Origin of the sequence: Streptomyces nidicola (assembly GCF_050106155.1) — a bacterium.
Taxonomy (GTDB): domain Bacteria; phylum Actinomycetota; class Actinomycetes; order Streptomycetales; family Streptomycetaceae; genus Streptomyces.
Genome location: NZ_JBNBPI010000001.1, coordinates 5,783,606 through 6,014,291, shown reverse-complemented (window position 1 = coordinate 6,014,291; position 230,686 = coordinate 5,783,606). Strand labels below are relative to the sequence as shown.

At 70.7% G+C, this 230,686-nt stretch carries 181 protein-coding genes, 1 tRNA gene and 1 pseudogene (2 of these 183 cut by a window edge); 100 read left to right on the top strand and 83 right to left on the bottom strand.

Annotated features, from left to right (window positions below; genetic code table 11):
- Positions 1–70, bottom strand: partial view of a hypothetical protein gene (locus ACOKM3_RS27155; protein ID WP_255971564.1) — the start only. It extends 125 nt beyond the left edge of the window; 70 of the gene's 195 nt are visible here — the first part of the coding sequence; the start codon lies at positions 68–70; the stop codon falls past the left edge of the window.
- A 510-nt stretch (positions 71–580) separates the two neighbouring features.
- On the opposite strand from ACOKM3_RS27155, the gene ACOKM3_RS27150 reads away from it, so the two are divergent.
- Together ACOKM3_RS27150 and ACOKM3_RS27145 are read left to right on the top strand one after the other, a co-directional pair.
- The gene (locus ACOKM3_RS27150; protein WP_426903645.1) at positions 581–1,738 is read left to right on the top strand and encodes an acyltransferase family protein; all 1,158 of its coding nucleotides are present in this window, start codon (positions 581–583) and stop codon (positions 1,736–1,738) included.
- Between the two features lie 72 nt (positions 1,739–1,810).
- Positions 1,811–2,605 carry an SDR family NAD(P)-dependent oxidoreductase gene (locus ACOKM3_RS27145; RefSeq protein ID WP_426903644.1) on the top strand — a complete coding sequence of 265 codons (795 nt, stop codon included), beginning with the start codon at positions 1,811–1,813 and terminating at the stop codon, positions 2,603–2,605.
- A gap of 29 nt (positions 2,606–2,634) precedes the next feature.
- Here ACOKM3_RS27145 and ACOKM3_RS27140 read toward each other — a convergent pair whose 3' ends face one another.
- On the bottom strand, positions 2,635–3,072 hold the full coding sequence (locus tag ACOKM3_RS27140) for an HD domain-containing protein (RefSeq protein WP_426903643.1): 438 nt from the start codon (positions 3,070–3,072) through the stop codon (positions 2,635–2,637).
- A 177-nt stretch (positions 3,073–3,249) separates the two neighbouring features.
- Here ACOKM3_RS27140 and ACOKM3_RS27135 point away from each other — a divergent pair, with 177 nt between their 5' ends.
- Complete coding sequence (locus tag ACOKM3_RS27135) at positions 3,250–4,431, top strand: cation:proton antiporter (RefSeq protein WP_426903642.1); 1,182 nt, start codon at positions 3,250–3,252, stop codon at positions 4,429–4,431.
- 36 nt (positions 4,432–4,467) lie between these two features.
- Here ACOKM3_RS27135 and ACOKM3_RS27130 read toward each other — a convergent pair whose 3' ends face one another.
- On the bottom strand, positions 4,468–5,640 hold the full coding sequence (locus ACOKM3_RS27130; RefSeq protein WP_426903641.1) for a PP2C family protein-serine/threonine phosphatase: 1,173 nt from the start codon (positions 5,638–5,640) through the stop codon (positions 4,468–4,470).
- Positions 5,641–5,790: 150 nt separating this feature from the next.
- Here ACOKM3_RS27130 and ACOKM3_RS27125 point away from each other — a divergent pair, with 150 nt between their 5' ends.
- Positions 5,791–7,023 carry a GNAT family N-acetyltransferase gene (locus ACOKM3_RS27125; protein ID WP_426903640.1) on the top strand — a complete coding sequence of 411 codons (1,233 nt, stop codon included), beginning with the start codon at positions 5,791–5,793 and terminating at the stop codon, positions 7,021–7,023.
- Here ACOKM3_RS27125 and ACOKM3_RS27120 read toward each other — a convergent pair.
- Both ACOKM3_RS27120 and ACOKM3_RS27115 read right to left on the bottom strand, forming a co-directional pair.
- The gene (locus ACOKM3_RS27120) at positions 7,020–7,841 is read right to left on the bottom strand and encodes an Fpg/Nei family DNA glycosylase (protein WP_426903639.1); all 822 of its coding nucleotides are present in this window, start codon (positions 7,839–7,841) and stop codon (positions 7,020–7,022) included. The genes ACOKM3_RS27125 and ACOKM3_RS27120 overlap by 4 nt on opposite strands.
- A 292-nt stretch (positions 7,842–8,133) precedes the next feature.
- Positions 8,134–8,622: a ribose-5-phosphate isomerase gene (locus tag ACOKM3_RS27115; protein ID WP_266719637.1), complete on the bottom strand. Its 489-nt coding sequence runs from the start codon at positions 8,620–8,622 to the stop codon at positions 8,134–8,136.
- A gap of 161 nt (positions 8,623–8,783) precedes the next feature.
- On the opposite strand from ACOKM3_RS27115, the gene ACOKM3_RS27110 reads away from it, so the two are divergent.
- Complete coding sequence (locus ACOKM3_RS27110; protein ID WP_426903638.1) at positions 8,784–10,208, top strand: amino acid permease; 1,425 nt, start codon at positions 8,784–8,786, stop codon at positions 10,206–10,208.
- Positions 10,209–10,305: 97 nt separating this feature from the next.
- On the opposite strand, the gene ACOKM3_RS27105 is transcribed toward ACOKM3_RS27110, so the two are convergent.
- Complete coding sequence (locus ACOKM3_RS27105; protein ID WP_426903637.1) at positions 10,306–10,893, bottom strand: biotin transporter BioY; 588 nt, start codon at positions 10,891–10,893, stop codon at positions 10,306–10,308.
- A 296-nt stretch (positions 10,894–11,189) separates the two neighbouring features.
- On the opposite strand from ACOKM3_RS27105, the gene ACOKM3_RS27100 reads away from it, so the two are divergent.
- The 5 genes from ACOKM3_RS27100 to ACOKM3_RS27080 all read left to right on the top strand — a co-directional run bounded on the left by ACOKM3_RS27100 (position 11,190) and on the right by ACOKM3_RS27080 (position 15,500).
- Positions 11,190–12,545: an amino acid permease gene (locus ACOKM3_RS27100; protein WP_426903636.1), complete on the top strand. Its 1,356-nt coding sequence runs from the start codon at positions 11,190–11,192 to the stop codon at positions 12,543–12,545.
- A gap of 167 nt (positions 12,546–12,712) precedes the next feature.
- The gene (locus ACOKM3_RS27095) at positions 12,713–14,131 is read left to right on the top strand and encodes an amino acid permease (protein WP_426903635.1); all 1,419 of its coding nucleotides are present in this window, start codon (positions 12,713–12,715) and stop codon (positions 14,129–14,131) included.
- Between the two features lie 132 nt (positions 14,132–14,263).
- Entirely contained in the window at positions 14,264–14,905 is a 642-nt protein-coding gene (locus ACOKM3_RS27090) for a superoxide dismutase (protein WP_426903634.1), read from the top strand.
- A 132-nt stretch (positions 14,906–15,037) separates the two neighbouring features.
- Entirely contained in the window at positions 15,038–15,268 is a 231-nt protein-coding gene (locus tag ACOKM3_RS27085; RefSeq protein ID WP_426903633.1) for a hypothetical protein, read from the top strand.
- 19 nt (positions 15,269–15,287) lie between these two features.
- Positions 15,288–15,500, top strand: coding sequence for a hypothetical protein (locus tag ACOKM3_RS27080; RefSeq protein WP_426903632.1), 213 nt, complete (start codon positions 15,288–15,290; stop codon positions 15,498–15,500).
- 3 nt (positions 15,501–15,503) lie between these two features.
- Here ACOKM3_RS27080 and ACOKM3_RS27075 read toward each other — a convergent pair whose 3' ends face one another.
- Positions 15,504–16,136, bottom strand: a complete 633-nt coding sequence (locus ACOKM3_RS27075) for a mycothiol-dependent nitroreductase Rv2466c family protein (protein WP_426903631.1) — start codon at positions 16,134–16,136, stop codon at positions 15,504–15,506.
- Positions 16,137–16,274: 138 nt separating this feature from the next.
- Between ACOKM3_RS27075 and pepN (ACOKM3_RS27070) the strand changes: the two genes are divergently transcribed.
- Both pepN (ACOKM3_RS27070) and ACOKM3_RS27065 read left to right on the top strand, forming a co-directional pair.
- The gene (gene pepN, locus ACOKM3_RS27070; protein ID WP_426903630.1) at positions 16,275–18,860 is read left to right on the top strand and encodes an aminopeptidase N; all 2,586 of its coding nucleotides are present in this window, start codon (positions 16,275–16,277) and stop codon (positions 18,858–18,860) included.
- Between the two features lie 260 nt (positions 18,861–19,120).
- On the top strand, positions 19,121–20,182 hold the full coding sequence (locus ACOKM3_RS27065) for a hypothetical protein (protein ID WP_426903629.1): 1,062 nt from the start codon (positions 19,121–19,123) through the stop codon (positions 20,180–20,182).
- A 9-nt stretch (positions 20,183–20,191) separates the two neighbouring features.
- Here the strand turns inward: ACOKM3_RS27065 and ACOKM3_RS27060 are convergent, their stop codons facing one another.
- The 3 genes from ACOKM3_RS27060 to ACOKM3_RS27050 form a co-directional block, all read right to left on the bottom strand.
- The gene (locus tag ACOKM3_RS27060) at positions 20,192–21,334 is read right to left on the bottom strand and encodes a serine hydrolase domain-containing protein (RefSeq protein WP_426903628.1); all 1,143 of its coding nucleotides are present in this window, start codon (positions 21,332–21,334) and stop codon (positions 20,192–20,194) included.
- A gap of 98 nt (positions 21,335–21,432) precedes the next feature.
- The gene (locus ACOKM3_RS27055; RefSeq protein ID WP_426903627.1) at positions 21,433–23,220 is read right to left on the bottom strand and encodes a TIGR03767 family metallophosphoesterase; all 1,788 of its coding nucleotides are present in this window, start codon (positions 23,218–23,220) and stop codon (positions 21,433–21,435) included.
- Between the two features lie 2,737 nt (positions 23,221–25,957).
- Positions 25,958–26,407 carry an NUDIX hydrolase gene (locus ACOKM3_RS27050; RefSeq protein ID WP_426903626.1) on the bottom strand — a complete coding sequence of 150 codons (450 nt, stop codon included), beginning with the start codon at positions 26,405–26,407 and terminating at the stop codon, positions 25,958–25,960.
- Positions 26,408–26,621: 214 nt separating this feature from the next.
- Here ACOKM3_RS27050 and ACOKM3_RS27045 point away from each other — a divergent pair, with 214 nt between their 5' ends.
- A complete protein-coding gene (locus ACOKM3_RS27045) occupies positions 26,622–29,939 on the top strand; it encodes a S8 family serine peptidase (protein ID WP_426903625.1) in 3,318 nt (1,105 codons plus the stop codon).
- 1,145 nt (positions 29,940–31,084) lie between these two features.
- On the opposite strand, the gene ACOKM3_RS27040 is transcribed toward ACOKM3_RS27045, so the two are convergent.
- Together ACOKM3_RS27040 and ACOKM3_RS27035 are read right to left on the bottom strand one after the other, a co-directional pair.
- Entirely contained in the window at positions 31,085–31,786 is a 702-nt protein-coding gene (locus ACOKM3_RS27040; protein WP_426903624.1) for a hypothetical protein, read from the bottom strand.
- Between the two features lies 1 nt (position 31,787).
- The gene (locus ACOKM3_RS27035; RefSeq protein ID WP_426903623.1) at positions 31,788–32,303 is read right to left on the bottom strand and encodes a sigma-70 family RNA polymerase sigma factor; all 516 of its coding nucleotides are present in this window, start codon (positions 32,301–32,303) and stop codon (positions 31,788–31,790) included.
- A 198-nt stretch (positions 32,304–32,501) separates the two neighbouring features.
- Here ACOKM3_RS27035 and ACOKM3_RS27030 point away from each other — a divergent pair, with 198 nt between their 5' ends.
- Positions 32,502–33,521 carry an aspartate-semialdehyde dehydrogenase gene (locus ACOKM3_RS27030; protein ID WP_426903622.1) on the top strand — a complete coding sequence of 340 codons (1,020 nt, stop codon included), beginning with the start codon at positions 32,502–32,504 and terminating at the stop codon, positions 33,519–33,521.
- Positions 33,522–33,592: 71 nt separating this feature from the next.
- On the opposite strand, the gene ACOKM3_RS27025 is transcribed toward ACOKM3_RS27030, so the two are convergent.
- Complete coding sequence (locus ACOKM3_RS27025; RefSeq protein ID WP_426903621.1) at positions 33,593–34,105, bottom strand: DUF1203 domain-containing protein; 513 nt, start codon at positions 34,103–34,105, stop codon at positions 33,593–33,595.
- Positions 34,106–34,236: 131 nt separating this feature from the next.
- On the opposite strand from ACOKM3_RS27025, the gene pepN (ACOKM3_RS27020) reads away from it, so the two are divergent.
- Entirely contained in the window at positions 34,237–36,810 is a 2,574-nt protein-coding gene (gene pepN, locus ACOKM3_RS27020) for an aminopeptidase N (protein ID WP_426903620.1), read from the top strand.
- 47 nt (positions 36,811–36,857) lie between these two features.
- Positions 36,858–37,082: a DUF6332 family protein gene (locus tag ACOKM3_RS27015; RefSeq protein WP_426903619.1), complete on the top strand. Its 225-nt coding sequence runs from the start codon at positions 36,858–36,860 to the stop codon at positions 37,080–37,082.
- A gap of 52 nt (positions 37,083–37,134) precedes the next feature.
- Here the strand turns inward: ACOKM3_RS27015 and alc are convergent, their stop codons facing one another.
- Positions 37,135–38,271: an allantoicase gene (alc, locus tag ACOKM3_RS27010; protein ID WP_426903618.1), complete on the bottom strand. Its 1,137-nt coding sequence runs from the start codon at positions 38,269–38,271 to the stop codon at positions 37,135–37,137.
- A gap of 59 nt (positions 38,272–38,330) precedes the next feature.
- Positions 38,331–39,251 (bottom strand): LysR family transcriptional regulator, encoded by a 921-nt coding sequence (locus ACOKM3_RS27005; protein ID WP_327663339.1) that lies wholly within the window; start codon positions 39,249–39,251, stop codon positions 38,331–38,333.
- Between the two features lie 44 nt (positions 39,252–39,295).
- Here ACOKM3_RS27005 and ACOKM3_RS27000 point away from each other — a divergent pair, with 44 nt between their 5' ends.
- On the top strand, positions 39,296–39,802 hold the full coding sequence (locus ACOKM3_RS27000) for a GNAT family N-acetyltransferase (protein ID WP_426903617.1): 507 nt from the start codon (positions 39,296–39,298) through the stop codon (positions 39,800–39,802).
- On the opposite strand, the gene ACOKM3_RS26995 is transcribed toward ACOKM3_RS27000, so the two are convergent.
- From ACOKM3_RS26995 to ACOKM3_RS26955, 9 genes are all read right to left on the bottom strand, one after another.
- Complete coding sequence (locus tag ACOKM3_RS26995; protein WP_426906911.1) at positions 39,769–40,704, bottom strand: arsenic resistance protein; 936 nt, start codon at positions 40,702–40,704, stop codon at positions 39,769–39,771. The genes ACOKM3_RS27000 and ACOKM3_RS26995 overlap by 34 nt on opposite strands.
- Positions 40,705–41,251: 547 nt before the next feature.
- Positions 41,252–42,244: an alpha/beta hydrolase gene (locus tag ACOKM3_RS26990; RefSeq protein ID WP_426906910.1), complete on the bottom strand. Its 993-nt coding sequence runs from the start codon at positions 42,242–42,244 to the stop codon at positions 41,252–41,254.
- 48 nt (positions 42,245–42,292) lie between these two features.
- Positions 42,293–43,258: a DMT family transporter gene (locus tag ACOKM3_RS26985; RefSeq protein WP_426903616.1), complete on the bottom strand. Its 966-nt coding sequence runs from the start codon at positions 43,256–43,258 to the stop codon at positions 42,293–42,295.
- A 126-nt stretch (positions 43,259–43,384) separates the two neighbouring features.
- Positions 43,385–44,029, bottom strand: a complete 645-nt coding sequence (locus ACOKM3_RS26980) for a response regulator (RefSeq protein WP_426903615.1) — start codon at positions 44,027–44,029, stop codon at positions 43,385–43,387.
- Entirely contained in the window at positions 43,993–45,255 is a 1,263-nt protein-coding gene (locus ACOKM3_RS26975; protein WP_426903614.1) for a sensor histidine kinase, read from the bottom strand. The genes ACOKM3_RS26980 and ACOKM3_RS26975 overlap by 37 nt, the downstream gene beginning before the upstream one ends.
- Positions 45,256–45,298: 43 nt before the next feature.
- Complete coding sequence (locus ACOKM3_RS26970) at positions 45,299–46,762, bottom strand: FAD-dependent monooxygenase (RefSeq protein ID WP_426903613.1); 1,464 nt, start codon at positions 46,760–46,762, stop codon at positions 45,299–45,301.
- 127 nt (positions 46,763–46,889) lie between these two features.
- Positions 46,890–47,129, bottom strand: a complete 240-nt coding sequence (locus ACOKM3_RS26965; RefSeq protein WP_266719579.1) for a hypothetical protein — start codon at positions 47,127–47,129, stop codon at positions 46,890–46,892.
- Between the two features lie 20 nt (positions 47,130–47,149).
- On the bottom strand, positions 47,150–49,192 hold the full coding sequence (gene malQ / locus ACOKM3_RS26960; RefSeq protein WP_426903612.1) for a 4-alpha-glucanotransferase: 2,043 nt from the start codon (positions 49,190–49,192) through the stop codon (positions 47,150–47,152).
- 5 nt (positions 49,193–49,197) lie between these two features.
- On the bottom strand, positions 49,198–49,416 hold the full coding sequence (locus tag ACOKM3_RS26955; protein WP_266719575.1) for a hypothetical protein: 219 nt from the start codon (positions 49,414–49,416) through the stop codon (positions 49,198–49,200).
- 258 nt (positions 49,417–49,674) lie between these two features.
- Between ACOKM3_RS26955 and ACOKM3_RS26950 the strand changes: the two genes are divergently transcribed.
- The 4 genes from ACOKM3_RS26950 to ACOKM3_RS26935 all read left to right on the top strand — a co-directional run bounded on the left by ACOKM3_RS26950 (position 49,675) and on the right by ACOKM3_RS26935 (position 55,349).
- On the top strand, positions 49,675–52,650 hold the full coding sequence (locus ACOKM3_RS26950) for a beta-N-acetylglucosaminidase domain-containing protein (RefSeq protein WP_426903611.1): 2,976 nt from the start codon (positions 49,675–49,677) through the stop codon (positions 52,648–52,650).
- Positions 52,651–52,762: 112 nt separating this feature from the next.
- On the top strand, positions 52,763–53,305 hold the full coding sequence (locus tag ACOKM3_RS26945) for a PadR family transcriptional regulator (RefSeq protein ID WP_426903610.1): 543 nt from the start codon (positions 52,763–52,765) through the stop codon (positions 53,303–53,305).
- Positions 53,302–54,000 carry an ABC transporter ATP-binding protein gene (locus ACOKM3_RS26940; RefSeq protein WP_426903609.1) on the top strand — a complete coding sequence of 233 codons (699 nt, stop codon included), beginning with the start codon at positions 53,302–53,304 and terminating at the stop codon, positions 53,998–54,000. Before ACOKM3_RS26945 ends, ACOKM3_RS26940 begins: the two co-directional genes overlap by 4 nt.
- The gene (locus ACOKM3_RS26935; RefSeq protein ID WP_426903608.1) at positions 53,997–55,349 is read left to right on the top strand and encodes an FtsX-like permease family protein; all 1,353 of its coding nucleotides are present in this window, start codon (positions 53,997–53,999) and stop codon (positions 55,347–55,349) included. Before ACOKM3_RS26940 ends, ACOKM3_RS26935 begins: the two co-directional genes overlap by 4 nt.
- Before the next feature lie 69 nt (positions 55,350–55,418).
- Here the strand turns inward: ACOKM3_RS26935 and ACOKM3_RS26930 are convergent, their stop codons facing one another.
- A complete protein-coding gene (locus ACOKM3_RS26930; RefSeq protein ID WP_426903607.1) occupies positions 55,419–56,495 on the bottom strand; it encodes a mechanosensitive ion channel family protein in 1,077 nt (358 codons plus the stop codon).
- A gap of 316 nt (positions 56,496–56,811) precedes the next feature.
- Between ACOKM3_RS26930 and ACOKM3_RS26925 the strand changes: the two genes are divergently transcribed.
- From ACOKM3_RS26925 to ACOKM3_RS26860, 14 genes are all read left to right on the top strand, one after another.
- Positions 56,812–57,348, top strand: coding sequence for an HNH endonuclease (locus ACOKM3_RS26925; protein ID WP_326023161.1), 537 nt, complete (start codon positions 56,812–56,814; stop codon positions 57,346–57,348).
- A 198-nt stretch (positions 57,349–57,546) separates the two neighbouring features.
- On the top strand, positions 57,547–58,743 hold the full coding sequence (locus ACOKM3_RS26920) for an ROK family transcriptional regulator (protein ID WP_426903606.1): 1,197 nt from the start codon (positions 57,547–57,549) through the stop codon (positions 58,741–58,743).
- Positions 58,744–58,790: 47 nt separating this feature from the next.
- Positions 58,791–60,128 carry an extracellular solute-binding protein gene (locus tag ACOKM3_RS26915; protein ID WP_426903605.1) on the top strand — a complete coding sequence of 446 codons (1,338 nt, stop codon included), beginning with the start codon at positions 58,791–58,793 and terminating at the stop codon, positions 60,126–60,128.
- Between the two features lie 18 nt (positions 60,129–60,146).
- Positions 60,147–61,082, top strand: coding sequence for a carbohydrate ABC transporter permease (locus tag ACOKM3_RS26910; protein WP_426903604.1), 936 nt, complete (start codon positions 60,147–60,149; stop codon positions 61,080–61,082).
- A 5-nt stretch (positions 61,083–61,087) separates the two neighbouring features.
- Positions 61,088–61,999: a carbohydrate ABC transporter permease gene (locus ACOKM3_RS26905; RefSeq protein ID WP_426903603.1), complete on the top strand. Its 912-nt coding sequence runs from the start codon at positions 61,088–61,090 to the stop codon at positions 61,997–61,999.
- Positions 62,000–62,008: 9 nt separating this feature from the next.
- On the top strand, positions 62,009–63,274 hold the full coding sequence (locus ACOKM3_RS26900; RefSeq protein ID WP_426903602.1) for a 6-phospho-beta-glucosidase: 1,266 nt from the start codon (positions 62,009–62,011) through the stop codon (positions 63,272–63,274).
- Positions 63,271–64,239, top strand: a complete 969-nt coding sequence (locus tag ACOKM3_RS26895) for an N-acetylglucosamine kinase (protein WP_426903601.1) — start codon at positions 63,271–63,273, stop codon at positions 64,237–64,239. The genes ACOKM3_RS26900 and ACOKM3_RS26895 overlap by 4 nt, the downstream gene beginning before the upstream one ends.
- Before the next feature lie 207 nt (positions 64,240–64,446).
- Positions 64,447–65,904, top strand: coding sequence for a hypothetical protein (locus tag ACOKM3_RS26890; RefSeq protein WP_426903600.1), 1,458 nt, complete (start codon positions 64,447–64,449; stop codon positions 65,902–65,904).
- 14 nt (positions 65,905–65,918) lie between these two features.
- Complete coding sequence (locus tag ACOKM3_RS26885; RefSeq protein WP_426903599.1) at positions 65,919–66,974, top strand: glutamate ABC transporter substrate-binding protein; 1,056 nt, start codon at positions 65,919–65,921, stop codon at positions 66,972–66,974.
- 69 nt (positions 66,975–67,043) lie between these two features.
- Positions 67,044–68,351, top strand: coding sequence for a hypothetical protein (locus tag ACOKM3_RS26880; RefSeq protein ID WP_426903598.1), 1,308 nt, complete (start codon positions 67,044–67,046; stop codon positions 68,349–68,351).
- Positions 68,348–71,056 carry a serine/threonine-protein kinase gene (locus ACOKM3_RS26875; protein WP_426903597.1) on the top strand — a complete coding sequence of 903 codons (2,709 nt, stop codon included), beginning with the start codon at positions 68,348–68,350 and terminating at the stop codon, positions 71,054–71,056. Before ACOKM3_RS26880 ends, ACOKM3_RS26875 begins: the two co-directional genes overlap by 4 nt.
- Positions 71,057–71,085: 29 nt before the next feature.
- Positions 71,086–72,405, top strand: coding sequence for a protein phosphatase 2C domain-containing protein (locus ACOKM3_RS26870; RefSeq protein ID WP_426903596.1), 1,320 nt, complete (start codon positions 71,086–71,088; stop codon positions 72,403–72,405).
- Positions 72,406–72,452: 47 nt separating this feature from the next.
- A complete protein-coding gene (locus ACOKM3_RS26865; protein WP_426903595.1) occupies positions 72,453–73,799 on the top strand; it encodes a vWA domain-containing protein in 1,347 nt (448 codons plus the stop codon).
- Positions 73,800–73,857: 58 nt separating this feature from the next.
- Positions 73,858–75,201 carry an FHA domain-containing protein gene (locus ACOKM3_RS26860; RefSeq protein WP_426903594.1) on the top strand — a complete coding sequence of 448 codons (1,344 nt, stop codon included), beginning with the start codon at positions 73,858–73,860 and terminating at the stop codon, positions 75,199–75,201.
- Between the two features lie 59 nt (positions 75,202–75,260).
- Here the strand turns inward: ACOKM3_RS26860 and ACOKM3_RS26855 are convergent, their stop codons facing one another.
- The gene (locus ACOKM3_RS26855; protein ID WP_426903593.1) at positions 75,261–76,259 is read right to left on the bottom strand and encodes a methyltransferase domain-containing protein; all 999 of its coding nucleotides are present in this window, start codon (positions 76,257–76,259) and stop codon (positions 75,261–75,263) included.
- Positions 76,260–76,363: 104 nt separating this feature from the next.
- On the opposite strand from ACOKM3_RS26855, the gene ACOKM3_RS26850 reads away from it, so the two are divergent.
- Positions 76,364–76,768 (top strand): globin, encoded by a 405-nt coding sequence (locus ACOKM3_RS26850; protein WP_426903592.1) that lies wholly within the window; start codon positions 76,364–76,366, stop codon positions 76,766–76,768.
- Positions 76,769–76,790: 22 nt separating this feature from the next.
- On the opposite strand, the gene ACOKM3_RS26845 is transcribed toward ACOKM3_RS26850, so the two are convergent.
- The 8 genes and pseudogenes from ACOKM3_RS26845 to ACOKM3_RS26810 all read right to left on the bottom strand — a co-directional run bounded on the left by ACOKM3_RS26845 (position 76,791) and on the right by ACOKM3_RS26810 (position 86,562).
- Complete coding sequence (locus tag ACOKM3_RS26845) at positions 76,791–77,474, bottom strand: hypothetical protein (protein ID WP_426903591.1); 684 nt, start codon at positions 77,472–77,474, stop codon at positions 76,791–76,793.
- Positions 77,471–77,893 carry an acyl-CoA thioesterase gene (locus tag ACOKM3_RS26840; protein WP_426903590.1) on the bottom strand — a complete coding sequence of 141 codons (423 nt, stop codon included), beginning with the start codon at positions 77,891–77,893 and terminating at the stop codon, positions 77,471–77,473. The genes ACOKM3_RS26845 and ACOKM3_RS26840 overlap by 4 nt, the downstream gene beginning before the upstream one ends.
- Positions 77,893–79,557: an energy-dependent translational throttle protein EttA gene (gene ettA / locus ACOKM3_RS26835; RefSeq protein ID WP_426903589.1), complete on the bottom strand. Its 1,665-nt coding sequence runs from the start codon at positions 79,555–79,557 to the stop codon at positions 77,893–77,895. Before ettA ends, ACOKM3_RS26840 begins: the two co-directional genes overlap by 1 nt.
- Before the next feature lie 340 nt (positions 79,558–79,897).
- Positions 79,898–79,999: pseudogene (locus tag ACOKM3_RS26830) on the bottom strand (GntR family transcriptional regulator); the annotation flags it as partial.
- A gap of 287 nt (positions 80,000–80,286) precedes the next feature.
- Complete coding sequence (locus ACOKM3_RS26825) at positions 80,287–81,819, bottom strand: Cys-Gln thioester bond-forming surface protein (RefSeq protein ID WP_426903588.1); 1,533 nt, start codon at positions 81,817–81,819, stop codon at positions 80,287–80,289.
- A gap of 402 nt (positions 81,820–82,221) precedes the next feature.
- On the bottom strand, positions 82,222–82,767 hold the full coding sequence (locus tag ACOKM3_RS26820; protein WP_426903587.1) for a single-stranded DNA-binding protein: 546 nt from the start codon (positions 82,765–82,767) through the stop codon (positions 82,222–82,224).
- A 124-nt stretch (positions 82,768–82,891) separates the two neighbouring features.
- A complete protein-coding gene (locus tag ACOKM3_RS26815) occupies positions 82,892–84,925 on the bottom strand; it encodes a YfjP family GTPase (RefSeq protein ID WP_426906909.1) in 2,034 nt (677 codons plus the stop codon).
- A complete protein-coding gene (locus ACOKM3_RS26810; protein ID WP_426903586.1) occupies positions 84,874–86,562 on the bottom strand; it encodes a dynamin family protein in 1,689 nt (562 codons plus the stop codon). Before ACOKM3_RS26810 ends, ACOKM3_RS26815 begins: the two co-directional genes overlap by 52 nt.
- Positions 86,563–86,895: 333 nt before the next feature.
- Here ACOKM3_RS26810 and ACOKM3_RS26805 point away from each other — a divergent pair.
- Positions 86,896–86,968 (top strand) — tRNA-Arg (locus tag ACOKM3_RS26805).
- Here the strand turns inward: ACOKM3_RS26805 and ACOKM3_RS26800 are convergent.
- The 5 genes from ACOKM3_RS26800 to ACOKM3_RS26780 all read right to left on the bottom strand — a co-directional run bounded on the left by ACOKM3_RS26800 (position 86,930) and on the right by ACOKM3_RS26780 (position 91,425).
- Complete coding sequence (locus ACOKM3_RS26800) at positions 86,930–88,108, bottom strand: recombinase family protein (RefSeq protein ID WP_426906908.1); 1,179 nt, start codon at positions 88,106–88,108, stop codon at positions 86,930–86,932. The two genes, ACOKM3_RS26805 and ACOKM3_RS26800, sit on opposite strands and share 39 nt — an antisense overlap.
- 817 nt (positions 88,109–88,925) lie before the next feature.
- Positions 88,926–89,294, bottom strand: a complete 369-nt coding sequence (locus tag ACOKM3_RS26795; RefSeq protein WP_426903585.1) for a hypothetical protein — start codon at positions 89,292–89,294, stop codon at positions 88,926–88,928.
- A 925-nt stretch (positions 89,295–90,219) separates the two neighbouring features.
- The gene (locus tag ACOKM3_RS26790; protein WP_426903584.1) at positions 90,220–90,630 is read right to left on the bottom strand and encodes a type II toxin-antitoxin system VapC family toxin; all 411 of its coding nucleotides are present in this window, start codon (positions 90,628–90,630) and stop codon (positions 90,220–90,222) included.
- Entirely contained in the window at positions 90,617–90,835 is a 219-nt protein-coding gene (locus tag ACOKM3_RS26785; protein WP_426903583.1) for a hypothetical protein, read from the bottom strand. The genes ACOKM3_RS26790 and ACOKM3_RS26785 overlap by 14 nt, the downstream gene beginning before the upstream one ends.
- A 122-nt stretch (positions 90,836–90,957) precedes the next feature.
- Entirely contained in the window at positions 90,958–91,425 is a 468-nt protein-coding gene (locus ACOKM3_RS26780; protein ID WP_426903582.1) for an ATP-binding protein, read from the bottom strand.
- 189 nt (positions 91,426–91,614) lie between these two features.
- Here ACOKM3_RS26780 and ACOKM3_RS26775 point away from each other — a divergent pair, with 189 nt between their 5' ends.
- The 3 genes from ACOKM3_RS26775 to ACOKM3_RS26765 are packed head-to-tail and all read left to right on the top strand — an operon-like array spanning position 91,615 to position 92,894.
- Positions 91,615–92,469, top strand: a complete 855-nt coding sequence (locus ACOKM3_RS26775) for a helix-turn-helix domain-containing protein (protein WP_426903581.1) — start codon at positions 91,615–91,617, stop codon at positions 92,467–92,469.
- A 9-nt stretch (positions 92,470–92,478) separates the two neighbouring features.
- The gene (locus tag ACOKM3_RS26770; protein WP_426903580.1) at positions 92,479–92,673 is read left to right on the top strand and encodes a DUF397 domain-containing protein; all 195 of its coding nucleotides are present in this window, start codon (positions 92,479–92,481) and stop codon (positions 92,671–92,673) included.
- Complete coding sequence (locus ACOKM3_RS26765) at positions 92,670–92,894, top strand: DUF397 domain-containing protein (RefSeq protein ID WP_426903579.1); 225 nt, start codon at positions 92,670–92,672, stop codon at positions 92,892–92,894. The genes ACOKM3_RS26770 and ACOKM3_RS26765 overlap by 4 nt, the downstream gene beginning before the upstream one ends.
- 104 nt (positions 92,895–92,998) lie before the next feature.
- Here the strand turns inward: ACOKM3_RS26765 and ACOKM3_RS26760 are convergent, their stop codons facing one another.
- The 5 genes from ACOKM3_RS26760 to ACOKM3_RS26740 form a co-directional block, all read right to left on the bottom strand.
- Positions 92,999–93,538 carry a hypothetical protein gene (locus ACOKM3_RS26760; RefSeq protein ID WP_426903578.1) on the bottom strand — a complete coding sequence of 180 codons (540 nt, stop codon included), beginning with the start codon at positions 93,536–93,538 and terminating at the stop codon, positions 92,999–93,001.
- A 54-nt stretch (positions 93,539–93,592) separates the two neighbouring features.
- Entirely contained in the window at positions 93,593–94,555 is a 963-nt protein-coding gene (locus ACOKM3_RS26755; RefSeq protein ID WP_426903577.1) for a hypothetical protein, read from the bottom strand.
- A 133-nt stretch (positions 94,556–94,688) separates the two neighbouring features.
- Positions 94,689–98,165 (bottom strand): DUF499 domain-containing protein, encoded by a 3,477-nt coding sequence (locus ACOKM3_RS26750; protein WP_426903576.1) that lies wholly within the window; start codon positions 98,163–98,165, stop codon positions 94,689–94,691.
- Positions 98,166–98,198: 33 nt separating this feature from the next.
- On the bottom strand, positions 98,199–100,883 hold the full coding sequence (locus ACOKM3_RS26745) for a DUF1156 domain-containing protein (RefSeq protein ID WP_426903575.1): 2,685 nt from the start codon (positions 100,881–100,883) through the stop codon (positions 98,199–98,201).
- 50 nt (positions 100,884–100,933) lie between these two features.
- A complete protein-coding gene (locus tag ACOKM3_RS26740) occupies positions 100,934–104,461 on the bottom strand; it encodes a helicase-related protein (protein WP_426903574.1) in 3,528 nt (1,175 codons plus the stop codon).
- A 925-nt stretch (positions 104,462–105,386) separates the two neighbouring features.
- Between ACOKM3_RS26740 and ACOKM3_RS26735 the strand changes: the two genes are divergently transcribed.
- Positions 105,387–105,572, top strand: coding sequence for a hypothetical protein (locus tag ACOKM3_RS26735; protein ID WP_426903573.1), 186 nt, complete (start codon positions 105,387–105,389; stop codon positions 105,570–105,572).
- Positions 105,569–106,465, top strand: coding sequence for a hypothetical protein (locus tag ACOKM3_RS26730; RefSeq protein WP_426903572.1), 897 nt, complete (start codon positions 105,569–105,571; stop codon positions 106,463–106,465). The genes ACOKM3_RS26735 and ACOKM3_RS26730 overlap by 4 nt, the downstream gene beginning before the upstream one ends.
- Positions 106,466–106,771: 306 nt before the next feature.
- Here the strand turns inward: ACOKM3_RS26730 and ACOKM3_RS26725 are convergent, their stop codons facing one another.
- Positions 106,772–107,191, bottom strand: coding sequence for a hypothetical protein (locus tag ACOKM3_RS26725; RefSeq protein ID WP_426903571.1), 420 nt, complete (start codon positions 107,189–107,191; stop codon positions 106,772–106,774).
- A gap of 439 nt (positions 107,192–107,630) precedes the next feature.
- Positions 107,631–108,860: a pyridoxal phosphate-dependent aminotransferase gene (locus ACOKM3_RS26720; protein WP_426903570.1), complete on the bottom strand. Its 1,230-nt coding sequence runs from the start codon at positions 108,858–108,860 to the stop codon at positions 107,631–107,633.
- A gap of 267 nt (positions 108,861–109,127) precedes the next feature.
- Here ACOKM3_RS26720 and ACOKM3_RS26715 point away from each other — a divergent pair, with 267 nt between their 5' ends.
- From ACOKM3_RS26715 to ACOKM3_RS26665, 11 genes are all read left to right on the top strand, one after another.
- Positions 109,128–109,349 carry a hypothetical protein gene (locus tag ACOKM3_RS26715; RefSeq protein ID WP_426903569.1) on the top strand — a complete coding sequence of 74 codons (222 nt, stop codon included), beginning with the start codon at positions 109,128–109,130 and terminating at the stop codon, positions 109,347–109,349.
- Positions 109,350–109,444: 95 nt separating this feature from the next.
- The gene (locus ACOKM3_RS26710) at positions 109,445–109,795 is read left to right on the top strand and encodes a 4Fe-4S dicluster domain-containing protein (protein WP_426903568.1); all 351 of its coding nucleotides are present in this window, start codon (positions 109,445–109,447) and stop codon (positions 109,793–109,795) included.
- Positions 109,779–111,818: a hypothetical protein gene (locus tag ACOKM3_RS26705; protein WP_426903567.1), complete on the top strand. Its 2,040-nt coding sequence runs from the start codon at positions 109,779–109,781 to the stop codon at positions 111,816–111,818. Before ACOKM3_RS26710 ends, ACOKM3_RS26705 begins: the two co-directional genes overlap by 17 nt.
- Positions 111,808–113,115, top strand: coding sequence for an ATP-grasp domain-containing protein (locus ACOKM3_RS26700; RefSeq protein ID WP_426903566.1), 1,308 nt, complete (start codon positions 111,808–111,810; stop codon positions 113,113–113,115). The genes ACOKM3_RS26705 and ACOKM3_RS26700 overlap by 11 nt, the downstream gene beginning before the upstream one ends.
- On the top strand, positions 113,099–114,379 hold the full coding sequence (locus ACOKM3_RS26695) for an ATP-grasp domain-containing protein (RefSeq protein WP_426903565.1): 1,281 nt from the start codon (positions 113,099–113,101) through the stop codon (positions 114,377–114,379). Before ACOKM3_RS26700 ends, ACOKM3_RS26695 begins: the two co-directional genes overlap by 17 nt.
- A complete protein-coding gene (locus tag ACOKM3_RS26690) occupies positions 114,376–115,611 on the top strand; it encodes an MFS transporter (protein ID WP_426903564.1) in 1,236 nt (411 codons plus the stop codon). The genes ACOKM3_RS26695 and ACOKM3_RS26690 overlap by 4 nt, the downstream gene beginning before the upstream one ends.
- Position 115,612: 1 nt before the next feature.
- Complete coding sequence (locus ACOKM3_RS26685) at positions 115,613–116,851, top strand: ATP-grasp domain-containing protein (RefSeq protein ID WP_426903563.1); 1,239 nt, start codon at positions 115,613–115,615, stop codon at positions 116,849–116,851.
- Positions 116,841–118,850 carry an FAD/NAD(P)-binding protein gene (locus ACOKM3_RS26680; RefSeq protein WP_426903562.1) on the top strand — a complete coding sequence of 670 codons (2,010 nt, stop codon included), beginning with the start codon at positions 116,841–116,843 and terminating at the stop codon, positions 118,848–118,850. Before ACOKM3_RS26685 ends, ACOKM3_RS26680 begins: the two co-directional genes overlap by 11 nt.
- On the top strand, positions 118,847–120,136 hold the full coding sequence (locus ACOKM3_RS26675; protein WP_426903561.1) for a fatty acid desaturase: 1,290 nt from the start codon (positions 118,847–118,849) through the stop codon (positions 120,134–120,136). The genes ACOKM3_RS26680 and ACOKM3_RS26675 overlap by 4 nt, the downstream gene beginning before the upstream one ends.
- 44 nt (positions 120,137–120,180) lie before the next feature.
- The gene (locus tag ACOKM3_RS26670) at positions 120,181–120,606 is read left to right on the top strand and encodes a cobalamin-dependent protein (protein ID WP_426903560.1); all 426 of its coding nucleotides are present in this window, start codon (positions 120,181–120,183) and stop codon (positions 120,604–120,606) included.
- Positions 120,603–121,946, top strand: coding sequence for a methylaspartate mutase (locus ACOKM3_RS26665; protein WP_426903559.1), 1,344 nt, complete (start codon positions 120,603–120,605; stop codon positions 121,944–121,946). Before ACOKM3_RS26670 ends, ACOKM3_RS26665 begins: the two co-directional genes overlap by 4 nt.
- 3 nt (positions 121,947–121,949) lie before the next feature.
- Here the strand turns inward: ACOKM3_RS26665 and ACOKM3_RS26660 are convergent, their stop codons facing one another.
- Complete coding sequence (locus ACOKM3_RS26660) at positions 121,950–122,963, bottom strand: helix-turn-helix transcriptional regulator (protein ID WP_426903558.1); 1,014 nt, start codon at positions 122,961–122,963, stop codon at positions 121,950–121,952.
- A 272-nt stretch (positions 122,964–123,235) separates the two neighbouring features.
- Here ACOKM3_RS26660 and ACOKM3_RS26655 point away from each other — a divergent pair, with 272 nt between their 5' ends.
- The 7 genes from ACOKM3_RS26655 to ACOKM3_RS26625 all read left to right on the top strand — a co-directional run bounded on the left by ACOKM3_RS26655 (position 123,236) and on the right by ACOKM3_RS26625 (position 135,196).
- Positions 123,236–123,535, top strand: a complete 300-nt coding sequence (locus ACOKM3_RS26655) for a WXG100 family type VII secretion target (protein ID WP_111662277.1) — start codon at positions 123,236–123,238, stop codon at positions 123,533–123,535.
- Positions 123,536–123,618: 83 nt separating this feature from the next.
- Positions 123,619–123,933: a hypothetical protein gene (locus ACOKM3_RS26650; RefSeq protein WP_426903557.1), complete on the top strand. Its 315-nt coding sequence runs from the start codon at positions 123,619–123,621 to the stop codon at positions 123,931–123,933.
- Between the two features lie 80 nt (positions 123,934–124,013).
- Positions 124,014–124,727: a hypothetical protein gene (locus ACOKM3_RS26645; RefSeq protein ID WP_426903556.1), complete on the top strand. Its 714-nt coding sequence runs from the start codon at positions 124,014–124,016 to the stop codon at positions 124,725–124,727.
- A gap of 25 nt (positions 124,728–124,752) precedes the next feature.
- Positions 124,753–129,288 (top strand): DUF6531 domain-containing protein, encoded by a 4,536-nt coding sequence (locus tag ACOKM3_RS26640; protein WP_426903555.1) that lies wholly within the window; start codon positions 124,753–124,755, stop codon positions 129,286–129,288.
- Between the two features lie 14 nt (positions 129,289–129,302).
- A complete protein-coding gene (locus ACOKM3_RS26635) occupies positions 129,303–129,605 on the top strand; it encodes a hypothetical protein (protein WP_426903554.1) in 303 nt (100 codons plus the stop codon).
- 57 nt (positions 129,606–129,662) lie between these two features.
- Positions 129,663–134,153 (top strand): DUF6531 domain-containing protein, encoded by a 4,491-nt coding sequence (locus ACOKM3_RS26630; protein ID WP_426903553.1) that lies wholly within the window; start codon positions 129,663–129,665, stop codon positions 134,151–134,153.
- 20 nt (positions 134,154–134,173) lie between these two features.
- Positions 134,174–135,196: a hypothetical protein gene (locus ACOKM3_RS26625; RefSeq protein ID WP_426903552.1), complete on the top strand. Its 1,023-nt coding sequence runs from the start codon at positions 134,174–134,176 to the stop codon at positions 135,194–135,196.
- 76 nt (positions 135,197–135,272) lie between these two features.
- Here the strand turns inward: ACOKM3_RS26625 and ACOKM3_RS26620 are convergent, their stop codons facing one another.
- Positions 135,273–139,664 carry an FtsK/SpoIIIE domain-containing protein gene (locus tag ACOKM3_RS26620; RefSeq protein WP_426906907.1) on the bottom strand — a complete coding sequence of 1,464 codons (4,392 nt, stop codon included), beginning with the start codon at positions 139,662–139,664 and terminating at the stop codon, positions 135,273–135,275.
- 211 nt (positions 139,665–139,875) lie between these two features.
- Here ACOKM3_RS26620 and ACOKM3_RS26615 point away from each other — a divergent pair, with 211 nt between their 5' ends.
- Positions 139,876–140,820, top strand: coding sequence for a hypothetical protein (locus ACOKM3_RS26615; RefSeq protein ID WP_426903551.1), 945 nt, complete (start codon positions 139,876–139,878; stop codon positions 140,818–140,820).
- Positions 140,821–140,823: 3 nt separating this feature from the next.
- On the opposite strand, the gene ACOKM3_RS26610 is transcribed toward ACOKM3_RS26615, so the two are convergent.
- The gene (locus ACOKM3_RS26610; RefSeq protein WP_426903550.1) at positions 140,824–141,411 is read right to left on the bottom strand and encodes a sigma-70 family RNA polymerase sigma factor; all 588 of its coding nucleotides are present in this window, start codon (positions 141,409–141,411) and stop codon (positions 140,824–140,826) included.
- 149 nt (positions 141,412–141,560) lie between these two features.
- Entirely contained in the window at positions 141,561–142,334 is a 774-nt protein-coding gene (locus tag ACOKM3_RS26605) for a LamG domain-containing protein (protein WP_426903549.1), read from the bottom strand.
- 244 nt (positions 142,335–142,578) lie between these two features.
- Here ACOKM3_RS26605 and ACOKM3_RS26600 point away from each other — a divergent pair, with 244 nt between their 5' ends.
- The 4 genes from ACOKM3_RS26600 to ACOKM3_RS26585 all read left to right on the top strand — a co-directional run bounded on the left by ACOKM3_RS26600 (position 142,579) and on the right by ACOKM3_RS26585 (position 145,915).
- Entirely contained in the window at positions 142,579–143,091 is a 513-nt protein-coding gene (locus ACOKM3_RS26600; protein ID WP_426903548.1) for a toxin-antitoxin system HicB family antitoxin, read from the top strand.
- A 102-nt stretch (positions 143,092–143,193) separates the two neighbouring features.
- Complete coding sequence (locus ACOKM3_RS26595; protein WP_426903547.1) at positions 143,194–144,036, top strand: DUF4097 family beta strand repeat-containing protein; 843 nt, start codon at positions 143,194–143,196, stop codon at positions 144,034–144,036.
- 98 nt (positions 144,037–144,134) lie between these two features.
- Positions 144,135–145,142: an ATP-binding cassette domain-containing protein gene (locus ACOKM3_RS26590; RefSeq protein ID WP_426903546.1), complete on the top strand. Its 1,008-nt coding sequence runs from the start codon at positions 144,135–144,137 to the stop codon at positions 145,140–145,142.
- Entirely contained in the window at positions 145,139–145,915 is a 777-nt protein-coding gene (locus ACOKM3_RS26585; RefSeq protein WP_426903545.1) for an ABC transporter permease, read from the top strand. Before ACOKM3_RS26590 ends, ACOKM3_RS26585 begins: the two co-directional genes overlap by 4 nt.
- 57 nt (positions 145,916–145,972) lie before the next feature.
- Here the strand turns inward: ACOKM3_RS26585 and ACOKM3_RS26580 are convergent, their stop codons facing one another.
- From ACOKM3_RS26580 to ACOKM3_RS26565, 4 genes are all read right to left on the bottom strand, one after another.
- Positions 145,973–146,881 (bottom strand): SPFH domain-containing protein, encoded by a 909-nt coding sequence (locus tag ACOKM3_RS26580; protein WP_426903544.1) that lies wholly within the window; start codon positions 146,879–146,881, stop codon positions 145,973–145,975.
- 120 nt (positions 146,882–147,001) lie between these two features.
- A complete protein-coding gene (locus ACOKM3_RS26575; protein ID WP_426903543.1) occupies positions 147,002–148,732 on the bottom strand; it encodes an FAD-dependent oxidoreductase in 1,731 nt (576 codons plus the stop codon).
- Positions 148,725–150,680, bottom strand: coding sequence for an AMP-dependent synthetase/ligase (locus ACOKM3_RS26570; protein ID WP_426903542.1), 1,956 nt, complete (start codon positions 150,678–150,680; stop codon positions 148,725–148,727). Before ACOKM3_RS26570 ends, ACOKM3_RS26575 begins: the two co-directional genes overlap by 8 nt.
- A 118-nt stretch (positions 150,681–150,798) precedes the next feature.
- Positions 150,799–151,413, bottom strand: a complete 615-nt coding sequence (locus tag ACOKM3_RS26565) for a TetR/AcrR family transcriptional regulator (protein WP_426906906.1) — start codon at positions 151,411–151,413, stop codon at positions 150,799–150,801.
- Positions 151,414–151,575: 162 nt separating this feature from the next.
- Between ACOKM3_RS26565 and ACOKM3_RS26560 the strand changes: the two genes are divergently transcribed.
- Positions 151,576–152,043, top strand: coding sequence for an SCP2 sterol-binding domain-containing protein (locus tag ACOKM3_RS26560; RefSeq protein WP_426903541.1), 468 nt, complete (start codon positions 151,576–151,578; stop codon positions 152,041–152,043).
- 20 nt (positions 152,044–152,063) lie between these two features.
- Complete coding sequence (locus ACOKM3_RS26555; protein ID WP_426903540.1) at positions 152,064–153,278, top strand: acyl-CoA dehydrogenase family protein; 1,215 nt, start codon at positions 152,064–152,066, stop codon at positions 153,276–153,278.
- 13 nt (positions 153,279–153,291) lie between these two features.
- Here ACOKM3_RS26555 and ACOKM3_RS26550 read toward each other — a convergent pair whose 3' ends face one another.
- The 3 genes from ACOKM3_RS26550 to ACOKM3_RS26540 all read right to left on the bottom strand — a co-directional run bounded on the left by ACOKM3_RS26550 (position 153,292) and on the right by ACOKM3_RS26540 (position 158,600).
- A complete protein-coding gene (locus ACOKM3_RS26550) occupies positions 153,292–154,857 on the bottom strand; it encodes a vWA domain-containing protein (protein WP_426903539.1) in 1,566 nt (521 codons plus the stop codon).
- A 108-nt stretch (positions 154,858–154,965) separates the two neighbouring features.
- Complete coding sequence (locus ACOKM3_RS26545; RefSeq protein ID WP_426903538.1) at positions 154,966–155,859, bottom strand: ABC transporter permease; 894 nt, start codon at positions 155,857–155,859, stop codon at positions 154,966–154,968.
- Positions 155,856–158,600 (bottom strand): alpha/beta fold hydrolase, encoded by a 2,745-nt coding sequence (locus ACOKM3_RS26540; protein ID WP_426903537.1) that lies wholly within the window; start codon positions 158,598–158,600, stop codon positions 155,856–155,858. The genes ACOKM3_RS26545 and ACOKM3_RS26540 overlap by 4 nt, the downstream gene beginning before the upstream one ends.
- A 435-nt stretch (positions 158,601–159,035) precedes the next feature.
- Here ACOKM3_RS26540 and ACOKM3_RS26535 point away from each other — a divergent pair, with 435 nt between their 5' ends.
- Genes ACOKM3_RS26535 through ACOKM3_RS26510 form a run of 6 tightly spaced genes read left to right on the top strand, consistent with a single transcriptional unit; the run spans position 159,036 to position 165,227 of the window.
- Entirely contained in the window at positions 159,036–160,325 is a 1,290-nt protein-coding gene (locus ACOKM3_RS26535) for an ABC transporter substrate-binding protein (protein WP_426903536.1), read from the top strand.
- Between the two features lie 47 nt (positions 160,326–160,372).
- Positions 160,373–161,344: a carbohydrate ABC transporter permease gene (locus ACOKM3_RS26530; RefSeq protein ID WP_426903535.1), complete on the top strand. Its 972-nt coding sequence runs from the start codon at positions 160,373–160,375 to the stop codon at positions 161,342–161,344.
- A gap of 2 nt (positions 161,345–161,346) precedes the next feature.
- Positions 161,347–162,213 carry a carbohydrate ABC transporter permease gene (locus ACOKM3_RS26525; RefSeq protein ID WP_426903534.1) on the top strand — a complete coding sequence of 289 codons (867 nt, stop codon included), beginning with the start codon at positions 161,347–161,349 and terminating at the stop codon, positions 162,211–162,213.
- Between the two features lie 5 nt (positions 162,214–162,218).
- A complete protein-coding gene (locus tag ACOKM3_RS26520; RefSeq protein ID WP_426903533.1) occupies positions 162,219–162,890 on the top strand; it encodes a hypothetical protein in 672 nt (223 codons plus the stop codon).
- Positions 162,883–163,902 (top strand): LacI family DNA-binding transcriptional regulator, encoded by a 1,020-nt coding sequence (locus tag ACOKM3_RS26515; RefSeq protein WP_426903532.1) that lies wholly within the window; start codon positions 162,883–162,885, stop codon positions 163,900–163,902. Before ACOKM3_RS26520 ends, ACOKM3_RS26515 begins: the two co-directional genes overlap by 8 nt.
- Before the next feature lie 5 nt (positions 163,903–163,907).
- Positions 163,908–165,227 carry a Gfo/Idh/MocA family protein gene (locus tag ACOKM3_RS26510; RefSeq protein WP_426903531.1) on the top strand — a complete coding sequence of 440 codons (1,320 nt, stop codon included), beginning with the start codon at positions 163,908–163,910 and terminating at the stop codon, positions 165,225–165,227.
- Between the two features lie 38 nt (positions 165,228–165,265).
- On the opposite strand, the gene ACOKM3_RS26505 is transcribed toward ACOKM3_RS26510, so the two are convergent.
- Positions 165,266–168,973 (bottom strand): AfsR/SARP family transcriptional regulator, encoded by a 3,708-nt coding sequence (locus tag ACOKM3_RS26505; protein ID WP_461855653.1) that lies wholly within the window; start codon positions 168,971–168,973, stop codon positions 165,266–165,268.
- A gap of 136 nt (positions 168,974–169,109) precedes the next feature.
- Between ACOKM3_RS26505 and ACOKM3_RS26500 the strand changes: the two genes are divergently transcribed.
- Positions 169,110–170,345, top strand: coding sequence for an MFS transporter (locus ACOKM3_RS26500; protein WP_426903530.1), 1,236 nt, complete (start codon positions 169,110–169,112; stop codon positions 170,343–170,345).
- Positions 170,346–170,428: 83 nt separating this feature from the next.
- Positions 170,429–171,532 (top strand): alkene reductase, encoded by a 1,104-nt coding sequence (locus tag ACOKM3_RS26495; protein ID WP_426906904.1) that lies wholly within the window; start codon positions 170,429–170,431, stop codon positions 171,530–171,532.
- Between the two features lie 70 nt (positions 171,533–171,602).
- On the opposite strand, the gene ACOKM3_RS26490 is transcribed toward ACOKM3_RS26495, so the two are convergent.
- The 5 genes from ACOKM3_RS26490 to ACOKM3_RS26470 form a co-directional block, all read right to left on the bottom strand.
- Positions 171,603–173,003, bottom strand: a complete 1,401-nt coding sequence (locus tag ACOKM3_RS26490) for an APC family permease (protein ID WP_426903529.1) — start codon at positions 173,001–173,003, stop codon at positions 171,603–171,605.
- Positions 173,004–173,313: 310 nt separating this feature from the next.
- Positions 173,314–174,822 (bottom strand): CoA-acylating methylmalonate-semialdehyde dehydrogenase, encoded by a 1,509-nt coding sequence (mmsA, locus tag ACOKM3_RS26485; RefSeq protein ID WP_426903528.1) that lies wholly within the window; start codon positions 174,820–174,822, stop codon positions 173,314–173,316.
- A 31-nt stretch (positions 174,823–174,853) separates the two neighbouring features.
- Positions 174,854–176,770 (bottom strand): 3D-(3,5/4)-trihydroxycyclohexane-1,2-dione acylhydrolase (decyclizing), encoded by a 1,917-nt coding sequence (iolD, locus tag ACOKM3_RS26480; protein ID WP_426903527.1) that lies wholly within the window; start codon positions 176,768–176,770, stop codon positions 174,854–174,856.
- Positions 176,767–177,585 (bottom strand): 5-deoxy-glucuronate isomerase, encoded by an 819-nt coding sequence (iolB, locus tag ACOKM3_RS26475; RefSeq protein ID WP_426903526.1) that lies wholly within the window; start codon positions 177,583–177,585, stop codon positions 176,767–176,769. Before iolB ends, iolD begins: the two co-directional genes overlap by 4 nt.
- A 15-nt stretch (positions 177,586–177,600) precedes the next feature.
- Entirely contained in the window at positions 177,601–178,539 is a 939-nt protein-coding gene (locus tag ACOKM3_RS26470) for a Cgl0159 family (beta/alpha)8-fold protein (RefSeq protein WP_426903525.1), read from the bottom strand.
- 135 nt (positions 178,540–178,674) lie between these two features.
- Here ACOKM3_RS26470 and ACOKM3_RS26465 point away from each other — a divergent pair, with 135 nt between their 5' ends.
- The 4 genes from ACOKM3_RS26465 to ACOKM3_RS26450 all read left to right on the top strand — a co-directional run bounded on the left by ACOKM3_RS26465 (position 178,675) and on the right by ACOKM3_RS26450 (position 181,439).
- The gene (locus ACOKM3_RS26465; RefSeq protein WP_426903523.1) at positions 178,675–179,577 is read left to right on the top strand and encodes a sugar phosphate isomerase/epimerase family protein; all 903 of its coding nucleotides are present in this window, start codon (positions 178,675–178,677) and stop codon (positions 179,575–179,577) included.
- A gap of 236 nt (positions 179,578–179,813) precedes the next feature.
- On the top strand, positions 179,814–180,011 hold the full coding sequence (locus tag ACOKM3_RS26460; RefSeq protein WP_425833509.1) for a helix-turn-helix transcriptional regulator: 198 nt from the start codon (positions 179,814–179,816) through the stop codon (positions 180,009–180,011).
- A gap of 127 nt (positions 180,012–180,138) precedes the next feature.
- On the top strand, positions 180,139–181,086 hold the full coding sequence (locus ACOKM3_RS26455) for a PrsW family intramembrane metalloprotease (protein WP_426903522.1): 948 nt from the start codon (positions 180,139–180,141) through the stop codon (positions 181,084–181,086).
- Between the two features lie 53 nt (positions 181,087–181,139).
- Positions 181,140–181,439: a heavy-metal-associated domain-containing protein gene (locus tag ACOKM3_RS26450; protein ID WP_426903521.1), complete on the top strand. Its 300-nt coding sequence runs from the start codon at positions 181,140–181,142 to the stop codon at positions 181,437–181,439.
- 805 nt (positions 181,440–182,244) lie between these two features.
- On the opposite strand, the gene ACOKM3_RS26445 is transcribed toward ACOKM3_RS26450, so the two are convergent.
- Together ACOKM3_RS26445 and recD2 are read right to left on the bottom strand one after the other, a co-directional pair.
- A complete protein-coding gene (locus ACOKM3_RS26445; RefSeq protein WP_426903520.1) occupies positions 182,245–183,555 on the bottom strand; it encodes a citrate synthase in 1,311 nt (436 codons plus the stop codon).
- A gap of 184 nt (positions 183,556–183,739) precedes the next feature.
- Positions 183,740–186,001: an SF1B family DNA helicase RecD2 gene (gene recD2, locus ACOKM3_RS26440; protein WP_426903519.1), complete on the bottom strand. Its 2,262-nt coding sequence runs from the start codon at positions 185,999–186,001 to the stop codon at positions 183,740–183,742.
- A 180-nt stretch (positions 186,002–186,181) separates the two neighbouring features.
- Here recD2 and ACOKM3_RS26435 point away from each other — a divergent pair, with 180 nt between their 5' ends.
- Positions 186,182–186,391: a DUF4287 domain-containing protein gene (locus tag ACOKM3_RS26435; protein ID WP_426903518.1), complete on the top strand. Its 210-nt coding sequence runs from the start codon at positions 186,182–186,184 to the stop codon at positions 186,389–186,391.
- 10 nt (positions 186,392–186,401) lie between these two features.
- Here the strand turns inward: ACOKM3_RS26435 and ACOKM3_RS26430 are convergent, their stop codons facing one another.
- Positions 186,402–186,980: a hypothetical protein gene (locus tag ACOKM3_RS26430; protein ID WP_426903517.1), complete on the bottom strand. Its 579-nt coding sequence runs from the start codon at positions 186,978–186,980 to the stop codon at positions 186,402–186,404.
- Positions 186,981–187,242: 262 nt separating this feature from the next.
- Here ACOKM3_RS26430 and ACOKM3_RS26425 point away from each other — a divergent pair, with 262 nt between their 5' ends.
- From ACOKM3_RS26425 to rbsD, 5 genes are read left to right on the top strand one after another with little or no spacing between them, the layout of a single operon-like run.
- The gene (locus tag ACOKM3_RS26425) at positions 187,243–188,289 is read left to right on the top strand and encodes a LacI family DNA-binding transcriptional regulator (protein WP_426906903.1); all 1,047 of its coding nucleotides are present in this window, start codon (positions 187,243–187,245) and stop codon (positions 188,287–188,289) included.
- Positions 188,286–189,830, top strand: coding sequence for a sugar ABC transporter ATP-binding protein (locus tag ACOKM3_RS26420; RefSeq protein ID WP_426903516.1), 1,545 nt, complete (start codon positions 188,286–188,288; stop codon positions 189,828–189,830). The genes ACOKM3_RS26425 and ACOKM3_RS26420 overlap by 4 nt, the downstream gene beginning before the upstream one ends.
- On the top strand, positions 189,820–191,766 hold the full coding sequence (locus ACOKM3_RS26415; RefSeq protein WP_426903515.1) for an ABC transporter permease/substrate-binding protein: 1,947 nt from the start codon (positions 189,820–189,822) through the stop codon (positions 191,764–191,766). Before ACOKM3_RS26420 ends, ACOKM3_RS26415 begins: the two co-directional genes overlap by 11 nt.
- 58 nt (positions 191,767–191,824) lie before the next feature.
- A complete protein-coding gene (gene rbsK, locus ACOKM3_RS26410) occupies positions 191,825–192,724 on the top strand; it encodes a ribokinase (protein ID WP_426903514.1) in 900 nt (299 codons plus the stop codon).
- Positions 192,721–193,110, top strand: coding sequence for a D-ribose pyranase (gene rbsD, locus ACOKM3_RS26405; RefSeq protein WP_426903513.1), 390 nt, complete (start codon positions 192,721–192,723; stop codon positions 193,108–193,110). Before rbsK ends, rbsD begins: the two co-directional genes overlap by 4 nt.
- A gap of 206 nt (positions 193,111–193,316) precedes the next feature.
- Here the strand turns inward: rbsD and ACOKM3_RS26400 are convergent, their stop codons facing one another.
- The 3 genes from ACOKM3_RS26400 to ACOKM3_RS26390 are packed head-to-tail and all read right to left on the bottom strand — an operon-like array spanning position 193,317 to position 196,467.
- Positions 193,317–194,162 (bottom strand): sugar phosphate isomerase/epimerase family protein, encoded by an 846-nt coding sequence (locus ACOKM3_RS26400; RefSeq protein ID WP_426903512.1) that lies wholly within the window; start codon positions 194,160–194,162, stop codon positions 193,317–193,319.
- A complete protein-coding gene (locus ACOKM3_RS26395) occupies positions 194,159–195,313 on the bottom strand; it encodes a dihydrodipicolinate synthase family protein (protein ID WP_426903511.1) in 1,155 nt (384 codons plus the stop codon). The genes ACOKM3_RS26400 and ACOKM3_RS26395 overlap by 4 nt, the downstream gene beginning before the upstream one ends.
- Positions 195,310–196,467: a Gfo/Idh/MocA family protein gene (locus ACOKM3_RS26390; protein ID WP_426903510.1), complete on the bottom strand. Its 1,158-nt coding sequence runs from the start codon at positions 196,465–196,467 to the stop codon at positions 195,310–195,312. Before ACOKM3_RS26390 ends, ACOKM3_RS26395 begins: the two co-directional genes overlap by 4 nt.
- A 206-nt stretch (positions 196,468–196,673) precedes the next feature.
- On the opposite strand from ACOKM3_RS26390, the gene ACOKM3_RS26385 reads away from it, so the two are divergent.
- A complete protein-coding gene (locus ACOKM3_RS26385; RefSeq protein ID WP_426903509.1) occupies positions 196,674–197,720 on the top strand; it encodes a LacI family DNA-binding transcriptional regulator in 1,047 nt (348 codons plus the stop codon).
- A gap of 3 nt (positions 197,721–197,723) precedes the next feature.
- On the opposite strand, the gene ACOKM3_RS26380 is transcribed toward ACOKM3_RS26385, so the two are convergent.
- On the bottom strand, positions 197,724–198,053 hold the full coding sequence (locus ACOKM3_RS26380; protein ID WP_426903508.1) for an HGxxPAAW family protein: 330 nt from the start codon (positions 198,051–198,053) through the stop codon (positions 197,724–197,726).
- A 108-nt stretch (positions 198,054–198,161) separates the two neighbouring features.
- Between ACOKM3_RS26380 and ACOKM3_RS26375 the strand changes: the two genes are divergently transcribed.
- On the top strand, positions 198,162–198,827 hold the full coding sequence (locus ACOKM3_RS26375) for a TetR/AcrR family transcriptional regulator (protein WP_426903507.1): 666 nt from the start codon (positions 198,162–198,164) through the stop codon (positions 198,825–198,827).
- A gap of 60 nt (positions 198,828–198,887) precedes the next feature.
- Positions 198,888–199,265 (top strand): nuclear transport factor 2 family protein, encoded by a 378-nt coding sequence (locus tag ACOKM3_RS26370; RefSeq protein ID WP_426903506.1) that lies wholly within the window; start codon positions 198,888–198,890, stop codon positions 199,263–199,265.
- Between the two features lie 70 nt (positions 199,266–199,335).
- Here ACOKM3_RS26370 and ACOKM3_RS26365 read toward each other — a convergent pair whose 3' ends face one another.
- Entirely contained in the window at positions 199,336–199,791 is a 456-nt protein-coding gene (locus tag ACOKM3_RS26365; protein WP_426903505.1) for a MarR family winged helix-turn-helix transcriptional regulator, read from the bottom strand.
- 111 nt (positions 199,792–199,902) lie between these two features.
- On the opposite strand from ACOKM3_RS26365, the gene ACOKM3_RS26360 reads away from it, so the two are divergent.
- Complete coding sequence (locus tag ACOKM3_RS26360) at positions 199,903–200,781, top strand: SDR family NAD(P)-dependent oxidoreductase (RefSeq protein ID WP_426903504.1); 879 nt, start codon at positions 199,903–199,905, stop codon at positions 200,779–200,781.
- 16 nt (positions 200,782–200,797) lie between these two features.
- On the opposite strand, the gene ACOKM3_RS26355 is transcribed toward ACOKM3_RS26360, so the two are convergent.
- On the bottom strand, positions 200,798–202,225 hold the full coding sequence (locus ACOKM3_RS26355; protein ID WP_426903503.1) for an alkaline phosphatase family protein: 1,428 nt from the start codon (positions 202,223–202,225) through the stop codon (positions 200,798–200,800).
- 322 nt (positions 202,226–202,547) lie between these two features.
- Between ACOKM3_RS26355 and ACOKM3_RS26350 the strand changes: the two genes are divergently transcribed.
- A complete protein-coding gene (locus ACOKM3_RS26350; RefSeq protein WP_426903501.1) occupies positions 202,548–203,483 on the top strand; it encodes a bifunctional helix-turn-helix transcriptional regulator/GNAT family N-acetyltransferase in 936 nt (311 codons plus the stop codon).
- Between the two features lie 17 nt (positions 203,484–203,500).
- The gene (locus ACOKM3_RS26345; protein WP_426903499.1) at positions 203,501–204,301 is read left to right on the top strand and encodes a sugar phosphate isomerase/epimerase family protein; all 801 of its coding nucleotides are present in this window, start codon (positions 203,501–203,503) and stop codon (positions 204,299–204,301) included.
- Between the two features lie 70 nt (positions 204,302–204,371).
- Here ACOKM3_RS26345 and ACOKM3_RS26340 read toward each other — a convergent pair whose 3' ends face one another.
- Positions 204,372–205,361 (bottom strand): EamA family transporter, encoded by a 990-nt coding sequence (locus ACOKM3_RS26340; RefSeq protein WP_426903498.1) that lies wholly within the window; start codon positions 205,359–205,361, stop codon positions 204,372–204,374.
- 103 nt (positions 205,362–205,464) lie between these two features.
- Here ACOKM3_RS26340 and ACOKM3_RS26335 point away from each other — a divergent pair, with 103 nt between their 5' ends.
- The 3 genes from ACOKM3_RS26335 to ACOKM3_RS26325 all read left to right on the top strand — a co-directional run bounded on the left by ACOKM3_RS26335 (position 205,465) and on the right by ACOKM3_RS26325 (position 209,322).
- Positions 205,465–206,409 (top strand): LysR family transcriptional regulator, encoded by a 945-nt coding sequence (locus tag ACOKM3_RS26335; RefSeq protein ID WP_426903497.1) that lies wholly within the window; start codon positions 205,465–205,467, stop codon positions 206,407–206,409.
- Positions 206,410–206,781: 372 nt separating this feature from the next.
- Positions 206,782–208,590 carry a glycoside hydrolase family 3 protein gene (locus ACOKM3_RS26330; protein ID WP_426906902.1) on the top strand — a complete coding sequence of 603 codons (1,809 nt, stop codon included), beginning with the start codon at positions 206,782–206,784 and terminating at the stop codon, positions 208,588–208,590.
- Between the two features lie 126 nt (positions 208,591–208,716).
- Positions 208,717–209,322, top strand: coding sequence for a hypothetical protein (locus tag ACOKM3_RS26325; protein WP_426903496.1), 606 nt, complete (start codon positions 208,717–208,719; stop codon positions 209,320–209,322).
- Positions 209,323–209,376: 54 nt separating this feature from the next.
- Here the strand turns inward: ACOKM3_RS26325 and ACOKM3_RS26320 are convergent, their stop codons facing one another.
- Complete coding sequence (locus ACOKM3_RS26320; protein ID WP_426903495.1) at positions 209,377–209,802, bottom strand: hypothetical protein; 426 nt, start codon at positions 209,800–209,802, stop codon at positions 209,377–209,379.
- Between the two features lie 101 nt (positions 209,803–209,903).
- On the opposite strand from ACOKM3_RS26320, the gene ACOKM3_RS26315 reads away from it, so the two are divergent.
- Positions 209,904–210,383: a hypothetical protein gene (locus ACOKM3_RS26315; protein WP_426903494.1), complete on the top strand. Its 480-nt coding sequence runs from the start codon at positions 209,904–209,906 to the stop codon at positions 210,381–210,383.
- Here the strand turns inward: ACOKM3_RS26315 and ACOKM3_RS26310 are convergent.
- Positions 210,367–214,104 (bottom strand): ABC transporter ATP-binding protein, encoded by a 3,738-nt coding sequence (locus ACOKM3_RS26310; protein WP_426903493.1) that lies wholly within the window; start codon positions 214,102–214,104, stop codon positions 210,367–210,369. The genes ACOKM3_RS26315 and ACOKM3_RS26310 overlap by 17 nt on opposite strands.
- 72 nt (positions 214,105–214,176) lie before the next feature.
- Positions 214,177–215,220: an esterase-like activity of phytase family protein gene (locus tag ACOKM3_RS26305; RefSeq protein ID WP_426903492.1), complete on the bottom strand. Its 1,044-nt coding sequence runs from the start codon at positions 215,218–215,220 to the stop codon at positions 214,177–214,179.
- 193 nt (positions 215,221–215,413) lie between these two features.
- Here ACOKM3_RS26305 and ACOKM3_RS26300 point away from each other — a divergent pair, with 193 nt between their 5' ends.
- Both ACOKM3_RS26300 and ACOKM3_RS26295 read left to right on the top strand, forming a co-directional pair.
- Complete coding sequence (locus tag ACOKM3_RS26300; RefSeq protein ID WP_426903491.1) at positions 215,414–217,600, top strand: ArnT family glycosyltransferase; 2,187 nt, start codon at positions 215,414–215,416, stop codon at positions 217,598–217,600.
- A gap of 153 nt (positions 217,601–217,753) precedes the next feature.
- Positions 217,754–218,536 carry an endonuclease I family protein gene (locus ACOKM3_RS26295; protein ID WP_426903489.1) on the top strand — a complete coding sequence of 261 codons (783 nt, stop codon included), beginning with the start codon at positions 217,754–217,756 and terminating at the stop codon, positions 218,534–218,536.
- Positions 218,537–218,562: 26 nt separating this feature from the next.
- Here ACOKM3_RS26295 and ACOKM3_RS26290 read toward each other — a convergent pair whose 3' ends face one another.
- From ACOKM3_RS26290 to ACOKM3_RS26280, 3 genes are read right to left on the bottom strand one after another with little or no spacing between them, the layout of a single operon-like run.
- A complete protein-coding gene (locus tag ACOKM3_RS26290) occupies positions 218,563–220,236 on the bottom strand; it encodes a thiamine pyrophosphate-binding protein (RefSeq protein ID WP_426903487.1) in 1,674 nt (557 codons plus the stop codon).
- A 26-nt stretch (positions 220,237–220,262) separates the two neighbouring features.
- The gene (gene speB / locus ACOKM3_RS26285) at positions 220,263–221,255 is read right to left on the bottom strand and encodes an agmatinase (RefSeq protein WP_426906901.1); all 993 of its coding nucleotides are present in this window, start codon (positions 221,253–221,255) and stop codon (positions 220,263–220,265) included.
- Positions 221,256–221,303: 48 nt separating this feature from the next.
- Positions 221,304–222,779 (bottom strand): sodium:solute symporter family protein, encoded by a 1,476-nt coding sequence (locus tag ACOKM3_RS26280; protein WP_426903486.1) that lies wholly within the window; start codon positions 222,777–222,779, stop codon positions 221,304–221,306.
- Positions 222,780–222,983: 204 nt separating this feature from the next.
- On the opposite strand from ACOKM3_RS26280, the gene ACOKM3_RS26275 reads away from it, so the two are divergent.
- Both ACOKM3_RS26275 and ACOKM3_RS26270 read left to right on the top strand, forming a co-directional pair.
- Positions 222,984–224,396, top strand: a complete 1,413-nt coding sequence (locus ACOKM3_RS26275) for a PucR family transcriptional regulator (RefSeq protein WP_426903485.1) — start codon at positions 222,984–222,986, stop codon at positions 224,394–224,396.
- 63 nt (positions 224,397–224,459) lie between these two features.
- Entirely contained in the window at positions 224,460–225,260 is an 801-nt protein-coding gene (locus ACOKM3_RS26270; RefSeq protein ID WP_426903484.1) for a phosphatase, read from the top strand.
- Positions 225,261–225,350: 90 nt separating this feature from the next.
- Here the strand turns inward: ACOKM3_RS26270 and ACOKM3_RS26265 are convergent, their stop codons facing one another.
- The 4 genes from ACOKM3_RS26265 to ACOKM3_RS26250 all read right to left on the bottom strand — a co-directional run bounded on the left by ACOKM3_RS26265 (position 225,351) and on the right by ACOKM3_RS26250 (position 229,143).
- A complete protein-coding gene (locus ACOKM3_RS26265) occupies positions 225,351–226,316 on the bottom strand; it encodes a cation diffusion facilitator family transporter (protein WP_426903483.1) in 966 nt (321 codons plus the stop codon).
- A gap of 61 nt (positions 226,317–226,377) precedes the next feature.
- Positions 226,378–227,250 (bottom strand): acyl-CoA thioesterase, encoded by an 873-nt coding sequence (locus ACOKM3_RS26260; protein WP_426903481.1) that lies wholly within the window; start codon positions 227,248–227,250, stop codon positions 226,378–226,380.
- 35 nt (positions 227,251–227,285) lie between these two features.
- A complete protein-coding gene (locus ACOKM3_RS26255) occupies positions 227,286–228,443 on the bottom strand; it encodes an acyl-CoA dehydrogenase family protein (protein WP_266719348.1) in 1,158 nt (385 codons plus the stop codon).
- A 106-nt stretch (positions 228,444–228,549) separates the two neighbouring features.
- Positions 228,550–229,143 (bottom strand): SACE_7040 family transcriptional regulator, encoded by a 594-nt coding sequence (locus ACOKM3_RS26250; RefSeq protein ID WP_426903480.1) that lies wholly within the window; start codon positions 229,141–229,143, stop codon positions 228,550–228,552.
- A gap of 106 nt (positions 229,144–229,249) precedes the next feature.
- Here ACOKM3_RS26250 and ACOKM3_RS26245 point away from each other — a divergent pair, with 106 nt between their 5' ends.
- Positions 229,250–230,686 carry the 5' portion of a carboxyl transferase domain-containing protein gene (locus ACOKM3_RS26245; RefSeq protein ID WP_426903479.1) on the top strand. Its footprint extends 186 nt past the window's final position, so only the first 1,437 of its 1,623 coding nucleotides appear in the window; it begins with the start codon at positions 229,250–229,252; its stop codon lies beyond the right edge, outside the window.

Genomic DNA, 230,686 nt, shown 5'->3' with positions numbered 1-230,686 from the left:
TCGAGCCGCCGCGCATGAGGACGACGAGGACGATCGCCAACAACAGCACCACTGACAGCGAAATGGCCACACTGATCACACCCTAGGTCGGTCCGCTCTCCCGGCCCGGGGGGTACAGCCCCACCCCCCGCCAGAACCATCGTGCCACCAACCCGGCGCCCCTATGCGGCCCGTGACGCATCGTCGGCCATGTACCGGCTGGTTTCGGCTTGATCGTTTCTATCGTCCCGGCCGCCCCACGCGCCCGCCGTCACCACGACCTGCAGGCCTTCTCTCAGTTTCCCCTTGGTTTGCACACAGGAAAATCAAGGAAATGCGATGTCCAATTACTGACCAAGCCGTACGGGACGAATCGGTCATCCCACCGGAGGCGGGCAAACCAGTGGGGCACAACCGCACAAACTCCCTGTCATCTTCCGCACAAACGGGGTACCTGGAAACACCAAGGAGGAATCGAGTTGATGGTTTTACGAAATCACAGGGGCCGCACTAAGGTGCCTCAGATGTTCCACACTGCCATCATCCCCACCGGCGCAGTGCGGCCCCCCACGATCTCCCCGAGTTCCTGGTGGGAGGGCCTGTGACCAACTCGCTGCACCCGCAGGGCTCGCACCGCACCCCGCTCCCACCGACCGCGCGGCCCACGGCTGAAGCCGCTCCCCGGCCCCAGCAGAAACCGGCCCCCGCTCCGGCCGACTCCCCCAAGCCCAAGCAGCGCGACGCGTTCTTCGACAACGCCAAATACCTGGCCATCGTCTTCGTCGCGATGGGCCACTCCTGGGAACCGCTGACGGACGGCAGCCGTACCGCCGAGGCGCTGTACGAGATCGTCTACACGTTCCACATGCCGGCGTTCATCATCATCTCCGGCTATTTCTCGCGCAGCTTCGACATGCGGCCCGACCGGCTGCGGCGCCTCATCACCGGCGTCGCCGTGCCCTACGTGATCTTCGAGGTCGCGTACAGCATCTTCAAGAAGTACGCGGACAACGACCCCGGCCATCCGATCAGCCTGCTCGACCCGTGGTTCCTGACCTGGTTCCTCGTCGCGCTGTTCATCTGGCGGCTCACCACGCCGCTGTGGAAGGTCGTCCGCTGGCCGATCCCGCTCTCCATCGCGATCGCCGTGCTCGCCTCCGTCTCCCCCGACATCGGCGACGACCTGGACCTGCAGCGCGTACTGCAGTTCCTGCCGTTCTTCGTACTCGGCCTGTTCCTGAAGCCCGAGCACTTCCAGCTCGTGCGGCGGCGCGAGGTGCGGATCCTGTCCCTGCCGATCGCGGCGTGCGCCTTCCTGCTCGCCTACTGGGCGGCTCCGCGCATGACGTCGGTGTGGTTCTACCACCGCGACAGCGCGCAGGAGCTGGGCGTTCCCTGGTGGGTCGGCGTCGTCATGACGCTCGCCCTGTTCGGCTGCTCGATCGTGCTCACCGCGTGCTTCTTCGCGTGGGTGCCGGGCCGCAAGATGTGGTTCACGGTGCTCGGCGCCGGAACGCTGTACGGCTATCTGCTGCACGGGTTCCTGGCGAAGGGCTCCCGGTTCTGGGGCTGGTTCGACGCGGACTGGACCCACACCCCGTACGGCGAGGTCGCCGTCACGCTCATCGCCGGTGCGGTCGTCACCGCCCTGTGCACGCCACCGGTGCAGCGCGTCTTCCGTTTCGCCATGGAGCCGAAGATGCCGTGGGCGTTCAAGAAGGACGCCACCGAGACGGCACGGGCCAGGCAGCGCGCCTGACGTGGTTCGGGTAAGGGTGGGACGGGAAGCCAACCCGCCCGCCCTTACCCGAACCACGAGGAGCCCGGCCCCATGCAGATCGATCTGACGGGACGCACCGCCCTGGTCACCGGATCCACCCAGGGCATCGGCGCCGCCATCGCGACGGGCCTCGCCCGGTCCGGGGCCCGCGTCGGCGTCAACGGCCGGACGCGGGAGCGCGTGGACGAGGCCGTGTCCCGCATCCGCGCCGAAGCACCCGAGGCGGACCTGGTGCCGGTCGCGGCCGACGTCACCACGGAGGACGGCCTGCGGGACGCCGCCGAGGCGCTCCCCCACATCGACATCCTCGTCAACAACCTGGGCATCTTCGGCTCCGCCGACCCGCTGGAGATCACCGACGCCGAGTGGCGCCGCTACTTCGAGGTCAACGTGCTGGCCGCGGTCCGGCTGATCCGCCACTATCTGCCCGGCATGACCGAGCGCGGCTGGGGCCGGATCCAGAACATCGCCAGCGACTCGGCCGTCGTGATCCCCGCCGAGATGATCCACTACGGGATGTCCAAGACGGCGCTGCTGTCCGTGACCCGCGGCTTTGCCAAGCAAGCCGCCGGCAGTGGCGTGACCGTCAACTCCGTCATCGCGGGTCCCACCCACACGGGCGGCGTCGAGGACTTCGTCTACGAACTGGTCGACCGCTCCCTGCCCTGGGACGAGGCGCAGCGGGCCTTTATGCGCGAGCACCGCCCGCAGTCCCTGCTGCAACGGCTCATCGAGCCCGAGGAGATCGCGAACATGGTGGTCTACCTGGCCTCCGACCTCTCCAGCGCCACGACGGGCGGGGCCCTGCGGGTGGACGGCGGTTACGTGGACTCGATCCTGCCGTAGGGCCGTTACGACTTTCACGGCCGTAAAAATCAGGCGATCCCCAGCAGCGCTCGCATCGTCGCGTACTTCTGTGCCAGTCGGTCCCGGGTCGGCTCGTCGAGGACGGCGAGGCGGCCCGGGTCCGCGTTGTGGGCCAGGTCCGCCTCCTTGACCAGGCGGGCGCCGGGGGTCGCGAGGATGCGCCGCGCGTACGCCTCCGGGGGCTCGCCCTTGCGCTTGGTCAGCGCGCGGACGACCGCCTTCGTCTCCGCCGGGAGCGGGGCCGCGTCCAGCCACTCCTCCGTGAGCGCGTCGTCCTCGATCGCGTCGTGCAGCCATGCCGCGGCGATCTGGGCCTCGCTGCCTCCCCTGGCCCGCGTGCCTTCGGCCACGGCCGCCAGATGCTCCGCGTACGGGCGGCCCGCCTTGTCCTTCTGGCCTTGGTGGGCCTGCCGCGCGAGGGCCTCGACTTCCTTCAGCGTGAGCATGCCGCCGACCCTCTCACACGGCTCAGAACTGGGCCCGCAGGTCCTTTGGTAAGCTAAGTATTGACGTTTTCTTGACGCTCTCTTGACCAAAGCCTCTGGTCGACATCTCGACCTTTACGTACGGCTTCAAGACCAAGGAGGAACGGGCCCATCGGACACGCAGACACCTTGATCGCCATGGGCGGCGCCTTTCTCGCGGCAGCCGTCCTCGCCCGCCTGGGAGGGCGGATAGGCCTCCCCACCATTCCCCTGTTCATCCTGGCCGGGACCCTGCTCGGCCCCCACACGCCGGGCGTCGTGCTGCTCTCCGACCCGCACGACCTGGAGATGCTCTCCGCGCTCGGCCTCGTACTTCTGCTCTTCTATCTCGGCCTCGAGTTCCACATGGACGACCTGAAGACGGGCGGCCGCAAGATGGCCCTCGCCGGCGGGACGTACCTCGCGCTGAACGTCGGCGCCGGCCTCGGTTTCGGATTCGCCCTCGGCTGGGGCACATCCGAAGCTCTGGTCCTCGCCGGGGTGCTCGGCATCTCGTCGTCCGCGATCGTCACCAAGGTCCTTGTCGACACCGGCCGGCTCGGGAACCCCGAGACCAAGCCGATCCTCGGGATCATCGTGGTCGAGGACATCTTCCTCGCCCTGTATCTGGCCGCGTTGCAGCCGATCCTGTCCGGGGCCGACTCGCTGTCGGCGGCCGTGCTCGACGGCGGCAAGGCCTTCGGGTTCCTGCTGCTGCTCGCCCTCGCGGCGCGCTTCGGCACGCGGGTCGTCGGCAAGCTGTTCAACACCAAGGACGACGAGCTCCTCGTCATCTCCTTCCTCGGTGCCGCGGTGTTCGTGGCCGGGGTCTCCGAGTGGTTCGGGGTCGCCGACGCCATCGGGGCGTTCATGGTCGGCCTGATGCTCGGGTCCACCGCCTCCGGCGAGCGGATCATGAAGCTGGTGCACCCGCTGCGGGACGCCTTCGGCGCGATCTTCTTCTTCGGGTTCGGTCTCTCCATCGACCCCGGTGACCTGCCGAGCGTGCTGTGGCCGGTGCTCGCGGCGGTCGCGCTGACACTCGTCATGAACGTGCTCGCGGGACTCGGGGCGGCGAAGATCTACGGATTCGGGTCCGGGCCCGCCGCGAACATCTCGACCACGCTCCTCGCGCGCGGAGAGTTCGCGCTGATCCTCGCCACGATGGCCGCGGCCGCCGGGCTCGACGAGCGGCTCTCGCCGTTCATCGCGGGGTACGTGCTGCTGCTCGCGGTCCTCGGACCGCTGGCCGCGGGCCGGTCCGGGTGGCTGGCCAGGGTCCTGCCGATCAAGGAGCGTCAGCTCATGACGGAGGAGCCACGGGTCGGCGCCGGGGTGTAGCGGCCTGGGGTGCAGGGCGCTGGGGTGTCGAAACCCTCACGCGTCCCGACAGATCAGCAGCAACGCCCGGTCGTCGTTGACGTCCTTGGCCACCGCCTCGATGAGGTGCCAGGCCGCGCCGTGGAAGCCGCCGGTCACATACCGGTCGGCTTCCCCGGTGAGGCGGTCCATGCCCTCGCTGATGTCCCGCTCGGAGGTCTCGACGAGGCCGTCCGTGAACAGCATCAGCACGTCACCGGGGCGCAACGTCCCCTTCGTGGCGTCGAATTCGGCCCCGTCGTAGACGCCGAGGAGCGGGCCCTCGGCCGCCTTCTCCTCCCAGCGGCCCGTGCCCGCGCTGAGCTGGAGGCCCGGCGGATGGCCCGCGGAGTACAGCTCGTAGTCCCCGGACTCCAGGTCGAGGACGAGGTGGATCGAGGTCGCGAAGCCCTCGTCCCAGTCCTGGCGGAGCAGATAGCCGTTGGCCGCGGGCAGGAAGGCGTGCGGCGGCAGCGAGCCGAGCAGACCGCTGAAGGCGCCGGCGAGCAGCAGCGCACGCGAGGCCGCGTCCATGCCCTTGCCGGACACGTCCGTGAGGACGACCTCCAGCGTGCGGCCGTTGTTCGTACGGGCGGCCACCACGAAGTCACCGGAGAACGACTGGCCGCCCGCCGGGCGCAGCGCCATCTCGCGGTGCCAGCCCGGCGGCAGCTTGGGCAGCCGGCTCTGCGTGCGGATACGTTCGCGCAGGTCGAAGAGCATCGTTCCGCCGCGCCTCCAGGGCACGCCGACCCGGCTGCGGAACTGGGCGATGAGCAGGCCGAAGAACCCGCAGGCCGCGACCGTGAGCACGGTGCCGGGCGTGACCCCGGCCGCGCGCTGCGTGTAGGGGCCCAGCTGGAACGATTCCACGATCAGCGCCGCGGCCGCCGCCGCGTACAGGCCGAGCAGGCTGGCGGGGCGCAGCAGCAGGCCGCCCGCGACGATCGGCAGGACGAGGACCGCGGGGGCGCACCACACCGGGTTGAGGATGGTGGCGAAGGCGATCACCGGGATGGTGATGAGCAGCCCGACGAGCGCGATCCAGTCCGAGCCGTCCCCGCGGAAGTAGTCCACTCCGGATTTGCGCACGGCTGTGCGGACCCGGTGGACACGCATTCTCAACCGGGCCGGGAACGTATCGGCCTCCGCGCGCTGTGCGCGCCCACGCCGCTCTCGTCGTACCGCCATTGTTCGTGGACCTTATCCACCGGGCCCGGACCTGTGCACGGGAGGTCCCACTTGTCCCCCTTTCCGGGCACGCCCGTCAGCCCCGGTACAGCCCCGGTACAGGGAGTAAATTCCCTCGCCCGCCGCTGCCCGCCCTGGTAGGGATGGCGTATGGCGACCGATCTGCGCACCTTGCGGGACAGCGAGTGGGACCACTGGTACGGGAAGCTGGAGCGGGCCTTCGGCGGAGTGGCCGAGGCGGCCGAGGAGCGCGGGCTCTACCGGGAGCTGACCGTCCTCGACCGCTCGCTCGGGGTCTGGGACGGGGACGAGTGCGTGGGCACGGCGGGCGCCTTCCCGTTCCGCGTCGCGGTGCCCGGCGGGGCCTTCGTGACCGCGGCGGGCGTGACCATGGTCAGCGTCGCCGCGACGCACCGCAGGCGCGGCATCCTGACCGAAATGATGCGCCGTCAACTCGACGACGTACGAGGGTGGGGCGAGCCCCTGGCGGTCCTCACGGCGTCCGAACCCGTCATCTACGGGCGGTTCGGCTACGGCATCGGGACCCGCAAGGCCGCGGTGCGCATCGAGTCCCGGCAGGTCCGGATCGAGGCGCCCGCCGCGGCCGACGAGGTGCGACTGCGGTACGTGGACGTGGCGGAGGGCGCCGAGCGGTGCGAGTCCGTGTATCTGCGGACCGTGGGGACGCGGCCCGGGATGCCCGCCCGGACGCCCGGCTGGGAGCGGCTGCCGCTGCTCGACCCGGAGCAGGAGCGGGACGGGGCGTCGCCGCTGCAGTGCGTCATGGCCGAAAGGGACGGGGAGACGGTCGGGTTCGCGCGCTTCCATGTCCGGCCGGAGTCCGCGGAGGGAGTGGAGCGCAACCGGGTCCTGGTGCGCGAGGTGACCTCGGTCGAGCCCGCGGCGTACGCGGCGCTGTGGCGGTTCCTGTGCTCCATCGACCTGACGGAGACCGTGGAGTGCGGGAACCTGCCGGTGGACGATCCGCTGTTCTCGCTGGTCTCCGACATCCGGCGGTGCGGCGTACGGGTGCGTGACTCGATGCACGTACGTCTGGTGGAGGTGGGCGGGGCACTCGAAGCGCGTACGTATCTCACGCCCGTGGACGTCGTGTTCGAGGTGGCGGACGCCTTCTGCCCCTGGAACGAGGGGCGTTGGCGGCTCACGGGTGACGCGAAGGGCGGCGCGTCCTGCAAGCGGACCGAGGAGCCGGCCGATCTCGCCCTGTCCGTACGGGAGTTGGGTGCGGCCTATCTCGGTGACGTGTCACTGATGGAGCTGGCCGGGGCCGGTCGGGTGCGGGAGCTGCGGCCCGGAGCGCTCGCGGAGGCGTCGGTGGCGTTCGGCTCGGTGCTCGCGCCGTGGCTGCCGCACGGGTTCTAGTAGGCGCCCGGGGGTTGGCAGGTGGGGCACCAGAAGAGGTTGCGGGCCGCCAGTTCCGCCGTGCGGATCTCGGTGCCGCACAGGTGGCAGGGCTGGGGCGCGCGCCGGTAGACGTAGACCTCGCCGCCGTGGTCGTCGACGCGCGGCGGGCGGTTCATCGCCTCGGGGGTGTGCTCGGGGCGGACGGTGTCGATGCGGTTGGCGCGGACGCCGTCGTGCATGAGCGCCACCAAGTCGTCCCAGATGGCCGTCAGTTGGGCGTCGGTGAGGTTCTTGCCCGGGGTGTACGGGTCGATGCCGTGGCGGAAGAGGACCTCGGCGCGGTAGACGTTGCCGACGCCGGCGATGACCTTCTGGTCCATGAGGAGCGCGGCGATGGTGGTGCGGCTGCGGGAGATCCGGGCGTAGGCCCTGGCGGGGTCCTCTCCCTGGCGCAGCGGGTCCGGGCCGAGGCGGTCGTGTATCGCCTGCTTCTCGGCGTCCGTGATGAGTGCGCAGGTGGTGGGGCCGCGGAGGTCCGCGTAGTGGGCGTCGTTCGCGAGGCGCAGGCGGACGGTGTCCGTGGGGGGTGGAGCCGGGGTGTCGCCGAAGGTGTACTTGCCGAAGAGGCCGAGGTGGATGTGGATCCAGGCGCCCTCGTCGCCGAAGCCGAGGAAGAGGTGCTTGCCGATGGCCTCGGTGCGGGTGAGTTCTTGGCCGGTGAGGAGCGCTGCCGCGTCGGAGAACTTGCCCTGGGGGCTGGTCACGGTGGCCTTGCGGCCGGCGAATTTCGTCGCGTGATCCTGGGCCAGGCGGTGGATCGTGTGGCCTTCGGGCACGCCGGTTCCTTTCGGCTAACCGTGGTTGACGTCACGGGGCTCTGCCCCGGACCCCGCCGGCTCTCGTCACCAGAGCGGGGCTTGATCTGGTGCTCTGCCCCCCGCGTCTCAATCGCCGGCGGGGCTCAAAAGATTGGGGCTCTGCCCCATACCCCGCTCCTCAATCGCCGGAGGGGCTGAAAATGCCCACTCGCCGCGGGGCTTGAAGGGCACAGCCCGAATCAAGCCCCGCTCTGGTGACGAGAGCCCGCGGGGTCCGGGGCGGAGCCCCGAGGCGTCGGCCCCGGGTGGGTCAGTCCTGCTGCGGGTGGTGCGCGGGAATCGCGGGGAGCACGCCCGACGTCTCGTAGGCCGACAGCATGTCGATGCGGCGCTGGTGGCGCTCCTCGTTGGAGTACGGCGTCGCCAGGAAGATCTCGACGAACTTCGTCGCCTCCTCCTCCGTGTGCATCCGCCCACCGATGGAGATCACGTTCGCGTTGTTGTGCTCACGGCCCAGCGCAGCGGTCTGCTCGCTCCAGGCGAGGGCCGCACGGACGCCCTTCACCTTGTTCGCGGCGATCTGCTCACCGTTGCCGGAGCCGCCGATCACGACGCCGAGGGCGTCCGGGTCACCGGCCGTCCGCTCCGCGGCGCGGAGGCAGAACGGCGGGTAGTCGTCCTGGGCGTCGTAGATGTGGGGCCCGCAGTCGACGGGCTCGTGGCCGTGGGCCTTGAGCCATTCGACCAGGTGGTTCTTGAGTTCGTAGCCGGCATGATCCGAGCCGAGGTACACGCGCATGGGTCCGAGTGTGGCACGACGCGCGCCGGGTAGCCGCCTCCGGGTGCCCGCCGGGGCGCCCGTCGTGGCCTTGACAACAATCCGGACTCAAAGCTTCCGCGCGGGCGACCTGGTGCGTTGAATGCGAACCCACGTTTACCGCAAACGTAAGGACCCAGTGCATGACCACGCAGTCGCCCCCCACCACCGGGGCCTCATCCGGTACGCCGCCCACCGGCGGCGACGGTGACGGACTCAAGGCAGGGCTGAAGAACCGGCACCTGTCCATGATCGCCATCGGCGGTGTCATCGGAGCCGGTCTGTTCGTCGGCTCCGGCTCCGGCATCGCGGCCGCGGGACCCGCCATCCTCGTCTCGTACGCCCTCGTCGGCGCGATGGTCGTCTTCGTGATGCGGATGCTGGGCGAGATGGCCGCCGCACGGCCCTCGTCCGGTTCCTTCTCCGCCTACGCCGACCAGGCCCTCGGCCGCTGGGCCGGTTTCTCCATCGGCTGGCTCTACTGGTTCTTCTGGGTCGTGGTGCTCGCCGTGGAGGCGACCGCCGGGGCGAAGATCCTCAACGGCTGGATACCGGGCGTCCCGCAGTGGGGGTGGGCGCTGATCGTGATGGTCGTGCTCACCGTCGTGAACCTGGCGGCCGTCGGCAGTTACGGAGAGTTCGAGTTCTGGTTCGCCGGGATCAAGGTCGTCGCGATCGCGGCGTTCGTGATCGTGGGCCTGCTCGCCGTGTTCGGGCTGCTGCCGGGCTCCGACAACCCGGGCTCCGGGCTCGGACACCTCACCGACTCCGGCGGCTTCTTCCCCAAGGGGCCCGGAGCGATCCTCACCGGTGTCCTGATGGTCGTCTTCTCCTTCATGGGCTCCGAGATCGTCACGCTCGCCGCCGGTGAGTCCGAGGACCCGCAGAAGGCCGTCACCAAGGCCACGAACTCCGTGATCTGGCGTATCGGCATCTTCTACCTGGGCTCGATCTTCGTCGTGCTGACGCTGCTGCCGTGGAACGATCCGTCGATCGTCAAGGAGGGGTCGTACGTGGCCGCTCTGAACTCCATCGGCATCCCGCACGCCGGACAGGTCATGGACGTCATCGTGCTGACGGCCGTGCTGTCGTGTCTGAACTCGGGGCTGTACACCGCCTCCCGTATGGCCTTCTCGCTCGGGCAGCGCGGTGACGCGCCGAAGGCGTTCGCCAAGACCACGTCGCGCGGTGTGCCGCGGGTCGCGATCCTCGGGTCCGTCGTCTTCGGGTTCCTCGCGGTCTGGTTCAACTACCAGTGGCCGGACACCGTCTTCAACTTCCTGCTGAACTCCTCCGGAGCCGTCGCGCTGTTCGTGTGGCTCGTCATCTGTTTCACGCAGTTGAAGATGCGCGGGATGATCCTGCGGGACCAGCCGGAGAAGCTGGTCGTCAAGATGTGGCTGTTCCCGTATCTGACGTGGGCGACGATCGCGATGATCTCGTTCGTGCTCGTGTACATGTTGACGGATGACGCGGGGCGGGAGCAGGTTCTGCTTTCTCTGCTCGTCGCGGCGTTCGTTGTCGGGTTCGCGCTCGTGCGCGAGAAGGTGCAGCGGGCGAAGGCGTGAGCGGCCCCGTTGCCCCAGGGGCTTGAACGGGGCAGGTGAAACGTAGGAGGGGCGGCCCGGGTGGGCCGCCCCTCCTCGTCGTGCCGGGTGGTGTCGCCTACTTGTCGGCGAGCTTCCAGGCGGCGGGCAGCGCGCCCATCGCCAGGGCCGCCTTCAGGACGTCGCCGATCAGGAACGGGGTGAGGCCCGCGGCGATCGCGGCCGTGAGGCCCATCCCGGTGGACAGGGCCAGGTACGGGACGCCGACCGCGTAGACGATGGCCTCGCCGAGCAGGAACGTGCCTGCGGTGCGCAGCATCGAGCGGTCGGCGCCGCGCCGGGCGAGCGCGCCGACCGCGGCCGAGGCCAGCATCAGACCGATGACGTAACCGAACGAGGCCATCGCCATGCCCGAGCCGCCCTCCGCGAACCACGGCACGCCGGCCATGCCCGCGAGCGCGTACACGGCGAGCGCGAGGAAGCCGCGGCGGGCGCCGAGCGCGGTGCCGACGAGCAGCGCGGCGAAGGTCTGACCGGTCACCGGCACCGGCGAGCCCGGGACCGGGAGCGCGATCTGCGCGGCGATACCGGTGAGGGCGGCGCCGCCGAGGACCAGAGCGATGTCCTTGGTACGGGAAGCGGGCAGGAGGTCGGCCAGGACCTTGCCCGGACGGGCGGCGGTCGTGACAGCGGCGGCGGCACTCATGGGAACTCCGCGTTCAGTGAGAGGACCTTGCGGTCGCGGGCAGGGTGGGACTTCGTGACGCTATCCCAGGGGAGTTGAGGCGATCACGGTCGCCGGTCGACAAAGGCCCCCGCCCCGGGTTGGTGGGCTCTGAACAAACAACGGCACGTACACCTCGTACAAGGTGATGCTCGTCACTGGGAGAGGTCGCGGGAGAGTCCGTTTTGCGCGCGGGGGCGCTTGAACGGGAGACTGTAGGTTCCCGCCAAACCGCGCACGCCCGCGCGACCCGCACATCCGAGATCGGCTGAAGCCCCATGCAAGACGAACCACTCTCCACCGGGCTGAAGCAGCGCCACCTCACGATGCTCGGCCTCGGCGGGGTCATCGGCGCGGGCCTGTTCGTCGGCTCGGGAGCCGGTATCGCGGTCGCGGGGCCCGGCATCGTCGTCTCGTACCTGATCGCGGGCGCGCTCGCGATGCTGGTGATGCGGATGCTCGGCGAGATGTCCGCCGCGATGCCCGCGTCCGGTTCCTTCTCCGTGCACGCGGAGCGGGCGCTCGGCCGGTGGGCCGGGTTCACCGCCGGATGGCTCTACTGGTTCATGCTCGTGGTGGTGCTCGCCGTCGAGGCGACGGGCGCGGCGCAGATCGCGAACGGGTGGGTGCCGGGCGTCCCGCAGTGGGCGTGGGTGCTGCTCTTCATGGTCGTGTTCACCGTCGCCAACCTGACGGCGGTGAAGAACTTCGGCGAGTTCGAGTTCTGGTTCGCGGCCCTCAAGGTCTTCGCGATCATCGCGTTCCTCGTGCTCGGCACCCTCGCGATCTTCGGGGTCCTCCCCGACACGGACCCGGTCGGCCTCAGCCATCTGACCGGCGACGGCGGGTTCCTGCCGCACGGCTGGGAGGGCGTCGTCTCCGGTGTCCTCGCGGTCGTCTTCGCGTTCGGCGGCCTGGAGGTCGTCACGATCGCGGCCGCCGAGTCCGAGGACCCGGCCCGCTCGGTGGCGCGCGCGGTGCGCAGCGCGGTGTTCCGGATCCTGTTCTTCTACGTCGGTTCGATGCTGGTCATCGTGACCGTGCTGCCCTGGACGGAGCAGAAGGCGGGGATCAGCCCGTACGTCACCGTGCTCGACTCGATCGGGGTGCCGTCGGCGGCGCAGATCATGAACATCGTGGTGTTCGTGGCGCTGCTCTCCGCGCTGAACGCCAACCTCTACGGCTCCTCCCGCATGATCTTCTCGCTGGCCGAGCGCGACGAGGCGCCGAAGTCGCTGCTGAAGGTGAGCGGTGGCGGGGTGCCGCGCCGCGCGGTCCTGGCCTCGGTGGCCTTCGGCTTCATCTCCGTACTCCTGAACCTGGAGTGGCCGGACACGATCTTCCTCTACATGCTCAACTCGGTCGGCGCGGTGCTGCTGTTCGTGTGGGCGCTGATCGCCGTGTCGCAGCTGCGGCTGCGGCGGCGCATCGAGCAGGAGGCCCCCGAGCGCCTGGTGTTGAAGATGTGGGCGTTCCCGTGGCTGACCTGGGTGGCGATCGCCGCGATGGCCGCGGTCTTCGGCCTGATGCTGACCGACGCCACGGCGCGGCCGCAGCTGATGTGGTCGACCGGGGCGACGCTGCTGGTCCTCGCGGTCGCGGGCGTACGGGAGTTGCGCGCGCGGCGTGCCTGAACGGTGTCTATGCGTTCACCGAACGTCGACTTGATCATTGCGGCGTGTGAGCGTCGTGTCCGTATACCGGAAACCTATTCCCTCTGAGCGGGCCGCACCCTGACACTGTGGCGGTTTTACGCACCGTTTACGTCAGGACCGTCACCGCTACTGAACAGGGCACACCCATGTCTGGGAACTCAGCGCAGTCCACAGCAGAGAGTGCGGACGCGCGGCCGGGCGAGCAGGCGCCGGCCGAGCCGTCGCTGTCGCACGGCCTCAAGCAGCGCCATCTTTCCATGATCGCGCTGGGCGGCGTGATCGGCGCGGGCCTCTTCGTGGGCTCCGGCACCGCGATCGCCGCCGCGGGCCCGTCGATCATCCTCGCCTACGCGATATCCGGCGCGCTCGTCATGCTCGTGATGCGCATGCTGGGCGAGATGTCGGCGGCGTACCCGGCGTCCGGATCGTTCTCCGTGCACGCCGAGCGGGGCATCGGGCCGTGGGCCGGATTCACCGCGGGCTGGTCGTTCTGGTTCCTGCTCTGCGTGGCCGTCGGCCTGGAGGGCATCGGTGCGGCGGGCATCGTGCACGGCTGGGTGCCGGGCGTGCCGGAGTGGGCCTGGGTCGCCCTCTTCATGCTCCTCTTCACGATCACGAACCTGTCGGCCGTGAAGAACTTCGGCGAGTTCGAGTTCTGGTTCGCCGCGCTCAAGGTCGGCGCGATCGTGCTCTTCCTCGTCATCGGCGTCCTCGCCATCCTCGGCGTGCTGCCCGACGTCGACGCCCCCGGCATGTCCAACCTCACGGGCCACGGCGGCTTCATGCCGAACGGCACGGAGGGGCTGATCGTCGGCCTGCTCGCGTCGGTCTTCGCGTACGGCGGTCTGGAGACGGTGACGATCGCCGCCGCCGAGTCGGAGCACCCGGTGCAGGGCGTCGCCAAGGCGGTCCGCACCGCGATGTGGCGCATCGCCCTCTTCTACGTCGGGTCGATGGCGGTCGTCGTGGTCCTGCTGCCCTGGACCGCGAAGGAGATCCCGACCAAGGGCCCGTACGTCGCCACGCTCGACTACCTGGGCGTGCCCGCGGCCGGCCAGATCATGAACGTGGTCATCCTCGTCGCGCTGCTCTCCGCCATGAACGCCAACATCTACGGCGCCTCCCGCATGGCCGCCTCGCTGGTCGCCCGCGGCATGGGCCCGAAGGTCATCGGCAAGGTCACGAACGGGGTGCCGCGGTTCGCGGTGCTGCTGTCGGCGGTCTTCGGCTTCGTGTGCGTGCTGCTCAGCTACTGGCGCCCGGACGACGTCTTCGCCTGGCTGCTCAACACCATCGGCGCGATCATCCTCGTCGTCTGGTTCTTCATCGCCGTCTCCCAGCTGGTGCTGCGCCGCAAGCTGGAGCGGGAGGCGCCGGAGAAGCTGGTCGTGAAGATGTGGGCGTACCCCTACCTCACGATCATCGCGCTGGTCGGCATGGTCGCCGTCTTCGTCCTGATGGCCCGCGAGCACGACACGCGGATCCAGCTGTACTTCTCCGGCGGCCTGGCGATCATCCTCGCGGCGGTCGGGTACGCGCGGCAGAAGCTGGCGGAGCGGCGGTAGCCACGACCCGCTCCACGCGAAGGGCCCCCGGACCGATCGGTCCGGGGGCCCTTTCCGTTGCGCCCGACACTCTTGCTGCTAGCCTGCACTTGCGAATAAGTTGCAATAAGCAGTCGGAGGGCACGGAGAGACATGGCCACGTACACGCTTCCTGAACTTCCGTACGACTACGCGGCGTTGGAACCGGTCATCAACCCGCAGATCATCGAGCTGCACCACGACAAGCACCACGCGGCGTACGTGAAGGGCGCGAACGACACCCTGGAGCAGCTGGCCGAGGCGCGCGACAAGGAACAGTGGGGCTCCATCAACGGCCTGGAGAAGAACCTCGCCTTTCACCTCTCCGGCCACATCCTGCACAGCATCTACTGGCACAACATGACGGGCGACGGTGGCGGCGAGCCGCTGGCCGCGGACGGTGTGGGCGACCTGGCGGACGCGATCACGGAGTCCTTCGGCTCGTTCGCCGGGTTCAAGGCGCAGCTGACGAAGGCCGCGGCCACCACGCAGGGCTCCGGCTGGGGCGTCCTCGCGTACGAGCCGGTGAGCGGGCGGCTCATCGTCGAGCAGATCTACGACCACCAGGGCAACGTCGGCCAGGGCTCGACCCCGATCCTCGTCTTCGACGCGTGGGAGCACGCGTTCTACCTGCAGTACAAGAACCAGAAGGTCGACTTCATCGAGGCGATGTGGCGGGTCGTCAACTGGCAGGACGTGGCCAAGCGGTACGCGGCCGCGAAGGAGCGGGCGTACAACCTGCTGCTGGTGCCGTGACGCCGTGATGCGTCCCGCCTCGTGATCGTCTTCTCACCCTTCACGTTGGCGGGCGGTGGAACGACGGACCCCCGCGAGGATGTGACTCGCGGGGGTCTGTCGGTATGGGCGGTTCCGGGGGAATGTAATTGCATGGCACCCGCAGACAAGTACTGCCGAAACTGCAAGGGCCCCATGCGGCTCTTTGTCGAACTGAGCCCCGCGGAGCGGGCGCTGGCCGCCGAACGCGACGACGTCGACCCCGGAACGCTCGACGGCTACCGGCGGTGCAGCACGGACAGCTGCCGGCGCGTGCAGCTGTACTTCAACAAGTCGAAAGGCTTCAACCTGCCGGAACGACTCGGCTGGCCGAACAGGGAGTAGCCGAACAGGGGGAAACGCCATGCCCAGTACACGGACCATGTGGTGCGAGACCTGCGAGCGGGACGAACCCCACCGTCAGCTCTCGCGGAGCGAGCAGCAGCAGCTCCGCGCCGACGGCGGGGTCAAGAATCCGGGGTCCTTCTGGACCTGCACGGGAAACGGCGGCACCTGCAGGACGCTGCGTACGGGCTTCAACAAGTCACCGTTCGACGGGCCCCACAAGCTGCGCTGAGCGTCAGTCGAAGATCGGGCCCACCGTGCGTGTGCGCTTGATTTCGTAGAAGCCCGGGACCGAGGCGACGAGGAGCGTGCCGTCCCAGAGCTTGGCCGCTTCCTCGCCCTTGGGCGCCGGGGTGACGACCGGGCCGAAGAAGGCGATCTGGTTGCCGTCGGCCCCCGGCACCGCGATGACCGGCGTGCCGACGTCCTGGCCGACCTTGTCGATGCCCTCCTTGTGCGAGGCGCGGAGCTCGTCCTCGTACTTGGTGGCGTCCCAGTGGTCGAGGAGCGAGGCGGGCAGGCCGACCTCGTCCAGGGCTCCGGCGACGGCCTCCTTCGTGGGGCCCTCGCCGCGGTTGTGGATACGGGTGCCGAGCGCGGTGTACAGGTCACCGAGGACCTCGGCCCCGTGCTCCTGCTGCGCGGCGATGACGACGCGGACCGGGCCCCAGGCCTGGGTGCGCATCATCTCCTGGTACTCCTCGGGCAGCTCGTCGAGGCGCGGCTCGTTGAGCACCGCGAGGCTCATCACGTGCCAGCGGACCTTGATGTCGCGGACCTTCTCGACCTCCAGGACCCAGCGCGAGGTCATCCAGGCCCAGGGGCACAGGGGGTCGAACCAGAAGTCGACGGGGGTCTTCTCGGACATGGTTCTCCTCAAGATTCACCGGGTGGTCTCGGCAGCGGCAACGCGGCCCGTGCCCGGTCCATTCCCCGATGTCCGGTGTCACAGCCGCGTGCGAGGATCGTAGGCGGCTGAACAGTTACGTCACAAAGGAGTGCCGCCGTGCCCGGTGAGAATCTGTCCCGCGACGAGGCCCGCGAGCGGGCGGGTCTGCTGTCCGTCGACGGGTACGAGGTGTCGCTCGACCTGCGCTCCGCGGTCGGCGACTTCGCCGGCGAGGGGCCGCGCACCTTCCGTTCCGTGACCACGATCCGGTTCCGGTCGAACGAGGCGGGGGCGGCCACGTTCGTCGACCTGATCGCGCCGTCCGTGACGGCCGTGTCGCTGAACGGCGAGGACCTCGACCCGGCGGCCGTGTTCGACGGCAACCGCATCCAGCTGGAGAGCCTGGCGGAGGACAACGAACTGGTGGTCGACGCCCAGTGCGCGTACTCGCGTACGGGTGAGGGCATGCACCGCTTCGTCGACCCCGAGGACGGCGAGGTCTACCTCTACACGCAGTACGAGCCCGCCGACGCGCGCCGCGTGTTCGCCAACTTCGAGCAGCCCGACCTGAAGGCGCCGTACCGCTTCAGCGTGCAGGCCCCCGAGGGCTGGACCGCGTGGTCGAACGGCACGGGCGAACTCGTCGACGGCGTCTGGCAGTTCGCGGAGACCAAGCCGATCTCGACGTACATCACGGCGGTCGTCGCCGGGCCGTACCACTACGTGACGGATTCGTACGAGCGGACCTTCGACGACGGGTCGAAGCTCGTCGTGCCGCTCGGCGCGATGTGCCGCAAGGGGCTCGCCCCGTACTTCGACGCCGATGACGTCTTCACGGTGACCAAGCAGGGCCTCGACTTCTTCCACGACAACTTCGACTACCCGTATCCCTTCGGGAAGTACGACCAGGCCTTCGTGCCCGAGTACAACCTGGGGGCCATGGAGAACCCGGGGATGGTGACCTTCCGCGAGGAGTTCATCTTCCGCGGGAAGGTCACGCAGGCGTCCTACGAGCGGCGCGCGAACGTGATCCTGCACGAGATGGCCCACATGTGGTTCGGCGACCTCGTCACCATGCGCTGGTGGGACGACCTGTGGCTGAAGGAGTCCTTCGCGGACTTCATGGGCGCGTTCTCGATGGTGGAGGCGACGCGGTTCACGGACGGCTGGATCACCTTCGCCAACAACCGGAAGTCGTGGGCGTACCGGGCGGACCAGCTGCCGAGCACGCACCCGATCACGGCCGACATCCGGGACCTGGAGGACGCGAAGCTCAACTTCGACGGCATCACGTACGCGAAGGGCGCCTCTGTACTGAAGCAGCTCGTCGCGTACGTCGGCCGGGACGCGTTCCTGGAAGGCGCGCGGCGCTACTTCAAGCGGCACGCCTACGGGAACACCGAACTGGGCGATCTGCTGTCGGCCCTCGAGGAGACGAGCGGGCGCGATCTGGCGACCTGGTCGCGGTCCTGGTTGCAGACCGCAGGCGTCAACTCCCTCACTCCGCAGGTCACGTTGAACGCCGAGGGGCGGATCACCGAGCTGGCGGTGGTGCAGGAAGCGGCCGCGTCGCACCCTGAACTGCGCCCGCACCGGGTGGCCGTGGGCCTGTACCGGCGTACGGCCGGCGGGGCCGTCGAGCGCTACGCGCGCGCGGAGGTGGACGTGGACGGGCCGCGGACGGTGGTCGGCGAGCTGGCCGGGGCCGAGGCTCCGGAGCTGGTGCTGGTCAACGACGACGACCTCACGTACTGCAAGATCCGGTTCGACGAGGGCTCGCTGGCGACGCTGCGGGACCGCCTCGGGGACATCTCCGACCCGCTGGCCCGGGCCCTGTGCTGGTCGGCGCTGTGGAACGCGACGCGGGACGCGTTGATGCCCGCGCGTGACTTCATCGATCTCGTGCTGCGGTTCTCGGGGCGCGAGTCCGACATCGGGGTGCTCCAGATGCTGCACGCGTGGGCGCGCTCCGCGCTCGTGCACTACGCGACGCCCGAGTGGCGCGAGACCGGCGGGCGGCTGCTCGCCGAGGGAGCGCTCAAGGAGCTGCGGATCGCGGAGCCGGGGAGCCAGCACCAGTTGACGTGGGCGCGCTTCTTCGGAGCGGTCGCGTCGAGTGAGGCCGATCTGCAGTTGTTGCAGGGCCTGTTGGACGTTTCCGGCGGCGCGAAGATCGACGGGCTCGACGTCGACCAGGAGCTGCGGTGGGCGTTCCTGGAGACGCTCGCGACGTACGGGGCCGCGGACGAGGGCGTGCTGGCGGCGGAACTGGCGCGGGACGACACCGCCTCCGGCAAGCGGCACCAGGTGCGGTGCCTCGCGGCGCGGCCGTCGGAGGCCGTGAAGGCGCAGGCCTGGGCGCAGGTCGTGGAGTCGGACGCGCTGAGCAACGCGCTGGTGGAGGCCACGATTTCGGGGTTCCAGCAGCCGTCGCAGCGGGCGCTCACCGCGAAGTACGCGGACAAGTACTTCGACGTGATCGAGCGGGTGTGGGAGGACCGGTCGATCCAGATCGGGATGGATGTGGTGCGGGGGCTGTTCCCCGGGTTGCAGGACTCGCAGGCGACGCTGGACGCGACGGACGCGTGGCTGTCCGGGCATGAGCAGGCGGCGCCGGCGTTGCGGAGGCTGGTGCTCGAGGCGCGGGACGACTTGGCGCGGGCGCTGCGCGGGCAGGCGTGCGATCGCGGTGCCGCGGGCTAGAGGGGATGGTGCGGCCGCACCGGGGCTTCGGGGCTCTGCCCCGGACCCCGCTGGCTCTCGTCCACAAGCGGGGCTTGAAGGGGCCAGTGGTGCTCGAAGTGGCCGGTGTTACTGAATGCTGGCATTCAGGGCCGTAACCCGCCGTTCGCCTGGGCTTTTCGGCAGGTTGGGGTGTCGGCTTTAGGGCAGGGATGTCCGGAGTTTTCTACGGGGGTGTAACAGCGGTTAGCGGGGGGTTATTGGGCGGGAATGGCCGGGTCATGAACCAGAACACCCCCGCCCCGCTGTCGCCCCGCCCCCTGCGCCACCTCGACCAGAACCAGCGGCAGCTGATGAGCGCCGCACAGCTGAAGGCCCACGGCGTGGGCGCCGCCGCCGTCTCCGAACAGTGCCGGGCCGGAGGGGCCTGGCAACAGTTGCTGCCAGGTGTGTATTTGCTGCACCCCGGCCCGCCCAGCGACGAGCAGCGGCTGCACGCCGTGCTGATGTACTCGGGGCGGGCCCCCGAGCGGCGCGGGCGCCCGGACGGCGTGCCCGCACAGCACACCCCCGGCCGCGCGCCGTACTCCGACACCATCGTCACCGGCCTCGCCGCCCTCGCGCTGCACGGCTTCTCCGCCGCTCCCCCGCTGTCCTCGCTCGACCACATCGACGTGCTCGTCCCGCGCACCCGGCGACTGCGCTCCACCGCCTTCGCGCGGCTGACCCGCACCACCGACCTGCCGACTCCCGTACAGCTGAAGGGAGTTCCGGTCGTCCCCGTGCCGCGGGCCCTCGCCGACGCGGTGGCCCGGCTGTCCGACGCGAGCGCCGTGCGACGGCTGCTCACGGAGGCCGTACGGGGCGGGCACTGCGAACCGGCCGCCGTCGTACGGGAGTTGTCCCAGGCCCGGCTGCTGACCAGGCCGCACGTCATCGACGCCGTCGACTCGCTGCTCGCCGAGGGGCGGACCATCGCCGAGGACCGGCTGTACGCGATGGTGCGCGAGCACGGGCTGCCCGACCCCCTGTGGAACGTGGATCTGCGGCTGCCGGGCGGCCCGCACCTCGGCGGCGTCGACGCCTTCTGGCCCGACCACTCCGTCGCCGTGGAGCTGGACACCCGGGCGCCGCGCCATGGCCTCCGGCAGGACGACGACGTGCTCTGGAGCGAGTACGCCCGTAAGCGCGAGCACCTGGAGCGGCTCGGGATCACCGTCGTGCACATCTCCCCGAAGAAGCTGCGCGAGTCGATCGAGCAGCAGGCCGCCATCGTGCGGACCGCGTTGATGGCTTCCGGTGACCGGGACCCGGCGGCGTACGTCGTGGTCCTGCCTCGATGAGCGGCTGGGCTACTTGGGGCAGAACTCCGCCTGGGCGACCTTCATCATGTCCCCCGCCCAGTCGCCGTTGAAGTTGAGGGCGAGGGAGTGGCGGCCGTCGGGCGTCGTCAGAACGAGCGTCTCCGAACCGTGGATGCCGCCGCCGTGACCCCACACGACCGTGCCGCACTCCAGCTTCATGCGCTGCAGGCCGAGGCCGTAGGCGGAGTCCGGTCCATGGGTGCCGCCCGGCGCCGTGGTCCGCATCTCCTTCATCTGCTCCGGCGGCAGCAACTCGCCACGGACCAGAGCGGTGTAGAAGCGGTTCAGGTCGGCGGAGTCGGAGATCATCTCGCCGGATCCGAAGGAGCCGCTCGGATTGAACTCGGTGACCTCGTACGTCGGCCCGGCGCTGTCGCGCAGCTTGGAGTACGCCCGGGAGGCGGGGCGCGGCAAGCGCGGGTCGGTGCCGGGGACCTTCGTGGCACGCAGGTTCAGGGGCTCGATGATGCGGCGTTCGATCTCGTCCCCGTACGGGTGGCCCGTCGCCTTCTCGATGACCATGGCGGCGAGCGTGTAGTTGGTGTTGGAGTAGTCCCAGCCGTCTCCCGGGGCGAAGCGCGCCTTGTTGCGCACTCCGACGCGTACGAGTTCCTCGGGCGCGAAGGTGACGTCGCGGTGGTCGAGGAAGTTCTTGGTCATGTACGTCTCGTAGAACCGCTCGTCCTCCAGGTAGTCGGCGATGCCGCTGGTGTGGTTGAGCAGATGGCGCAGGGTGATGCGGTCGGTGTCGTATCCGTCGCCCCTGACGAGGCCGGGAAGCCAGTGCTCGACGGTGTCTTCGAGGTTCAACTCCCCTTCGGCCTCCAGCTGGAGGAGGACCGTGGCGACGAACGTCTTGGTGACGGAGCCGACGCGGTAGTGGTCGTGGGCACCGCGCGGCTTGTTGGTGGCGAGGTTGCCGAGGCCCGAAGTCCCCTTCCACGTACGGCCGTTGTCACGGACCTGAGCGGTGGCGCCGGGGACGCCTTCGCGTACGGCGGCGTCCAGGGCCCGCTGGGTGGCTCGGTGGTCGTCGCGGGCCGACCCCGAGGCGAGGGCCGGGGTGGCGAGCGCCCCGGTCGTCATCGCCAGTACCGTCGCCGCCCCCAGCAGGGCCGTGCGCTTCAGCATGTGTCTCCTCCGTTGCGGTGCCGTGGGATCGCGTTCGAGCGGAGGGACTTCGGGGGTGAGTGCGGGAGTTGAGCCGGTGTCGGACGGTTGGGCCGTAATCAGCCCTTTCGGAGGACGAGTTCGGTGTTGCGGTCGCCCGGCGTGCCGGAGAGCGTGGCGCGTGAGCCGGGCGCGTTGAAGGAGAGCTCGCGGTAGAGGGCGGCGAGTCCCGTCTGCGTGAGGTCCGTGAAGTCGGTGCGGTGCGGGGCCGAGGACTCGATGAGCGTCGTGAAGACGGACAGCGTGCCGTCGCGGTTGTCGGCGACCTCGATGATGCGGGCGAGCTGCGGAAAGTCGACGTGGGACGCGGTGGAGATCTCCCAGAAGCCGGTGCCGTCGCCGGTGCCCGCATGTGGCGTGATGTCGTTCTTGTGACTGTGGCCGTTCACCCAGGCGAGGACGGGGCGGTGGGCGGCGAGCAGGGCGGTCAACTCCTCGCCTCCGTGCCGCCGTTCGCCGGGGCGGTCCGGGTCCTCGCGGAGGTTGCGCATCGTCTTGGACGTGTGGTGGGAGAAGACGAGGACGTGGTCGCCGCGCCGCTCGGCGGCCTTCAACTCACGCTTCAGCCAGTCCAGTTGGGACCCGCCGATCGAGCCCTCGTAGTGGCCGGCCGGGTCCGTGGTGTCGAGGCTGACGCCGAGGACGTCGTCGGAGATCCGGAACGTGTAGTACTGCGTCGCGTCGGCCAGGTTGGCCTGGGTGTAGCCGTGGCCGATCGGGCCGGGACCCATGTGCGCGGGGTCGAGGTGGGCCGCGACGTATTCGGTCGGCGTGAACGGGGCCCGCGTCTCGTCGGGCGTCACTCGGCGCATCTTCCGCTTGTGCGAGACGAGCAGCTCCTTGAACGCCTTGCCCTTCGGGTCCCCGCCGTTCTGTACGTTGTCCCAGATCGCCTTGCCCGTGGCGGTGTCGAGGTCCATCAACTTGCGGTCGCCCACGGCGAATTCGGCGAAGTACGAGTCGTGCGGGGCGTAGCAGCCGCCGGGCAGCGAGTCGTGGTTGCCGACCGTGGAGTACCAGGGGACGTTCAGGCCGGGGCTCTGCAGTTCGGAGATCGCGGCGTCCAGGAAGCCGGGGATGCGGGGGAAGCCGTGGTCCCGCTTGTCGCCGTCCCGCAGCGCCGCGTCCGGCTGCCAGTAGAGGGGGAGCCCGCTGTTCTGGACGCCCTCGTAGTGGCGGGGGTCGCCGGTGTTGGGGCGGATGCGGCCGCCGCTCATCGCCTTGAGGAACCAGTCCAGTTCGGAGCGGGCGTTGTTGTCGGTGTTGTCGCCCGTCGTCATCACGAAGTGCAGCGGCGAGGCGGTGACGGGCGCGCCGCGCAGGGCGTTCACCCGCTCCACGAGGGCGACGGCCCCGGCGACACTCAGCGCCTCCTGCGGCCGCCAGGCGCTCGCGGTCTGCGACCTCAAGTACTCGTAGCGCAGGGGGTGTTGTACGTCGACCAGGTGGAGGTCGGTGAACTGGACGAACGCGGCGAGTGGCTTGCGTTTGGCCTCGCGGTCGTCTCGGGCGGAGCCGAGTTCGGTGCGGACGGCGCGGGTCCAGGCCGGGCCGTCGCCCAGGCGGCGGTAGCCGGTGCCCGCGGCGGCGGTCGCGGTCGCGACTGCGGCGAGGGTGGTGCCGTGGGTGTAGGGGGCGAGGGGGGCGGCGGGCGCCTTGCGGGACATCGCCCGTGCCGGGGCGGCGGCGGCCGCCGGGTGGGCGGCGGCGCTGGTGCCGCCTGCGGGTCCGAGGGCGTATCCGATGCCGGCGACGGCCGACAAACCGGTCACCGCGCCGGTCGCGGTCAGGAATGCGCGGCGGTCGATCTCTGCGGCGGCTGTGGTGACAGAGCGTATGCGCGGCATGGCGCGGTCTCCCCGAGTACGAACGCGTCGACAGTGACGGCCGGGCCGGTCCGGTCGAACGGCCCTTCCGTAATGGATCGTTGGCAGTGGGGGTGACCTGCGCGTGAACGGCGACGCAACGCGTGGCGCCGATCACGTACGTGGATCTAGGGGTGGGTGTGGGGGTGCCGCATCGTCACGCGGGGGTGGGCCGCGGGCGCCCCCGTGGTCACGCCGTGTTCATCTTTCGGGGAAGGGGGGCCGGCGGGTGCCGGGGGCGGGATCCGGGGGGGGGGGCCGGGGGGCGGTGCCGTGGCCGACGCCCGTCGTGAGGGGTGCGCGGGACCGGGAGCTTGGTGCCGTGCCGTGGCCGACGCGCGTCGTGAACGGTGCGCGGGGCCGGGGGCTTGGTGCCGTGTCGTGGCCGACGCGCGTCGTGAACGGTGCGCGGGGCCGGGGTTGCGGGGCGGTGCCGCCACCGACACCCGTCGGGAGGGTGCGCGGCACCGGGGCTGCGGGGCGGGTGCCGCGACCAACGCCTGAGGCGGCTGTCACGCGGCACCGGGCCTTCCCCTGCTGCGCCGGTGCCCGGTCATCTCCCACCCACCCGCCCCCTCCGGGGGCTTCGGCCAGCCCGGAGCCCGGTAGCTGCACCGGGTGCGGGCCCGTCGCGGAACCCGGCAGCTATGCCGGGTTGGGACCTGTGGTGCCGGGTCCACGGCACCGGGGCCAGGCGCCTTGCCGGGGTCGACGGCGGTGCGATCGGGGCGCGACACCGGTCCTTGTTCAGCTGCACCGGTGCCGGGGCACCCCCACAGGCCCGCCCCCTCCGGGGCCTGGCGGCGTGCCGGGAGCGGGGCCCGTCGTGAGGGGCGCGCGGCACCGGGGGTGTGGGAGTGTGCCGTGGCCGACGTCCGCCGTGAGGGGTGCGCGGCACCGGGGCCCCGGGGCTGTGACGTGGCCGACGCCTGAGGTGACTGTCGCGCGGCGCCGGTCCGTGTCCGGCCCCGCCGGCTCCCGGTCATCTCCCACCCGCCCGCCCCCTCCGGGGGCTTGGGCCAGTCCGGGGCCCGGCAGCTGCACCCGGGGCGGGGCCCGTCGCGGGGCCTGGCAGCTGTGCCGCGGCCGCCGTGCGTCGTGAAGGGTGCGCGGCACCAGGGCCTGGAGCCTTGCCGGGGTCGGCGCCGATGCGATCGGCGCGCGGCACCGGGCTCTCCGGCTGCACCGGTGCCCGCTCATCTCCCACCCACTCGTTCCTTTTGGGACTTCGGCCAGTCCGGGGCCCAGGGTTCTGTGCCGGGGCGGGGCCCGTCGTGGGGGGGGCAGTGCGGTGGCGTGACCGACACCCGCCGGGGCTGCGGGCTGTGCCGTGGCCGAGGCTGAGGTGACTGACGCGCGGCGCCGGGCGCCATATCCGGCCACGCCGGTACCCGCTCATCTCCCTCCACCCACCCCCGGGCGGGAGTTCGCCGGGTCCGGTGTGCGGGGCCGGGCCCTGCGTCATGAGTGCGCGGCACCGGGGTGCCGCCTTGCCCACCCTGCCGCCCCAGGCGGCAGATTGCCCAAGACGGCGGGCGTCGACCGTCATGGATGGGGAACCGTGGTTCGCGGAGGTTGCCCGAGGCGGGGCGGCGTCGACCGCGACGGGTGGGGGACCGCCCCAGGCGGCAGATTGCCCAAGACGGCGGGCGTCGACCGTCATGGGTGGAGAGCCGTGGTTCGCGGAGGTTGCCCGAGGCGGGGCGGCGTCGACCGCAACCGGTGGGGATCCGTGGTGGGTGCCCGATCGCCCAAGGCGGGGGCGACGTCGACCACCGGGCGGGAAGCCGGGGCGGGCGTTACCCCAAGCGGTGGCGGCATCGACGGGTGGGGATCCGTGGTGGGTGCCCGATCGCCCAAGGCGGGGGCGACGTCGGCCACCGGGCGGGAAGCCGGGCCGGGCGTTGCCGAAGGTGGTGGCGGTATCGACGACCCGGGCGGGGAGTCGTGGGTGAGGGCACCCCTCGCCATCCCGGGAGAGGGCCATGGTGGGCGTTGCCTGAGGAGGTGGCGGCGTCGACCGCAACGGGCGGGCAGCCCGGGCCGACGACGGATCACCCAAGGCGGGGGCACCCCTCACCGTCCCGGGCAGGGAGCCGTGCCTGCCGGTGGATCGGCCCCGTCGGGCCGACGCCCCCGGAGGGGGCGGGTGGTGGGAGATGGGCGGGAGCCGGGCGATTACCTACGGGGGGCGATTGCCTGCAGGGGGCAATTGCCTGCGGGCGGGCGGGCTATTCGAGCCCCTGCGGCGGGTGGGCGTTTCCAGTCCCGCTCCGGGACGAGGCTCGCGTGGCCCGGGGCAGCGCCCCCGAGTCCGTATCGCCGGTTCGGCAATGTCAGCCTCGCCGGCGATTGAGGCGCGCGGGTCCGGGGCGGAGCCCCGTGGCGTGGGCACGGCAGACCGCAAGCCACGTGGCGTGGGACAAGGCGCACTGTGAGCCACGTAGGGCCGTCGGCACGGAGCCCCGAAGCCGTAACGCCGGTACGGCAAGTCAGCCCCGCCGACGGTTGAGGCGTGGACGCCGAGGCCGTAACGCCGGTACCGCACAATCCAGCCCCGCCGGCGATTGAGGCGCGGGGGCCGGAGCGAGGCCCCGGGGCCCTGACACCGGGGCCGCATCATCCGCCCCGTCCGCGGTGAGCCGCGGAGACCCATGGCCGGGCGGACCGGTGACCGTCACGGGCGGACCGGTGACCGTCACGGGCGGACCGGTGACCGTCACGGAACGACGTGGCCGTCCCCCGGCCGGTCCCGCCACAACTGCATGCCCACGTCCACCAGTTCCACCCGCGGAAGGTCCTGGACCGCCGCGAGGTCGTGCCATGCCGCCATGTCGGTCGAGCCGTTCTCCTCGTGGCGCAGGGAACCCCCCGTGATCACCCCCTCGTAGACGAGACGCAGACCGTGGAAGTCCGCCATCTTGCCGAGCTTGCGCGGGTAGCGTCGCAGCACGGAGTGGACGCCGAGGAGGACGACCGGGTCGACGACATAGCCGGTCTCCTCGTCGACCTCGCGGATCACCGTGTCGTAGGGGTCCTCACCGTGGTCCATCCCCCCGCCCGGCAGGGTCCACCGCTTGGTTCCGTCCCCCGCGATCCAGCGGGCGAGCAACACCTGCCCCTCTCTGACGCACACGGCGTAGGCCGCCACCCTCAGCTCTTTGTTCATCCCCTGACGCTAGAGGCATCCGCCCCCTGGTGCAGGTGTTACGCGCCTTGCCGGTCCCGTCACGGTTTGGGCGGGATGGCGCATGGCGGAAGTACGCCATGGCGAGTTCCCGGCCCGGGCAACTCTCCCCAAACTGTGGTCACTTGCGTAAAGCTGAGCGGTCATCCGGCACCGAAATCCGGATTCCTTTCTCCTTTTACGTACAGGGATGCAGATGACCACCGATCCCCAACGCGCCCCCATATCCGGCGCGAGACGCGCGGCCCGGCTCGCGGCGGCCGCGGGACTCGTGGCCGCGCTCACCGCGACCGGGCCGATACCCATGGCCTTCGCAGCGGACGCGGACCCCGCCCCGACACCGAAGTCCGCGAGCGACAAGCTCGGCGCGCACGACGCCGAACTGCTCGCCGACGCCAAGGCCGACGGCACGAAGAACGTGACCATGATGGTCGCGACCGATCCCGGGCGGACCGAACAGGTCGCGGAGCAGCTCGACTCCGTCAAGGGCGGCTCCGTGGGCCGCACCTACGACAAGCTCGGCTACGTACGGGCGACCGTGCCGACCAAGAACGCCGAGTCCGCGATCAAGGCCGCCGAGAAGCTCGGCTCCGTGCGCGGCATCGATCTGCGTCAGGAGATCGCGCTCGACGATCCGACGCCGGCCGCCGACACCGCCAAGGGCGCCAAGGCCTCCGCGGGCCCGGCCACCGGTTCGTACAGCGGGCCCGGCAAGGACACCCCCGCCAAGAACCCGTACAACCCGTCCTTCGAGACGGGCGCCGTCGACTTCGTGAAGCAGCACCCGAAGGCGGACGGCCGCGGCACCACCATCGGCATCCTCGACTCGGGTGTCGACCTCGGCCACCCGGCGCTGCAGAAGACCACGACCGGCGAGCGCAAGATCGTCGACTGGGTCACCGCGACCGACCCGATCGTGGACGGCGACGCGACGTGGCGCCCGATGGTCACCAGCGTGACCGGGCCGACGTTCACGTACAACGGCCGTACGTACAAGGCGGCTTCGGGCTCGTACGGGATCTCCACCTTCGCCGAGTCCGCGACGACCGGCGGCGACGCCAAGGGCGACGCGAACCGGGACGGCGACACCACCGACAAGTGGGGCGTGCTGTACGACGCGGCCAAGGGCACGGTGACCGTCGACCTCAACGACAACGGCGACTTCACCGACGACACCCCGATGAAGCCGTACAAGGACGGTTACCAGGTCGGCTACTTCGGCAAGGACGACCCGTCCACCGATGTCGTCGAGCGGCAGCCGTTCGTCGTCGAGGTCCGCAAGGACGTCCCGATGGACCCGTACGGCGGTGACTGGGTCGGCAAGAAGGCTGACTTCGTCAACATCGGCGTCATCGAGTCCGAGCACGGCACGCACGTCGCGGGTATCACCGCGGCCAACGGCCTGCTGGGCAACAAGAACATGAACGGTGCCGCGCCCGGCGCGAAGCTCGTGTCCTCGCGCGCGTGCACGTGGACCGGCGGCTGCACCAACGTCGCGCTCACCGAGGGCATGATCGACCTCGTGACGAAGCGCGGCGTCGACATCGTCAACATGTCGATCGGCGGGCTCCCCGCGCTGAACGACGGCGCCAACGCGCGCGCGGTGCTCTACACGCGCCTCATCGACGACTACGGCGTGCAGTTGGTTATCTCCGCGGGCAACTCGGGCCCCGGCGCGAACACCATCGGCGACCCGGGCCTCGCCGACAAGGTGCTGTCCGTCGGCGCGTCCATCTCGAAGGACACCTGGGCCGCCAACTACGGCTCCAAGGTCGAGAAGTCGTACGCGATGATGCCGTTCTCCTCGCGCGGCCCGCGTGAGGACGGCGGCTTCGCGCCGCTCATCACGGCCCCCGGCGCCGCCATCAACTCCACCCAGACCTGGCTGCCGGGTTCGCCGACCCCGGAGGCGGGCTACTCGCTTCCTGCCGGCTACTCGATGCTCCAGGGCACCTCGATGGCTTCCCCTCAGGCGGCGGGCGCGAGCGCGCTGCTGATCTCGGCGGCCAAGCAGCAGAAGGTGTCGCTGTCGCCCGCGAAGCTGCGCACCGCGCTGACCTCGACCGCGAAGCACATCTCGGGCGAGCAGGCGTACGCGGAGGGTTCGGGCCTCATCGACATCGTCGGTGCGTGGAAGTCCATCGAGCACCGGGCGAGCGCGCACACGTACACGGTCAAGGCGCCCGTCGACACCGCGCTCGACGACCAGTTGAAGACGCCGGGCTTCGGCACCGGCATCTACGACCGCGAGAGCGGCCTGAAGGCCGGGCAGAAGAAGACGTACGAGGTCACCGTCACGCGTACGTCGGGTTCGGCGAAGCCGGTGACGCACAAGCTGTCGCTGAAGAACAACTCCGGTGACACGTTCTCGATCGTCGGGTCGAGCAGCGTCTCGCTGCCGCTGAACAAGCCGGTCACCGTGAAGGTCGCGGCGAAGCCGAAGTCGGCCGGGCTGCGCAGCGCGATCCTGCGCGTCGACGACCCGAAGACCGAGGGCGTCGACCAGCAGATCATGGCGACGGCCGTCGTCTCGTCGCCGGTCAAGTACACGTACCAGGCGAAGGGTTCGGTGCAGCGCAACAGCGTGAAGTCGTACTTCGTGACGGTGCCGGAGGGCGCGAAGTCGCTCGAGGTGCGGATGGGCGGGCTCGCCGCGAAGAGCCAGACCCGCTTCATCTCCATCCACCCGTACGGCGTTCCGGTCGACACGACGTCGACGCCGAACTGCTACCCGAACTACGGGGACGGTTCGGGCAACGGCTGCCGTCCCGACCTGCGTTCGTACGACGCGCCGCAGGCGGGCGTCTGGGAGATCGAGGTCGAGGCGCGGCGTACGTCGCCGGTGCTCGACAACCCGTACACGCTGGACGTCGCCGTGTTCGGCGCGGACTTCGACCCGGCGGTGCAGACGCTGCCGGAGGCGAAGGTGGGCACGCCCGCCGATGTCTCGTGGAAGGTGGCGAACAAGTTCGCGGCCATCAGTGGCGGCAAGCTGAAGGGTGGTGCGCTCGGCTCGTCGAAGACGGCGCGGCCGACGATCGCGAACGGGGCGTCGCAGACGTCGACGGTCGAGGTCCCCGAGGGTGCCGACAAGCTGGACGTCACGATCGGCAACGTCTCCGACCAGGCCGCCGACCTCGACCTCACGGTCCTCGACGCTGCGGGCAAGGTCGTCGGGTCCTCCGCCGACGGTGACTCCGAGGAGTCCGTGAGCATCGCGAAGCCGGCCGCCGGTACGTACACGGTGCGGGTCGACGGGTACTCGGTGCCGTCCGGCTCGACGGAGTACGACTACGTCGACGTCTTCTTCGCGCCCGCGCTGGGCACGGTGAAGGTCGACGAGTCGAAGCCGGTGTCGTTGGCGACCGGGGCGTCGGCCTCCGTCTCCGCGCAGGTCGTCGCGGCGGCCGCGGCGCCCGAGGGGCGGGAGTTCTTCGGTCAGGTGCAGTTGCTGAACGAGCGGGGCGTTACCGCTGGCGCGGGCAGCGTGAAGATCGAGAAGGTCACGCCGTAGCCTCCGGCTGACCGGGATCTGGGGGGGGCGGTCACCTGCGGGTGACCGCTCCTCCGTCGTGCACGCCACGGGGCTCCGCCCCGGCCCCCGCGCCTCAATCGCCGGCGAGGCTGAAATGGGTCTCCGCCCCGGCCCTACGTGGCTCACGGGCCGCCGTGCCTGACGCCACGAGGCCCCACGCGGCTCGCGGTCTGCCGTGCCCACACCACGGGCCCCGGCCCCACATGGCTTGCGGTCCGCCGTGCCCACGCCACGGGGCCCGGCCCCGGCCCCCGCGCCTCAATCGCCGGCGAGGCTGACATGGCCGAACCGGCGTCATGACCGCGGGCTCCGCCCCGGACACCGCGGGCTCTCGTCCAAGAGCGGGGCTCGAATTGCCCGCCCGCCCGCAGGCACCCGCCCCGTAGGCAATCCCCCGGCTCCCGCCCATCTCCCACCACCCGCCCCCTCCGGGGGCGTCGGTCCGACGGGGTACCGCTACCCGTCTTTGGCGATCCGCCGGCAGCCACGGCTCCCCACCCGTTGCGGCCAGCCGTCACCGCCTAGGGCAATCTGCCGCCTGGGGCGGCAGGGTGGACAAGGCGGCACCCCGGTGCGGCGCACCCCTCACGAAGGGCCCCGCCCCGGCACAGCAGCCGGGCCCCGGACTGGCCCAAGCCCCCGGAGGGGGCGGGTGGGAGGGAGTTGACCGGGCACCGGCACGGCCGGAGAGGGGCCCCTGCCGCTCACCGAACGCAGCATCGTCGGCCCCGCAACGGCGCCAAGACCCGGTGCCGTGCGCCGATCGCATCGGCGCCGACCCCGGCAAGGCTCCAGGCCCTGGCGCCGCGCACTCTTCACGACGCACGGCGGCCCCGGCACAGCTGCCGGGCCCCGCGACAGGCCCCGCCCCGGGTGCAGCTGCCGGGCCCCGGACTGACCGAAGCCTCCGGAGGGGGCGGGCGGGTGGGAGATGACCGGGCACCGGCGCAGCCGGACAAGGACCGGCGCCGCGCGACAGTCACCTCAGGCCTCGGCCACGTCACAGCCCCGCAGCCCCGGTGCCGCGCACCCCTCACGGCGGACGTCGGCCACGGCACGGCACCAAGCCCCCGGCGCCGCGCACCCTCACGACAGGCGTCCACCACGACATGCCCCCGCCCCCGCTACGGCCCCCCGCACTTCAACCCCCGCGCCTCCGGCAGCGCTCGCAGGATGGTCTTGCGGGCGTCGGGTACGTCCCGGCCCGTTTCCCAGTCCGGGCGGTCCTCCGGGTGCACCGGGACCCGGAGGAGCGCGTACGTGCCGGGCTTGAGGTCCCCGCGGGCCGAACCGTCGAGGGTGACGGTCGTCGTGGGCTCGTCCCGTGGTGACCGTTCGGGCCGGTAGTAGCGCTCGACGTCGAGGACGACCCGCACGTCGCCGTCGGCCCGCGGCGTGACACTGACCACCCGCCCCTCCGCCAGCACCCGCGAGCAGGCGATCCGCATCGCGGCGGCGGAACCGGACTTCGCTTTCCCGCCCCCGTCGGGCGCCACCGCCTTGCTGTCCGCGGAGCCCGCGTCGTCGCTCCCGCCCCCCGGCGCGTTCACGCCCAGCCACACGATCCCGCCGAAGAGAGAGGCCGCGCAGGCCACGACGACCCCGCCGAGCGCGATCCGCAGCGGACGCCGACGGCGCACCGGCGCAGGCCGCGACACCGGCACCCGCTCCCGGCGGGACGCCAGCGCGTCCCCCAGCCCCCGCACCTGCTCCCGCAGCACCGCGACATCCGCCGCGACCGCCCCCGCGTCGGGGTCGTCGGGCGGCAGTGGCTCCCCGGTCACGGCCAGCATCAGCAGCCGGTCCTCGGACGCAGCGTCGTTCATGTCACACCACCTCCCCTTCGCGCAGCCGCACCCGCAGCATCCGCACCGCCGTGTGCAGGCGGCTCTTGACGGTGCCCTCGGGCACCCCTAGTTCCGCCGCGATGTCCCGCACCGGCAGATCCGCGTAGAACCGCAGCACGACCACCTGCCGCTGCTGATCGGGAAGAGCGTCCAGGCCCTGCGCGACCGCCATCGACAGCACGCGCGTGTCGGCCGCGTCCCCTCCGTCCTCCTGGCGCAGCGCCGCAAGACGCTCCCCCAGCCGCGCCTGGCGGGCCCGCGCCCGGTGCCAGTCCATGGCGAGGTTCGAGGCGACGACCGCCGCCCACGCCGCGACGTCGCGGGGCGCCTCCTGCCCCTTCGCCGCCCGCTCCAGCAACCGCAGGCGCACCTGCTGCACACCGTCGGGCAGATCCGCGTACGGCACCCCGCCAAGGGACAGCACGGCCCGCACCCGGTCCTCGACGGCGGCGTCCAGGGGGTCGTCCGGCCGACCCCTCGGTTTTCTGCGCAGCACAGCGCCTCCCCTCCCCCGTGTCCGTCCTACGACGCCGCACCAGCCGGAAACGTTCACCGGGAGCCCTTGAAACTGTGGCCAGCGCCATACCGTCCCAGACCACGGACAATGGATTGGACAAGGCGGGCCTGGACAGACGCATCATGGACACACCCGCCAGGCCGGATGGCCGCTTGCACGAAAATCACGGAGGACCCTGTGAAGGTCGGAATCGTCGGAGCCACCGGTCAGGTCGGCACGGTCATGCGCAAGATCCTCGTCGAGCGGGACTTCCCGATCGACGAGCTGCGCCTGTTCGCCTCGGCCCGCAGCGCCGGCAAGGTGCTGGACGGCGTGACGATCGAGGACGCGTCGACGGCCGACTACAGCGGGCTCGACATCGTGCTGTTCTCCGCCGGTGGCGCCACGTCCAAGGCCCTCGCCGAGAAGGTCGCCGCCCAGGGCCCCGTCGTGATCGACAACTCCTCGGCCTGGCGCAAGGACCCCGAGGTCCCGCTCGTCGTCTCCGAGGTCAACCCGCACGCGATCGCGAACCGCCCCAAGGGCATCATCGCGAACCCGAACTGCACGACGATGGCCGCGATGCCGGTGCTGCGTCCGCTGCACGACGAGGCGGGCCTGGAGGCCCTGACCGTCGCCACGTACCAGGCGGTGTCCGGTTCCGGCCTCGCGGGCGTGGCCGAGCTGCACGGCCAGGCGCAGAAGGTGATCGCGGAGGCCGACAAGCTGACGCACGACGGCGAGGCCGTCGACTTCCCCGAGCCGAACGTCTACAAGCGCCCCATCGCGTTCAACGTGCTGCCGATGGCCGGCTCGATCGTCGACGACGGTCTGAACGAGACGGACGAGGAGCAGAAGCTCCGCAACGAGTCCCGCAAGATCCTGGAGATCCCGGAGCTGAAGGTCTCCGGCACCTGCGTGCGCGTCCCGGTCTTCTCCGGCCACTCCCTCCAGGTCAACGCCCGCTTCGCCCGCCCGATCTCCCCGGAGCGCGCCACGGAGCTGCTGGCGAAGGCGGAGGGCGTCGAGCTCTCCGACATCCCGACCCCGCTCCAGGCGGCCGGGAAGGACCCGTCGTACGTGGGCCGGATCCGCAACGACGAGACGCTGGAGAACGGCCTGGCGCTGTTCATCTCCAACGACAACCTCCGCAAGGGCGCCGCGCTGAACGCGGTGCAGATCGCGGAGCTGGTGGCCAAGGAGCTGTCCGCCAAGTAAGCAGCGGTACTACGTCGCCGTAGGGGCGGTCGCCGGTTCTTCTCCGGTGGCCGCCCCTCGCGCGTGCCGGGTCAGGGCCTCCGTACCGCGAACTGCAGGCAGCCGTACTCGACCGCCCTGACGTGCACGAGGACCACCTCCGGGTGGCCGAACGCCTCGTCGAGGGCCGCGTCGATGCCGGCCGTCGGATCGTCCGCCGGGATCTCCAGGAGGCGGCCGCCCACGATGTGGCCGCGGGCGTCGTAGCGGCGCAGGGTGCGCAGCGCGCCGGGGCGGGCGAAGGGGTGGCCGGTCCGGTCGTCCGCCGGGCCGCCGCAGTCCTCGGCGTGGATGAAGACCGGACCCTGCTCGTCGTACGCGCCGGGGCTCGCGCCCGTCTCTGCGGCCCAGCGGCGCAGCGGCGCGTAGGACACGAGGGCGATGTGCTCGCCCTCGGCGACGGGGCGCAGGCAGCAGCGCAGCGGCGAGCCGACCGAGGCTTCGTCGGTCGCGGTGAACGGGCGCATGGCGTGGCCCGCGTCGTCGGTGGCGCGGAGTTCCTTGAGCGCCGTCGGGTCGATGGGAAGTGCGGTGTACCTGGTCATGGCTCCAGGCTCGCTCCCGGCGCGGGTGTTCACCGGCGGGAAACGGACATCGCCTTCGCGTACCCCGCGTGGAAGGATGACCGGAAACGTCACAAACGTAGAACGTAGACCGCTTAATAGGAGATGACCGCGTGCCTGGCACCAATCTGACCCGTGAAGAGGCGCAGCAGCGGGCGAAGCTGCTCACCGTTGACTCGTACGAGATCGATCTCGACCTCTCCGGCGCGCAAGAGGGCGGCACGTTCCGGTCGGTGACCACCGTGCGCTTCGACAGCGCGGAGGCGGGTGCCGAGACGTTCATCGACCTCGTCGCCGACGCCGTGCACGAGGTGGTGCTGAACGGGCGGTCGTTGGATGTGGCCGCCGTGTTCCGGGACTCGCGGATCGCGCTGAAGCACCTGGAGTCGGGGCCGAACGAGCTGAAGGTCGTCGCCGACTGCGCGTACACGAACACGGGTGAGGGGCTGCACCGGTTCGTCGACCCCGTCGACCAACAGGCCTATCTGTACACGCAGTTCGAGGTTCCGGACGCCCGGCGCGTGTTCGCGTCGTTCGAGCAGCCGGACCTCAAGGGGACCTTCCAGTTCACGGTGAAGGCGCCGAGCGGCTGGACCGTGATCTCCAACTCGCCGACGCCGGAGCCCAAGGACGACGTCTGGGCCTTCGAGCCGACGCCGCGCATCTCGACGTACATCACGGCGCTGATCGTCGGTCCGTACCACTCGGTGCACTCCTCGTACGAGAACGCCGAGACCGGGCAGAGCGTGCCGCTGGGGATCTACTGCCGGCCCTCGCTCGCCGAGTACCTCGACTCGGACGAGATCTTCGAGGTGACGCGGCAGGGCTTCGACTGGTTCCAGGAGAAGTTCGACTACGCGTACCCGTTCGCCAAGTACGACCAGCTGTTCGTGCCGGAGTTCAACGCGGGTGCCATGGAGAACGCGGGCGCCGTCACCATCCGCGACCAGTACGTGTTCCGGTCGAAGGTGACCGACGCCGCGTACGAGGTGCGGGCCGCGACGATCCTGCACGAGCTGGCCCACATGTGGTTCGGCGACCTGGTCACCATGGAGTGGTGGAACGACCTGTGGCTGAACGAGTCGTTCGCGACGTTCGCCGAGGCCGCCTGCCAGGCGTACGCGCCGGGTTCGAAGTGGCCGCACTCGTGGACGACGTTCGCCAACCAGATGAAGACGTGGGCGTACCGGCAGGACCAACTGCCGTCCACGCACCCGATCATGGCGGACATCAGCGACCTCGACGACGTGCTCGTCAACTTCGACGGCATCACGTACGCGAAGGGAGCTTCAGTTCTGAAGCAGCTCGTCGCGTACGTCGGCATGGACGAGTTCTTCCAGGGCGTGCAGGCGTACTTCAAGCGCCACGCGTTCGGGAACACGCGGCTCAGCGATCTGCTCGGCGCGCTTGAGGAGACCAGCGGGCGTGACCTGAAGTCCTGGTCGAAGGCGTGGCTGGAGACTGCCGGCATCAACATCCTGCGCCCGGAGATCGAGACCGACGCCGAGGGTGTCATCACCTCGTTCACCGTCCGCCAGGAGGCGCCCGCGCTGCCCGAGGGCGCCAAGGGCGAGGCGACGCTGCGGCCGCACCGCATCGCGATCGGCTTCTACGACCTCGACGACGAGTCCGGCAAGCTGCTGCGCGGCGAGCGCGTCGAACTCGACGTCACGGCAACGGAGTCGACGCAGGTGCCGCAGCTGGTCGGCAAGCGCCGCCCCGCGGTGATCCTCCTCAACGACGACGACCTGTCGTACGCGAAGGTCCGCCTCGACGAGGAGTCCCTCGCGTTCGTCACGCAGCACCTCGGCGACTTCGAGGCCTCGCTGCCGCGCGCGCTGTGCTGGGCCTCCGCCTGGGACATGACGCGCGACGCGGAGCTGTCGACGAGCGCATACCTGGACCTGGTGCTCAGCGGGGTCGGCAAGGAGTCCGACATCGGCGTCGTGCAGTCGCTGCACCGCCAGGTGAAGCTCGCCGTCGACCTGTACGCGGCGCCCGCCCACCGGGACGCGCTCCTCACCCGGTGGACCGAGGCGGCGCTCACCCACCTGCGGACCGCCGAGGCGGGCAGCGACCACCAGCTGGCGTGGGCCCGCGCGTTCGCCGCGAGCGCCCGTACGCCGGAGCAACTCGACCTGCTGGACGCGCTGTTGGAGGGATCCCAGACGATCGAGGGCCTCGCCGTCGACACCGAGCTGCGGTGGGCGTTCGTGCAGCGGCTCGCGGCGGTCGGGCGCCACGACGAGGCGGAGATCGCCGCCGAGTACGAGCGGGACAGGACGGCCGCCGGTGAGCGGCACGCCGCCAGCGCCCGCGCGGCGCGGCCGACCCCGGAGGCGAAGGCGGAGGCGTGGGCCTCGGTCGTCGAGACGGACAAGCTGCCGAACGCGGTGCAGGAAGCGGTGATCGGCGGCTTCGTCCAGACCGACCAGCGCGAGCTGCTCGAGCCGTACACGGAGAAGTACTTCGCGGCGCTGAAGTCCGTCTGGGACTCCCGCTCCCACGAGATGGCGCAGCAGATCGCCATCGGTCTGTACCCGGCGATCCAGGTCTCGCAGGAGACGCTGGCCGCGACGGACGCGTGGCTGTCGTCCGCCGAGCCGAGCGCGGCGCTGCGCCGCCTGGTGTCGGAGTCGCGGGCGGGCGTCGAGCGTGCGCTGAAGGCGCAGGACGCGGACGTATGACGCCGGAGCCCGGCCCCCCGCGCCCTCACTCGTGTGAGACTGGGCGCATGGGGGCCGGGCGGGAATCGCGGGTGGAGAAGGACGCGATGACGGTGGAGATCGTCTACGCGTTGGTGAGCGGCGTGCTGATCGCCGCCGCGGTGACGGTGGTAGCCATCGCGGTGACGCTGCCCGTCACTCCGCACGCGCTGGTGATCGGCGGCCTCGTCGGCGTGGCACACATCGTGCGTGTGCTGCGCCGGTTCGACCGGGAGCGCCGCCTCGGGCGTTGAAATCCCGTACGTACGGGGGCTGTTGCCGCCCGTACGTACGGGGGGTCGTTCGTTACTGCGTGAATCGGTCGCGGAGCGCCTGGCGGCCCGTCTCCGTCAGCGACCCGTGCACGCGCATCCGGGCCACGCCTCCGTCGGGGAACGCGTCGAGGCGTACGTGGGTGGCCACGGCCTCCTTCGGGAGCGGGAAGCGGTGCAGGGTGTCGGGCTCCAGCTTGGTGCGGGGGATGATCTCGAACCACTCGCCGGTCTCGCCGTCACGGCCGCTCAGCGCGATCCAGCCGGCCGAGTTGCCCTTCAGGTACGCCGTGTCGATCTCCACCGCGCGGATCGCGCCCTGCGCCGCGAGGCGGAAGCGGACCCAGTCGTTGGTGCCGTGGACGCGGCGGCGGCGGTTCTCCCAGCCGTCGTCCATCTTGCGGGAGGTGCCCGGCAGGATGATCTGCGTCGGCGACGAGTAGAACTTGTCGGACGCGTCCTCGTAGGAACCGCCGTTGAGCACCGAGGCCAGGTCGAACGTGCCAAGCAGGTCGAGCCACTCGGGGTCGGGGACGACCTCGCCGTGCACCCGGAGGCGGGCGATGCCGCCGTCGGGGTGCTGGCAGACGCGCAGGTGCGTGTAGCGGCGCTCGCTGGTGACGGTGAAGGCGTTCGCCGCGTGGCCCTTGACCTGGCTCTTCGGGACGATCTCCTCCCACTTCACGTCGTCGGCGAGCAGCTCCGCGGGGCCGGGGGCGCCGGGCACGTTCGTGGCCTGGATGCTCACCTTCTGCGGGTAGTTGCCGCGGAAGTGGGCGGTGTCGACGATCACGCCGCGGACCACGCCGGGCGCGCCGAGCCGCACGATGGCCCAGTCGTGGTCCTCGGGTGCCGGGAACGGGGAGTCCGCGGTCCCCCTGCGCCTGCGGGTCTCCCAGCCGTCCATGACCTTGCCCTTGTGCCCGAAGTGCTCCGGGTCGAAGACGGCACGCTCGCGCAGCAGCAGGTTCTCGCGCATCGCGAAGAACTCGTCGTTCGCGGCGATGACGCCGCCGCCGAGCCGCCGGTCGGCGAGGTCGACGAGCTCGCTGAAGGCGTCGGCGTCACCGAAGGTGCGGTAGTCGGCGTACGGGTCGCCGCCTCCGTAGGGGGCGGCGTCGTTGGCGTGCGGGTCCTGGTCCTGGTTCTGAGCGGGTGTCGTCTGGGTCATGGGCCCACTGTCACGCGCGAGGAGCCGACAGGTCCATCGAAAGTTTTCGAGGTGGCCTTTCAGTTCTGCTGAACGGTCAGCGCTTCCAGGACCCTGCGCACCGCCGTCCCCTCCTCCGACCCCTTCCGTACGGCCGCCACCACATGCCGTACGGGACGGTCCGCGCCGAGCGGGCACATCACGACGCCGTCCCGGCGCGCCGCCGCCATCCGCGGCACCAGCGCGACCCCCATCCCGGCCTCGACCATGGCGAGGATCGCGGTCCACCCGGCCGCGCTGTGCGCCTGCTCCGGCACGAACCCGGCGGCCTCGCACGCGGCCGTCGTGATCTCCGACCAGGGCCCGGACCCGCCGAAGATCCACGGCTCACCGGCGAGATCGGCGAGCCGCAGGCCCGGCTCGCCCGCCAGCGGATGGCCCACCGGCAGCGCGACGTCCAGCGGGTCGGCGAGCAGCGGCACCCGCGTGAACTTGGGGTCGCGGGGCGTCGGCGCGTGCGCGGCCAGCGACAGGGCGAGGTCCACGTCGCCGGTGGCGAGCAGCTCGTACGCCTGCCCGGCCTCCGCCTCCCGCACCCGGACGGTGATGCCGGGGTGCGCGGAGCGCAGCTGCCGCACGGCGGGCACGACGAGCGCGGGCACGGCGGTGGAGAACGCGGCGACCCGTACGGTCCCGGTCTCCCCGTGCACCCACTGCGCCAACTCGGCGTCGGCGCGCTCCAGTTGGGCGAACACGGCTTCCGCGTGCCGCAGCACGAGCTGCGCGGCGTCGGTCAGCCGCACGCGCCGTCCCTGCGCCTCGAGGAGTGGCACGCCGAGTTGCTTGGCGAGGTTGGTGAGCTGCTGCGAGACGGCGGACGGCGTCATGAGCAGCGTCTGCGCGGTGGCGGTGACGGTGCCGCACTCCCGCAGGGTGCGCAGGATCACCAGCTTCTTCACGTCCCACCGGTCGGGCCCCGGCACTCGCTTCTCGCTGCTCATACGCCACAACGTATCCGCTCGCGGCCGCGCCCTACGCTGACCCCATGACCCCCACTCCACCCTCCGTACGCCTCCGCCCGGCCCGCCCCGACGAGGCGGAACGGCTGTCGGCGCTCGCGCTGCGCTCGAAGGCGCACTGGGGGTACGACGAGGCGTTCATGGCGGCGTGCGTGGACGAGTTGACGCTGCACCCGTCCGAGGTCACGCGCCGCCGTACGACCGTCGCCGTGGACGCGGACGACGGCCGGCTGCTCGGCCTGGTGACGCTCGAAGGGGCGCCGCCGGTGGGCGAGCTGGGTCTGATGTTCGTGGACCCCGACGCGATGGGCCTCGGGGTGGGCCGGCTGCTCTTCGGGCACGTGCGGGACACGGCGCGCGAGGCGGGGTTCGCCAGGGTGAGCTGGGCGGCGGACCCCAACGCGGTCCCGTTCTACGAGGCGATGGGCGCGCGGCACGCGGGCGCGATCCCGTCGGGCTCGATCCCGGGCCGCGTGCTTCCGCTGATGGAACTGAGGCCTCAGGAGACCAGCCGCGGGACGGCCCGCACGTAGACCACCATGCCGACGACCTCGACCAGGGTCTGGGTGACCACGACCACCGCGGCGACCGCCAGTGGGTCCGGCAGGGACAGGGCGAGGGGCAGGACGACGAGGGAGTTGCGGGTGGCGCCGGTGAACACGACCGCGCGTCCTGAGGGCACGTCGAGCCGGTAGAGGCGGGCCACGGCGCGGCCCGCGAACGCCATCACCAGCAGGAACAGCACGTAGAACGGGACGACGCGCGCCACGTCCCCGAGGTTGTCGTCCAGCTTGGGGACCTGGGAGGCGACGACCGTCAGCAGGGTGGCGGCCATGAGCGGCACCATCGTGATGCCCACGGAGTCGGTGAAGCGCTGCCCCGCCGGGCGGCGGGCGGCCCACCCCTGGGTGAGCCAGGCGAGGGCGAGCGGCACGACGATGAGCGTGAGGAACGCCTCGACGAACGGCCCCGCCGCGACGAGGTCGCTCAGCCCCGCGCCCATGAACAGGTACAAGTACCCCGGCAGCAGCACCATCTGCGCGAGCAGCAGCAACGGCGTCGCCGCGAGCAGCCGCTGGCTCGCGCCGCCCGCGAGGCCGCTGAAGACGATCACGTAGTCGACGCAGGGGCAGAGCAGCACGAGGAGCACGCCGAGGCGGACCGCCTGGTCGTCGGGGAGGAACGTGAACATGGCCGCGACGACGAGCGGCACGACGAGGAAGTTGACCGTGAGGGCTGCGGCCAGGAATCGCCCGGCGCGCAGCGACCGGAGCAGTTCCGCGGCGGGGACCTGGAGGAAGGTCACGTAGAGGAGCGCGGCGAGGACGGGGTTGATGGCCCGCTCAAGGCCGGCCCCTACGCCGGGCTCGGCCAGTCCGAGGAGGCCTCCGGCCACCATGGCCCCCAGGTACACGGGCACCTGGTGCCGCTCCATCCACTCCGTCACACTCACGCCCCGACGGTAGCCCGCCGGCCGGCACTCCTTCGCCGCGCGGCACCGGGGCCCCGGGACGGCGCCGTGGCCGACGCCCTCGTCAGATGCAGCCTGCACCGGGGCGCCGCCTTGCCCACCCTGCCGCCCAAGGCGGCAGATTGCCCAAGGCGGTGGCGGTCCGACCGCAACGGGTGAGGAGTCGGGGCTGGCGTTACCCAAGGCGGTGCGGCGTCGACCGTAACGGGTGGGGAGCCGCGGCTGGCGGAGGTTGCCAAGGCGGGGCGACGCCGACCGCGACGAGCGGGGAGCCGTGGCCGTCGCCGGATCGCCCAAGGCGGCGCCGGCACCCCGTCGGGCCGACGCCCCCGGAGGGGGCGGGCGGGTGGGAGATGGGCGGGAGCCCAGGGCCATTGCCTGCGGGTGGGCAAATCCAGCCCCTGCGGCGTTTGAGCAGCGGGGTCCGGGGCGGAGCCCCGATCTTTCAAGCCCCGCCGGCGCTTGAGGCGCGGGGTCCGGGGCGGAGCCCCGTGGCCGGGGGACGGTGTGGCTACCCGAGCCCCTTCAACCACTCCACCAGCAACCCGTTGACCTCCGCGGGACGCTCCTGCTGGAGCCAGTGGCCCGCCCCGGGCAACACGTGGGACCCGACGAGGCCCGGCAACGTCTTCGGGTACGCGGCGATCGCCTCGGCGAGCCACGTCGTCGAGGCGTCCCGGCCCCCGCCAATGAACAAGGACGGCTGCACGATCGCCGCACCGTCGTACGCCTCCAGGTCCTCCCAGTCCCGGTCCATGTTCCGGTAACGGGCAAGCGCACCCCCCATCCCCGTACGCTCGAACTCCCCCGCGTACACGTCGAGTTCCTCGTCACTGAGCCACCCCGGCCGCCCCCCGGGGAACCGGTCCCGCATCAGCCCATCCCGCGTGACGAAGTGCGGGTCGGGCGCATCCGCCCCCGGCATCGTGTCCGCGGAGAGCGCCGCGTAGATCCCGCCCAGCCACCCCCGTACGTCCGGCTCGATCTCACCCTCCGCACGCCCCGGCTCCTGGAAGTACGAGACGTAGAACTCCTCCTCGCCGCCGCCCATCCGGGCGAACACCTCGCTCGGCCGCGGCCCACCCCGCGGCGCGTACGGCACGCTCAGCAGCCCCACCGCCCGGAAGACGTCCGGACGGACCAGCGCGGAGGTGGCCGCGATGTTCGCACCCCAGTCGTGACCGATCACGACCGCCGACTCCTCGCCGAGGGCACGGACCACGGCGACGTTGTCCTCGACGAGCTCCAGCATCCGGTACGCGGCGATGTCGTCGGGCCGCGACGACCGCCCGTACCCCCGTACGTCGATCGCGACCGCCCGATATCCGGCGGCGGCGAGCGCCGGAAGCTGCCGCCGCCACGAGTACCAGGACTCGGGAAACCCGTGCAGGAGCAGGACGATCGGCCCCGCCCCCTGCTCCACGAGATGCGTGCGCCCCGCCGGCGAGGGCACGAGGCGGTGGATCGGCTCGGGCAGGTCAGGCAGAACAGGCAGGTCGGGCATCGTTTCCTCCAGCTCCGGGGAACTCCACGTCACCCTCCGATCCTGCCGCTACGACCGCCAGGACCCCCGCCTTGTTGCCGGTTCGGCAAATCGCGGCGAGGCGACCGACGCCAGCACCACCCCGCCCAGGATCAGCACCATGCACCCCACCTGCGCCCACCCCATCGACTCCCCGAGGACGACGTACGACAGCGCGGCCACGCACACCGGCTGGAGGTAGTACACGACGCCCGCCCGCGCCGCCCCCACCATCGCGATCGCCTTGTTCCACGCGAAGAAGGCGACCGCCGACGACACCACGCCCACGTACAGCAGCGGCAGCGCCGTGCCCGCCCGCACCTCGAAGCCGCCCTGCACCGCCACGCTCGCCGCGTACACGGGCAGCAGCATCAGCGCGCCGAGCACGAAGGTCGCGAACAGGAAGGCCACACCGCCGAGTTCGCTCGGCTTGCGGCGCAGCAGCGCGCTGTACGAGCCGAAGCACACGGCCGCCGCGACCACCCACAGGTCGCCGGGCGCGAAGTCGGGCGTGAGGGAGCCCTTGCTGACGAGGAGGACGACGCCCGCGCAGGCGATCAGCGTTCCGGCCACCCGGCGCGGCCCCAACCGCGCCCCGCCGAGCCGCTCGTACACCGCCATGAGCACCGGCGACGCGGCCATGATCATGCCCATGTTGCCTGCGGAGGTCGTCAGGCCGGCCTGGTTGACGAGGGTGTTGTAGACCGCGATGCCGAGCAGCGAGGACAGCGCCACGAACCCCAAGTGCCGCCGCAGCACGGCCCGTTGACGCCACGCGGCCCGCGCCCCGAACGGCGCCACCGCCACGATCGCCACCATCCAGCGCCAGAACGCGTGCTGGATCGGCGGCACGCTGTCGTGCAGTCCGCGCGCGGTGACGAAGCTGCCGGACCAGACGACCGTCGCGAGCGCGGCGAGCGCGAGGCCGGCGCCGAGCCCGCCGGCCGCTTTCGGCTCCACCGAGGTACGGGTGCGGGTACGGTCCAGGACTGCCATCAGGGTGGGGCCTCTCGCGAAAGGGTTCCGTTGCCCCATTACCGTCGCAGCGCCCCACCCATCACGTCCATCGAAACTTTCTGCCACTTACGTTCAGAATCACTGAACAATCGCACCCGACGCCCGCTATCCCTCCAGGTACGCCAACACCGCCAGCACCCGCCGATTGTCGCTCTCACCCGGATACAGGCCGAGCTTCGTGAAGATGTTGCCGATGTGCTTGGTGACGGCCTTCTCCGTGACGACCAGGGACTCGGCCACCCCCGCGTTCGACCTGCCCTGCGCGAGCAGCGCCAGCACCTCGCGCTCGCGGCCGGTCAGGGAGCCGAGCCGCCGGTCGCGTACCTTGCGGGCGAGCAGCTTCGACACCACCTCGGGGTCCATCGCCGTGCCGCCGCCCGCCACCTGCTCGATGGTGCGCAGGAACTCGGAGCCGTTCGTGACCCGGTCCTTCAGCACGTATCCGACCGCGCCCGCGCCATCCGCCAGCAACTCCCGCGCGTACAGCGGCTCCACGTACTGCGAGAGCAGCAACACCGGGAGGCCCGGCACCTGTTCGCGCGCTTCGAGGGCCGCGCGCAGGCCCTCGTCGCTGAAGTCGGGCGGCAGCCGTACGTCGACGATCGCGACGTCGGGACGCTCGGCGACGAGGGCCTTGCGCAGCTCAGGTCCGTTGTCCACGGCGGCGACGACCTCGTGTCCGTACGCGCCGAGGAGCCGCACGAGACCGTCCCTCAGCAGGAAGTGGTCTTCGGCGACGACAACGCGCACGGCACCTCCATCGAGATCTGGGTCGGGCCCCCGGCCGGACTGTTGACGGCGAGGACGCCGTCGAAGGTGGCGAGCCGCCGCTCGATGCCGGCGAGGCCGCCGCCCCTGGCCGGGTCCGCGCCGCCGCGGCCGTCGTCGACGACGCCGACGCGCAGGGCCCCGGTCCCGGCGTCGTAGGTGATGTCGATCCACAGGCGTTCGGCCTCCGCGTGCTTGGCCGCGTTCGTCACGGTCTCGGCGACCGCGAAGTAGACCGCCGATTCGACCGGGGCCTCCGGGCGGGCGGGCAGGTCGACCGTGACCTCCGCCGCCAGCGGGCTGAGGAGCGCCAACGACCGTACGGCGTCGGCGAGTCCACGGTCGGCGAGGACCGGCGGATGGATGCCGCGGACCAGGTCGCGCAGTTCCTGGAGCGCCGCGGACGAGGAGGCGCGGGCCTCCGCGAGGAGCGCCCTGACCGCTTCCGGGTCGTCGTTCAGGCGGTGCTCGGCGGCGTCCAGGGTCATGCCCATCGCGACGAGGCGGGCCTGCGCCCCGTCGTGCAGGTCCCGCTCGATACGGCGCAGTTCGGCGGCGGAGGTGTCCACGGCGTCGGTGCGGGTCGCGGACAGGTGGGCGATGCGGGCCGCCATCAGCTCCTGCTCGCTCGGGGAGAGCGTCGAGCGGACGAAGCGGGCGTGGCAGTCGACGGTGCCGGGCGCGAGCCACAGGCCGACCTTGCCGACGCCGAGGCCGAGCAGGCCCGCCATCAGGCCCGTCGGGACGTCCTCGACGTGGACGAACAGGTACCAGAGGCCGTCCCAGCCGGCGTCCCGCGCCAGGTACGAGCCGAAGACGGCGAGGAAGAGGCCCCACAGTCCGTACAGGACGAGCGCGCCCGGCAGGCAGGCGATGAGGCCGCCGACGAAGGAGTACATCGTGGTCCAGCGCCACTCGCGGAACCGCTGGGCGTCCCCGAACACCCAGCGGTAGCGGGCGAGCGGCGAGAAGCGCTCCTTCTCCCCGCCGGCGGTCGGCGCGGGTGTCGCCTCGACGGCGATGCCCGACCACGCGGCCGCCAGGGCCCGCTCGCGGTCCACGAGGCGGCGCATGCCCGCCGCGGCCCAGGGCAGCATGCCCGGAATCGGTGTCCACACCGCGATGTGCACCATCGTCGACCAGTGCATCGCCACCATGGACAGCCACCACAGCCGGTTGCTCCGCCTGACCGCCTCGACCCGTTTCATGTCCCGGCTCCCCCAACTCGACCGCGTCTTCGGCTGATTGCCGTTACCGCAATGAGTATCCGGCGAACGCCTCGGGGACGTCGGTGGACTTAACTCCACCTTCCGCGCCCTCGTCCGCGGCCCACGCCACGTATCCGTCGGGCCGCACGAGGAGCGCGGTGCGCCGCTCGCTCGCCCAGTGGGCGACCCGCAGGCCGTCCATCTTGTCCGGCGACCCCTGCGGCAGGATCAGGACGAACTCGCCCGCGCGCAGGGCCTCGTAGAGCCGGGCCCCGCCCTGGAGCGCGACGTCGGGGACGCGCCTGCCGACGAGCGGGTGGGAGCCCCTGGGGGCCGGGTAGCGGAAGCCGATGCCAGTGATCTGGCCGACCGCGCGGGTGCGGGCGGGGCGGGCGCGGGTCACGGCGTTGGCGAGGACCGAGCGGGCCGCGAGCGTCCAGGGGCGCTTGGCCATCGCGAGCCGGACCAGTCCGCCGCTGCTGCGCAGCACCGCCTTGCCGACGGGGTGGCGCTCCGACTCGTAGGTGTCCAGGAGCTCTTCGGTCGCCCGGCCGCCCACCACCGCCGCCAGTTTCCAGCCGAGGTTCGCCGCGTCCTGGAGGCCCGTGTTCATGCCCTGGCCGCCCGCCGGGGTGTGCACATGGGCGGCGTCCCCGGCCAGCAGCACCCGGCCCACGCGGTACTTCGGCGCCTGGCGTTCGTCGCTGTGGAAGCGGGACATCCAGCGGGCGTCGTGCATGCCGTAGTCCCGGCCGAGGGCGAGCCTGGCGGTCTCCTTGATCTCGTCGAGGTCGAGCGGGGCGTCGTCCGACACGTCGTGCGCCCGGTTCCAGGCGATCACCCGGTAGTAGCCGTCGCCGAACGGGGCGATGAAGGCGAAGGCGTCGCCGACCGTGTTCACGGTGAGGACGTTGTCGGGCTGCTCGCCGAGCCGTACGTCGGCGAGGACGACCGAGCGGATGACGGACTTGCCCGGGAACGGCAGGCCCACCGCCGTGCGCACGGTGCTGCGCATTCCGTCGGTGCCGACGACGTACGCCGCACGCAGGTCCTTCGACTCCCCCTGCGTACGTACGTGGAGCGTGACGCCGTCCGCGTCCTGCGCCAGGCCCGTCACCTCGGTGTCGTACGCGAAGGTGACCCCGGCGTCGACGGCCCGCCGCTCCAGGAGCCGCTCGACCTCGTACTGCGGGACGACGAGGAGGTGGTTGAAGCGCGAGGGCAGTTCGGCCAGTTCGAGGTAGAGGCTGCCGAACAGGCGCAGCCGCTGGAGCTGTTGGCCCTTCGTCTCCAGCTCGTCGGCGAGGCCCCGCGCGTCGAGCTGTTCCAGCGTGCGGGCGTGCACGGCGAAGGCGCGGGAGAGGTTGCTGATCTCGTGGGGGCGCCGCTCGACGAGGGTGACGGGAACGCCCGCGGCGGCGAGGTCCCCCGCGAGCAGCAGTCCGGTCGGGCCCGCGCCGACCACGATCACTGAGCCGGTGGTGCGGGATGAGCCTGTGCTGTCCATGAGGCCTCCTGAAGCGGTGACGCCCGGATCGACCCGCCCATCCTGCCCGTACAGACGCGTCGAGGGCACCCGCCGCGAGGGAACGCGACGGGTGCCCTCGACGGGGAAACCGTGTGGAAGCCGGGCCTCAGCCCTGCTTCGGCTGCTTACGGGACTTGTCGCCCAGCGAGACCAGTCCCGCGATCACCAGGAACAGGACGATCGGCGTCACCACGTAGAGGCCGAGCGTCTCGATCACGCTCAGGCCGGTACCCGGGTCGTCGCCGTCGTCGCGCGTGAGCGCGAGCGCGGGGGACGACATCAGCAGCATCATCAGCGTCGTACCGGAGGCCAGGGCGCCGGCGCGCAGGGCGTTCTTCTTGTCCACGGTGCCAACGTAGCGAACGCCTAAACGGGCCGCGCGTCCGGGGGGCCTGTAAGGGGCACTTCGGCTCCCGCGGGCGCCTCCGCGAACACGCCGAGCAGGGCGTGCGCGCGGGGGGAAGCGGCCAGTTCCTCCAGGGTGACGGGCCGGCCCTCGGCGTCGGCGACGGGCAGCCGCCAGTTCGGGTACTCGGCCCAGGTGCCGGGCAGGTTCTGCGGGCGCCTGTCGCCCACCAGGTCGGGCAGCCACACCCCGGTCATGCGGGCGGGCGTGCGCCACAGGAACCGGTGGACCGCCCGCACCGCTTCCTCCTCGTCGTGCGTCCCGTGCGTGAGCAGGCCCATCCGGGCGAACAGGGCGAGCCACTCCGCGACCTCGGCCGCCGCCTCCGCCCCGGTCGCCGACGACAGGCCGAGCCGCTCGCGCAGCCGTACGTCGTCGCCGCTCAGGCGGGCGGCGGTGGACGGCAGGTCGTGGGTGGTGGCGGTGGCGACGCAGTCCGTGCGCCACGCCTCGGCGGGGACGGGCCGCCCGTCACCCTCCCAGTCGCGCTCGAACCAGAGCACGGACGTGCCGAGCACCCCGCGCGCGTGCAGCGTCCCGCGCACGCCCGGCTCGACGGTGCCGAGGTCCTCCCCGATGACGTACGTTCCCGAGCGCGAGGCCTCCAGGAGCAGCACGGCGAGCATGGCCTCGGCGTCGTAGTGGACGTAGCAGCCCTCGGTCGGGGGTTCGCCCTCCGGGATCCACCAGAGCCGGAACAGGCCCATCACGTGGTCGATGCGGACGGCGCCCGCGTGCCGCATCAGATTGCGGAGCAGGTCGCGGAAGGCGGCGTAGCCGGTCTCCGCGAGGCGGTCGGGGCGCCACGGCGGCAGGCCCCAGTCCTGGCCGCGCGCGTTGAAGGCGTCCGGGGGCGCACCCACGCTGATGCCCTGCGCGAAGATGTCGCGCTGCGCCCACGCGTCGGCGCCGCCGGGGTGCACGCCGACGGCGAGGTCGTGCACGAGCCCGATCGGCATGCCGGCCTCGCGGGCCGCGCGCTGGGCGGCGGCGAGCTGTCCGTCCGTGAGCCAGGCGAGCCGGCAGTGGAAGTCGACGCGGTCCATCAGCTCCCGGCGGGCGTGCCCGGTCTGCGGCGAGCGCGGGTCCTGGAGGGCGGCGGGCCAGGTGTGCCAGTCGGGGCCGTACCGCTCGGCGAGCGCGCAGTATGTGGCGTGGTCCTCCAGGGCCGTGCTCTGGGCGGCGAGGTAGTCCCAGTAGGAGGCGCGGCGGCCGGGGGTGAGGGGCACCTCGTGGATCGCCTCCAGCGCCGTCCGCTTCAGCTCCCACACGGCATCTCGGTCGATCAGCTCGCCCTTGGTGAGCACCGCCTCGCGCAGCCGGGCGGCCTCCCGGGCGCGCTGGGGGACGTACGCGTACTCGGGGATGTCCTCGATCCGCAGATGGACGGGGTCGGGGAAGCGCCGCGAGGAGGGGCGGTACGGCGACGGGTCCGTGCCGCCGTCGGGGCCTGCGGGGACCGCCGCGTGCAGCGGGTTGACCTGGAGGAATCCGGTGCCGTGGGTGCGGGCCGACCAGGACGCCAGGTCGGCCAGGTCCGCGAGGTCGCCCATGCCCCAGGAGCGGGTGGAGAGCAGCGAGTAGAGCTGGACGAGGAGTCCGTGGGTGCGCGGCGGCGGGGCCGGGGCCGCGGGCGGCGCGGCGATCAGATGGGCCTCGGCGCGGCGTCCGTCCGGCGCGGCGACGCGCAGCCGGTGCGTGCCGGGCGGCGTCGCGGTGCCCGGGTCCCAGGGGTCGAAGCGGTCCCCGCCCTCCGGCCGCAGCCGTAATTCGGCGCCTTCGGGCAGGCCCGTCACCCAGCGCGGGACGCTGCCGTCGGCCCACACCACCACGGTCGGCGGCAGCAGCCGCTCGGGCGGCTCGGCCGGGTCCGCGCCCACGTCCACGCCGAGCGCGGCGAGGGCCGCCGCCACCGCCGCGTCCGAGGCGTGGACGGTGCGGCCCGGCGCCGGGGAGTAGGACGTGGCCACTCCGTGCAGTGCGGCGAGCCGGGCCGGCGTCATCGAACTCAGCCCGCGGCGAGGCCGGTGGGGGTGGGCTCGGAAGTGAGGGGGGACTCGTCCGTCATGGGCGGCTCGGAAGTCAGGGGGGCGTAGTCCGCGAAGGCGGGTTCGCTGGTGAGGGGCGCTTCGAAGGAGCAGGTGCTGGTGACGTCGGCGTCGTCGATCATGCTGAGGTCCGCCTGTTTGGAGAGGGCCGAGAGCAGGAGCTGTGCTGATGCGGCCACGGGGGCCTCCTTCGTCGTAAGGCGTCGGGAGTCGAAAGCCCTACCCAGAAGCCACGGTCGCAGACCTCTTTCACGGAACAACGTGTTACTGGTCACAGTGTGTACAACGAAAGGAACTTTCCCGGAGGTCCTGACCAGCCGAAAAAAATCCCGTCCGACCAGGCAACTCGTCGGTAGGGCCGGTTACCGCCCATCGACGCCTTCCTCCCTTCTATCCTTGTGCCTCTTGAGTCAGGTTCGAACCACAGGGAGTACGCCGTGCAGCTCCGGCGCAGGAAGAGGGCGGCCGCCCTCGCGGTCGCCGTCATCGCCGGGACGCTGGGCGGGGCCACGGGGGCCGTGGCCGCTCCCCCGACGCCGGGGACGACCACCGGGGACCTGAAGTCGGACGCGAAGCTGCCCGCGGTGTGGCCGCGGCCTCAGTCCCTCAAGGCTTCGGACGATACGGACGGGGTCGCGGTCCCGGACGAGGTGACACTCCTGGTGCCGCCGGGCTCCGACCCGTACGCCGTGGACGCGCTGCGCAAGGCGCTGAAGGACGCGGGGGCGCGGGACGTCCGGCAGGTCTCCGCCGAGCACGACGTGCCACGCGACGCGCGGCTCGTGGTGCGGCTCGCCACCGAGTCCCCGCAGGCCAGGGCGGGCGCGGGCGACTACCGCCCCGACTCGGGCAAGGGGCGGGCGGGCCCGCTCGACGCGACCCTGCGGGGCCTCGGCGCGAGCGCCCGCGGCGATCTGCCGTCCGGCGGCTACCGGCTCGCCGTGGGCCGCGCGGCGGGGACGCCGACGGTCGCCATCGAGGGCATCGGCGACGACGGCCTGTTCCACGCGGCGCAGACGTTCCGGCAGCTGATCGACAGGCGGAGCATCGCGGGGGTCGTCGTACGGGACTGGCCGGGCACGGCCGTACGCGGTCTGACCGAGGGTTTCTACGGCACGCCGTGGACCACGGAGCAGCGCCTGGACCAGCTCGACTTCATGGGCCGCACCAAGCAGAACCGCTACCTGTACGCGCCCGGCGACGACCTGTACCGCCAGGCCCGCTGGCGCGAGACGTACCCGGCCGACCAGCGCGCCGACTTCCGCAGGCTCGCCGAGCGGGCCCGCGCCAACCACGTGACGCTCGGCTGGGCGGTGGCTCCGGGCCAGGCGATGTGCATGTCGTCGCCGGACGACATCAAGGCGCTCACCCGCAAGCTCGACGCGATGTGGGCGCTCGGGGTACGGGCCTTCCAGCTCCAGTTCCAGGACGTGTCGTACAGCGAGTGGCACTGCGCGTCGGACGCGCGGGAGTTCGGCTCAGGGCCCGACTCCGCGGCGAAGGCGCAGGCGAAGGTCGCGAACGCGGTGGCGAAGCACCTCGCGGCCCGGCACCCGGGCGCGGGCCCGCTGTCCCTGATGCCGACCGAGTACTACCAGGACGGGACGACGGAGTACCGCACGGCGCTCGCCCGCGATCTGGACGACGCGGTGGAGGTCGCCTGGACGGGCGTCGGCGTGGTGCCGCGCACGATCACCGGCGGTGAACTGGCGGGCGTACAGGGCGCGTTCGGCGGCGGGCACAAGCTGCTCACGATGGACAACTACCCGGTCAACGACTACGCGCAGGACCGGATATTCCTGGGCCCGTACATGGGCCGGGAGCCCGCCGTGGCCTCCGGCTCGGCGGCGGTCCTCGCCACGGCCATGGAGCAGCCCGCGGCCTCCCGCATCCCGCTGTTCACGACCGCGGACTACGCCTGGAACCCGCGCGACTACCGGGCGCAGGAGTCCTGGCAGGCGGCGATCGACGATCTCGCGGACGGCGACAAGCGGACCGAGGAGGCGCTCGCCGCCCTCGCGGGCAATGACGCGTCGTCGGTGCTCGGCGCGGACGAGTCGGCGTATCTGAAGCCACTGATCTCGGCGTTCCGGAAGGCGCGCACGACGACGGACGAGGACAGCACCAAGAAGACCGCGGCGGCCCTGCGCGACGCGTTCACCCAGATGCGGCGCACGCCCTCGGCCCTCGATGGCACGGAGCTCGACTCCGAAGTCCGGCCCTGGGCCGACAAGTTGGGCCGTTACGGGCAGGCGGGCGAGGCCGCGGTCGACATGCTGGAGGCGGCGAGCCGCGACGACAAGGCGGCAGCGTGGAAGGCGGCACGCCGCCTGTCGTCCCTCCGCAAGGACCTGAAAAAGTCGAACGTCACGGTCGGCAAGGGCGTGTTGGACCCCTTCCTGACGAAGGCCGAGAAGGAGTTCGCCTCCTGGTCGGGCACGGACCGCGCGGACGCGTCGAAGGGCGCGAAGGCCGAACTCCCGCGCCCCCGCGCCCTGTCCACGGTCACGGTCCTCGCCGACCCCGGCACCTCGGGCACGGTCGAGGCGCACGCCCCCGGCGAGGGCTGGAAGCGGATCGGCGCGCTCACGGACGGCGGCTTCACGGAGCTGGACGCCCACAACACCCGCGCGGACGCGGTCCGCGTCACGGGCGCCTCGTCCGACGCGGTGAGCCACGTGGTGCCCTGGTACGCGGACTCCCCCGCGGCCTCGGTCACCCTGGCCCGCACGGAGACCGACGCCGAAATCGGCGGCGCACCCCAGCGCCTGACGGCCCACCTGACGGCGCAGCGCCCGGGCGCCGTGCGCGGCCGCCTGACGACGAAGGCCCCGCACGGCATCAAGGTCGACCTTCCGCGCCGGTCCGAACTCCCGCGCGGCACAAAGGTCGACGTGCCGGTCGAGGTCACAGTCCCCGCGAACACCCCCGCCGGCACGTACTCCATCCCGTTCACCTTCGGCGACGAGACCCGCACCCTCTCGGTGCGCGCCTACCCCCGTACGGCAGGCCCCGATCTGGCCCGCTCCGGCAAGGCCTCCTCCTCGGCGGACGAGACCCCGGACTTCCCGGCGAAGGCGGCCAACGACGGCAAGGCGTCGACCCGTTGGTCCTCCCCGGTGAAGGACGGCGAATGGTGGCAGGTGGAACTCACCAGGCCCACCCGCCTCGGCCTGGTCACCCTCCACTGGCAGGACGCCTACGCCAAGCACTACCGCGTCCAGACTTCCCCCGACGGCCGCACCTGGCGCACGGCGGCGACCGTCCGCGACGGCCAGGGCGGCCACGAGTCGGTCCGCATGGACGCGAAGGACGTGCGGTTCGTCCGGGTCGTGGGCGACAAGAGGGCGACGCAGTACGGGATTTCGCTGTGGAGTGTGGGGGCGTACGGGGTGGCGGACAAGCACGAGTGAGCGGCGGCGCGTGCACGGCACGCGCCGCTGATCCGGAACGGGCCTTACCACTTCGGGCACTTCCCGCAGTGACTATGTACTCGATACATATACGCGGTACATACTTCCTCGCATGAGCACCCGCCATGTCCTCCTTGGGCTGCTCGCCTCCGGTCCGCGCCACGGCTACGACCTCAAGCGACGCCACGACGAACGTTTCCCGCAGGCCCGCCCGCTCGCCTACGCGCAGGTGTACACGACACTCCAGCGCCTGGTCCGCGACGGCCTCGTGGAGGTCGAGGGCACCGATTCCGACGGCGGGCCCGAGCGCACCCTCTACCGCGTGACGGACGACGGGACGCGCCAACTCCTCGACTGGACACGGGAGATCACCCCGCCCGCGCCGCACGTCACCAACGAGATCTTCGCCAAGGTCGTCGTCTCCATCCTCGTCGCGGAGCAGGGCGCCGACCCGGACACCCATCTGCACGAACAGCGCACCGCCCACATGGCACGCATGCGTGAGCTCACCGCGCTGAAGACCGACCCCGGCGCGGACCTCACCACCGTCCTGTCCGCCGACTACGCCCTGGCCCACCTCGACGCCGACCTGCGCTGGATGGCGTCCACGGCGGCCAGGCTCGCCACTTTGACCGCGGAGGTCACTGCAACATGAGCACTCCCTCCTTCCTGTCCGCCGAGGGCCTGACCAAGGCGTACGGAAAGACCCCGGCGCTGCGCGGCGTCGGCATCGACGTGCGCCCCGGCGAGTTCGTCGCCGTCACGGGCGCCAGCGGCAGCGGCAAGTCGACGCTGCTGCACTGCCTGGCCGGCATCGTGCGCCCCGACGAGGGCTCGGTGACGTACGCGGGTGGACCCCTGCACCGGTTCGACGAGGAGCGGCTGAGCGAGCTGCGCCGCACCGAGTTCGGCGTCGTCTTCCAATTCGGCCAGCTCATCCCGGAGTTGACGGCGCTGGACAACGTGGCGCTGCCGCTGCTGCTCGCGGGACGACCGCGCGCCGCGGCGCAGGCGGAGGCCGACGCGTGGCTGGAGCGGTTCGGCGTGCGCGGGCAGCGCGAGCTACGGCCCGGCGCGATGAGCGGCGGGCAGACCCAACGGGTCGCTCTGGCAAGGGCGTTGGTGACGGAGCCGAAGGTCGTCTTCGCCGACGAGCCGACCGGCGCGCTCGACTCGCTGGCCACCGAGCAGGTCCTCGCCTCCCTGGTCCACGCGACCCGGGAGACGCACACGGCCGTGGTCCTGGTGACGCACGAGGCACAGGTGGCGGCGTACGCGGACCGGGAGGTGCGGCTGCTGGACGGAGCGACGCAGGACGCGTCCGCGCCGTCGACGGCGGTGACCCGATGAGCGTCTCCTCCGATCTGCGCCTCGCCTGGCTGCTGACCCGCGGCGCGGACCGCCTGGAGCGGCGGCGGGCGGTGCTCACGGCGCTCGGCGCCACGGCGGCGACCGGGTTCGCGTGCGCGGCCGTGGCCCTCGCGAGCGTGCGCGGCCAGGTCCAGTTCCCTTATGGGAACGGCCTGTTGGACCAGCCGGGCACACGTCGGGGCGTCGTCGCCGGGCTGCTCCTGCTCCTCGTCCCGGTCCTCGGCTTCCTCGGGCAGTGCGCCCGGATCGGCGCGGTCCACCGCGACCGGCGACTCGCCGGGCTGCGGCTCGCCGGGGCGGGCCCCAAGCAGGTGCGGCGGATCGCGGCGTTGGAGGCCGGGCTCGCGTGCCTGACGGGGGCGCTCATCGGATACGCGGGGTTCGCGACGGCCGCGCTGAGCGTGGACCGGGCGGTGGACCCAGTCGCATGGCTGGGCGCCGCCGTCGTGACGCTCGCGGTGCCGGTGCTCGGCGTTCTGGTGAGCGCGGTGGCGCTGCGCCGGGTCATCGCCTCGCCGCTGGGGCACGTGCGGCGGGAGGGGGCGGGGCGCGGTCCCGGGCTCCTCCTCGGGCTTCTGCTGCCCGTCGTCCTCGTCATGCTCGGCGCGGGCCTGGTCCTCGTCCGCGGCAGCTCCGGCACGGCTGCGTCCCTGCCGCTGTTCGTGGTCGGCGCCGTGGTGCTGAGCGGGACGGGTGCCATCTGGGTCGCGGGGACGGCCGCCCGGCTCATCGGGCGGCGGTTCGCTCCGCGCACCGAACGTCCCGCTGTGCTGCTGGCCGCGCACCGACTGCAGGAGGACCCTTGGTCGGCGGCCCGCAGCCACGCGGCCGTCATCCTGGTCACCGTCGTCGGGGTCGGCCTGGCCGGGCTCCGTGAGGTGGTGCTCGACCAACTGGCGGCGAACGAGGCCGAGTCCGGCGTGCCGCAGGACGTCGGCTACTACACGTACGGCCTGAACCTCACCGCCACCGCGGTGCTGATCGCCCTGCTGATCAGCCTGGCGGCGCTCGCGGCCGGCACCGCCGAGTCACTGTCCTCGCGGCGCCGAGCGCTCGCCGCGCAGGTCGCGGCCGGGGTGCCGCGCCGGATCCTGACGCGGGCGCTGCTCCTGGAAACGGCCCTGTCGCTGGCCCCGGCCCTCGTCCTCGCGACGCTCGGCGGCACGGCGATCCACACGGCGTACGCGAGGATCGCGGGGCAGTCCGTCCCCTGGGCGCTGCCACTCCTCGTCCCGGTGGGCGTCGGCGCGGCCTGCCTGCTGGCCACCGCCACAGCGCTGCCGCTGCTGCACCGCTCGACACACCCGTCGCGGCTCAGGGTGGCGTGACGGCACCGGATACGAGGACGGGGGCGCGGGAGAAGTTCTCCCGCGCCCCCGTCCTCGTAGGCCCGTTGGCTACTTCGACAGATTCGCCGGCGGTATCGGCGACGCCGCGAGCGACTGCGGCGACGTCGCCGACGCGTAGGCCGACGGGGCCGACACTCCGGCCGCCGGGTCGGCCGCCGCCTCGCCGTCCACCTGGGCCGGGACGCCGCCGACGATGCGGATGCCCGCCTCGTCGAAGGCCCGCTTGATGCGCCAGCGCAGCTCGCGCGAGACGGTGAGGGCCTTGCCGGGCATGGTCTTCGCAGAAACGCCGACCACCATGGAGTCGAGCAGCACGCTGTCCAGGCCGAGGACCTCGACCGGGCCCCACAGCATCTCGTTCCACGGCTCGGACTTGCTCATGGTCTCGGCGACCTCGGTCAGGGTCTCCCTCACCTTGTCGAGGTCCTCGTCGGCGCGGACGGTGACGTCGACGGCCGCGGTCGACCAGCCCTGGGAGAGGTTGCCGATCCGCTTGACCTCGCCATTGCGCACGTACCAGATCTCGCCCTCGGCGCCCCGCAGCTTCGTCACGCGCAGGCCGACCTCGATGACCTCACCGGAGGCGACACCCGCGTCGATCGTGTCCCCGACGCCGTACTGGTCCTCAAGGATCATGAAGACGCCGGAGAGGAAGTCGGTGACCAGGTTGCGCGCACCGAAACCGATCGCGACACCGGCGACACCGGCGGACGCGAGCAGCGGCGCGAGGTTGATCTTGAACGCGCCGAGCACCATGAGAGCCGCGGTGCCCAGGATCAGGAACGACGCCACCGAGCGCAGCACGGAGCCGATGGCCTCCGAACGCTGCCGCCGCCGCTCCGTGTTCACAAGAAGACCACCGAGTGCGGTCGTGGCGCCGGTCTCGCTCCTGCGGTTCATCCGCTCGACGAACTTGGTGATCGTGCGGCGTATCACGGCGCGCAGCACAAAGGCGATGACGACGATCAGCAGAATCCGCAGACCGACGCTCAACCAGGTCGACCAGTTCTGCTCGACCCAGCCGGCGGCCTGTCCGGCCTGCTCCTGGGCGTCCTTGAGGGTGGGTTTCGCGGGGTCGGACGAGGCGTCGCTCGCCCCCGTGGCCGACAGGACGGACAAGATCACGGCAGGTACCTCCAGGCGTAGCCATCTGCCCGCCTCGGGGCGAAGCTCGGGGACAGGAGCGGGCAGAACCACCACACTAACGGGGCATTGTGTGTGGATCGTCGTCACATTCCACGGAGAGACAGTGGTCACGTGAACCCGCGTGGCGCACCAAGGGTCTTCACCAGGTCCGGGCGGGGAATGAAGGAGTGTGTGGTCGAAAACACTCCAAGGCCGTTACGCGGACATGGTGGCGCCATGACCAGCCGTGAGGGGAGACTGGCTAGGAGATCGTCCCGGCGCGAGCCACGCGCCGCCGGCGTACAAGGAGGCATCCGTGCCGCATGTCCTGGTCCTCAACGCGTCGTACGAGCCCCTCGGCGTCGTACCGCTCCGCCGCGCGCTCGTACTCGTCCTCGAGAACAAGGCCACGTGCCTCGAGGAGTCCGGCGCCTTTATGCACAGCGCAACACGTACCGTCGCCGCTCCCAGCGTCGTCCGGCTCAAGCGGTTCGTCCGGGTTCCCTACCGGGGGCCCGTTCCTCTGACCCGACGCGCACTGTTCGCCCGTGACGGCGGCCGGTGCATGTACTGCGGTGGTGTCGCAACCAGCGTCGACCACGTGATCCCGCGCAGCCGCGGGGGTCAGCACGCCTGGGAGAACGTGGTGGCGTCGTGCCGCCGCTGCAACCACACGAAGGCCGACCGCCACCTGGTGGAGATCGGCTGGCGCCTGCGCCACAAGCCGGCCCCGCCGTCGGGCCTGGCCTGGCGCATCATCGGGACCGGGCATAGGGATCCGCGCTGGCTGCCGTACTTGCAGCCGTTCGGCGCGGACGAGGCCCTGGCCCGGATCGAAGGCATCTCAGCCTGAACTTCGATCCGGGTCTTTGTCGTCCCACCACTCTCCATCCGCCTTGAGGGGCCGCGCACACGAAGTGCGCGGCCCCTTCCCCATGGGCGTACATCCAGTTGGGATCGCCCACCTATTGACGTCCCCCACACACGCGCCTTACGTTCCTCGCACCCCGATAGGAAAGTTTCCTAACAGTATGAGGAGGCGCGCCCCGCAATGGTCGGCACAGCGGCTGGCACCCCCGGCACCCCTGCCGTTCCCGGCACCCCCAGCGTCCTGCGCGCCATGAACGACCGCGCCGCGCTCGACCTCCTCGTCGCCCACGGCCCGCTCACCCGCACCCGGATCGGCGAGCTGACCGGCCTCTCCAAGCCGACGACCTCGCAGCTCCTCGGCCGCCTCGAATCCGCCGGGCTCGTGCGGACCACCGGCAGCCAGACCGGCCGCCCGGGTCCCAACGCCCTGCTGTACGAGATCGACCCCGGCGCCGCGCACGTCGCCGCCCTCTCCGCCGACCCGCACGGCATCACCGCCGTCGTCGCCGACATCACCGGCGCCGAACGCGGCCGCCGCCGCATCGAGGCCCACGCCGTGAGCGAGGACGTGCGGCACCGCACCGCCCAGCTCGTCGCCGAGGCCGTCGACGGGGCGCTGGCCCAGGCGGGGCTCGGGCACGGCGACCTGACCGCCACGGTCATCGGCACCCCCGGCGCCATCGACCCGGGCACCGGCCAGCTCCGCTACGCCCCGCACCTGCCGGGCTGGCACTCCCGCACGCTGCGCGACGACCTCGCCCAGGTGCTCGGCACGCCCGTCTCCATCGAGAACGACGTCAACCTCGCCGCGATCGCCGAGCAGTACGAGGGCGCCGCGCAGGATCACGACGACTTCGTGCTCGCGTACGTCGACGAGGGCGTGGGCGCCGCGATCGTGCTCGGCGGGACGCTCCTGCGCGGGGCCACCGGCGGCGCGGGCGAGATCGGCTACATGCCGCTTCCGGGGGCTCCCCTGGCGCGCGGCGGTACCGACGCCGTGGCCCGCTCGGACGGGGGCGGCGGACTCCAGAGCCTCGTCGCGGCCGCCGCGATCCGCGAACTGGCGGGCGGGGCGAAGGACTTGACCGAGGCACTCGGCACGCAGGGCGTACTCGACGAGGTCGCCCGGCGGCTCGCCACCGGCCTCGCCGCCGTCGTCGCCGTCGTCGACCCCGAACTCGTCGTGCTGTCCGGGCAGGTCGCCCGGGTCGGCGGCGACGCCCTGCGCGACCGCGTCGAGGAACAGCTCACCGGACTCGCCCTGCCCCGCCCCCAGTTGCGCATCAGCGACCTCGCCGGCGACCCCATCCTCACCGGCGCCCTGCGCACCGCCCTCACCCAGGCCCGCGCCACCGTCTTCGACACCAGCAACGCCTGACCGCTGGACCACTCCCCCAACCCCCGTACACGTAAAGGACGTTCGCCATGCCGCGATGGCGCATACCCCTGCGCGCGCCCATAGGGCTCGCCGCGGCCGGACTGCTGCTCGCCGGCTGCGCCAATCCGAGTACCGGCAGCGCCGCCGACGACCCGACCAAGCCCGTCACGCTGAAGTTCTGGCACGGCTGGTCGGCGCCCGGCGAGGTGAAGGCGATCAACGAGTCGATCGCCCGCTTCGAGAAGCTGCACCCGAACATCAAGGTGCAGGCCACCGGCAACGTCACGGACGCCACCACCAATCAGGCCCTGCGGGCCGGTGGCGACGAGGCCCCCGACGTCGTCTCCTCCTTCACCACGAACAACGTCGGCCAGTACTGCGACTCCGGCATGTGGGTCGACCTCGATCCGTTCATGAAGAAGACGGACATGGAGAAGGAGAAGGTCTTTCCCAAGTCGCTTCTCGACTACACGAGTTATCGCGGCAATCAATGCGCCCTGCCGCTCCTCGCCGACGCCTTCGGCATGTACTACAACAAGGACGCCTTCAAGGAGGCGGGCATCGAGCGGCCGCCCCGGACGATGTCCGAGTTCATCGCCGACTCCAAGAAACTCACCGCGCGAGAAGGCTCCTCGTACAAGCGTGTCGGTTTCATGCCGAACTTCCGGCTCTACCAGAACAGCCCGGACCGGCTGTTCGCCCAGTGGGGCCCCAAGTACTTCGACGCGAAGGGCAATGCGCGGCTCGCCGAGGAACCCGCCACGTACGACTACTTCAAGACGACGAAGAAGCTGATGGACGCGCAGGGCGGATACGGGGCCCTGGAGAAGTTCCGTACGTCGTTCGGCGACGAGATGTCGAACCAGAATGCCTTCCTCAGCGGCAAGTTGGCCATGCACATGGACGGTGAATGGCGCGGGCTCATGCTGAAGGACGCGAAGGCCAGGTTCGACTGGGGCGTCGCGCCGCTGCCCGTCCCCGACGACCAGGCCGAGACGTACGGGCGCGGCTATCTGACCGGCACCGTCACCGGCATCGCGCACAGCAGCAAGCACCAGAACGCCGCCTGGGAACTGGTGAAGTTCCTGACCTCCGATACGGATCAGGTCGTCGATTTCGCCAACGCCATTCACAACGTGCCGTCGACGTTCGCCGCGCTCAAGTCGCCGAAGCTGGACGCCGATCCGACGTTCCGCGCCTTCCTCGGCATCGCGAAGAACAAGTACAGCCAGGTGATGCCGCCCTCCACGAACGGTGGCATGTACATCGCGCAGCTGCAGGACTTCAGTTACGGCGAGGAGGCCGGCGAAGTCGGCGATCTTCGCAAAGGGCTGCGGCGCCTCGACAGACTCATCGACGCCGACACCCTGCAGTCGCAGAACTGAGGAACGGGACATTCTCGCATGGCACTCACCCTTTCCCGGCCCGCCCGCCGCAGACTGCGCACCGTGGGCTTTCTCTCCCCCTGGCTGATCGGATTCAGCGCGTTCTTCGCCTATCCGCTGCTCGCCACCGTCTATTTCTCGTTCATGCACTACAACCAGATCAAGGCGCCCACCTTCGTGGGGCTGCGGAACTGGGTGTACGTGTTCCGGGACATGCCGCTGTTCGGGCCCGCGCTGTGGAACACGGTGTGGCTCGTCGTGGTCATGGTGGCGCTGCGCGTGGTATTCGGGCTCTCGCTCGGGCTGCTCGTCACGAAGATCAAGAGCGGCGTCGGCTTCTTTCGGACCGCCTTCTACCTGCCGTATCTCGCCCCGCCGGTGGCGGCGACCGTCGCCTTCGTCTTCCTGCTCAACCCGGGCAGCGGGCCGGTCAACGAGATCCTCGCCAAGGTCGGCATCGAGGGCCCCAACTGGTTCAACGACGCCACCTGGGCCAAGCCCTCGCTCGTCCTGCTGTCCCTCTGGGGCATCGGCGACCTCATGGTCATCTTCATGGCCGCGCTGCTCGACGTACCCAAGGAGCAGTACGAGGCGGCCGAGCTGGACGGCGCCGGTCCTTTCGCCAAGTTCCGCTACGTGACGTGGCCCTCGATCACCCCGATCGTCATGTTCGCCGTGGTGACGGGCGTCGTGCAGACCATGCAGTACTACACGCAGGCCCTCGTCGCCGGAAAGATCGCGTCCGGCGTCTCCATCGGCCCTGGCACCGTCATCCAGCCGGGATACCCCGACCACTCGACGCTCACCGTCCCGCAGCTCGTCTACTCGATGGGCTTCCAGAACTTCAACACCGGCGCGGCGTGCGTGCTCTCGCTCGTCCTGTTCGCCATTGCCATGGCCGTGACCTCGCTGCTCATGCGCAAGCGCTCGGGTCTGCTCGCGGCGGAGGACTGATCGACATGACCACTACGACACTGAGGCCGGGCCCCGCCGTCACCGACACGGCGCCCGCACCCGAGAGCGGCCCGGCCGCCCGGCGAGCCCGCCGCCAACGGATCCTGAACTGGATCGCCGTGCACAGCATCGCCATCGCGGTCGCGCTGCTCTTCGTCCTCCCCTTCGTGTTCGTCTTCCTGACGTCCGTGATGAGCGACGGGCAGGCGATGAGCGGCGACCTGTGGCCGGACTCCTGGCACTGGGAGAACTACAAGGCCGTCCTTCAGACGGACGGCTTCCTCGACTGGTGGAAGAACTCGCTGCTGTACGCGGGGCTCGGCACGCTGTTCACCGTGTGCTCTGCGATCCCCGTCGCGTACGCGCTCGCCAAGTTCCGCTTCCGCGGGCGGCGCACGGCGATGCTCCTCGTCATCTCGACGATGATGCTGCCGCCGCAGGTCATCGTGATCCCGATGTACCTGGTGTGGGCACAGCAGTTCCACCTGTCGGGGACGCTCTGGCCGCTGATCATCCCGATGGCGTTCGGCGACGCGTACTCGATCTTCCTGCTGCGTCAGTTCCTGCTGACGATCCCGAAGGAGTACATCGAGTCGGCGAAGGTCGACGGCTGCGGCGAGCTGCGCACGCTGCTGAGGATCGTGGTGCCGATGGCCAAGCCGGGCATCGCCGCCGTCGCCCTCTTCCAGTTCTTCTACTGCTGGAACGACTACTTCGGGCCGCAGATCTACGCGGCCCAGAACCCGGCTTCCTGGACGCTGAGTTACGGCCTGGAGTCCTTCAAGTCCGCGCACAGCGTCAACTGGAACCTGACGATGGCGGCCACGCTCCTGGTGATGGCGCCGGTCTGCCTCGTCTTCTTCTTCGCACAGAAGGCCTTCGTCGAAGGCGTCACCCTCACCGGAGTAAAGGGCTAAGGGATTTCTATGAAGCTCGCCGTGGTCGGCGGAGGATCGACCTACACACCCGAACTCATCGACGGGTTCGCGCGGCTGAGGGACACGCTGCCGATCGAGGAGCTGGTGCTCGTCGACCCGGCCGCGGACCGCCTCGAACTCGTCGGCGGCCTCGCGCGCCGCATCTTCGCCAAGCAGGGACACCCTGGCGTTATACGTACGACGTCCGACGTGGACGCGGGCGTCGCCGACGCCGACGCGGTCCTCCTCCAGCTGCGCGTCGGCGGGCAGGCCGCGCGCAACCAGGACGAGACGTGGCCGCTGGACTGCGGCTGCGTCGGCCAGGAGACGACCGGCGCCGGCGGCCTCGCGAAGGCCATGCGGACCGTGCCCGTCGTCCTCGACATCGCCGAACGCGTCCGCCGCGCCAACCCGGACGCCTGGATCATCGACTTCACCAACCCGGTGGGCATCGTGACGCGGGCACTGCTCCAGGCGGGCCACAAGGCCGTCGGCCTGTGCAACGTGGCGATCGGCTTCCAGCGGAAGTTCGCCCGGCTCCTGGACGTGACGCCGCAGGAAGTGCACCTGGACCACGTCGGCCTCAACCACCTGACGTGGGAGCTGGGCGTGCGCCTCGGTGGCCCCGACGGCGAGAACGTCCTGCCGCGCCTCATCGCCGAACAGGGCGACGCCATCGCCGAGGACCTGCACATGCCGCGCGTGGTCGTCGACCGCCTCGGCGTCGTCCCGTCCTACTACCTGCGCTACTACTACCAGCACGACGCGGTCGTACGAGAGCTGCGCACGAAGCCGTCACGCGCCGCTCAAGTAGCGGAGATGGAACGCGAGTTGCTGAAGATGTACGGCGACCCGACGCTCGACGAGAAGCCGGAGCTGCTCGCGAAGCGGGGCGGTGCCTTCTACAGCGAGGCGGCGGTCGACCTCGCCGCGTCCCTGCTCGGTGGCGGCGGCAGCCCGCACCAGGTCGTGAACACGTACAACAACGGCACGCTCCCCTTCCTCCCCGACGACGCCGTCATCGAGGTGCAGGCGACCGTCGACGGAAAGGGCGCGAAGCCCCTTCCGGTCGCCAAGCTCGACCCCCTGTACGCGGGCCTCATCGCGAACGTCACCGCCTACGAGGACCTCGCCCTGGAGGCGGCCCTCAAGGGCGGTCGGGACCGCGTCTTCAACGCGCTGCTCGCGCACCCCCTCATCGGCCAGATCGAATACGCCGACCGCCTCACGGACGACCTGATCGCGCACAACCGGGAGCACCTCGCGTGGGCATGACCGTCCTTGCCATCGACGCGGGGAACAGCAAGACCGACGTCGCGGTGGTCGCGGCCGACGGCACCGTCGTCGGCACGGCCCGCGGCGGCGGGTTCCAGCCCCACCAGGCGAACGTTGGACCGGCCGTGGACATCCTGGCGGAGGCGGTCGACCGGGCGTTCGCGCAGGCGGGCGTGGGCACGGTCGACCATGTGTCGGCGTGCCTGGCGAACGCCGATCTCCCGGTGGAGGAACGGGAGTTGGCGAAGGCGCTCACCGAACGCCGCTGGGGCTCCCGGGTCGACGTGCGCAACGACACCTTCGCCGTGCTGCGCGCCGGGCTCCTGGAGGACGCCGAGCCGCGCGGCGTCGCCGTCGTGTGCGGGGCGGGCGTCAACTGCGCGGGGATGCTGCCCGACGGCCGCACGGCCCGGTTCCCCGCGATCGGCCGGCTCTCCGGCGACTGGGGCGGCGGTGGCGGCCTCGCGGAGGAGGCCATCTGGTTCGCCGCACGCGCGGAGGACGGCCGCGGCGGGCCCACGGCCCTGATGCACGCCCTGCCCGCCCACTTCGGCCTCGACTCCATGTACGCCCTGATCGAGGCGCTGCACCTGGGCCACATCCCGGCCGCCCGCCGCCACGAACTCACCCCGGTCCTCTTCGCCACGGCGGCGGCCGACGACCCGGTGGCCCGCTCCCTGGTCGAGCGGATGGCCGACGAAGTGGTGTCGATGGCCACGGTGGCCCTGCGCCGCCTCGACCTCCTGGAGGAACCGGCCCCTGTCCTCCTGGGCGGCAGCGTCCTGGCAGCCCAGCACCCCCAACTCAACGACCGCGTACGGAGGTTGCTGTCCACCCAGGCACCGCACGCAATCCCCCGGGTGGTGACAGAACGCCCCGTGCTGGGCGCAGCGCTGCTGGGTCTTGACGCGACGGGAGCACCACCAGAGGTGCACGCACGCACACGAGCCGAGTACGCAATTTAAGCCCCGCCGGCGATTGAGGCGCGGGGCCCGGGGCAGAGCCCCGCGACCTCGACCACGTCGCCGCGAACACAAACGGGGAACCGAACCCCCCGCCCCCACGTGTTCCACAGCGGAGCGCTTCCGCACAAGATCCAGCGAATGCCCGTGCGGATGTCAGTCGCGGAAGCGATACTTGCGACCGACGTACGACCATGGGGGAGGGTCGAAGTGACATACCCGTCGAACGGGAGCGTGGCGCCGCCGGAGCGTCCCGCCGCCGCGCCGTCCATTCCGGGCGTGCCACCGCAGGCGCAGCGGGGCGGCCCACCCGGGCCACCCGGCGCGCCTGGGCCCCGGCGGCGTACCGCCTGGGCGGAGGGAGTGGACCGGCTGAAGGCCGCGGCCACGACCGAGCCGGGCCGGCTGCGCATCATCGGAGCCGTCCTCGCGCTGCTCGTCGTCGCGTTCGGCGCGACGACGGCGTGGCAGATGACGGACCGCTCGGCGGCCGCGGACGACGTGCTGCACTCCAGCCAGCCGCTGAGCGCCGACGCCGCCGACATCTACCGCTCGCTCGCCGACGCCAACACGGCGGCGTCCAGCGGCTTCCTGGCGGGGGGCCAGGAACCGGCTGCGGCGCGCGACCGGTACGAGCGCGACATCAGGAACGCCGCGGACAAGCTGGTGACCGCGGCGACCAGCACCGACCCGGGCACCCGCTCGGCGGGGACGATCGCGAAGCTGAACAAGCTGCTGCCGCAGTACAAGGGCCTCATCGAGCGCGCCCGGGCCAACAACCGGCAGGGCTTCCCGCTGGGCGGCGCCTATCTGCGGTACGCGAACGAGAAGATGCAGACCGAGATGCTCCCGGCCGCCGAGGATCTCTACAAGACGGAGAACCAGCGGCTGCGGGACGACTACGACTCGGCGACGCCCTACCCGTGGATCGCCATCTTCCTCGGCGTCCTCGCCCTCGCGGGTCTCGCGTGGGCACAGCGGCGCAACTACCGTCGTACGAACCGGGTGTTCAACCAGGGGCTGCTCGCCGCCACCGCGGCGTCCACCGTGGTGCTGCTGTGGCTCGTCGTCGGTCACACCGTCGCGCGCAGCGGGCTCAGTTCGTCCTACGACCATGGCGTACGGTCCTTGAACGTGTTGCACGACGCGAGCATCGCCTCTCTGAAGGCACGGGGCAGCGAGAATCTGACGCTGGTCAGCCGCGGCGCGGAGACGGTGTCCGTGAAGGGCGAGACGAAGGACAAGTACGACGTCGACTTCCAGCAGGAGATGACGGCGCTCGCCGGCAAGCTGAACGCGGCGTACGCGCTCGCCGACGACGAGGGCGACACCTCGGGCCGGGCGCCCGTGACCAAGGCGAACGACAGCATGAAGGAGTGGCGCAAGCGTCACCAGGACGCGCGGGAGCAGGACGACTCCGGCAACTACCAGGGCGCGCTCGACAAGATCATCGGTTCGAAGAAGGACAAGCCGACAGGTGAATGCTTCGATCTGGTGGACAAGAATCTGGACACGGCCCTCGTGCACGAGCAGCGTCAGTTCAGTGACAAGGCGAGCGGCGGTCGCGACGCGATGACCGGACTGCCCGTGGGGGCGGCGGTGTTGGCGGTGCTGGCCGCGGCCGGCGCGGTGTTCGGCATCGGACGCAGGCTTTCGGAGTACCGGTGAGAGGGGGTGCGGCGATGCACGAAGAGCGAAGGACGGCGCGGAAGGTGACGCTGCGCGGCTGGGGCGGCGTGGCCGCCATGGCGGTGGCCTGCGCCCTGACGGCGGTGTTCGCGCTGCTGCTCCCGCTGACCCAGCAGCCCCGCCCCACGGACAGCGGCACGACGAGCTACGCGTCCGGTGGTGTCGCCGACGGCCGGCAGGCGAGGGCGGAGGACTGCGACCCCTCGGTGAAGGGCAAGGAGCCGGAGCGCAGCCTCTCCCCTTCGGGAAGCGAGAGCGGCAGCGCGGTGCAGGCCGTGAAGGACCGCGGCTATCTCTCGGTCGGCGTCGACCAGAACAGCTACCGCTGGGGCTACCGCGACCCCAACAGCACGGCGAAGACCAGCGAGTTGGAGGGTTTTGACATCGATCTCGCGCACGAGATCGCGGGCGAGATCCTCGGCGACCGGGACGCGGTCCGCTTCCGCGCCATCCCCACCAACGAGCGGATCCCGGCGATCCAGCGCGGCGACGTCGACATGGTGGTCCGCACGATGACCATCAGCTGCGACCGCCTCAAGGACGTCGCGTTCTCCACCGGGTACTTCCAGACCGGCCAGCAGGTGCTCGCCCCGAAGACCTCGGACATCAAGGGCTACGGTGCCTCGCTCGCGGGCAAGCGGATCTGCACGGCGACGGGTTCGACGGCCGCGTCGTCGCTGGAGGAAGGCAAGAAGAAGCCGGTGGACGAGGGCGGCCTCCCGCAGAGCACCGACATCTCCACGACCGTGCCGAACCAGTTGGACTGCCTGGTGCGGCTGCAGCTCGGCGAGGTCGACGCGGTGGTCACCGACGGCGCGCTCGCCGCGAGCCAGGCCGCGCAGGACCCGACGGTGGAGCTCAAGGGCGAGCCGTACACCGAGGAGTTCTACGGCGTCGCCATGAAGAAGGGCGCGGACGACCTGGTGCGCCGCGTCAACCAGGTGCTGGTCGACTACCGCAAGTCGGACGGCTGGCAGAAGTCGTACGACCACTGGCTGAAGCCGGCGCTCGGCTCCTCCTCGGGGCCGCCCGCGCCGAAGTACCAGTAGGAGCAGGCAGGACACGCGGAGCGGCGCGGCAGGGACTTGACGAGAACTCGGGAAAGCGAGAGGTGATCGATGGGCGTCGCGGGACCCGCCGGCCCAGTGATGGACCGGGACGAGGTGGACCGTGCCCTGGCCCGGCTCGGCGCGGAGCACGAAGCGATCGAGACGTCCCTGCTCGCCCTGCAGGACCACGCCGGGCGCAGACTCCTGGAGGGCGCCCGGCTGACCGGGACGACCCAGGAGCGCTGGGCCTCGGCCGACCAGGAGATCACGCTGCTGTGGGCGTACTTCGACGCGTACGCGGACGCGCTGCGCACGGCGCGGGAGATCCGCTCGCGGCGCCGGCTGCCCAGCCGCGGCGACCTGACGGAGCTGACGGAGCTGCTGCGCGGCGAGTCCGTCACCATCGCGCCCGGCCCCGGCGCGGGCGGCACCTCGCCCTCGATCACCGGGCCCGCGAAGCTGTCCGAGCAGTTCACGCTCGCGGCGCTCGTCGACCGGATGAACACGCTGTACGCCTCGTCCCTCGACATGGTGGTGGCCGCCGACGCGGTGTGGTCGGCGCTGCCCGCCCGTATAGACATGCTCGCCGCCGAGCTGTCCCGCACCCGGCAGCTCGCGCACTCCGTGGGAGTGCGCCCCGGTGAGCATCCGGCGGGCGACGACCTGGAGCGGATCACCGGCTCGCTGACCCGGATGCGCGAGGAAGTGGTCTCCGACCCGCTCACGTACTGGCAGAAGGCCTCGGGGAGTTCGGCGCCGGGAGGCGGCCGCCCCGACACCACGGCGTACGACCGGGAGGCCCGCGCCCTGGAGGACGTACGCCGGGAGATCGAGGCCGTGCTCGGCGTGCGGCAGGACGCGGAGGCGCGGCTCGGCCGGCTGCGGGACGTGCTGTCGCGCGCGGACCGCACGCTCGCGGAGGCGAGGTCGGCGCGCGGCGAGGTGCTCGCGAAGATAGCCGGGTCCGACGTGCCGGCGGTGTCGGGTCCGCCGACGGTCTTGCAGGAGCAGTTGGCGACGGCGGCCGAGTACCGCAGGCACGGCCAGTGGAACAGGCTCTCGCCGCTCCTGGAGTCGCTTGAGTCGAAGGCGGAGGACGAACTGCTGCGCGCGCGTGAGTCGTTGACGGCGGTGACGGCCCCGCTGGCGGTCCGCGCGGAGCTGCGCGGGCGGCTCGACGCGTACAAGGCGAAGGTGGCCAGGCTCGGTTTCGCCGAGGACCCGTTCCTGGTGGAGCGGTACGACGCGGCGCGCCGCATGCTGTGGAGCGCGCCCTGCAATCTGCGCGCCGCGGAGGCGGCGGTGCTGCGGTATCAACGGGCGGCGGCGGACGCGCTGTCCGCGCCCGCCGACAGAACGGCCAGGGGGGAGTCGTGAGCGTGGCGCCACAGAAGTGCGGCAGAGCGGGTTGCACGGGCACGTACGAGGACATGGGCGGCGAGCTGTACTGCAACACGTGCGGCCTGAAACCGCAGGCGGACGGCGGCACCTACGGGGGCAGTGCCCCCACCCACCGGCCCGCCGCACGGCCACAGGCAGCGCCCGTGGCCGCGGAGTCCTCCTGCCAGCGGCCCGGCTGTACCGGTTCGTACGAGGACATGGGCGGCGGCGAGCTGTACTGCGACACGTGCGGGCTCGCCCCGGTCGTGTCGCCGAGCGGGATGGTGGCCTCGCCGCCGACCGGGATCGCCGGTGGCGGGCATCGCGGCTCGCAGAACTCCGGCTCCAGTTCGCGTGCCTCGGCCAGGACGTCGGCGCGCTCCTCGCAGTCCCGCAGGTCGGTGTCGGGCCGGCTCTCCCGCTCCCTTTCCGGGAGTTCGACGTCGCGTTCGGTGTCGGTGCGCAGCTCCGGGGCGGGCGCGAGCGGTTCGGGCCGGGCGCGGCTCGGCGTCGGCCTGGTCAACGTGCCGGACGTGCCGCGCCCCGATCCGCGCGCGATGGTGCAGGAGCACCCCGAGGTGCCCGAGCGGAAGCGGTTCTGTTCACGCTCCGACTGCGGTGCCCCGGTGGGCCGTTCGCGGGGCGAGCGGCCGGGCCGTACGGAAGGGTTCTGCACCAAGTGCGGCCACCCGTACTCCTTCGTGCCGAAGCTCGCCACGGGCGACGTCGTGCACGGCCAGTACGAGGTCGTGGGCTGTCTGGCGCACGGCGGCCTCGGCTGGGTCTATCTCGCCGTCGACCGCGCCGTGTCCGACCGCTGGGTGGTCCTCAAGGGCCTGCTCGACACGGGCGACCAGGACGCGATGGCCGCCGCGATCTCGGAGCGCCGCTTCCTCGCGGAGATCGAGCACTCCAACATCGTCCGCATCTACAACTTCGTCGAGCACCTCGACCAGCGCACCGGCTCCCTGGACGGCTACATCGTCATGGAGTACGTGGGCGGCAAGTCCCTCAAGGAGATCGCCAACGAGCGGCGCACCCCGGAGGGCAGGCGGGACCCGCTGCCGGTGGAGCAGGCGTGCGCGTACGGCATCGAGGCCCTGGAGGCACTCGGCCATCTGCACAGCCGCAACCTGCTCTACTGCGACTTCAAGGTCGACAACGCGATCCAGACCGAGGACCAGCTCAAGCTCATCGACATGGGCGCGGTCCGCAGGATGGACGACGACGAGAGCGCGATCTACGGGACCGTCGGCTTCCAGGCACCCGAAGTCGCCGAGCTGGGGCCCTCCATCGCCTCCGACCTCTACACCGTGGCCCGGACGCTCGCCCTGCTCACCTTCGACTTCCAGGGCTACACGAACGTGTTCGTGGACTCCCTGCCCGACCCCGACAACATCGAGGTCTTCCGTACGTACGAGTCGTTCTACCGGTTCCTCGTACGCGCCACCGACCCGGGCCCGGCCCGCCGCTTCGCCTCCGCGCAGGAGATGGCCGAGCAGCTGACAGGCGTCCTGCGCGAGGTCGTCGCGATCCAGACCAACCGGCCGCGGCCCGCCCTGTCCACGCTGTTCGGGCCCGAGGTGAAGGTCACGGACACGGAGCTGTTCGGCCGGCTCGAAGGCGACGTGTCGCCGCTCGGGGCGCGGGAGACCCCCGTACGCGCACGGAACGGCAAGCGCCCGGGAAAGGGAGCGGCCGCGCTGCCCCCGCCGCCCGCCGCGCCCGCCCTGCCGCCGTCGCCCACCGAGATCGTCAAGCCGCTTCAGGCGCAGGGCACCGCGCTCGCGCTCCCGGTGCCGCGCGTCGATCCGGCCGATCCGAACGCCGGGTTCCTCGCGGGCCTGATGGCCTCGGCCCCCGCCGAGCTGATCGCGGCCCTGCACGCGGCGCCCGCCGACTCACTCGAACTGCGCCTGCGGGAACTGCGGGCACGCCTCGAAATGGGTGAGCTCGAGTCCGCCGCAAGGGGGTTGGCGGCCCTCGAAGCCGACCACCCCGACGACTGGCGGGTGGTCTGGTACCGGGGCGTCGCGGCGCTCGCGACCGGCGACCACACGAACGCGGCGCTGTCCTTCGACGCCATATACGACGCGTTCCCCGGCGAACCCGCGCCGAAGCTGGCGCTCGGCGTCTGCGCGGAGGTGCTGGGCCAGCTCGACAACGCGGCGGAGTACTACCGCCTGGTGTGGTCGACCGACCCGAGCTACGTCAGCGCGGCGTTCGGCCTCGCGCGCGTGCAACTCGCCGCCGGTGACCGGGGCGGCGCGGTGCGCACCCTGGAGTCGGTGCCCGAGTCGTCGATCCACTACACGGCGGCGCGGGTCGCCGCGGTGCGCTCGCGGCTGCGCGGCCGGACGGCGCAGGGGGCGAACGGGGACCCGTTGCTGCACGACCTGACGGCCGCCGCCGGACAGGTCGAGGCGCTCGACGCGTTCGGCCTCGACGCGGTGCGCCGCGAGCAGTTGTCCACCGAGGTGCTCGGCACGGCTCTGGACTGGGTACTCTCCGGTAGGCAGGGTTCCGGTCCGCCGCAGGATCCCGTGCGCACGGTGGTGCTCGGCAGCGATCTGGACGAGCGCGGCCTCCGCCTCGGTCTTGAACGCTCGTACCGGACTCTGGCCAGGCTCGCTCAGCGCGGCGAGGAGAGGATCGAACTGGTGGAGCGGGCCAACCGCTACCGCCCCCGGACGTGGGTGTGAGGATGTCGCAGACGCACAAGGCGGCCGCTATGTCAGTGTGTCCCAGCTGCGAGGAGCCTCTGGAGGAGGCCGATCGCTTCTGCGGGGCATGCGGATACGACCTTTCCTCGACCGGGCTTCCGCCGCGGTCGGGCGCGGGGGACGCCGGGCGCGATGCCGCCGAAGAGCCCGCTTCCGCCTCCGTAGAGGAGCCGGCCGCCGCCGAGGAGCCCGCTTCCGTCGAGTGGCCCTCCGCCCCCGACCTGGACAGTTCGGACCTGCCCGCCCCGGTGCACCTGCCGACCGATCTGCAGGGCACGGATTCGGGCGGCTCCGAACTGCCCGCCGCCGTACGCTTCGACGGCCCGCCGTCCGATGAGGAGTTCAGGATCGCCGCTCCCGACCCGCGCACCGCGACACCCGAGGAGCTCGGCGCCGCAACGCCCCCGGCCGGCACCAAGCTGTGCGTGGCCTGCCGCTCCGGGCACGTCGACCCGGACGGCTACTGCGAGAACTGCGGCCACGCCCAGCCCCGCGAACGCGACCACATGGAGCAGGAGTTGGGCGCGGTCGCCGCGGTCAGCGACCGCGGCCTGCGCCACCACCGCAACGAGGACTCCTTCGTGATCTCCTCGGCCGCGCTGCCCGACGGCTCCGCGGCCGTCGTCGCCGTGGTCTGCGACGGGGTGTCATCGGCGACCCGGCCCGACGACGCGTCGCTCGCCGCGTCCCGCGCCGCAACCGAGGCCCTGCACGAGGCGCTGCCGCGCGGCACCCACCCGCAGCAGGCCATGCACGAGGCGATCGTCGTGGCCGCCGAGGCGGTCAACGCCCTTGCGGACGAGCCCGAGACGGCCCGCGAGCACAAGCCGCACCAGAACGCGCCGGCGTGCACCTTCGTCGCCTCGGTCGTCACCAAGGAGCTGCTCATCGTCGGCTGGATCGGCGACTCGCGCGCCTACTGGGTGCCCGACGACCGCGAGGCACCGGCGGCCCGGCTCACCGAGGACGACTCGTGGGCCGCGCAGATGGTCGCCGCGGGCCTGATGAGCGAGGCGGAGGCGTACGCGGACGAGCGGGCGCACGCGATCACGGGCTGGCTCGGCGCGGACGCGTACGAACTGGAGCCGCACACCGCGTCGTTCAAGCCGGACCGCCCCGGAGTGGTCGTGGTCTGCACCGACGGGCTGTGGAACTACGCGGAGTCCGCCGACGAGATGGCCCGCGTACTGCCCGCGGACGCGGCCCGCAATCCGCTGCACAGCGCACAGGTCCTGGTCGGCCACGCCCTCGACGGCGGGGGCCACGACAACGTAACAGTGGCGGTGCTGCCGTTCCCTGTGCCGCAGTCGGGGGCAGGATCGGCGTAGCGCGGGAAAGCCGCACAAATGGTCTTGTTCAGGGGGGACATGTCGCCATGGCAAATTTCTCGAAATCGGGGCGTCCGCAGTTCGCCGTAGAGGTCTACCAGAACGAATACCTGCCGGAGGGCGGCCGTGACGTCAACGCGATCGTCACGGTGACCTCCACCGGGGGCGGCACCGTGGGCGGTGCGGTCAGCGCCCCCCATCTGTTCAGCGTCGCGGGCGGGGGCACGGACGCCGCGGTCGCGCTGATGGTGGACTGCTCCGGCTCGATGGACTATCCGCCCACCAAGATGCGCGGCGCGCGCGAGGCCTCGGCCGCCGCGATCGACGCGCTGCGCGACGGCGTGCACTTCGCGGTGATCGCCGGCACCCATGTGGCCAAGGAGATCTACCCGGGCGAGGGCCGACTCGCCGTCGCGGACCGCACCACGCGCGGGCAGGCCAAGCAGGCGCTGCGCAAGCTGTCCGCGGGCGGCGGCACCGCGATCGGCACCTGGCTGCAACTGGCCGACCGGCTCCTGGCCTCGGCGGACGTGCCGATCAGGCACGGCATCCTGCTCACCGACGGGCGCAACGAGCACGAGTCGCCGGAGGATCTGCGCGCGGCGCTGGACGCGAGCGCGGGCCGCTTCACCTGTGACGCCCGCGGCGTCGGCACGGACTGGGAGGTGAAGGAGGTCACAGGCATCGCCTCCGCCCTCCTCGGCACCGCCGACATCGTTGCCGATCCGGCCCATCTCGCCGAGGACTTCACGCAGATGATGGAGACGGCGATGGGCAAGGAGATCGCGGACGTCGCCCTGCGCCTGTGGACCCCGCTCGGCTCCGAGATCAAGTTCGTGAAGCAAGTGGCACCCACCGTCGAGGAGTTGACGGATCGCCGCACCGAAGCGGGCCCGCGGGCCGGTGACTACCCCACCGGCTCCTGGGGCGACGAGTCCCGCGACTACCACGTGTGCGTACAGGTCCCTCAGGCCGATCTCGGCCAGGAGATGCTCGCCGCCCGCGTCTCCCTGGTGATCCCGCAGCCGGACGGCTCGGCGCAGACCCTCTCGCAAGGTCTCGTACGCGCGGTCTGGACGGACGACATGGCAGCCTCTACGTCGATCAACCCGCAGGTCGCCCACTACACGGGCCAGGCCGAACTGGCAGATGTCATCCAACAGGGACTTGACGCCCGAAAGTCGGGCGATATGGACGGGGCGACCGCGAAGCTGGGCCGTGCGGTGCAGCTCGCGGCCCTCTCGGGGAACGCGGATACGGCCAAGCTGCTTTCGAAGGTGGTGGACGTGGTGGACGCCGCGGAAGGTACTGTTCGATTGAAAGCGAAGGTCGCGGAGGCCGACGAGATGACTCTCGAGACCCGGTCGACCAAGACGGTTCGCGTCAAAAAATAACCACCCACGCACTACGGCAAGCCCTGCTTGCACTTGAAGGAGAGGGGGAAGCGCCGACATGCCGACCTGCCCGAACGGACACCAGTCGGGTTCCGAAGACTGGTGCGAGGTCTGCGGTCACCGCATGGCCGGTACCGTGCCCCCGCCCCCTCCGCCACCCCCGGCCGCCGGTTACGGCTACCCGCAGCCGGCCGCGCCGCAGGCGCCGCAGGGCGGGGCCGGTACGCCCGAACTGTGCCCGCAGTGCCGCACGCCGCGTGAGGGTGGCGCGCCGTTCTGCGAGGAGTGCCGCTGGAACTTCCTCACGAACACGGCGACGTCGTACACGCCCGCGGCCCCGAACCCGCCGCTGCCCACGTCGGGCGGCCAGAGCGGTCCGGGTGCGCCCGGCTTCCCGGGTCCCCAGGAGCCGCAGGGCCCGAACCCGGCGCTGCACTTCCAGCAGCAGCCGCCCGGCCAGGACTCGTACGAGTACCAGGGCTCGCGGCCCTCGCAGATGAACCGGCCCGCGGAGCCGATCCCGCCGTCCCCGTTCGGGAACGAGCCGTCGGGTCAGGCCCCGCCGCCGCCTCCGCAGTCCTTCGAGGGCGGCCCCGGACCGTACGAGACCGGTGGCGGCGCCCCGCAGGGCTTCCAGCAGCAGGCTCCGGCCCCCGCCCCGGCTCCGCCCGCGCAGCCGGGTCCGCCGCCCGGACCGCACGGCCGGCCCGGCCCGCCGCAGGGACCGGCGCAGCCCGTGCAGCCGGGGCCCATGCAGCCCCCGCCGCCCGGCTTCCCGCAGCACCACGACCCGCAGGGCCCGCCGCCTCCGCCGCCCAACCCGTCGTTCGGCGGTCACGGTGGTGCGGGTGGTCCCGGCGGTCCTGGTGGTCCCGGTGGTCCCGGTGGGACGAACGGGGACGACTGGATGCTTCCGCCTCCGTCGTCGGACCCGTCGGCGCCCTCGACGACCCCGCCGCCGTTCCAGCAGCAGCCGCCCCAGCAGCCGCAGGGCCCGTTGGCGTGGTCGGCGACGATCGGCCCCGACCGCGACTACTTCATGGCGATGATGCAGCGCAGCGGCCCCGAGGCCTCGGGCCTGAACCTGCCCGCGTACTCGCCGGAGCAGCAGCGCCAGCTCACGGGGAACCAGCTGTCGATCGGCCGGCGCCGGCACTCCACCGGGGAGTCCCCCGACATCGACCTGTCGGTGCCGCCGGAGGACCCGGGCGTCTCGCACCAGCACGCGGTCCTCGTGCAGCAGCCCGACGGTACGTGGGCGGTCGTCGACCAGAACTCGACGAACGGCACGACCGTGAACGGCGGCGACGAACCGATCCAGCCGTTCGTCCCCGTGCCGCTCCAGGACGGTGACCGGGTGCACGTCGGAGCGTGGACGACGATCACGATCCGCCGCGGCTGAGCACACGCAACACACGCAGCACACGTAGTCACAGGACGTTGCCGGGCACCTGACAGACCCTAGGTGCCCGGCAACTCCCATGTGTGGGGCCCGTCCGGATCGTCCAGCCAGGCCCACTGGCGGTCGCCGCGCACGGTCACCCCGAACCGCTCGCGCGCGGGCCGCCCCTCGCGCTCCCACAGCGCGAGCGCGTCCTGCGGGTCCAGGTGCCCCGACGTCAGCGTCAGCAGGAACCGGAACAACTCGTCGCGCAGCACGGGGTGCGGCAGACCCCCGACCCGCGGCTCCGACGCCCGGTCGACGCCGCCGCGCAGCGCCATGAAGTACGCGGAGGTATGCAGAAACCGCCCCTCCGCATACGGCCGCCCCTCCATGTCATCCACGTCCCGCACATCAAGGACCACGATCCCGGTCGACAGGGGCGCGAGGATCCGCGCGCCTGCCGCACACTGGCCGAGCCACGCGGCCGGCACCGAGCGCAGCGCGCACGTCGCCATGATCCGGTCGTACGGCGCCCGCTCCGGGCAGCCGCGCGCCCCGTCGCCCGCGACGACGGTCGGCCGATACCCGGCGGCGGCGAGGTGGGTGCGGGCGGACTCGGCGACCTCCGGATCGAGGTCCACGGACGTGACGTTCCCCGCACCGACCCGGTGCGCGAGCAGCGCCGCGTTGTATCCGGTGCCCGCACCGATCTCCAGGACCCGGTCCCCGTCCCGTACCCGCAGGCCCGCGAGCATCCGCGCCATCAGCGACGGCTGGCTGCTCGACGACACCAGCTCCCCGTCCCGCAGCCGGGTGGCCAGCGGCTCGTCGGCGTAGGCGCCGCGCAGCCAGCGCTCGCGCCGCTGCGGGTCGGGGTGCTCGCCCCACAGCCGCTCGTAGCCTCCGGGCACGCCGACGAAGTAGTACGGCACGAAGAGGTGCCGCGGCACCTCCGCGAAGGCCTCCCGCCAGACCGGGTCGGCGTCCCAGGCACCGCTGTGATCGATCTCGCGCACGAGTCCGGCCCGCGCCCGTACGGCGAGCTGCTCGAGGTCTCGGGTGTGCTCTGCGCCCATATGTCCACTGTCCTGCGCCGACCGGGAAACGGCGACCCCCGCTCCGGGGCCGGAGAGGTCCTAGGCCCCCGGTCCCCGGCCGGTGCGTCTGAGAGCATGGAGGGGTGACTGAGATCCCGCGCGACACGCTTACGGAGCAGACGTTCTACGAGCAGGTGGGTGGCGAGGAGACGTTCCGCCGCCTCGTACACCGCTTCTACGAGGGCGTCGCACAGGACCCGCTGCTGCGCCCCATGTACCCGGAGGAGGACCTGGGCCCGGCCGAGGAGCGCCTCGCGCTGTTCCTGATGCAGTACTGGGGCGGCCCCCGCACCTACAGCGACAACCGCGGCCACCCGCGCCTGCGGATGCGCCACGCCCCGTTCCAGGTGGACCGCGCGGCACACGACGCGTGGCTGAAGCACATGCGGGTGGCGGTGGACGACCTGAACCTCTCCGAGGAACACGAGCGCACGCTGTGGAACTACCTGACGTACGCGGCGGCCTCGATGGTGAACACGGCGGGCTGAGGGGGCTTCTGCCGCGCCTCAGTCAGACGGGGCTGACGGACAGCCCACCCAACGTGGCGGACGCCCTCCGCAGGGCCACGGACCCGTACGCGGTGCGCAGCCGCAGCCACGACCCGGCCACCACCAGGTCGACCTCGGTCCCCCGCAGGAACCCGAGGGACGCCGCCGCGTGCACGATCCGCACCGGGGCCCCACTCGTACCGATCTCCCGCGACCAGACCTCGTGGCCGATCCGGTCGAGTGCACCGCGCGTACGCGCGTCCGGCGCCAACTCCTCGACCCGCGCCCGGAATTCGGCCACGGCCGCCTTCACGAGCCCACGCAGCGCGTCGGCGTCGGGGAACCCGGCCACCCGCTCCCAGCCGCCGAGCGGTGGCAGCATTCCGGCCCAGGGCGGCCCGGTGACGGCGCCGGGAATCGCGACGGTCGCGCCCGCCTCGTCGATGGAGTCGAGCAACTCCCCCGCGGACACGGTCACATCGAGGGTGTCCTCGATCCCGTTCTCGTACGGCTTGAGCAGCCGCGCCGTACGCACGGCCAGCACCTCGAACGAGGGCGGCCGCCCGAACACCGCGAGCGCCGACCCACCGGCCTGCGCCCGCAGCCGCACGGCGGCCGCCTTGTCGTAGTGCAGCAGCCGGCCGAGGAAGGCGGCGAGATCCGCCGCCTCCCCCGGATCAGCGAACGACAACACGGTCGCACTCATGCGACGAGCGCCTCCGAACGGTCCGCTTCGTCGTCCCGGTACTCGCCCAGGAACTCCCGCTCATCGGCGGTGATCCGCCGCGGCCGCTGCGCCTCGAAGTCGAACGGCACGACGACCGTCGAGGCGCGCACGTACACGACGTCCTCGTCCTTGACCTCGTACGACAGCGTGAACGACGCGGCCTTTATCTCACTCACCCACAGCTCGATGTCCACGGGCCGGTGCCGATGCACCAACTGCCGCTTGTAGTCGATCTCATGGCGCGCCACGACGGACCCCTGCTGGAAGTCCTTGTCGGGCCGAAACAGGAAATCGATCCGCGCTTCCTCCAAGTACCGAAGGAAGACCACATTGTTGACGTGGCCGTACGCGTCCATGTCGGCCCAACGCAGGGGGCAGGCGTATACGTGGCGAGCCATCAGCCGCGGGTCAGCTTCTTGTAGGTGGCGCGGTGCGGACGCGCGGCGTCGGCACCGAGCCGCTCGATCTTGTTCTTCTCGTAGGACTCGAAGTTGCCCTCGAACCAGAACCACTTGGACTCACCCTCGTAGGCGAGGATGTGCGTCGCGACCCGGTCGAGGAACCACCGGTCGTGAGACACGACGACAGCGCAGCCGGGGAACTCGAGCAGCGCGTTCTCAAGGCTGCTCAGGGTCTCGACGTCCAGGTCGTTGGTCGGCTCGTCAAGGAGCAGCAGGTTGCCGCCCTGCTTGAGGGTGAGCGCGAGGTTCAGCCGGTTGCGCTCACCACCGGAGAGCACGCCGGCAGGCTTCTGCTGGTCGGGCCCCTTGAACCCGAAGGCAGAGACGTATGCACGGCTCGGCATCTCGACCTGCCCGACATTGATGTAGTCGAGCTCATCGCTCACCACAGCCCAAAGAGTCTTCTTCGGGTCGATGTTGGCGCGGTTCTGGTCGACGTACGAGATCTTGACGGTGTCGCCGACCTTGATGGAACCGGTGTCCGGCTCCTCGAAGCCCTGCAGCATCTTGAACAGGGTGGTCTTACCGGCACCGTTGGGACCGATCACACCGACGATCCCGTTGCGCGGCAGCGTGAAGGAGAGATCATCGATGAGGACCTTGTCACCGAACGCCTTGCCGAGGTGCTCGACCTCGACGACGACGTTGCCCAGGCGCGGGCCCGGCGGGATCTGGATCTCCTCGAAGTCCAGCTTCCGCATCTTGTCGGCCTCGGCGGCCATCTCCTCGTACCGAGCAAGACGCGACTTCGACTTGGTCTGCCTGCCCTTGGCGTTGGAGCGAACCCACTCCAACTCCTCCTTGAGCCGCTTCTGCCGCTTCTCGTCCTTCTTGCCCTCGACCTTGAGGCGCTCGGACTTCTTCTGCAGGTACGTCGAGTAGTTGCCCTCGTACGGGATCGCGCGCCCGCGGTCGAGCTCGAGGATCCACTCGGCGACGTTGTCCAGGAAGTACCGGTCGTGAGTAATGGCCACGACGGTGCCCTTGTACTGGGCGAGGTGCTGCTCCAGCCAGTTCACGGACTCGGCGTCGAGGTGGTTGGTGGGCTCGTCGAGAAGCAGCAGGTCGGGCGCCTCGATCAGCAGCTTGCACAGCGCCACACGCCGCTTCTCACCACCGGAGAGGTTGGTGACGGGCCAGTCGCCGGGCGGGCAGCCGAGGGCGTCCATGGCCTGCTCCAGCTGACCGTCGAGGTCCCACGCGTCGGCGTGGTCGAGGTCCTCCTGGAGCTTGCCCATCTCCTCCATGAGCTCATCGCTGTAATCGGTGGCCATGAGCTCGGCCACCTCGTTGAAGCGCTTGAGCTTGCCCATGATCTCGGCGGCGCCGTCCTGCACGTTCTCCAGAACGGTCTTGGACTCGTCGAGCTTCGGCTCCTGCATGAGGATGCCGACGCTGTAACCGGGCATGAGGACGGCGTCACCGTTCGACGCCTGCTCGATGCCAGCCATGATCTTCAGGACAGTCGACTTACCGGCACCGTTCGGCCCGACAACGCCGATCTTCGCTCCAGGAAGAAAGTCCAGGGTGACGTCGTCGAGGATCACCTTGTCGCCGTGCGCCTTGCGCGCCTTGCGCATGGAGTAGATGAACTCAGCCAAGAGAAACCGTCCGGCAGTCGAAGTGTGTATCGCAGTAAGGGGCCCGCGTGCTGCGGCTCCACCGCGTGAGGGCAGATACACCCCATCTTGCCGTACGGCCACCGCTGGGCGAAAACGTGTATCGGTGGGTGGGCCTGAACTGGGGGTTCGTGGCCCGCTCGCGTAGCCGACCTGTCACTGTTGGTCGCCTTCGGTCACCGTTGAGCGGCTTCGGCCGGCCCGGGGACGGCCCGAGACGGGAGCTCCACACCGCAGCGGGGTGGATCGCCATGGCCGTCTTCTTGCTGGCTGGCGCCGCCTGGGGAGCGCTGGACTGGGCCGCGGCCTCCGGCAAAGGCACATCGGCGGTCGCCTGTCGCGGCTCGGGCTGCTCCACGGCGTGGCTGACGACCACCCCGATCGCGTCCATACGATTCACGACGCCCGCCCCCGCATGCGGCCCCACCTAGGGCCTGTCGTTTGGATCAGGCCGGGCTCGCGGGGTCTGGCACGCACGCTCGCGGCGTTGTCGTCGGTCGACGACGCTCCGCGTCGCCTCCCTCCTCCGCCTTGCGATCGCACGCACCAGACCCCGCTCCCTGATCCGGCCTGATCCAAACGACAGACCCTAGGGAGCCGTGATCACATCCCGCTGACATGTGTGTGGATGACAGCGCAGGTGGCGCCGCTGCGGCGCGCCCGTTCCGAGCCAGGGAGACCGGGGAGGGGGCGTTCCCCGGCTACCCTTCGCTACTCGCCGTCAGCGCCGCCCTCGCCCGGCGCCTTCTTCTTGCGGCCCAGGACGACCGACGCCCCACCGATCAGCACCAGCAGCACCGCGATGCCCGCGATGATCGGCGTCGCGTTCGAACTGCCCGTTTCGGCCAGGTCCGTGTCGGCGTCGGACCCCGTGCCGCCGACGGAGGCGGGGCTCGGCTGCGTCGTCGCCTGGGTGCGCAGACCGCCGCCCGCCGTGGAACCCACCGCCGAGGTCGTCGCGCAGTCGAGCACGCCCCGTATCCGCTTCTCGAAGCCGTGCGGCCCCTTGATCGTGAAGTCGTACGCCTGGTCCTCCTGCAGCGGTATCGTCACCGTCCGCGTCCGACCGGCCGGGATCGTGTACCTGGTGCCCATGAGCGTGAACGTGTACGGCTCGTCCCCGCTGTTGGCGACCGTGATGTCGACGCCGCCCTTCGCGCAGTTCTCCCGCGCCGACAGTGCGGGCACGGCACCCTCGCTCGCCCACGTCGCCGTGGCGGTCGCGGAGACCGTGGACTCGCTGGAGCCCGCGAGGATCTGCGTCTGGCTTCTGGTGTCGGAGGCGAAGGCCCGGCCGACCGGAACCGTCGTCGACGCCTGCACGGTCAGCTCCGCCGAACCCGCCTTCGCCTGCTCCGGCACGTCGAAGTAGAGCCGGCTGCCGTCCTTCGCGGTGGTGACGGGCCTGCCCTTCTCGTCGACGAGCTTCACCCCGCCCGCCGCGGCCTCGACGGGCGGCATCACCGTGACGCTGTCGGCGTTCGTGTGCACGGTGACCGGCCCGACCCTGTTGCCGGCTTCCGATTCGCCGGCTTTCAAATCCACACGGTCACCGGTTTCCGAATCCACACGGTCGCCGGATTCCGAATCCGTACGGCCACGGGCTTCCGAATCCGCCCGGTCCCTGGCTTCCGAATCCGTACGAGCGGCGGCCGCCGCATCCCCCGCATCGTCCGGCTGCTCGGACACGGCCTGCGGCGTCAGCGTCAGCGAGGCCCGCGGTTCCGCGAGGTCACGCGCGCTGCGCTGCAAATAGTCGGCGAGCTTCTCGGCGGCGGGACTGACCGCGTCCACATCGACCTTGTCCGAGTAGCGCCAGATCGCGACCTGGGTGCCGGCCGCGGCCTCCTGCTCGGTGAGGCTCCCCGCGTGCGCCTTGCGGGCGAGCGCGGCGAGATCGTTGACCTGTGGATACGAGTTCTGCAGGATCCAGCGGATGCGCCCCGCGTTCGCGTTGTCGTGCAGCGACGTGCCGGCCCAGGACGTCTCGCGGTACTTGGCGTCCGGCTGCGTCGGGTTGTGGACGTCGACGCAGTACGTCTGGAGCGTCCCTCCGTCGTCGACGGCCATCCGGAACAGGCCCGCCGACACCTTCTCGTCCTTCCCGGCCTCGTGGATCACGGCCGCGTCGTACGTCTCCAGGCCGGCCAGAGTGGCGCTCGCACCGCTCTGCTCCGTCGCACCGTCCTCGGCTTGCGCGACGCTCGCGCCGGATATCGCCCCTGTCGCCATGAGTCCCGACATCAGGGCCGCCGCGGCGAGACGGGCTGCGCCTCGTCCACGCCGTGCGGTCCGTGAGCACACAGAAAACACGTAATTCCCTTCAGGCGGAACGGGTGGTCACATGGGGGGTGGTGTCCCGCCGGCAGAATCAACGCCAACCACAGTGATTCGGCTGGCCCTTGCACTCCCGACCGTCGCTGCACTTGATGCGCAGAGGTCCCGACGAGCCCAGGAGTCACGCTCGGCATCCTAGGGAAATGATCTTCACCGATCCCAGGAGCCGCCTTCCGGCAACCGATCCGAATCGCAATCGTTATCGCCAACACCGTTTCCCAGCTGGGCTTATCGACAAATCGCCCGCACGCGGGAGCCGACAAGCCGCAGTTCAGCCAGACTTATTCGGCCAGACCTACTCGGCCGGCCTCACCCCACCGGCTGTGGCGAGGCCAAATCCGGCTCGGCATCGGCCGGTTGCCCGTTCGACGCTTGGCCGGCACCGGCCTCGGCCTCCGCCCCCGCCGGCCCCGGTTTCGCCACGTCCCACGGAGAATCACCCTGCGGAGCCCCACCCCACGGAGAATCACCCCGCGGCGCACCCTCTGCCCGGACCTGCTGCGTCCGATGGAACGCGGAGGTGCCGCGCGAAAGATCGTGCCCGATCGCTACCGCCTCGATGTCCGCCGACGTCCAGTGCTGCCCGCCCCGCTCCTCGTCGCGCACCTTCAACTTGCCCTGCACCATGACCGGTTCACCGAGCGCCAAGGAACTCTGCACATTCGTCCCGAGCCCGCGCCAGGCCCACACCGTGAAGAAATTGGTGTGCCCGTCCACCCACACGTTCTGCACCCGGTCGAAGCGGCGGCTGTGCGCCGCGAGCCGGAACCGGGCGACCGGCCCCGTCGGCAACTCCCGGAACACCGGTGTCGTCGCCACGTTCCCCACCACGGTCACCATCGTCTCGCTGCTCATCCGGAACCCCTCCCGTACCCCCGCCCGGCCCTGACGGCCAGGACGTCCGTGCGCGGCCCGAGCCCTTCCCGAGCCGCGATCACAGACTGCACCCGGCGCCGCGATCCCCGCCGACGCCTGTGTCCTACCCGCGGGTTGTGGACAACCCGGTCACTCCCCCGGCCACCCGTACGTACTGCTCCCGCACCTCCCGGTACCGCAGCAGCTCCGCCGCGACGGGATCCAGCACCCGCGCCCTGCCACAGGCCGCGGCCGCGTCCCTGAGCCGTCGCTCGGCCTCCTGCCCGTACCGGCGCGCCGGCCCCCTCGCCGCCATCCGGCACGACCACTCCACGCACGGCCCGCCCACGAGCCCCGTGAGCACCAGCAGCAGGGGCACGCCCAGATTCGTCGAGAAGCCCCCGACGACCTGCCCCAACAGCCACAACACGCCCAGAACTTGCAGCAGCGTCATGGCCACCTGGGCGAACACCGCGACCGGCCACCAGCCGGGCCGCGGCGGCCGCCCGGCCCCGTACTCCGTCTTGAGGTGCTCGGAGGCGGCATCGGACGCCAGCTCGTCGAGCGCCTCGGGCAGCCCGTCGCCGCCCCGCGTCGCGGCCTCCCGCACGGCCTGCCCCCACGCCTCGGGCAGCCCCGTCGCGGCGGCGTCGCCGACCACCCGCACCGCGTGCTCGACGCGCTGCCGGGCCGTGACCTCCTCCTCGTCGGCGGAGACCACGGGAACCGTGACGGCCGACCCGGCCGCGCGCCGGTCCTCGTACCAGCGCCAGAGCCTGAGCCACGGGGTGCCGCAGGCCCGGTTGGCGCCCCGGCTCCACTCCCGCCCGGCCGCCTGGCCCGCGGCGGCCGCGCCGACGGCCTCGGCGAGCCGGTCCGCGAACTCCTCACGGGCCTCCTCGCTCAGCCCGCTCTGCCGCCCGGTCGCGTACACCTGCTTGAGATGATCGGCGGCGGCGTCGACGTCGGCGCCGATCCGGCGCGCGGCGGCCCGGCGTTCGGTGGTGACCTGGTCGAGGCAGTCGCGCAGGTCGTCCACGCCCTCACCTGTGAGGGCGGAGAGCGGCAGCACCGTGGCACCGGGCTCGCCGTGCTCGCCGAGCGCGATGCCGTCCTCGTCGAGCAGCCTCCGCAGATCGTCCAGGACCTGCTCGACGGCCTCGCCGGGCAGCCGGTCGACCTGGTTGAGCACGACGAACATCACCTCCGCGTGCCCCGCCATGGGCCGCAGATACCGCTCATGGAGCATCGCGTCGGCGTACTTCTCCGGGTCGACGACCCACACCACGGCGTCCACCAGGCCGAGCACCCGGTCGACCTGCTCACGGTGTTCGAGGGCGGCGGAGTCGTGATCGGGCAGGTCGATCAGGACCAGCCCGTCCAGCGCCGTCTCCCCCTGCGGCCCCTGCGCGGGGCGCCTGCGCGCACGCCCGGGGATCCCGAGCCGGTCGAGCAGCCCGGCGGCCCCGTCCGTCCAACTGCACGCGATCGGCGCGGAGGTGGTGGGCCTGCGCAGCCCGGTCTCCGAGAGCGGCACGCCCGCGAGGGCGTTGAACAGCGTCGACTTCCCGCTTCCGGTGGCCCCCGCGATCGCGACGACCGTGTGCCGCGAGGAGAGCCGCCGCCGGGCCGCTGCCTCGTCGAGCACCTGCCCCGCCTCGGCGAGGGTCGTCCCGTCGAGCCGGGCGCGCGAGAGCCCGACGAGCTCCCGCAGCGCGTCGAGCCGCTGCTTCAACTGCCCGTCGTACGTCCCCGATCCGGCCGGCACCGCCACCTCGCCGCCCTGCTTGGCGACGCGCCGCGCGATGAGACCGTCGTCCCAGGGGGTGGACTCCGTACGCCCTTCGGGAATCTCCACGTGCGAAGTGGCCCCGACGGCCCCTTCGGAGGACCCGGAGGACGATGCGGCTTCCGGTGCTTCCGGTGCGGGGGCATCGCCGAGCTCGTCCGCGAGATCCGTCAGTTCGGAGTCGTCGACGGACCTCGCGTTCTCAACGAAGTCGTCGACGGAACTCGTGTGATCGACAGGCCCCGTGTTCTCAACGGAGTTCGTGGAACCGGCTGGATCCCTGGGATCGGTCTGATCCGTGACGGCGGACAGCGCCCTCACCTCTCCTTCTGCAGCAGCGAAAGGGCCGCGATCAACTCGGCCTGGGATTCGGGTGTGATGTCGAGCGCGTCGAGCGGCGCGAGCCGACGCTCGCGTTCCGCACCGAGCACGGTGTCCAGATATTCACTCAGGAGCTCTCCACCGCGATCGCGCAGCCGCAGGGCACCCTGGGCACCGATCCGCTCGGCCAGGTTCTCGCCCGCGGCCTTGCCCCGGCGCCCGCCGAGCAGGCCTGTGGCGACGAGCGCCGCGACCGCCTCGGCGTCGGGCGGCGAACTGTCCATGGCCTGGGCGGCGGCCCGCGCCTCGTCCTCCGCGTACTCCTCGAGCACCCGCCGCCAGCGCCGTACAGCCAGCCCGATCCGCTGCTCGACGGTTTCGGACCCAGGCTCCTGCCTACGTAGTTCCTTGGCACGCGACCCGGGTTCGCGACGCCAGGCCTCATCGACCCGTTCATCGGCCGCGGTCACCGCACATGCCAGCAACGAGCCAAGACTCTCCACCAACGCGTCAAGCAGCTCACCGGCCCCACAGTCCGCCGGATAACTCCGCCAGTGCTTCAGCGCGTTCCCCGAGAGCACACCCCCCTTCCGCAAACGCTCCACTACGCGCGCGTGCTCGGCCTCGTACGCGTCCTCGACGGCGGAGGTGAGCCGGACCATGGCGGAGTGCTGGGCGGCGACGGCCGCGGCCAGTTCGGGCATCCGGGCACGCAGCGAATCGAGCGTGCCGCGGGCGGTACGGGCCACGGCGCGGGCGCGCGCGTCGGAGTCCTGGGCGCGATGGGTCAGCCAGGCGCGGAGCGGGGCGACGGCGGTGGCGGGCAGCAGCCCACCATTGCCGGTCGACTCCGGCAGCTCCGGAACGGTGAACCGCGGCACCTCGCCGAGCCCGGCCTTGGCGAGCAGCGCGCCGTACTGCCGGGAGACCTCGGCGACGACCTGGTGGGGCACCCGGTCGAGCACGGTCACCAGGGACGCGTCGTACTCCTTGGCGGTACGCAGCAGCCGCCACGGCACGGCGTCGGCGTAGCGGGAGGCGGTGGTGACCATGACCCACACGTCGGCGGCGCTGATCAGCCGCGCGGCGAGCACCCGGTTCTCGGCGACGAGGGAGTCGATGTCGGGGGCGTCGAGCAATGCGAGCCCGCGCGGCAGAACCCCGGAGGTCTCCACACGCAAAACCCGCTCTTCCTCACCGGAAGCGAGCTCATCCCCGTCCTCTCCCTCCCCTTCCCCTTCAAGCCCCCCATGACCCGCATGACCACCACGCGCACCATGCCCGCCATGCTCGCCATCGGCTTGCTTGGGCATCCACACGCGCGTGAGATCGGGCAACACCCGCATCCCGGAGAACCAGTGGTGGTCATCCGGATGGCAGACGAGGACGGGAGTACGTGTGGTCGGCCGCAGCACCCCGGCCTCGCTCACGACACGCCCCACGAGGGAGTTCACGAGCGTCGACTTGCCGGCGCCCGTTGAGCCGCCGACCACGGCGAGCAGGGGCGCTTCGGGAGCCCGCAGGCGGGGCACCAAATAGTCGTCGAGTTGTGCGAGCAGCTCGCCGCGGTTGGCACGCGCGCGTGGCGCCCCCGCAAGCGGGAGCGGAAAGCGCGCGGCGGCGACACGGTCGCGCAGCGCGGTAATTGCGTCGAGCAGCTGAGGCCGAACGTCCAAGGTCACCACACGTGAAGAATGCCCAATTTTGGACGCTTTATGAAGCATATGACCGCGTCTGCGCGCCGATAAGTTACGCGATAAGGCACAGGAAGCACACAGCGGGACGGAAGGGGCGACTGGGGGCGCAGGCATAACGAGTGCACAACACCCGAGGCGTATGAAGCCAAAAGCGCTGCAGGATTCGTACCTACCTGCGATTATCGGGACCGCTTCACTGAACCTCCACATCGTGCCGCGGAGGCGAAGCAGCAAGGGCAGGGACCCGGGAGCCCTATCCTTGTCCCCGGCAAGGTCACGGATCACCCCACATCCCCCGACCAAGCCACCGGCCACACACCGGCCCCCGTAGCTCAGTGGATAGAGCAGGCGCCTTCTAAGCGCTTGGCCGCAGGTTCGAGTCCTGCCGGGGGCGCTCAAATCCTGGCTGGTCACCGTGCGCGTGGCCGGGTGACGGCATGACCGTGCGGCGGGTCAGCTCACCCAGATCGGCGGCGAGCGCGGCCGGAATCGTGACCGTGAGCCCGATCTCGCGGTGGATCCGGTTGTAGCGGACCTCCAGCCGGAATGCGTCGTAGAGCTTGCGTTGAGCGGCTTCGGGCAGCTCCGCGAAGCGGGTGGTGAGGACGGGCAAGAGGTTGATGAGCTCAGAGTCTGAGAGCCCTTGCCGAGCCTGCCCGCCGGGCACGGAAGTCTCGGCCTGGAGCAGCGTGCCCAGCTCTGCTGTCAGGGCGCGACGTTCAGCGTCGAGCCGGTCGTAGCGCGAGCGGATTCCCTGGCGGAACGCCCTGGTGGTCTCAGGGTCTCCGTTGCCATCTTCCTCAGCGAGCTGGTCGAGCAGGGCTTCCTGTCGACATCCCAGCACCGCGACCTGTTCACGAAGACGGGCCACACGGTCGGCAGTCTTGTCGTCCACCGGCCCCGGGCACTGCTGCGTCCCGGCTTCGGCGGCGAGCTGGGCACGGAGGTACGGCTCGCGGTCGGGGCCGAGGACACGCTCGGCAAAGAACCAGTGGACGGCTCCGAGAAGGATCTTCTCGCTGACCCAGAGGGCTTTCGGGTGCCGATCGAACCAGTCGGCCTTGCTGCGCCGGAGTTCGTCGCGATAGCAGACGTAGTGCGCGTGCCCCTTGCTGACTTTCCCGAACATGCGGCGGTCGCACAGCGCGCACACGACGTACGAACGCAGCGGGTAGGTACGGGTGGTGGCGGGATGGCTGTTGGGTTCGGCACCGCTGCGAGAACCCTGACGCCCCCGATAAGCCCAGACGTCGTTGAACAACTCCCGGGTGACGAGGGGTTCGTGCACCGGTTGCGGCGACCAGACCCATTCGGAGACGGGGTTAGCACGGTTGCCGCGCTTCTTTCGCGCCTTGCGGTTCCAGACCTGGTAACCGGTGTACTTGGGGTTGGTCAGGATGCCGCGCACGGACTGCACGGTCCAGTGGCCGACGGTGGCGTCGTCGCGGTTGGCGGCAGGGGGCGGGCACTTGTCCAGGTGACGGTTGAGGCGCTCGGCGATCGCCCGGTAGCCGAGACGTTCGAGTGCCCTCATCCGGAAGATCTCGGTGACCACCGGTCCACAGACCGGATCGGGCAGGAGTCGGTGTTTGGTTCGCCCTTCGGCACGGCGGGCCGGCACGGGGTGAGGAACGCGGTCGGCAACGTAACCGTAGGGCGGCTTACCGACGTTCCAGCCCTGTTGGGTGTGCTCGATGAAGCCGTCCCAGGACAGCTCCAGCATCTGCAGCACGTACCACTCGGCAACGGCTTGTTTGACCCGGCGGGTGAGGGTCGGAGTGGCGCGCTTGGCCTTGCTGTTGGTCATGATCGGTTCGTCGGCGGCACACAGTGCGACACCGTGGCTCTCAAGCTCGAACTCGATCTTCGTACCGAAGTACGTGCGCCGCGCCACACGCTCAATTGACTCGCAGATCACGGCGGCGAACCGACGGTCCGGGCTCTTGGCCTCGTCCAGGAGATCGGCGATGCCGCCGTCACGTGGGATGGGGATGCTGAAGTTCTCGTGGGCGTGACCGCGCCCGCGGGCGGCGAGATCCTTGCGCCCGGACTCGACGTCGTAGAAGTGCGCCACGATGACCCAGCCGGGCGGAAGCGCGGCGCGGGCGTTGCGGAGCTGGCGGGGCAGGGAGAGTGTCGGGTCCTGAGAGTCCTCGGTAGAGGTACGGCCGAGCCACGCCACCGGCACTGCGGCCCTGGTCAGCGCTTCATCGGGCACGGGTGGGCCCCAGGGAGTGCCTGGGGGTGCGCCCTGCACGAGCGGGTCCGGTGCGTGGGCGGGTGAAGCCGACGGCGTTGGCGGTGGCGTCGGTGGCTGCGGCGGTTCGTTCATCGTGCCTTCTGTCTCTTGTCTAGCGGTGGTCGGCTCTGTTGTTGTCCTCGTTCGGCTCGTTGCCGCTGTCTCTTCGCCCGCTGCGTTCCGGTGTCTCCGGTTCATCGCTGTGGGATGGGCAGGTCAGGGCGTAGCGGAGGGCTGCGGCCTGACGTCTGGCGAGCGCTTCACCGTCGCCTCCTTCGACGAGGACGTACTGGACCGTCACGGTGACCGGTGCGGCTCGACGTGCCTTCTGCACGTGGACCGGCACGGAAACTGATGTGCCGATATCGGTGCCGACGGACGCCGTCGACGATGGACGCTCCACGCGGCGGGTGCTGTCAAGCGCGGGCACGGAGTCGCTCGGATCGTCGCCAGCAGGGCGGCTCTTACGCGGCACGGTCATGTGTTCCTCCGCAGCGAGGTGAACGATGCGGGCGAGTATGAGGGCCCTCGGCGATCGAGATGCACGATGTTCGGGTCACACCTCCTATGGAGAAAGAAGCAGCCGATCGTGCCAAATGATCACTCGTAGTTGCGTTCCCCTGGCTGCGACGTCGACCACAGCAGATCGGGCAAGGTTCATCCGCCGATATGCAGGCTGGCCCGGATTTCCGTGGCAGATCGGCCCCTGAACAGGGAAGCAGGGGCGCCGCGGGTGCTCCCTTCCAAGTGGGACGCCGGACGGGACGACCGTGATAGGAGCAGGGGCAGGACGGCGCGCAGGCCAAGCAGGCTGTCCGCTCCGCCTCGCTCGCAAGCCCGCCGGCGGAATCCCCCAGCAGCCAGGCGTTCTTCCCATCCCGCATCGGCCAGCGCCAGTGCTGGCCGATCCGTGCCGCCCAGGTCGATCTGGATCTGTCCGTAACCGCCGCAGGAATCCCGCTGGCGCCGACGACGCGGTCGAACCCGGCTCCCTGCCGGGCGCTTGCCGCACCGACGTGACAGCCCCGCACGCAGGCCAGCATCGCCGCACGCAACAGCAGTAAATCGCCTGCCGACAGTGAACGTCAGCCATGCGCCGACTGCGCCGTTACAACCCGGCCCGGGTCGTCATCCACGTAGATCGGAAAGCTCATCTGCACCGATATACCGATATACAGTCGGCCCCGCCGGCTTGCCACTGACACCCGCCGCGACCTGCGAACGCCCGGTAGTACAGGCGTCGTTCGGGTATCGCTTCCAAGTACGACACCGGAAACGACACCCGGAACGATGGGGGAAGCGACAGGGCGACCGCCGACAGGCGCCTCCATTGGCTCAGCACTGGCTCGCTGCCGCCGTGACCTGACCACATTGGTGACCACGGCCGCGGTCACTGCCGAAGCCGCTCACGGCAGCAACGTGAACGCCGGGACATGGGACGGCGTGACCGCCCGGAAATGCCGGTGATCCAAGGTGGCCACCTCCGTCGCCTTCAGGCGCTCCGCCGTCGCGATCACCGAAGCATCCGCAATCCCCAGCGGAAAGCCCCGATAGCGGCGCACCAGCTCCACGATCCTCGCCATGTCCTGGCCGTCGGGAAATACCTGCGTCAGATCGCCGCCGGCCACGGACTCGACCAGGTTGATCTCCGCGTCAGCCCCGACGTACTTCCCCACCAAGTAGCAGCACTCGGTCAGCACGTACGGCGTGACGAGCAGCTCACCGTCGTACGACTCCAGCAGATCGGCACACCGCTCGTGATCCGGATCGTTGCGGTTGAGGAAGGCGACCAGCGGTCCGGTATCAACGATCAGCATCGTCCTCGCCGATCTCCTCCCGGGCGATGTCCTTCGCCCGGGCTCCCAGATCGGTCGGCGGGCCGTCGAAACTCCGCAGTATCCGGAACCGGCTCGGCGCGGGCTTCACCAGACGCAGCGCATGCCGCCGTACCTCTTCGGCCTGCTCCGGCTCCAGACGGTCGATGAGCTCGTGCAGATCGCTGTAGTCGTACGCCGACGTCATGACGCTGCCCCTTCCTGCGCGGAACACGTCCACGATAGCGCCGACGACCGACCCCGGGCGGGGCTCGCGCTGCACCATCCGGCCAGACGGTCGCTCCCGGCGGGACGCCGTGGAGGCTGCGGTCACCGGCACAGGGCGGACCCGCTCCCCGCACCGCCGCCCCGCCGGCCCGCGCCCCCGCACTCGGCCCACAGCAGCTTCCCGCCCCGCCCGTCCGGGAACGAGTACGCACCCCAGTCATCCGCGTAGGCCCGCACGAGAAACAGCCCGCGCCCGCCTTCCGCACACGCGTCGGCACGCGGCGCACCCCGCTCGAACCCTGCGGGAACCTTGGGGTCGTCGTCCCAGACCGCCACGCGGACCCGCCCCGGGTCGAGGGCGCCAGGCCCCAGCCGCAGCGCGTACGGGCCGGCGGTGTGCAGATGCGCGTTGGTCAGCAGCTCAGACCCCAACAGCTCTGCTTCCTCAGTGAGTTCGCTCCTACCGTGTGCTTCAAGGACCAGACGGAGCAGACCGCGGGCGATACCGGGGGCGCGTGGATCATGCGGCAGTTGGATGGTGTAGGCCCAGGGTGGGGATACCTTGTCCATGGTGGTTCCCTTGTTTCGAAGGGGAGTTGGAGGTTGCCCAGTGACCAGGTCGCTCCGTCGAGCGGGGTACTTCTGGGTGAGGCGCCGGGACCGAAGGTAGCGGCTTCGGGTATATTCTTCACCCCAGTTCGCTCAATAATTACTGCGGCCACCCGTGTGGGTGACGCGACAGCACGGAGGAACGACGGCATGCCCGTAAGGTCCACCCCGACGGCCCGCCAACTCCGCTTCGGCGCCGAACTCCGCAGACTGCGTGAACGGGCAGGACTGACGTCGACGGACGCCGCCCGCCTCCTGGGCATGAAACAGGCTCAGGTCAGCAACATGGAGACGGGCCGCCTGGGCGTGAGCGCCGAACGCGTACGCACCCTGGCCTGCCAGTACGAATGCCCCGACAAGAAACTGATCGATGCCCTCGCCGGGATGACCGGAGAGCGCAAACGCGGCTGGTGGGAGGAGTACCGGGACATCCTCCCGGCGGGGCTGCTCGACCTCGCGGAACTGGAGCACCACGGAACGGCGCTGCGAACCGCCCACACCGCCGGCATCCCAGGACTGCTCCAGACCATGGACCACGCCCGCGAGGTCTTCCGACAGGTCGTGCCCGAGCTGTCACCGGCCGAGGTGGAACATCGCGCCTCATTCCGGATCAAGCGACAAGCGGTCCTGTACAGCAGGGCCCCGCAAGTCCCGTACCAGGCGGTCATCCACGAGGCCGCCCTCCACATGCGCTTCGGCGGCCGAGACTGCACCCACCAGCAGCTCAAGCACCTGCTCAAGCTCGGCGAACACCCCAACATCTCGATCCACGTCATCCCGTTCGACGCCGGCGGCTACCCCGGATCGGGACAACCCATCTACTACGTCCACGGCCCCGTGCCCGAACTGGACACCGTGCAACTCGACCAGTCCCACGGCCCCGCGCTCCTCGACGCCGAGTCCCAACTGGCCAAATACCGCACCGTCCTTGACCGGCTCATGGCGCTGAGCCTGATCGAAGTGGAATCACGCGCCCTGATCCACCACATCCTCCAAACCACCTGAGAGGCACCGATGGCCGAGCTCGACAACTGGCAGAAGTCTTCCTACTGCGGCGAGGGCGAATCGTGCCTGCACGTCGCCGCCAACTCCGCCACCCTCGTGCACATAACCGAGTCCGCCGACCCCAGCGAATCGATACTCACGGCCACGCCCGACGCCTTCGCCGCCCTCCTCTCCATGGTCAAGCGGAAGGCGGCAGCCCGGTGACCGAGGACACTCCCGAGGAGCTCACCTGGCAGCGGGCCGTGCCCGACGACGCAACAGGCCCGGGCCCCTGGATCGAAATCTCCCTTGGTGATGGCGACTTGGTGTACCTGCGCGAAACCTCCGCCCCCCACGTCGTCGTCACCACGACACAGGCCAAATGGGACGCCTTCGCACATGGCGTCCAGGCCGGAGAGTTCGATCACTTCGTCAAGGAGGTGTAGCGACTAGCGCCGCCCCACCCGGCCCCCTCCACCTCCCTACCTCGACATCGGCCAGGCGGTTAGGTCTGCCGCTACAGGATTCGGGTGACGCATAGCCGTGCACTTCAGGACCCGGAACGCGTCGCACCTGGATTCTGGTCCGCCAGATCCAGGTCCGACGCGAAGAGCACAGCATTGAACAACCAGACCAGCCGAAGGGCACGTACAGACCCCAAGATCAGAGCAGTTTCCACCAACCAGTGGACGCCGCCTCCATCGCCTTCTGTGACGTCCAGGATCGTAGCCAGCAGGCAAGCACCCGCGATCACCAGAGTCGCCGACAAGATGCTGACCCAGTTCCGCCGGAACTGGGATGCGAGGTGTTCAGCTGCCCTTAGAGCCCTCATACGCTGCCCCGACGCAGTCGAATACTGCGCTATCGCCGCAATCACGAAGCTGCCAACAATTGCGACCACTGTGGCACCGGTCGTATAGATCTCCAGTCGCTGCTCGAGCTTCGGCTGCCCCAGCAGATCGCCGCTACCGCTCCATTGCACCCACGCAAAGTGCGCACCGACGAAAACGATGACTATCAGCCAGTCCAAACTCGGCTTGGAGCGCCACTTGTTGAGCAGTCTCCCCGCCCCGTCCCCAATGCCAGGCACCGCGAATCCCCCTGCGCGACCAGTAAGAACTACTTCTCCCCGTCGCGCCTCAGCCTAGACCTCGGCACTGACAGCGGCCCTGAGAGTGCGCTCGTGCTCCAGTGCCACGCGGGCCAATTCAGTCAGGGCTACGTGGAGATCTACAGCGTGACCATCCGTCGCCTCAAGAGGCACTCTGCACTTCGCCGTGATGCGCTCCGCCACAAAGTCGATCTTTTCGTCGTTCGCCTGCTCGTGCCACTCCTCCACGTGTGCAGCCGCCCGCGCCGTATGCACCGCGTCCGAGTTGTCGAGCCAGTCACCGATATCGGCGGACAGGGCGTTCGTGGAGTCGAGGAGCTGACGCTGCCCCCTCGATCTCCGGCGCGGCCAGCTCCACCTGCGCTTCTTCGGCACTTCCAAGGTCAGGGTGATGACCATGTCCGGGTAACTCGCATGCATCTGGCTGAGCGCGGATCCGATGTCGGAGCTGCTACGGAGCGCCGAGGGGCTGTCGTACGCCTCGGGTTCCACGCGAATCGTGAGACTATCCACCGCCACTGCCCGAGCGAGCTTGTCACGGGACCGCGCGTCGACCACCGGACGCAGCTGAATCTCTTCCCCAATGAGGTTCATGCCGTTGAGCCAGCGCTGCAAGGCTCGAACCCTGGGAGCTGAAATCCCGCCGCTCATCGTGGCGATGACGTTCCCGAACCGCAAGAAGTACAGAGTCGTCACGTCGACCAAGCCACGGTTCGCCGCCAACTGCAGCTGGCTGAGCGACCCGTCATCGAAATTGATCAACTGCGGGGCATCCTTGCGGACCTTCACCAGCAGCAGGTGCGGCGCCGGCTGTAGCGGGTCAACAGCACCGATCAGCGTCTCTCCACCGGCATTGACCGTCCGATCTGCAACCGGCAGATCCCTGATGCCCTGGAGCCTCTCCGCCCACCCGCGATGTTCCATGCGCGCGCGGGGAGCCTTCGCGTCCACGATCTCGTAGAAGTGAACTGTCCTGTCCCGGTTCCGTGCAGCCACCAACACTCCCCCGTCGCCACTGTGATGATCAGGTTAGCGTCGCAGTTGCAGGCGCGGCGGCCGGTTCCAGAACTTCTGCAGAACGCACACTGCGGCCGCCGCTCCCACGCGACGGCCGCAGCCCCCGTCGCTGCTACTCGATCTCGAACTCAGCGTTCAGCTTCAGGGTGTTGGCGTTCTCCTTGAGGATCCGAACCTTGTCCTCCGGGAATCCGTCGGCCCGCTTGGCCTGAATCTCAATGCTCACTTCGACGTCGGTCCCGATCAGGTCGAGGTGCTGAAGGATCTCCAGGACGTACTTGCTGGCGTTCTTGCTGTACTGCTCAGGGGTGAGTTGCGCGGTGGCGTAGAAGCGCGTCGGGATCTTGGGGAGTGCCGGCTGCTCCGCAACTTCGCTCGCTGGAGTCCTGCGGTTGTTCTCGTCGACGCTGACATTGACGGCAGACGTTCCACCCTGCTGGACAGCGGGAGTCGCGACACTCGCGCGCTTCTCAGCAGCGGCCTCTTCATCCTGCTGACGCTGGATGAGTGCCTTGTCCACGCGCACCAGGAGGGTGTCGTCCGTAATCTGGCCGAACCGTGCATTCCCTCCCGGAAGCACAAGTCCTTGGTACCGACACGTCGTCTCGTCGTACCCCGTGGCGAGGGCGAAGCCTTCCGTCTCCCACGTCACCATGGACAGGACATCCTCGATGCTCTGGTCGAGCACCCTCCGGTTCACAAGGCGGTACATGTACGGGAACGCCGTCTGGAGCTCCCAGAGGCGCCCCACACTTATGTGCCCGTCTTGATCCCATATTCGAGACAGCGGGCCAGTGAGCTTCTGGTACAGCAAGGACGGGGCTTGCAGGAGGTACAGCATCGCCTCGCGCTTCAGCTGCTCGGCTGTGCGTACTGCTGCATCAACCGCATGGCCGGCGTCCACCTTCTGCTGTTCCCAGCTGATCGGCTCACCCGGGATCTGCTCCGGCACGAGTACCCAGCGGTACGTGTCCCCGATACGAAGCGCGACCTTCTCATCAGCCTGGCCACGCCGGGTCTCAGCCTGTCGACGCTGGCTCTCGGTGAGATCCAGCTCAAGCTGCCTGTCCAGCACCTTCTGCCAACCGAGGTACTCACGCACGGCCTCCATGAGCGTGCCGAGTTCCTTCTTGTCGGGCGCGAGGAAGACCAGCATGTTCTGATGCTTGCGATTGCTCGACCCGTGCGAAGACAACAGCTCCTTGGCGAACTGCTGGCCGGGGCTATCAGGTCCGGCCTTCCCTCCGGCGCACACATGCTTCGGGTGGAGAAGTACCAGCCGTGCCTGGTCCACGTCTGGAACATCCTTGGTGTGCTGCGGTGCGATGTGCACCGCCCCGAAGTCCCCTCGCCGGTTTTGAATCGGCGTGAGCCGCCGGACAATCTCCGCCCAGACGTCGTCGTTCCGATCGAGGAGTCGGTCGGCTTCATCCTTCGCGGTTCGCGTGATGTTGGCGTGCGTATCGAACCAGTAGCGGTCCGAGTCGCTATACAGGTACGTCGATCGGTCCGCCAGCGCGTTGAGCGCCGTACGGAAGTTGCCCAAGGTGTCGCCGGGAATCGCCATCCCGAGCCGGATGTACGGGTCGGACAGCCCCTTCTTGGCGGCGTTGACCGTGGGGGCAGAGCCCATGAAGACGGTACGTGCGATTCGGCGGCTCACCGCTCGCTGCCCGAGGACCGTCTTCTCCTGGTCCACGGAGACCGGCGTTGAGTCCGGCCCATCGACGTCGGTGTCGATGATCGGCTTCCAGCGGTCCGCCAAGTAGTAGGTGAGCTCGCTGACTACACGGGGATCATCCAGCGGGACATCACCCGGCATGATCATGGGGCTCTTGTTGTCGTTCTGCCAGAGCGCATGAATCACAGCACTCATCAGCCGAAGCACACCGCGAGTGCGCTGGAATCGGTCGAGCGTCGACCAGTCCTCGTAGAGGCGGCTGAAGAGCTCGGGATGGATTGGGTACGTGGACTTGATCCGCTTCTCGTACTCAGTCGTGTCCACCCCGGCCGGGAAGTCCGACTTGTTCATCCCGTAGAACTTCGCGAAGAGGCGGGCGACCTTGTTGGTCTCCACCTGGGCCTCGCCGGAAGGCGTCTCGAAGAGGCGGCGCCTGACGATTTCGAAGGACTCGTCCGAGCTGGCGGGGCTCCACGCATCCGCCTTGCGGTGGATCACGCTCTGGAGCCGCTCCAAGGCGATCTGGCCGGCTTCTCCGCCGATCTCCGCGGCATCGGCCGTCGTGTCGTTCCCGTTCTCCTTCTCGGATGCGGGGATAGACATCACCAGCTGCGCACCTGACACCGCCTCAACCGCTTCGGTGAGGGACTGGGCGAACGAGAAGTGTGTCTCGAAGGTTCCACCAGCAAGGTTGTCATTGGCGATCAACTGCCGCGCGTAGACGACCCATTCGTCAATCAGGACGAGACACGGCGAGTACGCCGCGAGCAAATCCTGCAGCAGCTCAGCGCCGGGACTGGTGCGGTTCTGGTCGGACTCGGCGATCAGGTCGTACGCCTGCCGGCCACCCAGCTGCCAGGCCAGCTCACCCCACAAGGTGTTGATCTTCGTGCCGTCCGGCTTCACCTCGGCCTGCGCCGGAGCGAGCGCCGTACCGACGAGCACCGCGCGCCGGACCTTCTCCTTCGGCAATGCCTTGGCAGGTGTCGAGGCTATTAGCTCCTGCATTTCTTGGGGCAACCGATGAGCCTCGAGTCCGGGCGCGAAGACGTGATAGAGCGCCAGCATCGAGTGCGTCTTGCCGCCGCCGAAGTTCGTCTGGAGGTTCACCGTCGGTGAGGCGTTGTCATCACCGGCCATTCGGCGCAGCGACTTGTTGAGCAGGTCACGCAAGCCCTCGGTGAGGTACGTCCGCTGGAAGAAGGCTTCCGGCTCCGTATATTCCGGAGCGCCTTCACCCTTCGCGACCCGGTGAAGGTTGGCCGCGAACTCGGATGCGTTGAACCCACCGCGCGCTACATCTTCGTGCGGGACGAGAACCTCTCGCCACGGCTTGAGCCCCTCGGCAGGGATGCGCGGCATCGCGGCCAAGCGCCGCGTCTTCGACCTCGTCTCCTCCTGGATCATGGTGCGCTGGAGGTCGACGCGTGACTTTCGGAGCTGATCGACGAGTTCGTCCGGAGCACCAACAGCGGCAAGCAGGCGTTCCGCCGTGTCGAGGGCGCGCACTGTGTCATCCGAGGAGAACTTTGCGTTGTGGGCCCATCGATTGCGAACGTCATTGACTTCGCTGGCGTACCCGCGAACGGCGCCCGGAAGGGAATGACGGAAGTAAGAACCCCAGTAGCGCTGCAGCAAGTTGAGCAGGAATTGAGGGTCACTCTTAGACGCGAGGCTGCGCCCCTTCGCCCGCTCCTCAACCTCGGCATCCTCGAACCACGTATCGCCCTGACGCTTGACCATCTCTCGCTCAATGAGCGGGAGCAGCCCGTCAGGCAGCGCTCGGACCATGTGTCCGACGCGGTCGTGGTTACTGAATGCCATGGTTTCCGTATTCCTGTCTTGTGTCGTTTCCGTGGCGTACGGAGAGAACTCGCTATTTCCGCGCGCCGATTCGTCGCTCTGCATGCCCGCCCCCTGAGTGCCTTCCGGCATCACGCGTTAGAACATCGTGTCTTCTATGACCTTCACCTTCTGCCGATCGGCAGCACTGGCCTCCGCCTGCAGGTCCTGCCACGAGCTGGTGAGGTTGTTGAACCATCGTTGGCTCTCGGTCCAGCCTCGCTGCTCGCAGACGTTGTGCAAGAGGTAGGCCAGCCCCTTCACCGCGTCTTCATCGATCTCCGATCGCGCACGCGCGGCGGCAAGGTACTCACCTGCCGCATCGATCCCCGCGCCTACCCCCCTCCCTTCAATGAGCCGGGACAAGTGCATGGCCACCGCCCACACGGTGATCCGATCGTCAGCGGCTGGATCATGGTCGGAGGGAAGGGCGGCAGGCTTGATCAATGCCGCCTTGCCAGCCGTGGACTTCGCAACTCCTGCATGACTCAGGCCGCGAACAGAGGTGTTGTAGCGGTTAGCCAGCTTGTCGGCCTCACCAAAGTCCGCGGTCTCCCATTGATTTTCCTCGAACCACTTGATGCACCATCGAGTATCGGCGTCGAAGTCCACCTCGTACTCCGAGAGCAAATCATCGAGCGCCTTAGCAATGAGGGAGAGCGCAGTGCGTACACGCATCGCGGAGCCATCAGGTTCAGTTATCCGCGCGTACCTGGAGAAGATCTCCATGCCAGGTCCGATGGCAGCCTGACCGAGATCCACAGCCGGAATGGAACTCTGCTGCAGGGGCCTTATGCGCTCTGGCAGCTCACGCCGCAATGCCTGAAGAAAACCGCGACGGTCTATTGCTTCAGCATCGACCGGACGCGGCCTACAGATCAACACAATATATGAGGCCACAGCATTAGAATCGATACCGCGCTTACGCGTGCTATTTGTTGCATGGAGAGGCCATGCCCCGACAACACTCAGACCAGCATTGAGTATCGCTTCGAGCATGGCGTCCCACGCCGAGGAGGCCAACCCACCTTCGCTCTTTTCTTCCTGTCGATGCGCATAAACAACCATCATTGGAAGGTCCGCGCGGGATGACACCTTCAACGACGAGAACACTTCGGTGAATCCGTCAATAAAGTACCTCCTGGCCTCTTCGGGGTTTCCATGGCGGGACGGCTCAGCTATGAGTTCTTCTGCTTTTGGCGTCGCCATCGTCCCGAAGAGGTCGGGATGGAGGTCGCGTGCCGCCCTTCGGAGCCAGACGTAGAAGTAGTCGCTCAAATCTGCGTAGGGGATCTGAGCGAAGTACGGCGGATCAGTGGCGATCAGGGCCTTACCCGGCTCCACGAGGGAGCTCGCTGAACGCGCATCGGCTTGAACCGCCAATCCGACGGAAACCCCGCGTGATAGCGCTTTGAGCCCACCAAGAATGCTCGCAACTTGAGCACCCCAACTACCGACCGAGCTACCTAGTGGATTCGCCTCCGCGAAATCCCAGGTCATAGGAAGAATCGACTGACCAAATCCAGGCTCAGCTTTTGCCGCACCATTTCGAGAATCTATCCTCCAGCGAGTTTGCGAGGAATTCGACTGCGCCAATTTACCCACAGCGACGGCAAGTACCGAGCCGATCGCTTTAGCTTGGGCCTCGCCCCCACCGTCACGCTTAACCCACTCGGGAACATTGGCTACTGCATCAGCGAAAGCATTCAATGCGGCAACTTGACGGGGCGTATACAGGTCCGAATGCTTCGTGAATCCATAAGGCTGCACACGAAAACCAAGCGCCTTCTTCGGGAACTCCAAATCTGGCGCATCATCAGGCATTGGGGGGGCGGTGGTCACATCGGGGGATTCCTGCTCGGCCACGAAATGCCGACCCGCTTCCCAATCCACTGCGATCGCCATCAGCTGGATGGACATACGACCCTCGGAACCTGCCGTACGAATTTGCTTCTCATCCATCAAATTCGCGCAAGCCACGCACGTAAACTTGCCACCACGCACGGACTTGGTCGCTGCGGGCACATCAGCATCGAGGCCCAGGCCGATCTCAAATCGGACGCGCCCCTTTTCAGGAATTGGCTTCAGCCACGCTTCACGCCCTTTCTGCTTACTGAGCCAGGAAGAGCTGTACAAGGGGACATCGAAGCCGCAGGCTGGGTTGCTGCACTGGACCGTTCTCGCCCAAATCCAGGCAACTATCTCCCCGCCTTTCGCCTGCTCGTATAGCTCACCGATCTCTGCTTTGACCTTTGCCTCGACGCGCTGCGCGTAGTGTTTGACGTCCGCCAACAGCCCAGCCATGGGGTCTACCTCTGTCCCTTCGAATCCCCCGTCGTCGCCAGATACTGGCGGTTTACCCATCACTGCAGGTACGAGCTGAGTCTCTACCCGAGTCACCAGGGTCGGCACAGGGTTGAGGTCGCTCGCCACGGTAGGGAATCCGAGCCGCTGTGCTTCGACCAAGGTGGAGCCTCCACCGCAGAACGGGTCAAGCACTGTGGGGAGTTCTGCCTCCTGCTCAGCGAGTACCGCCTTGGCCTTCTTCAGGGCCTCTTCCGATGGAGCTGTCCCCTTCTCCGGAACCAACCCCTCGATAATCTTCAGCAGCTCCGCGCGTCGCTCTTCGTCATCCGGGTCATCCACAACTGCCGCGAACAGGAGGGCCCGCCAAGCAGGAGTCGGCATCGGAGCGAACCACTTGTGGATGTTCTTGATCGTGCCGACCTTGCGGTCCTTGTCTGCCTTGCTGGCCTTACTGATGGCCTCGGTCGGCAGGGCCACCTCGATAAGCTTCCGCCTGCGCGGTGTCTTCCCATTGCCTATCGCACCGCTCACAGCGGGGTTCCTCCCTTGGTCCAGGCGTCCGGCCACGACAGCAGGAGCCCCTCGGCTTTCAGATCCCCGAACTCGGTGTCGGAGAACGCGTTACGTAGATAGCGCACCTCGTCGTGCCCATGCCCGTCCTGATGGACGGAGACGAGAGCGAGGCGATGTTGGTCGCCGCGGTTCTTGGCGACCAGGATTTCGTTGCGGCTGATGTAGAACTCCTCCGCGCCCGCCCGGCGGCCCTTGACCTCGATGTGGATCAGGCGGCCGTCCGGCGTGAGCGAGCGGATGTCGTACCCAGGATTGTTGTGGGCCATCTCCTCTGGGATTCGGCCCAGTTGCTTCTCTGCGCGGAGCACCGCCGCTACTGCACGCCGGTCGGTTTCGTACCCGTCGGTGGCGTGGAGCGATGCCAGAGAGTCGTCATCAGCCGCTCCGAGCGCCGCGGCCAGCCAGCCGATCGGCACCACGAGGGCGTGCCCCGCGACCACGGGGGGCTTAGCCTGGAGCGCAGCGTCCTTATCCAAGTCGGCAAGGCGCCTGTCCCGACGGACTTCCAACTCCTCAGCCCATGCCCGCGCCTTTTCGGGGCGATGCTTGACCCTCTTGCCCTCAGCGATCTTCTGTTCAAGGCTGCCGGCCTGCGCATGCCAGTAGTTAATCTCTTGCTTGAGCCGCTGCTCCACCTGGCCCCGGGTGCGCTCAATGAGCGGAAGCAGCCTCCCTCGCGTGGTGGCGAGATGCTCCGGAACCGCTTCCCGGATCGCCCAGTCCAGGGCGCGAGCGCTTCCCCCGTCACGGAGCCAGTCCTCGTCCAGCAACGGCTTGACGGACTTGGCCTCCGCAGGAGTCGGCGGACGGTAGTCGAGGTACGGAGCAGGCCCCGCGTTCCGGGCAGACCCGTCGGGCAGGAGCTCAGTGAAGGCGAAGGTGCGGTCTACTGGGCGGCGATGGCCATCCAGTACATCTTGGGCCAGCGCGACCAGGAGACGCGGCTGATCGTTTGAGTCCGACGCATCAACGAGGACCGTCCCCTCACGGAGAAGCTCTCCATGCTGGTTCACGGTCTCGTTGAGAACTGCGTCAAAGAGCGGATGCCCCGGAGCAATCAGGTCGGCGCGCGGCTTACCGGACAGCGTGATGCGCTCGCGGTCGAAGCACACCCGCTCGTACTTTCGCTGCACGACACCGCCCAGTCCTCCGCCGAGGCGCCCGGTCTCACGTAGAACCACTGGCACGCGCGTGATCTCGTACCGCCCGCCCTCCCTGGCGCGGAGCTGGCCTCCGAGACGGCCGAAGGCGTCACGGAAGAACGCCTGCACATAATGCGGGTGGAGACGACGGGCTTGGGCTTCTTCCATCCGCAGCCGTACTTGGTGGACGTCCTCCATGCCCATGACCTGGGCGTCGAGCGCCAGCCCCTTGATCAGTTCGACGGCGCGCTCACCGACTCTGGCGTCGATGACATCGTCGAGCCGGGACTGGACCGCGGGGTCGTCGCCGTACCGGATCGCCTCAACGAGGAGCTCGCGCAGCGGCTCGCCCTCGAAGATCTCACCGAGGACGTTGTAGACCTTTCCTTCGTATGCCTTGCTCTGCTGCTCAATCTTGTCGAGCAGCCGCTGGAAAACCTGACCCTCACGCGTGTTGTCGGCTACGAGGTTCCAGAGGTGACAGACCTCGCTCTGACCGATTCGGTGAATACGGCCGAACCTCTGCTCTATGCGGTTCGGGTTCCACGGGAGGTCGTAGTTGACCATGAGATGTGCGCGCTGAAGGTTCAGGCCCTCGCCAGCGGCGTCGGTGGCAAGAAGGATCTGGACATCCGGGTCCTGGTTGAAGGAGTCCCTGATGTCTCGGCGCTGCTTGCGGGGTGTTCCACCATGGATGGTGACGACAGCCTCAGGGCGTCCGATCAACGAGCGGATCCGTCGGCCCAGGTACTCGAGGGTGTCTCGGTGCTCCGTGAATATGATGAGCTTGCGCGCGCGGCCTTCGGCGTCACGCATGTGTTCGTTGTCCTGGAGCAGGGCCGAGAGCTCCAACCACTTCCGGTCCTCGCCGAGGGCCAGCACCCGCGAAGCGAGTCGCTCGAGGTCACGCAGGCTGTCGATCTCTTGGTCGAGCTCGGCGATGGTGAGCGCCGCCGAGGCCGAGTCAACGACGGTCTCTTCCAGGTCCTCGAGCTCTTCTCCAGAGAGCTCCTCCAGCTCGCTGTCCAGGGACGCAGTACCAGACGGCAACACAGGAAACAGAGGCTCCGCCACGATGCCGAGCTCGACCTGCTGCTTCGCGGCCTGCATCTCGTCACGCCGGGCTTCGAGACGCCTACGACGTCGCTCCAGAGACTTCCCGATCGCCTCCGGGCTGGATGCCAGCCGGCGCTGGAGGACAGTCAGTGCGAATCCGACCTGATTGCCGCGGCGCCCGTCGAGCCGCTCTGCGCGGTTCATTTCTTCGCGGACGTACTCGGTGACGCGCTCGTACAGCTCCTGCTCAGCAGGCGACAGCTCGTACGGAATGGTGTACGCGCGTCGCTCCGGGAAGAGCTTCTTGCCGTCGAAGGTGAGGAGGTCCTCCTTGACCATGCGGCGCATCAGCCCGGACGCGTCGTGCTGGTGGACGCCGTCCCGGTATTTTCCAGTGAAGCGATCGCTGTCCAGCAGCGCCATGAACAGCTGGAAGTTCTCCTCCAGGCCAGCGTGCGGAGTCGCCGTCATGAGGAGAAAGTGCCGGGTGATCCCGCCAAGAAGCTGGCCGAGAAGGTACCGCTTGGTGGTCTTGAGCTCGGCGCCGAAATAGCTGGCGCTCATCCGGTGCGCCTCATCCACGACGATCAGGTCCCAGGCCGACTCGCCGAGCTGCTCCTGGAGCTCCTCCGATCGGGAGAGCGAGTCCATGCGGGCGATGAGGCGCGGATGCTTATCGAAAACGCTGCCGTCAATGGTGGTGTCGATGAGCTGCTTGGTGAGGAGCGTGAAGTCGAGGCCGAATTTCTCGAGCAGCTCGTCCTGCCACTGGTCGACGAGTCCACCGGGGGCCACGATCAGGCAGCGCTCCAGGTCGCCGCGGAGAGCCAGCTCCTTGATGTAGAGGCCAGCCATGATCGTCTTGCCCGCGCCGGGGTCATCTGCCAGCAGAAACCGCAGGGGCGTACGAGGCAGCAGCTCGTTATAGACCGCTTGGATCTGGTGCGGGAGCGGGTCGAGGAGGCTGGTTGAGACGGCGAGCATCGCGTCACCGCGGGCCGCCATACGAATTCGCAAGGCTTCGGCGGCGAGGCGGAAGAGCTCCGGGTCCGCGCTGAAGATCTGCTGTCCAGAAGGGGCAGAACCGGGGGCGAGCCCGTCCTCGTGCTCGCGGTAGAGGATCGTCTCCTCGACCGTTCCGTCTGGACGACGGTACGTGACTTGAGCGGCGGCGCTGCCGAACATCTGCAAGGCGACGATCACGACGTCCGTGCCGGGAACAACGCCAGCCACGGAGGTACCGGGTGCGAGGTCCTCCAGCTGGAGGGCGCGCGATGCGGGCATGCTCCACCTCCAGTCAGCGACGTTCATCACCCGTCGAACGATTATCAAACTCACAATGTTTGCGATCAAACCGGACCCGAGTACCCCCACCATCCGGGCCCATGCACACAATGCGCCAGCCGGGGTGCTCCACGCGAGCCGTTGGCGACTCCTACTTCGACAGGCAGCGGCGCGGCTCGCCATGGACGCGACGACTGGCATACGCGAACCGGGCGGGCGTGCTTGGGTAGCTACTTCTCGATCAATCGTGGAACGTGCAGGTCAAATGGGTTCCTGTTGGAGTGAACTTCCAGAAGAAGCGTGAGAGCAGGCCACCGGCTCTACGAAACTTGAGGCAGCTCACGCCTGCCCCGGGTGATGTCTGCGGGACCCGGTGGCGTCGCCATGCCAGAGGATCGCGATATCGCCGTCGCCCGCAGCGGCCAATGCTTCACCAGCTTCATTCCCCGAAGAGCTGCTCACCGCCTGAACATAGCCGAGGGCGAGCATCACTTGAGCAGACTTAGTCCTTCGGGCCGGAGCACGAGTTCGCCCCCTCACGACTCGCCGTCACCAGCGGACCCAGGCAGTCCGACCGGCGCCATCCGCCCCCGCCCCTCCACCCGCACCGCCGCCCAAACCCGCAGTTCACCCCCACCGACCCCACCCCCACGACCAGCCAAGTTCGCTGGCTCCCGCCGGGGGCGCCTTTCTAAGGCTCCGCTTCGGCGGGGCCTTTTTGCTGGTCAGAGCGGGTCTCCTTGAAGACACGACAGCATCGGGCCCTCCCCCGAAGATCACGGGAGGGCCCAGCCCTGTCCGGCTGCCACCGGGTTTCTGCGGGTGGCTGCGGTAAATACGCGGTGGAGCATCCCGGCGGCGACTCAGGCGGCGCCGGACAGGTCGGCGTCCGGAAGCGCCTTGTCCACCCCGCCGCAGCGGCAGGGTGTACCCCGACAGCGGCGATGGCATCGTCAAGCTCGATGCGAACGAGTACGCGGCGCTGAAGGAGGTTTCCAAGGCCAAGGGCGACATAAGTGCCGCACCGCAGCTGACCAGAAACCCACGCTTTACGAATAACCCGGGCATCGTCGACAAGGCCCTCGCCATCTACAACGGGACATACCAGTGACGTACAACCTCCTCACCGTGGAGCCCCTGGCCTATCCAGCGATCGTCCGGGCCCTGGCCCACGCACTCGACGTACCAGTCCAGGACGTGGACGTTGCGGGCGAGGACTTCGATGCCGACCTGCGGAACTGGGAGGCCCCCGTCCTGTGCGACGTGCGCTCCCTGGAAGGCGATCTTGCGTTGGCTCTGGACGTCTACGTCCAGCCATCGGTCCAGTCGCAGCCCCCTGAGGACCGGTTGGCCGCCGCCTTCGCCCGCACAGCACCGGCTACCGTACTGTTCTCCGCCGACGAGCCACGGCCCAGCGCCTACAGGTTGGCAGCCCAGGACGGCACCCTCACCCGTGCCCGCCTGCTCGACCCCGACGACGCGGATGCGGAGGACGAGGGCTACACGATCGACGCCATCGAGACACCCGTCGCGCAACTGCCACACGTTCCGGTCACCCGTCTCCCCGAGGTGGTGTGGGATGCGCAGGCAGCCGCGCCGTCTCCGCTCACCGACAAGCTCAGGAAGGACCTCAAGGCAGCTGACCCGGTCGCCTACGAGACCGCCGGAACCCCCCTGTGGCTCGCGCACACGAGCCTGGCCGCCTGGGAGAAGCTCGTCGACACGATGCGGGACGACTGGAAGCCATCAGGCTGGTATCCGGCGGACCTGTACCGGACGCGCTTGGAAGCCCGCGACACGCTCGACGCCACGCTGCCCCAACTCCCAAGCGCCGTCCAGCTACTCATCACCACCGTCCTCGAACCACTCGACCAGCACTTCACGGCCATGACCGTGCCGGATGACGGCTCGCTGCTGACATACCTGGAACAGGCCGGCGGCAAGGGGCCTGCGGCCCCACCACGTTGGTGGTGGCAACGTCGCCCCGGGGCGTTGCCCTGGTAATCGCGCTGGCACGCTGCCCGCGCCCCCGGACAAGAAGCGGCTCTTCCAGCACGTCGCCGTGGCGCGGCCGACGCGAAGAGCGGGGCCGCCGAGCCGACCGGGCTAACGTCCTCGTCGTCTCAAACTAGTAACCACTGGACCTAGTGCACAGAATCGTCAGCTCCGAAAGAGTTGACCATGCAGTACTGGAAAATTACCTGGCACACGATTTCGACCACGCCCCTGTGGTTTTCTACAGCGAGATCAGGGACGACGACCTGCGCACACGCTCGGGACCGAAGCCGCCACGTCGAGTCGTGGACGCGGTCAAGCATTGCGGTTCGCCCACGGAGTGGGGCGCGGCGGGAACCACTCGTCGGCGATCTCGTTGACTCGGTCGTCGGAGACCGCCGGCGCCCGGTGGTTGTGCGTGCGGATGTGGGCGTGGAAGTCATCGGGGATCACGGCGTGGTGGCGTCGGATGTAGTGCTCGAGGTCCACCGGCCAGACCCAGGTGCCGTCGGTGCGCAACGAGCCGGCTCCCCCGATGTACTCGTCGCCGGTGAGCGCGTCCTTCTCTGCACCCATGGTGCTGAAGAACTCCACCCCACCCTTGAGGTAGGACAGCACCTGCTCCTCGTCGGGCATCGCGGGACGGTTCACGGCTTCGACGAGGGACTCCGAGTACATGGCGGGGTCGGCGTCCTCGTTTCCCTCCCGGAAGAACCCTGCTCGCAGTACAGCCATGTCCGTGTCTTTCAGTTGGCGAGGGGAAGGAACGTACGCCAGTATCCCCCGCGGTCGATGAGCGGTTCTTGGACGCCGAGCCTTGAGTCGACGCCCATACGATTGGTGGGCGCCGTGACGGGGACGCCGAGGTCATTGGCCACCGACTGGGCGAGAGGGTTGTCCCCCCGCGCCGGATGGGTTGACGTGACCGACGACGAACACCTCGTCCCTGGTGCCGTGGACGACCACGAGCAGCCGGCGCAGCGCACCGAGATCTCCAGGTCGGAGCAGGTGCATACGTGATCAGCTGAACCCTCTTCCAAGCGCCTGGCCGCAGGTCCGAGCCCCGTCGAAGGCTCCCTAGCAAGAAGGCCCTACTCCGGTAGGGCCACTTTGCTGGGCAGGGGCGGACGGCCTCTCGATGGCTCGTGGTGGAGGCCGCCGCCCGCGCGTGGTGTCAGGCCCCCGCCTCCGCGAGGAGTTTCTGGAGGCGGGTGAGGCCCTCCGTGAGGTCGGCGTCGCCGAGGGCGTAGGAGAGGCGGAGGTAGCCCGGGGTGCCGAAGGCTTCGCCGGGGACCACTGCCACCTCGGCCTCCTCCAGGATGAGGGCGGCCAGGTCCACCGAGCTCCGGGGGCGCTTGCCGCGGATCTCCTTGCCGAGCACGCCCTTCACCGAGGGGTAGGCGTAGAACGCGCCCTCGGGCATCGGGCAGACGACGCCGTCGATCTCGTTCAGCATCGGGACGATCAGGTTGCGGCGGCGGCCGAAGGCCTCGCGCATCGTGGCGACGGCGGACAGGTCGCCGGAGAGGGCGGTGATCGCGGCGGCCTGGGCGACGTTGTTGACGTTCGAGGTGGCATGCGACTGGTGGTTCGTCGCGGCCTTGACGACGTCCTGGGGGGCGATGATCCAGCCGACCCGCCAGCCCGTCATCGCGTACGTCTTGGCGAGGCCGTTCACCACGATGCACTTGTCCCGCAGCTCGGGGACGAGCACCGGCAGGGAGTGGAACTCCGCGTCGCCGTACACCAGATGCTCGTAGATCTCGTCGGTCAGCACCCACAGGTCGTGCTCGGCGGCCCAGCGGCCGATCGCCTCGACCTCGGCCGCGCTGTAGACGGCGCCGGTCGGGTTCGACGGGGAGACGAAGAGCAGCGCCTTGGTCTTCTCCGTGCGCGCCGCCTCCAGTTGCTCGACGGTGACCTTGTAGTCGGACCTCTCGTCGGCGACGACGTCGACGGGGACGCCGCCGGCGAGGCGGACCGACTCCGGGTACGTCGTCCAGTACGGGGCCGGGACGATGACCTCGTCGGAGGGGTCGAGGATCGCGGCGAAGGCGTTGTAGATGGCCTGCTTGCCGCCGTTGGTGACCAGGACCTGCGACGGGGCCACCTCGTAGCCGGAGTCGCGGAGCGTCTTGGCGGCGATGGCCTCGCGCAGCCCCGGCAGTCCCGCCGAAGGCGTGTAGCGGTGGTTGGCCGTGTCACGGCAGGCCGTCACGGCGGCCTCGACGATGTAGTCCGGGGTGGGGAAGTCGGGCTCGCCGGCGCCGAAGACGATCACGGGACGTCCGGCGGCCCTGAGCGCCTTGGCCTGGGCATCCACGGCGAGGGTGACGGACTCGGAGATGGCGGCGACCCGGGCCGAAATGCGGCTCTGGGACTGGGGAGTTGCGGCTGCGGTCATGGGCGGAAGCCTTGCACCCGTACGACGCGGGCGACAATGTGCGGCCGTCCCTCATAGGACGATTTGTGAACTTCGGGGGTAATGCCCCTGTGTCGCGTTACGACAGGCGCAATCAGGACGGTCGCCCAGCATTGCTCTTCGCGCCGCGCCGACCTGAACATGAGTGACGTCCGAGCCGGTCGCTCCTTTCCGCAACGGGCACCTCACCGCGTTTTCCCGGGATATCGCCGTCCCGGTGTCCGCCATGCCAGAAAGCGACACACCACCATGCCGAGCCGCACCCGAACCACCCCCCGAGCCGTCCCCGGCAGCACCTCCCGTATCGCTCTCAGCCTCGCCGCTTGCCTCTCGCTCGCCCTGGGCGCCGTGACGCTTTCCGGCGGGCTCCTCCCGACCTCCGCCGAGGCCCGCAGCCAGGCGCTGGAGCAGGCGACGTCGCAGGTGAGCGCCTCCGTCTCGGCGTCCGCAGACGACACCGGGTGGGGCTGAGCCGAACGCCTCGGGATCCGGAACACCTGAATCCCGAAGACCGGAATCGAAGACCGAATCCCGAACGTCAAGGATTTCCTCAGGAAAGCGGAACGATGCAGAGCGACGAGACCGGAACAGACGCCCCGCCGCCCGCCACGACCTTCTCGCGGCGCCTCAAGGAACACCGCCGCAACGACGAGTGGAAGAAGGCGCCGCGCCGTATCGAGCAGGCCGAGTGCATCGGCTGCGACTCGTGCATGCGGGCCTGCCCGCCGCAGTTCAGCGCGATCTACAACCACGGCCTCGACGTCGTGATCATCCCGGAGCTGTGCAACGGCTGCGCCAAGTGCGTGCAGGCCTGCCCCGTCGACTGCATCTACCCGGACGACAACTGGCAGCCCACCGACCAGGCGATGTGGACGTACGTCGAGGGACAGGAGGAGTTCCGTGCAGTCGTCAACTGACGCCCGGCCCGCCCCGACGGCCGGCCTCGTCATACGCCCCGAGGTCGCCGTCGCCCCACCCAAGGTCGCCGTCGCCCCGCCCAAAAGTGCCCGGCGGCTCGCCATGGAGGAGGCCCGGCGCAGTAAGCGTCCGAGCCGGGCCGACCGGCAGGCCGGGACGTCCCCGCATCCCGAACGCACCCTCGACGACGCCGGGTTCCCGAGGCTGCTTCAGCAGACCCTCACCGCCGCCCGCGGCGCGGCGAGCACCCGCGAGATGGTCGAGATCCTGATCACGCTCGGCGGCCGGCTCGACGCCGACACCGCCCGGCGGTCGCTGACCCGCGCGGAGACGGCGGCCGTGCGGATGCTGACCGCGCCCGGCCGCGCTCCCGGCGCCGGTGAACCCGGCGGACCCGAGCGCGCCCGCACCACGAGCGACCCCGACGGGGCCGAACGAGCGGGTGCAGAAGCCGCGTTCACCTCCACCCTCGCCCTCTCCCCGCAGGGCCGGCTCGTCGTCACCGTGCCCCAGCGCCGGTCGCTGCCCGCCGAGGCCGCCGCGACCGGGGTCGCCGCCCGGATCACCTGGAACCGGGACGATCTCGCCGAGTACGTGCGGTTGTTCGCCGACGTGCGGCGGCGCACCGAGCACGAAGTCGCCGAATGCCGGGGCCTGTTGGACAGCCTTGGGCAGGACGGGCGTACGACCGCCGTCGACGCCCTTCGCGGGGCCGTCTTCCTCGTTCCGCCCGTCATGCTCTACAAGGACGACTCGGTCTTCTCCAACCTGAAGGACGAGAAGAACCTCACCGGCAAGAGCCTGCTGCCCACCCACCCCGACTGCTTCTTCCACCATCTCGACAGGCTGCCGCTGGAGTTGTGGACGGACGACGAGGCGGTGGTCGTCGCGTGCCTGTGGCTGGCGTACTCCTCGGGCGGCCCCAACCGCGTCGAGAGCTTCAACGGTGTGCAGCTGTCCCTGGAGAACGTCGCCGACAACTTCCGTACGACCAGGGATGTCTACCTGCGAGCGGCTCCCGAGCTCGTGATCGACGAGCTGGCGGACGCAGGCCTCTCGGGCACCGAACTCCCCTCCATGGACGCGCTTTTGGCTTCCGCCGCGCAGATCGCCGCCGCGCGGGCCCGGCTCGTGGCCGAGCGGCGCATCCACTACGACATCAACGCCACCATCCGCCGCAAGTCGGAGCGGGCACTGCCGCGCGCCGAGCGTCCCGGTCCGCACGAGCTGGGCGTCTGTGAGCGTCTCGGTGAGCTGCTGCCCGGCGCCGGGCGGGACTTCGCCGGCGTCCTCGACGTACTGGACGACGCCTGGCTGCAGGCGCCGCGCGGCGGGTTCGCGACCGGGTTCGAGGCGCTGGTGGAGGGGACCGTGCACGCCGCCGTCGACCTGTTCGGCGCGGACTTCGCGATGAGCCGGGGCATCCGCTCGCTGCCGAAGCTGATCGACGCGCTCGGCCGGCGGGACTGGGCGGAGATCGTCTCCTGGGAGCTGCCCGACTTCTACTGCTGCGTCGTCCCCTCGGCCCGCGCCTTCGAGCTGCACGGTGGCGACCGGCTGAAGGTCGCCGACTCGGCGTGGGCCATGTCGGCGCGCATGCAGTACAACACCTGGCACGTGATGCCGGGCAACCTGCCCAAGGACCCGGCCGTGCAGGCCCGCGACTTCCTCTCCCCGCACGTCCTGCCGGATCTCGCCGTCCACTCCGACCTGCACCACCGCGGGCACGTCGCCAACCTGATCCGTTTCTCGGCGCGCAGCCCCGAACCGGTGCGCATCACCGACGAGATCACCTTCAAGAGCCTCACCGACCTGCGCGTGCTGCGCTGCACCGGGGAGCCCTTCGACCAGGCGGACCTCGTCGGGGTCACCCATGTCGCCCGGTTCCTCGCCCAGTTGTCCGAGCGGGTCGCCGCGGCCGCCGTCGCCGGGCGCCCGATCGAGGTCACTTCCTTCGACCACCGCTGGCACCGCACCTCCATCGCCGGCCCCGTCCCCTCTCTGGAGAGCCATGTCCTCTGAGCCGTCATCCGAGCCGTCCTCCGAGTCCGCTGGGCCGCAGCAGGTCCTCGTCTACGTGAATCTGCGCCGCACCCCGCTGGAGCAGCGCTCCGCCCTGTACGCCGCCCATCGCCTCGGCTACGGCGTCGCGTTGATCGCCGACGCGCCGCCGGCCGGGCTGCCGACGGAGATCGTCCGTACGGTCCACCAGGTCGACACCTACGACGACGACGCGGTGGACGCCGCGGTCGCGGCCATCACGGCCGAGTTCGACGTCGTGGGCGTCGTCACCTGGTCCGACGCGGCCGTGGAGACGGTCAGCCGGATCGCGCGAGGGCTCGGCCTTCCGGCGGCCTCGCCGGAGGCGGCCCGGATCTCCCGCGACAAGTTCCTGATGCGGCAGGCCCTGACGTCCGTACGCCCGGACCTGTCGCCGCGCTTCGCCCGCGTCACCACCTGGGAGGAGACCGCGAAGGCGGCCGCAGAACTCGGCTTCCCGCTGGTGCTGAAGCCGGCCACGGGCAACGGCAGCAAGGGCATCTACCAGGTGCACGGCGAGGACGAACTGCGTCCGGCCTTCGAGCAGTTGACGTCCTATGTCCGCCCGGACGTGGACCGTGTCTTCACCGGGCACGCGGGCGAGATCGTCATCGAGCAGTTCCTGGCCGGCACCGAGCACAGCATCGAGGGCTGGGTCCAGGGCGGGCAGGTGCACATCGCCGGCATCACCGACAAGACGACGACGGAGCCCTACCGTCTGGAGGCCGGGCACGCCTTCCCGACCTCGCTGCCCGAGGCCTCCGTGGCCGCCGTGCACGAGCTGACGCACGCGGTCGCCGAGGGATTCGGCATGGACGACTGCGCCTTCCATCTGGAGGCGATGGTCGGGCCCGACGGCAGGGCGCGGATGGTGGAGTGCGCGGCCCGGGTGGGCGGCGACTTCATCACCTCGCACCTGGTGGGTCTCGCGACCGGGGTCCCGTTCTGCGAGAACACCGTACGCGTCGCGACGGGCCGGCCCCCGCGGGCCGCTGAGGGCACTCCCCTCCACTCGGGGCTGCGCAAGCTGCTCGCTCCCGCCGACGGCGTCCTCGCGAGCGTCGAAGGCGTCGACGAAGCGTTGCGGGTGCCCGGCGTCGAGCACATCGTCGTCGAGCGGAAGCTGGGCGCCGCGGTCCAACTGCCGCCCGCCGACTACATGTCGAGCACCATCGGCGTCATCATCGCCACCGGCGGCAGCGCCGCGGCCGTGCAGGCTTCCCTGGACGCCGCCGAGGCCGCGATCACGATCGGGATCTCGGATGCCGACGCCGCCTGAGGGCGCCCGGCCTGTGGTGGCCGGGCGGGTCCCGGCCACCACCCCGACGGTCCTGGTCGTCGGCTCCACCACCCCCTCCCCGCACGGCCAGGACCAGCTGACCCGGCTTGCGGTCCAGGCCCGGTCCCGCGGGCTCCGGCTGATCGGCGCGGACACGGCGCGGGCGCTGGGGTCCGGGGTGTGGCGGATGCCCGCCGACACGAACCTGCCGCTGGAGTACGCGGACCCGCGCGCCTGCCGGGAGTTCGCCACGGCGCATCCGGGCATCGACGCCGTGGTCACCGTCAAGGAGGGGTGCGTACTCGCCGTCGCCCACCTCGCGCGGGCGCTGGGCGTGGCGGGCAACGATCCGGAGGCGGTGCGGACGGTCCGTACGAAGGACCTGTGCAGGGCGGTGCTGCGGGAGGCCGGTTTCGCGCAGCCCGGGTTCGCCGTCGCGGCCGGCCAGGAGGAGGCCGCGGACTTCCTCGCCGCCACCGAAGGCCCGTGGATCGTCAAGCCTCGGGACGGCATGGGCAGCGCGGGCGTCTCTCTCGTGCGGGACCGCTCCGGGCTCGGCCGGGCCGTAGCGGGCCTCGAACCGCCTTTCCTCGTCGAGGAGTTCGTGGCGGGCGCGGAGTTCTCCGCCGAGGGCCTCATGGTCGGCGGCAAGCCGTGGATCCTCGCCCTGACCGCCAAGCGCACCGGCGCCGGCTTCGTCGAGACCGGCCACCGCACCCCCGCCCCGCTGGACGCGGCCACGGCCGCCGCCGCACGGGACGCCGTGGCCTCCGCGGTGACCGCGGCCGGGCTCACGCACGGGGTGCTGCACGCCGAGTTCTGGGTCACGCCCGCGGGTGCGATCGTGCTGGGCGAGATCCACGCCCGGCCGGGAGGCGACTTCATTCACGCCCTCGTGGAGGAGACCCGGCCCGGCTTCGAGCTCTACGGCACCCTCCTGGACGACCTGCTGGGCCGCCCGGTCGCCGAACCGCCCGCCGCCCACGGCGCCGCGGGCTCCGACTTCCTGGTGCTCGGCCCCGGCCGGATCGCGTCGGTGACCGGCTGGGACTCGGTCGCCGCGGACCCGGCGCTCGTCGCCGCCCACCTCTTCGTCGGCGCGGGCGACGTCCTGACCGAGGTCGCCGACTCCGCGGGACGGCACGGTGTACTCGTCGCCACGGGTCCCGACCTCTCGGGGGTCGACGCGACCCTCGCCGCGGCGACGGCCCGGATCGACGTACGCCTCGACGGGTGCGCCCCCCTGCCGGGAGGCACCCCGTGACCGTCGCCGCGCCGAAGCCGTCCGTCGCCCGCGGGCCGGTTCGGCGCGTTCTCGCCACCATCACCCTCGACTATCTCCTCTCCCACCTCGGCTACTTCACCCTGCTCCCGGTCCTGCCCCTCCTCGTCCCGCGCCTCGACCCGGGCGCCGGGGCGTGGTGGGTCGGTACCGCGCTGCTGTCGCTGACCGTCGCGGTCCGGGCCGGTTCGCTGACCTGTGGCGGGTTGTTGCAGCGGACGCCGGTGCGGGCGGCCATGGTCGGCGGGCTGCTGCTCGCGTCCTGCGCCTTCGCCGTGCTGCCGCTGGCGCCGGGGATGTGGGCGGTGGTGCTGTGTCTGGTGGTCGCCGGGTTCGGGATCAGCGTCAACGCGCTCACCGCACGGGCCTACGTGGCCGTGACGCTGGACGCCGCCGCCGACCGCTCCACCGTCTTCTCGGCGATCCAGGTCGCCGTGAACATCTCCGCCGCGCTCGGCCCGGTCATCGCCAACCTGCTGTTCGGCGGGGCCCGTTACGGCCTGCTGCTCGTCCTGGTCGGCGCCCTGTACGCGGCCGCGGCGGCGACCGTCGCGGTCACCGTCCCGCGCGGCCTCCGGCTGTCCGACGGCGACACCCGGCCCCCGTTGAAGCTGGGTCTGCTGAAGGTCGTCGTCACCGATCCCGCGGTGCGCCGCGTATCCCTGCTGGCCGCCGCCGGAAGCCTGCTGTACGCGCAGTTCTTCTCGGCCCTGGTCCTCGGGATCGCCGAACTCAGCGACAACACGGCGGTGCGTGCCGGGTACTTCACACTCAACGCCGTCCTGGTCGTCGCCCTTCAGATCCCGGTCACGGTGTGGATGAACCGCGACCTCGCGCGCGGGGTGCCGCCGATGCGTCATCTGCGGCTTGGCACGGCGGTGTTCGCCCTGTCCTTCGTCCTGCTCGGCGCGGACAGCGACGGCCTGGTCACCGCGTTCGTGGCACTGGTGGTGTTCACGCTCGCCGAGACGGTGTTCTCGCCGACCGTCTCCACCGCCTTCGCCGGGCTCGACGGCGACCGGCCGGTCGTCGAGGTGTTCAACCTGCGCCAGGTCGCCACCGCCACCGGCGAGTCCGCCGGCTCGTTCGCGGGCGGCTCGCTGTTCCTGCTGGCGGGCGCGCACGGCCTGGCCTCCGCCTACTGGTTCACGCTCGCCGCCCTCGGCCTGGTGGCAGCCGCCGTCGTCCGTACCGTCCCGAAGGGAGCCCACTGACATGCGTCTGATGCTCATCGGCTACAACGACGGCGTCCTGGCCGCCCTCGACGAGAGCCGCCCCGCCGGCAGTGTCGTCCTCGTCGAGGAGGCCGACCTGTGGGAGGCGAAGGGTCTCGCCGACCGCGCTGCCGCCCACCCCTGCCTCGGCGAGGTCCGCTTCGGCCGCTATCAGCAGGACGAGCAGTTCCTGGACGTCGTACGGGACTTCGGCCCCGTGGACGCGGTGGTGGCCGGCCTTGAGTACGCCGTCGTGGCCGCCGCCCGCGCCGCGGAGGAGCTCGGCCTTCCCGGCCCCGGCACCAAGGCCGCCGCCGTACTGCGCGACAAGCTGCTGCTGCGCGAGACGATGCGGGCGGCCGGGCTGCCCACCCCTGCCTTCCGCGAGGTCGGCTCCGCCGAGGACATCGCCGCGTTCGCGGTCGGCGGCCCCTGTGTCGTCAAGCCCGCGGGGCGGCAGGCCAGCCTCGGCGTACTGCTGCTCGACGCAGGGGCCGACCCCGGGGCGGCCTGGCGCCACTGCACCGGCGCCGACGAGGGACGCCAGCTCGCCAAACGGCCCATGACCTGGCGCTATCTCGCCGAGGAGCGGATGTATGGGCCCGAGTTCTCCACCGAGGGCCTGGTCGACGACGGGCGGGTCGTCTTCTGCAACGTCACCCGCAAGTACACCCTCGACGGACCGAGCCCGGTCGAGACGGGACACACCGTCCATGCCCAGGACCCTTCCTGGACAAGGGAGTTGCAGGCGTTCGTCGACGCCATCGGCTACGGCAGCGGCATCCTGCACGCCGAGTGGGTGCGCACCGCCGACGGGCCCCGCCTGATCGAGTGCGCCGGACGTCCGCCGGGCGACCGGATCATGGACTTGATCGACCTGGCGTACGACGACGACCTCCACGGCCGCTGGATCGCCACGCTCCTCGGCGAGGACACCGGGCCCGCGCCGGCTCCCGTACGGGCGGCGGCGATCCGCTTCCTGACCGCCCCGCGCCCCGGCACGATCACCGGCATCGACGGCGCCGACGACGTGCGCGCCCGGCCGGGTGTCGTCCGCGTCGACCTCGCCCGCAAGCCGGGCGACACCGTCACCGACGTGCGCTCCTCCTGGGACCGGCTCGGATCCGTGATCACCACGGGTGCCGATGCCCGGGCCGCCGAGCGCGTCGCACGGGAGGCGGCGGACCTCATCACCGTATCCCTGAACACCGCCCCGGAGACCAACTCCCATGACAGGTGAGCGCCTTGAGATCTGCGTCGTCGGCGCGGGGCCGCGCGGCCTCTCCGTGCTGGAGCGGCTGTGCGCCAACGCGCGCGACCGCCGCCCCGCCGGGCCGATCGTGGTCCATGTCGTCGACCCGGACCGGCCGGGCGCCGGGCGGGTGTGGCGCACGGACCAGTCCCGGCATCTGCTGATGAACACCGTGGCCTCGCGGGTCACCGTGTTCACCGACGCCGGCACGCCCGTCGAAGGACCCGAGGAGCCGGGGCCGAGCCTGTACGAATGGGCCCGCTTCCGCACGCTCATGGGCCCCTTCGACGACACGCATGACGGCATGGAGGGCGGGGCGGAGGCCTGGGCGGGCGCGGACTGGGCGGCCCCGGACGGTGCGGGCGCGGACTGGGCGGACCCGGACGGTGCGGACGCGGACGGTGCCGCCCTCGCCGAGATGCGTGACCTCGGCCCCGACAGCTATCCCTCGCGCGCCCTGTACGGCCGTTACCTGGAGTGGGCCTTCGGCCGCGTGGTGCGCCGGGCCCCCGAGCGGTTGACGGTGCGGGTGCACAGGTCGCGGGCCGTCGCCGTCGACGACGCAGCTGAACCCCCGTACCAGCAGGTCCTGTTGGACGACGGCACGCTGCTCGACCGGCTGGACGCGGTGGTGCTCAGCCAGGGCCATGTGCCTGCCCGGCTGTCCCGCGACGAGGAGGAACTCGCCCTCGACGCCATCGACCACGGCCTGGTCTACGTACCGCCCGCCAACCCCGCCGACCTCGCCCTCGACCGGCTCGTCGCACCCGGCGAACCGGTCCTGCTGCGCGGCCTCGGGCTCAACTTCTTCGACCACATGGCCCTGCTCACCGAGGGCCGCGGCGGCACCTACGAGCGCACCGCCGACGGTCTGGTCTACCGGCCATCCGGACGAGAACCGCTGATCTGCGCGGGCTCACGGCGCGGGGTGCCCCACCGGGCGCACGGCAGGAACGAGAAGGGCACGCACGGCCACCATGTGCCCCGGCTGCTGACGCCGGAGCGCATCGAGCGGCTGCGCGGCGGCGACCGGCTCGACTTCCGCGCGGACCTGTGGCCGCTGATCGCCAAGGAGGTCGAGACCGTCTACTACGAGACGCTGCTGGTGGGCCGGGTGCACCGCGCCGAGGCCAAGGCCTTCGCGGCCCGATTCGCCACGGCGCCGCGCGGCGACGAAGAGCGGCTGCTGACGGAGGCGGGCGTCCGGGACGCCGAGCGCTGGAACTGGGACCTGGTCCACCACCCGTACGGGGAACGGGACTTCACCTCGCACGAGGACTTCACGCACTGGCTGGTCGGCCATCTGCGGGCCGACGCGCGCGCCGCGCGGCTCGGCAATGTCAGCGGCCCGCTGAAGGCTGCCCTCGACGTCCTGCGCGACCTGCGCGACACGATCCGGCTCGCTGTGGACCACGGTGGCCTCGACGGCCGCTCGCACCGCGACGACCTCGACCGCTGGTACACGCCGCTCAGCACGTTCCTGTCCGACGGCCCCTCCGCACACCGGGTCGAGCAGCTGACGGCACTGATCGAGGCGGGCATGCTGCGCGTCGCGGGCCCGGGCACCCGGGTGACGGCCACCCCGGAGGGCTTCGTCCTGGAGTCCGACGTACCCGGCGTCCGGCTCACGGGCCGCGTCCTGTTCGAGGCCAGGCTGCCCGCACCCGACCTGCGCCGCACCGCCGATCCGCTGCTGCGGCACCTGCTGTCGGCCGGCCACTGCCGCCCGTTCCGGGTGCGGTCCGCGGACGGCACCTCGTACGAGACCGGCGGCCTCGACGTCACCGACCGCCCGCACCACGTCATCGACGCCACCGGCCGCCCGCACCCCCGCCGCTTCGCCCACGGCGTCCCCACCGAGTCCGTGCACTGGGCCACCGCGACGGGCACCGGCCCCGGCGTGGACTCGGTGACCCTGAGCGACGGCGACGCGCTGGCCAGGGCCGTGCTCGATGCCGCGCCCGGCTTCGCGGGAGCGCCCGCATGACCTCGACCATCGCGACGGCCGAACCGCTCGACCCGAAGCCCCAGGAGGATTCCCCGATGACCGTCGTGTCCGACCTCACCGCCCCTGACCACGCAGCCGGACCCGGCACGCCCGCACCCGACCCCGTACGCGAGTCCATGGGTCGCGTGCCCCGCGTCCTCCAGTACCCGCTGACGCTCCTCACCGGCAGACCCCTGGCAGGACAGGCACCGCTGCGCTGGTGGACGCCCGCCTTCCATCTCTTCGCGGCGCTCGTCTCGATGCTCGGCGGGATCGCCGTCTCGGTCACCGGCTGGACGCTGGCGGGAAGTTGGCTGCTCCTGCTGCTGCCGGGCTGGGCGATGACGCTGCACGGCATGCGCAACCTGCGCATGATGGTCTACCACCAGTGTTCGCACCGGAACATGTTCCGCCGCAGGAAGCTGGACACAGCGATCGGCAGGGCGACGTCGAGCCTGCTGATCGTGCAGCACTTCGCCCGCTACAGCGAGGAACACGTCGGCGACCACCACGCGGCCCACCACATGACGCTGCGCGACCCCACCGTGCAGGCCTTCCTGATCAGCCTCGACGTGCACCCGGGCATGACCCGCCGGCAGATGTGGCGGCGCACCCTCGGAAAGCTGCTCTCGCCGGTCTTCCACGCCACGTTCGCCGTGGCCAGGGCCCGCTCCTTCTGGCACGGCTCATCGCGCGTCGAGCGGCTCACGGCGTCCGTGCTGTACGGCGGTTCGGCCGTCGCCTGCCTGCTCACGGGCGCGTGGGCGGCGCTGCTCGTCGTCTGGTTCGTGCCGCTCGTGCCGCTGTTCCAGCTCAGCAACACCCTGCGCCTGTGCGTCAAGCACACCTTCCCGCACCCGGAGCAGACGGAGCGGCGCGGCAAGGCGTACTTCGGCTCCCTCACCAACGCCATCTTCATCGGCGAGGCGGCCCCCGCCCCCGGAGCCGCGCCCCTGCGGGCCACCGCCGCCTGGCTGCGCTGGACCGCCCGCATGCTCTTCGTGCACCTGCCGAGCCGCTACCTGGTCCTGACCGGCGACACCGTCGTCCACGACTTCCACCACCGCCGCCCGGCGGCCCGCGAGTGGGCCGACTACCTCTTCGCCCGCCAGGCCGACGCCGACCGGGGCAGCGCCGGCTGGCCGCCCTATCACCACGCCTGGGGGCTGGTGCCTGCGATCAACCTGGTCTTCGACTCGCTGTCCGCGGCCGACCCCGCGGAGTTCGACGTACGACGGATACGGGACGTCAGCAGGCGGGAGCTGTTCGCCGCCTTCGACGACTGACCTTCCCCGTCCGAGAGCCGCCCAGATCCGACCGGAGCCGCCCCATGCACAGACGCACCGTGATCCTCGGCGTCGCCGCGAGCGACAGCCATGCCGTGGCCAACCAGCTCATCGCGCACACCCTGCGCGCCCGTGGATTCCAGGTGATCAACCTGGGCACCTGCACGACCGTCGACGAGTTCGCCGCCGCCCACCGCGAGCACCCCGACGCCGAGGCCGTCCTGATCGGCAGCCTCAACGGCCATGCGTACGAGGATCTGCTGGACCTCCCCGAGGCGCGCGCCCGGGGCCTGCTCGGCTGTCCGGTCCTGGTGGGCGGCAATCTCTCCGTGGGCAGCCGCAAGCAGGCCGCCGACATCGAGCGGCTCTACGCCATCGGGGTCCACCGCGTACTGAACGACGCGTCCGAACTGCCCGCAGCACTGGACGAGTTGACGCCATCTGCCTCGGCCCCGGCGGGTGCCTCGTGACGACCGCCACCGAGCTCCCGGCACTGCACGAATCCGTCGCGTACGTGCGCGAGTTGGGGAAGAACACCGTCGCCGACGTACTGCGGGAGGCCAGGGCCGCCGGCCGCCTGGCCCTCCAGCCGCGCTGCGGGGTCGGCTCGCACCCCCAGATGTCCACGCTGCTCAAGGACATCGAGCGGCACGCCGCCCCCGACGTCCTGTCGCTCACCATCGACGCGCACACCCGCCTCGGCCGCTTCGACCACGCCCGGTCGGTCCTCGACCGCAACCCGGCCGACCTGAACGGCTATCCGCTGGTCTCGCACGGCTGGCGGCGCGGCCGTGAACTCAACGAAGCGGTCCGCGCGCCCCTGGAGATCCGGCACGGCTCCCCCGATGCCCGGACACTGTTCCGCACGGCCGTCGCCGCCGGCATCACGTCCTTCGAGGGCGGCGGCATCTCGTACAACCTGCCGTACTCCAAGGACGTGCCGCTCGAACGGTCCCTGGCCGCTTGGCGCGAGGTCGACGCGGCCTGCGGCGAGCTGGCCGACCTCGGTCTCGTCGTGGACCGTGAGCTGTTCGGCACGCTCACGGCCGTCCTGATGCCGCCCTCGGTGAGTCTCGCCGTCAGCGTCCTGGAGGCGGTCGCCGCCGCCCGCGAGGGGGTGCGCTGCATCTCGGTCGCCTACCCGCAGGGCGGGCACGCCGAGCAGGACGTGGCGGCGCTGCGGGCCATCCCGCTGCTCGCCGCCCGCCATCTGCCGGCCGGCGTCGAGGTGCACGCGGTGCTGCACGAATTCATGGGCGTCTACCCGCGCGAGCGCGCGCACGCCGAGGACCTCATCCTCTACGGCGCGCTCGTCGCCCGGTACGGCGGCGCGACCAAGCTGATCACCAAGACGTACCAGGAGGCGTACGGCATCCCCGACACCCGCGCCATCGTCGACGGTCTGCACCTCGCCGCCCGCGCCAACTCGCCGCTGCTCGCGGGGTGGCGGCTCGACGAGGCAAGGATCGCCGAGGAACTGGAGTGGCTGCTCGCCGAGGTCGACGCGCTGGTGGCGCCGGTCCTCGACAGCCGCCTCGGCCTCCACGAGGCCATCGCCGCCGCCTTCGCCGACGGCACCCTGGACATTCCGTTCAGCGCCAGCCGGCATGCCCGCTCGGCGGTGATCCCGGGGCGTGCGCGGGACGGCGCGATCCGCATCCTGTCCGCGGGCACGCTGCCCCTGCCACGGCACCTGCGGGACCGGAACACCGACGCGCTGCGAACCCGGCCCACGGACCTGTACGAGGCCCTCACCAGGGACATCGACCACTTCCCGCGGCTGTTCGGGGAACCGGACCACCGCCGGTGAAGGTCACTTGGCGGGTTCGGCCAGCAGCCCGTGCTTGTGGATGAGATAGCCGGCCTGGAAGCGGCTGCGGGCGCCGAGCCCGTCGAGGATGCGGGAGACCCGGCGCTGGCAGGTGCGCAACGAGACGCCCAGCCTGCGGGCGATGGCGGCGTCGTCCATCCCGCTGGCCAGCAGCCTCAGCAGCGCCTTGTCGACGTCCTCCGACAGCACTTCCATGCGCTCGCGCGAGGTGTCGACCTCGAACGGATCGGCGTTGAACCACACGTGCTCGAAGGCCTGCACGGCGAAGTTCACGACGCTGGGTTCCTCGATGAGCACCGCGCCCAGGTTGTTGCCCGCGTGGGAGATCACCGCGACCCGGCGGTCGAACACGATCAGCCGCATGAACTCGGCCGACGCGGTGCGCACTTCGCCGCCCTTGTGGGTGATCCGCTCGACGTAGGCGGCCGTCGGCAGGCTGAAGCGTGCGCTGTGCTGGTAGAGCGTGCGCATCCGCACGCCCCGGTCCAGCATCGCCTCGTCCCGCTCGATCGCCTCCTCCAGGACCTCGGTGCGGCGGCCTCCGCCGGGCTGCGCGGTGAGGACCTCCTCCTGGCAGTTGGCGGCGCGCTCGGCCAACACGTTGCGCACGTCCTGGAGTTCCGTGAGCACCTGTACGCCCTTGGCACGCTGCCGCCAGGCCAGGCTGTTGTGGTAGACGGGGGCGAGGCTCTCCAGGTCGCGGCGGGCGTGCGCGATCAGCTCGGTCTGCTTGCGCAGCTCCGTCTCCAGCGGCAGCAGGGTCAGCAGCGCCGCGGACTCCGGGCCGACCGGCGCATAGCGGTTGCAGTCCGGATCCTCCTGGTGCAGCAGGCCGAGGCCCAGCAGCCGCGCCAGTGCCCCGGTCACATCGCTGTCGGTGATGCCCAGTTCCGCGGCCAGCGCCGGCACGTCGAAGGGGGTGCCGTCGAGCACCCGCTCGTATACGAGTCCGTCACCCGGCTGAAGTCTCAGATCGGTCAGGCTGTCCCACACCAAGCGGCCCATGGTGCTCCCACGTTCCCGTTCCCACAATGTAAAGAACCAGAGAACAGCCCCGTTGCCGTAACCCGGCCGGAACGTTAACAGAGCTTTCGAGCGGCCCACCAGTAGGCGCTCACAGGGTGGAACGGCCCCCTTGATCGCTTGTCGGCGCCTTCTTTCGTCACCGTTCGGCAACAGCCATGAACCGCCTGGCCAGGTGCCCCGTAGACCCCGGTGTGCGCGGATCTACGACCGCGGGCGAACCGAGACGAGAGAAGGAAATCGAGATGGCCGGCGGCAACATCCAGATCAGCCCCGACGAGATGCGCGAGGCGTCCACCTGGCTGCAGAACCAGAAGGAACTCATGCAGCAGAGCCTGCACGAGGCCAACACGAAGATGGACGAGATGGTCGAGGCGGCCTACGCGACGCCCGGCTCGGAGAGCAAGTTCCGCCCGTACTGGGAGGAGTACAAGAACGGCACCGAGAAGGCCATCGAGGGTCTGCAGGGTGTCAGTGAGTTCATCAAGCAGGTCGCCGACGCGTTCGTCGACACCGACGACCAGACCGCCGGCTCCATCGGCTGAGACTCCCCCGCATCTCCCGGCCCCGCCCTCCCCGTGAGGGCGGGGCCGGGCGGCTGGGGCACGGGCAGGAGAGGAGAACACCGATGGGCAACATCAGCGTGCCTGTGCAGGACCTGAAGGACACCGCCAAGGAGCTCCAGAACATCGGGGATCTGATCGGGAACTCCGCGACGCTCTACCACGCCGCGGGCGACGACGGGGACTTCAAGAGCCTGGCCGGCGACAGCAAGCTCGCGGACGCCCTCGACGCGTTCGACAAGGCGTGGGTGGCGGGTCACGAGCGGGTCCACGACAACGTGAAGAAGTTCTCCGACAACACGGACACGATCGCCGAGAACTTCACGCAGACCGACGACGAAACCATCAAGTCGCTGGACGAAGAGAAGCAGGACGCGTGACGGAAGAACATCGCGAAGAACGTCGTGAGCAACGTCGCGAAGAACCTCGCGAAGAGCGTCGCGCGGAAGGGAACAGCACCATGACGACGGAACCGACCACGGAGCAGCCGGAGGCGGCCGCGCCCGCGGAGTACAGCCTGAGGTTCCCCGACTCGTGGTGGCACCTCGACCTCGACCCGAGCACCCGGGACGCGTCGATCCGCCGCCGTATCGAGGCACAGGTGGAGAAGTCCCCGCAGCTGACCCGCGAGCAGGTGGACGGGCTGATCCGCAGTACGCGGCGCATCGCACGCGAGGCGCACGCGAAGGGCGCGCTGCGGGCGTCGGGCATGCTCAGGATTCTGCGCGCGGGCAGCGGCCCGCTGGTGCTCAGCGCCACCACGGTGGTGCTGCGGATCTCCGTTCCCGAGGAGGACGCGGAGGATCTGGCGGACCTCGTCATGGCCGCGGGCGTGCAGCTCGGCACCGACGCGGAGAGCAGTGGACTGCCGCCCGGCGAGGTGGAGTTCGTGGAGCTGCCACATGTCGGGGCGGCCGGGCGGATCTCCCGTATCGAGGACATCGACCACAACGGGACGCGGGTGCCCACCGCGGTGCGGCACACCCTGGTCCAGGTGCCGAACAGCCACGACTATCTGGTGCTCGCCAGCTCCACCCCCAACGTGGATCTGGCGGAACAGTTCTACGAGGTCTTCGACGCGATCGCGGAGTCGCTCCGGTTCGGGGACCCCGTTGGTGCGGACTCGGAAGCCGTCGACGCAAGCCCCATGGGCGCAACAGATCAGGGAAAGTGAGGTCGCGGCCATGGCGCGCCCTGCGGTGTCCGATTGGGAAGACGTCTTCGGGTTCTCGGATGACCCGACCCCCGGCGATGCTGACATGCTCGGCGATCTGGCCCGCCAGTATCGCTCCGTAGCGGACAACGCGGGCGATGCGCTGCCTCTCGTCTCCGGTCTGGAGAACAACCAGACCGGCGAGGGCAAGACGATGGACAAGCTCCGGGACAAGCTGGGCGACCTGGCCGAGCAGGTGCGCAAGCTGCACAGTTCCTACGACCAGGCGGCCGGCGCCCTGGATACGTATGTGCACTCGCTGCGGGATCAGCAGCGCAACGCCGACAACGCCCTGGAGAAGGGGCGCGAGGCCAAGGCGCGGCTCGATTCGGCCACCGATGTGGTGAGTGCGCTCACCGCCGACATCAGCCACCTCGACGGGGTCAAGCACCCGCCGGACGACAAGGAAGCACGGGCCAGCACCCGCCGCGCCCTCGACGAAGCGCACAGCAAGCAGTCCTCCGCGCAGGCGCAGGCCGACGACGCGCAGGCCGATCTCGACGCCGCCCGCATGCTCGCCGAGGACGCGCGGCAGGTGCGTGAGGAGGATGCCTCCGTAGCGGCGCAGAAGCTGGACGACGCCCGGGACGAGTCCGTCGAGGGGTACAGCCTCTGGGACAAGATCAAGAAGGCGTTCAGCAAGGCGCTCGCCATCATCAGCGCGGTGTTGGGTGTGCTGGCGATGCTCGTGCCCGGGCTTCAGGGGCTTGGGATCGCGCTCACGATCGGTGCCGTCGTCGCCGGGGCGGCGTCGCTAGGTATCAATATCTCGATCATGGCCGAGACCGGCGACTGGGACATCGACGAGATCATCCTCGGCGTCGTGGGCATCGTCGCGGGCGGCGGCGCGCTGCTCAAGGGAATCAAGGGGATCGGTTCGGCCCTCAAGGGCGTCAAGCCCGCCTCGGCCAAGGCGGGCGACGCTCGCAGCGTGGTCCGGGGCCTGGGCACTCGCAAGTGCGCGGGCGACCCCGTCGACGTGGCCAGCGGTGAGATGGTCCTGCCCCAGACCGATCTGACGCTGCCCGGCGTGCTGCCGCTGACGGTCACCCGTACGTATCTCTCGACCTACCGCTGCGGCCAGTTCTTCGGCCCCTCCTGGGCCTCCACCCTCGACGAACGCCTGGAGATCGACGACCAGGGGCGCGTGTGGTGGACCCGCGAGGACGGGTCGATCCTGACCTACCCGAGCCTCCCGAACACCGGGGCCGATGACCCGGTCTGGCCCGAGGAAGGCGAGCGCCTGCCGCTGACCTGCGCGGGAACGGACGACGCCACGGGCCGGCCCACCTACCGCGTCACCGACCCGCACACCGGTCTCGTCCAGACCTTCACGGACCACCCCGATGACGAGAACGGCCTGTACTGGCTGACCCGTTGGCACGACCGCAACGACAACGAGATCGTCATCAAGCGTCTGGAAGACGGCACCCCCACCGAACTCCTCCACTCCGGCGGCTACCGCGTTCAGGTCCGCTGCATCGCGGGCCTGATCACCGGCCTCTCGGTCGCCACGCCGGACGGTCCCGTCGAGGTCATGTCCTACGAGCACGACGCGGACGGAAACCTCACGCACGTCGTCAACTCGTCGCGCAAGGCGCTGGTGTTCGGCTACGACGACCAGCACCGCATCACGTCCTGGACCGACCGCAACAACTCCGTTTATCGCTACGTCTACGACGACGCCCACCGCATCACCGAGACCATCGGCCCCGACGGGTATCTGTCGTCACGCTGGTCCTATGACCCCACCGAGCTTCGCACCCACTACACGGACGCGTGCGGCGCCACGACGGTCTACCAGCTCAACGACCACCACCAAGTCGTCGGCGAGACCGACCCCCTGGGCAACACCACCACCTCCGAGTGGGACCGCTACGACAACCTCCTGGCCCGCACCGACGCCCTCGGCAACACCACCCGCTACGAGTACGACACGGCCGGCGACCTCACCGTCGTCGAGCGTGCGGACGGCAGCCGGTCCACGGCGGCGTACAACGAGTTGCACCTTCCCGTCTCGTCGACCGGTCACGACGGGGTGACCTGGCACCAGGAGTTCGACGAGCGTGGCAACCTGACCGCCGTCATCGGCCCTGAAGGCGTCACGAACCGCTTCACCCACCATCCCACCGGCGCGGTCGCCACCAGCGCGGACCTGGCGGGGGCAACGGTGTCCTACGAGGTCGACGGCGCGGGCCTGCCGAATTCCGTCACGGACGCGTCCGGTCGGACCGCCTCGGTGGTGCGGGACGCGTTCGGCCGGCCCACCACCGTCACCGACGCGCTGGGCGCGATCAGCAGCTCGACGTGGACCGTCGAGGGCCTGATCGCGCAGCGCACCGACACCGACGGCCGCACCGAGCGCCTCACCTGGGACGGCGAGGGCAACTGCCTCACGCACACCGACGCCGCGGGCGGCACCAGCCGTTTCGAGTACACCCACTTCGACAAGCTGGCCGCCCGGACCACGCCGGACGGCGTCCGCCACACCTTCGCCTACGACCGCGAACTCCGCCTCACCCAGGTCACCAACCCGCAGGGGCTGACCTGGGACTACACCTACGACCACGCAGGCAACCTGATAGCGGAGTCCGACTTCGACGACCGCGAAATCCGTTACGCCCACGACGCGTTGGGCCGCATCACCTGCCGGACGACACCGCTCGGCCAGGAGATCGGCTACACGTACGACATCCTCGGCCGGCTGACGTCCAAGGACGCGGCCGGAGTGCGGACCGACTACACCTACGACGCCGCGGGCGACCTGATCCGCGCCGCCTCCCCCACCTCCGCGCTCGCTTTCGAGCGGGACCTGATGGGTCGCCTCCTGTCGGAGACGGTCGACGGCCGCACCACCCGTTTCGCCTACGACCTCCTGGGACGACGCGTCTCCCGTACGACTCCGACGGGCGCGTTCACCGAGCTCACGTACGACGAGGCCGGCCGTCGCAGCGCGCTGACGACGGACGGCCGTCGTATGGAGTTCACCCACGACGTGGCGGGTCGTGAGCTGACCCGCGTCCTGTGTTCGCACGCCGCGCCGGTGACCATGTCCACCTCGTGGGACCAGGCGGGCCGCCCGGTGACCCACGACCTCGTGGGGCGGGGCGGGACGCTGCGTGCCCGCAGGTACGGCTACCGGGCCGACGACCACCTGACCTCCGTCACCGATGAGGCGACCGGCACCGGCAGGCGGATCGAACTGGACCCGGTCGGCCGCCCGCTGGCGGTCACCGCCGACGGCTGGACCGAGTCCTACGCCTACGACCAGGCCGGCAACCAGACCGAGGCCGACTGGCCGGAGAAGGCAGGCCGCGCCGAGGCCCGCGGCGAGCGCACCTACACCGGCACCCGCATCCAGGCGGCGGGAGGCGTGCGCTACGAGTACGACGCCGCCGGCCGCATGGTCTTGCGCCAGAAGCAGCGGCTGTCCAAGAAGCCAGACACCTGGCGCTACGAATGGGACGCCGAGGACCACCTCACCGCCTGCACCACCCCCGACGGCACCCGCTGGCAGTACACGTACGACCCGACGGGGCGGCGCACCGCCAAGTACCGCATGGCGCAGGACGGTTCGGTGGCCGAGGCCGTCCACTTCACCTGGGACGGCACCGGGCTCGCCGAGCAGACCGACAGCACCACCGGCGTCACGCTCACCTGGGACCTCGACGACCACCGGCCCCTGACGCAGCTGGAGCGCAGGCCGAGGGCGCAGACGCCGGCACAGACGCAGGACGAGGCGCGGAAGCAGGAGGAATACGACTCCCGCTTCTTCGCCATCGTCACCGACCTGGTCGGCACCCCCACCGAACTCGTCGACGAGCAGGGCGACATCGCCTGGCGCTCCCGCACCACCCTGTGGGGCACCACCGCCCGCAACCGGGACGCCACGGCCGTCACCCCGCTCCGCTTCCCCGGCCAGTACGAGGACCCCGAAACCGGCCTCTACTACAACTACTTCCGCCACTACGACCCCGAGACAGGGCGCTACACCTCACCGGACCCACTCGGGCTGGAACCCGCACCGAACCCGGTCACCTACGTCAACAACCCCCATACGGTGACCGACGTCCTGGGCCTGGCGCCCTCCTGTCACGTGGATCTGTTCCACGGGACCCATAAGAATGCCGCCGCGAGTATCCGAAAGAACGGCGTCGACACCAAGTTCAGCACCCGCCCCATGGACTTCGGGAACGGCTTCTACACCACGCGGAACGCCAAGCAGGCAACGGATTGGGCGGCCAAGCACGGAAACAACGCCGAGGTCCTCCACTTCCGCGTCCCCCGGGCGGACTTCGACGCCCTTAAGTCGAAGACATTCAGGGGCGAGAGTGAAGAGCTCGACATGTTCGTCTACAACTACCGAAAGGGCAGTAAGGATCTGCCCTACGAAATGGTGGAGGGGCCCATGCTCGGAAACCCCAAGGACTTCATGAAGTGGGAAAAGGGCAATTGGTGGGGAAACCAGGTGGTGTTCTTCGGAGACAAGGCAGGGAAGCTCCTCACCGATAGCCTCCAGTAAGGAAAGGTGCCGTCATGAGCAAATTCCTGGCGAACGCGTCCGCGGAAGTGCTGGAACTACTGGACGAAGTGGCCGACACGATGGTCTCCCTGTTCTCCATCCCGAAGGCGGAGGCCGTGGCGCGGATCAACGCCCAGTGGCCGGAGCAGAAGTTCCTGGAAAACAGCGACATCATCCTGCACGAGGACGACTACTACTGGGCTCTCTTCGTCTACTACGACGGAGACGTACCCGACTGGGACCCCAACGCGGACCGCTCTTCATGGGTGCCTGCCCCCAAGCCCCCAGCGGGGACCGACTTCTGGACTCTCGGTTAATTCCACGACCGGCACGGGGGACGGCCGGAAAACTCCGACGAAATTGAGGTTACGGCCATGACTAGGCCCGCGGTGTCCGACTGGGAAGACGTCTTCGGGTTCTCGGACGACCCGACCCCCGGCGATGCGGACATGCTCGGAGACCTGGCCCGCCAGTACCGCTCCGTCGCCGACAACGCGGGCGATGCCCTGCCCCTCGTCTCCGGTCTGGAGAACAACCAGACCGGCGAGGGCAAGACGATGGACAAGCTTCGGGACAAGCTGGGCGATCTGGCCGAGCAGGTGCGCAAGTTGCACAGTTCGTATGACCAGGCCGCGAGCGCGCTGGATACGTACGTGCATTCGCTGCGTGATCAGCAGCGCAACGCCGACAACGCGCTGGAGAAGGGCCGGGAGGCCAAGGCGCGGCTCGATTCGGCCACCGACGTGGTGAGTGCGCTCACCGCCGACATCAGCCACCTCGACGGGGTCAAGCATCCGCCGGACGACAAGGAAGCACGGGCCAGCACCCGGCGCGCCCTCGACGAAGCGCACAGCAAGCAGTCCTCCGCGCAGGCGCAGGCCGACGACGCGCAGGCCGACCTCGACGCCGCCCGCATGCTCGCCGAAGACGCGCGGCAGGTGCGTGAGGAGGACGCCGCCGTCGCCGCGCAGAAGCTGGACGACGCCCGGGACGAGTCCGTCGAGGGCTACAGCCTCTGGGACAAGATCAAGAAGGCGTTCAGCAAGGCCCTCGCCATCATCAGCGCGGTGTTGGGTGTGCTGGCGATGCTCGTGCCCGGGCTTCAGGGGCTGGGGATCGCGCTCACGATCGGTGCCGTCGTCGCCGGTGCCGCGTCACTCGCCATCAACATATCGATCATGGCCGAGACCGGCGACTGGGACATCGGCGAGATCATCCTCGGGGTCGTGGGCCTGGTCGCGGGCGGCGGTGCGCTGCTCAAGGGGATCAAGGGGATCGGTTCGGCCCTCAAGGGCGTCAAGCCCGCCTCGGCCAAGGCGGGCGACGCTCGCAGCGTGGTCCGGGGCCTGGGCACTCGCAAGTGCGCGGGCGACCCCGTCGACGTGGCCAGCGGTGAGATGGTGCTGCCCCAGACCGATCTGACGCTGCCCGGCGTGCTGCCGCTGACGGTCACCCGTACGTATCTGTCGACCTACCGCTGCGGCCAGTTCTTCGGCCCCTCCTGGGCCTCCACCCTCGACGAGCGTCTGGAGATCGACGACCAGGGGCGCGTGTGGTGGACCCGCGAGGACGGGTCGATCCTGACCTACCCGAGCCTTCCCGCCTCCGAGTCCGATGACCCGGTGTGGCCCGAGGAAGGCGAGCGCCTGCCGCTGACCTGCGCGGGAACGGACGACACCACGGGCCGGGTCACCTACCGCGTCACCGACCCCCACTCGGGCCTCGTCCAGACCTTCGCCGACCACCCCGACGACGCCAACGGTCTTTACTGGCTGACGCATTGGCACGACCGCAATGGGAACACCGTCACGGTCTCCCGCCTCGAGGACGGCACCCCCACCGAGCTCCTCCACTCCGGCGGCTACCGCGTCGAGGTCCACTGCATCGCCGGCCTGATCACCGGTCTCTCGGTCGCCACGCCGGACGGCCCCGTCGAGGTCATGTCCTACGAGCACGACGCGGACGGAAACCTCACCCACATCATCAACTCGTCGCGAAAGGCCCTGGTGTTCGGCTACGACGACCAACACCGCATCACGTCCTGGACCGACCGCAACAACTCCGTCTACCGCTACGCCTACGACGACGCCCACCGCATCACCGAGACCATCGGCCCCGACGGGTATCTGTCGTCACGCTGGTCCTATGACCCCACCGAGCTCCGCACCCACTACACCGACGCGTGCGGTGCCACGACGGTCTACCAGCTCAACGACCACCACCAAGTCGTCGGCGAGACCGACCCCCTGGGCAACACCACCACCTCCGAGTGGGACCGCTACGACAACCTCCTCGCCCGCACCGACGCCCTCGGCAACACCACCCGCTACGAGTACGACACGGCCCACAACCCCACGGTCGTCGAACTCCCGGGCGGCAGCCGGTCCACGGCGGCGTACAACGAACTGAATCTCCCCGTCTCCTCGACCGGTCACGACGGGACGACGTGGCACTGCGCATACGACGAGCAGGGCAATCCCACCGTCATGACCGCCCCGGACGGGGTCACCATTCGCTACACCCACGACCGCGCGGGTGCCATCGCGACGGCGACCGATGCGGTGGGCGCTGCGGCCACTTACGAGAACGACGGCGCAGGACTGCCGCTCTCCGTCACCGATGCCTCCGGCGGGACCGCCCTGATCGAACGCGACGCGTTCGGCCGTCCCACCACTCTCACCGACCCGCTGGGAGCGATCACCCGCACGGCGTGGACGGTCGAAGGTCACGTGGCGGAGCGCACGGGCCCCGACGGCCGCACCGAACGCCTCACCTGGGACGGCGAGGGCAACTGCCTCACGCACACCGACGCAGCGGGCAGCACCAGCCGTTTCGAGTACACCCACTTCGACATGCTCGCGGCGCGCACCGAGCCCGACGGTGCCCGGTGCACCTTCGCCTACGACGGCGAGCTCCGCCTCACCCGGGTCACCAACCCGCAGGGTCTCGAGTGGGACTACAGCTATGACGCCGCCGGCAATCTCGTCGCGGAAGCCGACTTCGACCAGCGCGAAATCCGTTACTCCCACGACGCGTTGGGCCGGGTGATCTCCCGGACGACGCCGCTCGGCGAAGAGATCGGCTACACGTACAACGAGCTCAGCCAGCTGACGTCCAAGGACGCGGCCGGGGTGCGGACCGATTACACCTATGACGCCGCGGGCGCCCTGGTCCGCGCGGTGTCCCCCACTTCGACGCTCACCCTCGAGCGGGACCTCACGGGGAACCTGCTGGCGGAAACCGTCGACGGACGCACCACCCGTTACACGTACGACCTCATGGGCCGCCGCACCTCCCGCACCACGCCAACCGGCGCGTACACCGAACTCACCTACGACGAGGCAGGCAACCGCGACTCCCTGACCTCCGACGGTCACCGGATGGAGTTCGGCCACGACCTCCTCGGCCACGAACTCGTCCGCGCTCTGGGCACGGCCGCCTCCCCGGTCGCCATGACCACGAGCTGGGACATGGCCGGCCGCCCCGTCGCGCAGGGGCTGACCGCCCGGAGCGGGGACGCACGGGCCCGCAGCTACGCGTACCGGGCGGACGATTACGTCACCTCCATCACCGACGGGGTGACGGGGGCGAGCCGGCGGATGGAACTGGACCGGGCAGGGCGCCCGTTGTCGGTCACCGCCGAAGGCTGGACCGAGTCCTATGCCTACGACCGGGCGGGCAACCAGACCGAGGCCGCCTGGCCCGACGAGGCGCCCCGCACCGAGGCCCGGGGCTCCCGGGCCTACGCCGACACACGCCTGCTCTCCGCCGGTGGTGTCCGGTACGAGTACGACGACGCGGGCCGCATGGTGCTGCGCCAGAAGCGCCGCCTGTCGAAGAAGCCCGGCACTTGGCGCTACGAGTGGGACGCCGAGGACCACCTCGTCTCCTGTGTCACACCCGACGGCACCGTGTGGCAGTACACGTACGACCCGATGGGCCGCCGCACCGCCAAGTACCGCATGGCGAAGGACGGTTCGGTGGCCGAGGCGGTGTACTTCACCTGGGACGGCACCAGCCTCGCCGAGCAGACGGACACCGCCACCGGCGTCATCCTCACGTGGGACCACGACGGCCACCGGCCGCTCACGCAGTTGGAACGCAAGCCGCGGAGCCAGGACGAGTTCGACTCCCGGTTCTTCGCCATCGTCACCGACCTCGTCGGCACCCCCACCGAACTCGTCGACGAGCAGGGCGACATCGCCTGGCACTCCCGGGCCACCCTGTGGGGCGTCACCACCCGCAACCGGGACGCGATCGCCCACACACCGCTGCGTTTCCCGGGGCAGTACGAGGATCCCGAGACCGGCCTGCACTACAACTTCTACCGGCACTACGACCCCGAGACCGCCCGGTACACGACTCCGGACCCCCTCGGGCTCGAACCGGCCCCCAATCCCCGCACCTACCCGCACAACCCCCATACGTGGTTCGACGCCCTCGGGCTCGCACCGTGCAATGACCTGGAGAGGCTTGCGCGAGAAGTGAACAGGGTGCTGGGCAGGCGAGGCCGGGCAGGCCAGACGGTCGCCGCGGTCCGTGACCGGACCGGTGATGTCTGGGTGAGCGGCACGAGCAAGGCGAAACTGACCCCCGCACAGCGCCGCCTCGTCACCGCCCGAGGGGCCAAGTTCCTGCCCAACGACCAGTACATGCCTCCGAGACTGCTGGCCGCCCATGCGGAGGAGAACCTTCTGGCATTCCTCGACAGGGTGGGGCGGGTGCCCACGCACGGTGCGGCGAGCCGCAGCGTGTGCGCGGACATCTGCGAACCTCTCATCAGGTCCTTCGGGGGCAGAGTGTCGGGGCCCATACACTCCCGGGACGCCGGAACCAAGATCCGGCATTTCCAATTTCCAGGTTGACCGAGGAACGGGAAGCACCCATGCCCGAAGACATCACCCCTCAACTCGTCGGCGAGGAGACCGTCGAAGGAATCGCGGAAGCCTGGGCGGAACTCGACGGACGTCAGTTCCGGGACGGCACGTTGCGGCTGGTGACACGTTCCGAGGAGCTGGTGAGCATCAGGTCGGTACGTTCATCCGCCCAGCCACCGCTCTTCTCCGACGACGCCTTCTCCGTACCCCTGGACGAGCTCGACGAGTGCCACTACGTGACACCGACCAGGAGTGGCGTCGCGGCGTCCCGGCAGGACTCGGTGTCGTACCACTCCCTTAGTGGAGCGGTGGAATGGGCGTTCAGGCACTTCTCCTGGGGGGACGACGCCATCGGGAGCGGGGCCTGTGCGGAGACCCCCGACGGGCTCCACGTGCTCGCCGCCGTCCCCGGAACTCCCGACAGCACGGGGGAGTACCCGGGCGACCGCTTCGTTCTCCTCGCATCGGAGAACGGGGACGTGCTCGACGAGGCGCCACTCCCCTCGTTCTCCGGCGCCTACACGCTGGACGCCCTCTTTGGTCGGTCGCCGGCTTTCCTCCTGTCCGCGGCTCAGGGTCAGGACGGCGCGTTTTCCTGGCAGGTGGACATCGTCGACGGCCGCCTGCGTCTCACGGAGCTGGCGGCGGGCGAGGACCGGGTGACGGCGGTGCAGAACGGCCGGGTTCTGGTGCAGGACGTCGGTGGCGCTCGGCTGCGGGTGCACAGCGCCGCCCCCGCCAGTGCTTCGGCGGTCGCATCCGAGGTGTCACCGGAGGATCTGCGGACCACACAGGAGTCCTTCATCACGGGTGACTCCGGCTTTGTCGACGCCTCCCACGTCATCGTCGCCGTCGGCGAGGAATGGTGGTCCGAGGAAACCGAGCATTTCCTGCTCGACACGGAGGACCTCACCGCTCGCCATCGGGTTCGCTACCCGTTCCCGGACGGCCCGGATCCGAAGGCGCTCGGGGACGGTACGTGGCTCACCGTGAACGGGGACGAGGTGCAACGCTGGCGCGTCGCGCGGTAGCGAACGCGGTCCGCACAGCACAGAGGGCTCCCACCGATCCGCTCGGTGGGAGCCCTCACATCGTGCGCGGAGCCGGTCAGTTCACCGCCGCCGGCAACACCGTCTCCGGCACCTGCACCGTCCGCAGCACCCCGTCCCCCAGATGCAGGATCGCCCGCCCCGCGGTGGGGGCGTTGAGGCGGCTGCGGGGGATCTTGACGCCGATCAGGTCGCCGTCGCTCATGTTCTGCGGCTTCAGGAGCAGACCGCAGCGGTTGCGGCGGGCCTCCGTGTGCCAGCCGGAGAAGCCGGAGGAGAGGCGGTCGGTCTGGCCCGCGATCACCAGGCCGCGGCCGTTCTCCGCACCGGACTTGGCGATCTGGGTGAGGACGGGCTCGGCCTTCGTCTTCAGCAGCAGGTCGGCGTCGTCCAGGATCACCACGGCACCCTGCGGCGCCGACCCCAGTACCTGTTCGAGCGCCGTCGGGTCGATGTCGGACTCCTCGTAGACCGCGAGGACACCGGGCCGCCCGGCGAGCCGGCGCAGCGGTGACCTCGCGGGCGCGCCGATGACGATGGGCGTCTTCGTCGACAGCAGCGACATCGCCAGTGTCGACAGGACCGTGCTGCGACCCGAGCGGGCGGGACCGGAGACCATGAACGTCGGCGTGACGGAGAAGTCGGGGCCGACCGCCGCGAGTTCGTCGCCGCCGACTCCGGACAGGGCCCACCGCGCGGACGGCAGCCTGCGCGGCACGTACTGGATCGCCTGTTCCCAGGTGAGCCGGTCGGGGAGGGTGTCGACGCGGAACGGGCGTGTCGTAGCAGGGAGTTGAGACGACTGCGTGCGGCAGTGTTCGGCGATCTGGTGGAGCGCCCCCGCCTGCGCCTGGCCCTCCGGGTTGTCCGTGAGGAGCGCGATCTGCACCTCCGCCTTGTCGGCGGCGCGGAAGGCGCGGCCCGGCGGGATCTCGTCCGGCACGTTGCGCTGGGTGATGCCGATCTGGCCGTACTCGGACTTCTCGTTCAGCTTGAGGACGAGCTTGTCCTCGGTGGAGCCGTTGACCCGGCTGGAGAACAGCGCACGGTCACCCGTCATCAGCAGGTGGATGCCGACGCTCGCGCCGTCCCTGAGCAGGGTCATCACCGAGTTGAGGAGGTTGCCCGAGTCGTACTCGCCGAGCTGCTTGTCGAAGACCTCCCAGCGATCGATGAACAGCACGATGTGCGGCGGGCGTTCGGCCTCCGGCAGGGCGCGGCGGAGCTCCGGGAGGTCGGCGCTGCCGCGGGCCGCGAGCATCTCCTGGCGGCGGGTCAGCTCGCGAGTGAGGCGCGCGAGGAGGCGGGCCACCCGGTCGGGCTGGGTGCGCTGGGTGATGGCACCGCAGTGCGGCAGGCCCTCGATGGGCAGCAGCGCGCCGTTGCCGCAGTCGATGCCGTACATGTGGAGTTTGTCCGCGCGGTTGGCGAGGGCCAGGGCGCCGGCGATGGTGCGCAGCGTCTGGGACCTGCCCTGGCGGGGCGAGCCGACGATGTGCAGGTGGCCGAGGGTCGCCGGGTCGATCACCAGGGGCTGCCGGGCCTGTTGCGCGGGCAGGTCCACGACTCCGTACGGGACGGGCTGGAGGTCGTACTGAGAGGGGGCGGGGGCCGGGAGGTCGCGGGTGACTAGGGCCTCGGGCAGCGGCGGGAGCCAGGGGCTGTGCTGCCGGGGGATGCCCATCTCCCGGTCGGCCTCGCGGATCGCCGTGACGAGCCCGGTGAGGTCGGTCTCGACCTCGGCGGGCGCGGCGGCGGCGCGGGGGCGTGCCGGGAGCGGCTCGCCGAGGTGTTCCCAGCCGACCGCCACCGCCCAGGGCGCCGGCAGCGAGACCGTCGAGGCGCCGGGGCGACGGCCGCCGACGCGTCCGGACTGGAACGGGACGAGGGAGTTCTGGCCGAGGCGGACGTACGCGCGACCCGGGTTGCTCTGCGAGATCCCGGCGGCCTCACCGGAGTTGATGACGTCCTGGCTCTCGCCGGAGTCCGTCACGCGCAGGGCGATACGCAGGTTGGTGTTGGCGCGGATCTCGGAGGAGACGACGCCGCTGGGGCGCTGTGTCGCGAGGATCAGGTGGATGCCCAGCGAGCGGCCCCGCTGGGCGATGTTGACCAGGCCCTTCACGAAGTCGGGCAGATCGCGGACCATCGAGGCGAACTCGTCGATGACGATGAGGAGTCGGGGCATCGGATCGCGGCCCGAGCCCGGCTCGCGCTCCAGGAGGTCGACGTAGTCCTCGATGTCCTTGGCCCCCGCCGCGGCGAGGATGTGCTCGCGCCGGGTGAGTTCGGCCGTCAGCGACACCAGGGCCCGCTCGACGAGGTGGGCGTCGAGGTCGGTGACCATGCCGACGGTGTGCGGCAGGTCGACGCAGTCCTTGAACGCGGAGCCGCCCTTGTAGTCGACCAGTACGAAGGTCATCGCGTCGGGACGGTTCGCCACGGCGAGGGAGGCGACGATGGTCTGGAGGAGTTCGGACTTGCCGGAACCCGTGGTGCCCGCGACGAGGCCGTGCGGGCCGTCGCGCTTGAGGTCCAGGTGGAACGGGCCGTCGAGGGAGACGCCGACCGCCGCGCGGGTCGAGCGGCCGCCGGCCAGCCAGCGGGCCCGGATACCGGAGGCCTGCGGCGGGTCGAGGGCGAGGACGTCGAGCAGCCGCGCGGAGGCGGGCAGCACGGCGGCCTCCTCGTCGCCGCCGCCCGGGTCGCGCAGCGGGCCCATCGCGCGGGCCAGCGAACGGCAGTAGTCGGCGGAGACCAGGTCGGGCCGGACGCCGGTGACGGTGCCGCGGCCGGAGCGGCCAACCCGGATGGTGCCGCCGGGCTCCTCGGCGACGACGGCGAGGCACTCCTCGGGCAGCAGCCGCTCCTCGGCGTCGAGGCATACGGCGCGGACGCCGACGGCCGGGCCCTCGCGCAGGATCTGCGTCACGCCGGGCAGCGAGCGGAGCCTGCGGGCGCCGTCGAGGACGACGAGCACGTCGGGCCCCGCGGGCTTGCCGCGCCGTTCGGCCGCAGTCGCCGTGGCGCGCTCGGCGATCAGCGCGGTGAGCTCGGCGACGCGGAGGGCGCAGCTCTCGGTGCCGTAGCCGATGGAGGCAGGGGTGTCGCCCGACTTCTTGCGGACGTGCGGCAGCCAGCGCAGCCAGGACCAGCCGTCGCGGCCCTGTTCGCCGGTGGTCAGCAGGTGGATCTGGAGATCGCGCGGGCTGTGCAGGACGGCGGCCTGGGCGATGGCCCAGCGGGCCACGGAGCGCGCGCCGGGACCCTGGCCCGCGATGCCGAGGACGTGGTGCTCACGCAGCGGCACCGTGACGGGGACGTCGTAGGCGGTCCACGGGTCCTGGCGGCGGTGCTCGTCCTTCGTCGGGTCGTGGAGGACGACGTCGGAGTCCATGTCGGCGGTGCCGACGCGCAGTTCGAGGAAGTCGGCGTCGGTGGCGCGGCGCTCCCAGAGGCGGCGGCGGGGGCCCACGGCGGTGAGGACGACCTCGGCCGGGTCCGGGAAGCCGCGGCGCCGGGCGGTGCGCTCGGCCGTCAGGGCCTCGTTCGCGTCGCCCTCGATGCGCGCCTTCTTCTCCTCGAACTCGGCGACGCTGTCGGAGTGCGACTGCTTGCCGGTGCGGCGGCTCATCACGTAGTTGCCGACGATCACGACCGGGGACAGCAGCCCGAACAGCAGCATCGACATGCGGCCGAAGGCCAGCGCGCCCACGACGGCCATCACGATGGGGGCCGCGGCGGTGATCCACGGGAGCGGCCGGGCGGCGAGCGGGGCGGGCGGCGACGGCAGGGTGAAGCGGGTGGCGCGCTCGGCGGGGTGCAGCCGCGGCGGCCGGTTGTAGTCCCAGCCGGTGCCGTCCTCGGAGGGCTGCACGGCGGCGTCCGGCTTCTGCGGCAGCGCGAGCTCCAACAGGGAACCGCCGACGAGGAGTTGGGCTCCGACCGGCCAGGCCACCGCCTCGGTGACCGCCACGCGGTCCAGTTGCAGCGAGCCGTCGCCCGGCACGGAGGCGTCGGGCGCGATCCGGCAGCGTCCGCCGGGGCCGACCGTGAGGACGGCGGACGGGCGGTCGGGGACGGCGCGCAGCACCTGGGCGGAGCCGTCGTGGCCGAGGCCGATCCGGTACTCCCCCATGTCGATCCGGTGCACGGCGCCCGCTCCGGGACCGCCGACCGCACGGACCTCCACCAGGCCGTCCGGTTCGGTGGCCGCGGTGCCGGCCGGGCGGCCGAGGCCCACGATGGAGGCGTGCTGCAAGGGCGCGTCCCGCAGCCGCAGGTCCCCGGGCAGCAGCCGGTCGTCGGCGTACAGGCCGAGGCCCTCCGGGGGCCGGTGGACGCCTCCCGCCCCGGCCAGCGCCTCCGCGACAGCGCTCATGGGCGTGTCGGGGTCGGCGTCGAGATGGACGTCGAACGCGTCACCACCCGCCTCGACCACGGTCAACATCAACGACACGAAAACGTCCTCCAGCCAGGGTGAATGAGGGCCTGGGCAGCCGCGGTCGACGGCTCCCGTACCACTGACGTGACTACGGGGCAGGTCGGCGGACGGTTCACGGAACTTTCCTGTGAACCATCCGCCGACCGGCGCCGTAGTGGCCATCGGGTGCACGGCGCAGCGACCGTGCCGCTCCCGTTTTGTGACAAGGAGTCAGTGGATGATCTGGTACGTCCTGGCCGCGGTGCTGGGTCTTGCGCTGATCGCGGCGGTGACGGCGCTGATCGTCACGGAGCTGCGGGCCCGACCGCCCAAGCCGGTCAAGGCCTCGGCCGCCGTCACGAGCCGCGCCGCCCTCGACGTGGTCGACGCGGGCCTGCGCCGGCTGACGGGCGAATGCCTGCGCTCCGGCCGCTCGTTGCCCGATCTGTACGCCGTCGTCTACTCGGAGCGGCGGCTCGGGCTGCTGCTCGCCGGCGCCCAGCAGGACGCGCCCACGCCCTGGACGGCCGAGGAGGACGGCGAGCGCTGGTCGATCTCGCCCGACGATCTGCACCGCCCTGGCCCCGACGGCGAACCGGCCCTGCCGTACGCACTGACGGTGACGGTGGGCCTCGACGGCCCCGACCGGGTGCTCGTCGACCTCTCCCGCGCGGCGGGCCCCATCTCGGTGACGGGCCCGGACGACGAGGTGCACCGCATGGTGCGGGCCCTCGTCCTGGAGGCGCTCGCCGGCCCCGTGGGGGCGCTCGCCCAGGTCACGCTGGTGGGCTCGCTGGCCGACGGCCGGCTCCTCAGCGGCGACGAGACGCGCAGCTCGCGGCTGCACAGCGCGGCCAGCCTGGAGGAGGCCTTCGCCAGCGCGGCGTCGGCGAACGCGGGGGTGCCGGCGGCCGGTTCGGCCGACGTCACGCAGGTGTTCCGGCTGATCGAGGGCAGCAGCCGGATGGCCGTGCAGGGCGAGGTGCCCCACCTGTTCGTCGTGGACGCCACTCAACTCCCGCGCCGGGAGGAGGTGTTCTCCGGCCTGCGCCGCGAGGACGCCCTCCTCGTGCTCGGCGAGGCGCCCACGGGGTGGCGCTGGCGCATCGGCGCGGACGGTTCGCTCGACACCGGTCCGCTCGGCCTGAAGATCACCGGCCATGCGGGACGGCTGGCCGTCTGAGTGTCACGCCGCCTCGCTGTCCACCACGCCGTGCGCGTACAGACCGCGCCTGTTCAGCGCCTCGCGCATGGCGCGCGCGGCGTAGTACGTGCGGGACTTGACGGTGCCGGGTGGCACACCGAGCACCTGGGCCGTCTGGTTGACGGTGCGTCCGAGGTAGTGGACGTGCAGCAGGACCTCGCGCTGGGACGGCCGCAGGTCGCCCAGCGCCTCGACGAGGACCTGGGTGGTGAGGATGTGGTCCACGTTGTCGGACACCGGCAGGTGGGCGAGTTCCGGGTCGCCGGTCTCCGGCGGTCTCGCCTGGCGGGCCCGGTGGCCGTCGATGACGAGGTTGCGCAGCGCGGTGAACAGCCAGGGCCGCGCCGAGTCCGCGGTCGGGTCGAGTTCCGCGGCATGCCGCCAGGCGCGTATGGCGACTTCTTGAAGGATGTCCTCGGCGCGGTGCCAGTCGCCCTCCAGTCGCCGCGCGGCGAACTGCAGGAGCGCGGTTCCGTGGAATTCGTAGAGCGCTCTGAGGAATTCGTCGGGCTGGAGGTCAGCGGCGCGGGGGCCGGGTATCCGGTCTTCGGGCGAAGCACTGGCCGACAAGGGCCTTTCCTCTCCGGATCGTCTGTGGGGGAAGACGGGTTCCGCCGGGTGCGGGAAAAACCGGCAGGCACCGCCGAAGGCAGCCGTACGCGCGTGTGGCGCACGGCGGCCCGCGGCGGCGGCGGTGACGTTCGGCGCGAGGGCGCCGGTCAGCCCGGTTCGTGGGAGGAGAGCGTGCTCACCTCACGGGACGTCAACTCGCGGTCGTAGACATGCACGTCGGCGATGTCACCGCTCCAGTAGTCGGTGGCCTTTCCGCCGAACTTGCCGCGGCCGATCAGCACGCTGCCCGTGGGCTTGACGCCGCTGGAAGCAACCCTGGTTCCAGCGAGCTTGCCGTCCACATAGATCCGCATCCGGTGGTCCTTCTGACTGTACGTGCCGGTCAGGTGGTACCAGCGGTCGGGCTTGGGCCCCTCCGACGACTCCGCGACGGTACGGGCGCCGGGGAAACTGAAGGCGAAGTTCTGGTCCTGGCCGGAGTACTGGAGGAAGAACGCGCTGTTCTTGTCGCCGTCCAGGGACAGCGCCGTGTGCATGCCCTTCAGGTCCTGGTCGGTGAGGCGCACGCGCGCGGCGACGGAGTAGTCCTCGCCCGCGGTGTCGAGGCGGGTGTTGGTGTCGGCGTATCCGCTGGTGCCGTTCAGTCGCAGGGCGCCGCCCTCGGGGCCTTCGGTCCACGCCACACCGTCGCCGAACACGGCGTCGTGCTCACCGACCTTCGCGGTGCCGGACCGGTGCAGCGGCCACCATCCGAGGCCGTCCAGCGATTCGGCGTCGCCGCTCGGGCTGGACGACGCGGCCGGTTTCGCCTCGGCCTGCTCGCTTCCGGAGTCCTGGCCACGCACCAGTTGGACGCCGACGAAGACCAGCGCGGCGGTCAATACGGCGATCGTGCTGATAAGCGCCCATCTGCGCGTCATGAATTTCCTCAGAGGTGCGGCATAAACGTGTCACTGGTTGGCTACGCACCCCAGCCGAAAACGGTTCAGTGTGCACGTAGTTCACACCCGGCAGTCACTTGATCCACACGCACCTCACATGCAACCCGCGCACGGTCCGCACGCCGGCACCGCATGGCACACCGTGGCGCCACGTGATGCCACATGGTGCCACCCTGAGCCAAAGTGCTTGCACATGACGCCATAGTGGTGCCACTATGGCGTCATGGACCTCACGCCCTACGTCGACACCCTGCACCGCGAGCTCGCGGTGGCCGCCGAAGCCGGCGGGGACGAAGCACGCGAGCTGGCCGAGCGGCTCACCGCTCCACTGGAGTCGGCGACCCGGCTCACGATGCTCAACGTGCTCTCCGCCGCCATGGACGAGATCACCCGCGACCTGGCGCCCGGTTCGGTCGACGTACGGCTGCGGGGGCTCGACCCCGAGTTCGTGGTGACACCGCAGCCGCGCGACACCCCGGCAGGACCCGCCGAGCCCGTTCAGGCCCCCGCCGCGCCGCCCGCGCCCGAGACCGACGAAGGCGGCACCGCCCGCGTCAATCTGCGCCTGCCGGCCCACCTCAAGGCCCGCGCCGAGGAGGCCGCGAGCCGCGAGGGCCTCTCGGTCAACGCGTGGCTGGTGCGCGCGGTGTCCGCCGCGGTCGACGGCGGCGCCGGGCCCCGTACGACAGAGAAGAGCCGCACCGTCGGACAGAGCTTCACGGGGTGGGTGCGCTAGCCGCGCCCCCGTCCCACCGCACCACCCGCACCACAGCCAGAGACCGGCACACCACGTCCCATCAGCGGGGACGCCCCAACGAGCCAGGAGGACGGGACAGCCATGCCTACTTACGAGACCCCCGAAGCCATTTCGGTCAACGCCCATGTGGGCGCCGGTTCCATCCAGTTCACCGCGAGCGAGCGCCCCGACACCGTCGTCGAGGTGAAGCCCGGGAACCCGAAGCGGGGCAAGGACGTACGGGCCGCCGAGCAGACCGAGGTCACGTACGCGGGCGGCGTCCTCACCGTCAGGACGACGGAGCGCCGGATGATCGGCCCCAGCGGGATCGTGCACGTGACGGTCGAGCTGCCCACCGGTTCGTCCGTCGAACTGACCGGCTCCTGGACCCAGGTGCTCGGCGAGGGCCGGCTCGGAAAGGTCCGGGTGAAGACCTCGGGCGGCGATGTCCGCCTCGACACCACGGGCCCGCTGCACCTGAAGGCGGCGCACGGTTCGGTCCGCGTGGACCGGGTCGAGGGCATGGCCGAGATCACCACCAGCTCCAGCAGCCTGCGGGTCGGCGTCGTCGACGGCCACGCCGTCCTGAAGAACGCGCACGGCACCACCATCCTCGACGCCGTGACCGGCGAGCTGCGGGTGAGCGGCGCCCACGGTGACATCGAGATCGGGCGCGCCGAGGCCTCGGTCGTCGCCACCACCGCCCACGGCGCCCTGCGGGTGGCCGATGTCGCCCGCGGCACCGTCCAGTTGGAGACCAGCTACGGCGCCATCGAGGTCGGCATCCGCGAGGGCACCGCCGCCTGGCTCGAAGCCAACGCCGACAACGGACAGGTCCGCAACACCCTCACCGCCTCCGAGGCACCGGCCGAGTCCGAGGACTCCGTCAAGGTCCGCGCCCGCACCAAGTGGGGCAACATCGACATCCGGCGCGCCAAGCACTGAGCCGTACGACCTCAACTCCCGTACGTCTCCCAGCACTTCACCGGCGTTCAGCTTCGCCGGGACACCCATCACCCCGCACCCTCACACCGGAGGGCCCCATGCCTTCATCTGTCATGTCCACATCCACCCACCGCGAGACCGGACGGGTCCCGCTCGCCGTCTCCACCGTCGGCCTGCGCAAGTCCTACGGCGACAAGACCGTGCTCGACGGCATCGACCTGAGCATCCCCGCCGGTTCGGTCTTCGCCCTGCTCGGGCCGAACGGGGCCGGGAAGACGACGACCGTGCGGATCCTGTCCACGCTCGTCGACGCGGACGGCGGGCAGGCGCAGGTCGCCGGGCACGACGTCGCCGGAGCGCCGGACGGCGTCCGCGCCGCGATCGGTGTCACCGGGCAGTTCGCCGCGCTCGACAACATGCTCACCGCCGAGGAGAACCTGCTCCTCATGGCCGACCTGCTGCGGCTCGGCAAGCGCGAGGGCAGGAAACGGGCGAAGGAACTGCTCGAGCGGTTCGACATCGCGGATGTCGCAGGGAACCGCGCGGCCACCTTCTCCGGTGGCATGCGGCGCCGCCTGGACCTCGCGATGACGCTCGTCGGCGACCCGCAGGTGATCTTCCTCGACGAGCCGACGACCGGGCTCGATCCGCGCAGCCGCCGCACCATGTGGGACACCGTGCGCAACCTCGTCGCCGGCGGTGTCACCGTCTTCCTGACCACGCAGTACCTCGAAGAGGCCGACCAGTTGGCCGACCGGATCGCCGTGCTCGACGGTGGCCGGATCGTCGCCGAGGGCACCGCCGACGAGCTCAAGGCACAGATCCCCGGCAGCCACGTACGGCTGCGGTTCAACGACTGGGCCGAGTACGAGCGGGCGGCCGAGGCCTTCCCCGGCTCGGCCCGCGACGACCAGGAGCTCGCGCTGCGGATCGCGGGCGACGGCGACCTCGCCGCGCTGCGCGCCCTGTTCGACCGGCTGGACGCCACCGGTGTGCAGGCCGCCGACTTCTCCGTGCACACCCCCGACCTCGACGACGTGTTCCTCGCCCTGACCGGCGACGGCACCGACGCCAACCCGCTTCACGTCAAGGAGACCCTGCGATGAGCACCCTCACGTACGCCGTGCACGACTCGATGACGATGACGCGGCGCAACATCAAGCACGCCCTGCGCTACCCGGCCGTGTCCCTCGGCGCGTCCATGATGCCGATCCTGATGCTGGTGCTCTTCGTGTTCGCCTTCGGGGACTCGATGTCGGGGGGCGCGGGCCGGGACGCGTATCTGGAGTACCTGACACCCGGAATCGTGATCATGGGGGTCGCCGCCGGGGCCATGTCGACCTCGATCGCGGTCTGCCAGGACATGACCGAGGGCATCATCAACCGCTTCCGCACCATGAACATCACGCGCTCGTCGTTCATGACGGGCCATGTCATCGGCAGCGTCCTCACGACGACGGTGAGCCTGGTGCTGGTCGTGGCCGTGGCCATCGCACTCGGCTTCCGGCCCGACGCGAACCCGGTCGAGTGGCTGGCCGCGGCGGGGCTGCTCGTCGCGATCACGTTCGCGATCACCTGGCTCGCGGCGGCGCTCGGCCTCAAGTCCAAGACGGTCGAGTCGGCGAGCAACAAGCCGCTGCTCATCCAGTTCCTGCCGTTCCTCGGCTCCGCGTTCGTGCCGGCCGAGTCGATGGCGCCGGGCCTGCGCTGGTTCGCCGAGCACCAGCCGTTCACGCCGATGACCGAGACGCTGCGCGGGCTGCTCACCGGTTCCGCGATCGGGAACGACGGGTGGATCTCGCTCGCCTGGTGCGCCGCGATCGCCCTTGTCGGCCACGTCTGGTCGCGCAAGCTGTACGACGTCAACACCGAACGCTGATCGGGCGGTTCACCGTGGGGGCTCCGCGACGGGGCCCCCACAGTCACGTCCCGACCATCACGTTCCCGAGTCCCCGCGCGTGAACGCCACGGTCAAGTCCCGTACGAGCGCGTTACGTTCGTACTCGTCCAGCTCCACGAGGCCGCGGCCCGTCAGCCGTTCGAGCGTGTCCTCCACCGAGTCGACGACGCTGGTCAGCACGCCCGCCCGCTGCCGGGCGTCGAGCGCCGCGATCCGGCGGCGGTGCATCGCGTCGGCGACCTCGGGCGCGTACTCGATGCGCGTCGGGCGCACCGCGAGCACCTCGACGCCGATCGCCGCGCACTCCTCGGACAGCACCTGGGCCAGCTCGGCGCCGACGGCCTCGGGGTCGCGCAGCGTCGGGGCGGACTCGTGGAAGGCCCCGGGCTCCAGCCGCGAGAACACCCGGGCGAGCGCCACCTCGATCTGCCCGCGCAGATAGGCGTCGTGGTCCTGCACCGCGAACAGGGCCCGCGCGGTGTCCCGCACCCGCCACACCACCAGGGTCTCGACGCGCAGCGCCATCCCGTCCGCGTCGACCGCGGGCAGCGGCTCGCTGCGCCAGTGCCGCAGCCGTACGTCGATCCGGCGGCGCAGCACGAGCGGGTTGACCCAGCGCAGGCCGGTGCGCCGCACGGTGCCGCGGTAGCGGCCGAAGAGGCTCAGCCCCAGCGCGTCGCCCGACCGGCACCGGGTCAGGCCGCCGAAGGCCAGCACGGCGAGCACCCCGCAGCCCGCAACGTACGCGCCCCGCGCCGCCCGGACGGCGTCGTCGCCCCGCGCCGGGGCGCCGGGCCCGAGGAAGTCGGTGACCGTGTCCGGGATCCAGCCGAGCAGCCGGCATCCGTACAGCGCGCCCGCGAGCGCCAGCACCCCGGCCGCCGCGCCCAGCCAGCCGGGCAGCGACCACCCCGCCCGCTCGACGACCTCGTCCCGCTGACCCATCGGCCCTCCCGAATCCCGTGAACACGACCTCGCCACATTCACGTTATGCGGCAATAGGCGGAAAATGCCGGAATTTGGGGAGGGCGTGGGGCGTGGGGTCACCCCGGAGCCATTCGGGGGTCACTCCAGCCGCAGCTCCCCGTACGCCCCCGCCGGGACGACCGGGCTGCGCGGCGCGACCGGCCTCAACTCCCGGTAGCCCGCCCCCTGTTCGGGACGCGCGTCCGTCTCCCCCTTGTTCGGCCAGTACGACATCGCCCGCTCGGCCTGCGCCGTGATCGTCAGGGACGGGTTCACACCGAGGTTCGCGGAGACCGCCGAGCCGTCGACGACCGAGATGCCGGGGTGGCCGTAGACCCGGTGGTACGGGTCGATCACGCCGGTCTCCGCGCTGTCGCCGATCGGGCAGCCGCCCAGGAAGTGCGCGGTGAGCGGCTTGCCCATGAGTTCGCCGAGGTTGGTCCCCGCGAAGCCGTTGATGGACTCGGCGATCAGCCCGGCCGCCCGCCAACCCTCCGGTATGTGCACGGGGTTGGGGCTCCCGTGCCCCTGCTCGGCGGTGAGCAGTCCGCGCCGGTCGAGGCTCGTCGTCAGCGAGTTGTCGTGGGTCTGCATGACGAGTCCGATGATGGTCCGCTCCGACCAGCGCCGCAGGGCCACGGTCCGGGCGACGAGGACCGGGTGGGAGAGGAACGCGAGCGCGGCGGCGACCGGCTTCGGCAGATTCTGCTTGTACTGGGGCACGCAGATCAGGGCCATGAGGTTGGAGCCCTTGCCGTAGCGGACGTTCTCGATGTGGGTGTTCGCGTTGGGGTGCACGGACGAGGTGATGGCGACGCCGCGCGTGAAGTCGATGTCCGGGCGGCCGTAGCGGCGCGGCCAGGTCAGGGCGCCCACCAGGGACTCGGAGTTGGTGCGGGTGAGTTCGCCGAGGCGGCGCGACAGGCGCGGCAGGACGCCGTCGTCGCGCATGCGGTGGAGCAGGGTCTGGGTGCCGTACGTGCCCGCGGCCAGGACGACGCGACGGGCGCGCAGCACGGTGCGGCGGCCGCGGCGCCGCTTGTCGGTGGGCACGGTCGTGACCTCGAAGCCCGCGCCGTCGGCGAGTTCCCGCACGCTCGTCACGGTCGTCATGGCCCGGACCTCGGCGCCGGCCCGTTCGGCGAGGTGCAGATAGTTCTCGGTGAGGCTGTTCTTCGCGCCGACGCGGCAGCCGGTCATGCAGGAGCCGCACTCGGTGCAGGCGGCGCGGGCCGGTCCCGCGCCGCCGAAGTAGGGGTCGGGGACCTCCGCGCCCGCCTTGCCCGTCGTCGCCCCGTCGGCGTCCTGCCCGTCGCCGAAGAAGACGCCCACGGGCGTGAGCCGGAAGGTGTCCCCGGCGCCCATCCGCGCGGCCGCGTCCCGCAGCAGCTCGTCGGCCTCGGTGACGGTCGGGTTGGTGCGCACGCCGAGCATCCGCCGCGCCTGCTCGTAGTAGGGCGCGAGCTCGGCCTGCCAGTCGGTGATGTGCCCCCACTGCCGGTCGCGGAAGAAGGCGGGCGGAGGGACGTACAGGGTGTTGGCGTAGTTGAGCGAACCGCCACCCACACCGGCCCCCGCGAGCACCATCACGTTCTTCATCAGATGGATGCGCTGGATCCCGTACATCCCGAGGCGCGGCGCCCACAGGTAGTCGCGCAGCTTCAGCGACGTACGGGGAAGCGTGTCCCGCGAGTAGCGCCGTCCGGCCTCCAGCACGCCCACCCGGTAGCCCTTTTCGGTCAGCCGGAGCGCGGAGACGGAGCCACCGAAGCCGGAGCCGACGACGAGGACGTCATAGTCGTACGTCACTGTGGTCGCGGCCTCAGTCACCGTAGAGCTCCCCGATCTCGCGCTCGTACTGGGCGAGGACGGCCGCCCGCTTGATCTTCAGAGAGGGCGTGAGGAGCCCGTTCTCCTCACTGAACTCGCCCTCCACCAGCGTGAATTTACGGATGGACTCGGCGCGGGAGACGGCCTCGTTGGCGTAGTCGACGGCCTTCTGGACGTCCGCGACGATCCTGGGGTCGCTGATCACCTCGGACATCGGGGTGTCGGCGGGCATCTTGCACACGCTCAGCCAGTGCGCGACGGACTCCGGCTCCAGGGTGATCACGGCGCCGATGTAGGAGCGGTTGTCGCCGACGACGATGCACTGGCCGATGGGCGAGCGGCTGCGCAGCCGGTCCTCCAGGACGGCGGGCGAGACGTTCTTGCCGCCGCTGGTGACGAGGATGTCCTTCTTGCGCCCGGTGATCCTCAGGTAGCCGTCGTCGTCCAGCTCTCCGAGGTCGCCGGTCGCGAACCACCCGTCCACGTCCAGGACTTGATCGGTCGCGGCCTGGTTGTTCCAGTACGCGCCGAAGACGATGCCGCCCTTGACGAGCACCTCGCCGTCGTCCGCGATCCGGATGGCGCTGCCGGGCACGGGCAGGCCCACGGTGCCGGGGCGGGGCCGCAGCGGCGGGGTGATCGTGGCGGCGGCCGTGGTCTCGGTGAGACCGTAGCCCTCGTAGATCATGACCCCGGCGGCGTAGAAGAACAGGTTCAGATTGCGGTCCAGGGGTGAGCCGCCGCTGATCGCGTACCGGAGCCGGCCGCCGAGTTCCTTGCGCACGCGCCGGTAGACGAGCAGGTCGTAGAGCCCGGCGGCGAGGGTCAGGCCGGGCCCGGGGCCCTTGCCCCCGTTCAGGAACCGCTCCAGATGCGCCTCGGCGTAGCGCACCGCGATCCGGTCGGCGCGGTCGAAGGACGAACCGCGCCCGAGCTTCTCGGCCGTCGCGCGTCCGGTGTCGTGGATCTTCTCGAAGAGGTAGGGCACGCCGACCACGAACGTCGGCCGGAACGAGCGCAGTTCGGGCCGCAGCTCGTCGGGCTTGATGCTCGGGCAGTGCCCGAGCTCGATCCTGGCGAGCATGCACGCCACCTGGATCGTCCGGCCGAGGATGTGCGCGAGCGGCAGGAACAGCAGCGTCGACGCGGACTGCCCGGTGATCGCCTTGAAGATCGGGTGCAGCAGCTCGACGGTGTTCGCGGCCTCCGCGTACAGGTTGCCGTGCGTGAGGACGCAGCCCTTGGGCCGGCCGGTGGTACCGGAGGTGTAGCAGACGGTCGCGATGGTGTCGGGGGTGAGCGCGGCGCGGCGCTTGACGACCTCCTCGTCGGCCACATCGGCGCCCAGGGCGGCGAGTTCGAGCACGGCGCCCCCCGCCGCGGCAGCGGCTGATGTCGGCGTGATCCGGCGGATGCCGGGGCGGTCGGCCTCGGGCATTGCGGCGACGGCCTCGGCGGCCGCGACGGCGTTCTCCGGCGTCTCGACGATCAGCGTCGTCGCGCCGGAGTCCCGCACGATCCACTCGATCTGCTCGGGCGAGGACGTCGCGTAGATGGGCACGGTCTGCCCGCCGGCGGCCCAGATCGCGAAGTCGAGCACCTGCCACTCGTAGCGGGTGCGCGACATCAGGGCGACGCGGCCGCCCGGTTCGAGCCCCGCCGCGATCAACCCCTTCGCGGTGGCGGTGACTTCACGGGCGAACGCGGCGGCGGTGACCGGCCGCCACTCCCCCGCCTCCTTGCGCCGTACGACGACGGCGTCCGGCTCGTCCTCGGCGTTGCGATACGGGATGTCGGCGGGCGTGGACCCGTCCTTCGGCGGCTCGGCGAGCGCCGCGACGCGCGCCTCGCGCACGGCCCCGTTCTCGTCCCTGACCAGTTCGACCTTGACGCGATCGGCCAGGTCGCGGCGGGCCCCGGCCCGCTTCAGATCCTTGCGTACGCCCATGACGGCTCCCGTGTGCGCGGCTGCCCGACTCGTACTTACTGGGGAGTCAACTTACCTACGCGTAAGGAAAATTCAATGGTCACGTACGAATCCGCGACCACCGCCGGCGATTCGCCGGTTACGGCGCCCAGACCTCGCCGTCGAGCACGTCCCGCATTCCCACCCACACCATGTTCATCAGGCGCAGCGTGATGCCCTCCGGGGACTGGCCGGGGTGGCGCTCCATCCAGTCGGTGAGCGAGTCGGCGGCGCCCACGAGGGCGTGCGCGACGAAGTCGGCGTCCTCGTCGCCCAGTTGGGAGCCGCGGCCGCTGTCCGAGATGCCGTCCCTGATGAGCCCCGCCACCTCGGCCATGATCGCGATCCGCGCGTCGGCCACGGCCGCGGCGATCGCCTCGCTCAGCTCGGAGGCCTGCCGGTGCAGCACGACCCAGCTGTCGCGGTGCTCGGCGACGAACGCGAAGAACGCCGAGAGCCCGGCATGCAGCCTCAGTTCGGGCGCGGCCCCCGCGCCCCGTGCGGCCTCTTGGAACGCGGCGACGAGCCGCGCGGCCTCGCGCCGCAAACAGGCCAGGAACAGCCCTTCCTTGGAGTCCAGGTACAGATACACCATCGGCTTGGAGATTCCGGCGAGTTCGGCGATCTCGTCCACGGACGCCGCGTGGTAGCCACGCTTGGCGAAGACGCGCACGCCCACGTCGATGATCTGCTGCTCGCGCATCCGGCGCGGCATGCGCTTCCTGCGCGCCGCCGTACGCCCTTGAGCCGCTCCCGATGTGCCCGTCACCCTTGTCAGCCTATCTACGTCGCCGTAACCTTACCAATCAGTAAACTTACTAAGCGGTAAGGTCGCCGTAAGCGGCAAGTCGAGACAAGAAACAAGGAGAGTGCGCCCATGAGCGGTGCCGAGGAGATCGCGGCGCTCGACTTCGCGAGCGTCACGCCCGAGGAGTTCGCGCGGATCGTGAAGGGGCTTTCCGCGAAGGAGATCAACCAGATCGCGCGGGACGAGGAGCTGCGCACCCGCGTCCTCAAGGAGGTCTTCGGGCGCATGGAGCGGCAGTTCAAGCCGGACGTCGCCGGGTCTCTCGAAGCCCTCATCCGCTGGAAGGTGACCGGCCAGGAAGAAGTCCCGGAAGCGGTCTACGAGACCAAGATCTCGGGTGGCACCTGCACGGTCACCGAGGGCCGCTCGGACACCGAGCCGCGCGTCACGCTGATCATGGGCGACGCCGACTTCCTCAAGCTGGTCTCGGGCAACTCCTCGCCCGTCACGATGTTCATGATGCGCAAGGTCAAGATCGCGGGCGATGTGGCCCTCGCCTCCGGCCTGACCCGCTACTTCGACATCCCCAAGGCGTAAGGGAAAGGAGTCCGACCGTCATGGCTTTCTCCCTTGAACTGGGCGAGGAACAGCGCGATCTGCGGGACTGGGTGCACGGCTTCGCCGCCGACGTCGTCCGCCCCGCGGCCGCCGAATGGGACGAGCGCGAGGAGACGCCCTGGCCGGTGATCCAGGAGGCGGCGAAGATCGGCCTCTACGGCTTCGAGTCCCTGGCCGAGATGTTCGGCGACCCGAGCGGCATCTCGCTGCAGATCGCCAACGAGGAGCTGTTCTGGGGCGACGCCGGCATCGGCATGGCCCTCTTCGGCACCTCGCTCGCGGTCGCCGGGATCTTCTCCTCCGGCACGCCCGACCAGCTCGCCGAGTGGGTGCCGCAGTGCTACGGCGACGAGGACGACCCCAAGGTCGCGGCGTTCTGCGTCTCGGAACCGCAGGCGGGTTCGGACGTCGCGGCGATGCGCACGCGGGCGCGCTACGACGAGGCGAAGGACGAGTGGGTCCTCAACGGCCAGAAGGCCTGGATCACCAACGGCGGCATCGCGAACGTGCACGTCGTGGTCGCCTCCGTCGACCCGGAGCTCGGCTCGCGCGGCCAGGCGGCGTTCATCGTGCCGCCGGGGACGCCGGGCCTCGAAGGCGCCAAGAAGATAAAGAAGTTGGGCCTGCGCGCCTCCCACACGGCCGACGTCTTCCTCGACGACGTCCGGGTCCCCGGCCACTGCCTGCTCGGAGGCAAGGAGAAGCTGGACGCGCGGCTCGCGCGGGCCCGCGAGGGGACGTCGCGCTCCCGGGGCCAGGCCGCGATGTCGACCTTCGAGGTCAGCCGTCCGACGGTGGGCGCACAGGCGCTCGGGATCGCGCGCGCCGCGTACGAGTACGCACTGGAATACGCGGGCGACCGGGAGGCCTTCGGCCGCCCCATCATCGAGAACCAGGCGATCGCGTTCGCGCTGGCGGATCTGCGGACGGAGATCGAGGCCTGCCGCCTCCTCATCTGGCAGGCGTCCTGGATGGCCCGCAACGACAAGGTCTTCGACGCGGGCCAGGGCTCCATGTCCAAGCTGCGCGCGGGCGAACTGGCCGTCGCGGCGAGCGAGAAGGCGATCCAGGTGCTCGGCGGGGCCGGCTACAGCCGGGAACACCCGGTGGAGCGGATGTACCGGGACGCGAAGATCTACACGATCTTCGAGGGCACGAGCGAGATCCAGCGCCTCGTGATCGCGCGAGCGATATCCGGGCGCCAGATCCGATAGGCCACATCAGCCTCTATTGGCGGACGCCGAGCCGCATCGCCTCCCGGATCGCCTCGCGCAGCCTCCGCACGTCCGCGTCCTCCGTCACCGGCACCAACTGCTGCACGTGATCGGAGAGTTGCGGCAGCGTGGGCGTGCCGGGGAACCCGCGTCGTTCGGCCGTGCCGCCCAGCCGGTCGGCGAAGTAGCCGGCCACCGCGGCGACGCGCAGGCGGGGCGTGGTGTCGGACGACCACAGCTCACCGTCGAGGTCGGACACGGTCACCCGGCCGGAGGCCTCTCGCGGGGCCCGGGTCGCCGGGGCGAGCCAGCGGACGGTCGCCTCGGCGACCTCGCCCTCGGCGCCGTCGCGGAGCCTGACCGCGTAGAGGGCCGTCACCGTGTGGCCGGGCCCGACCTCGCCGCCGTCGACGCTGTCCGCACGGAAGTCGTCGTCGGCGACGCGCCGGTTTTCGTAACCGAGGAGACGGTGCTCGACGACCGTGTCCGCGTCGAACTCCACCTGCGCCTTGGCTTCCCGAGCCCTCAACTGGACGTGGGCCGGGAGCTGTTGGACGAAGACCTTGCGGGCGTCCGCGGCGCTGGAGACGTACGTGGTGTGGCCGTCGCCCTTGTCGGCGAGGCGTTCCATCAGCGCGTCGCCGTAGTCGCTGCCCACGCCCACGCCGAAGAGCGTGATGCCGTGCTCGCGGCGGGCGTCCGCGATGCGTTCGAGGATCGTGTCGGCCGAGGTGGCGCCGGTGTTGGCGAGTGCGTCGGAGAGCAGGACGACGCGGTTCGTGGCGCCGGCCCGCACCCCCTCGACGGCCGTGGCGTAGCCCGTCTCCACGCCCGCCTCCAGGTTCGTGGAGTCGGTGGGTTCGAGGGTGTCGACGGCGCCGCGGACCCGGTCGCGGTGCTCCCCGCCCGGTGGCCCCAGGCGGGTCATCGGGAGGACCGTCCGCGCCTCGTCGCTGAAGGTGACCAGCGCGATGGAGTCGTCCGCGCGGAGCCGTCCGGTGAGCGTCGTCAGCGATTCCCGTACCAGGTCCAGGCGGCCCGGTTCCGCCATGGAGCCGGAGATGTCGACGACGAACGTCAGGGCCGCGGGCGGCCGTTCGCCCTCGGCCGGGGGCCGCGCCGTGGCGAGGCCCACCCGCATCAGCCGCCAACCGTCCCCGCCGGTACGGGCGCCGTCCACCGTCACTGAGAAGCCGTTGCCCTCGGGGCGCGGATAGTCCTGGCGGAAGCTGTTGACGAACTCCTCGGGCCGCACGGTCCCCGGCTCCGGCAGCCGTCCCTCGCCCAGGCTGCGGCGCGCGTACCCGTACGAGGCGGTGTCCACGTCCAGGGCGAACGTGGAGCGCCGGTCCTCCCCGGCCGCCCCTTCGGCCGTCCCTTCGGGCGTCCCTTCGGGCGCCAGGACATCGGGGCCCGAAGGCACCGCCGGTTCGTCGGCCGAGCCGCGGCTCGACTTGTGGCCCGATTCGTCGGCCGAACCGCCGGCGCCCCCGCACCCCGTGAGCAGCAGCCCGCCGACGAGTAGCGCGGCACCGAGCCGTATCGCACCGGGCGGCTGATTTCCCTGCGTCAGTGTCATGTGACCTGTGACGCGCGGGGCGGCCGAGAGGAGCGCTCGAACGTGTTGCGGCCCGGTCCCGAACCGGTCACGCGTACCGGAGCCGGGCGTTCCGCTACGGCGTACCTCTCACGACACCACGTCCTTACGCGCGAACCCCCGGAACGCCAGCGCGAACAGCACCACGGCGTACGCCACCGAAACCGACGCCCCCTGGATCATCCCGCCCCATTCGGGCTGCGCCTGGATCGCGTCCGCCCAGGCGAACTGCCAGTGCGCGGGCAGGAAGTCGCGCCAGTCGCCGAGCGCGGTGACCGCGTCCAGGACGTTGCCGACGATGGTCAGGAAGACCGCGCCGCCGACCGCGCCCAGCGGGTTGTCCGTCTTGGTCGACAGCCAGAACGCGAGCCCCGCCGTGACCAGTTGGGACACGAAGATGAACGCGACCACGGCCAGCAGACGCTCGACCGCCGTGCCCGCCGGCAGCGCGCCGCCGGTCGGGATGTCCAGCGGGCCCCAGCCGTACGCCACCGCACCGACCCCGAGCGCGACCAGCGGGAGCAGCAGCATCGCGGCGAGGCTGAGCCCGAACGCGACGGCCAGCTTGGACCACAGCAGCCGGGCCCGCGGCACCGGAGCGGCCAGCAGATAGCGCAGGCTCGACCAGCTCGCCTCGGACGCGACGGTGTCGCCGAAGAACAGCGCCACCGGGATGACCAGCAGGAACCCGGCGGACACGAACAGGCTCACCGCCGCGAAGTTCGCCGCGGACGCGGTCGCCGTGTCCATGAGGTTCACGCGCTGGCCGCCGTCGCCTCCGCCGCCGCCCGGCTCCCCGCCGATCGCGAACGCGGCGACGAGCACGAACGGGAGCAGTGCCAGGACCGCGCCCATCACCAGCGTGCGCCGCCGCTTCACCTGGCGGACGAGCTCCACGCGCAGCGGGAGCGTGCGGGCAGGGCGGTAGCCGTGGGCGAGTTCGGGCACGTCGCGCGTCGCGGTGTCGACTCCGGTCGTCGTCATGCCGGGGTCCCTCCGATCAGCGTGAGGAACGCGTCCTCCAGGCGGCGGTGCGGGCCGAGGGAGCGCACCGGTACGTCGAGCCGCACCAGCTCCGCGACCAGCCGTGCGGCCGGGTCGGATCCGGCGACCGGGTCCGGGTCGAGGCCCGGTTCCGGGTCGAGGCGGACCAGCAGGCCGTCGTCGACCCGCACCACCGATTCTACGCCCGCGAGCCCGCCGACCTTCTCCACGAGCGCGTCGGAGACCTCGCCCGCGACGCCGACGAGCAGCGTGTCGCCGGAGCCGATGATGTCCGCGACGGGGCCCGCCTGGACGAGCCGGCCGCGGTCCATCACCACGAGGTGCGTGCAGGTCTGCTCGACCTCGGCGAGGAGGTGGCTGGAGACGATGACCGTGCGTCCCGCGCGGGCGTAGCGGATCATCACCTCGCGCATCTCGCGGATCTGGGGTGGGTCGAGCCCGTTCGTCGGCTCGTCGAGGATGAGCAGGTCCGGGAGGCCGAGCATGGCCTGGGCGATCGCGAGGCGCTGGCGCATCCCCTGCGAGTACGTGCGCACGGCGCGGGCGAGGGCGTCGCCGAGGCCGGCGATCTCCAGGGCCTCGTCGAGGTGCGCGTCCGCGGCCGGGCGGCCGGTCGCCTTCCAGTACAGCTCCAGGTTCTCCCGGCCGGAGAGGTGCGGCAGGAAGCCGGCGCCTTCGACGAAGGCGCCGACGCGGGACAGCACCGGGGAGCCGGGCCTGATCGCGTGGCCGAAGACCCGGATCCCGCCCTCGTCGGGCCGGATGAGGCCCATGAGCATGCGCAGGGTCGTCGTCTTGCCCGCGCCGTTCGGCCCGAGGAGGCCGAGGACCTGGCCCTGCTCGACGCGGAAGGACAGGTCGCGCACCGCGTACCGGTCCGTGGAGCCCGCGTACTTCTTACTGAGGTCCGTGATCTGGAGCGGGACCTCGGCGAGCGCCGGGTCGGGCGGGGGCGCCGCCGTGCGCCGCCGGGCCGTGAACAGGATTCCGGCCGCGAGCACGAGCGCCCCGGCCGGCAGCCACCACACCCATGCGGGCAGCGGGTCGGCCTGCGTCCGCACGTCGGGGGCGGAGGGCACGCTCAGGCTGTCGTGCACGGAGACCTGGTACGTCGCGGGCTCGTTCGGCGACGCGAAGCCGAGGTCGGTCGCGGAGAGCACGAGCCGCAGTTTGTGGCCCTTCTGCACCTCGTGGTCGATGGCCGGGAGCGTGATCCTCACGTCCTTGCCCGCACCGTCCGCGCCGGTCACCTTGACCGGCGTCACCAGCTGCGAGGGCAGCACCTGCCGCGTCCCGTCGGGCCCGGAGTCGTACACCTTCGCGAACAGCACGGCCGTGCCGGTGGAGGACTTCACGTGCGCGGTGACCGTCGGGGAGCCGGTGATCCGCAGCGACTTCTTCAGCGGCGCCGAGTCGAAGCGCGCGAACTGGCCGGGGTACTCGAGGGAGAAGCCGACGCCGAGCGACGTCGACAGGTTCGACACCTTTCCGAGGCCCGGCACCGAGGAGATCGACGGCGGTCCGCCGCCCGGCGGGTTCTGGAAGGTCTCGGTGGCCGACTTCAGCGGCACCGCCGTGCGCCGCTCCCCGCGCAGGCCGGGGTACAGGTCGCCGCTGGCGCCGCGCAGCGTGGCCGCGCCGTCCGTGGAGTCGACGCCGCCGGTGCGGGTGACGCGGAACGCGGGGCCCGTGTCGACGTTCTCGTCCTTCAGGTAGCGGTCGAACCAGGACGTCACGCGCGTGTGCAGCCGGTCGAGCTCCATGTCGCCGCCGTCGTGCCCGCCGTTCAGCCAGTCGACCTGGACCGGCGCGCCGTTCGCCTTGACGTGGCGCGCGATCTCGTCGGCCTGACCGAGGGGGAAGAGCGAGTCCGTCTGGCCCTGGGCGATGAACGTCGGCACCTTGATGCGGTCGCCGACGGCGACGGGGCTGCGCTCCTCCAGGAGCCTCCGCGCCGCGGCGTCCGGCTTCCCGGCGACGGCGACGCGCTTGTACATGTCGCACAGCTTCTTCTCGAAGCGGCCGCAGGCGAGCCCGGCCTCGCTGGTGCGCGTGCCGAGCTGCGCGGACCCGGAGGTGAAGAAGGCGCCCGCCCACAGCTTCTTGAAGACGCCGTCGGGGAACAGCGCGTCCGCGAGGTTCCAGTACGTGATCTGCGGGGCGATCGCGTCGACCCGCTTGTCGTGGCCCGCCGCGAGCAGCGAGACGGCGCCGCCGTACGAGGCTCCGGAGACGCCCACGCGCGGGTCGCCCGGCTTGTCGAGCTCCACCTCGGGGCGCTTCGCGAGCCAGTCGATCATGCGGGAGACGTCGGCCACCTCGTGCTTCGGATCGTTCAGGCCGATCTTGCCGCCGGAGTGGCCGAAGCCGCGGGACGACCAGGTCATGACCGCGTACCCGTGGGCGGCGAGCTTCTCCGCCTCCGCGCGGACGTCGGCCTTGCTGCCGCCGAAGCCGTGTGTGAGCAGTACGGCGGGCCGCTTGTGGGACGGGTCACCCGCGGTGAAGTACGACGTGTCGATGCGCACCCCGCCGCCCATCGGCATCATCCGGTCCTGCCGGTGCACGGCGGATGCCCCGCCGGAGCCCGGGTCCGCGGCCGCCGAGAGTCCCGTCCACGTACCCGCCCCCGCGAGCACGACAAGGGCCGCCGCGACGGCGATCCACCGTCGCGGCCACCCGCGTATCCGCTCGCGCCACACGCGCCGTCGAAAAACCATGCGTCAACGGTAGGCGCCACCACCGACAACCACCGCATCCGGTGGACCGAGGCAACCACCCTCCCCTGGGCGTACGAAGCCCCTCCGGGGTACCGCAGGCGTGGTACGTGGCGGCGACGCTGAGAACCACGGACTCGACCGGTCGACCGGTCCCACGCCACGGGGCTCCGCCCCGGACCCCGCGCCTCAAACGCCGGCGGGGCTGGAGGGTCCCAGTCGCCGGCGGGGCTGGAATGCCCCAGTCGCCGACGAGGCTGGAGGGTCCCAGCATTCTGCGAGCGCTCGCAAGGATCGTCAAGAGGTCTCGCAACGGCGGGAGTTGACGGGAATTTTCGCTTCCGGAAATCCTTGCGCAACCCATTGACCGGCCTGCGAGCGCATGCAAACGTCCTCCCTCGACAGCGCCCACCGCCGAGCCGCTCGTGGAGGCCCCCTATGGGCAGTGCCGCCCCCTCCCGTCGCACCACCCTGTCCGCCCTGCTCGCCTCCGGCCTCGGTGCCGCGCTCACCGCCTGCGGCGGACCCTCGCGGTCCGTCGGCGCCGGCGGCGGCGTGACACTGCGCTACTTCTTCTGGGGCGACAGCGGCAGGGCCGACCTGATCAACAAGTGCATCGCGGTGTTCGAGCGAGAACATCCCAAGATCACGGTGAAGTCGAGCTTCGCCGCCTTCGACTCCTTCTGGCCGAAGCTCAGCACCGCCGCCGCGGGCGGCAACCCGCCCGACGTGATGCACGTCGACTACGCCTGGATCCGCACCCTCGGGGAGCACGGCGTGCTCGCCGACCTGAACGACCTGTCCGGCTCCGGCAAGGAGATCGACACCTCGACCGTGGTCGAATCCGTGCGCACGGCGGGCCTGGTGGACGACCGCCGCGTCGGCCTGCCGCTCTCCCACAACAGCGTCGCGCTGCACTACGACGCCGAGGTCTGGGCCAAGGCGGGGGCCCGCCCGCCGACGAAGAAGATGGACTGGGACACGTTCATGGAGCAGTCCCTGAAGGTGTCCAAGTACGGCAGATACAAGCAGTTCGGCATGGACAACCCCGGCCAGAACTACCTCGGCGTCGAGATCTGGATGCGGCAGCAGGGCCTCCAGATGTGGACGGAGAACGGCGAACTCGGCTTCTCCCCCGACGACATGCGCCGCTACTTCACCAAGGTCAACGAGTGGCGCAAGGAGGGCGCGCTCGGCGGGCCCGACGTCGTCCTGGAGTCACTGCCCGGCTACCCCATCACCACCCGCCGCGTCGCCTCCAACCTGGAGTGGGACAACCAGGTCGGCGGCCGCAGCGACATGCGCGGCAGCAAGCTCAGCCTCGGCCAGGTGCCGAGCGACACCAGTAAGTCAGGCATCTACTCCAAGCCGGGCATGTTCCTGGGGGCCGCCGCGAAGAGCCCGTACCTCAGCGAGGCCGCGCAGTTCATCAACTTCATGATCAACGACCGGCGCGTGGGCAAGATCCTCGGCACCAACATCGGCATGCCGCCCACGACGAGCCAGGAGGGCGCCGCCGATCTCAGCGACCCGAAGGTGCGCCAGGTCCAGACGTACGAGAAGCAGGTCGAGAAGACGCTCGCGCCGACCCCACCGCCCCCGGCCGACGGCGGCGCGTCCCTCAACACGTATCTGATGCGCGTCGCCGAGAAGCTCTTCTACGACCGCATCTCCGTGGACCAGGCCGTGGACCTCTACTTCGACCAGTCCAAGGTCACTCTCGCCTGACGCACGGCCGCCTTCGCCTCCCCTCCCCGCAAACGTACGGAGCCCTGATGGCCTCTACGACGACGACCGACGCCGCGATACCCCGCGCACGCCGCGGCGACTCCCCCTCGACCAGCCCCGCCAAGCGCCGCCGTCGCGGCAAGAACGACCGCTCCGCGTACGTCTTTCTCACCCCGTGGATGATCGGGGCGGCCCTGCTGACGCTCGGCCCGATGCTGTTCTCGCTCTACATGTCGTTCACGGACTACAACCTGTTCGACTCGCCGCGCTGGATCGGCCTCGACAACTACAAGCGCATCCTGTTCGACGACCCCGAGGTCCGGGACACCGTCGGCGTGACGCTGCTCTACGTGGTCGTCGCGACACCGCTGAAACTGGCCGCCGCGCTCGGCGTCGCCCTGCTCCTCCACACGCGCCGCAAGGGCCGCAACTTCTACCGGGCCGCCTTCTACATGCCGTCCCTGATCGGGGCGAGCGTCGGCGCGGCCATCGTGTGGCGGCTGCTGTTCTCCACCGGCAGCGTCGTCGACCAGTTCCTCGGCACCTTCGGGATCCACACGGGCGGCTGGATCTCCAACCCCGACTGGTCGCTGATGTCTTTGGTCGCGCTGTCGGTCTGGCAGTTCGGCGCGCCGATGGTCATCTTCCTGGCGGCGCTGCAACAGATCCCGAACGAGCTGTTCGAGGCGGCGGAGATCGACGGGGCGGGCCCCTGGCGCCGCTTCCTCTCGGTGACGGTCCCCATGCTGTCCCCGGTGATCTTCTTCAACCTGGTCCTCGAGATGGTGCACGCCTTCCAGATGTTCAACTCGGCGTTCGTGCTCTCCAACGGCACCGGCGGACCCGCGGGCTCCACCCACGTCTACTCGATGTACCTGTACGAACTCGGCTTCAACGACTTCCGGATGGGCTACGCGGCGGCCCTGACCTGGGTGCTGCTCCTGGTCGTCGGCGTGATCACCGCGGTGCTCTTCAAGACTTCGGGCCGCTGGGTCCACTACGCGGGCGAGGAGAAGTGACGATGGCCACGACGACGCCGAATGCGGCCCTTCGGACACTGCGGACCCGCTCCCTGACCTGGCACGCGGGCGCGATCGCCCTGCTCCTGGTCCTCCTCTATCCGGTGGTCTGGGTGTTCACGGCATCCGTGAAGCCCGCCGACGAGATCATCTCCAGCTTCAACATCCTCCCGTCCTCCGTCAGTTGGAGCGGATTCGGCACGGCGCTCGACGGGATCGCCGAGGTCCCGGCGTGGCGCTTCTTCGCCAACTCCCTCGTCCTGGCCGTGGGTTCGGTGATCGGCAACGTACTGTCGTGCTCGATCGCGGCCTACGCCTTCGCCCGGCTGCGGTTCCGGGGACGCGGCGCGATGTTCGCGGTGATGATCGGCACGATCCTGCTGCCGACGCACCTGCTGCTCATCCCGCAGTACACGATGTTCCAGAAGGTGGGCCTGGTCGACACCTACGTCCCGCTGCTGCTCGGCAAGTTCCTCGCCACGGACGCGTTCTTCGTGTTCCTGATGGTGCAGTTCGTCCGCAACCTGCCGCGCAGCCTCGACGAGGCGGCGCTGATCGACGGCTGCGGCCACTTCCGCATCTTCGGCCACATCGTCCTTCCGCTGCTGCGGCCCGCCCTCATCACGACGGCGATCTTCACCTTCATCTGGTCCTGGAACGACTTCTTCGCACCGCTCGTCTACCTCCAGTCACCGGAGAAGTACCCGCTGCCGGTGGCGCTGCGCCTGTTCGTCGACTCGACGAGCAGCCAGGACTACGGGGCGATGCTCGGCATGTCGGTCCTCTCGCTCCTCCCGGTGATCGCTTTCTTCATCGCGTTCCAGCGGCTGCTGATCGAGGGCGCGGCGACGTCCGGAATGAAGGGATGAGCGGCATGGCCGGCACTGTGGCGCGGCGTGACACCCCGTACGGCGAGCGGTTCACGCTCTTCGCGGAGGTGCTGTGGATCGGACTCCTTGTGGCGGCGGGTTCCCTGCTGCTGGTCACGTGGCCGGCGGCGATGGCGGCGGGCTGCGCGGCGGTACGTCGCTGTGTACCGGACGGCCCTTCGCCCGGCACGGCCCGCCGGTTCGCGGCGGACTGGCGGGCGGCGCTTCCCGGCGGGGCGGTGGTGGGATCGGTGGGCCTCGCGGCCCTGGCCTTCCTCGGCGCGGACCTGCGCCTGGCCGCTGCCGCGGGGGACCTGCCGCTCTTCTGGCTGCTGGCACTGGCGATCGCGGGGGCGGCGGGCGCGGTGGTCGTGTACCAGGTGCGGATGGCGTCCGCCTGGTCCTCGACGTCGCGCTGGGCTCGGCCCGGGCGGGACCCACGGGGATCGGCGATGCTCGCGGGAGCGGTCCTCGTATCGGCAGTGTGCGTCTGGCAGTTGACGATCCTGGCGCCACTGGTGGCAGGTGTACTGGCACTGGCAGCAGTGGCGGTCGACCGGCATTTCAGGGGCGCGGGGAACTGCGCAAACCACAGCGCGACAGCACCCGCCTCCCCCACGGGGCCACCCACGGCGCACACGCGAAAACGACCACGTGAGGGAACACGCCATGCGTAACAGCGACCGGCAAAGCGGCGCCGCCCCCGGCGCTGAGGACGTCGCGGAGGCGGCCGGCGTCTCCCCCTCCACCGTCAGCCGCTGCTTCGCCTCCCCGCACCAGGTCCGGCCGGACACCCGCGCCCGCGTCCTCGCGGCCGCGGAACGTCTCGGCTACCGCCCCAACCGCATCGCCCGCTCCCTCGCCGAAGGCCGCACCCGCACACTCGGCCTCATCGTGCCCGACATCGCCAATCCGTTCTTCGCGGTGATCGTGAAGGCCGTGCAGGCCCGCGCCCGCCGCAAGGACTACGCCGTGTTCCTCGCGGACACCGACGAACACCCGGACGACGAGTACGAGTTGGCGCTCACGTTGGCCCGCCAGGTGGACGGGCTGCTGCTCGTCGCCCCGAGGATGGACGGCGCCCGGCTCGGCGAGGTCGTCCGGCAGGTGCCGAGCGTCGCCGTGAATCGGAGCGTGTCCGGCGTGTCGTCCGTGGTCGCGCCCAGCGAGGACGGCCTGCGCCAGGCAGTGGCGCATCTGCACGCGCTCGGCCACCGCCACCTCGCCCTGATCCTGGGGGCCCGCAACTCCTGGTCGAGCGAACAGCGCGGCCACGCCGTCCGTTACGCGGCCAAGCAACTGGAGCTGAAAGTAACCGAGTTCGGTCCGCACGAGCCCAAGTTCCACACGGGCGCGCAGGTCGCCGACCTGGCCCTGGCGGCGGGCGCGACGGCGGTCGTCGCACACAACGACCTGATGGCACTGGGGGTACTCTCCCGCCTCGCCGACAGGGGGGTGAGGGTGCCCGACGACGTGAGCGTCGTCGGCGCCGACGACACCCTCCTCGCCACCACGGCCACCCCCGCCCTCACCTCGGTCCGCATCCCGCTCGACGCGCTCGGCGAACGCGCCGTCGACCTGATGCTGCGCCGCCTCGACGACCCGGGCCGCGTACCCGAACAGCTCACCCTGGACAGCGAGTTGATAGTCCGCCGCTCCACAGGACCCGCCCCCCGAAAGGAATCCTGACCTCCATGAAGCGCGCCGCGATCATCGGTACCGGCCACCGCGCCCAGATGTACACCAAGGCCCTGGGCGCCCGCCCCCACTACGACGTAGCACTCCTCGCGGACCCGAGCCCGACCCGTATCGCCCACCACAACCGGGTGCTCACGTCGCTCGGCGCACCGGAGGCGGCGGCCTGCGACCCGTCCGACTTCGCACAGGCCCTGCGCACGCACCGGATCGACGAGGTCCTCGTCACCACGGTCGACGCGACCCACCACACGTACATCAACACGGCGCTCGAAGCGGGCTGCCGCGTCGTCACGGAGAAGCCGATGACGACGGACGCGGAGAAGTGCCGCTCGATCCTCGACACGGTGGACCGCACCGGCGGCGAGCTCTCCGTCGGCTTCAACTACCGCTACAACCCGGCCCACGAGAAGGTCTGGCAACTCCTCCACGACGGCGCGATCGGCGAGATCCGCTCGGTCCACTTCGAGTGGCTCCTCGACGTCCGCCACGGCGCCGACTACTTCCGCCGCTGGCACCGCGAGAAGCAGCACAGCGGCGGCCTCCTCGTCCACAAGTCGGGCCACCACTTCGACCTGGTCAACTGGTGGCTGGGCGCGGCCCCTTCACGCGTCTACGCGGAGGGCGGCCTCGTCTTCTACGGCCGCGACAACGGCGAACGGACCGGCCTGCGCCGCGACTACGTCCGCGCCCACGGCTCGTCCGCGGCCGCCGACGACCCGTACGCGATCCACCTCTCCGACGACCCGCACCTCAAGTCCCTTTACGTGGAGGCGGAAGCGGCGGGCGACTCCGACTACGTCCGCGACCGCAACGTCTTCGGCGACGCCATCGACGTCGAGGACGACCTGTCGGTCCTGGTCCGCTACGACTCCGGCGCCACGATGACGTACCACTTGACGGCGTACTCCCCCTGGGAGGGCTACCGGGTGATGTTCAACGGCACGGCCGGACGCCTGGAGCTGGAGGTCGAGGAGAACACGTGGCAGCCGCCGAAGGTCACCGCGGGTGGGGCGGGGGCATCGCACGGCGGAGTGGTCATGGACCGCCCCGGCCGCACGTCGATCCTGCTGCGCCCCCTCTGGGAGGCACCGCGGGAGATCCCGTACGAGTGGTCGGCGGGCTCGCACGGCGGCGGTGACCTCCGCATGCTGAAGGAACTCTTCGGCCCCCTGGGCGACGGCTCCGACGAGGGCGCGGCCCCTGCGGCGGGCAAGGGCGCCACGGCCCGCGACGGAGCGCTCGCCCTGGCGGTCGGCGTGGCCGGCAACTCGTCACTGGCGACCGGGCTTCCGGTGGAGACGGGCCAGTTGTGGTGACGCCCCGGGGCGGCCTGATCAACCGGGGCATGGGGTGGTCATTCAACGGAGAGGGTTGAGGCGACCTGCTCGGGTGGCGTCGACACGCCTTTCGTGAACGCCTCGGTGAAGGCGGGCTCGCCCAGGGCCGACTTCGCGGCGGCGGTGATGCGGTCGACGTCGGCTCGTTCCGCGGGTGGGAGCGGAGCGCCGACGCTGTTGCGGGCGGCTGCGGCGGCGCCGAGGAGGAGAGCCGCGCGCTCCGGGGACGCGGGGGCGAGGGTCGCGGCGCCCGCGAGGCCCTCCAGGCTGAGGGCGAGGGCGCGGGGTTCCCCAAGAGCGCGGGCCATCTCCAGGGCGCGGCGGTGGTGGCGCTCGGCACCGGCGCGGTCACCGCGGAGCTCGGCGGTGAAGCCGAGCTCCGCGTGGAGCAGGTGTTCACCGACGGGGGTGGAGACGTGGCGGTCGCGGATGTGCCGCAGGTGGCCCTCGGCCGCGTCCAGTTCGCCGGCGCGCCGGGCGCCGAGGGCGAGGCCCATCAGGGAGTGCACCTCGTCGTAGGTGTAGCCCTGTTCGACAGCCAGTTGCCGGGCCTCTTCGTGCAGGTCGTGGGCGCGGGTGAAGTCCTGGGCGAGCAGGGCGAGGCGGCCGAGCCCCGAGAAGCGGGCGGCCGTCTCTCGGGGGAGGCCGAGCGCACGGGCGATGTCGAGTCCCGCGCGCTCGCGGCGTTCGGCCTCGGCGTAGTCGCCCTTGATGGCGGCGAGCGACGCGAGCGGGTTGACCGTGAGCAACTCGCCCCAGCGATCGCCCAGTTCACCGAAGAGGTCGGCGCTGCGCCGGGCATCCGCTTCGACCGACGTGAGCTGGTCGCGGGCCAGCGCGAGAGCCGCGCGGAGGCCGAGGGCGGCAGCGGTGGCCCAGACGTCCGCGGGGGTGTCGGTGGGGTCGTCCGTGATCGCGGCGAGGACATGGTCGTTGACGCGCTCGGCGGCGGGCAGGTAGTTGGCGTTGAAGAGGGCGTAGGCGAGCAGCCAGGCGGTGCGGGCGTCGGCCGGCAGGGCGGGGGCGGGGTCCGTGGGGCGCTCGCCGGCGAGGAGGGTGAACGCGGTGCGGAGGGTGGGCAGGGCGGAGGGGCGCACGGACCCGTCCGACTCGGTGCTTCCCGCCAGGGCCCGCCGGGCCTCGCTCAGGCGCCCGCGCAGCAGCCACCACCAGACGAGGGCCTGGGTCAGGCGGGCGTGCGCGGGCGCGTCCGCCCGGGAGAACGCGGCCCGGAAGTTCGCGCTCTCGGCGTCGAGGCGGGCGAGCCAGAGCTGCTGGTCGGGGCCGTGGAGGAGGGGTGCGGCCTGTTCGGCGAGGGCGAGGTAGTGGTGCAGATGGCGGTCGCGGACGGCAGGGAGGTCGTCGGATTCCGCCAGGCGTTCGGTGGCGTAGGCGGCGATGGACTCCAGCAGCCGGTAGCGCGGCCCTTCGGGCCCCTCGTTCATGACGACGAGGGAACGGTCCACGAGACGGGTGAGCAGTTCGAGGACCTCGTCCCGGTCGATGCCCTCCCCCGCGCAGACCGTTTCGGCGGCGGCCGGTGTACAGCCGTCGCGGTGCACGGCGAGTCTGCGCAGCACGATCCGCTCGGGCGCACCGAGCAGCCCCCAGCTCCAGTCGATCATCGCGCGCAGGGTCCGCTGCCGGGCGGGCGCGCCGCGCTGCCCCGCCGTGAGCACTCGGAACCGGTCGCTCAGGCGGGCCGCCAACTCCCGTACGCCCAGGGTCCGTACGCGGGTCGCGGCCAGTTCGAGGGCGAGCGGGATGCCGTCGAGCCGTCGGCAGATCTCGGCCACCGCGTCCGCCGCGGAGGCCGGGTCGAAGCCCGGCGCGGCGGCGGTGGCCCGTTCGGTGAACAGGCGGACCGCGTCGGCGGGTGACAGCGGCTCGACCGCGAACACCGTCTCGCCCGCGATGCTCAGCGGCTCCTGGCTGGTGGCGAGGATCCGCAGGCCGGGAGCGGCCCGCAGGAGCAGCGCCGCGAGTTCGGCGGCGGCCTCGACGACGTGCTCGCAATTGTCGAGCACGAGCAGGATCCGGCGGTCGCGCAGCGCGGCACCGAGCCGTTCGACGGGTCCCCTCCCGTCGGCCACCGCCTCCTCCCGGATCCCGAGCGTCGCGGCGACGGTCTCCGCGAGATCGGTGACGTCGCCCTGCCGGCCGGCCAACTCGACGACCGCGGTGTCGCCGTCCTGCCGACAGGCGGCCACGGCGAGAGCCAGCCGGGTCTTGCCCACGCCGCCGGGTCCGACGAGGGAGAGGAGACGGGTACGGGTGAGGAGCCCGACGAGATCACTCATGGCGCGGTCCCGTCCGACAAGAGAGGAGAGACCGGCCGCGGCGACGATCGAGACACGCAGCCCCGAGGCGTCCGGGGCAACCGAGGCACGCGACTCCCGGGCGACCGGGCCGGCTGAATAGCGCGGCTCCGACACATCCGAGGCGTCAGAGGAACGCGGATCCCAGGCGACCGGGCCGACTGAGGAGCGCGGCTCCGACACATCCGAGGCGTCAGAGGAACGCGGATCCCAGGCGACCGGGCCGACTGAGGAGCGCGGCTCCGACACATCCGAGGCGTCAGAGGAACGCGGATCCCAGGCGACCGAGGCAACCGAGACGCGCGGCCCCCGGGCGACCGGGCCGACTGAGTAGCGCGGCTCCGACACATCCGAGGCGTCAGAGGAACGCGGATCCCAGGCGACCGAGGCAACCGAGACGCGCGGCTCCCGGGCGTCCGGGGCGGCCGAGGAACGTGGCTCCGACACATCCGGGGCGACCGAGGCGCGCGGCTCCCCAGCGTCCGAGGCAACCGAGAAGCGCGTCCCCGAAACACCCGTGGGCCCCGCCCCCGAGACATCCGGTACGACCGAAGGGCCCACCCCCGGGACACCCTCCCCCTCTTCGCCACCTGAGGGCGGCCGGTCGGCGAGGGCTTCCACACGTGGCGGGGGCCGTCGCACCACTCCCCGTTCCTGGCGCAGAACCGCCTCGTGCAATGCGGTCAGCTCCGGGCCGGGGTCCACGCCCAGCTCCCCGACGAGCCGCACCCTCAGCTCTTCGTAGGAGGCGAGCGCCTCGGTCTGCCGCCCGGCGAGACCCAACGCCCGTATGTGCGCGCCCCGCAGCCGCTCCCGCAGCGGATACCGCTCGACCAGGTCCCCCAACTCCGCGGCGAGTCCCGTGAGTTCCCCCAGCGACAGCCGCGCCTCCGCCCGCTCCTCGAGGGCCCCGACCCGCAGGTCCTCGAGCTGTCGCGCGGCCCCGGCCGCGAACTCCTCGTCCGCGAAATCCGCGTAAGCGGTGCCCCGCCACAGTCCGAGCGCCTCGTCGAGGAGCGCGACCCGCTCCCGCGGTGCGCCGCACCGCCCCGCCCGCTCCGTCAGCGACCGGAACCGCAGCGCGTCGACCTCGTCGTCCGCCACGGCGAGCCGGTACCCGCGCGCCTGGTGCACCACCCGCTCCCGCCCGACGGCCCGCCGAAGTTGGGACACCTTCGCCTGCAACGCCCCCGTGGGCTTGCCCGGGAGCGCCTCGCCCCACAGGTCGTCGACGAGCCGACCGGTCGACACCACCCGCCCCTCGTGCACCAGAAGGTCGGCGAGCAGCGCCCGCACCTTCGCCTCGGGAACCTTGACCGGCTCCCCCTCGCCGTCCAGCACCGCCAACGGCCCCAGCACCCCGAACCACATGGTCGGCACCGTACACACGGCGTGCGCGGCAGGCACCGGCCGCTCATATGCCGACCATCGGCGGGCCATCAGCGGACCGTCAGAAGACCCGAAGCGCGCACCGGCAAGGTCGTTCCCGACCGGCCCCGAGGACCGTTCCGGTCCACGCCCCGCACGCAAGGAGTACGCCGCCATGAGCACCACCGGCACCAGCCCAGCCGCCCCGTCCCGCGGACCCGAACCCGACCCCGGTCCCGAACCCGCACCGCAGCGGCTCCCCCTCCTCGCCCTCCTGGCCCTGGCCACCGCCGTGTTCATCACGAGCCTCACCGAGACGCTCCCGGCCGGGCTCCTCCCCGCGATGAGCTCCGACCTCGGTGTGTCCCCGTCCGCCGCCGGCCAGACCGTGACCGTCTACGCCCTCGGCACGGCCCTGACCGCGATCCCGCTGACCGCCGCCACCGCGGCCTGGCGTCGCAAGCCGCTGCTGCTCACGGCGGTGGCACTGTTCGCCGTCGCCAACACGGTCACCGCGCTGTCCACCGACTACGCCCTCACCATGGCCGCCCGGTTCGCGGCCGGTGTCGCCGCCGGTCTCGCCTGGTCCCTCCTCGCCGGGTACGCCCGACGTCTGGTGGCTCCGCACCTCCAGGGCAGGGCGATCGCCGTCGCCATGGCGGGCATCCCGGTCGCCCTGTCCCTCGGCGTCCCGGCCGGCACGTTCCTCGGCAAGGTCGTCAACTGGCAGTCCGCGTTCCTGGCGATGACGGTTCTGGCGGTGGTCCTGCTGGCCTGGATCCATCTGGCCGTCCCCGACCAGCCGGGCCAACAGGCGGGCGAGCGCACTCCGATGGTGCGCACCCTGCGCCTCCCCGGCGTACGCCCCGTCCTCTTCGTCACCCTGACGTTCGTCCTCGCGCACACCGTCCTGTACACGTTCATCGCCACGTTCCTCAAGGGCCTGAGCATGGGCGAGTCGACGGACGTGGTGCTCCTCGTCTTCGGCGCGGCCTCCCTGGTGAGCATCTGGATCACCGGTGCGCTCATCCACCGCCGCCTGCGCGCCCTCACCCTCTCGGCCGTCCTGCTGATCGGCGCGGCAGCCACCCTGCTGGCTGCCTGGTCATCATCAACCGCCCTGGTCTACGCGGCTGTTGTGCTGTGGGGACTGGGCTGGGGCGGCGCGCCGACGCTCCTCCAGACCGCCGGCGCACAGGCCGGAGGCAGTGCGGGCGACGCCGTCCAGGCCATGGTCGTCACCCTCTGGAACGTGGCGATGGCCGGCGGCGGTGTCCTCGGCGGCATCCTGCTCGGCGCGGTCGGCACGGGCTCGTTCCCCTGGACGATCCTGCTGCTGCTCGCGCCGGTTCTGGTGGTCGTGGCCGCCGCCCGGAAGCACGCGTTCCCGGCGGTCCGCGCGACCACGTGACACGCGCGCACCCCTGCGCCTCTACGCCCCTACGCCCCTACGCCCCCGCAAGATCCGCCCGAAGGAGCCCCACCATGCCCGCCATGCCGCCCGCCACCGACCTCCTCGCCCCCACCCACCTGGGTCAACTCCCCCTCCCCAACCGCCTGGTGATGGCCCCCATGACCCGCAACCGCGCCGCCGCCGACGGGACCCCCACCCCGCTCATGGCCACGTACTACGCCCAACGCGCCGCCGCGGGACTGACCATCGGGGAGGCCAGCACACCCAACGCCGTCGGCCAGACGTACGCGAACACCACCGCGATCCACACGGCCGCGCACATCGCGGGCTGGCGCCGGGTGACCGACGCCGTACGGGAGCGGGGCGGCCGGATGTTCCTTCAGCTCCAGCACGGCGGCCGGGTCGGCCACCCGGACAACAGCGGACTCCGGCCGGTGGCCCCGTCCGCCGTCCCGCTCCCCGGAACGGTGCACACCCCCACAGGACACCAGCCAGCCCCGACCCCCCGCGCACTGACGACCGCCGAAATCGACGCGACGGTCGAGGACTTCGCGGCGGCGGCCCGTCACGCGGTCGCCGCGGGATTCGAGGGCGTCGAAGTCCACTCGGCCAACGGCTACCTCCTCCACCAGTTCCTCAGCCCCAACACCAACCACCGCACGGACATGTACGGCGGCCCGGTCCAGAACCGCATCCGCTTCACCGTGCGGGTCGTCGAGGCGGTGGCGGAGGCGATCGGCCCGTCCCGCACAGGGCTGCGCATCTCCCCCGGCCTCAAGGTCAACGGCATCGACGAAGCCGGCGACACGGAGGCGCTCTACCGCGCTCTGATCCCCGCCCTGACCTCGGCGGTCCCCGACTTCGCGTACCTCCACCTCGTCCACGCGGACCCGGACAGCCCCCTCTTCCGGCACATCCGAGCGCACTGGCCGGCGACCCTGATCACCAACCCCGCGCACCCTCCGGCGCCCCTCACCACCCACTCCGTCCTGATGGCGGCCGTCCGTCTGCGCGGGGCCGGTGCCGACCTCATTTCGCTCGGCCGCCCCTTCCTCACCACCCCCGACCTCCCCGACCGCCTGCGCACCGCCGCGCCCCTGAACCCCCTGCGGGACCAGTACCTGATGTACGTGGGCGGCGAGCGCGGATACACGGACTACCCAGCCCTGAGCGCCCGCGTCTGAAGGCGTCCCGCGACATGCGAAGGCGCCGAGGTTCCCAGCACCCCGGCGCCTTCGCATGTCCCGGAAAGGGCTACGCCGGCCCGTCCTCAGGCACCGACACCAACCACCGCGTCCCCTGCCTCGGCCTAAGGTAGAAGGCCCAGTACAGCGTCGCCACCGCCATGATGCCGCCCGTCCACAGCAGGTACTCGACCTCCTGCTCGACGAGGATGTAGAGCATCAGCGCGATCAGGACCACGGGGACCCCCGGCCACAGCGGCATCCGCCAGGCCGGCTGGTCCTTGTGGGCGGCGCGGCGGGCGAACAGGGCGGCCACCGCGACCAGCAGGTACATGCCGGTGACGGAGACGCCCGTCACGCCGTACAGGGTGTCGAGGTTGACGAAGCAGAGGGCCGCGCCGGGGACGCCGACGGCCAGGGTCGCGACCCACGGCGAGCCGAAGCGGCCGAGCCGGGACAGCGCGTTGTTGACCGGTCCCGGCCAGGCCTTGTCGCGGGCCGAGGCGAACAGGACGCGGGAGTTCTGGATGACCATGACGATGCCCGCGTTGATGATGGCGAGCGCGACGCAGAGCGAGACGAACGTGCCGACCGCCGAGTTCGACCAGGCCACGACCATGGTGCTGATGTCGCCCGAGGTCAGGGCCGAGAGGTCCTTCGCGCCCATCGTGATCGCGACGACGGGGACGAGGATGACCACCGAGGAGATGGCGAGCGTGGCGAGGACCGTGCGGGCCACGGACTTGCGCGGGTTCTCCAGTTCCTCGGAGAGGTAGACGGCCGTCGAGAAGCCCTGGGTGACGAAGAGGGCGATGGCGAGGCCGGAGACGACGAGCATGCCGGTCACCGCGTCCGTGTGGCCGCTCCCGCCCGCGACCTGCATCGAGCCGAGCGAGTCGATGCCGCGCTCACTGTGCGCGAAGCCCAGCACCGCGACGAGGGCCGCCGCGATGACCTCCAGGACGAGGAAGATGCCGGTGATCCACGCGTTGGCGCGCAGGTCGAGCAGCCCCGCGAGGGTGGACAGCAGCATCACGCCCGCACCCGTCATCGCCGGGTCGAGGTGGATCAGCGGCTCCAGGTAGTCGGCCGTGCCCATCGCGATCACCGGCGGCACGATGAACACGACGAGCAGGGACAGGACGAAGACCAGCCAGCCCGCGAGGCGCCCGGCCAGCGTCGACACCATGGCGTACTCGCCGCCCGCGCTGGGGATGAGGGTGCCCAGCTCGGAGTAGAGGAACGCCACGCCGATACAGATCAGCGAGCCGATCGCGATGGTGAGCGCGGTGGCGGTGCCGAGGCTGCCGAACAGGTCGGGGACGACGACGAAGAGCGAGGAGGCGGGCGTCACGCAGGACAGCGTGAGCAGGGTGCCTCCGACGACGCCGATGGAACGCTTGAGCTTCTGAGCCTGGGGGGCCGCCTCTGGTGGGGAGGGGGCGGCTGCGGGGCGGAGCGTGTCGGTCATGGAGCGGTTCCGATCGACTCGTTCGACAGGGCGGCGCCATGCAACCTCGCCGATATCCGAACGTCAACGCCTGTTTCCCTACGGAATCCGCACCACCGCTTCCGCCAACTGCGCGCGATTCTTCAGGCGTTGGCAAAGTCGACCGAGAGAGAAGAGAAGGACCCCGCAAATGACCTTGATTACGAAGGTCATTTACGGGGCCTGCCTACACTGCCCGGTTCATCCCCTACGTACGGGAACCGCAGCCGGAGCGCTGAAGTTCACCGCGAACTGTCCGTACTCCGGACGGCGCGGGGACGGTGCACGGCCCTCAGTGGTTGCTGGGGAAGCCCAGGTCGACGCCGGCGGGGGCGTCGGCCGGGTCAGGCCAGCGGGTCGTGACGACCTTGCCGCGGGTGTAGAAGTGCGTGCCGTCGTTGCCGTAGATGTGGTGGTCGCCGAAGAGGCTGTCCTTCCAGCCGCCGAAGCTGTGGTAGCCCACCGGGACCGGGATCGGGACGTTGACGCCGACCATGCCGGCCTCGATCTCCAGCTGGAAGCGGCGGGCGGCGCCACCGTCACGCGTGAAGATCGCGGTGCCGTTGCCGAACGGGGACGCGTTCATGAGGGCCACGCCCTCCTCGTACGTCTCCGTGCGCAGCACGCACAGCACCGGGCCGAAGATCTCGTCCTGGTACGCCTTGGCGCTCGTCGGCACGTTGTCGAGGAGGCTGAGGCCCACCCAGTGGCCGTTCTCGAAGCCGGGCACCGTGTAGTCGCTGCCGTCGAGGACGACCTCGCAGCCCTCGGCCGCCGCGCCCTTCACGTACGAGGCGACCTTGTCGCGGTGGGCGGCCGTGATGAGCGGGCCCATCTCGGAGGTCGGGTCGTTGCCGGGACCGATCTTGATCTTCTCGGCGCGCTCCTTGATCTTCGCGACGAGCTCGTCGGCGATGGAGCCCACGGCGACGACCGCCGAGATGGCCATGCAGCGCTCGCCGGCCGAGCCGTACGCGGCCGAGACCGCGGCGTCGGCGGCCGCGTCCAGGTCGGCGTCCGGGAGGACCAGCATGTGGTTCTTGGCGCCGCCGAGGGCCTGCACGCGCTTGCCGTTGGCGGAGGCCGTGGCGTGGATGTGGCGGGCGATCGGGGTCGAGCCGACGAAGGAGACGGCGGCGACGTCCGGGTGCTCGAGGAGGCGGTCGACGGCGACCTTGTCGCCGTGCAGCACGTTGAAGACACCGTCGGGCAGACCGGCCTCGGTGAGCAGCTCGGCGATCTTGACCGAGGCCGAGGGGTCCTTCTCCGAGGGCTTCAGCACGAACGTGTTGCCGGTCGCGATGGCGATCGGGAACATCCACATCGGCACCATGGCCGGGAAGTTGAACGGCGTGATGCCGGCGACGACGCCGAGCGGCTGACGGATCGAGGACACGTCCACGTTGGTGGCGACCTGCGTGGACAGCTCGCCCTTGAGCTGCACGTTGATGCCGCAGGCCAGGTCGACGATCTCCAGGCCGCGGGCGACCTCGCCGAGCGCGTCGGAGTGCACCTTGCCGTGCTCGGCGGTGATCAGCTCGGCGATCGCGTCACGGTTGGCGTCGAGCAGCGCGCGGAACCGGAAGAGGATCTCGGTGCGCTTGGCGAGCGAGGACAGGCCCCACGTCTTGTACGCCTCCTTGGCGGTGGCGACGGCCTTGTCCACCTCCTCGACGCTCGCGAAGTCGACGTGCGTGGTGACGGCGCCGGTCGCCGGGTCGGTCACCGGGCCGTGATTGCCCGACGCGCCCTCGACGGTCTTGCCGCCGATCCAGTGGTGGACCAACTTCGTGTCAGACATACGGGCAACTCCTGTGACGGCTACATGCTTCTCAGAGGTGACGGCGCCGACCGGCGGCGCGCCGGTCGTACTCCTCGCGGGCCTTGACCGCGGCGCTGCGCTCCGCCGTCTCGGCCACAGGAACATCCCACCACGCCTGCGCGGGAGGCGGGCCCGACACTGTGTCTGCCGTTTCGGTCTCCACGTAGACACATGTGGGGCGGGTCGCGGCACGCGCGGCGGCGAGCGCTTCGCGCAGGTCACGCACGGTCTTGGCGCGATGCACCGTCATCCCGAGGCTGGCCGCGTTGGCGGCGAGGTCGACGGGCAGCGGTGCGCCCGCGTACGCCCCCTGCTCCCCCGCGAACCGGTACTGCGTGGCGAAGCCCTCGGCCCCCACGGACGCGGAGAGCCCACCGATCGAGGCGTACCCGTGGTTCTGCAGAATGACCACCTTGACCGGAATGCCCTCCTGCACGGCGGTCACGATCTCCGTCGGCAGCATCAGATACGTGCCGTCGCCGACGAGCGCCCACACCGGCCGGCCGGGCGCGGCGAGCGCGACACCGAGCGAGGCCGGGATCTCGTAGCCCATGCAGGAGTACCCGTACTCGACGTGGTACTGGTCGCGGGACCGGGCCCGCCACAGCTTGTGCAGATCACCCGGGAGCGACCCGGCCGCATTGATGAGAATGTCGTCCCCGGTCGCCAACTCGTCCAGCGCACCGAGGACTTGGGCCTGGGTCGGGCGTACGAGATCGTCCTCGGCGGCGAAGCAGGCGTCGACGCGGTGCTCCCAGCGCTCCTTGTCCTCGGTGTACTCGGCGACGTACGCGGGCTCGGCCCGGTACTCCCCGCCGAGCGCCTCACGCAGCGCGGCGAGCCCGGCGCGGGCGTCGGCGACGAGCGGCTGCGCGGACAGCTTGTGGGCGTCGAAGGCGGCGACGTTCAGGTTCAGGAAGCGGACGTCGGGGTGCGCGAAGAGGGTGGCGGAGGCCGTCGTGAAGTCCGTGTACCGGGTGCCGACACCGATCACCAGGTCGGCGGTGCGGGCGAGTTCGTTGGCGGTGGCGGTCCCGGTGTGCCCGATGCCGCCGACGTCGGCGGAGTGGTTGTGCAGCAGCGAGCCCTTGCCGGCCTGGGTGGAGGCGACGGGAACCCCGGTGGCATCGACGAATTCCTTGAGGGCCTCCTCGGCGCCACTGTGGTGCACCCCGCCCCCGGCGACGACGAGCGGCCGCCGAGCCCGCTTCAACTCCCGTACAGCATCGGCGAGTTCCTCACTGTCCGGCTCAGGCCGACGCACGGCCCACACCCGCTCCCGGAAGAACTCCTCCGGCCAGTCGAAGCCTTCCGCCTGCACGTCCTGCGGCAGCGCGAGCGTGACGGCGCCGGTCTCGACGGGATCGGTGAGCACGCGCATGGCCTGCAAGGCGGCCGGAATCAGCTGCTCGGGCCGCTCGACCCGGTCGAAGTACTTCGAGACGGGCCGCAGACAGTCGTTGACCGACACATCGCCCGCGTACGGCACTTCGAGCTGCTGGAGCACCGGATCGGCGGGCCGGGTCGCGAACACGTCGCCCGGCAACAGCAGTACGGGCAGGTGGTTGATGGTGGCGAGGGCGGCGCCGGTGACGAGGTTGGTGGCGCCGGGCCCGATGGAGGTGGTGACGGCGTGCGTGGACAGCCGGTCGGACTGCCTGGCGTAGCCGACGGCGGCGTGCACCATCGCCTGCTCGTTGCGGCCCTGGTGGAAGGGCATCACGGGGGGTGTGGGGGGTGTCCCCCCACTGGACGCAGTGCCGTACTGGAGGAGCGCCTGCCCGAGCCCGGCCACGTTGCCGTGGCCGAAGATGCCCCAGGTGGCGCCGATCAGCCGCTGCCGGGCGCCGTCGCGCTCCGTGTACTGGTTCGCGAGGAAGCGGACGAGTGCCTGGGCGACGGTGAGGCGGACGGTGCTGGTCTTCATCGGTATCCCTCCGTCACGTGATCGGGATGGAAGCAGATCCGCCACTCCCGCTCGTCCCCCGGTCCCGCCATGACATTCAGGTAGTACATGGCGTGCCCCGGCTGGGCGATCGAAGGGCCGTGCCAGCCGTCGGGCACGAGCACGGTGTCGCCGGAGCGGACCTCGGCGAGGAGATCGGTGCCGCCGGGCCTGGACGGGGACACACGCTGATACCCGTATCCCTCGGGCCCGTCCTCGTCCCGGTCGATCTCGAAGTAATAGATCTCTTCGAGGAGCGCCTCCTCGCCCGGCCGGTGCTCGTCGTGCTTGTGCGGCGGGTACGAGGACCAGTTCCCGCCGGGGGTGATCACCTCGACGGCGATGAGCTGATCACAGTCAAAGGCGTCGGCGGCGGCGAAGTTGCGCACCTGGCGCGCACTCTGGCCGCCGCCCCTGTCCTCGACGGAAACCTCCGGCGCGGGGCCGTAGCGGACGGGGAGTCGTCGACCGCATTTCGCTCCTGCCAGGGCGAACCGGCCTCCCGCACCGGAGGAGATCTCCACGCTGGTGTCGCGCGGAACGTAGGCGAAGTCACTCACTCCACTGAATACGCTGCCCCTGCCCGCCAGTTCAATGTTCACCCCATCCGCACGAACTGAACATCCACCGGAAAGCGGCAGCACGATCCACTCGCTCTCCCCGGTGTCGAAGGCATGCGTCCGCCCGGCCCGGAGTTCGAGAATCCGCAGCCCGGCCCGGGCCCAGCCGACCTTGTCGGGGTCGACGGACAGGGCGTAGGGCCCGTCGGCGGCGCTGCCGCGTGGAAGGTGCGTCATGCCTCTACTCTCCTCCTAGGTGTCCGCGCGCGTGGTGCGCAGCAGGCCCACGGCCGTGTCGACGGCGGCCGCGACATCCCCGTCGGCCGGGTAGAGCAGCGAGCGCCCCACCACGAGCCCCTGAACCGTGGGCAGTCGCAGCGCGGCCCGCCACTTCTCGTACGTGGCGTCCTGGTCGCCGTCCTTGATGTCGCCACCGAGCAGCACGGCGGGCAGCGACGAGGTCTCCATGACCCGGGCCATGTCGTCGGGGTCGTCGGTGACCGGGAGCTTCAGCCAGGTGTACGCGGAGGTGCCGCCGAGCCCCGAGGCGACAGCGATCGACGTGATGACGCTCTCGGGACTCAAGTCGTTTCGCAGCAGCCCGGTTTCGGGATCGCGGCGGCTCAGGAACGGCTCGACGAACACGGGCAGCCGACGCGCGGCCATGGCGTCGACGGCACGGGCGGCAGCCTCCAGCGTCCGCACGGACCCGGACCCCGGATCCTCGTAATCGACACGCAGCAACAACTTCCCGGCGTCGAAGCCGAACCGCTCCAGATCCTCGGCCCGATACCCGGTGAACCGGTCGTCCAGCTCGAAGGAGGCCCCGGCGAGCCCGCCCCGGTTCATGGACCCGATGACGACCTTGCGGTCCAACACCCCCAGCAGCAACAGGTCTTCGACCACGTCGGCGGAGGCCAGCACCCCGTCCACGCCCGGCCGGGCCAGCGCGACGCACAGCCGGCGCAGCAGATCGGCCCGGTCGGCCATGGCGAAGGCGCGCTCCCCGACGCCGAGCGCGCCCCGGGCCGGATGGTCGGCGGCCACGATCATCAGCCGCCGCCCCGCGCCGAGCAGCGCCCGCCGCTCCCGCCTGCCCGCGGCCTCGGCGACAGCCGCCGGATCCTCGGCCCGCACACGGGCAAGCCACCGGAGGTCAACGCCCTCTGCCTCACTCAAGCCCGGCTCCATCCCCTTCGGCGCGACGCCCGGCAATCTCCGTCGCCCCGCCAGATCTAGCCCCACCAGCGCCCCCTGTCAACACTTTGTCCTGACATTCGGACGACGCCTTGACACCCCTCTCCGAACGGTTCAAGGCTTGAGTCCATGACGACCACGCCCGCGCGCATCCGCATCGGTTCGGCCCCCGACTCCTGGGGCGTCTGGTTCCCCGACGACCCGCGGCAGGTCCCGTACCAGCGCTTTCTCGACGAGGTGGCCGAGGCCGGGTACGAGTGGATCGAGCTGGGCCCGTACGGCTATCTGCCGTCGGACCCGCGCGTACTCGCCGAGGAGACGGGCCGCCGCGGCCTGAAGGTGTCGGCGGGCACGGTGTTCACGGGCCTGCACCACGGCCCCGCGGTCTGGGAGAAGACGTGGGCCCACGTGTCCTCCATCGCCGAACTCACGCGGGCGATGGATGCCCAGCACCTCGTGGTCATCCCGTCCTTCTGGCGCGACGACAAGACGGGCGAGGTACTGGAGGACTCCACCCTCACCCCCGACCAGTGGCGCAATCTGTCCACGCAGACCGAGCGCTTGGCCCGCGAAGTGGGCGACCGCTACGGCCTGAAACTGGTCTTCCACCCGCACGCCGACACCCACGTGGACACGGAGGAGAACGTCACGCGGCTCCTCGACGCGACCGACCCGGACCTCGTGTCGCTGTGCCTGGACACGGGTCACTACGCGTACTGCGGCGGCGACAGCGTCAAGCTCATCGAGACGTACGGGGAGCGGATCGGCTATCTACACCTGAAGCAGGTGGACCCGGCGGTCCTCGCCACGGTCCACGAACAGGGCACGCCCTTCGGCCCGGCCGTGGCCCAGGGCGTCATGGCCGAACCACCGCGCGGGGTACCGGAGTTGGAGCCGGTACTGGCCGCCGCGGGCAAACTCGACATCGACCTGTTCGCGATCGTCGAGCAGGACATGTACCCGTGCGAGCCGGACCGCCCCCTCCCGATCGCCGACCGCACACGCCGCTACCTGCGCTCCTGCGGGGTTTGACGCCACCCCTATCCATTTACACGCCGGGGCATGCGCCCACGACGCGCCCCCTTTGCATCATTCGCGTCACAAACACCCCTATCGCGTCACACATGTCAGGCCTACGCGGGTTCTGCGTCACAGAGGCCCCACAGGCCCTCCCTTCACCTCGGTTCACCTCGTTCACCGGGCACAGGCTGAGTCGATCACGCCGGCACCCCCGAGCCGCCGTGAGCGCCGCCAGGGAGGAGCCACCGATGAACGACCGCAGGCTCTGGTCGTACAAGGACATCGCCGCGCACATCCGCGTGCAGCCCGACACCGTCCGCTCGTACCGCAAACACGGTCTGCTGCCCCCGCCCGACCATGTCGAGTCGGGCAAGCCCTACTGGTACGCCGACACGGTCCGCGCCTGGGTGGCCTCCCGCCCGAGCAACAGGGGCCGCAAGGACTGAACCGGGAGCGCCGGGCCGTACGGACGCACGGCCCGGCGCCCACACTGCGACACATCCGACCCCGCCATAAACTTCGGACAAATCACCCAAGGTGACCGTAAGTTACCGGCAAGCCGGAGGGATCGCAGTGACGCAGCCCCAGCCGCCCTACGGGGCACCCCAGGCCCGAATCCCCCAGCAGCCGCCCCCGCCGGGCCCGCAGATCCGCCCCGGCCTCTGGAAGCGCTGCCTCTGGGGCGGCCTCGCACTATGGGTGCTGACGGCGATCGTCACGTACGCCACGCAGAACACCACACTGCTCCCCACCCTCATCCTGCTGGGCAGCTTCCTCACCCCGGCGGTCTTCGTGCTGTGGGCGTACGAGCGGCACGGCCGCGACCTGGGCGTGAGCCTGATCCTGGCCTGCTTCCTGGTGGGCGGCATCCTGGGCGTGCTCGGCGCGTCGGTCATGGAGTACTACCTGGTACACCCCTCGGCCTGGATGTTCGTGGCCGTCGGCCTCATCGAAGAAGCAGTCAAGCTGCTCGCCCTCGCCTACGTACTGCACCGCCACCCGCGCATCAGCGGACTGCGCGCGGGCCTGGTCCTGGGCGCCACGGTCGGCTTCGGCTTCGCGGCCTTCGAGAGCGCGGGCTACGCGTTCAACGCGGCGATCACCATGAAGGGCATCGACCTGCGCGCCCTCCTGGAAACGGAGGTCCTCCGCGGCCTCCTGGCCCCCTTCGGCCACGGCCTGTGGACAGCGATCTCCGGAGCCGTCCTCCTCTCCTTCCGCAAGCCGAATGGCCGCTACCGCTTCGCAACGCCGGTGATCCTCACCTACCTGGGCGTCTCCCTCCTCCACGCCCTCTGGGACTCCATGCACGGCATCGCGATCTGGCTGGTGGCCCGCCTCACCACCACGAACCTCGACCGCACGCTCTTCGCCGAGGGCTACATCCCCAAGCCGACCGACGCGCAGCAGCACCTCTTCACGCTCTTCTCGGTCGGCGGACTGGCCATCATCACGCTCCTGGCACTGACCTGGGTGCGCTCACTCGCCCGCCGGGACCCTTCTTGGAAAAATACCCCCTAGGGGTATATGGTCGATCGCATCAGGAGACACCTCTCACCACCAAGGAGTACGTCATGAGCGCCCACACCGAGCTCCCCCAGGCCGGCACCGAGTCCGCCGGTTCCTGCTGCGGCGGCGCCTGCCACACCGACGCCCCGGCCGCCGAGGGCGCCTTCACCACCGTGTACGAGGTCAAGGGCATGACGTGCGGCCACTGCGAGGGCGCGGTGTCCAGCGAGATCTCGGAGCTCGCCGACGTCACCTCGGTCCAGGCGAGCGCCGCCACCGGCCAGGTCACGGTCGTCTCCACCGCCCCGCTCGACGAAGAGTCGATCCGCGCCGCGGTGGACGAGGCGGGCTACGAACTCGTCTGAGCGGTCGATGAGGTCGAACAGGGAGTGAAGCCAGACCGCCGCCCGCCAGCGCGAGGGAGGGGCCGCGTCGGGGTGCCCCCGCAGGACTCCGCAGAAGCACCACTCGTGGAGTCGCAGTTCCCGGGGGCGCCCGCCCCGGTGGCCGAGGAGGTACCCCGACGCGGCCCCGCCCCCACGATCAAAAACGGGGCGCCCCGGCCGACCGCTCGACACGGGCGCGCAGATTCACGTAGAGACCTGCCGAGATCGCTGGACCTCCACACAATCCACACGGCACAATTGCAGCACTCCCCCACAGAGGCCGATATCCACATATCGGACCTCTTGCGCACGCACGGGACATATGCAAGAGACGCAGATCACATTGGTCCGGACGTAACCCTTTGCGGCTCTCGTGAGTCTAAGGAGGCGATGCAGGAACGTCTTGGGGGACGTTTCCGCACCGGAGGGACCCGTCTTGGGGGACGGTTCCCGACAGCGTTGGCCGGGGCACGTGCGCCGGGAAGCTTGAGCGGCCCGCCCGGCGGTACGTGTTCCGGCGGCCGACGCACCACAGACCCCCAGGCCGGATCCCGTGGGGGGAATCCGACCCGGGTAAAGGAAAGCGCCCCGACTGTCGGCCCGTGGGGGGACCGACAGCGGGGCGCTTTCTGCTTGCCGCAGGTTGACCAGGAGGTGCGGGGGCCGCGACCTGCCCAACGTTTCGGTTGGAGTGGTTACGGCCTCGGGGCTCCGCCCCGGACCCCGCGCCTCAAACGCCGGCGGGGCTTGATATGCCCAACCGGCGTTGCGGGAAGCAGTGAAGTCAGCGCTGCTCGACCGGGATGAAGTCGCGCTCGACGACGCCCGTGTAGATCTGGCGCGGGCGGCCGATGCGCGACCCCGGCTCCTTGATCATCTCGTGCCACTGGGCGATCCAGCCCGGAAGCCGGCCGAGGGCGAAGAGGACCGTGAACATCTCGGTCGGGAAGCCCATGGCCCGGTAGATCAGGCCGGTGTAGAAGTCGACGTTCGGGTAGAGCTTGCGCTCGACGAAGTACTCGTCGGCCAGCGCGTGCTCCTCCAGCTTCAGCGCGATGTCGAGCAGCTCGTCGGACTTGCCGAGCGCCGAGAGGACATCGTGCGCCGCCGCCTTGATGATCTTCGCCCGCGGGTCGAAGTTCTTGTAGACGCGGTGCCCGAAGCCCATGAGCTTCACGCCGTCTTCCTTGTTCTTCACCTTGCGGATGAACTCGTCGACGTCGCCACCGGCGGCCTGGATGCCCTCGAGCATCTCCAGCACCGACTGGTTGGCGCCACCGTGCAGCGGACCCCACAGCGCGGAGATACCGGCGGAGATCGACGCGAACATGTTGGCCTGCGACGAGCCCACGAGGCGCACCGTGGACGTCGAACAGTTCTGCTCGTGGTCCGCGTGCAGGATGAGCAGCTTGTCCAGCGCGGAGACGACGACCGGGTCCGGCACGTACTCCTGGGCCGGCACGGAGAACGTCATGCGCAGGAAGTTCTCGACGTAGCCGAGGTCGTTGCGCGGGTAGACGAACGGGTGGCCGATCGACTTCTTGTAGGCGTACGCCGCGATCGTCGGCAGCTTCGCGAGCAGGCGGATCGTCGAGAGGTGACGCTGCTGCTCGTCGAACGGGTTGTGGCTGTCCTGGTAGAAGGTGGACAGCGCGGAGACCACGGAGGACAGCATGGCCATCGGGTGGGCGTCCCGCGGGAAGCCGTCGAAGAACCGCTTCACGTCCTCGTGCAGGAGCGTGTGCCCGGTGATCTCGTTCTTGAAGGTGGAGAGCTCGTCGACCGTCGGGAGCTCGCCGTTGATCAGCAGGTAGGCGACCTCGGTGAAGGTCGAGTTCTCGGCCAGCTGCTCGATCGGGTAGCCGCGGTAACGCAGGATGCCCTGCTCACCGTCGAGATAGGTGATCGCGGATTTATAGGCGGCTGTGTTGCCATATCCGCTGTCGAGGGTCACCAGGCCCGTCTGGGCCCGCAGCTTCCCGATGTCGAAGCCCTGGTCGCCCACGGTGCTGTCGATCACCGGGTAGGTGTACTCGTCGTCGCCGTACTGGAGTACTACAGCCTTCTCGTTCTGCTCGCTCACGTCATCCCTCACCGACGTAGTGCCTCTTCTTCGAGGTGCCCTGACTGTCTCTACCTTCCCCCACTTGGCCCAGCAGAGTGCACTCGGGGTCGCCCATTGGGCTCATTGACGGCACTCAGTGCCGTCAACTTGCTCATCCTGCCCCCTTCGCCCTGGTTCCGGAAGTGCTTGTGACCTTCGTGACTCACTTGATCGATCAAATCTTTTGAGCAGCGGCACCTGACAGCCGGAAATTCAGGGCGGTACACCGCCTACCGGCCGAAATCGTACGCACCGCCTGGCCGATCGCTCTGCGCGAACCGACCAGGACGACGAGCTTCTTGGCGCGGGTGACCGCCGTGTAGAGGAGGTTGCGCTGGAGCATCATCCAGGCCCCCGTCGTGACGGGGATCACCACGCACGGGTACTCGCTGCCCTGGGAGCGGTGGATGGTCACAGCGTAGGCATGCGCCAGCTCGTCCAGCTCGTCGAAGTCATACGGGACCTCCTCGTCCTCATCGGTGCGGACGGTGAGTCTCTGTTCCTCGGCGTCCAACGACGTAACAACGCCGACCGTGCCGTTGAAGACGCCATTGGCCCCCTTCTCATAGTTGTTCCGGATCTGAGTGACCTTGTCCCCCACCCGGAACACCCGCCCACCGAACCGCTTCTCGGGAAGCTCGGGCCGCCCGGGCGTGATGGCCTGCTGGAGCAGCCCGTTGAGGTTCCCGGCGCCGGCGGGGCCGCGGTGCATCGGCGCGAGCACCTGGACGTCGCGCCGCGGGTCGAGGCCGAACTTGGCGGGGATCCGGCGGGCGGCGACGTCGACGGTGAGCCGCCCGGCCTCCTCGGTGTCGTCCTCCACGAACAGGAAGAAATCCTTGAGCCCCGAAGTGACCGGATGCTGGCCGGAGTTGATCCGGTGCGCATTGGTGACGACCCCGGACTCCTGAGCCTGCCGGAAGATCCGCGTGAGCCGCACAGCGGGCACAGGACTCTCCTCGACGAGCATGTCCCGCAGCACCTCACCGGCCCCCACACTCGGCAGCTGATCCACATCCCCCACAAAAAGCAGATGCGCCCCGGGCGGTACGGCTTTCACCAGCTTGTTGGCAAGCAGCAGATCCAACATGGAGGCCTCGTCCACGACCACGAGGTCGGCGTCGAGCGGCCGCTCCTTGTCGTACGCGGCGTCCCCGCCCGGCTTCAGTTCGAGCAGCCGGTGAACAGTCGACGCCTCGGCCCCGGTCAGCTCGGCTAGCCGCTTGGCGGCACGCCCCGTGGGCGCGGCGAGCACGACCTTGGCGCGCTTGGCCCGGGCCAGCTCGACAACCGACCGTACGGTGAAGGACTTTCCGCAGCCGGGGCCGCCGGTGAGCACGGCCACCTTCTTGCTGAGCGCGAGCTTGACCGCCTCCTCCTGCTCGGGAGCGAGCTGCGCCCCCGTGCGGTCGGCGAGCCACGCGAGCGCCTTGTCCCACGCGACGTCCTGGAAGGCGGGCATCCGGTCGTCCTCCGTGCGCAGCAGCCTGAGCAGCTGGGCGGAGAGGGAGAGTTCGGCCCGGTGGAAGGGGACCAGGTAGATCGCGGTGACCGGCTCCCCGTCCTCGCCCGGCACCGTCTCGCGTACCACGCCGGGCTCGCCGGAATCCTCGTCGGGCAGGGCCAGTTCGGCGAGGCACTCGATGACGAGGCCGGTGTCGACCTGGAGCAGCTTCACGGCGTCGGCGATGAGCCGCTGCTCGGGCAGGAAGCAGTGGCCCTGGTCGGTGGATTGCGAAAGGGCGTACTGGAGACCGGCCTTGACCCGCTCCGGGCTGTCGTGCGGAATGCCGACGGACTGGGCGATGCGGTCGGCGGTGAGGAATCCGATGCCCCAGACGTCGGAGGCGAGGCGGTACGGCTGGTTCTTCACGACGGAGATCGAGGCGTCGCCGAACTTCTTGTAGATGCGCACGGCGATGGAGGTGGAGACGCCGACGCTCTGGAGGAAGACCATCACTTCCTTGATGGCCTTCTGCTCCTCCCACGCGTCGGCGATCTTCTTCGTCCGCTTGGGGCCGAGCCCCGGCACCTCGATCAGCCGCTTCGGCTCCTGCTCGATGATGTCGAGGGTGTCGAGCCCGAAGTGCTGCGTGATGCGGTCGGCGAAGACGGGGCCGATGCCCTTGACCAGGCCGGACCCGAGATAGCGGCGGATGCCCTGGATGGTCGCGGGCAGCACCGTCGTGTAGTTCTCGACGGTGAACTGCTTGCCGTACTGCGGGTGGGAGCCCCAACGGCCCTCCATCCGCAGCGACTCCCCCACCTGCGCCCCGAGCAGCGAGCCGACGACGGTCAGCAGATCCCCGGCGCCCCTGCCGGTGTCGACCCGGCCGACCGTGTACCCCGTCTCCTCGTTGGCATACGTGATCCGCTCGAGGACCCCCTCGAGCCGCGCCATCGGCCGCGCTCCGGCAGCCGCCTGCTGCATCGCCATGATCCGACGTTAGCGGCAGGGTCCGACAACGCGGGAGGGGTCGCCGGGGGTAGGTCCGGGGCCGGCCTCGGACCCACTCCGGAGCGAGTGAGCTGGATCACCTCTCGGCCGCGATGACTTCCGGGCCCTGGCCACGTCTTATCGACGACATCCTCGGCACCCCGCAGACAGGAGCGCGCCATGCCCGCCACCAAGGGACCCGCCGGCTACTTCCCCTCCATCGAGAAGAAGTACGGCGAACCGGTCGCCCACTGGCAGGACCTCATCCGCTCCTCGCCGCTCACCAAGCACATGGAGCTGGTGAACTGGCTGAAGGCGGAGCACGGCCTGGGCCACGGGCACGCCAACGCCCTCGTGGCCCACACGCTGGCCGAGGGCCGCGGGGCGTAGGCCCCGACCGTCACACCCCGCCCATCGGCTCCGGATCCACCCGCACCGGCGTGCCCCACACGCGGACGACCTCGTAGTCCGTGAACTCGTGGACCAGGCGGTACGCCATCGCCGCGTCCGGGCGGCGGCGCTGGGCCGCCAGGTAGAGGTCAGCCTCGCGGCGGTCGTGGCGGGGGGTGCCGCAGAGCTGCCACACCTGCCCGTTCCACATCTCCGGGATCCAGCGCTGCTGGGGCTGGGGGCGGTCCTCGCGCGTGCCGTAGCGGGACAGCACGGGGCCCTCCGAGGCGGGGCGGGCCGCCGGGCCGGGGTCGCCCGAGATCTGGGAGCGGCGGGCCTTGCGGCGGCGGGTCTCGCAGAACAGGCACAGGTCCGGGGCGGATTCCTCGACCGGGCCGTAGGGGTGCTCCTTGCAGCGGGTCGTGGGCTTCTCGCCGGACACGGCGTCGTCGAGCTGGTCGAGGGCGCGGGTCAGGTCGCCGCGGACCTCGTGCAGCACGTCGTCCGGGGTGTCGCCGGTGAGCTTCTCGCCGTGCTCGCCGAGCACGCGGAGGGCGCGGCCTAGTGCGGTGAGCTGCGCGTGGTTCACGTCCGTTGCTCCGTCTCCGTCATCCGTTGCGGTGCCACCCACCTTCGCACGCGCCACCGACAATCCCCGGCCCGCGACGTGGTTGCGCTCCCGGGGCTCCGCCCCGGACCCCGCTCCTCAATCGCCGGAGGGGCTTGTTAGCCCGATCACGATCCCGTCACGACCACCCCCACCTCCTTGCCCCCACCCCATGTAATCGATTCCAATCCCTCATGCAGATCGATGTAATCGATTCCACGTAGCCACAAGGAGGTGGTCCGTGATGTCGGCGAGCGCGAGTATCAAGGATGTCGCGGCCGCGGCCGGCGTTTCCGTCGCCACGGTTTCCCGTGTCCTGAACAGCCACCCGTCCGTCAGCCCGGACACCCGCACCCGCGTGCTCGCGGCCGTGGAGTCGCTCGGCTACCGGCCCAACGCGGTGGCCCGTTCGCTGCGCACCGCGCAGACCCGCACGCTCGGCCTGGTCATCAGCGACGTGCTGAACCCGTACTTCGGCGAGCTCGCCCGCTCCGTCGAGGAGGAGGCCCGCGCCCTCGGCTACAGCGTCATCATCGGCAACGCCGACGAACGGCCCGACCTCCAGGACCACCACGTCCAGAACCTCCTGGACCGGCGCATCGACGGGCTCCTCGTCTCCCCGACCGACGGCGGCTCCCCGCTGATGCTGGACGCGGCTCGGGCCGGCACCCCCATGGTCTTCGTCGACCGCTGGATCCCCGGCGTGGACGTGCCCGTGGTGCGCTCCGACGGGCGCGCCGCCGTCCGGGACCTCGTCGCCCACCTGCACCGGCTCGGCCACCGCCGCCTCGCGATCATCGCGGGCCCGGCCGCCACCACGACCGGCAGCGAGCGCGTCGACGCGTTCCGCGAGGCCCTCGCCTCGTACGAGATCGAGCTGCCGGACGCCTACATAGGGCAGGGCGACTTCCAGGCGGACAGCGGGCGCCGGGTGACCGAGGCGTTCCTCGATCTGCCCGAGCCACCCCAGGTCGTCTTCGCGGCCGACAACCTCATGGCGCTCGGCGCGCTCGACGCCATCCGCGCGCGCGGGATGCGCGTTCCCGACGACATCGCGGTCGCCGCGTTCGACGACATCCCGTGGTTCGTGCACACCGATCCGCCGATCACGGCGATCGCCCAGCCGACCAAGGACCTCGGCCGGGCCGCCGTGCGCGCCCTGGTCGACCGCATCGAGGGACGGGTGCCCGAGTCGGTCATCCTCCCCGCCCACCTCGTCGTACGACGCTCCTGCGGCGAGACCGGCGAAACCCCCCACACGCCCACCTCAATGGAGAGGAGCAACGGATGAGCAGCTCCGAAGAGTTGCTGCGTATCGAAGGGATACGGAAGACCTTCCCCGGCGTGGTCGCGCTCGACAGCGTCGACTTCGACCTGCGCCGCGGGGAGGTGCACGTCCTGCTCGGTGAGAACGGGGCCGGGAAGAGCACGCTGATCAAGATGCTCTCCGGTGCCTACACGCCCGACGAGGGCCGTATCACCGTCGGTGGCGAGCAGGTCCGCATCCATGGTGCGCAGGACGCCGAACGGCTCGGCATCGCGACGATCTACCAGGAGTTCAATCTCGTTCCTGATCTGACCGTCGCCGAGAACATCTTCCTGGGGCGCCAGCCGCGCCGCTTCGGTCTCATCGACCGGAAGCAGATGGAGTCCGACGCCGAGGAGCTCCTCGCGCGCGTGGGCGTGAATGTGTCGCCACGCGCGCGGGTGCGCGAACTGGGCATCGCCCGGCTCCAGATGGTGGAGATCGCGAAGGCGCTCAGCCTGAACGCGCGCGTGCTGATCATGGACGAGCCGACCGCCGTGCTCACCTCCGAAGAGGTCGAGAAGCTGTTCGCGATCGTGCGGCAGCTGCGCGAGGACGGCGTCGGCGTCGTCTTCATCACCCACCACCTGGAGGAGATCGCCGCGCTCGGCGACCGGGTCACCGTGATCCGGGACGGTCGGAGTGTCGGGCAGGTCCCGGCGTCCACCCCCGAGGACGAGCTCGTCCGCCTCATGGTCGGCCGCTCCATCGACCAGCAGTACCCGCGCGAACGCCCGGAAACGGGAAGCGCGTTGCTGAAGGTCGAGGGCCTGACCCGGGACGGCGTCTTCCACGACGTGGGCTTCGAGGTGCGGGCCGGCGAGGTCGTCGGCATCGCGGGGCTCGTGGGCGCGGGACGTACGGAGGTCGTACGGGCCGTCTTCGGCGCCGACCCGTACGACGCGGGCTCCGTCGAGGTCGCGGGCAGTGCGCTCCCCCGGCACGACGTCATCGCCGCGATGGCCGCCGGGGTCGGGCTCGTCCCCGAGGACCGCAAGGGGCAGGGGCTCGTCCTCGACCAGTCGGTGGAGGAGAACCTGGGGCTCGTCACCATGCGGAAGGCGACCCGCGCCGGTTTCGTCGACCGGCAGGGACAGCACACGGCCGCCGAGCGGATCGCGAAGCAACTGGGCGTCCGGATGGCCGGGTTGGGCCAGCACGTGCGCACTCTGTCGGGCGGCAACCAGCAGAAGGTCGTCATCGGCAAGTGGCTGCTCGCCGACATCAAGGTACTGATCCTCGACGAGCCGACGCGCGGCATCGACGTCGGCGCGAAGGTCGAGATCTACCAGCTCATCAACGAGCTGACCGCCGCCGGGCACGCCGTGCTCATGATCTCCAGCGATCTCCCCGAAGTGCTCGGCATGAGCGACCGGGTCCTTGTTATGGCGCAGGGACGCATCGCCGGTGAACTCGCCGCCGAGGACGCCACGCAGGACTCCGTGATGGCCCTCGCCGTCAGCAACCAGAACACCGACAACCAGCAGCACAACGCCTTCGAAGAGGAGGGCTCCCGTGACCACTGAGACAGTCAACAAGCCAGGGGCCAAGAACAACGGGAGCCTGCTGCGGCTGCTCCTCGACAACGGCGCGCTGACCGCGCTCGTCGTCCTGGTCATCGCCATGTCGCTGATGTCCGGCGACTTCCTGACCACGCAGAACCTGCTGAACGTCGGCGTGCAGGCGGCCGTCACCGCGATCCTCGCGTTCGGTGTCACCTTCGTCATCGTCTCGGCGGGCATCGACCTGTCGGTCGGCTCGGTGGCCGCGCTCTCCGCGACCGTCCTCGCGTGGGCGGCCACGAGCGAGGGCGTGCCGGTGGTGATAGCCGTGCTGCTCGCCGTCGTCACGGGTGTCGCCTGCGGTTTCGTCAACGGCCTGCTCATCTCGTACGGCAAGCTCCCGCCGTTCATCGCGACGCTGGCGATGCTGTCGGTCGGGCGCGGGCTCTCGCTGGTGATCTCGCAGGGCTCCCCGATCCCGTTCCCCGACTCGGTCTCCAAGCTCGGTGACACGCTCGGCGGCTGGCTGCCGGTCCCCGTCATCGTGATGATCGTGATGGGGCTCATCACGGCGGTCGTCCTCGCCCGTACGTTCATCGGCCGGTCCATGTACGCGATCGGCGGCAACGAGGAGGCGGCCCGCCTCTCCGGTCTGCGCGTCAAGCGGCAGAAGCTCGTCATCTACGGCCTCTCCGGCCTGTTCGCGGCCGTCGCCGGCATCGTGCTCGCCTCCCGTCTCGCCTCCGCGCAGCCGCAGGCCGCGAACGGCTACGAGCTGGACGCCATCGCCGCCGTCGTCATCGGCGGCGCCTCGCTTGCCGGTGGTACGGGCAAGGCGTCGGGCACGTTCATCGGCGCGCTGATCCTCGCCGTGCTCCGCAACGGCCTCAACCTCCTCTCGGTGTCCGCCTTCTGGCAGCAGGTCGTCATCGGTGTCGTGATCGCCCTCGCGGTGCTGCTCGACACGGCGCGCCGCAAGGCCGGTGCGCAGCCGGCCTCCGCCGGTGTCGGGACCGGTGGGCCCAGGCAGCGGATGCAGTACGTGCTCGCGGCCGTGGTCGCCATCGTGATCGTCGGCGGCCTCGCGGTGTGGAACAACACCGGCTCCTCCGGCGGCAAGAAGGACCTGAAGCTCGGCATGGCGGTGTCCACGCTCAACAACCCGTTCTTCACGGAGATGCGGGCGGGCGCGCAGGCCGAGGCGAAGAAGCAGGGCGTCGAGCTGACCGTCACGGACGCGCAGAACGACGCCTCGCAGCAGGCCAACCAGCTGCAGAACTTCACGAGCGAGGGGCTCAGCGCCGTCATCGTGAACCCGGTCGACTCCGACGCCGTCGGACCGTCCGTGCGGACCGCCAACAAGGCCTCCATCCCCGTCGTCGCCGCCGACCGCGGCGTCAACAAGGCCAAGGCCGCGACCCTCGTCGCCTCCGACAACGTCGCGGGCGGCAAGCAGGCCGCGAAGATCATGGCCGACAAGCTGGGCGGCAAGGGAAAGATCGCGGTGCTTCAGGGCCAGGCCGGTACGTCCGCCAGCCGTGAGCGCGGCGCGGGCTTCGCCGCCGGGCTGAAGAACTACCCGGGCATCAAGGTCGTCGCCAAGCAGCCCGCGGACTTCGACCGCACCAAGGGCCTGGACGTCATGACGAACATGCTCCAGTCGCACCCCGACGTCGACGGCGTCTTCGCCGAGAACGACGAGATGGCACTCGGCGCGATCAAGGCGCTCGGCTCCAAGGCCGGCAAGTCCGTCCCCGTCATCGGCTTCGACGGCACGCCCGACGGCTTCAAGGCGGTCAAGGCGGGCACGTTGTACGCCTCCGTGGCCCAGCAGCCGCGCGAGCTCGGAAAGATGGCCGTGCAGAACGCGATCGCCGCGGCGAAGGACAAGAAGATCTCCTCGGCGGTGAAGGTGCCGGTGAAGGTCGTCACGGCGAAGAACGTCGCCGACTTCAAGTGATCAGCCCCGTAAGGCAGCTCTCGTACCCTTTGGCGTGACGTACGAAGAAAGGCACAACATGAACACGTACGACCTCCTCGTCGTGGGGTCGGCCAACGCCGACCTGGTGGTGGGCGTCGACCGGCGGCCGGCCGCGGGCGAGACCGTGCTCGGCTCCGACCTCGCGCTGCACCCCGGCGGCAAGGGCGCCAACCAGGCGGTCGCCGCCGCCAAGTTGGGCGCTCGTACGGCGCTGCTCGCGCGGGTCGGCGACGACGCGCACGGTGAGATGCTGCGCGCCTCGATGGAGTCGGCGGGCGTGGACGCGTCCGGGGTACTGCGCGGCGGGGCGCCCACGGGCGTCGCGCTGATCACCGTCGACCCGTCCGGCGACAACAGCATCGTGTTCTCGCCGGGTGCGAACGGGCATCTGACGCCCGAGGACGTACGGGCGGCGGGCGAGCTGTTCGCGGGGGCGCGGGTCGTCTCGATGATGCTGGAGATCCCGCTGGAGACGGTCGCGGAGGTGGTCCGCAACCTGGCGGACGGCACCCGCCTCGTCCTCAACCCCTCGCCGCCCGCCCCGCTCCCCGACGAGGTGCTCGCGGCCTGCGACCCGCTGATCGTCAACGAGCACGAGGCGAAGGTCATCGCCGGCAAGGACCTCGGCGACGACCCCGAGGACTGGGCGCGGCAGCTGCTCTCGCTCGGCCCGCGCTCGGTCGTCGTCACGCTCGGCTCCGAGGGCGCGCTCGTCGCGGACGCCTCGGGTTCGCAGCGGGTGCCGGCGGTGAAGGTGAAGGCCGTGGACACGACCGGTGCCGGTGACGCGTTCACTGCGGCGCTCGCGTGGCGGCTCGGCACCGGTGAGTCGCTCGCCGAGGCGGCCGCCTACGCGGCGAAGGTCGGCGCTGCCGCCGTCACGAAGGAGGGCGCGCAGGCCTCGTACCCGACGGCCGAGGAGGTCTCCGCGCTGTGAAGAAGGCCGGAATACTCAACCGCCATCTGGCGGGCGCCATCGCCGAGTTGGGGCACGGCGACGGGGTGCTGATCTGCGACGCGGGCATGCCGATCCCTGCGGGACCGCGCGTCGTCGACCTCGCGTTCCGGGCCGGTGTGCCGTCCTTCGCGGAGGTCCTCGACGGGCTGCTCGACGAGCTGGTGGTGGAGGCGGCCACGGCGGCCCGCGAGGTGCGGGCGGCGAACCCGGACACCGCCGAGCTCCTCCAGGACCGCCTGAAGCCCCTCGGTTTCGTCACGCACGAGGAACTGAAGGCGCTGTCGGCGCACGCGCGTCTCGTCGTACGCACGGGAGAGGCACGCCCGTACGCGAACGTGCTGCTGCGCTGCGGGGTCTTCTTCTGAGCAGGCCCTCGGCCTGATCCACCCCGAAAACCCTGCGAGGGGCCCGGTCCTCGGACCGGGCCCCTCGGGCTCTCCCCCTCCTGCGCCGGAACCCCGATCCCCCCAGATCGCCCCCCTGGGTGTTCCGACACCCAGTACGACACTCGGGCGGTGCGGAGGGTTGTACGTGGTTGCGGAGAAAACTTTTACACGGCGTGCGCCACGAATCACACGGCGTGCGCCGTGAACCGCTGAGCCGTCTCCGCCAGCACCTCGCGCCCGTCGCGGGCCCACAGGCCGTCGTTGAACAGCTCGACCTCGATGGGCCCCGCGTACCCCTGCGCCTCCACCAAGCCACGCCAGTACCGCATGTCGATGGAGCCGTCGCCGATCTGCCCGCGCCCGTTGAGCACGCCCTCGGGCAACGGCGTGGTCCAGTCGGCGAGTTGGAACGTCGCGATACGCCCCTGCGCCCCGGCCCGCGCGATCTGCGCGGGCGCCTGGTCGTCCCACCAGATGTGGTACGTGTCGACGCAGACGCCGACCTGCTCCGCCGGGAAGCGTTCGGCGATGTCGAGGGCCTGCGCGAGCGTCGAGACGACGCAGCGGTCGGAGGCGTACATCGGGTGCAGCGGCTCGATCGCGAGCTGCACGCCGCGCTCGGCGGCGTACGGGGCGAGCTCGACGAGCGCGTCCGCGATACGCTCCCGGGCGCCCGGCAGGTCGTACGAGCCGGCCGGGAGGCCGCCCGAGACGAGCACCAGGACGTTCGTGCCGAGGGTGACGGCCTCGTCGACGGCGCGCTTGTTGTCCTCGATCGCGGCCTTGCGCTCGGTCTCGTCGATGCCGGTGAGGAAGCCGCCCCGGCAGTGCGTCGTGACGTTCAGCCCGGCGTCGCGCAGCAGCTTCGCCGCGGCCTCGACGCCGTACTCCTGGACGGGAGCACGCCACGTACCGAGGTTCTGGACACCCAACTCGCGGCAGGCGTCGACCAGTTCGGGCAGTCCGAGCTGCTTCACGGTCATCTGGTTGATGGAGAACCGCGGATCCGCGGTGAACTTCTCGGCGCTCATGAGGTCACTCCGTACAGGGCGAGCAGGTTCTTCATCCGGGCCTCGGCGAGCTCCGGCTTCGGGAACAGGCCCAGCTGGTCGGCGAGTTCGTAGGCGCGCGCGAAGTGCGGCAGCGAACGAGCCGACTGGAGTCCGCCGACCATCGTGAAGTGGTCCTGGTGACCGGAGAGCCAGGCGAGGAAGACGACACCCGTCTTGTAGAAGCGGGTCGGCGCCTGGAACAGATGGCGCGACAACTCGACCGTCGGGTCGAGGAGTTCACGGAAGCCCTGCACGTCGCCCGTGTCGAGGGTGCGCACCGCCTTCGCGGCGAGCGGGCCCAGCGGGTCGAAGATGCCGAGCAGCGCGTGCGAGAAGCCGCGGTCGTCGCCGGCGATCAGCTCCGGGTAGTTGAAGTCGTCGCCGGTGTAGCAGCGCACGCCGTTCGGGAGGCGGCGGCGGATGTCGACCTCGCGCTGCGCTTCGAGCAGCGAGACCTTGATGCCGTCGACCTTGTCGGAGTGCGCCTTGATGATCTCGACGAAGGTGTCGGTGGCGGCGTCCAGGTCGGACGAGCCCCAGTAGCCCTCAAGGGCCGGGTCGAACATCGGGCCGAGCCAGTGCAGGATGACGGGTTCGGTGGCCTGGCGGAGCAGGTGGCCGTACACGTCGACGTAGTCCTGCGGGCTGTTCGCGGCGGCGGCGAGCGCGCGGGAGGCCATCAGGATGACCTGGGCCCCTGCCTCCTCGGCGACCGCGAGCTGCTCCTCGTACGCGGCGCGCACGTCCTTGAGGGACGCGCCGGGCGCGATCTGGTCGGTGCCGACGCCGACCGCGATGCGCCCGCCGACCGACTTGGCCTCGGCCGACGAGCGGCGGATCAGCTCGGCGGCGCCCGCCCAGTCCAGGCCCATGCCGCGCTGCGCGGTGTCCATGGCCTCCGCGACTCCGAGGCCGTGCGACCACAGGTGGCGGCGGAAGGCGAGGGTGGCGTCCCAGTCGACGGCGGCCGGGGAGTCCGGGGTGGTGTCGGCGAGCGGGTCGGCGACGACGTGCGCCGCCGAGTAGACGACGCGGGACGCGAGCGGGGCGCCCGTGTCGAAGGTGAGGGGCTCGGCGCGCGCCTCGTAGGCCTTCAACTCACCGGCGCTGTTGGGGAGATGGATGGTCACAGCGAGATCTCCGGAACGTCGAGGCGGCGGCCCTCGGCGGAGGACTTCAGGCCCAGCTCGGCCATCTGCACGCCGCGCGCACCGGCGAGCAGGTCCCAGTGGTAGTCGGCGCCGGCGTAGACGTGCTGGAGGAACAGCTCCCACTGGACCTTGAAGCCGTTGTCGAACTCGGTGTTGTCCGGGACTTCCTGCCACTGGTCGCGGAAGGAGTAGGTGGCGGGCAGGTCCGGGTTCCAGACGGGCTTCGGCGTGGAACTACGGTGCTGCACACGGCAGTTACGGAGACCGGCGACAGCGGATCCCTCGGTCCCGTCCACCTGGAACTCGACCAGCTCGTCACGGTTGACGCGCACGTCCCACGACGAGTTGATCTGCGCGACGATGCCGCCCTCGATCTGGAAGATGCCGTACGCGGAGTCGTCGGCGGTGGCGTCGTAGGGCTTGCCGTTCTCGTCCCAGCGGGTCGGGATGTGGGTCTGGGCCAGCGCGTTCACGGAGGTCACGCGGCCGAACAGCTCGTGGAGCACGTACTCCCAGTGCGGAAACATGTCGACGACGATGCCGCCGCCGTCCTCCGAGCGGTAGTTCCAGGACGGCCGCTGGGCCTCCTGCCAGTCACCTTCGAAGACCCAGTACCCGAACTCGCCGCGCACGGAGAGGATCCGCCCGAAGAAGCCGCCGTCGATGAGCCGCTTCAGCTTGAGCAGGCCCGGCAGGAACAGCTTGTCCTGCACGACACCGGACTTGACGCCCGCCTCGCGCGCCAGGCGGGCCAGCTCGATGGCGCCCTCCAGGCCGCTGGCGGTCGGCTTCTCGGTGTAGATGTGCTTTCCGGCGGCGATCGCCTTCTTGAGGATCTCCTCGCGGCCCGAGGTCATCGCGGCGTCGAAGAAGATGTCGATGCTGTCGTCGGCGAGGACGGCGTCGATGTCGGTGGAGATGTTGGCCGGGTCGAGGTCGTGCTTCTCGGCGAGCGCCTTCAGGGCATGCTCGCGGCGCCCGACGAGGACCGGCTCGGGCCACAGCACCGTGCCGTCGCCGAGGTCGAGTCCGCCCTGCTCGCGGAGGGCGAGGATGGAGCGGACGAGGTGCTGGCGGTAGCCCATGCGCCCCGTCACACCGTTCATGGCGATGCGCACCGTCTTGCGTGTCACGTGAGTCCCTTCCTCCGGCCGACCGGCCATTCGTGCCCCACGTATTGCTGCATACGCGAGGTGGCGCCTGCGGAATCTTTCGTAGCAAGCGCTTTCTACCTAAGAAGAAGCTAGCCTCTGGACTGCCGCTCGGACAAGAGCGGATACGAGACCGGGGTCCCGGGAGCTTCGCCGCGGACCCGGGACCCTTCACGGAGGAAGACTCGATGACCGTGACCCTGTCGGATGTGGCCGCCCGCGCGCAGGTGTCCCCCGCCACCGTCTCGCGCGTCCTGAACGGGAACTACCCCGTCGCCGCGAGCACGCGCGAGCGGGTGCTCAAGGCCGTGGACGATCTGGACTACGTGCTCAACGGGCCGGCGAGCGCTCTCGCCGCCGCCACCTCCGACCTCGTCGGGGTCCTGGTCAACGACATCGCCGACCCGTTCTTCGGGATCATGGCCTCCGCGGTGCAGTCGGAGATCGTGGGGCCCGGCGGCCGGGCGGGTGGCGAGCGGCTCGCGGTGGTCTGCAACACGGGCGGCGAGCCGGAGCGGGAGCTGACCTACCTGACCCTGTTGCAGCGCCAGCGCGCGGCGGCGGTCGTGCTCACGGGCGGGGCGATCGAGAACGAGGCCCATGTCGCGGCCGTGGCGGCCAAGTTGCGGCGGCTCGCGGAGGCCGGGACACGGGTCGTGCTCTGCGGCCGTCCGCCGGTGCCGGACACGGACGCGGTGGCGCTGACCTTCGACAACCGTTCCGGGGCAAGGGAGTTGACGGATCACCTCCTGGCCCTCGGGCACCGACGGATCGGCTACGTCGGGGGCCCCGAGGAGCGCACGACGACCCGGCACCGCCTGGAGGGCCACCGCGAGGCGCTGGCCGCGGCCGGGGTGACCGAATCGGACGGCCTGGTGGCGCACGGCTCGTACGACCGCACGTCGGGCTACGAGGCGACGGCCGAACTGCTGCGCCGGGAGCCGGAGTTGACGGCCGTGGTGGCGGCGAACGACAGCGTGGCGCTCGGCGCGTGCGCGGCCCTGCGGGAGGCGGACCTGCGCATCCCGGAGGACGTCTCGGTGGTCGGCTTCGACGACCTCCCCTTCAGCATCGACGCGGCCCCGCCGCTGACGACGTTCCACCTCCCGCTGGCCGAGGCGGCGGCGCGGGCGGGCCGCATCGCGATGGGCCGGGAGGCGGCGCCCAAGGGGCGGATCGTGGAGGTGCGGGGGGAGCTGGTGGTGCGGGGGTCGACGGGGAAGCCGCGGGCGTAGTTCCTATCGGCCGGCGGCGCGGGGACCGCGCCCCGCCAGCCGGCACCCGACGCAGTCCACATGGCCGTCGCGGGCGGTCATGTCCCTTACCCGTAGGGGGTGTTGGTCGAGGCGCCGCGGCCCGGGCGGCTTCCCCCACCCCGCGAGATGCAGTCCCCAGGTGAGCAGCGCGGCGACGGCCAGCACGACGAGCCCGAGCCAGATCCCCGGGCGCCAGCCGATGACCCCCAGGCCGACCGTCGCAACACCCGCCGCACCTCCCGCACAACCGGCCCACCCGGCAAGGGTGTGCCCTTCATCCGTCGCCACCACGCGCCATACCCCCCAGTCCACGATCACCATCATTTATTGAACGATGACTCAAGAACAAGCCACTCGGACCCTAGCACCGTTCTTGAACGGCCGCTCAAGATATTTGCCGAACACGGATACAGTGGCGCCATGACACACGGCGCGCCCCAGGAGAAGCCCAGGCCCCGCGGGCGGCCACGCACGTTCGACCGGGACGCGGCGCTGGCCGTGGCCGTCCGGCTCTTCTGGGAGCGGGGCTACGAGGCGACCTCGGTGGGCGAGCTGACCGGGGCGATGGGCATCCGCCCGGCCAGCCTGTACGCCGCGTTCGGCGACAAGAAGTCCCTGTTCCGGGAGGCCGTCGAGGTCTACGGGCGATCGCCGGTCGGCGCCTTCGTCGGCGTGGCGCTCACCGAGGAGCCGACGGCGTACGGGGCGTTCGCCCGCATCCTGCGCGAGGCGGCCCGCACGTACGCGGACCCCTCGCACCCGGCGGGCTGCCTGGCCATCAGCGCCGCGACCAACGTGACGGAGCAGGACGCGGAGATCGCGGCGTTCCTGCGCGACGTCCGCAACGCGGGGGTCACCTCCTTCGAGGACCGCCTGCGCCAGGCCCGCTCAACGGGAGAACTCCCACCCGAAACCGACACGACCGCCCTCGCCTCGTACTTCGCCGCGGTCGTCCAGGGCCTGTCCCAACGCGCCCGCGACGGCGCGGACGCGGACGAACTCACACAGGTCGCCGAGTTCGCACTGGCGGCGTGGCCGGGGGCCGGGACTGACGTCCGCCGTCTCACCCCGGAGTCGCCGGAGTGACGTGGCGGGCAGTGAACAGTGCCGGGCGAGCACACGTGCGACGGCTGGTATTACTGGGGCATGCAGGAAGAGACGGCACGCTCCGCGATCGACACGTTCATCTCCGCGTTCAACGCCTCGGACGACACCTATGTGACTACCTTGCTCTCCCAGGCGCTGACCTCGGACGTGGTCTTCTGGGGGCCGTTGGGGCGCAGCGAAGGGATCGCGGCGGTCGAGCGGTTCGTGCTGGACATCCGGAGCCACCCGGCGGGGACCGGCACGATGGTGCGCTGCTCAGCGGTGGACATGCCTGACGAGTGGGCCCGGTACCAGTGGGTCTTCACCACACCGGACGGCGGCCCCCGCCTGGCGGGAACGGACGTCGTCCATCTGCGGCGGAGCCTCATCGACCAGGTCATCGTCTTCGCGGGGGAGATCGAGCCGCCCACCTCCTGAGGCGACCTTCTGCCGCACGTACGTCGGCGGGGTGACGGGCGTCGGTCAGGGTGCCTCCGCGGTCACAGCGCTAGCGGCCCCCAGAGGCCCCCGACACCCCCGCCTGGAGCTCGCCCAGAATCTGGGCCAGATCCCTCAACCGGCCGGGTTCCATCGCGCCGAAGACCTGCCGCAGCACCCGCTCCCCCGCCGCCGTGCCCGCGGCGAGGGCCTCGGTTCCCTGGGGGGTGAGGCGGACCAGTTTGGAGCGGGCGTCGGTGGGGGCCGGGGTTCGCTCGACCAGGCCCTCGCGTTCCAGCGCCTCGACGGACTGGGTGACCGAGCGGGGCGCCTGGCCGAGTTCGCGGGCCAGGGCCGACTGGCCGAGGGCGCCCCGGCGTTCGAGGACCTGGAGGACCTTCGTGCGGGCCAGGGAGAGGCCGCCGGCCGTCATCGCGTCGTCGACCACTTTGCGCAGGTCGTGCCCGAGCGTCAGGTATCGCAGACCGATCTCCACGGGATCCGCTTCGCGACCGCTCACGGGCATGGCATCCGTCCTTCGGGTTCCGGGGCCGGGGCTCCCCGGCTCCACTATTGAGGTACCTCAAGAAGTGTTACGTTAGTGAGGTACCTCAATATTAAGTGAGCGGGAGGCCCCATGGATGCGCGGCCCGTCGTCGTCATGACCGGTGGCACCAACGGCATGGGGCGGCTCGCCGCTCTCGATCTGGCACGGCGCGGTGTCCGTCTCGGCGTCGTCGCCCGGAGCCGGGCGAAGGCCGATGCGCTGCGGGAGGAGGTCGAGCGGGTCGCTCCGCGGACCCCGGTCGATGTCTTTCGCGCTGATCTGTCTCTGCTCGCCGAAGTGCGTAGGGCCGGTGAGGAGATCGCCGCGCGGTATTCGCGGATCGACGTGCTGGTCAACAACGCGGGGCTGCACGCCTTCTCCCAGCGGGTCACCGCTGAGGGGTACGCCGGGATGACCGCCGTGAACTACCTCGCACCCTGGCTGCTCACCGACATCCTGCGCGACAGGCTCATCGCTTCGGCGCCCGCCCGGATCGTCACCGTCGCCTCCCGGGCCTCGCTCCGGGCCCGCGCCGTCGACCCGGTCGCGGACCTCACCGACACGGCGCCCTTTACGCGTCGCGGGTCGGGCCCGTTGTACGGCCGGTCCAAGCTGATGGACATCATGTTCACGCAGGAACTCGGGCGCAGGCTTCAGGGCACGGGGGTCTCCGTCACCTGTTGCTGCCCCGGCTTCAACGCCACCGGCCTGGGCCGTGAACTCCCCCTCTCCGGCGCCCTGGAGAAGGTTCTCAACGGGTTGAAGATCGGTGATCCTCGGCACGGGGCCGACATCATCGTGAAGCTCGCGACCGACCCCGGGTTCGCCGACAGCGCCGGCGGTTACTTCGCCGCCAGGACCGCAGAGCCGTTGCCGTGCCCCGAGATCGGGCGGCCCGAGGATGTTCAGCGTGCCCTGTGGGAGGCCACGGCCGCGCTCGTACGGGATTTTCGCGGGCCGCGGCCGTGAGCACACGGGACGGGCCCTACACGTGCGGCCTGCGCCCGCGCTCCTGCTCGGGGAACGACTGGTCCGCCCCCGGCAGCGTCGGTTTGGGGAGCGTGGCCACCTCCTGCTTCGCCCGCTCCCACTGCTGCGCCGTGTCGGCGGGGAGCCCCGGCGGTCGCGGCTCGGCGTGCGAGAAGCGGAACGCCGAGGTCAGGTCGCCGAAGGTGGCGCGGCGCCAGTCGGTGATGTTGGGCTCCTCGACTCCCGTGAACTTCTCCAGGAACTGGAGCGCCGACGTGTGGTCGAAGGACTCCGAGGCCACCCAGCCGCCCACCGTCCAGGGCGACACGATGATCGCGGGGACGCGGAAGCCGCCGCCGATGGGGAGGCCCTGGATGAACTCGCCGGAGGTGCCCGCCGGGGGCGTCGGCGGGGTCACGTGGTCGAACAGGCCGTCGTTCTCGTCGTAGTTGAGGATGAAGGCGGTCTTCGCCCACACCTTGGGGTTCGACGCTATCGCCTCTATTTTGCGGGCCACGAAGTCGGCTCCCGCAGCCGGCAGGTAGTCCGGGTGCTCGGACTCGTACGACGTCGGCATGATCCAACTGACCGCCGGGAGCCGGTCGTTACGGGCGTCGTCCTCGAAGGTGCCCTCGGGCTGGGGGCGCATGCCGCGTTCGTAGAGGTCAGAGCCTGGTTTCGCGTTCCTGAACGAAGCGAACTGCTCCAGCATGTTGCAGCCGTAGTCGTCGTCCTGCTGGTACACCTTCCAGCTGACGCCCGCCGCCTGGAGGCGCTCCGCGTAGGTCGTCCAGCGGTAGGGCTGCGGGGCCGTGTTGTTGAGGACGGGCCCGCCCTTCGTGCCGGACGGGTCGATCGAGCCCGTCATCCAGTACAGGCGGTTGGGCCACGTCGGGCCGAAGACCGAGCAGAAGTAGTTGTCGCAGATGGTGAAGGTCTCCGCGAGGGCGAACTGGAAGGGGATGTCCTTGCGGGTGTAATAGCCCATCACGTAGGGGCCGTTGACACCGTCGGCCTTACGGTGGGCCGGGAGCCACCGGTCCATCTTCCCGTTGTTCCACGCCTCGTGCTGGACCGACCAGGCGTGGCTCGTGGACGGGATGGCCTGGGCGCTGGAGGTGTGCGTGTCCAGGTGGAAGGGGAGCAGGTAGCCCTTCGGGTTCTCGGCGTCGGGCTGGTAGAAGACCGAGCGGCCGGTGCTCAGCTTCTGCGCCTCGGGGTCGTTGAAGCCGCGTACGCCCTTGAGCGTGCCGAAGTAGTGGTCGAAGGAGCGGTTCTCCTGCATGAGCATCACGACGTGCTCGATGTCGCGGAGGGATCCCTTGCGGGGCGGGCCCGCCGCCACCGCCTTCTGGACGCTGGGCGGCAGGAGGGAGAGAGCCGCGGCGCCACCTACCGCGCCGGCCGCGGAGCCGAGGAGTCTACGTCGGGTGAGTTCGGCCATGAGTGTCCCCTGGGGTGAGATGCCGGAAGGCGCGGGCATGCCAACGGCCCGCGTGCGACGGGCCGTTGGATCACTGTGCTGCGCGCCGGATGTGGCGCGGAGGAGGCCCGCGATGAACTCGGGAACAACGCCCGGAGAGCGCTTTCCCAACCCATGGGACGCCCTTGAGGCGCTATACCTGCCGTATGCACGGACTTGACCGGGCGGTCGCTTTCACGGGCGCCGATGCGTCCGTCGCGTGGACGCGTCCGCACCCCCGGCGTACTGTGGGCACCACCCCGAACCTCTGACTGAGTCAACAATCTGACCCGCGAGGTGGCCCATGACCGTGCACGACATCCGGTCCTTCAACCGCTTCTACACGAACGTGATCGGCGCGCTCGACTACAGCCGCCACCTGTACGCCCCGTACACCCTCACCGAGTCCCGCGTGCTGTACGAGCTGGCGCACACGGAGAAGGTCGACGCGGCCGATCTGCGCGTCCGACTGAGCCTGGACGCCGGGTACTTGAGCCGCATCCTCGGCAAGTTCGAGCGGGACGGGCTCGTCGAGCGCGGCTCGTCGGAGAAGGACTCGCGGCGGCGTCGCATCACCCTCACCGGGCGCGGCCGCACCACCGCCGAACTGCTCGACGAGCGCTCGCGGGAAACGGTCGGGGCGCTCCTCGACTCCGTCCCCGCGACCGACCGCGACCGGCTGTCCGAGGCGCTGCGCACCGTCCGCGAGATCCTCGGCGACGGCCGCGCCGCCCCGCACCCCGAGAACGTACTGCTGCGCGAGCCGGACCCCGGCGACCTGGGGTGGATCGTCGCGCGCAACGGGGCACTGTACGCAGCCGAGTTCGGCTGGAACGCGGACTACGAGGGCCTGGTCGCGCGCATCGTCGCCGACTTCGCCGAGGACCACGACCCGCACCTGGAGCGGGTGTGGGTCGCCGAGCTGGACGGCCGTCCGGTGGGCTGCGTGATGTGCGTACGCGACGAGGCTCCGGGCACCGCGCGGCTGCGGCTGCTGCTCGTCGAGCCGGAGGCGCGGGGACTCGGCATCGGGGACCGGCTGGTGCGGGCCTGTATCGACTTCGCGCGGGGCGTCGGGTACCGGGAGATGACGCTGTGGACGAACGACGTGCTGAAGTCGGCGCGTTCGATCTACCAGCGGCACGGGTTCGTACTCGTCGGCGAGAAGCCGCACCGCTCGTTCGGGGCGGACCTGATCGGCCAGGACTGGAAAATGACCCTCCATAGGACGGCGGACTGAAGGGTATGGTCCGCCCCATGAAGCTGGCGTTCTCCACCCTCGGTGTCCCCGGTCTCCCTCTCGACGACGTGCTCGCGCTCGCCACCGCGCACGGCTATCACGGCGTCGAACTGCGTGCCCATCCCGAAGAGCCGGTGCATCCCGGGATCGACCGGGAGCAGCGGGCCTATGCCGCCTCCCGGTTCAAGAGCGCCGGGGTGGAGGTTCTCGGCGTGGCCGGGTACGCGCGCGTGGCCGCGCCGGGCGAGGACGGGCCGGTGCTCGACGACGTACGGGTCCTGGTGGATCTCGCGCGGGACCTGGGTGCCCGGTACGTGCGCGTCTTCCCGGGCGGGGGCGACGAGCAGGGCCCCGAGGAGGCGGATGCCACGGCCGCGCGGCGGCTCGGCGTCGCCGCGGAGTATGCGGCGGACCGGGGTGTGCGGGTGTTGCTGGAGACGCACGACTCGCATCGGACCGGGGCGGCGGCGTCCCGCATCCTCGGGACCGTGGGCCACCGGAACGTGGGGGCACTGTGGGACGTGATGCACACGTGGCTCGGGGGCGAGCAGCCGGTGGCCTCGTACGCGGCGCTGTCCCCGTACCTCGGATACGTACAGGTCAAGGACATCGCGGGGCCCGACGACACGACTCCGCTGCCGCTGGGGGGTGGGGTGCTTCCGTTGGCCGAGTGCGTGGAGGTGCTGAGTCGGGAGGGGTGGGACGGGTGGTTGTGCTGGGAGTACGAGGCGCGGTGGTATCCGTCGGCTGCGCCGCTGCCGGAGCTTTTGGGCGCGGGGCGGGAGCATGTGGCGCGCCTGCTGAACGAGTCGGCGTAACCGTGTCCTACGCCACGGGGCTCCGCCCCGGACCTCGCGCCTCAATCGCCGGCGGGGCTTGAATTGCCGGTCACCTCGGGCGCTTTGCCCCCTGTCCGCCAGGTCGCTTCCCAGCAAGCCCCTGGGCCGGGTGGGCGTATTCAAGCCCCTGCGGCGATTGAGCAGCGGGGGCCGGGGCGGAGCCCCGAGGCGTCGGCAACGGTGACCGGTTTCCCGCACGGGACGTGAGCGCCACCCCGCCCACCAGCAACGCGCCCGCGCACCACTGGAGCGCGCTCACCGGCTCCCCCAGGAAGAGTGCCGCGGAGGACATGCCGAAGACCGGGACCAGCAGCGCGTACGGCGCCACCCTCGACGCGTCGTAGCGGCGCAGCAACCCGCTCCAGGCGGTGAAGCCGAAGAGGGTCGTCACCAGCGCCACGTAGAGGATCGCCCCCGCACCGGGGAGGTCGAGGGAGGACAGGGCCTCGGCATCGCGGTCCGGGCCCTCGAACATCAACGACAACGCCAGGAGCGGCAGCACCGGGACCGCGCTCGACCAGACCATGAACGCGAACGGCGCCTCGGGCGACGCCTTGCGGGTCAGGACGTTCGACACGCCCCAGAAGGCCGCCGCGACCACGACGAGCGCGAACGCGCCGAGCGGGCCCGAGCCGCCCTCGTCGACCGCCGCCACCGCGATGCCCGCGAGCGCCACCGCCATGCCCAACACCCTGACGCGGCCGGGGCGTTCACGTAGGAACGCGAAGGCGATGACCGCCGTGAAGACCGCCTGGATCTGGAGGACGAGAGAGGACAGGCCGGCCGGCATCCCCGCGTTCATACCGACGAAGAGCAGCCCGAACTTGCCGACGCCGAGCGCGAGTCCCACTCCCACGACCCAGCGCCACGCCACCCTCGGCCGCCCCACGAAGAAGATCGCGGGCAGCGCCGCGAGCAGGAAGCGCAGGGCGCAGAAGAGCAGCGGCGGGAAGTGGTCGAGGCCGATGTCGATGACGACGAAGTTCACGCCCCACAGGGCGGCGACGAGTACGGCGAGGCCGGTGTGCGCGGGTTTCATGCGTCGAGGATCACCGCCCGGGACCATTTAGCACCAGCGAATGTTGCTGCATGGTTGGATGAAGCATTGCTAATCAGAATCATTGGTGATCGGAAGGGCCAGGATGTTGGACCTGCAGCGGCTGCGCGCCCTGCACGCCGTCTCCGTGCACGGCACCGTCGGCGCCGCCGCGACCGCGCTCGGCTATACGCCGTCCGCCGTCTCGCAGCAGATCGCCAAGCTGGAGCGGGAGACCCGCACGGCGCTGCTCGAACGGGAGGGGCGGGGCGTCCGGCTCACGGACGAGGCGCTGCAACTTGCCGAGACCGCACGCGAGTTGATGGCCATCATGGAGCGCGCCGAGACGGGGCTCGAGGAGCGGCGCGGGGTGGCGGCGGGGCGGCTGACGATCGCCGCGTTCGCCTCGGCCGCGCGGGGGCTGCTGCCCGGCGCGCTCGCCGACCTGGCCTCCCGGCATCCCGCGCTCGACACCCGGCTCTCCGAGGTCGATCCGCATCTGTCCGTGGACCTCGTGGCGAAGGGCGCCGTGGACCTCGTCGTCGCGCACGACTGGGACATCGCACCGCTGCCGGCCCCCGCAGGGGTCGAACAGGCCGTCATCGGGGAGGACTTGTGCGATCTGGTCGTGCCTGCCGGGCATCCGCTGGCAGGCCGGAAGTCGGTGCGCCGCGAGGAGCTCGGGGGCGAGCGGTGGGTGTCGCAGCCGCCGGGCCGGGTGTGCCACGACTGGCTGCTGCGGACGATGCGCTCCGCGGGCTTCGAGCCGCTCATCGCCCATCAGGCCGAGGAGAATCCGACGCTGGCCGCTCTCGTGGCGGCGGGCCTCGGCATCGCGGTGCTCCCCCGGCTCGGGCGCGGGGCGCTGCCCGACGGAGTGGCCACGGTGCGGCTCGAACCGGTGCCGCGGCGGCGGCTGTACGCGTTGTGGCGCGACGGCACATCGCGCCGCCCCGCGGTCCGGGCGGCCGTCGAGGCACTGCGCACCCAGGGGAACAGCTGCCTGGCGCGGGCGGCGGATCAGCCCCAGGGCCCTTCTGACGGAACCTGAACGGGGCCTGGTCACGGCCCAGCCACGGCCGCCTCGTTCACCACCTGCGCACCGATTTCACTGAATCCCCGAATTTGGGGAACCCCGGCCATCATGCTTCCGTCAGAAGGACACGCTGCCGGAGAGTCACCGCAGTGCGGTGTCGGCCTCGCTGCTGGCTGCGAACGCTGACAAACCCTCTCCGCCGCCTGCGGCCGGCAGCGTCGCCGTCACCGGTACGCCCCCTCCATAGTGCCGGTGGCGGCCCCCTCCCCGAAGGGGATCATCCGCCAACTCCCGCGCCTGCGCGGGCTCTTGACTGGCAGAAATTTTCCGGATACTCGTTGCGCGCGGAAGTTATTTTCAGGGTCCGCGCCTCCTCCGGAAGGAGCGATCGTGCCACTGTCCAGACGTACCGTGCTCGCCGCCGCCACCATCGGCGCCACCGCGGCCGGCCTCAGCGCCACCACCGCACGGGCCGCGGGTGCCCCCGCGTCCGACCAGGCCCTCAAGAAGCTCATCTCCAAGATGTCCCTGGAGGAGAAGGTCGGCCAGCTCTTCGTCATGCGGGTGTACGGCCACTCGGCCACCGCCCCCGACCAGGCCGACATCGACGCCAACCTCAAGGAGATCGGCGTGCGCACCGCCGCCGAGCTCATCGACAAGTACAAGCTCGGCGGCATCATCTACTTCGCGTGGGCGCACAACGTGCGCGACCCGCACCAGATAGCCGACCTGAGCAACGGTATCCAGAAGGCCGGCCTCCAACAGCCTTCCCGGATACCGCTGTTGATCTCCACCGACCAGGAGCACGGCATCGTCGCCCGGGTCGGCAAACCCGCCACCCTGTTCCCCGGCGCGATGGCGTTCGGCGCGGGCCGATCGCGCGAGGACGCGCGCAGGGCGGGCCAGATCGCGGGCGCCGAGCTGCGCGCCATCGGCATCCGGCAGGACTACGCGCCCGACGCCGACGTCAACGTCAACCCGGCCAACCCCGTCATCGGCGTACGCTCCTTCGGCGCGGACCCCAAGGCCGTCGCCGGGCTGGTCGCCGCGCAGGTCAAGGGCTACCAGTCCGCGCACATCGCCTCAACCGCCAAGCACTTCCCGGGACATGGCGACACCGCCACGGACAGCCACACCGGGATCCCGTACATCAGCCACACCCGCGAGCAGTGGGAGCAGCTGGACGCGCCGCCGTTCAAGGCGGCGATCGCGGCCGGCATCGACTCGATCATGACGGCCCACATCGTCGTCCCGGCCCTGGACCCCTCCGAGGACCCGGCGACGCTCTCCCGCCCCATCCTCACCGGCATCCTGCGCGAGCAACTCGGCTACGACGGCGTCGTGGTGACCGACTCCCTCGGCATGGAGGGCGTACGGACGAAGTACGGCGACGAGCGGGTCCCGGTGCTCGCGCTGAAGGCGGGCGTCGACCAGCTGCTCAACCCGCCCGACCTGTCGGTCTCCTGGAACGCGGTGCTGGAGGCCGTACGGGGCGGCGAGCTGACCGAGGCGCGGCTCGACGAGTCGATCCTGCGCGTGCTGCGGCTGAAGTCGAAGCTGGGGCTGCTCAAGGACCCGTACGTCACCCAGGCCGGCGTCGACCGCACCGTCGGCACCCCCGCGCACCTCGCCACGGCCGACCGGATCGCCGAGCGCACGACGACGCTGCTGGTCAACAAGGGCAAGCTGCTGCCGCTGTCCCGTCGTACGCACAAGAACGTCCTCGTGCTCGGCGCGAACCCGGCCTCCCCTTCGCTCAGCGACGGCCCGCCGACCACCGTGATCGGCGCGGCGCTCACCGAACTCGGCTTCACCGCCACGGTGCTCGCGACCGGCACGGCGCCCACCCAGGCGACGATCGCGCAGGCCGTGGCGGCGGCGGAGGGCAAGGACGCGGTGGTCATCGGCACGTACAACGTCGCCAAGGGCAGCGCGCAGCAGTCGCTGGTGAACGCGGTGGCCAAGGCAGGGGTGCCGGTCGTCACGCTGTCGATGCGCAACCCGTACGACGTCGCCCAGCTGTCCGCCGCCGACGCGCACGTGGCGGCGTACTCGTGGATCGATGTGGAACTGCGGGCTGCCGTGCGGGTGTTGGCCGGGAAGGCGGAGCCGCGCGGGAAGCTGCCGGTGCCCGTGCAGAAGGCCGACGATCCGGCGCAGGTCCTCTACCCGATCGGCTACGGGCTGTCGTACTGACCCGTCCGTAGGGGGCGTACGCCGTGATCCACGCGGAACACCCCCAACTGTCGCAAAGCTCCCCGCGCACCTGGCGTGCGCCCGCCGCCACGGGCCACGCTGGACGCGTGTACCGGGGGGAATGCCATGTTCGCGCGGTTGGTCGGGGTGGTGTGCGCGGTGTCGCTGCTCGCGCTCGCACTCGCCGGATGCCAGGGCTCCCCGGGCTCTTCGGGTGACGCCCCCTCCCCGCGTACGTCCTCCGGGTACGGGGCGGTGTTCCTCGCGGCCGGCGAGTGCAGTTCGCGCGGGCGCGCGTCGTTCAACGAGGTGCCGTGCCGCAGCGAGCGGGCCGTGGCCCGGGTCCTCGACCGGCACGACGGGGAGCCGAAGGCCACGTCCGCGTGCCCGGACCGCACCGACTTCGTGCTGCACATCAGCGAGAACCGGCCCGCGGCCGACGAGAACGGCGACGGGTCCGTGGGCCGCGGCTACGCCTGCATGCGCAACCTCGATCCCCCGCACCCCGGCGACCCGGGCGGCGGTGGCGGCCCCCGCACGATCGTCGGCGACTGCCTCACGGCGGCGGGCAGGGGCCAGGTCCGGGAGACGGCCTGCGCCGGCACGGGCGCTCGCGCCCCGCGGTACCGGGTGACCGAGGCCGTGCTGTCCCGCTCGGCGTGCCCGCCCTCCACCACGCTCTACGTGACGCTGGGCGGCAGCAGGCCGGTGGGGTGCGCGGTCACGGTGTGAGGGCGCCGCCCCGGCCTGCCGCCCGGCACCGCCGCGCACGGGCCGGGCCCCGGTTCAGCACAGGATCCAGCCGGTGCGCACCGACTTCGTGCCCACGGAGCCCTTCACCCGCACGCAGCGGTGCCCGGCGTGCACCGTGACCGGGCCCGCGTGCCGGGTGTAGCGGCCCTTGTCGGCGACGGCCCGGTTGCCGCGGGCCTGGACGCTCACGGTCATGGTGCGGCGGGCGCCGGTGCGCTTGGCGTAGGTGACGGCGCAGACGTAGCCGTTGTTCTTGTAGAGGACCGTGCGGCCGGTCTCGAAGCGCAGGGTGCGGACGTGGTGTCCGGCGCACGGCGAGGCGGCCTGGACTCCGGTGACCGTGGGCCCGCCGAGGACCAGCAGGACCGCGGCGACCAGTACGGAGAGCGCCGACGCGAGCACCCGGCGTGGCCCGCGCGGCGTGCGTATGCCGCCCTCACCGAGCCCTTGTCCGCGCACCGCAGCCCCTCCCGTCACATCCGCACCAGCGTACTGTTGAACTGACGCGACAGACCGGCCGGGCGGTTGCGCGCCGACCCGGCCCGAAAGGCGGGTCCGTCATGACATCCATGCACCGCACCGCACGCTACGTCCTCGCGGCGGGGCTGCTCACGGCCGCCCTCGCGGTCCCGAGCGCCGCCGCGCCCCGCACCGACGGCAACCCCTCCGGCGCCCCCGCCCGCAGCGGCGACCCGGGCGCCGCATACGACCGGGTCGCGCACTTCTACGGCGCGTACATCGACGTCGCGAACGATCCGGGCGACAACGCGCTGGCCGCGCAGCTGCGGCAGTTCTACCTGACCTCCGACCTGCGCTCGCGCCTCGCGAACTGGGAGAAGCAGCACGACGCCGACGGGGTGCTGCGCGCGCAGAACGTGCCGAGCGCCTGGAAGGTGACGGCGGGCGACAGCGGCATGGGCAAGACGTACTCCACGGTGCGGCTGACCTGGGGCACCGGGAAGCACGTCTCGTACACCTACCTGACCGTCCGGTCGGATCTGGAGACCAGGAAGATCTCCGACATCACGTCGAAGAGCTGACCTCGTCGGCCGCCACCGGCTCCCCCAGGAACGTCTGCCACAACGCAGCGTACTTTCCGCCCAGTTGGAGCAGTTCGTCGTGCGTGCCGTCCTCCGCGACGCGGCCGTGGTCCATCACGACCACCCGGTCGGCGCGGGCCGCCGTCGTCAGGCGGTGGGCGACGACCAGGGTGGTGCGCTTGCCGGAGATACGGTCCGTGGCCTGGTTGACCTGGGCCTCGGTGGCGAGGTCGAGGGCGGCGGTCGCCTCGTCGAGCAGGAGGATGTCCGGGTCGACGAGTTCGGCGCGGGCCAGGGCGATCAACTGCCGCTGCCCCGCGGAGAGGTTGCGGCCGCGCTCGGCGACCTCGTGGAGGTAGCCGCCGTCGAGCGTCGCGATCATCTCGTGCGCGCCGACCGCCCGCGCCGCCGCCTCCACCTCTGCGTCGCTCGCGTCGGGCCGCCCGTAGGCGATGGCGTCGCGGACCGTGCCGGGGAAGAGGTAGGCCTCCTGCGGGACGACGCCGAGGCGGTGCCGGTACGCCGTGATGTCGAGTTCGCGCAGGTCGATGCCGTCGGCGGTGACCCGGCCCGCCGTCGGGTCGTAGAACCGGGCGACGAGCTTGACGAGGGTGGACTTGCCCGCGCCGGTCTCGCCGACGAACGCGACGGTCTGCCCGGCGGGGATGCGCAGGTCCACATCGCTGAGCGCCACCTCCGGCTCTTCGGCGGACCCGTACGCGAAGTCGACGTCCTCGAAGGCGATCTCGCCGCGCAGCGACGGCACCTCGCGGGGGCGCTCGGCGTTCTTCGTCGACGTCGGCTCGCGCAGCAGTTCCTGGATGCGGCCGAGCGAGACGGTGGCCTGCTGGTAGCCGTCGAAGACCTGGGACAGCTGCTGCACGGGCGCGAAGAACAGGTCGATGTAGAGGAGATAGGCGACCAGCGCGCCGGTCGTGAGCGTGCCCGCGTCGATCCGGTGCGCGCCCACCGCGAGGACGGCCGCCGTCGCCACGGCCGACAGGAGCTGCACGAACGGGAAGTACACGGAGATCAGCCACTGGCCGCGGATGCGCGCCTTGCGGTAACTGGCGCTGCCCGCGGCGAACTTGGCGCTTCCGTCCTTCTCGCGCCGGAAGGCCTGCACGATCCGCAGCCCGGCCACCGTCTCCTGAAGGTCGGCGTTCACGACGGAGATCCGCTCGCGCGCCAGCTCGTACGCCTTGACGCTGGAACGCCGGAAGAAGAACGTCCCGATGATCAGCGGCGGCAGCGTCGCGAAGACGACGAGCGCGAGCTGTACGTCGATCACGAGGAGCGCGACCATGATGCCGAAGAACGTGACGAGGGAGACGAACGCGGTGACCAGACCGGTTTGCAGGAAGGTCGAGAGCGCGTCCACGTCGGTGGTCATCCGGGTCATGATGCGACCCGTCAACTCCCGCTCGTAGAAGTCGAGTCCGAGCCGCTGGAGCTGGGAGAAGATCTTCAGGCGGAGCGAGTACAGGACCCGCTCGCCGGTCCGTCCCGTCATCCGCGTCTCGCCGAACTGCGCGGTCCACTGCACGAGCACGGCGACGAGCGCGAGCGCGGACGCCGCCCACACCGCGCCGATCGCGAGCTGCGAGACGCCCTCGTCGATGCCGTGCCGGATGAGGATCGGCAGCAGCAGCCCCATGCCCGCGTCGACGGCGACGAGCCCGAGGCTGATCAGCAGCGGCGCCCGGAAGCCGCGCAGCAGCCGGCGCAGCCCGTACGACTCCTCGGGTGTGACGGCCCGCGCCTCGTCGACGTCGGGGGTGTCGGTGGCCGGCGGCAGCGCGTCGACCTGCGCGAGGAGTTCCGGTGTCGCGGGCGTCCCGGCGAGCGCGGCGTCCCGCGGCTCGCGGTCGCCCGTCCACAGCCTGGGGGTGACGCCGCGTTCGGCGTCGAACTCGGCGTCGAGTTCGTCCCGTACGGAGGTGTCCTCCACCGGCTCCCCGGCGGCGGGGGCGGTGTGGCCCGGCGACACCCCGCCCAGCTCGTCGGGGTCCGTGAGCAGGCGCCGGTACAGCGGCGATCCCGCCTCCAGCTCCTCGTGCGTACCGATCGCGGCGAGCCGCCCGCCGTCGAGCACGGCGATCCGGTCGGCGAGGCCGAGGGTGGAGCGGCGGTGCGCGATGAGCAGCGTCGTACGGCCCGCCATCACGTGCGCGAGGGCCTCGTGGATCTCGTGCTCGACGCGGGCGTCCACGGCGGACGTCGCGTCGTCGAGGACGAGGAGGCGGGGGTCGGTGAGGATGGCGCGGGCCAGCGCGACGCGCTGGCGCTGGCCGCCGGAGAGGGTGAGGCCGTGCTCGCCGACCTTGGTGTCGTAGCCCGCGGGCAGCGCGCTGATGAACTCGTGGGCCTGCGCGGCGCGCGCGGCCGTCTCGATCTGCTCCTGCGTCGCGCCCGGGGCGCCGTACGCGATGTTGGCGCCCACGGAGTCGGAGAACAGGAACGAGTCCTCCGGGACGAGCCCGATCGCGGAGCGCAGCGACGCCGTCGTCAGCTCGCGCACGTCGTGGCCGCCGACGAGGACGGCGCCGTGCGTGACGTCGTAGAAGCGCGGGAGCAGCATCGAGACGGTGGACTTGCCGGAGCCGGACGAGCCGACGACGGCGAGGGTCTCACCGGCCCTGATCTCCAGGGAGAGGCCGTCGAGGACGGCGTGCTCGGCGTCCGAGTACGTGAAGGACACGTCGTCGAACTCGACGGTCGCGGGGGCGTCCGCGGGCAGTTCCAACGCGCCGTCGACGAGGCTCGGCTCGGTGTCGATCAGCTCGAGGACGCGCTCGACACCGGCGCGGGCCTGCTGCCCGACGGTGAGGACGACCGCGAGCATCCGGACGGGCCCGACGAGCTGCGCGAGGTACGAGGAGAACGCGACGAACGTGCCGAGCGTGACCTGCCCGTGCACCGCGAGCCAGCCGCCGAGGGCCAGCATGGCGACCTGCCCGAGTGCGGGCACGGCCTGGAGCGCCGGAGTGTACTTCGAGTTCAGCCGGACGGTGCGCAGCCGCCCCGCGAAGAGCCTGCGGCCGACCGTCTTGAGCTTCCCGGTCTCCTGGTCCTCCTGCCCGAACCCCTTCACGACGCGGACGCCGCTGACGGACCCGTCGACGACCCCGGCCACGGCGGCGGCCTGCGCCTGCGCGTACCAGGTGGCGGGGTGCAGCCGGGAGCGGCTGCGCTTGGCGATGAACCAGATGGCGGGGGCGACGGCGAGCGCGACCAGGGTCAGCGGCGGCGACAGCCACGCCATGATCACCAGGGAGATGACGAAGAGCAGGACGTTCCCGATGGTCATCGGGAGCATGAAGAGCAGGCTCTGGATCAGCTGGAGGTCACTGGTGGCGCGGCCCACGACCTGCCCGGTCGACAGCTCGTCCTGGCGCCGGCCGTCGAGCCGGGTGATCGACCCGTACATCTCGGTGCGCAGATCGTGCTGGACGTCGAGGGCGAGCCGGCCGCCGTAGTAGCGGCGGACGAACGCGAGGACGTAGACGACGACGGCCGCGCCCAGGAGCGCGCCCGCCCAGACGGCCATGGACCGGGAGTGGTTCCCGATCACGTCGTCGATGATCACCTTCGTGATCAGCGGGACGAGCGCCATGACGCCCATGCCGCCGAGCGAGGCCCCGAGCGCGAGAACGACGTCCTTGGGATGCCGCCATGCGTATCCCGCGAGTCGTTTCGCCCAGCCCCGTTTCTCCGCCACTCCGTGCCGCCTCCCGCTCGCTTGACCTCTCGCCCTGAGCTGCCGAAGGGCCAACGCGAGCGGGATCGGATTTCATCCCGCTGTAACAATCCGTAGCGAGTAGAAGCGGGTGATCTGGTTCGCGCTCTGGTTGTCGTCGCTCGCGAGGAGCAGGCGGAGGGCGCCGTGCGGGCCGCGGCCCGTGGCCCCGGTGACCACGGGCCCCGTGACCGTCATCGCCTCGATGTTGTCGAGCAGCGGATTGGGCTGCGGCTGGTGGGCGGGCGCGCCGAGCGAGGGGCAGTTCGCCAGGTCGGCGAGGAGCGTCTTGCGGGCGAGGCGGACGCCGGGCTCGGAGCCGGTGAGGGTGTCGCGGCCAAAGACGTCGGTGGCGCCGCGGAGCTCGGCGGCGTACAGCCGGATCGTGTTGCCGACGCCGCTGGTGAAGCCGCGTTCCAGGACGAGGAGGCGGCCGTCGGGGGCGGCGGTGACCTCGGAGATGCCGAGATTCGGGTCGGCGCGGTAGCCGTACTGGGCGGCGGGCGCGAAGGAGCCTGTGGGCGTGCGCCGCCAGGTCTGGAGCCGGTTGACGCCGTCGCCGGTGAGCGGGGACTCCATGGAGGCGAGGAGGGTGCGGCCGCCGGGCAGCAGGGTCAGGCCCTCGAAGGAGGCGTTGGCCGTGGCCCGGTCCCGGAGCCGGGCGGGGACCGGGAGGCGGTCGAGGATGCGGGCGCCCGTCCGGTCGTAGCGGCGGATCGAGGGCTCGGTCTCGGACGTGACGAGGTACGTGCCGTCGCGGTCGACGACCAGGCCCTCGGAGTCGAGCGCGGCCCCCTTCTCGTCGGCGAGCGGCGCCACGGAGCGGGGCGCGAGCGCCCGCCCGTCCAGCGTGAACAGGGACGAGCGGTCGGAGAGCGCGGCGAGCCGTCCGCCCCGGTCGGTGGCGAGCGCGGAGATGTTGCCGACGAAGGTGCCGTGGTACGTCGTCTTGTCGAGGGCGTCGGAGTAGCCGGTGACCGTCACGGACGGGGAGCAGTTCCCCGCCGCCCCGGTGGCGTGCACCGGTCCGGAGACGGTCAGGCAGGCGGCCGACACGGCGACGAGGGCGAGCACGGTACGTACTGATCTGCGCGACATGGGGTCACCGTAGGACGCGGTCGGCGACGCCCGGGCGGACTTTCGCTGAACGGTGTGGGCGGGCTTTTCCTGAACGGTGTGGGCGGACTTTTCCTGAACGGTGCGGTGCGCGAACCGATGTCCGGTCCGCATCCACAGGTGACACCCAGCTTCACCACAGCCCGCCCCCACCGGCGCCGTGCACGGTGCAGTGGTGACCTCCTTGACCGAATCGCATTCCCACGCACCCGCACCCCCACCGCCGGTGGACCCGCCGGGCGTGCGCCGCACGCCGCGCTGGTCGCTGCCGGCGCTGCTCGCGATCCTCGTGCTCGCCGGGGTGCTGTACTCCTGGAACCTGTCGTCGAACAGCCTCAACAGCTTCTACAGCGCCGCGATCTACAGCGGCACGCAGAGCTGGAAGGCCTGGTTCTTCGGCTCCATCGACGCGGGCAACTTCCTGACGGTGGACAAGCCGCCGTTCTCGTTGATGGTGATGAGCCTGTCCTGCCGGATCTTCGGCTTCGGCACCTGGCAGATGATGCTGCCGCAGGTCGCCGCCGGGCTCGGCTCGATCTGGATCCTGCACTCCTCCGTGAAGCGGGTGTGGGGCCACGCGGCGGCGATCGTCGCCGCCCTCGTCCTCGCCCTGACCCCGATCACCGTCGCCATCAACCGGGACAACAACCCGGACACCCTCCTGGTGCTCCTGATGGTGGGCGGCGCGGCCCTCGCGCTGCGCGCCACCCGTGACGGCAGGCTGCTCCCGCTGCTCGCCTCCGCGGCGTGCTTCGGTCTGGCCTTCAACACCAAGATGCTCCAGGGCTACATCGCGCTGCCCGTGGTCTTCGCCGTGTACGTGTACGCGTCCGACCTCGGCTGGGCGAAGAAGGTCCGCAACCTGGTGCTCGCCGCCGTGGTACTCGCCGTCTCCAGCCTCTGGTGGGCGACGGCCGTCTCCCTCGCACCGGCCGACAGCCGCCCCTACATCGGCGGCTCGACGGACGGCTCCGCCTGGGACCTGATCATGGGCTACAACGGCTTCGGCCGGATCCTCGGCGGCGAGGGCAACGGCGGGGGCGCCGGCGGCGGAGGCGGCGGCTTCTCCGGGACCGCGGGCCTCGGCCGGCTCTTCAACGACACGCTCGGCGGCCAGATCTCGTGGCTGATCCCGTTCGCGGCGATCGCGCTCGTCGGCGGTCTGGTGCTGTGCGGTCGCGCCAAGCGCACCGACATCACCCGCGCCGCGCTCGTGCTGTGGGGCGGCTGGCTGCTCCTGCACTACGTCACCTTCGCCACGGCCGAAGGCACCATGCACCCGTACTACACGACGGCCGTCGCCCCCGGCATCGCGGCGCTGTGCGGCGGTGGCGGCGTGATGCTGCTGCGCGCCTTCCGTACGGACAAGCGGTGGGCGTGGGTGCTGCCGGTCGCGCTCGCCGTGACCGGGATCTGGTCGGCGGTGCTGCTGCGGCGCGCCTCCGGCTGGAACAGCTGGCTGTGGCCGGTGATCGCGGTCGTCATGGCGCTCGCGATCGCGGGTCTGCTCGTCTTCCGTACGTCCACGGGCCGCAAGCTGCGGCTGCTCGCCGTGGCGGTGGCGGCCGCGGTGGTCACGTCCGTGGCGGGCCCGGCGGCGTACGCCTCCGCGACGACGTTCTCCTCCTCCGGCGGGGGCGGCGGCATGGGCGGTTCGAACCCGACGGCCGGGCCCTCGACGGGTGGCGGCATGGGTGGTCCCGGCGGGGGTGGTGGCCGCGGCGGCTTCCCCGGCGGCGGCGAGATGCCGGGCGGCGGCAAGCAGCAGGGCGGCTCCCAGCAGGGTGGCGGTTCGCAGCAGGGCGGCGGCGAGATGCCGGGTGGCGGCGAGATGCCCGGCGGCGGTCAGGCGCCCGAGGGCGGCTTCCCGGGCGGCGGCGAGATGCCCGGCGGCCAGGGCGACGGCAACCAGGGCTCCGGCTCCGGCAAGCAGGAGTCCGGCCAACGCGGCGGAGCCACACGCGGCGGCATGGGTGGCGGTGGCATGGGCGGCAACGTCTCCAGCGACCTGATCAAGTACCTGGAGAAGCACCAGGACGGCGCCAAGTGGCTGCTCGCGGTGTCCAATTCACAGTCCGCCGCACAGGTCATCCTGAGCACGAAGAAGCCCGTCATCTCCATGTACGGCTTCACCGGCTCCGACAAGGGCATGACCGTCGCCAAGCTCAAGAAGCTGGTCAAAAGCGGCCAGTTGCACTACATCCAGGTCGGCGAGAGCGGCATGGGCGGCCCCATGGGCGGCGGCAACGACGTCAGCTCCGCGGTCACCAAGTGGGTGAAGAAGCACGGCACGGCGGTGAAGGCCGGCGGATCGACCGACACCCAGTCGCTGTACCGCCTGGACCCGTCCGACGTGAACTGACCCCGCAACTCCCCCCGCCACCCGGGTCCCTGACACCCAGTCAGGGACCCGGGTCGTCACACGATCGACGCCCCGCATTCACCCAATCCATACGTGTTCATGTCACGCTCCGTTCCACCCAATCAACCCGCGTAGAACGGACGGACACCCCACATGCCCGGAATCCACATACGCACCTTCGCCCTCACCACCGCGGCCGTACTGGCCGCCGTCGCCCTCCCCACAGCGACGGCGACGGCAACGGTCAACCCGGCCGACGCGTACTACCAAGACGCCGAAGGCAAAACCGGCACCGAGCTGAAGAGCGCGCTGCACACGATCATCAGCGACCAGACGAAGCTCTCCTACGACGCGGTCTGGGACGCCCTGAAGGCCACCGACCAGGACCCGGCCAACAGCTCCAACGTGATCCTGCTCTACAGCGGCACCTCACGCGCCAAGTCCGCCAACGGCGGTGACAGCGGCGACTGGAACCGCGAGCACGTCTGGGCCAAGTCGCACGGCGACTTCGGCACCGCGACGGGCCCCGGCACGGACCTGCACCACCTGCGCCCCGAGGACGTCCAGGTCAACGCGGTCCGCGGCAACAAGGACTTCGACAACGGCGGCAGCGCCGTCAGCAACGGCGGCGGCAGCCTCACCGACTCCGACTCGTTCGAGCCGCGCGACGCCGTCAAGGGCGACGTCGCACGGATGATCCTCTACATGGCGGTCCGCTACGAAGGCGACGACTCCTTCGCCGACCTCGAACCCAACGACTCCGTGGACAACGGCAGCGCGCCGAACATCGGCAAGCTGTCGGTCCTGAAGAAGTGGAGCGACGAGGACCCGCCGGACACCTTCGAGCAGCACCGCAACGAGGTCATCTACGACACCTACCAGCACAACCGCAACCCGTTCATCGACCACCCGGAGTGGGTCGAGTCGATCTGGTAGGCGCGATCCGGTAGGCCCGGCCCGCGTCAGCCCAGGTGCGTCGGCGCGAACATCCGCAGCAGGGCCGGGAGCACGACGACGCGCGGCCCCGGCGCGGCGAACGCCTTCGCCAGATCGTCCTTGAGCGTCTCCGGGGTGGTCCGCACCCCGGGGACGCCGAACGACTCGGCGAGCGCCACGAAGTCGGGGCGGGCCAGCTCGGTCGCCGTGGCCTCGCCGAAGGCGTCCGTCATGTACTCGCGGAGGATGCCGTAGCCGCCGTCGTCGACGATCAGCCAGGTGACGTTCAGGTCGTACTGCTTCGCCGTGGCCAGTTCGGCGATGGAGTACATGGCGCCGCCGTCGCCGGAGACCGCGAGGACGGGCGTCGTCGGATCGGCGGCGGCCGCGCCGATGGCCGCCGGGAACCCGTAGCCGAGGCCGCCCGCGCCCTGCGCCGAGTGCAGGGCGCCCGGCCACGCGGACCACGCCCAGTAGGCGAGGATCGTCATGTCCCAGAAGGACGGGGACGCCGCCGGCAGCGCCTCGCGCACCGACGCCAACACCTCTTGCTCCAGGGTGAGTTCCTGGGCGTCGATACGTTCCCGTACGGCCTTCAGGACCGCTGCGACGCGCGCGGGCGCCTTGTCGTCCGGGCGCTCGGCGACCGTCTCGACCAGCGCCTGGAGCGCGAGCCGTGCATCGGCGTGGATACCGAGGGCGGGGTGGTTGGACTCCAGCTTGCCGGCGTCCGCCTCGATCTGGATGACGCGGCCGCGCGGCTTGAACGTGTGGTAGTTCGAGGAGAGTTCACCGAGTCCCGAGCCGACCACCAGGAGCACATCGGCGTCCTCCAGGAAGTCCGTCGTGTGCCGGTCCTCCATCCAGGACTGGAGCGACAGCGGGTGCTCCCAGGGGAAGGCGCCCTTGCCGCCGAAGGTGGAGACGACGGGGGCGTTGATCCGCTCGGCGAGCGCGCGCAGCTTGCCGGTCGCGTCGGCGCGGACGACGCCGCCGCCCGCGATGATCGCCGGACGCTCGGCCTTGGCGAGCAAGTCGGCGGCCACGGCGGTGAGTTCGGGCCGCGGCACCAGATCGTGCGGGGTCGCGTCCACCGCCGTGACGACCGGAAGCGTCGTCTCGGCGAGGAGCACGTCCTGCGGGATCTCCACCCACACCGGGCCGTGCGGGGCGCTCAGCGCCGACTCCCAGGCCTCGGCGATCGCCGACGGGATCTGGGACTGCGTACGGACGGTGTGGACGGACTTGACCACGTCCCGGAACGACGCCTGCTGGTCGCGGAGTTCGTGCAGATAGCCGTGGCGGCCACCACCGAGCCCGGCGACCGGGATCTGGCTGCCGATCGCGAGCACGGGCGCCGAAGCGGCCGCCGCCTCCTGGAGCGCGGCGAGCGACATCAGCGAGCCCGGACCGGTGGAGAGGAGCAGCGGCGCCACCTCTCCGGTGACCCGGCCGTACGCGTCCGCCGCGAACCCGGCGTTGTTCTCGACGCGCAGCCCCACGTACCTGAGCGACGACCGGCGCAGCGCGTCGAACATGCCGAGCGCGTGCTGCCCCGGAAGACCGAAGACGGTGGACGCGCCGAGGCCGTGCAGGGTCTCGACGACGAGGTCGCCGCCGTTGCGCCCGGCGGGCGGGTTGAGCGCCGCGGCGATCTGCTCGGGGGTGGGCGTCAGCTCAAGGTCGTGGTCGTGCGTCACTTGCGGTCAGGCTCCTTAGGCGCGTATCAGGCGCGCGCTTCGGCGATCTGGCGGGACATGATCGTCGTCAGCTCGTACGCGGTGTGCGAGGCGGCGACGGACGTGATCTCCGCGTGGTCGTACGCGGGCGCCACCTCGACGACGTCCGCTGACACCAGGTTGCACGAAGAAAGGCCGCGGAGGATCTCCAGGAGCTCGCGGGAGGTCATGCCGCCCGCCTCCGGGGTGCCGGTGCCGGGCGCGTGGGCCGGGTCGAGGCAGTCGATGTCGATGGAGATGTACAGCGGGCGGTCGCCGATGCGCTGGCGCAGCTGGTCGGCGACCTCGTCGGCGCCGCGGCGGTAGACGTCCGCCGAGGTGACGATGCCGAAGCCGAGCTTCTCGTCCTCCGTGAGGTCGGAGCGGCCGTACAGCGGGCCGCGCGTGCCGACGTGGGAGAGCGCGGAGGTGTCGAGGATGCCCTCCTCGACGGCGCGGCGGAACGGGGTGCCGTGCGTGTACTCGGCGCCGAAGTACGTGTCCCAGGTGTCGAGGTGCGCGTCGAAGTGCAGCAGCGCGACCGGGCCGTGCTTCTTGGCGACGCTTCGCAGCAGCGGCAGCGCGATGGTGTGGTCGCCGCCGAGCGTCATCATGCGGGCGCCGGAGCCGAGCAGGTCGTCGGCGGCGGCCTCGATGGTGTCGACGGCCTCGTTGATGTTGAACGGGTTGGCGGCGATGTCACCGGCGTCCGCGACCTGCGCGAGCGAGAACGGGGAGGCGTCCTGCGCCGGGTTGTAGGGGCGCAGGAGGCGGGAGGCCTCGCGGATCGCGTTGCCGCCGAAGCGGGCGCCGGGCCGGTAGGAGACACCGGTGTCGAAGGGGACGCCGACGACCGCCACGTCGGCGGCGTCCACCTCGTCGAGCCGGGGCAGGCGGGCGAACGTCGCGGGACCCGCGTAGCGCGGGACCCGGGAGGAGTCGACCGGTCCGACGGCGCCCGTGGGGCCGTTGGGAACGCGGGGCGTCTCGTTGCTGTTCATTGCGCGCATGCCTTCTTTCCTGCGAGTGCGTACGGGGTTCGTACGGGATTACTGCGTGACGGCGGCGGGAGCCGGCTCGGGCTCCTCGGCGCCGCGCCCGGCGAGCCGCTCGCGCCAGTTGGCGAGGACGGCGGCGTCGGTGGGCCGGGTGGCCAGGGACACGATCACGTAGACGACGAGTGACGCGGTGAGGCCGTAGTACACGGGCTCGTTGGCGAGGATGCCGTAGTGCCACATCGCGCCGATGACGGTGAGGCCGCCGACGGCGACGGAGGCGAGGGCGGCAGGAGCCGTGCCGCGCTTCCAGACCAGCCCGCCGATGATGGGCACGAGCAGCCCGCCGACGAGCAGGTTGTAGGCGACGGTCAGCGCCTCGACGACGTTGTTGAGAAGGACCGAGATGACGATCGCGACGATGCCGAGGCCGAGGATGAACATCCTGTTGCCCTTGACCTCGTCGTGTTCGTCCTCCCCGGACGATTCGGCCTTGACGCCGCGCAGCCGCTTCCAGATGTCGTTGTTGGCGACGGTGGCGCAGGCGATGAGCGCTCCGGACGACGTCGACATGACGGCCGCGAGGGCGGCGGCGAGGACGAGCCCGCGGACACCGACGGGCAGTTCGTCCTTGACGATCTGCGCGAACGCCTCGTCGGCCTGGCCGAGCCCCTTCGGGTAGAGGACCTTCGCCGCCGTGCCGATGACCGCGCCGCCGATCGCGTAGACCAGGCAGTAGACGCCGGAGGCGGTACCGCCCCAGCGGGCCACCTTGTCGTTGCGGGCGGTGAAGACGCGCTGCCAGATGTCCTGCCCGATGAGGAGGCCGAACGTATAGATCAGCACGTACGTGAAGATCGTCTCGCCGCCGATGCCCAGCGGGTCGAAGTACGAGGTGGGCAGCTGGGCCTTCATCTCACTGAAGCCACCCGCCTTGACGACGGCGACCGGCAGCAGGATCAGCAGCACGCCGATGGTCTTCACGACGAACTGCACCATGTCGGTGATGGTGATCGACCACATGCCGCCGAGCGTCGAGTAGGCGACGACGATGGTGCCGCCGACGATGATCGCCAGGGTGCGCGGCACGTCGAAGAGGACGTCAAAGATCGTCGCGTACGCGATGGTGGACGTGACCACGAGCATCAGCGTGTACGCCCACATCACGATGCCGGAGATCATCCCGGTGCGGCCGCCGCCGTAGCGCAGGTCGAGCATCTCGGAGACCGTGTAGACCTTCAGGCGGGCGATGCGCGCCGAGAAGAAGAGCGACAGGGCGAGGATGCCGAGGCCGATGGTGAACACCAGCCACGCGCCCGACAGGCCGTACTGGTAGCCGAGGCCGACACCGCCGATGGTGGAGGCGCCACCGAGCACGACGGCCGCCATCGTCCCGGAGTACATGGCGGGGCCGAGGCGCCGGCCCGCGACCAGGAAGTCGCTCTTGGACTTGGCGCGACGCATGCCCCACCAGCCCATCGCCAGCATCCCGGCCAGGTAGACGACGATCACTACATAGTCGACGGCCATGGGGCGTCCTCCTTCGTCCACCTCGGTGGCGTGTCGTGCAGGGAGTTGTCCGGCTGCGGAGCCCCTGTCGGGCCCCTGGGGGTGTCGGGGACATCCGCCCGTACCCGCACCCACCGGTCGGAAGAAATCTAGGTGGCCGAAAAGAAGCTGCGAAGTGTACGTTTCATCCACTGATCGGATTATGGCTGAAGGAATCGTCCACACATGCCCGTGACCGCGCCGCCCACGCCGGGCATTCCGCTCGCCGCGGTGCTCTCCCGCGCCGACCTGGGCCTTCGCCGGATCGCGGGGCCCGACGCGGCGGACGTCCTCGTGCACGCGGCGCACACGTCGGAGCTGACGGACCCGGAGCCGTACCTGCTGGGCGGCGAGCTGCTCCTGACGGCGGGCGTGCACGCGCCCGCCGCGCCCGCCGACGGCTACTTCGAGGAGTACGCGGAGCGGGTCGCGCGGTCCGGGGCGGTGGCGCTCGGCTTCGGTGTGACGCCGGTCTTCGACACGGTGCCGCCCGAACTGGTCGCGGCCTGCGAGCGCCTCGGAATCCCGCTCCTCGAAGTCCCTCCGCGGACCACGTTCAGCGGGGTCGCGCGGGCCGTGTGGGAGCTGATGGCGCAGGCCAGGAACGCGGAGCTGCGCCGGGTCACGGAGGCCCAGCAGGCGTTGGCCTCGGCGGCGGCGCGGCCGGACCCGCTCCCGTCCGTGCTGCGTCAACTCGCCCAGCGCACCGGCGGGTTCGCGGTGGCCGTCACTCCGGAGGGCGACGAGCCGCACCACGCGGGGACGCGTCCCCCGCACGCCGTGAGCGAGGCACTCGCCGAACTGACGGCGGTCGTCCGCCCGCACGCCACGCACCTCTTCCCCACCCCGTCCTCGGCCGCGGACACGGTGGGCGGCACGCATCTGTCGGCGTACGCGCTGAGCACGGGCGGCGCGCTCGGCCTCGCGACGCAGGTCCGCTCGCCGGGGGACCACACGATCGCGGGAGCGGCGGTGGTCCTCCTGTCGCTCCTCACCGGCGAACACCGCTCGACGGGCGACACGCGCCGCGCGGCGAGCCTGGTCGACCTCCTCCTCGGCGCGGACCGCGCGGAGGCGGCGACGGAGCTGCTGGGCGCGGACACCACCTGGCGGGTGATCCACGCCCGCCCGCTCACGCCCCGCCCGGCCCCCGACCTGGCGACCCCGCTGACCTCCACCGCCGCGGACGACTCGCTCACCCGCGCCCTGATCCCGTCCGACCAGGACGTCACGGCGCACACGGGCCACGTGCTCGGCGTCAGCGCCCCGGCCCTCGCCCGTGACCTGCCGCTCGCCGACACCCAGGCGGCCCACGCCCTCACCCGCGCGCGGGCGACCCGCAGCCCGCTGGCCCACCACCGCCCGGACGACACCCCCGCGCCGACCCTGGCCGCGCTGTCCGGCAAGCCGGCGCTCCTGGAGACCCTGCGCACCTGGCTCTCCCTGCACGGCAGTTGGGAAGGCACGGCCCTCGCCCTGACCGTCCACCGCAACACGGTCCGCCAGCGCATCGCCCGCTGCGCGACGCTCCTGGAAGCGGACGTCGACGACCCGGACACCCGCATGGAACTCTGGTTCGCGCTCCGGCACATGGGGTGACGCCGCGGGTCCACTCCCCGGAACCGATCACCGCCGCGCCGCGACCCCCGGCACAATGGGCGTATGCCGATACCCGGACTGCCCAGCGATACGCCGACCCGCGCCGACCTCATCGACCACCTCGTCCGCACCCGCATCGCGGGCGACGTGGCGACGCCCCGCGAGAACAACCTCTCCCACTACCGCAAGCTCGCGAACGGCGACCGCCACTACTGGCTGGGCCTGGAACTCGGCGACCGCTGGACCGACGAGCAGGACGTGCTCGCCGTCATGGCCGAACGCTGCGGCGTCGTCCCGGACCCCGGGCACCGCTCCGGCCAGGACACCATCGACCCGGAACTGACGGTCGACGCCCTGGACCGGATGGCGGCGCGCCTGCGCAAGGCCGCGGAGGACCACCAGCGCGTACTGCTCGCCACGGGCCACCCGGGCGGCCTCCTCGACGTCCACCGGGCGACGGCGACGGCGCTGCGCGCGGCGGGCTGCGAGATCATGACGATCCCCGAGGGCCTGGCCACGGACGAGGGCATGGTCTTCCAGTTCGCGGACGTGGCGATGCTGGAGCGCGGCGCGACGCTGTGGCACACGCACTCCCCCGACCCCATGGCCGCGATCCTCGACGGCCTCGCCCGTGAGGGCCGCCCGCAGCCCGACCTGGTCGTCGCCGACCACGGCTGGGCGGGGTGCGCGGCCCAGCGGGGCCTGGACTCCATCGGCTACGCGGACTGCAACGACCCGGCCCTGTTCGTTGGCGAGGCCGAAGGCACGATGCAGGTGACGATCCCCTTGGACGACCACGTCACGAGCCCACGCCACTACGACCCGATGACGGCGTACCTCTTGTCCGCGGCGGACCTCGCTTAACGGTCCGGCAAATTAAGCCCCGCCTTTGGACGAGAGCCAGCGGGGTATGGGGCAGCGCCCCAATCTTTTGCCCCCCCCGCAGGGGGTGAACTACCACGGATTGAGCCCCTCCGTGCGGCGCGCCGCGAACCCCGGGGTCGGGTCCAAGAACACTCGCCGCACCGCGGGAAACCTCTCCCGAATCCTCCGCGAAGCGTCCTCGCAGGCCCACTCGATCTGCGCCGCGGTGGACGCATCCCGGAAGTCCACCTTCGCCGCGACCAGCGCCTCCCGCGGCCCCTGCACCAGCGTGGTCAGCTCAAGGACGGCCTCGACGTGCTCGACCCCGAGCACGATCTGCCGGATCTCGTCCCGGAAGGGCTTCGGCAACGGCCGCCCCACCAGCAACTCCGCGTTGGCCCGCCCGAGCACCCACGCCACCCACAACAGCAGCGCACCGATGCACAGCGACGCGGCCCCGTCCCACGCCCCGGACCCGGTGAGCTGCGAGCCGAGCAGCCCGCCGGCCGCGAGCACCAGGCCCGCCAGCGCCGCACTGTCCTCCAGCACGACCGCCTTCACCGCCGTGTCGGGCGTGTGCCGCAGATACGTACCGAAGGGCACCCGCACCCGGGCCGCCTCGCCCCGCGCCTGCTTGACCGCGGTGCGCAGCGAGAACCCTTCCAGGACGAACGCCACGGCCAGCACCACGTACGACACGACCGGATCGCCGAGTTCCTCGCCCGCGACGAGCGTGTGGATCCCGTCGTACAGGGAGAAGACGGCGCCACCCACGAACGTGGCGACGGCCGCGAGCAGCGCCCATACGTACCGCTCGCCTCCGTAGCCGAGCGGATGCTCCTCGTCGGCGGGCTTGTCGCTGCGCTTCAGGGAGGTGAGCAGCAGCAGTTCCGTGACGGTGTCGGCGAAGGAGTGCGCGGCCTCGGAGAGCATCGCGCTGGAGCCGCTGATGACACCGGCGACGGCCTTCGCGAGGGCGATGCCCAGGTTGGCCGCCGCCGCGACGACCACCGTGAAGACGCTCTCCCCGCCCGCTTCTTCCGCACGCTCATCCATGTACGGGACGTTATGTCCGATCAGGAGGGAACGCGAACCACGCCCCGCCCGGCCGCCCGGGTCAGCGCGGAACGCGCACGACACCCTCCTGGATGACGGTGATCGCGAGCCGCCCGTCCTGCGTGTAGATCCGGGCCTGCCCGAGCCCGCGCCCGCCGGACGTGGACGGCGACTCCTGGTCGTACAGCAGCCATTCGTCGGCCCGGAACGGCCGGTGGAACCACATCGCGTGGTCCAGGGAGGCGCCCACGACATCGCCGACGGCCCAGCCGCCCCGCCCGTGCGCGAGCAGCACGGAGTCGAGGAGCGTCATGTCGGAGACGTACGTCGCGAGGCACACGTGCAGCAGCGGGTCGTCCGCGAGCTTGTCGCGCGCGCGGAACCAGACCTGGGACCGCGGGGGCTGCGGGTCGCCGACGAAGGCGAACGGCGGCGCGTCCACGTACCGCAGGTCGACGGCCTCGCGGGCTTCGAGCAGACGCTGGACGACGTCGGGCTTCAGGACCCCGTCGACGTAGCGCGGGAGCATCTCCTCCGCGGTCGGCAGCGACTCGGGGTCGGGGGCGGGCGGCATGTCCGCCTGGTGCTCGAGGCCCTCCTCGTACGTCTGGAAGGACGCGGAGAGGTGGAAGATCGGCTGTCCGTGCTGGACGGCGACGACGCGGCGCGTGGTGAAGGAGCGGCCGTCGCGGATCCGGTCGACGGTGTAGACGATGGGCGCGCCCGGGTCCCCCGCGACGAGGAAGTACGCGTGCAGGGAGTGGGCGTGCCGGTCGGCCGGGACGGTGCGGCCGGCCGCGACCAGCGCCTGGGCCGCCACCTGCCCGCCGAAGACGCGCGGGACGACGGAGGACCGGGACTGGCCGCGGAAGATGTCCTCCTCGATCTGCTCGAGGTCGAGCAGATCGAGGAGGGATTCGAGTGCCTTGTGCATGGAGTCAGTTGTACCGAGCAGAGATTCCTGCCGGGTTACAGCCCCATGTTCTTCGCGATGATCGACTTCATGATCTCGCTGGTGCCGCCGTAGATGCGGTTCACGCGGTTGTCCGCGTACAGGCGGGCGATCGGGTACTCGTTCATGAACCCGTAGCCGCCGTGCAGCTGGAGGCAGCGGTCGATGACGCGGTGCGCGACCTCGGTGCAGAACAGCTTCGCGGAGGCGGCCTCGGCGGCGCTCAACTCACCGGCGTCGAGGGCCTCCAGGGCGCGGTCGGCGACGGCCTCGGCGGCGTCCACCTCGGCCTGGCAGGCGGCCAGTTCGAACTTGGTGTTCTGGAACGACGCGACGGTCTTGCCGAAGACCGTGCGGTCCTGGACGTACGCCTTGGCGAACTGCACCGCGGCCTTGGCCTGCGCGTACGCGCCGTAGGCGATGCCCCAGCGCTCGGAGGGGAGGTTCTTGCCGAGGTAGTAGAAGCCCTTGTTCTCCTCGCCGAGGAGGTCCTCGACGGGGACCTTCACGTCGACGAACGCCAGCTCGGCGGTGTCGGACGTCTTCAGGCCGAGCTTGTCGAGCTTGCGGCCGATCGAGTAGCCCTCGGACTTGGTGTCGACGGCGAACAGCGAGATGCCGTGGCGGCGGTCCTCGGCGGTCGGCGCGGCGGTGCGGGCGCAGACGATGACGCGGTCGGCGTGCACGCCACCGGTGATGAACGTCTTCGAGCCGTTGAGCACGTAGTGCGTGCCGTCGTCGGAGAGCTTGGCCGTGGTCTTCATGCCGGCCAGGTCGGAGCCGGTGCCCGGCTCGGTCATGGCGAGGGCCCACATCTCCTCGCCGGTGACGAACTTCTCCAGGTAGCGCTTCTTCTGCTCGTCGGTGGCGAGCAGCTTGATGTACGGCAGGGCGAGCAGCACGTGCACACCGGAGCCACCGAAGGAGACGCCCGCGCGGGCGGTCTCCTCGTACTGGATGGCCTCGAACTTGTGGGTGTCCAGGCCGGCGCCGCCGAACTCCTCCGGCACGTTGATGCCGAAGAGGCCCAGGTCGGCCATCTTCGAGTAGAGCTCGCGCGGCACGATGCCCTGCTGGAACCACTCGTCGTAGTGGGGGACGACCTCGGCCTCGATGAAGGCGCGCAGGGTCTCCCGGAACGCCTCGTGGTCCTCATCAAAAACGGTACGGCGCACGGAGAACTCTCCCTCTACGACGAGTGTGCGGACGACGACCAAGCGACTAAGCGCTTGCTCAGGGTCAGGTTACCCACGAGTCGCGAGGAGCGTCCAGAGATACAGGTCACTCTGCGGCAGCCGCGGCGAACGCGCCACGCGCCAGCTTGTGCAGCATCCGCGCGGTCGCCGTCCGCCCGGGCAGCGAGCCGGGACGGCTCAGGTGCGGGGTCGAGTTGAGCAGACCGAAGACCGCGTGCACGGCCACGCGCGCGTGCGCCTCCGCCAGCTGCGGGTAGACCTTCCGCACGGCCTCCACCCACAACTCCACGTACTGCCGCTGGAGCTGCCGCACCAGCTTGCGGTCGCTGTCGCGCAGCCGGTCGAGCTCCCGGTCGTGGAGCGTGATCAGGTCGCGGTCGTCGAGCGCGAAGTCGATGTGCCCCTCGATGAGCGAGTCGAGCAGCGCCTCGGGCCCCTGCTCCGCCTCGGCGACCCGCCGCTTGCCGCCGGTCAGCAGCTGACCGCTGATCCCGACGAGCAGCTCGGCGAGCATCGCGTCCTTGCCGGCGAAGTGCCGGTACAGGCCGGGGCCGCTGATGCCGACCGCCGCCCCTATCTCGTCCACGCCCACGCCGTGGAACCCGCGCTCGGCGAAGAGCCGCGCGGCCTCCCTGAGGATCTGCTCGCGGCGGGTGGGGGCGTCGGTTCTGGTGGCCATGAAGCAATTCTAGACAGGGACGTTAGCGAGCGTTAACCTGACGGGAGTGGGTTAACGCTCATTAACTTCCGCACCATTCCTCGTACGGGCAAGGGGGCTCGACGCGATGCAGGAGGCACCGGAGCTGACGAGTGCGGCGGAGCCCGCGTCGGAGGCCTGGCGGGCCAATGAGGCGGCGCACCGGGCGCTCGGCGAGGAGCTGCGCGCGAAGCTCGCCGCGGCCCGGCTCGGCGGCGGCGAGAAGGCGCGGGCGCGGCACACCGCGCGCGGCAAGCTGCTGCCGCGCGACCGGGTGGACGCGCTGCTGGACCCCGGCTCCCCGTTCCTGGAGCTGGCGCCGCTCGCGGCGGAGGGGATGTACGAGGGGCAGGCCCCGGCCGCGGGTGTGATCGCCGGGATCGGCCGGGTCAGCGGCCGCGAGTGCGTGATCGTCGCCAATGACGCGACGGTCAAGGGCGGCACGTACTACCCGATGACGGTGAAGAAGCACCTGCGCGCGCAGGAGGTGGCCCTGGAGAACCGGCTGCCGTGCGTCTACCTGGTGGACTCCGGCGGCGCGTTCCTGCCGATGCAGGACGACGTGTTCCCGGACCGCGAGCACTTCGGGCGGATCTTCTACAACCAGGCGCGGATGTCGGGCGCGGGCATCCCGCAGATCGCGGCGGTCCTCGGTTCGTGCACGGCGGGCGGGGCGTACGTCCCGGCGATGAGCGACGAGGCGGTGATCGTCCGGAACCAGGGCACGATCTTCCTGGGCGGCCCGCCGCTGGTGAAGGCGGCGACGGGCGAGGTGGTGACGGCCGAGGAGCTGGGCGGCGGCGAGGTCCACTCGCGGGTGTCCGGCGTGACGGACCATCTGGCGGAGGACGACGCGCACGCGCTGCGGATCGTCCGCACGATCGTCTCCACGCTGCCGGAGCGCGGCCCACTGCCGTGGGCGGTGAAGGCGGCCATCGAGCCGAAGGTGGACCCGGCGGGGCTCTACGGGGCGGTGCCGGTCGACTCCCGCACTCCGTACGACGTACGAGAGGTCATCGCGCGGGTCGTGGACGGCTCGCGGTTCGCCGAGTTCAAGGCCGAGTACGGGCAGACGCTGGTCACCGGGTTCGCGCACATCCACGGCCACCCGGTCGGCATCGTCGCCAACAACGGCATCCTGTTCTCCGAATCCGCCCAGAAGGGCGCCCACTTCATCGAGCTGTGCGACCAGCGCGGCATCCCGCTCCTCTTCCTCCAGAACATCTCGGGCTTCATGGTGGGCCGGGACTACGAGGCGGGCGGCATCGCCAAGCACGGCGCCAAGATGGTCACGGCGGTGGCCTGCACGCGCGTGCCGAAGCTGACCGTGGTGATCGGCGGCTCGTACGGCGCGGGCAACTACTCGATGTGCGGCCGGGCCTATTCGCCGCGCTTCCTGTGGATGTGGCCCGGCGCGAAGATCTCCGTGATGGGCGGCGAGCAGGCCGCCTCGGTGCTCGCGACCGTGAAGCGCGACCAGTTGGAGGCGCGCGGCGAGGAGTGGGCGGCCGAGGACGAGGACGCG

Coding starts and splice junctions, on each gene's coding strand:
- ACOKM3_RS27130 (WP_426903641.1), bottom strand. CDS start 5,640: ATGGCGGTACGACGAGAGCGGCGTGGGCGCGCACAGCGCGCGGAGGCC.
- ACOKM3_RS26355 (WP_426903503.1), bottom strand. CDS start 202,225: ATGGCCGAACTCACCCGACGTAGACTCCTCGGCTCCGCGGCCGGCGCG.
- ACOKM3_RS26510 (WP_426903531.1), top strand. CDS start 163,908: ATGAAGCGCGCCGCGATCATCGGTACCGGCCACCGCGCCCAGATGTAC.
- ACOKM3_RS26375 (WP_426903507.1), top strand. CDS start 198,162: ATGACACACGGCGCGCCCCAGGAGAAGCCCAGGCCCCGCGGGCGGCCA.
- ACOKM3_RS26315 (WP_426903494.1), top strand. CDS start 209,904: ATGACATCCATGCACCGCACCGCACGCTACGTCCTCGCGGCGGGGCTG.
- ACOKM3_RS26920 (WP_426903606.1), top strand. CDS start 57,547: ATGGTCGGCACAGCGGCTGGCACCCCCGGCACCCCTGCCGTTCCCGGC.
- iolB (WP_426903526.1), bottom strand. CDS start 177,585: ATGACGCACCTTCCACGCGGCAGCGCCGCCGACGGGCCCTACGCCCTG.
- ACOKM3_RS26555 (WP_426903540.1), top strand. CDS start 152,064: ATGGCTTTCTCCCTTGAACTGGGCGAGGAACAGCGCGATCTGCGGGAC.
- ACOKM3_RS26820 (WP_426903587.1), bottom strand. CDS start 82,767: ATGAGCAGCGAGACGATGGTGACCGTGGTGGGGAACGTGGCGACGACA.
- ACOKM3_RS27095 (WP_426903635.1), top strand. CDS start 12,713: ATGTCTGGGAACTCAGCGCAGTCCACAGCAGAGAGTGCGGACGCGCGG.
- ACOKM3_RS26350 (WP_426903501.1), top strand. CDS start 202,548: ATGACCGTGCACGACATCCGGTCCTTCAACCGCTTCTACACGAACGTG.
- ACOKM3_RS26250 (WP_426903480.1), bottom strand. CDS start 229,143: ATGGCCACCAGAACCGACGCCCCCACCCGCCGCGAGCAGATCCTCAGG.
- ACOKM3_RS26260 (WP_426903481.1), bottom strand. CDS start 227,250: ATGCACAAGGCACTCGAATCCCTCCTCGATCTGCTCGACCTCGAGCAG.
- ACOKM3_RS26450 (WP_426903521.1), top strand. CDS start 181,140: ATGAGCGCCCACACCGAGCTCCCCCAGGCCGGCACCGAGTCCGCCGGT.
- ACOKM3_RS27140 (WP_426903643.1), bottom strand. CDS start 3,072: ATGCTCACGCTGAAGGAAGTCGAGGCCCTCGCGCGGCAGGCCCACCAA.
- ACOKM3_RS26275 (WP_426903485.1), top strand. CDS start 222,984: ATGCCCGTGACCGCGCCGCCCACGCCGGGCATTCCGCTCGCCGCGGTG.
- ACOKM3_RS26545 (WP_426903538.1), bottom strand. CDS start 155,859: ATGACGACGACCGGAGTCGACACCGCGACGCGCGACGTGCCCGAACTC.
- ACOKM3_RS27040 (WP_426903624.1), bottom strand. CDS start 31,786: ATGAACGACGCTGCGTCCGAGGACCGGCTGCTGATGCTGGCCGTGACC.
- alc (WP_426903618.1), bottom strand. CDS start 38,271: ATGACCCAGACGACACCCGCTCAGAACCAGGACCAGGACCCGCACGCC.
- ACOKM3_RS27000 (WP_426903617.1), top strand. CDS start 39,296: ATGACCCCCACTCCACCCTCCGTACGCCTCCGCCCGGCCCGCCCCGAC.
- ACOKM3_RS26280 (WP_426903486.1), bottom strand. CDS start 222,779: ATGGCCGTCGACTATGTAGTGATCGTCGTCTACCTGGCCGGGATGCTG.
- ACOKM3_RS26595 (WP_426903547.1), top strand. CDS start 143,194: ATGCCTACTTACGAGACCCCCGAAGCCATTTCGGTCAACGCCCATGTG.
- ACOKM3_RS26305 (WP_426903492.1), bottom strand. CDS start 215,220: ATGTCGCGCAGATCAGTACGTACCGTGCTCGCCCTCGTCGCCGTGTCG.
- ACOKM3_RS26910 (WP_426903604.1), top strand. CDS start 60,147: ATGGCACTCACCCTTTCCCGGCCCGCCCGCCGCAGACTGCGCACCGTG.
- ACOKM3_RS27075 (WP_426903631.1), bottom strand. CDS start 16,136: ATGTCCGAGAAGACCCCCGTCGACTTCTGGTTCGACCCCCTGTGCCCC.
- ACOKM3_RS26650 (WP_426903557.1), top strand. CDS start 123,619: ATGGGCAACATCAGCGTGCCTGTGCAGGACCTGAAGGACACCGCCAAG.
- ACOKM3_RS26860 (WP_426903594.1), top strand. CDS start 73,858: ATGCCGACCTGCCCGAACGGACACCAGTCGGGTTCCGAAGACTGGTGC.
- ACOKM3_RS26540 (WP_426903537.1), bottom strand. CDS start 158,600: ATGGTTTTTCGACGGCGCGTGTGGCGCGAGCGGATACGCGGGTGGCCG.
- ACOKM3_RS27085 (WP_426903633.1), top strand. CDS start 15,038: ATGGCACCCGCAGACAAGTACTGCCGAAACTGCAAGGGCCCCATGCGG.
- ACOKM3_RS26345 (WP_426903499.1), top strand. CDS start 203,501: ATGAAGCTGGCGTTCTCCACCCTCGGTGTCCCCGGTCTCCCTCTCGAC.
- ACOKM3_RS26700 (WP_426903566.1), top strand. CDS start 111,808: ATGTCCTCTGAGCCGTCATCCGAGCCGTCCTCCGAGTCCGCTGGGCCG.
- ACOKM3_RS26365 (WP_426903505.1), bottom strand. CDS start 199,791: ATGCCCGTGAGCGGTCGCGAAGCGGATCCCGTGGAGATCGGTCTGCGA.
- ACOKM3_RS26270 (WP_426903484.1), top strand. CDS start 224,460: ATGCCGATACCCGGACTGCCCAGCGATACGCCGACCCGCGCCGACCTC.
- ACOKM3_RS26785 (WP_426903583.1), bottom strand. CDS start 90,835: ATGACGTCGGCGTACGACTACAGCGATCTGCACGAGCTCATCGACCGT.
- ACOKM3_RS26865 (WP_426903595.1), top strand. CDS start 72,453: ATGGCAAATTTCTCGAAATCGGGGCGTCCGCAGTTCGCCGTAGAGGTC.
- ACOKM3_RS27050 (WP_426903626.1), bottom strand. CDS start 26,407: ATGAACAAAGAGCTGAGGGTGGCGGCCTACGCCGTGTGCGTCAGAGAG.
- ACOKM3_RS26335 (WP_426903497.1), top strand. CDS start 205,465: ATGTTGGACCTGCAGCGGCTGCGCGCCCTGCACGCCGTCTCCGTGCAC.
- ACOKM3_RS26695 (WP_426903565.1), top strand. CDS start 113,099: ATGCCGACGCCGCCTGAGGGCGCCCGGCCTGTGGTGGCCGGGCGGGTC.
- ACOKM3_RS27080 (WP_426903632.1), top strand. CDS start 15,288: ATGCCCAGTACACGGACCATGTGGTGCGAGACCTGCGAGCGGGACGAA.
- ACOKM3_RS26400 (WP_426903512.1), bottom strand. CDS start 194,162: ATGAGCGCCGAGAAGTTCACCGCGGATCCGCGGTTCTCCATCAACCAG.
- ACOKM3_RS27055 (WP_426903627.1), bottom strand. CDS start 23,220: ATGCCGCGCATACGCTCTGTCACCACAGCCGCCGCAGAGATCGACCGC.
- ACOKM3_RS26775 (WP_426903581.1), top strand. CDS start 91,615: ATGCCCGTAAGGTCCACCCCGACGGCCCGCCAACTCCGCTTCGGCGCC.
- ACOKM3_RS26940 (WP_426903609.1), top strand. CDS start 53,302: ATGAGCACTCCCTCCTTCCTGTCCGCCGAGGGCCTGACCAAGGCGTAC.
- ACOKM3_RS27060 (WP_426903628.1), bottom strand. CDS start 21,334: ATGCTGAAGCGCACGGCCCTGCTGGGGGCGGCGACGGTACTGGCGATG.
- ACOKM3_RS26880 (WP_426903598.1), top strand. CDS start 67,044: ATGGGCGTCGCGGGACCCGCCGGCCCAGTGATGGACCGGGACGAGGTG.
- ACOKM3_RS26600 (WP_426903548.1), top strand. CDS start 142,579: ATGGACCTCACGCCCTACGTCGACACCCTGCACCGCGAGCTCGCGGTG.
- ACOKM3_RS26800 (WP_426906908.1), bottom strand. CDS start 88,108: ATGAGGGCACTCGAACGTCTCGGCTACCGGGCGATCGCCGAGCGCCTC.
- ACOKM3_RS27015 (WP_426903619.1), top strand. CDS start 36,858: ATGGGGGCCGGGCGGGAATCGCGGGTGGAGAAGGACGCGATGACGGTG.
- ACOKM3_RS26495 (WP_426906904.1), top strand. CDS start 170,429: ATGCCGCCCGCCACCGACCTCCTCGCCCCCACCCACCTGGGTCAACTC.
- ACOKM3_RS26565 (WP_426906906.1), bottom strand. CDS start 151,413: ATGCCGCGCCGGATGCGCGAGCAGCAGATCATCGACGTGGGCGTGCGC.
- mmsA (WP_426903528.1), bottom strand. CDS start 174,822: ATGTCTGACACGAAGTTGGTCCACCACTGGATCGGCGGCAAGACCGTC.
- ACOKM3_RS26515 (WP_426903532.1), top strand. CDS start 162,883: ATGCGTAACAGCGACCGGCAAAGCGGCGCCGCCCCCGGCGCTGAGGAC.
- ACOKM3_RS26625 (WP_426903552.1), top strand. CDS start 134,174: ATGCCCGAAGACATCACCCCTCAACTCGTCGGCGAGGAGACCGTCGAA.
- ACOKM3_RS26720 (WP_426903570.1), bottom strand. CDS start 108,860: ATGACCGCAGCCGCAACTCCCCAGTCCCAGAGCCGCATTTCGGCCCGG.
- ACOKM3_RS26530 (WP_426903535.1), top strand. CDS start 160,373: ATGGCCTCTACGACGACGACCGACGCCGCGATACCCCGCGCACGCCGC.
- ACOKM3_RS27100 (WP_426903636.1), top strand. CDS start 11,190: ATGCAAGACGAACCACTCTCCACCGGGCTGAAGCAGCGCCACCTCACG.
- ACOKM3_RS26680 (WP_426903562.1), top strand. CDS start 116,841: ATGACAGGTGAGCGCCTTGAGATCTGCGTCGTCGGCGCGGGGCCGCGC.
- ACOKM3_RS26520 (WP_426903533.1), top strand. CDS start 162,219: ATGGCCGGCACTGTGGCGCGGCGTGACACCCCGTACGGCGAGCGGTTC.
- ACOKM3_RS26535 (WP_426903536.1), top strand. CDS start 159,036: ATGGGCAGTGCCGCCCCCTCCCGTCGCACCACCCTGTCCGCCCTGCTC.
- ACOKM3_RS26370 (WP_426903506.1), top strand. CDS start 198,888: ATGCAGGAAGAGACGGCACGCTCCGCGATCGACACGTTCATCTCCGCG.
- ACOKM3_RS26340 (WP_426903498.1), bottom strand. CDS start 205,361: ATGAAACCCGCGCACACCGGCCTCGCCGTACTCGTCGCCGCCCTGTGG.
- ACOKM3_RS26750 (WP_426903576.1), bottom strand. CDS start 98,165: ATGCAGAGCGACGAATCGGCGCGCGGAAATAGCGAGTTCTCTCCGTAC.
- ACOKM3_RS26905 (WP_426903603.1), top strand. CDS start 61,088: ATGACCACTACGACACTGAGGCCGGGCCCCGCCGTCACCGACACGGCG.
- ACOKM3_RS26855 (WP_426903593.1), bottom strand. CDS start 76,259: ATGGGCGCAGAGCACACCCGAGACCTCGAGCAGCTCGCCGTACGGGCG.
- malQ (WP_426903612.1), bottom strand. CDS start 49,192: ATGACGCCGGCCCGGCTCGCCGCACTGCACGGAGTGGCCACGTCCTAC.
- ACOKM3_RS26715 (WP_426903569.1), top strand. CDS start 109,128: ATGCCGAGCCGCACCCGAACCACCCCCCGAGCCGTCCCCGGCAGCACC.
- ACOKM3_RS26945 (WP_426903610.1), top strand. CDS start 52,763: ATGAGCACCCGCCATGTCCTCCTTGGGCTGCTCGCCTCCGGTCCGCGC.
- ACOKM3_RS26580 (WP_426903544.1), bottom strand. CDS start 146,881: ATGGGTCAGCGGGACGAGGTCGTCGAGCGGGCGGGGTGGTCGCTGCCC.
- ACOKM3_RS26560 (WP_426903541.1), top strand. CDS start 151,576: ATGAGCGGTGCCGAGGAGATCGCGGCGCTCGACTTCGCGAGCGTCACG.
- ACOKM3_RS26900 (WP_426903602.1), top strand. CDS start 62,009: ATGAAGCTCGCCGTGGTCGGCGGAGGATCGACCTACACACCCGAACTC.
- ACOKM3_RS26670 (WP_426903560.1), top strand. CDS start 120,181: ATGCACAGACGCACCGTGATCCTCGGCGTCGCCGCGAGCGACAGCCAT.
- ACOKM3_RS27005 (WP_327663339.1), bottom strand. CDS start 39,251: ATGAGCAGCGAGAAGCGAGTGCCGGGGCCCGACCGGTGGGACGTGAAG.
- ACOKM3_RS26360 (WP_426903504.1), top strand. CDS start 199,903: ATGGATGCGCGGCCCGTCGTCGTCATGACCGGTGGCACCAACGGCATG.
- ACOKM3_RS26770 (WP_426903580.1), top strand. CDS start 92,479: ATGGCCGAGCTCGACAACTGGCAGAAGTCTTCCTACTGCGGCGAGGGC.
- ACOKM3_RS26465 (WP_426903523.1), top strand. CDS start 178,675: ATGACGACCACGCCCGCGCGCATCCGCATCGGTTCGGCCCCCGACTCC.
- ACOKM3_RS26470 (WP_426903525.1), bottom strand. CDS start 178,539: ATGGAGCCGGGCTTGAGTGAGGCAGAGGGCGTTGACCTCCGGTGGCTT.
- ACOKM3_RS26325 (WP_426903496.1), top strand. CDS start 208,717: ATGTTCGCGCGGTTGGTCGGGGTGGTGTGCGCGGTGTCGCTGCTCGCG.
- ACOKM3_RS27105 (WP_426903637.1), bottom strand. CDS start 10,893: ATGAGTGCCGCCGCCGCTGTCACGACCGCCGCCCGTCCGGGCAAGGTC.
- ACOKM3_RS26645 (WP_426903556.1), top strand. CDS start 124,014: ATGACGACGGAACCGACCACGGAGCAGCCGGAGGCGGCCGCGCCCGCG.
- ACOKM3_RS27125 (WP_426903640.1), top strand. CDS start 5,791: ATGGCGACCGATCTGCGCACCTTGCGGGACAGCGAGTGGGACCACTGG.
- ACOKM3_RS26915 (WP_426903605.1), top strand. CDS start 58,791: ATGCCGCGATGGCGCATACCCCTGCGCGCGCCCATAGGGCTCGCCGCG.
- ACOKM3_RS26655 (WP_111662277.1), top strand. CDS start 123,236: ATGGCCGGCGGCAACATCCAGATCAGCCCCGACGAGATGCGCGAGGCG.
- ACOKM3_RS26675 (WP_426903561.1), top strand. CDS start 118,847: ATGACCTCGACCATCGCGACGGCCGAACCGCTCGACCCGAAGCCCCAG.
- ACOKM3_RS26970 (WP_426903613.1), bottom strand. CDS start 46,762: ATGGACAGCACAGGCTCATCCCGCACCACCGGCTCAGTGATCGTGGTC.
- ACOKM3_RS26635 (WP_426903554.1), top strand. CDS start 129,303: ATGAGCAAATTCCTGGCGAACGCGTCCGCGGAAGTGCTGGAACTACTG.
- ACOKM3_RS26570 (WP_426903542.1), bottom strand. CDS start 150,680: ATGGGCGTACGCAAGGATCTGAAGCGGGCCGGGGCCCGCCGCGACCTG.
- ACOKM3_RS26525 (WP_426903534.1), top strand. CDS start 161,347: ATGGCCACGACGACGCCGAATGCGGCCCTTCGGACACTGCGGACCCGC.
- ACOKM3_RS27135 (WP_426903642.1), top strand. CDS start 3,250: ATGGGCGGCGCCTTTCTCGCGGCAGCCGTCCTCGCCCGCCTGGGAGGG.
- ACOKM3_RS27065 (WP_426903629.1), top strand. CDS start 19,121: ATGAACCAGAACACCCCCGCCCCGCTGTCGCCCCGCCCCCTGCGCCAC.
- ACOKM3_RS26725 (WP_426903571.1), bottom strand. CDS start 107,191: ATGGCTGTACTGCGAGCAGGGTTCTTCCGGGAGGGAAACGAGGACGCC.
- ACOKM3_RS26585 (WP_426903545.1), top strand. CDS start 145,139: ATGAGCACCCTCACGTACGCCGTGCACGACTCGATGACGATGACGCGG.
- ACOKM3_RS26460 (WP_425833509.1), top strand. CDS start 179,814: ATGAACGACCGCAGGCTCTGGTCGTACAAGGACATCGCCGCGCACATC.
- ACOKM3_RS27115 (WP_266719637.1), bottom strand. CDS start 8,622: ATGCGCGTGTACCTCGGCTCGGATCATGCCGGCTACGAACTCAAGAAC.
- ACOKM3_RS26490 (WP_426903529.1), bottom strand. CDS start 173,003: ATGACCGACACGCTCCGCCCCGCAGCCGCCCCCTCCCCACCAGAGGCG.
- ACOKM3_RS26435 (WP_426903518.1), top strand. CDS start 186,182: ATGCCCGCCACCAAGGGACCCGCCGGCTACTTCCCCTCCATCGAGAAG.
- ACOKM3_RS26420 (WP_426903516.1), top strand. CDS start 188,286: ATGAGCAGCTCCGAAGAGTTGCTGCGTATCGAAGGGATACGGAAGACC.
- ACOKM3_RS26845 (WP_426903591.1), bottom strand. CDS start 77,474: ATGAGTGCGACCGTGTTGTCGTTCGCTGATCCGGGGGAGGCGGCGGAT.
- ACOKM3_RS27045 (WP_426903625.1), top strand. CDS start 26,622: ATGACCACCGATCCCCAACGCGCCCCCATATCCGGCGCGAGACGCGCG.
- ACOKM3_RS26740 (WP_426903574.1), bottom strand. CDS start 104,461: ATGCCCGCATCGCGCGCCCTCCAGCTGGAGGACCTCGCACCCGGTACC.
- ACOKM3_RS26295 (WP_426903489.1), top strand. CDS start 217,754: ATGCCCGGAATCCACATACGCACCTTCGCCCTCACCACCGCGGCCGTA.
- ACOKM3_RS27025 (WP_426903621.1), bottom strand. CDS start 34,105: ATGACCAGGTACACCGCACTTCCCATCGACCCGACGGCGCTCAAGGAA.
- ACOKM3_RS26605 (WP_426903549.1), bottom strand. CDS start 142,334: ATGACGCGCAGATGGGCGCTTATCAGCACGATCGCCGTATTGACCGCC.
- ACOKM3_RS26710 (WP_426903568.1), top strand. CDS start 109,445: ATGCAGAGCGACGAGACCGGAACAGACGCCCCGCCGCCCGCCACGACC.
- ACOKM3_RS26870 (WP_426903596.1), top strand. CDS start 71,086: ATGTCAGTGTGTCCCAGCTGCGAGGAGCCTCTGGAGGAGGCCGATCGC.
- ACOKM3_RS26995 (WP_426906911.1), bottom strand. CDS start 40,704: ATGGAGCGGCACCAGGTGCCCGTGTACCTGGGGGCCATGGTGGCCGGA.
- ACOKM3_RS26935 (WP_426903608.1), top strand. CDS start 53,997: ATGAGCGTCTCCTCCGATCTGCGCCTCGCCTGGCTGCTGACCCGCGGC.
- ACOKM3_RS27145 (WP_426903644.1), top strand. CDS start 1,811: ATGCAGATCGATCTGACGGGACGCACCGCCCTGGTCACCGGATCCACC.
- iolD (WP_426903527.1), bottom strand. CDS start 176,770: ATGAAGACCAGCACCGTCCGCCTCACCGTCGCCCAGGCACTCGTCCGC.
- recD2 (WP_426903519.1), bottom strand. CDS start 186,001: ATGGCGATGCAGCAGGCGGCTGCCGGAGCGCGGCCGATGGCGCGGCTC.
- ACOKM3_RS26500 (WP_426903530.1), top strand. CDS start 169,110: ATGAGCACCACCGGCACCAGCCCAGCCGCCCCGTCCCGCGGACCCGAA.
- ACOKM3_RS26985 (WP_426903616.1), bottom strand. CDS start 43,258: ATGGCAGTCCTGGACCGTACCCGCACCCGTACCTCGGTGGAGCCGAAA.
- ACOKM3_RS27090 (WP_426903634.1), top strand. CDS start 14,264: ATGGCCACGTACACGCTTCCTGAACTTCCGTACGACTACGCGGCGTTG.
- ACOKM3_RS27110 (WP_426903638.1), top strand. CDS start 8,784: ATGACCACGCAGTCGCCCCCCACCACCGGGGCCTCATCCGGTACGCCG.
- ACOKM3_RS26895 (WP_426903601.1), top strand. CDS start 63,271: ATGACCGTCCTTGCCATCGACGCGGGGAACAGCAAGACCGACGTCGCG.
- ACOKM3_RS26975 (WP_426903614.1), bottom strand. CDS start 45,255: ATGAAACGGGTCGAGGCGGTCAGGCGGAGCAACCGGCTGTGGTGGCTG.
- ACOKM3_RS26620 (WP_426906907.1), bottom strand. CDS start 139,664: ATGTTGACCGTGGTCGAGGCGGGTGGTGACGCGTTCGACGTCCATCTC.
- ACOKM3_RS26590 (WP_426903546.1), top strand. CDS start 144,135: ATGCCTTCATCTGTCATGTCCACATCCACCCACCGCGAGACCGGACGG.
- ACOKM3_RS26790 (WP_426903584.1), bottom strand. CDS start 90,630: ATGCTGATCGTTGATACCGGACCGCTGGTCGCCTTCCTCAACCGCAAC.
- ACOKM3_RS26265 (WP_426903483.1), bottom strand. CDS start 226,316: ATGGATGAGCGTGCGGAAGAAGCGGGCGGGGAGAGCGTCTTCACGGTG.
- ACOKM3_RS26795 (WP_426903585.1), bottom strand. CDS start 89,294: ATGACCGTGCCGCGTAAGAGCCGCCCTGCTGGCGACGATCCGAGCGAC.
- ACOKM3_RS26780 (WP_426903582.1), bottom strand. CDS start 91,425: ATGGACAAGGTATCCCCACCCTGGGCCTACACCATCCAACTGCCGCAT.
- speB (WP_426906901.1), bottom strand. CDS start 221,255: ATGAACAGCAACGAGACGCCCCGCGTTCCCAACGGCCCCACGGGCGCC.
- ACOKM3_RS26615 (WP_426903551.1), top strand. CDS start 139,876: ATGATCTGGTACGTCCTGGCCGCGGTGCTGGGTCTTGCGCTGATCGCG.
- ACOKM3_RS26630 (WP_426903553.1), top strand. CDS start 129,663: ATGACTAGGCCCGCGGTGTCCGACTGGGAAGACGTCTTCGGGTTCTCG.
- ACOKM3_RS26885 (WP_426903599.1), top strand. CDS start 65,919: ATGCACGAAGAGCGAAGGACGGCGCGGAAGGTGACGCTGCGCGGCTGG.
- ACOKM3_RS26550 (WP_426903539.1), bottom strand. CDS start 154,857: ATGACACTGACGCAGGGAAATCAGCCGCCCGGTGCGATACGGCTCGGT.
- ACOKM3_RS26840 (WP_426903590.1), bottom strand. CDS start 77,893: ATGGCTCGCCACGTATACGCCTGCCCCCTGCGTTGGGCCGACATGGAC.
- ACOKM3_RS26990 (WP_426906910.1), bottom strand. CDS start 42,244: ATGCCCGACCTGCCTGTTCTGCCTGACCTGCCCGAGCCGATCCACCGC.
- ACOKM3_RS26385 (WP_426903509.1), top strand. CDS start 196,674: ATGACCGTGACCCTGTCGGATGTGGCCGCCCGCGCGCAGGTGTCCCCC.
- ACOKM3_RS26825 (WP_426903588.1), bottom strand. CDS start 81,819: ATGTCGGGACTCATGGCGACAGGGGCGATATCCGGCGCGAGCGTCGCG.
- ACOKM3_RS26425 (WP_426906903.1), top strand. CDS start 187,243: ATGTCGGCGAGCGCGAGTATCAAGGATGTCGCGGCCGCGGCCGGCGTT.
- rbsK (WP_426903514.1), top strand. CDS start 191,825: ATGAACACGTACGACCTCCTCGTCGTGGGGTCGGCCAACGCCGACCTG.
- ACOKM3_RS26685 (WP_426903563.1), top strand. CDS start 115,613: ATGCGTCTGATGCTCATCGGCTACAACGACGGCGTCCTGGCCGCCCTC.